The sequence below is a fragment of the Klebsiella sp. M041 genome, assembly GCF_059759695.1.
This window is the reverse complement of record NZ_JCAXWU010000006.1, coordinates 1-223,497: the sequence shown is the minus strand read 5'-3', so window position 1 is coordinate 223,497 and position 223,497 is coordinate 1. Positions and strand designations below refer to the sequence as shown.

Below are 223,497 nucleotides of genomic sequence, written 5' to 3'. Positions count from 1 at the left end.
TCCTTTTCCGCTGATCGTCCTGACCGCGGCGATCGTCGGGTTTATCGGCGGACGGATGGCGCCGGCGACATTCGGCAAAGCGGACACCCACCGTGCGCAGAGTCACCCCGGCGGGGCCGCCATCATTGATGATGCGACGCCGATCCCGGCCCATGCCATTTTCAGCTGGCGGCGTACCGCCCAGGTACTGATCGCCGGGATGCTGCTGTGGCTGGTGCCGATGGCCGCCCTGGCGCTAATGCTGGGCTGGGCGCATCCGCTGACCCAGATGAGCTGGTTCTTTACCAAAGCCGCGCTGATGACCTTTGGCGGGGCGTATGCCGTCTTACCTTACGTTTACCAGGGGGCGGTAACCCACTATGGCTGGCTGACCGCAGGGCAGATGATGGACGGCCTCGCCCTTGGGGAATCCACCCCCGGGCCGTTGATCATGGTGGTGACCTTTGTCGGGTTTGTCGGCGGCTACACCAAAGCGGTATTGGGCGTCGATGATGCGCTGCTGGGGGGCATCGCGGCGGCGTGCCTGGTGACATGGTTTACCTTTTTGCCCTCGTTTATCTTTATTCTCGCCGGCGGGCCGTTTATTGAAACCACGCATAATAAAGTGGGATTTACCGCGCCGTTGACTGCTATCACCGCCGCGGTGGTGGGCGTTATCCTGAATCTGGCGCTGTTTTTTATCTGGCATAGCGTCTGGGGACCATCCGGTTTCGACCCATGGTCTGCGGCCATTGCTCTCGCCGCCGCCGGGCTGCTGTTTCGCTATAAGTGGAAGCTGACCTGGGTGCTGGCCGCCGCCGCCGCGGTGGGCCTTATCGTCCATATGGCGGGACTGTCCGGCGCAGGATAAGGTCGGCGTCGGGCTGAGAGAAATGTCGCCAGGTGCGGTAGCGGGGAAGAGGCCAGTGCCTGTGCAGGCCCTGGCCGGATGGGGAGCACTTATTTAACTACGGGAGGCTCCACCGCGAGATGCAATTGACAATATTGTTCAACTCCTTCTTTAAGCATCTTAATAATCATTAGCAGCATGGGTAAGTACGGAACGAACTTAACAAGCAGTGAGCCTGTAGATCCGTCAAGCAGCGTCAGGGCGGCATCCACTTTCTTTTTCCATGTTTTGTTATATTCCACGCAAAAATTCTTTACATCGGCTGGCTGCGTTGAACGGGCAATCTGTTCGAGTTCTTCGATGGCGTTGAGTGCCGCTTTTATTTTCTCAATATCAGTTTGTTGTGTCATGTTAGCCTCGTAGTAACAGGAGAAAGAGGATTAACTCATTTTTACTTCCAGGTTTGTGGCTTAAAGAAAAGCCACGGTAAGGTGTAATCGTACAGCGCTTTCACCGGCACTACGGATAAGTGGAAATGCTTATCGTGCGGGCTGGCGCCATGGTAATCGCGCCATACCCATGGCTGGACAGAAGCGCTAATAATATGTTTGTTCCAGATAATGTATTTAATTCGTTTGTCTTTGCTGTCGACCAGTGCATTGACAATCGCCTGAGCATCACACCCCTGAGCGGGATCGTGCGTAATATCGATAGCCGTAACCACACCAATATTTCCATCCAACACCTGCGGGTTATGATCCGAGTTTGTGTGGGCATGATGTTCATCACCAATGGTGCCATCGCTGGCCTTATTGCGGTGCGGAGCATATTGATTAATCTGATCTCTGAGTATCAGCAGACTCTTTGCGACACGCCATACCATGTTATTTACCCTCCGGATTGAAACAGGGGTTTGAGCTGACCGGTTCTGCGCCAGGAACCATGTCCTGATAAACCGGAGATGGGGGGAGAGGATCGACTACTGTATCCGCTTTCACGCTGTTGACTTGTTGCTTCTTCAGGTTCTTCACTTGCAAAAGATAATTAAGGATAGCGTTCCAGAACGCAGACCCGCCGCTCGCCATCAAGCCAATACATAATGTCATCAGATCCGGGTGTTTAAAGGCCGAAAAACTGCCGGCGACGAAGGGTTGCGTCAAAAACGCCGTCACAATTCCGGCCACCACCGCTAATAGCTGCAGGGCAGATTTGCGTTTTCCTTCTATGACTGGATCCTGCTTTTCCAGATTAAGCCAGGGAAAATACCCTTTAATAATCTCTACCACTCTTTCCGAGGCGATACTAATGGCGATCAGCATCGTAATGATGTTTTCAAGTTGCGAAGAAATGGCATCGCTCATATCACCCTCACTATTTCTGTGTTGAATAAAAATAAATGACAACGTTTTTAACAAGTGTTTACTGCACAGGAATAATTCCTGGCGGGTAAGTTTCACGGTCATTTTTTATTGTTCAGGTAGGCAAGGGGCAAGTGATAATTTAATGATCGCGAATAATAAACTATTTGCCAGTACCTGCCAGAAATGACAATTTAACTCGAGAGCAATATTGAACCGTGAATTTAACCCGCGATAATAAATTTATCGTCGCTTTTTTGATGAGTATAACGGAGGAAACAGAGACGCCACTCATTCATATGAATGAGTGGCGTAAAAAAACTCGCCGTGCGGGCAGGGGGAAGAGAGACGGGCCCGCTCCGCGTTTGCCCGCACGCGGAACGGAGCGGGGCGATCAGGTCGCGGGAGTTTCGCGGGTGGCCCGCGCCTGCGGGTTGCTGTCCAGTTCCAGCTGGTCGCGCAGCGCCCAGCCGCGCAGCTTGCCGGGGTTAAGCAATCCCGCGGGGTCGAGAGATTGTTTCACCGCCACCACGTCAGGGCGAATCACCCCTTGTTTGCCGTCCTCAACCTGCAGCACGTGGGGGTTATTAATTTTGACGTCGTTATCGCGAAATATCTGCATGATCGCGTTGAGACGTTCGGGCGTGGTATAGCGCACCAGCTGCAGACCGCTGGCGGTGAGGTTGCCTTCGATATCGCGCAGAAATTCAATATGGGACATCACCTCCCCGGCGAAATGCTGTTCCATCTGTAAAATTTGCTGCGGATAGCGCTGCGCATCAAACGCGGTCTGCAGATAGGTCAGCGTATTGTCCACCTTGAGCGCATGCAGGGTGGTGTGGTTCCAGCAGTATTCCATTAACGAGCCATTGCGCGCCCGGGCCTCATCGCTGGCCTGGCGGATGGCGTTGGCCCCGCGATGGCGCTGTAACAGGCTGGCGCACACGCCTTCGCTCTCTTCGGCGATCAGGCTGATAACCGCATGCTGCCCGGCGCGGTAACGATCGTTGAGGTGGCTAAAATAGTCAGCGATCGGGGTGGCCAGCAGCGCGACCTGGCGCTTCACCAGCCCCGGCGAGCGGACGCAGGCGTTGGCATAGTTCAGGGCATCGGCGAAATCGTCAAACACGTCCAGGCGTTCTATCCACTGGTGCACGGGAGCCAGCGCCAGCTCAACCTCAAGAATGATGCCGTTGGTGCCGTAGGCATGATGCAGCAGCAGCGCTTCGGGTGCCGGGACGGTCAGCACGCGAGGGACCGGCTCGACGGTCATCACTTTGACGCTGAGCACATTGCCGGGCGCCGCCAGCGGCCCATAGTTGATGGAGCCGATGCCGCCGAACCCGCCGCCGTAGAGGCCGCCCAGGCTCGCCAGGCGGTAGGTCGACGGCATACATCGCAGCTCCCAGCCCGTCGGGCGGGCGGCGGTTTCGATGTCCGCCAGGCGAATGCCGGCCTGGGCCCTCACCGTGCCGTTGCCGAGGGCGACGATCTGGTTGAGCCCGGTCATATCCACCAGCATCCCTCCTTCGAGAGGGACCAGCTGTCCATAGTTGCCGGTGGCGCTGCCGCGCAAGGTCAGCGGCAGCTGATGCTGCGCGCAGGCGGCGACCAGCTGGCGCAGCTCCTCTTCATCGCGCGGGCGAACCACCGCGTCCGCCTGTTTTCCCGCCAGCTGCTCGGCGAGTACCGGACTGAACCAGTGAAAATCGCGGGAAAGCCGTTTGAGTTTCGCCGGCTGCAGGGTCCACTCCAGCGCCGGGAGTGCCTGCTGGATCGCCGCGACCGCGTTTTGACGCTGTTCATCAGTCATCATTCTTTTTCCTGTTCGTCAGCAAAACATTAATGAGATTGCACGGCTTCGCTTTCATGCCAGGCGCTGAGCGCCCGGCGCGAGACCCAGGACATCACGCCGAACAGCGCGATCCCGGCGAGAGAGATCAGCAGCAGCGCGGCAAACATCAGCGGGATATCCAGCTGGTAGCCGGCCTGCAGGATCTGATAGGCCAGCCCGGTATTGGTCCCGCCAGTGCCGGCGACAAACTCCGCCACCACCGCGCCAATCAGCGACAGCCCGCTGGAAATACGCAGCGCGCCGAAGAAATAGGGCAGCGCCGAGGGGATACGCAGCCGCACCAGGGTCTGCCAGCGGCTGGCGTGATTGAGGCGGAAATAGCTCAGCAGGCCGGGGGAGACGCTGCGCAGTCCCTGGGTGGTATTGGAGATGATGGGGAAGACCGCCATCAGGGTGGCGCACACCACCAGCGAGAGGGTGGCGTCCTTTACCCAGATGATGATCAGCGGGGCGATGGCGACGATCGGCGTCACCTGCAAAAACACGATGTAGGGAAACAGGGCGGTCTCCACAAAGCGGTTCTGCACCAGGATAAACGCCACGGCGGCGCCGATGACAATCGACAGCAGAAACGAGATCAGAGTGATCTTGAGAGTGAACAGCAGCGCCAGCAGCAGCGGCGTGAGATGCGTCCACAGGCTGTCCAGCATCACCAGCGGCGACGGCACCAGAAAGGCCGGGATGCGGAAATAGCTTACCGCGCCCTGCCAGAGGAGCACCACCGCCACCGCGACGAGGGTCGGATAGAGAATTTTGAGAAAACGCGGATGCTGGATCCACGGCGTTGAGGTTGTGGTCTTCATATTATGGCTCCATACCGGACTGGCTGGCCTGCAACAGACTGTCCTGCAGCTGACGGGCATACAGGGAAAATGCCGGACTGACGCGGAACGCCTCGCTGCGCGGGAACGGCTCCCGGATGGCGATATCTTCCACCACCCGTCCGGGACGGGCCGCCATCATGATCACCCGCTGCGAGAGAAACACCGCTTCGTGGATCGAGTGGGTGACGAAGACCACCGTCAGATTCTGCTCCTGCCACAGGCGCAGCAGATCGCTGTCGAGCTTGTTCCGCGTAATTTCATCCAGCGCGCCGAAGGGCTCATCCATCAGCAGCAGCTTTGGCCGGGTGACCAGGCCGCGGGCGATGGAGACGCGCATTTGCATGCCGCCGGAGAGTTCGCGCGGCAGGACGTCGGCGAACTTGCCGAGCCCCACCAGCTCAAGGACTTCACTCACCCGGGTATTCCCCTCCGCCCGCGGCACGCCGGCCAGATCCAGCGGCAGCCTGACGTTATTGCGCACGCTGCTCCAGGGCATCAGGGTGGCCTCCTGAAAGACGAACGAGAGCGGATGCTGCGCTTTTTCCCGGCTGTCGCGCCGCCACAGCATCAGCTTGCCGTCGCTGGGCTCCACCAGGCCGGCGACCATCTTCAGCAGCGTACTCTTACCGCAGCCGGACGGGCCGAGCAGGGTAATGAACTCCCCCTGGTTGATGGTCAGGTTAACGGGCAGCAGCGCCCGGGTGCCGTTGCTGTAGATCTTCTCCGCCGACAGCACCTCAATGGCCGGCGTGGCGGAGGCGGGCATAAAGCGGGTGTCGCTCATCACGGTCAGTTTCGGGGCAGTATTCATGGCATCACTCCGGCGTCTTTGACCATCTCCAGGGTGTAAGTCTGCTCAAACGGCACCTTGCTGGCGTCGATCAGTTTGTTTTTCACCAGCATGTCCCAGGTTTTCTTCAGCCGCGGCTCGGTGATGATGCCGATGCCGCCGGTCATGGCGTCGCCGCCGGTCACCAGCTGGTACTGCTTCATCTGGGCAATGCCAAAGGCGATCTGCTCGGCGCTCATTTGCGGGTTCGCTTTGCCGATCAGGTTGTTGCCGGGGCCAGGATCCTGCAGGTAGCTTTTCCACCCTTCCATGGAGGCTTTGACGAAGGCCGCCACCGCCGCCGGACGTTTGCGGATGGTGTCCGCCATACAGATAATCGAGTTGCCGTAGGGCGGGTAGCCCCAGTCGCTGAGCGGATAGACATAGAACGGCTGCCCGCCTTTGGCGACGGAGAACGGCTCGGAGGTCACGTAGCCCTGCTGCACCAGATTTTTATCGGCGAGGAACGGCTGAACGTTAAAGGTATAGGGGCGCACTTTGCTGCCAGCCAGACCCAGCTCGCTCTTCGCCCACGGCCAGAAGGAGGTATAGGCCTCGGTGGCGAGCAGGAACGTTTTGTCTTTAAGCTCCGCCGGGTTGCTCACTTTGTCATGAGTGATAAACACCGTCGGCGAGTGCTGGAACACGGTGGCGACGGTTACCGCATGCACCCCGGCCTGCCAGGTCTCCAGCGCCTGGCCGTTGTCGCCAAGGGTGCAGTCCGCCTGGCCGGCCGCCATCAGCTGCATGACGTTGATCTGCGGGCCGCCCATTTTAATCTCGACATCAAGACCGGCGTGCTTATACAGCCCGGTGGCCTGGGCCTGGTAAAAACCGCCATGCTCCGCCTGGGCATACCAGTTGGTGAGAAACGTGAACTTCTCCGCCGCGACGCAGGAGGCTGAGGCCGCGAGGGCGGCCACGGTCAGCAGGGTAAAAACTGGCGTTGGTCTGGTATTCATCAGGGCTCCTTGGATTCAGCAGCGAAAGAGGGTGGTAGGGACTGCACAAAGCCGTGCCAGTGCTGTTTGCCCCAGGTCGGTTCGCGACGTTCGACCCAGGCCATGCGGTGGATCTCGATGATTGCCTGCGCCCAGCTGGCGGCGAGGGAGTCGAGAAGCCCTTCGCCTTGCTCCCGCGTCGCCGGGGTTGGGTCGCCAATCACCCCGCTGGGGCCAAAGTCATAGGACGCCCACGCCGCCGCCGGGCGGCCCTTCGACAGGGTCGGGCAGGGGAATTCCGGCGGGAAGTTGGCGACCGCCCGCTCCATATGAACGCACTCCGGCGCCAGCGCCAGCATCAGCGCCGTTTCGCTATGCCCGGCGTGCATTGCCATCCGCTGTTCATGCGGGCTGAGGAACTGTTTTTCGCAGTTGGGCACGTTGAACACGTCGTGCGGGATGGCGATGAAATCCCCGTGGCGCAGGCGCATTTCCCGGCAGGCGATCTGCAGGATCTGCGGCTGGCCGCCGTGGCCGTTGATCATCAGCAGCTTGCGAAAACCGGCCCGATAGAGGGATTCGGCGATCTCCAGCAGGGTATGCAGCAGGGTATCGCCGCTGAGGGTCAGGGTGCCGGGAAAATGCAGATGCTCCTCTGACTTACCGTAGACGATCGGCGGGATGGCGTAGGCCGGGATCGTCGCCGGCAGCCGGGCGAGGGCATGGCCCGCCACGCCGGAGGAGATCACGCTGTCCACCGAGCAGGGCAGATGGGGGCCGTGCTGTTCAATCGCCCCGGTGGGGAGGACGATAACCGTATTGCTTTTATCCGGCAGGGCGGCCACGTCCGTCCAGCTCAGAAAAGGGAGAAAGCGCGCTGCAGGAATGTAACCGTTAATCATCGCGGTGCCTCGGAGTGAATTGGCTGGGGTAACCAGACGGTTGCTTCGACTTCAATCAATACCGTGGCGTCGGGCAGCATTTCGCTGACCTGCACCACGGTGGATACGGGCGGCTGGTCGGGATAAAACAGCTTCCTGACCCGGCTGTAATAGGGAAAATGGTCAAGGTTGCGAAAGTACTGCACCAGCTTGATAACGTCGCTCATCTGCCCCCCCGCGGACGCCACGGTGCGGCGGATGCTTTCCAGTACGTACCAGCTCTGGGCGAGGATCGGCCCCTGCTTCGCATCGGTTGAAAATTCCCCGGTCGCCCCCAGCAGCTCCCGCACCGGCTCAGGCACATCCTGAAAGCCGTTGACGATGGTGCCGGTCAGGGGATTGACCGGAATAATGCCGGAGAGAAAAATAAAATCGCCGGCTCTGCGCCAGGCGGCATACCGCGCCAGCGGCGCCCCCGCGCCTGCTTCAAGACTCATGTGCCATCTCCTCCTGCCACACTCGCCGGTGGGTTAACCTGCCGTGGTTAACCACCAGACGGGCGGCGCTGTTTAAAGGCCAGGTAAAACGGTCGCTACCCGGGAAAATCACCACGCTGGCCGCCGCCCCGACGGCAAAAGGGGCCGCGTCTGCCGGCGAACCGGTCAGCGCCGCGCGATCGCAGATCAGCCGAGACTGCCGGTCGAACGGGTCGCTGAGCTGGGCGCTGAACAGGCCGCAGGCCAGGGTGTCCAGCGGGTCGTAGCTTCCCGCCGGACAAAAGGCGTCCTGTACGTTGTCGCACCCAAGCAGGGTGGCCACGCCGACGGCCTGCGCCTCGTGCAGCAGGGTGATCCCCCGCTGGCGCGGCGTGCGGCCGAACGTCGCATCCTGCAGCAGCAGGTTGGTCATCGGCAGGGCGATAAGGGTGACGCCGTGCGCCGCCAGCTGGCGCAGGATCAGCGCCGCCTGCGCGTCGCTGCCGGCGGCCAGCGCGCAGCCGTGGCTGCAGCAGATATGCCCGGGGAATGGGTGGCGGGAGAGATGATCCGCCAGCCAGGTCAGCCCCTGAGACACCTTGCTGAGCTCCTCATCGATATGCAAATCCAGATCCAGTTCCCAGCGGGCCGCGCTGCGCAGCAGGTTTGCCATGGCGGCGGCGTCCCAGTTGGAGGAGTGAATGAAGCCCCCCAGCAGGCAGCGCTCCCCGCTGTTGGCGACCGTCCGGGCAATGGCCTCGGCGTCCGCCGGATCGCGAAACAGGGGCAGCGGGACCAGCGCCACCCGTTCCAGGGTGATGCCGCCGGTATCGAGACGGGCGATCTCCTGCCAGGCGTCCGGCGCGTCGGCGGTAAACCAGTCGATATGGCTGCGTAAATGGGTCACGCCATTTGCGGCCGCCCGGGCCAGCGCGGCGGACGCCCGACGTTGAATATCCGCCCTGGTCCAGTGTCGGCGATCCTCGTGCATGGCGTGGATCGCCGCCAGCAGCCCGGCCTGCGCCGGACGGCAGCGTTCAATGGTAAAGGTTTTGTCCAGATGGGCATGGGGTTCCACCAGGCCGGGGAGCGTCAGGGTCCCCGCCAGGTCCCACAGGCCGGGAGCCGGCTCGACGGAGGGCGTCACGGCGGCGATCCGTCCATCGCGAAAGGCCAGGTCCGCCAGCCGCGGTTCATCGTTGGCCTGCGTCGGCCAGCCGTCGGGCAGCGCCCAGGCCGGAAGTCGGGCGCGGCTGATGCCGGCGAGCGGCGCGCAAGAGGAGGGGAACGTCATCGTCAGTCTCCTCACAGATCCAAAACCAGACCCGGCGATTTCGCCCGCGAACAGCAGAGCGTGATCTGGTCGTTGCCGGCTTTCTCTTCCGCCGTCAGCACGCTGTCCCGGTGCTCGGGGAGCCCGTCGAGAACCCCGGTAATACACGATCCGCACATTCCCTGTTCGCAGGAGAGCATCACCTCCACCCCGGCATGCTGTAATACCTGAGCAATGGTTTGATCCGCGGCGACCTGCAGACGCTGCCCGCTGGAGGCCAGCTCAATATAAAATGCGGTGTTCGCCGCGATATTATTTTCCGCCGCGGGAGTAAAGCGCTCGAATACGAATTGCGACGGCGACCAGCGATATTCCTCCATGACTGACCGCAGTCGCTGAATAAAGCCCTCCGGGCCGCAGGCCACCACTGCGGTATCAGGGTGGGGCGTGGTTAAGCATTCGGGGATCCGCTGGCGAAACGACGCGCCTTCCTCGCTGCAGTGGATCGCCACCGTGCCGCTCGCGGCCAACTGGGCCAGGCGTGATGTGAAGGCCGTCTGGCGCGAGCTGGCGACATAATAATGCAGCTCCAGCGCCCCTTTTCTGGCGGCAATCGCTTCGGCCATCGCCAGCAAAGGCGTGATGCCGATGCCGCCGGCAAACAGCAGGTAGCGCCCGGCCTCCGGCAGGGGAAAATGGTTGCGCGGCGACGAAATGGAGAGCCGATCGCCGTGTTTGAGCTGCTGGTGCAAATAGCGTGAGCCGCCGGTGGACGCGTCCGTCAGCCGGACGCAAACTTCATAATGATTACCGCGGTCAGGCATGCCGCACAGGGAATATTGCCGCGGGCCAACGCCGGGAATAATAATATCGATATGCGCCCCGGCGGAGTAGGCCGGTAATATTTCCCCGGCCGCCGCCTGCAATATTAAAGATAGATTTCCCTCGCCGTTGGGGCGTATTTCCCCCACCGAGACCGAAATAAGATCGTGGCTGTGCATTACCGTTTTCTCTCCCTCAATCCGCTGTCTGCAGGGCGGCCAGGGGCAGCGAAGGGATACCCGCTCCTTCACGGTGACTGTCCGGCGTGCAAAAATGGATGAAACGATCGTTTCTCCGCTATGAATGCTACGGTATTGTGATAAAACTGTTGCGTCCAGAGCTTTGATTCGCACAACCCGTTGCAAAAAAGAGAGCACCCAAACGATGTTTGCCTTCTCCCGATTTCTGCTCTATTTCACCGAAGTGGCCCGTCAGGGGTCGTTTCGTAAAGCGTCAGAGGCGCTGCATGTGTCTGCGTCTTCTATCGACCGTCAGATTTTGCGCGTGGAACAGGAGCTGGGGATGCCGCTCTTCGAGCGCCATCCCACCGGGCTGCGGCTGACCGCCGCCGGAGAGCTGCTGCTGCACGCGGCCAACAACTGGAAAAAAGACTTTACCCGGGTCTGCGAGCAGCTGGATGACCTGCGCGGACTGCGGCGGGGGCATGTGCGCATCGCCACTATCGATGCCATTAACCGGCATTTCTTTTCGACGATGCTTAAAGAGGTGCACAAACATTATCCCAACATCTCTTTTACATTGACCACCATCAACAATATCCACATCCAGCAGGCGCTGATCTCCGGCGAGGCGGATTTCGGCATCATGCTCAATCCGCAGACCTCCCGCGAACTGCAGGTGCGGGCGTTTGCCGAAATGAATATGGGGATCGTAGTGCCGACCGGCCATCCGCTGGCCAGCCGCAGCGCTGTGCGCTTTAGCCAGTGCATCGACTACCCGTTTATCCTGCCATCCGCCCCGTTGATGATCAGCGAACCGGTGGAGGCGCTGGTGAACATCAGCGGCAACGAGGTGAAGGAGGTGGCGGTATCGAATAACATCCACATGATCCGCACCCTGATCAAAGAGCAGATGGGCATCGGCATCCTGTGCCGGCTGGATATTCTCGATGAGATCGAGTCCGGCCAGCTGGCGTTTGTGCCGCTAACCGATCCGCAGCTTAAGCCTTTCACCCTGGCGCTATGCGTCTCGCCCGCCCGCCAGCTTTCCCTTGCCGCCTCGATGATGCTGAACCAGCTGGAGATGCTCTTCAGCCAGCTGTGAGAGACCGGACAGGCACTAAAATCATTCATCAACGCACCAAAGTGGTGCATTTATTGTGTGCATGAATCAAAGGTTGCATGCCCAAGGGCGGCGGCGCAGGCGATTTTTCGCGGCCGCTCGCGGGCCATCAAATCTGGCATTGTTTTTGTATAGCTGAGTGTGAGTAGAAGCGGTCAGTACGGGTTATCCATACGGGACATTGCTCAGTCACCATGTCGCGGTTCAATGTTGACCGGGATGGGAGGCTGAGCCACATTCGCTCGCTCCCCCTCCCGGCGTAAAGAGGAGAGGGATAATGAAAACAGGCGCACGCCTTCCCCGGGGTTTACGCTGGCTGGGCCTGATAGCCCTCGGCGGTGTCTCGCTGGCCGTTCAGGCCGAGGAAAAAATCGTTCTGCTGACCTCCTGGTACGCTCAGGCGGAGCAGGGGGGTTATTATCAGGCTCAGGCTACTGGGCTGTACAAAAAATATGGTCTCGACGTCGAGATCCGCTCCGGCGGACCGCAGGTCAACGGCATGCAGTTGCTGTTGTCCAAGCGGGCCGATGTGATCATCGGTTACGATCTGCAGCTGCTGGAAGGCATTCAGCGCGGCTTCCAGGCGAAAGCCATTGCCGCGCCCTTTCAGTACGATCCCCAGGGGCTGCTGACCCACGCCGATGTCAGCTCCCTGCAGGGGCTGAAAGACAAAACCATTCTGGTCTCCAGCTCCGGTCAGGCGACATGGTGGCCGTGGCTGAAGGCGCAATACCAGCTGAGCGACGCTCAGGTTCGCCCCTATACCTTCAATATTCAACCCTTTGTCGTCGACGACGCTGTCGCCCAGCAGGCCTATGTCAGCTCCGAGGTGTTCCAGGTGCAGAAGGCCGGGGTGAAGGCGAACTTCTTCCTCTTTTCTGAGCATGGTTACCCTCCCTATGGCGGCATTCTCATCGCCCGCCCGGACACCATCGCTGAGCGTAAAGCGGCGATGGCGAAGTTTGTCCGCGCCTCAATGGAGGGTTGGGTGAGCTATCTCAAGGATCCGGCGCCGGGAAATGCGTTGATTAAGCAGGACAACCCGAAAATGACCGACGATCTGCTCGCCTGGGGCGTGACCCAGATCCGTGAGCATCATCTGATCGACGGCGGGGATGCCGCCAGCCAGGGCTGGGGGACGATGACCGACGCCCGCTGGCAAAAGACGCGCGATTTTATGGTCAGCGCCGGTCTGCTGGCGGCGGCCACCGACTGGAAACAGGCCTATACCACCGACTTTGTCCAGACCATGCAGGTTAAACCCTGAGGAGCGACGCCATGTCATTCATCATTAAAAATGCCCATGCCATCCTCAGCGGTCTGTCCGGAGAGGCGGCGCGGCTGGCCGGGCCGGATATTCGCATCCGCGACGGCAAGATTGCGGCCATCGGCAGCCTGACGCCGCTGCCGGAAGAGCGACTGATCGACGCCCGCGACTGCGTGATCTATCCGGCATGGGTGAATACGCACCATCATCTTTTTCAGTCGCTGCTGAAGGGCGAGCCGCAGGGGCTGAACCAGAGCCTGACGGCCTGGCTGAGCGCCACGCCGTACCGCTTTCGCGCGGCTTTCGATGAATATACCTTTCGTCTGGCGGTGCGCATTGGTCTGGTGGAGCTCCTGCGCTCGGGCTGCGCCAGCGTGGCGGATCACAACTACCTGTACTGGCCGGATATGCCTTTCGATACGTCGGAGATTCTCTTCAGCGAAGGGGAAGCGCTGGGGATGCGCATCGTTCTGTGCCGGGGTGGGGCGACCCAGGGCCGGGCGGTGGAGCAGGATCTGCCGGTGGCGCTGCGTCCGGAAACCTTCGACGGCTATTTGGCGGATATTGAACGGCTGGTCAGCCGCTATCACGACCCGCGGCCCGACTCGCTGCGCCGGGTGGTGATGGCGCCCACTACCGTCCTGCACTCCGCGCCGGGCGCCCAGCTGCGGGAGATGGCGAAGCTGGCCCGCCAGCTGGGGATCCGGCTGCACAGCCATTTATCGGAAACCGTCGATTATCTTGACGCCGCGCGGCAGAAATTCGCCATGACGCCGGTGCAGTTCTGCGCGGAGCACGACTGGCTGGGAAATGACGTGTGGTTTGCCCATCTGGTGAAGCTTCTGCCGGAGGAGATTGCTCTGCTGGGCCGCACCGGTACCGGCATTGCTCATTGTCCGCAAAGCAATGGCCGGCTGGGCAGCGGCATCGCCGATCTGCTGGCGCTGGAGCAGGCCGGGGTCCCGGTCTCGCTGGGGGTGGACGGCGCTGCCTCCAATGAAGCGGCGGATATGCAAAGCGAAGCCCATGCCGCATGGCTGCTGCAGCGCGCGCGCAAAGGGATGCTGGCGCAGCCGCGCTACGCCGGAGGCACCTTCGAGGGCGGAGCCGATGCGGCCACGGTGGAGGATGTGGTGCGCTGGGGCAGCGCCGGCGGCGCGCAGATCCTTGGCTTAGCGCAGAGCGGCACCCTGCAGGTCGGGATGCAGGCGGACCTCGCCATTTACCGGCTGGACGATCCGCGCTACTTCGGCCTGCATGATATGGCGATTGGCCCGGTGGCCTGCGGCGGCCGCGCCGCGCTGAAGGCGCTGCTGCTGAATGGCCGGCCCATCGTGGAAGATGACGCCATTCCCGGTCTCGACCTTGACGCGATGCGCCACGACGCGCTGGCGGCAGTCCGTACCCTCCAACAGCGCGCCGCTGTTTAACTGATAACAGGATAATGACGATGAACGCAACCACCCAAAATCAACGCTATGCCTTACAGGAACTGGAAAAAGAGGCGCTGATGGGCGCCCAGGGCGAAGAGACCTTTGCCCGCGAAGTGCGCTGTATCGACCTGTCGAACTTTGCCGAAAGAAAAAATGATATTGCCGAACAACTGTGGGAAGCGGCAGTGGAGATCGGCTTCTTCCAGGTCAGCCACCATGGTATTCCGCTGGCGGAGATCCGCCAGGCGTTCAGCACGACCGAGGCGTTTTTCGACCTGCCCGACGAGGTGAAGCGCCAGTATCCGCTGGCCGGCAACGCCGGCTGGGAGAGCAAGGCGCAGGTCCGGCCATCGACCCGCACGCCGGATCAAAAAGAGTCATATCAGATAACCCGTCCGCTGATGGACGGGCGCTGGCCAAGCGATCGGGAGCTGCCAGGCTTCCGACAGACGATGCTCGGATTTGAATCGCAGTGCTGGCAGCTGGGGATGAAGATCCTCTCCTGCTTTGCTTTAAAGCTTGGTTTTCCGGAATCGTTTTTTACCACCGCGCACGATCCGCAGCGTGACACCTATCAGAGCACCTTGCGCATGCTGCACTACTATGCAACCGAGCAGTCGCAGCAGGGGATGTGGCGGGCCGGCGCGCATACCGATTTTGACTGCCTGACGCTGCTGTTCCAGCGCCCCGGTCAGGGCGGCCTGCAGGTCTGCCCTGGCAAGGACCGCGAAAGCCAGCAGTGGACCAGCATTGAGCCAAGGGAAGAGGTCATCACCTGCAATATCGGCGATATGCTGATGCGCTGGAGCGACGACCAGCTGCCGTCTAACTTCCACCGGGTGAGAAACCCGCAGCCCCACGAATATCAGGGGCCGCGCTACAGCCTGGCGTTTTTCTGCCAGGCCAATAAAGATGTCGAGATCCTGGGGCCGCAGAGGAAGTACCCGCCCATCAGCGCCGAGGATTATCTGCAGCAGCGGATCCAGGCCAATTTCGCCAAAGGGTAGGATGTACTCTTGAGTGGTTTTCCTGTCGCCGGCTTTCGCTGGCCGCGCGGCAGGATATCCGGCGCTGGGCTTTTCAGGAGGTCGGGGTTGTCGATGCGGGCGACAAGGGTATCTCTGCCGCAGCCATAAAATCGATAAAACAGCGTATTCGCGGCGACAGGTAGCGGCTGGCAGGCCACAGGACGGAGAAATGCCCATCCTTGACGCAACAGCCGGGCAACACCTCCTGCAGGTGTCCCTCATTGATGGCCTCACGCACAACAAAATCAGGGACATAGGCGATACCCATCCCCGCCGCGCTTAAGCGAATGGCAGCCTCAATGTTATTGACCCTCATCACGGAAGCGGCCCTGAAATCCCCCGTCAGCCGCATATCACGCAGTTCCCAGGGCTGGATCAGCCCCGTCGAAGGGAAGCGAAAAAAAATGCACTTGTGCGCCGCCAATTCCGCTGGCGAGCCGGGAACGCCGTATTCCGCCAGATATGCCGGGCTGGCGCAGAGCACAAAACGAAAACCCCCCAGCTTTCTGGCGATCAATCGGGAGTCCGCTAGTTCACCGCTGCGGATAGCGATATCAAATCCTTCATCGATCAGATTGACCAGCCGGTCACTAAAATCGAGATCCAGTTCAACCTGCGGATAACGACGGCTAAAGGCGGTGAGGGCAGGGAGCAGCAGGCGGTAGCCGATGACAGGCAGTGAAATTCTTAGTTTGCCGGAGGGCTGTGAGAGACTGCTCGTCAGCTCAGACTCGGCCTCCTGGATCTGCTCCAGGATACTCTGGCAGCGGGTCAGAAACGCGGCCCCCTCCGCCGTCAGGCTGACGTTTCTGGTGCTGCGGTTAAACAGCCGGACCCCCAGTTTATGCTCAAGCCGGGCGACATTCTTACCCACCGCCGAGGCTGAAATGCCCAGCAGCCTGGCGGCCTGAACAAAGCTTAGCGTTTCGGCGGTGCGGACAAAGGACGTTAGCGAGGTGAGGCTGTCCATCGATTATAAACCTTATGTCTCTTAAGAAGATATTTTCAGTCTATTTATCGGCATTAACATCCGCAATAGGATGGCGGCAGTTTATTCATTCCTTCCTTGCCGACTGATGAGGGCCGCCTGATGTTACTCACCGCCAGAACACATTCCCGATCCGCCAGCGCCCTGGCCGCGCTTTCTGTCTTTATGGCGGCCATGCTGCTGCCGTTAAGTTTTACCGGCGGCGTCATGACCACCCCGGCGATACAGCAGTCGCTGGGCGGCTCTCCCGCTGCGCTGTCGTGGCTGACCAATGGCTTTATGCTGACCTTCGGCAGCTTTTTGCTGGCCGCAGGCGTGACCGCGGATGCCATTGACAGAAAACGCATCTTTCTCGCTGGCGCCGCGCTGTTTTGCCTGAGCAGTCTGCTGTTTTGCCTGACGCACGAACTCTTCCTGTCAGGCGTGCTGAGGGCTCTGCAAGGTCTGGCCGCGGCGATGATTTTAGCCAGCGGCAGTGCGGCGCTGGCCCAGTTGTATGACGGCGCTCAGCGGACGCGGGCATTCAGCATCCTGGGCACGGTGTTCGGCGCCGGCCTGGCGTTCGGTCCGCTGCTGATCGGCTTCATGACCGACGCGGTGGGCTGGCGCGGCGTATACGCCCTGTTTGCGCTGCTCTCGGCGATGGTTCTGTTTCTCGGTCTGGCCTGTCTGCCCGCGGCAGAAAAAAGCGAGCCGCGGACACCCGACAATCTCGGCTTAACCCTGTTTACGTTGGCCCTGATGCTGTTCACTGCCTCGCTGATGGTCATTCCGGCCCGCGGTTTTTTATCGCTGACCACGCTGGCCTTGTTCATCGTATCGGGGGGGCTGTTCGTCGCGTTTGCCGTGCGCTGCCGAAGAGTGAACAACCCGGTGCTGGAACTCGCCCTGCTGCGCCATCCGCGTTTTGTCGGCGTACTGTTGCTGCCTGTCGCCACCTGCTGTTGCTACGTTGTCCTGCTGATTATCGTTCCACTGCATTTTATGGGCGGAGAGGGGATGAGTGAGTCGCAGAGCGCGCTGTATCTGATGGCGCTGACCGCGCCGATGCTGATTTTCCCATCCCTTGCGGCCCTGCTCACCCGCTGGTTTTCACCGGGGCAGGTGGCCACGGGGGGGCTGATGATTGCCTCCGTTGGGTTGCTGTTGCTGGGTGATGCTTTTCACAGCCACCGCCTCCCGCAGCTGGTGCTGGCGCTGATCCTGTGCGGGGCGGGGGCGGCGCTTCCCTGGGGATTGATGGATGGCCTGGCGATATCCGCAGTGCCGGTCGCCAAAGCCGGTATGGCGGCAGGCCTGTTCAACACCGTTCGCGTTGCCGGCGAGGGGATCGCCCTGGCGGTCGTCACCGCGGTATTAACGGCAAGCAATAACCTGACTCTGCAGAGTCGCGTTCATGGGTATGCGCCCGAGGTGATTCACCGCGCCGCAGGCTGGCTGGGGGCTGGTAATGTGCCGCAGGCGGCTGCGCTTTTGCCTGACTTTTCCCTTCGGGCGCTGCGCGAGAGCTATGACACTGCTTATACGGTACTGTTTAGCGGGCTGGCGGTCGTCACCCTGCTGTGCGCCCTGATGGTCTGGCGGACGCTATGCCGCAAGGGGGGCGCTATCCAGACCCGCCACAGCGGATCCTGAACCCCCATGACGGTGCACTGGCGTCACGCTCCCGGCAATCGCCTTTCCCGGTCTGCTCAGCGAACCGGGACTGTCATTGTTTCGCTGGCGGAACTATGCTGATTAGGGCGGCCACATGCGCCGCTCCGGCAGCGGAAACAGTGACTCACAGGTGGCGGTATGGCGAGCGATCCGGAACTGATTTACATCGAGATCCTTGAAACGGTGCTGATGGCCACCCTGGATCCTGATTTGTGGAAATCGGCGCTGCAGAAACTGGCGTTCCTCACCGGCCATCAGTACGCGGCATTTCTGTTCTACGATAAAGGCAACGCGCACCTGTTGACCGATTCACTCCTGCTGGAGGAGAAGGTTTTCACCGCCTATCGCGACGTGTTTCTGGCCATCGATCCCGCCGAAAAAATACTGACCGCGTTACCGGTCGGGCAGATGTACCGGGACCGCGAGTATTTAGGCGATAAGTTTATTGCCGGCAGCGTCTATTACAATGAGTTTCATCACCCCAACGATCTGAATAATCTTACCAGCGTCAAGCTGTGCACCCTCAATGGCTATGCCACCTATCTGTCACTGATGACGGCCAATACGGCAGCTTATCCGCAGCCGGCGCAGTTTGAACTGTTCAGGCGCCTGATCCCGGCGCTGAAAACCGCCTGCCAGCTACACGCCCGGTTTGAACAGCTGCGGGACACCATAAAATACCAGAGCGCGGTGATGGACAATGGGATCTACCCGGTATGGCTGGTGGATCATGGCGGTAACATTCTCTACGCCAGCGCGCATGCCGAACGCTACCTGCGCGCCAACGCCCGCCTCTCCTGGTACAGCGGGGGCGATACGCTGTGCCTTGATACCGACAGCAAAAAACTGAAACGGGCTATCGAGCAGGCCACCCAAACGGCAGAGCCGCCAAGGGCAGGGCTGTGCTATACCGCCGGGCGCCAGCCGAAACCGATCCTGGTGATCCCGGCGGCCCGCCTTGCCGGGGTGGCCTGCGTGATTATTCCCGAGCCGTTTCTCACCGGCAGCGCCGTGATGGAGCTGTTTAACGTCAAGCCTGCCGAGAACGCAGTGGCGGAGCTGCTGGTGCGGGGCATGACGCCGGATGAGTGCGCCTTACATCTGGGCGTATCTATCGCCACCATCAGAACCCACCTCAGCGCCCTGTACCGGAAAACCCACACCCGTAATCAGGCAGAACTGTTGCTGATCATCCGCGCGATCCACGGCTGACAGCTTGCTCAGGAATGATGGTCGCGCAGGAAAACGGTCAGCACCTCTTTCGGCGGCACGCCGCCGCATTCGCCGATCATCCAGCCCACCGCGCCGCGGTGATAGGCGCCGTGAAAGAGCATGTGGTTGAGCATCTCCATCGCGGTCATATTGCCGTCGCCGCCGTCGACAAATGTGAAGGCGATACGTTCGTGGAAATCGGCGGGCGTCATGGCGCTGACGTACTGAATGTATTCGTCCGTACAGGCGGTCATGGCCGTTTCCAGCTCATCAACGGTTGGCGTCTCGGGGGTATTCAGCGCGGTGTAACCGTGCGTCTTGCCGCGCAGATTCGCCCGGAAAATCATGTCAACGACATGGATATGGTTCATCAGTCTGAGGGTCAGGTGACGCTTTTCGCCATGTACTGTACCGTCTATCGCGCGGATTGCCTGCAAGGTGGCAAGGTCAATCCAGCGCTTGTATTTCAACAGCGTCACTACGGTGTCTTTGTCCATTGTCGGTCCCGGGTTGGTTGAGCCACTATCTTAGCGATGATGCCAGCGAGTTGTCACTCTCCCGCGCCAGGCACAAAAAAGCCTCGCCGGGGCGAGGCTTTTTAATCAGCAGGTGATTTAGTCAAACACACCGTTAATCACGGCGGTAACGATGGCGGTGCTCAGGGCGACCAGCACCAGGTCATCGCCGACCGCGCGCCATTCATAGCCCGGATAATAGGGCAGGTCGTTAATCATAGAAGCGGGCAGGGTCTTTTTCGCGATACCCGGAGGTAACGGTTTGCCGCGGGCGACATTTTTGGCGATACCCGGAGGCAGCGCCTGATAGCCGACCAGACCGTAGTTCACGGCAAGGGAACGCGCCCGTGAGAAGCTAATATCGCTGTCGACGTGGTCGGGCTTGCCGTAGTTTTTGCGGTTGCCATGATCGTCATTGGACTGACCTTTATTTTGTCCTTTATTGCCATGGTCGCCGCTGTTACCGCTGTTACCATGATTGCCGCTATTGCCATGGTTACCACTGTTCCCGTGATTACCACCGCCGCCGCCATTGCCATTGCCGTTACCCGGGTTGGCATAGGCCGGAGCCGCCATAACGGCGAGAGAAATAACCGCCGCCAGTGCTGTTTTAATAGTGCGACGCTTAAGCATGATCTTGATTCCTTAATGTGGAGTACACGCATAAAAAATAAGATAAAGCTATGCCCCGGGCAATCTCATATAGTCTTATTTTTTGCCGGGCTTTCACGGGAAGGTCACATAGGGATAGCGGGGCGCGGACGAGCAGTTCCATTGCTGCGTTTTGACAGACGGGCGACCGCGCCCCGCTAAATGTGTCGCCGGCAGGATCGCTCCCGGGCGTGTCGCAAAAAAATGCCCGAAGCCATCGGGCAAAAATGAATAAAAATATTACGCTTCATTCATAACGCGTCTCACAAGACGGAACGGATAGTAAATCCTGGCGCCGCTGCGCACAATCGGCCGCTTGTTTAGAAATAAATAACCACGCCGACCGCGCTCAGGACGCGATCCAATGGCAGGCGACCCGATGGCCAGGGGCCACCTCGCGCAGCGCCGGCGCTTCTCTGTGGCACCGCTCGCCGACCTGCGGGCAACGGGATGAAAAACGGCAGCCGGCGGGAGGATTGACCGGATCCGGGATCTCGCCTTGCACCAGCGTCTGCGGTTCGCTGTGCGGGTCGAGGGTCGGCACCGCGGCCAGAAGCGCTCGGGTGTAGGGGTGGAGGGGGCGGCTGAACAGCGCATCGCGGCTGGCGCTTTCCACCAGTTGCCCGAGATACATCACCGCCACATCGTCACATAGATGCTCCACCACCCCGAGGTCGTGGGAGATAAACAGAAACGTGACGCCGCGGTCGTCGCGCAGGTCGGAAAACAAATTGATGATCTGCGCCTGAATGGACACATCGAGGGCCGAGATGGGCTCATCGGCGACGATAAAATCCGGGTTGAGGATCAGCGCCCGGGCAATACCGATCCGCTGGCGCTGGCCGCCGGAAAACTGATGCGGGAAGCGGGCGTAGTGTTCCGGCGCCAGGCCGCAGATCTTCATCACGTCGATCACCCGGTCATACAGCTCATCGCGGGCGCAGAGCTTGTGCTGCAGCATAGCTTCGCCTATCGCCTCGCCAATACGCAGCCGCGGGTTCAGCGAGCTGTAGGGATCCTGAAATACCAGCTGCATCCTCGGCCGAACGGCGCGCAGGGCTGGCGCGGTCAGGTCGGCCAGCTCCTGACCGTGAAATTTCACGCTGCCGGCGCTCTTCTCGTACAGGCCAAGCAGGGTTCGGCCGACGGTGGTTTTCCCGCTGCCGGACTCGCCCACCAGGCCAAAAATGGTGCCCGGACGGATGTTAAAGCTGACGCCGTCCACCGCGCGAAGCTCGCCGGTCTGTTGGCCAAACAGGCCGTCGCGCAGCGGAAAATATTTTTTCAATCCATCCACTTCAATAACATAGCGTTCGCTCATGCTGTCGCCTCCGCAAATTCGCTGTAAAAGCAGGCGGCCCGCTGGCGCTCGCCGAGCAGCGGCGGAATCGCCTCCCGGCAGCGCGCCGTCGCCCGCTCGCAGCGCCCGGCAAAGGCGCAGCCCGTCGGCAGGGCGGCCAGGTCCGGCACCTGGCCGGGAATCGAGTACAGCCGCCGACGCCGCTCGCCCGGCACCGGGCGGGAGGCGATGAGCCCACGCGTATAAGGGTGCTGCGGATGGCGTAATACCTCCGCGGTGGCGCCCTGTTCCACAATCCGTCCGGCATACATCACCACTACCTGCTCGGCCATCTGCGCGATCACCCCCAGGTCGTGGGTAATCAGCATCATCGCCATCTGGCTGGCCCGCGCCCGGTCCCGCAGCAGGCGCAGGATCTGCGCCTGCACGGTGACGTCGAGCGCGGTGGTGGGTTCGTCGGCAATCAGCAGTTTGGGCTGACAGCTCAGCGCCATGGCGATCATCACCCGCTGCAGCATGCCGCCGGAAAGCTGGTGGGGATAGCTGACCATCAGGCTGTCGCCGCGCGCCAGGCCGACCTCGCTGAGCAGCCGGGTAGCCTGCTGCCAGGCGGCTTTCGGCGTGGCGCCGAGGTGGCGGATCGGTGGTTCGCACAGCTGCTCTCCGATGGTCAACACCGGGTTCAGGGCCGACATCGGTTCCTGAAAGATCATTGCCAGCTGGTGGCCGCGCAGGTCGGCCATCTGTCTGGCTTTTACCCGCAGCAGATCGCGGTCCGCGAAACGGATCTCGCCGCCGTCGATGCGCGCGGCCTGCGGCGGCAGGAGGCCCATCAGCGCCATCGCGGTGACGCTTTTGCCGCAGCCGGACTCGCCCACCACGCCAACGGTTTGCCCGGCCTGAATCGTGAAAGAGACGTCCTGCACCGCGCGCACGCGATGGCGTTCGCCAGCGAAAGAGACGGATAGATGATTAAAGGAGACTAACGGTATGCTCATTTCAGCCTCGGTTTCATATTGGGATCCATGGCGTCGCGCAGGCCATCGCCCAGCACGTTAATGGCGATCACGGTGATAAAGATGGCGATCCCTGGCGGCATCCACAGCCAGGGACGGCGCTGGAAATCGATCAGGCTATTGGCGGCGTCCATCATATTGCCCCACGACGGCGTCGGCGGCACCACGCCGAGGCCGAGATAGCTCAGCGCGGATTCGCTGAGAATGGCGTTGGCGACAGCCATGGTCGCCATCACCACCAGAATCGGAATGGTATTCGGCAGCAGGTGGCCAAACAGCCGGCGACGCGCCGACAGGCCCAGCACCTGGGTGGCCAGCATAAAATCGCGTTCGCGCAGGGAGAGACATTGTCCGCGCACCAGCCGCGCCAGTCGGGGCCACTCCAGCAGGCTGAGCATCACCACCACCATATAGATGCGCGAGTCCGGAGAAAAATCGAGCTCGGAAAGCATCGCCCCGGCGACGATCAACAGCGGCAATCCGGGGATGGTCATCACCAGGTCGGCCACGCGCATGATCACTCTGTCGGTTAACCCGCCGACATACCCCGAGAGAGCGCCGAGCAGATAGCCCAGGAACACCGACATCACCATGGTCAGCAGACCGATAATCAGCGAGATGCGCCCGGCCAGCAGCAGGCGGGTGTAAACATCACGGCCGAGGAAATCGGTCCCCAGCCAGTGTTCGGCACCGGGCGGGTGGTTGATGCTCAGGGCGTCGGTGGCATCCTCTTTCCACGGCGACCAGACGGGCCCCAGCGCGCACCACACCGCCATGACCGCCAGCAGGAACAGGCAGAACATGGCCAGCCGGTTACGGCGCAGCTGTCGCCACCCCTGGCGCCAGGGAGAGGGGGTAATGTGCGCCAGCGCCGGGATAGCCGCCTGCCGCTGGCGACGACGGGTAGCAAAGTAAGACAGAATCATCATGACCTCACCCGAATACGCGGATCGGCCCAGGCGTACAGCACGTCGGCGAGCAAATTACCGACGATCGTCAGCACCGCCAGAAACAGGGTGAACCCCATCAGCACCGGATAGTCGCGGGCGGCCAGCGAGTCGATATGGATGTGGCCCGCCCCCGGCCAGTTGAATACCTTTTCGGTAATGATCGCCCCGGAGAACAGCCCCGGCAGCTCGAAGCCCAGCAGGGTGATGATCGGCAGCAGGGCGTTGCGTAGCGCATGTTTGAGGATCACCGTGCGCTCCTGCAACCCCTTGGCGCGGGCGGTACGGATAAAATCCATTTTCACCACGTCGAGCATACTGGCGCGCACATAGCGCGTCAGGCTGCCCGCCTGCAGCATCACCAGCGCCAGCACCGGCAGCGCCAGGTGGGCCGCCACCTGCAGCACATACTGCCAGCCGCTCTCGTCGCTGCCGGTATTGGTCATCCCGCCTACCGGCAGCCAGTGGAGATCGACGGCAAACCATTTAATCAGCAGCAGGCAGAGGAAAAAGGTGGGGAACGACATGGCGGCAAACACCGCGACGCTCACCAGATGATCAAACCAGGAGCCGGGTCGCAGGGCTGACACCACGCCGACCGCCAGGCCAATGCCCCAGTAAAAGACCAGCGCGACGCTGGCCAGCAGAAAAGAGTTCCAGATGTACTGGTTGAGCAGCTGGCTGACCGGGATCTGATACTGCAGCGAAAAGCCTAAATCGCCGCGCAGCAGCTGTCCCAGCCAGTGGAGATAGCGGGTGAACAGCGGCTGGTCAAGGCCATAGATCGCCTTCAGCTCCGCGGCGCGGGCGGCGGTCAGGGTGATATTGCCATCGATAAAGTCGCCGGGGGTTTTGGCAAACAGCATAAAAATAATGAACGAGGCCAGCAGCAGCATCGGCAGCGTTTGTAGCAGGCGCCTCAGGATGAAATTTTTCATGACGATCTCGCATCAGCCGCCGGTTAACCCGGCGGCCAGGGGATTTACTTGACGATTTTCACATCCGGCAGGCTGCCGGTCAGGCCGTTGTAGATATCCGGTTTAAAGCCGGTGACGCGGGCGCTGCTGGCGGAAAGAATGTTGCGATAGCCGAGCAGGATCACCGGTGGATCGTCGGCCAGCACTTTGTACAGCTGGTGATAGATCGGCTTGCGCTGTTCGATGTCGAGCACCGCGTTGCCGGCGTTAATCAGCTTATCGACCTCCGCGTTGTGGTAGCCGGACGCTTTCGCTTCGCTGCTGTAAAAATCCCATACCCCATCATGCGGGTCGTTGAGGGTGCTGGTGCTGAACGAGGCCAGATCGTAATTTCCGGCTTTGCGCTGCGCCATCAGGGCGTTGAAATCCACCACCTGCGGCTTAAGCAGCACGCCGATCTGCCGCCAGTTCTCTTTGGCGATGGGGATCAACGCATCGTTGAGCACCTTCTTGCTCACCAGCAGGGTCAGCTCCAGACGCTGGCCCTCTTTGACGCGGATACCGTCGGCGCCAGCTTTCCAGCCGGCCTCATCCAGCAGCTTTTTCGCCTGCGCCGGATCGTAAGGGTAAGGATTGACGCCTTCTGCGTTAAAGGCCCAGGAGATAGGGGCGATCGGCTCGATGGCGACTTTGCCGTATCCCTGATAGACCACGTCGATCAGCTTTTGCCGGTCCAGGCCGTAAATCAGCGCCTGGCGCACCCGCTTATCCTGCAGCGCCGGGCGATGAACGTTGAATTCCACCTGGCTGTAGTCGCTGGAGCCGTAAAGGTTAATGTTGGCGAAGCCGAGCATCTTCAGCTGTTCGATATCGTCAGGACGAGAGGTAAAGGCGTCGTAGTCGGTCTCCCCGGTCTGGAACAGCTGGAAGTTGGTCGACGGATTGGTTACGCGATAGATAAAGCGCGGCGTTGGCGGCGTCCCACGGTAAAAGTGGCTATTGGCATGGAAGCGAATTTCCTGACCGGGAATATAGGTATCGTACACGTAAGGGCCGTTGCCCAGCGGCTTGCCGTGCAGTGAGCGCAGATAGTCGAGATTTCCCCGCTGATATCCTTTGCCGTACCAGGCTTTCGACAACACCGGCCCGCCAATTTTGGCCAGCGTGGTGGCGCCTGGCTGGGTGGTGGTTACCTGCAGGGTGAGCGGGTCGATGACCTTCAGGCCGCTGACGCGGTCAGCCTTGCCGGCTTTGTATTCTGCGCCGCCGGCGATATTGGCCAGAGTGATGTCGGTATCGCCATCATATTTGGGGTCGAGCAGGACAGTCAGGGTAAAGGCGACATCTTCCGCCGTCAGCGGTGAACCGTCGCTGAAGGTCAGGCCAGGGCGCAATTTGATGGTATAGACTTTATTGTCCGGGCTGACCGTCCAGCTCTCCGCCAGCCCCGGGACCAGCTTGCCCTGGCTGTCCCAGTCGATTAGGCGTGAAAAAATGACGTTAGTGACGTTCTCATCCCAGCCGTTGACGAAAAAGTAGGGGTTGAAGATCCCCTGCGGCTCGGAGATCCCGGCCACTACCGTGTCCTTGCGCAGCTTAGCGCTGGCCGGGATTTGACTGGCGTCGGCGGCCGGGGTGATACCTTCTTTCAGAAGACCCTCAGCAAAGACGGCAGAAGAAAATGCTACCACGCCGCCGAGCAGGGCCACTTTTAGCGCCAGGGCAAAGCGGGTTTTTCTGGTTTTTAATCCTTGTTGTAATCTGGACAAAAGTGCTACCTCATCAAGTGATTGCGTGGTGATTTACAATTCATGACGAAAGATAAGAGGCGCACTTCGACCTGTCTAACACTGAAACGCTATGATTTATAACCAATTATCCTTAGCAAAGGATCGGCAATATAATCCCATTCTTTGGCTATGAAGCAGTGGTTTCCGCTGTGCGATGAGGGAGGCAACATGCTGTCCGCGACCCAGCCTTTCCATCGCGAGGTTCTGAACAGGCGTCACACCTGCGCGGTATTCGCCGGCTGGGCGAGAACGATGAAAGTGAACCCGTACCGACCGCCGTGTACGGCGTAAGGCACCGTGACGGTCGGTTCCGGGCAGACGTTAACGCTCCTTCGCCGCAGGGGGAAGCAGTGAGGGGGCGGTTGCGGCTAGCGGCTGCCAGAGCCGCTCGGGGTCGCGAAACCCCTCTTCGATGAGGGCATAAAAGCGGCTGGCGTGGAGACCGTCGACGAAGGCATGGTTAAATCGCCCGGCCACCGGGATCACGCCGTTCTGCAGTTTCCCCCAGGTGAGCGCCGGAACCGCGGCGCCCACCGCGTATTCCGCATGGGTCATCGAGGTGAAGTGGAGCCACGGCAGACAGCTGGCGCAGATAAAATGTTCGCCATCGACGATGAGCGGCGCAGGCGATGTCTCTCTTGCCGCGACGATCTTTGGCGTTGCCGCGGCGCTGAAGGTGGTGAACTCGGGGGCGTTGTCGCACCATACCTGGCGGAAGCCCTCCTCGACGGTCATCACCGGCGTCATGACCGCCAGACTGTCATATTCAATCACCTCGCCATTGCGCATGCGCTGTCGGAGCTGCGGGACCCCGTTGGCCGCGCGCAGCAGGGCATAGAGCGCGAGCTGAAAAAACGAGACCCGACGGTCCTTCGCACATTCGTATAGGCGCTGCGCCTCTATCGGAACGCAGAGATTAAAGCTGGGGTTGGCAAATTGTCGGTAAAAGGTGAAATGGTCCCGGCGGGGCCAGGCCGCGGTGTCGATGATCCGGTAATGTGCCATGGATGCCTCCTTATGGCTGGCGGTCTGCTGACTATGCGACGATTTCAATCAGGTTGCCATCGGGATCGGCGATCACCGCCTCATAATAGCCGTCGCCGGTGGTGCGCGGCGGTGAAACCAGTATTCCCGCCGCGCCGGCGCGCTGGGCAAGGGCATCGACCTGTTCTGCGCCGCCCACCGAGAGGGCCAGGTGCGCCCAGCCGGTATGGTTATTATCGGCGCTGGCCTGCTGCAGGCCAGGCTTGGTCATCAGCTCGATCACCACCTCGTCGTCGATGGTGACAAAATAGGAGGCAAAGCCGGGATTGGTCTGGCTGAGGTATTTTTCATTGATGCTGGCGGCAAAGAACTCGACCCAGAAGCGGGCCTGAGCCTCAAGCCGTTGGGTCCACAGGGCGAAATGGGCAATTTTCATGGTAAACCTCCGGGCAGGAACATTGACAATCACGGCAGGGCAGACGATCATGCTTGCTGTTGCTCGTTTATGATGATTTAAGGGGTTTCTTTGCTCGATTATGCTGCTTTTCCTCAACAGCGACAAGCGCTGATTTGCCAGATCCTGCAGGAAAACGGCAGGGTGGTGTGTGCGGAGCTGGCGGCGCGTCTTCAGGTGTCTGAGCACACCATCCGCCGCGATCTGCATGAGCTTAGCCGCGAAGGCGTCTGTAAAAAAGTCTACGGCGGGGCGGTGTTGAGCCTGCCGGAAGCGGGAGATTACAGTGAACGGAAAGATAAAAACCGAGCAACAAAACTCAGGATCGCGCAGCAGTGCGCCCGGCTGGTGAAACCTGGCGGCATCCTTTTCATTGATACCGGCACCACCAATCTGGCGATGGCCGAGGCGCTGCCCGCCGAGCTGGCGCTGACGGTGGTAACGAACTCTCCGGAGATCGCCGCGGTACTGGTGAAAAAGCCGCTCTACGAGGTGGTGATGCTCGGCGGCCAGGTGCAGCGGGCGAGCGGGGGCTGCGTTGGGGCCGCGGCGGTGGCTCAGGTGCAGGGAATGTTATTCGACCAGGGGTTTATCGGCGGCTGCGCCATGGCGCCAGAGTCGGGCCTGACCGGCTTTGACTATGCCGACTGCGAGTTTAAGAAAGCGGTGATTAAGCAGTGCAGCGAAATTATCATCGGCCTGACCTCGGATAAAATTCCGGCGGTGGCGCGATTCGTGGTGGCCGCGAGCAGCGATATCGATGTGCTGGTGGTGGAGGAGAACATCAGTCGCGAATATCGCGTTGCCTTTCAGCAACACGATATTCGCATCCATACCGTGTAGCCGCTAGCGGGTGAGGGAGGTGGCGATAAGCCGCAGTCCCAGCGCCCCCAGCACCGTCGCGGTGGCGATATCGATTCGCCGCTTCAGGCGCAGGTAGACCCGACGCGGACGATCAGCGGAGAGCACCAGCGCCACCAGCGAATACCAGCTGACGTCAATCAGGAAACTCATCAGCGGCACGATGTAATAGAAGGCGGTGGGGATCTGCGCCGGCAGCACGGCGGTAAAAATCGAGGCAAACACCAGCGCGGTTTTGGGATTGCTCAACTGAGTATACAGCCCGTCGCGGAAAGTCTTCAGCAACGAACGGTTGCCGTCCATGCCGCTGGCGGAAAAATCCATCGTCTGCGCCGAACCGCGGAAAATCTTATAGCCCAACCATAGCAGGTAGAGCCCGCCCGCTACTTTCAAGCCAATAAACAGCTCCGGCACCGCGGTGAGCACCTTCTGCAGGCCCAGCATCGCCATAATAGAAAAAATGGCGGCGCCGGCGCCGGTGCCAAGGGCGGTCACCAGACCGTGCAGGCGCGAGCGGGCGACCGCATTGCGCGCGACAAAAATAAAGCTCGGGCCGGGACTGATCACTCCCATGATCAGCACCGCGGCAAGGGCCATCAGGCTGGATAAGAACATAGCAACTCCTGGTATGTCCGCCGCCGGCAGGCGATCGGCAACGTGGGGACGGTACGAGCAGACAGAGTAGCAAACTGGCTCAGGAAAGCACGTGAAAACCCTGTGGAAAAGGCGAGACTGAACGGGCAGCCGCGGCGCGCGTTTTCTGCGCAACTGTTTGAATAACGATTCCCATTCCTGTCAGCGATGGTAAACTGAATAACTGTGATCTTTGTCATACCGTAATAACTACAGAGAAGAGACACTGCTATGCAACATATCATTGAGGGCTTCCTCAACTTCCAGAAAGAGATCTTCCCCCAGCGTAAAGAGCTCTTCCGCAGCCTGGCCTCCAGCCAGAATCCCAAAGCGCTTTTCATCTCCTGTTCTGACAGCCGTCTGGTGCCGGAACTGGTTACCCAGCAGGAGCCGGGACAGCTCTTTGTTATTCGTAATGCCGGGAATATCGTGCCGTCTTTCGGGCCGGAGCCGGGCGGTGTATCTGCGACCATTGAGTATGCTGTGGTTGCGCTGGGCGTGACTGATATCGTGATCTGCGGCCACTCTAACTGCGGGGCGATGAAAGCGATCGCCACCTGCCAGTGCCTGGAGCCGATGCCGGCGGTGTCTCACTGGCTGCGCTACGCTGATGCTGCGAAAGCGGTGGTGGAAAAGAAAACCTGGGCCAGCGAAACCGATAAGGTTAACGGCATGGTGCAGGAAAACGTCATCGCTCAGTTGAACAACATCAAAACCCACCCGTCGGTGGCGGTCGGTCTGCGCGACCAGACCCTGCGCCTGCACGGCTGGTTCTATGACATTGAAAGCGGCGAGATTCAGGCGCTGGATAAAAACACCAAATCCTTTGTTTCGCTGTCGGAAAATCCGGACGTCTTTTTCGAATAAAGCCGTTCCCAGGGCATGGAGGCCCTGTTCATCTCATCTCCTCACCACTACCACTCCACGCAAATTTTGCCGAAATGGGCGCCGCTTTGCAGATAGCGGAAGGCGTCTGGTAATGCCGCAAAATCAAACACTTTATCGATGACCGGCCGCGACGCCTGCAGGTTCAGCGCGTTGACGTAGTCCTGTTGTTGCCGGCGATGACCCACCACCAGCCCCTGCAGTCGGGCCTGTTTACTCATCAGCAGATGGGTGGGCACATGACCTTCGAAGCCAGTCAGGACGCCGATCAGCGCGATGTGTCCGCCAACACTGACGGCCTCGAACGACTGGCCCAGGGTGCCCGGTCCGCCGACCTCCAGGATAATATCGGCCCCGCGATGACCGGTGATGTCCTGCACCGTAGCGCCCCATGCCGGGGTGGTGCGGTAATTGATGAGATGGTCAGCCCCCAGGTCGCGCGCGCGGGCGAGCTTTTCATCGGATGAGGAGGTGACGATGACCTGCGCGCCCATGCTTTTCGCCAGCTGCAGGGCGGTTATCGACACGCCGCCGGTGCCGAGCGTCAGCACCGTATCGCCCGCTTTTAGCCGCCCCTCCACCACCAGCGCGCGCCAGGCGGTGAGGCCGGAGGTGGTGATCGTCGCCGCCTCCCTGAAGCTCCATCCGTCAGGCGCATGGGTAAAATGACTGGCCGGTCTGACCACATACTGGCAGGCGAACCCCTCGGCGCCGTCACCCGGCGTCTGGCTGAAGTCCTTCACCTGCGGGCCCGGACGGCCATCCAGCCACTGCGGGAAAAAGCCAGCGACCACCCGGTCGCCTGGCTGAAACTCGCTGACCCCGGCGCCAACCGCTTCGACCACCCCCGCGCCGTCCGCCATCAGGATCCGCCGATCGGCAGTGGGAATCACCCCCGTCGCTACCAGCAAATCGTGATAGTTCAGGGAGGTGGCGTGGAGCACTACGCGGATCTCGCCTGCCGCCGGCGCACCGGGGTCGGCAAGATCGACAAGCTGCAGATTATCCAGCGAACCGGGTTTGTTGACGATCCAGGCTTTCATCATGGGGCTCTCTTTTCCAGGGGATGCGCTAAGTATTGGCCCGTCATCGGCTGAACGCCATAGCGCGCCGGTCAGGAAATCACTGCCCGGAGAAAGAGGCGAAAAAAAGCGCCGTTTTTGACGGCGCTTTGTTAATCGCGAAAGAGGGAAGAGATTATTTGCTCAGCTCAGCCGTCATATGAACGCGATTATTAAACTGGGCGCTGGTGATTTTATAGGACGCACCCTGCTCAGCGGCCTGGGCGGCGATTTTGGCCTCTGCACGGTCCAGGGTGGAAGCGGTGGCGCTGACGCTCTGGGCGAAGCTGACGGAAGAGAACAGCGACAGTGCAGCAACAGCAACGAAAGTTTTGATGGATTTCATGGTCGTATTCCTTAATCTGGTGTCTGATATAGGGCTTTTCGCCCTGATGTGATAAAGAATACGCGCAACGCCTGGCGGTTAAAATCAAAACAATTTGCGAAACTCATTCAAAAAATATGAATGATTTTCGGCCGGTCGCGATGCAGTTCGCCGTTGCCGGGCTGGGCGTAGCCCTGGTCTATAGCAACTCAGATCGGCGCAGAGGCGGCTAAACGTGGCCTCCGCGGTCATAAAATGATGAAAATGGGTATGGCTGACGAGGCGAAAATTAATTTTGATCCGCTCCAGTCCGTTGTAAACCCGCTTGCGATTGACGCCCAGCGTGTCTGCCATCTGATTAATCGACTGGCCGCCGACCACGCCACGGATCATCTGCATCTCCAGGTCATTGAGTGGGGCTCGCAGACGGGAGGAGCGACTCTGACGCTGATGGCGCGGCGCGAAAGGGCGGCTGCGATCTGCCAGACGGAGCAGAAGGCGGCGGATCTCCTGAACGCTTTCCCGCTGGCTGACCCACAGGAGGGTATCCGCGTAAAAGGCGCGTCCGCGTTTGACGTTGTTGGCGGAGGTAAATCCGACCACCAGGCCGGGATAGCGCTGGGCTAATTCAGCAGCGGCCTGATAATCGTGATAGTTTTCCAGCGCTAAAATAATCACATCCAGCCCGGCCGGATCGGGCAGATGGCTGAGCGGCAGTGAATGAATAATGTTCAGACCGGGCAAGGTTTCCTGAATATCTCTGAAACACTGGGCGAGGCCGATATTAAAATAAATATTATTGCTGTGAATTAAAATATTCAAAGAATAAACCCTGTTACAAGCGATCTAAACGGCGCGGGAAGGAGATTAGCTGCGAACCAGAAGTTTATTCATATCAGCAGGCGAGGTGTTTATATAATTCATCATGCCCGGCGGTTTGAAGGAATAAATTTCGGCTACGCAAGCAGGATTAATATAATACCCTGCGCACTTAACGCGGATAATTAATACGCTTTCGACCCCCGCCTGGTTTAAGCGAGATTTTAAGGTCTGAATGACCTGCCATAATCGCTGCGCGGACGGACGGAGATTATTTTTCTCCCAGACGTTAATCATTAACTCTTCATCACTGACCAGACGTTCTCTGCCATGCGCCAGCAAATATTCCAGTAAACACGCCATGGTGCTGCGCAGCTGAACTTGCGTTCGCGTCCCACGTAACGCGATAATTTCCCGATGATGCAGGCAGTAGAAAATATTATCCGCTAACTTATAGCCAAGTAGTTTATAGCCTGTAGTCATCCACCACTCCCTGACAAATCCCCGTATTGCCGGTGCAGAGTACCCGCCTGCGGCGGTCTGACCAAGTGAATTTTATGAGCTAGAATAATCAAAACAATTAACCACATTCGCATACATAACTAGAATAAAAATCTGATAAAATCGCTCACTTCTGTTGGATTATGTGGTATAGGAAAAGTCTTAATCAAGAGGTGTGCGAAGTTAAACGGTTGAAAATATAGGTGGTGGAAACAAAAAATTGCATTTACTTTGATCTAGATCAATTTTATGCCTTTCAGGTGGCAATCACCATTTACATAGCAAAACAAAGATTGAAATAACAACGTTTAAGTGATGATAAGTTGATTCTGAACTTATGGAATTACCCAAGGAACTGTTCATTACTTTTCAGGAGCGTTTTTATGGTCATTGCAACTCGTAAGCCTCTGTGCAACAAACGCTGGGCCGCCAGCCCGGCCTCTCAGGATCTTCAGTTGACCCAGCTGCGTCACCCCTGGGTCGCCACCACCGCCAGCTGCAAAAGTAAAAAAGGCTGGAAGCGCCGCGGTTAACGGCTAATCCACTTCCCCGGACACCACGCCCCGGTCGCGTTAATGCCACGACCGGGGTTTTGCTGCGATCGGTGTTCTGCGTGAAGGTCACACCGGGCGCAGGCAGTAGCCTGAGGCGGTATTCTCCACGCTGGCGAATCCCGGCAGGCCAAGATGCATACCGGCGACGAGCCACCGCTCGCTGGCGGCCTGGCGCAGGAGACTTTCCCGTGTACGCCGGGCCTGGTCAGGATCGACGTCAAAGGCCACCGATGCCTCTGGCCGGGCGCTCTGGATCGAGGGAAAGTGGACGATATCCCCCCAGATCAGCAGCGACGTTCCGCCCGCCTCGAGGCGATATCCGGTATGCCCCGGCGTATGGCCGGGCAGGGGACATGGTCGGATCCCGGCGATCCGCTCATTTTCATCGATAGCACGAATTTGCGTCGCGCAGATCGCCATTACGCGCCGGACGAGCAGCACGTTGCGTTGTCCACGCTCGCTGGCGTTGTCCAGTGTCGACGGCGCCAGCCAGTAAGCGCTTTCCCGCGAGGGCAGGAACACCGTGGCGTTGGGATAAGCCGGTGTACCGGCGGCGGTCAGCAGGCCGCCGATATGGTCCGGGTGCGCGTGGGTGAGGAGGATGGTGTCAATGTCCTCAGGGCGGACGCCGAGCAGCGCCAGATTGGCGATAAGCGCGCCGCCGACGCCGTTGGCCCCGCCGGTGCCGGTATCCACCAGCACCGTGTGCCCGCGTCCGCGGATAAGGTAAGCGCCGATCTCGATGGTTTCCGGCGAGATTAACCCGGCCTGGCGCTGCAGACGCGCCGCCTCTTCAGGGGCGATCCCCGCCAGCAACGTCAGCGGCGCCGTCATCTGGCCATCACTGATGGCGCTTATCGTCAGGTCGCCTGCTGTCAGGGAATAAAAGGGAGCTGGTGTCATGTTGACCTCACGCTTGCTCCGCCGGGTGACGCAACCGGGCGGTAATGGGCTGATAGACAAAGACGGCGGCCGTGGCGGCGTGGTGATGCAGGTCGTCACGCGGGACGATGGCGGCATAGCGGGTATGCCGGGTGGCCAGACCGCCGGGCTGCAGGACGACCGGCGCAGCGACGGGCAGGGCTTCCGCGGTATCGCTCAGCAGCAGCACCTCGTCCGGAGCAACCTCCCGCAGCGCGTTAGTTGTGAGATAGAGATGGCGATGCCAGTCGGCGATCGCCGATTGCCAGCGGGCAAAATGACCGCCGCCGTTGCGGCGATAGGCGTCGCTGTCGATGACGGCGGCATCGCGGATATCGTGTAGCGCCAGGTAGCGAGGGCAGCCCTCGCTGAGCGCGCAGAAGCGCTGCGAGGCATGAAAACCGGGCACTGAGACCAGCGCCGGTAATTTTTCCAGATTGTAAAAGGTATTCCACGCCGCTTCGCTTTGCGGGTCGGTGTAGGCGCATTCGACGACATAGAGCATAGTGACCTCGAGAGACAGATGATTCAGCGCATAAGGCGCTTCAGTGAATTTACTTCATCCTATCTGGCGAAAATGGCGCTGAAAAACGATGTTTATTCAAGACTCAGTGATATTCTGTCACTGACTTTCAGTCAGCCCGCACAAGGAGCATTGGCTATGCGTCGTAAAATTCCCAGCAGCGCTGCGCTACTGGCCTTTGAGGCCGCCGCCCGCCACGGCAACTTTGCCCGCGCGGCGGCGGAGCTCGCGTTAACGGAAGGGGCCATCAGCCGGCAGATCGCCCGTCTGGAAGCGCTCCTCGACAGCAAACTATTCGACAGAATCGGGAGCCGGGTACGGCTCAATCCGGCCGGCGCCCGCTATGCCAGACAGGTCCGCGAGATCCTCAGCAGGCTGGAGCGGGAAACCCTCGACGTCAGCGGGATGCCGGCCGATGGCCGCAGTCTGGAGATCGCCGTGCTCCCCACCTTCGCCAGCCGCTGGCTCATCCCCCGCCTCGGGCAGTTCATGGCGCAGCATCCGCATATCGTGGTCAATATCGCCGCTCGCAGCGACCCCTTCATTCTGCCGGGCAGCGGATTTGATGCGGCTATCCATTTTGATCACCCGGCGTGGACCGGAATGGATGTGACGTTTTTGTTTGCGGAGTATCTGCTGCCGGTCTGTCATGCTGCGCTGCTGACGGATAACGATCTCCCGGGGCTGCTGAACCGGCTGCCGCGCATTCATCGGCGGCAAAATCCGGATGCCTGGCTGCACTATGCCCGGGAGTGTGGTCTGGCGCTGGATAACCCGGCGCAGGGGCCGCGCTATGATCTGCATGAGATGGCGATCGCTGCGGTACTCAGCCAGCAGGGCGTGGCCCTGGTGCCGAAGATGTATGTGGAGAGCGAGCTGCGTAGCGGGACGCTGGTCGCCCCGTGGCCGGGCTCCCCGACGCTGGCCAAGCGCTTCTGCCTGATCAAACCCGGCGGCGGCGAGGGGGAGCCTGCGCTGCAGGCGTTTGAGCGCTGGCTGCAGACGACGATTGCGGCAGGTTAGCTTAAGGCGGGCCCGGGCGTACGCTGCGCCGCCCGCTGGCGGGCATATTTGCCTGGCGATGTCCCGGCATAGCGGGTAAAAGCCACGTTGAACGCGCTGGCCGAGCCATAGCCGAGGCGCTCGGCGATATCCGCCATGCTGATGCCCGGCTCTCCCAGCCACCGCATCGCCAGGGTCATGCGCCAGCTCAACAGATAGCCCATCGGGGTCATTCCGGTCAGGCCGGTAAAGCGTTCAAATAACGTCGAGCGAGACAGCGCGCAGTCGGCGGCCAGGGCGTTGACGGTCCAGCGTCTGGCGGGGGCCTCATGCAGCAGACGGATTGCCTGGGCGATCCGCGGGTCGCTCAGGCCGCGCAACAGGCCTGGGGTGGCGAGTGTTTCGCAGGAGCGGATGGCCTCGATAAACAGCAGCTCAACCATCCGCGCCAGAACGAAAGATTTACCTGCGCGATCCGCCTGGGCTTCCTCTTTTAGCAGTCCGACAAAGGTGGCCAGCCGCGGCTGGTCGCGAACCACCACCAGGGCGGGCAGCAGCGAGGTCAGCAGGCTGGCGTTATCCGAATCGGCAGCGCAGTGGCCAATCAGCGCCAGCATCTCCGCCGGCTGGTCGAGGGTTCCCAGGCGAAAGTGTTCCTCCGCCAGTTTCACCGGGGTGGTCTCCAGCGCCGGTGAAGGCGGCGGGGTCAGGCTGGTTAGCGCGAAGCGGTACGCCGCCGGGATCAGCATAAAATCCCCGGCGCGCAGGGTCTGCGGCGGATGCTGGTCTATTTCCAGCCGACAGCCTCCTTCCAGTACCACGCCATAGAACGCCATGCCCTGGTCCGAGCGAATGACGCGCCATTCTCCCGCCCCCTCAATGGTTTTGGTCAGCACCGCTCTGAGATTTAGCATCGCAATGATTTCCGCCAGCGGGTCGCTCATTGCCGGACTCCTGCTAAAAAATGATGGATTATTGACCCTATATCGTCCGGAGCGGGCTGTCTATGATGAAAAGGAAGAAGCCAATCGGAGACAGAGAGATGCAAACAATTATGATCACCGGCTGTTCATCGGGTTTTGGCCTGGAGACGGCGCGTTATTTTCTTGAACAGGGCTGGAAGGTTATCGCCACGATGCGGGTTCTGCGAGAGGATCTGTTGCCAGTCAGCGACCGTCTGCGGCTGGTGCGCCTTGACGTCACCTCAGCGCAGAGTATCGCCGAGGCGATTGCCGAGGCCGGAGAGATTGACGTTCTGGTCAATAACGCCGGAGTGGGGATGCTCAACGCCCTGGAGGGGGCGTCGCACGAGGCGATAGCGAACCTGTTTGCCACCAATACTCTTGGGACTATCGCCATGACCCAGGCGGTACTTCCCCGGTTCAGAGCGCGCCGTAGCGGGACGATCGTGAATATCACCTCGGCGGTCACCCTACAGCCGATGCCCCTGCTGGCGGTCTATACCGCGAGTAAGGCGGCGGTGAACGCCTTCACGGCATCCCTGGCGCTGGAGCTGCGGCCCTTCAATATTCGCGTCGGGGTGATCCTGCCGGGACGCGATCCCCAGACCCGCTTCGGGGAAAACGCGCGTCGAACGATGGGCCAGCTCCCGGAGAGCTATGCGGCGCTCGGCCAGCAGATCCTCGACAGCATCCAGGAAAACGCCAGCGTGACGCGGGCTGTCGATGTGGCTCAGGCCGTCTGGCGAATGGTGAACGATCCTGATGCCCCTTCGCGGCTGCCGGCAGGGGAAGATGCCCTGGCGATGGCGCAGGCCAGTCTTCGCCGTGTCTGAAGGCAATATGCGGGTTTTGTCTGTCAGACGGTAGGTGCGCAAGCTGCCGCTGCGCTTTATGGCCGGGGAATATTATCCCTGTCAGGATCGCATGGATAATATTAGCGGGTTATACGAAATAACGGTCAGGCGGCGCTTACTGATGTAAATCAGGATAGCAATGTATTTCATGGTGCGTTTTCGCCGCTTATTCTGGATATGTGCGAACCGGCCGCCATATTATGACATGAACAATGGCTCAGGTCTTTTATATGTAATTTCTCAATGTAATTCGGGCGTTAATCTTAAAAAGTTAGTCTGGCCCGGTCGGGGCTGGACTTTCTTTATTCTGCTGTGGCATGGTTTCATCCCTGTTGTACCGCGCGCTCGCTTTTTTACGCCAGGGAATAGTTTTCAGTATGGAATATTGTTGTTGCGAAGCCACCGCTTCCGCCTTGCGTCCAGACGGCTTCATTCTCTCGTCTGACAAAATATTGGCAGTTTATTTGTTTTATTCTGCTTATCGTCTTTTTCAGCATTACGCAGTCACTCCCGATCTGAACCGAGATGCCGCTGAATTCAAACTGAACGTACTCCGGCAGTACGCGAATACGAACGGGATTTTCTTGCACATTTATTGCTGAGTGACTGCTTTTCCGGGCGTTAAATAAAAGACCACCGTTCTGCATTACTCAGTGCGCTTTGGGTTCTTTTAGGAGGACAGCGAGGGCGGTAGCGTGCGTAAAACCGGCGGGGGGACAGGGCTGCTACGGTGCGGGACGGCGGAGGGTAACGAATGAAGGACCTTGGGATGGATGTTAATGCCAGAAAAGATGGAGTGAAGCGATGAGGAATAGGCTGATAAACGATGCAACCAGTTTGGTAAAGCAACTGCCAGGGCATTCACGCTACTGGATGGACGTTCATGCCTGTACTGAGTTTCTTGATGTGCTGAACTTCCGTTCGGTGGAATCCCTCAGTCAGCCCTGGCGGTATGACGTGGCGGTTACCTGCTCCTCTAAAGATATTGTCTGTGAGTCGTTATTGCTGAAACCGGCGTCATTTACTTTCCAGACCCCGATGTTTGACGGGACACCAGCTCTGCCGGTACGGACGGTTTTTGGCGTAGTGGAGTCCTTTCGCCGCGTTTCCACCTCGAATGATGAGACCCGTTATGCACTGACGATCGTTCCCCGTATTGCCCTTCTGGACTATACGAAAGGAAGCGCGATCTACCTCAACCAGTCGGTCACTGAAGTGGTTGAACAGGTGCTGCGTAAACACGGGCTGGAAGGGCCTGATTTTGAGTTCCGGCTCACCCGGGAATACCCATCCCGGGAGCTCATCACCCAGTGGCGGGAAACCGATCTTGAGTTTATCCAGCGCCTGCTGGCGGAAGTGGGCATTTACTGGCGCTATGAAATGGATGGCCGTCTTGAACAGGACGTGGTGATTTTCCAGGACAGCCAGGAGCAGTATGAGTTTGGCGTCACGCTGCCGTTACGCAACCAGGCCGGGATGAGTGACAGCGGGCAGGAGAGCATCTGGGATATTCAGGCTGCATACAATGTTGTGAGCGGAAGGGTGGCCACCCGGGACTACAACTACCGGGAAGCGCTGACGCCGCAGGACAGTACGGAAAGTATCAGCAGTCAGGAAGGGATCACCGCCGGGGAAACGTACCATTACGCGGAACCCTTCCTGACGGCGGGTGATACGGAAAGTACAGAGTCCGGGGCATACTTCGCCCGCCTGCGTCACGAACGCATTCTGAACGCGCAGTATCGCGTCAGCGGGCATTCCTCCAGCCCTCTTCTGGCTCCGGGTCAGGTACTGGAAACGGACGGCACGCTTCCCGATGCCGTCAGGGAAGGCATCGTCATCACCACGGTGCGCACCAGCGGTTCGCGCAAAAGTAGCTTTACGCTGACGTTTGAGGGTATCCCCTACAGTGAAACCGTCTGTTATCGTCCGGCACTGCTCAGTCGCCCGGTGATATCCGGCTCGCTGCCTGCCCGGGTGGAAAGCACACAGAAAGGCGACACCTGTTCCTGGCTCGACCCGGAAGGACGCTACCGTGTGAAGCTGGACTTTGACCGCAACAGTTCTGAACAGGGTTATGCCTGTGTGTGGCTGCGGCTGGCGAAACCGTATGCCGGTGATACGTACGGATTCCACTCCCCGCTTATCGACGGAACGGAAGTGGCCGTCGTATTTGACGGCGGAGATCCGGATCGTCCCTACATCGCTTATGCCCTGCATGATTCAGAACATCCGGACCCTGTCACCAGTGACAATCATACGCGGAACGTGTGGCGTACCCCGGCGAACAATAAGCTGCGGATGGAGGATAAGCGCCAGGAAGAGCATATCAAGCTCGCGACGGAATACGGCAAAACGCAGCTGAACCTGGGACACCTGGTCAACAGCCAGCGTGAAAAGCGCGGGGCCGGTTTTGAACTGCGAACGGATGAGCATGGCGCAGTACGTGCGGCAAAAGGGCTGTTCCTGACGGCCGATGCCCAGGCCAAAGCCCGGGGCCCGGTGCTGGAAATGACCCCTGCCATCAACCAGATTAACCAGGCCAACAGCCAGATGCAGGCGCTGAACAGCGCAGCTGTTGCCGCCGGAGCCCTGGTCTGCGACATCAATACCCAGATTAGTTTTGTGACCGACAAAATCAAAGACCTCCAGTCTTCGGTCCTGCTGGGTAGTGCTCCGCAGGGGGTGGCACTGACCTCAGGTGAACATCTTCAGCTCAGCAGCACCCGCAATACCATGATCAATGCCGGTCAACATCTTGATATCGGTGCGATGAAGCAGCTGTCTGTGACGGTGGAAAAAGCGTTAGGACTGTTTGTCCATAAAGATGGGGCAAAGCTTGTTGCCAACCAGGGAGATATCGAGATTCAGGCTCAGCACAACACGATGGGACTTCAGGCAAAGCAGCAGGTGACGATAACCAGCTGCGAGGATGGGATTTCCATCAGCACGCCGGAGACACTGACGCTGAATGGCGGCGGATCGTATCTGAAGCTGAGTAAAAACGGCATTGAGCATGGTTCTGAGGGGATGATGGTGATGAAAGTGGCGAATTATCTGGTTCCCCGTACCCGGGCATCATTGAAAGGTGTCACGGAGACCTTCAGGAAAACCACACTGGAACGGGTTCCTCCCCAGCGGCGCGGAAGGATTTCAAGGTAAGAAACTCATATGAAAATCAGTTATCCCCTCAGGGACACCAGCGGTAAAGAATTTCGCTCACTGGAAGATGTTATGCGGCTTATCGACGGAGAAGCGCACGGGACCTGGCTGCTGGGGGCGAACGGATTGTGGCATGGCGGGATCCATATCAGCGACATCTCTAATCCCTTTTCCGCCCTAGATCCGGATGCAGTCAATGCCGGCGACCCCGTTCCCCTCCAGTTTATGGCAGACGGTACTATTGTGGCGTACCGGTTAAACAACGAGTACCTGACAGCCCCGTATTGTGGACAGCCGCTGCGTTACAGCAGCAGCTTTGTGCTGGTGAAGTCGCAGTGCCAGCCCGATCCGCAAAAGGAAAAAAGCTGGCTGGCGTTTTACAGCCTGTATATGCATCTGGCCCCGGTGTCTGATTATCCTTCATCTCCCTGCTATAAAGTCAGGGACGGGCACAGCGGCATACTGTTACGTCAATATAAAGCCGGGCAAAACGGGTTGCCGGAGGGGGAGCCGGATAACGGTGAAGCCGGAACATATCCTGCCCCGGCGAAAACGAAAAAAAGCCTGAAGGCAGGCGATCGTTTTGTCTCCTCCCGGACGGGGCGTTTTTATGTCACGAAGAACGGAAACGCAACCCTGACAACCTTTGGCCTGGTTCGTTTACTGAAAGAAAATGTTCCGGGAAAAGAACAGTACTGGGTGACGCTGGATCCGGAGCTGATGGAGCCGGACGGCGAAATGCAGGGATTATTGCCGGAATGGATGCAGAAGGCAAAACAAAAAGGGGGGTTCGACTCTGTGGAGCTAACGGGCGAAACAGAAGAATGGAAGGTCAGCGCCGGAACGCCCGTCGGATTTATGGGATGTATGGAATCGCCGGGTGAGGGAAATAATCTCCTGGATAAAGAGTGGTTTGTGCATCTGGAAGTGCTGAGTACAGATCCAAACATGCCAGGATTTTTAGCCAACCCTGAAAAAGTGAAAGGTGATAAACGGTCCGTTTTGGCAGCAAAGGGAAGCGCCCTGTTTACCCGGCAGGATGTTACGGGACAGCCCGTCTTTACAGCGACATCAGCGTGACTGAGCGCACAGTGCCGGCTCCTCCGTGAGTCAGCAATGCCTGTCGCGGATGAAGCACAAAAATGGTGGTATAAGGTCAGCGGAAGCGGCTGGCTGCCGCAAAGTGATGTTGAAGAAGTAAGTCAGTATGATCTGTTAAAACTCGGGTTTCAGGCGCTGGAGGAAGACGGTAATAGTGACGTGATGAACAGCCCGTATGAGAGCTGGGTACCGGAGGCGTTTGGGGCGATAAGCCGTTCAGCAGAGCAGGAGGTCTCCTGGCAGTACGGACAGGTGCCACAATTTTATCGTGATCTGATGGCGGAGATGGACAGCAACCGCGACGGGAAAGTGACGACAGAGGAGATCAGACAGGCGCTGGCAGTTCGTGATCCGCTGGTGAAAGATGTGGTCAACCGTCTGGTGGTAAAACATCACAGCGAGTGGTGCGGTGGCCGTTCGACGGGGCGCTGGGAAGGGTTTTATAAGGATCTGGACTCGCTGGAAGTGAAATACTGTGAGAAATGGCAGGCGGACCTGGAGTGGATGAGCAAGGTGCCGCCGTTTGATAAGGATGAAGCGGTGTGGCATTTTCATCCGGTGGTGTTTTTAGATTCTCTGGCAGAGAAATTAGATCTAATTAATGTTGATGCTTTTATTTCTCAATATGAAAACGAACATGTTTCCTTTGCTCCGGGTACGCCGATTCTATCCCAAGGTTCAAAAAACAACTTGCGTAAAATTTTGGAAAGCATAAATGAATTTTATCCTAACCATATGGAGTATAAGCCAAATTTATATGGTATTTCTTATATGCTAGCTACAGCGAGACATGAGACATATTACTTCCCAACAGGTGAGTATTTTAGTGAACAGCCAGAGGTAGGTGGGGTGAGTTATTTTGATAAATACGATCCAATTCTTGCAGTGACACAAGTATTAAAGAATAGAGCAATAGCTAACGGCAATATGCAGCAGGGCGATGGGTATAAATATCGAGGTAGAGGTTGTGTACATCTTACATGGAAAAACAATTATCAGAAAGCGAAAGATAAATTTGGTGTGGATTTTGTGAATCAACCAGAACTTGCGGCTGATTTTAAGCATGCTGTGCCAATTATGATTTGGGGTATGGAGGAAGGTATATTTACTGGGGAAAAACTTTCCACATATATGAATAATAATGGAATGGATTATGAGAGTGCGCGGCAAGTTATTAATGGCAGTGATCAAAAGGTTCTAATAGCTTCCTATGCTAAAAAATTGCAATCTATTTTAGAAAGCACGTCCTCTATTCCCAATGGATATTGAATATGAATAAATGTATTTTTTTTATTGGTATTTTTTTTAGTGGATGTTCCATGCTTAGTTTTGCGGATGGCTCGGTAACTTATGGGTATGATCAATCAAATAATTTAATTTATGCAAAAAAAGACGGTAGGGAAAATGTATTAAAATTTAATGAGGATTATACAGGTAATCCATCCTACTTATTTGATTTTTTTTCAGGTTCCCCTGCCATTGTAGTTGATAGTAGATCTCTTCATGATTCTACCGTTTATGCCACATTGAAATATGATGGTAATAAATTTTTGATTGATTGTTTATATTTGAATGTAAAAAATAAAAAGAATGGAATCTTGGTTAAAGAGGGGGAGTGTAACTTAGATATGTCGCCAGTGGAAGGTTATGCTGATTTTATAGAGAAAAAAGTAAGCAAAACAAAATATGACATGGATTCAATAGATACAAACTTAATCTTAAATGGCAAAAAAAGTTATCTACCTATTGTTATTTATAATAGCAAAGATGAATTGGTATATCAATTTTATGGTGATAAGCAAGCATTACTGGATGACAATTATTCTGTTATTTATTTAAGTGAAAATGGTAGGTGCAAGGTTTTTGTGAATTCTCCATGGATTATATATAACAAGAATGACTCAGGGCGGGTAGAAATTATGAGTGAAGAAATTTCAGATGGCAAGATTGAACTAATCAAATCAGTCCCAAATATAGAAGATTCCAATAAATGCTCTGTATATCCTGCGATAAGTGTCATAAAACCTAAATCCTATTTTTATGATTCTTCGTTCGAAATAAAAAAATCTTACCTTGTTAAAGGAGATAAAGTTAATTTGCTATCTATAAGTGCAGATGGCAAATGGTGTAATGCAAGATATATTAATATTAAAAATATAGCTAGTGATAACATCATGTTGTGTGCGGATCTCAGTATTTAGTTTGTTCTCGCTGACTTTTTTACGTTAGCATCATGTGGACGGATGTTGCGCTACAGCAGCAGCTTTGTGCAGGTGAAGTCGCAGTGCCAGCCCGATCCGCAAAGGGAAAAAGTTGGCTGGCGTTTTACAGCCTGTATATGCATCTGGCCCCGGTATCTGATTATCCTTCATCTCCTTGTTATAAAGTCAGGGATGGACACGGTGGCATACTGTTACGCCAGTATAAAAACGGACAATACGGCTTACCGGAGGGGGAGCCGGATAACGGTGAAGCCGGGACATATTCTGCTCCGGAAAAACGAGAAAGAGCCTGAACGCAGGCGACCGTTTTGTTTTTTCCCGGACGGGGCGGTTTTACGTCACGAAGAATGGCAAAGCCACTCTGACAACATTTGGCCTGGTCCGTTTACTGAAAGATGACGTCCCGGGCAAAGAACAGTAGTGGGTAACGCTGGATCCGGAACTGATGGAGCCGGATGGTGAAATGTAGGCGCTGATGCTGGGGTGGATACAGAGGGCAAAACAAAAAGGCGCTTTTGACTCTGTGGCGCTAACTCCGACATAGTACGAGGGGGATTCAAGTTAGATGCTAATATGGAAGGTCAGCGCCGGAACGCCCGTCGGATTTATGGGCTGTACGGAGTCGCCGGGTGAAGGGAATCAGCTTGTGGACAGGGAGTGGTTTGTCCATCTGGAAGTGCTGAGTACAGATCCAAACATGCCAGGATTTTTAGCCAACCCTGAAAAAGTGAAAGGTGATAAACGGCCCGTTCTTTTTACTAATAAACATAATGAAATGAATCCGGATGATAAGAGAGACTTTGTCGAACAACCTGATCTAGTGATAAGTAATACTGAATATGGTGTAGAGTCAGCTTTTTCCTTTTGGGTAAGTAAAGGACTAAACAAAACTGCCAGAGCATTGAGTGTGCAAGAAGTCACGCAAATAGTTAATGGTGGGCAGAATGGTTACCCTGATCGCCTACAAAGGTTTAATGCAGTGGCCCCATTATTAAGAGTCGATAAGGAGTGATTTATGCGTGGCTTTATTTTTGGCTTATCTTTGTTGATTTCTTCTTTTTATGCACTAGCTAAAACCGACATAGTACAAGGGCCATTTAAGTTAGATGCTAATGATAGTGTTTATATTAAGAGGGAGGATGATGCTAATTATCCATTAGCGCTTTATTTCAAAGCTAATGGTAATAGTATCAAAGTGGAGTCTTATGAGGTCGATGGTGGTGAACCTCATGTGGAAACAATTTTTTTACTAAAATAAACAATAAAAAAATATAATTGTATTAATCTCATGGGAACAACGACACTCTGCGGGAAAAATAAATGGAACTGCGTATCAGGTTTATGGTTATAACTATAACCTTAATAGCCTTTCTATAAATCCTTCTATAAAAAAAGACCAGAATCTCAACGGCCTCAATGGAGAATTTAATGGTGAGGAGTTACATTTCAAATATAAAAATGCAACAGAAATCAAGACATATCTACAATCCCATTATAAATAATTCCGGAAAGCTTTGGTACGACTCGTTAAACTAAAGACACATCCAACTGACAACTAACCCTGTTAAGGAGAAATCTGTATCTCTGTCCGTAAAGAGGGAAATAAATTCTGAACGAATAAGAAACGGGATGCGGCTGAATTATTTTATGGGTTTAGAGCAATGCTCTCTTGAAAACTATAAAAATTAAGATGTGTATTTGAATTATTTATATAACGCCATAGTTACAACATATCCTGAACTAAAAGAAAACATAAAAAACACGCAAAGATCCTGGATTAAAGCCAGGGATAGTATATGTGCATATATGTCAGCTGATGGTGAGGAATTACAGATTTATAAAAACTCATGCTTGTACGAACAGACATATGAACGCAATCGAGAATTGAAAGCTATCTTATCAAAACAGAAAGTTGCAATGCCACATGAAAATAGAACCTCAAACTCCTTTTGGGATGAGTATGTGAAACAGCATTGTATATTTATGAAGGACAAATTTTCTGATAATGATTGTATAAAAAGAAATGAATTCCTTCATATTCATGAATGAGATTAGTTGTCACAATTGATATAAGCCATGGAGGTGCTGAGCACCGACCCGAACATGCCGGGATTTTTAGCCAACCCAGAGAATGTGGAGGGCGGTAAACGGTCCGTTCTGGTACCAAAGGGAAAATCCCTGTTTACCCGACAGGATAGCCGGTATTTACCCCGACATCGGCGAGGCTGGGCGCGCAATGCCAGCTCTCCCGGGGAGCAGCAACGCCCGTCGCGGATGAGTCACAAAAATGGTGGTATAAAGTCAGCGGCAGTGGCTGGTTACCACAAAATGATGTTGAGGAAGTTAACCAGTACGATTTAGAGAAACTTGGATTTCAGGCGCTGGAGGAAAGCAGCGGGGGCGATGTGATGAACAGCCCGTATGAGAGATGGATTTCCAGGCGTTTGGGGCGATAAGCCGAACAGCTGAACAGGGCGCGGGGTTTCAATACGGTCTGTTAGCACAGTTATATCGTGACCTGATGGCGGAGATGGACAGCAACCGCGACGGGAAAGTGACAGCAGAGGAAATCAGACAGGCGCTGGCAGTGCGGGATCCGCTGGTGAAAAAACGTAGTCAACCGGCTGGTAGTCAAACATCATAGCGAATGGTATGGGGCCGCTCGACAGGGCGCTGGGATGGGTTTTATAAGGATCTGGACTCTCTGGAAGTGAAATACTGTGAGAAATGGCAGGCTGATCTGGAGTTTATAAACAAAGCGCGTTATTTGACAAGAACGAGGCTGTGTAATCAGGAAGGAAAAACAGCTTGGTGCGTCTGAATGGACTCGAACCATCGACCCCCACCATGTCAAGGTGGTGCTCTAACCAACTGAGCTACAGACGCATTATGGTGCGTTTAATTGGACTCGAACCAACGACCCCCACCATGTCAAGGTGGTGCTCTAACCAACTGAGCTATAAACGCATAATGGTGCGTTCGATTGGACTCGAACCAACGACCCCCACCATGTCAAGGTGGTGCTCTAACCAACTGAGCTACGAACGCAATGTTGTGGTGACAACGGGGACGCATATTAGCGGCAGGCAGGGGATGTGGCAAGAGGTAAACGTCACTTTTCTTGTACATTGCTTGCGATTGCGGATCTTTTACCCATTCCGGCGATATTTTACTGAACCACAAGGATATTTCTTCGCCAGCAGGCGCCTCGCCTCTCTTTTCTCCGCGGGTCTCAACCTGCGCACAAAGGTTGGCGTTGTGTTAAATTATCGCCCACCAGAAGAGAGGAGTAATAACGAAGATGAAATCGATAGGTATTTTCTGCGGTTCTTCAGCTGGCGAACATCCGCTGTATCTCGACACTGCCCGACGGGTTGGCCACACGCTGGCGCAGCAGGGACTGGCTGTTGTCTATGGCGGCGGCAAAGTTGGCTTGATGGGGGCGGTTGCCGATGCGGCGCTTGAGGCCGGGGGCGTGGTGATTGGCGTGATGCCGCGCGGCCTGGTGGAACGGGAAATTGCCCATCGCGGGTTGACGGAGCTGCATGTGGTTGAGGATATGCACGAACGGAAAACCAAAATGGCGGCGCTGGCCGACGGCTTTATTGCTCTGCCGGGCGGAGCGGGGACGCTGGAAGAGATTTTCGAACAGTGGACCTGGGCGCAGCTGCGCATCCATGAAAAGCCGTGCGCATTTCTGAATATTAAAGGGTATTACGATCCGCTGCAGGCGATGGTCAATAACATGGTGCGGGAAGGGTTTATGCACCCGCGCTACGCGGAGATGCTGCCGTTTGCTGCCTCGGCAGAGGAGATTATCGCCGGTTTTCGCGACTATACGCCGCCGGCGCGTAAATGGGTTCAGCAGCCCGCTATTTAAACATCAAGCGAAGGGTAAACAGCGCGCAGACGATGAGCAGAACCAACAGCAATTCGAAGCGATAGCGTTGCAGCATGATGTCCTCCTGAAAAAAAACCGGCGCTATTCAGCGCCGGTTATCACCTTAACGCTCTGACCGTTATGCCGCCGGTTGTACTGCCGGTTTGGCTGCGTGGTGCGCCGCTTTGTGGTGCTTCTTCGCCGCCTGGGCTTTCTGCGCTACTGCCGGTTTCGCTGCGGCTTTATGGTGCTTCTTCGCCGCCTGGGCTTTCTGCGCTACTGCCGGTTTCGCTGTGGCTTTATGGTGTTTCTTCGCTGCCTGGGCTTTCTGTTCGGCTGCCGGTTTCGCCGCCGCTTTATGGTGTTTCTTCGCTGCCTGGGCTTTCTGTTCGGCTGCCGGTTTCACCGCCGCTTTATGGTGTTTCTTGTGATGAACGGTGGTGTGGCTGGCTGCGGCAGCCGGGGTGGTGGTCGCGGCATCGGCGGCGAAAGCAACAGATGACAGACCCATAGCAGCGGCAACAACCAGAGCTAATACTTTTTTCATGCTGAAATCCTCGAATTGGTTTCCTGAGTAACCCCACTGCGGGGCTGTTGGCCACACTATATGCATCTCCGGGGCGCTCATCAGTGAGTCTTTGGTGTCGGGGAGTAACGGAATGTACAACGCCGGAACAAAACTGAAGAAAGAAAAAGCCCGCCGGGGTGGCGGGCTTTGGCAGGATTAGCGCGCGGCGCGCTGTAAGATAGTGCTGGAGGGCTGGCGCTGCAGAAAACGCATCCGCAGCATCATCATAATGGCGGCGGAGGTCAGGCCGATGATAAATCCGCACCAGAAGCCGGCGGGCCCCATGCGGGGGACAATCACGTCGGTCAGCGCCAGCAGGTAGCCGCTGGGCAAACCCAGCACCCAGTACGCGGTAAAGGTGATAAAAAAGATAGACCGCGTATCTTTATAGCCACGCAGGATACCGCTGCCGATCACCTGAATGGAGTCGGAGATCTGGTAGACCGCCGCCAGCAGCATCAGATGCGAGGCCAGCATCACCACCTCAGGGTTATCGTTATACAGCAGGGCAATCTGCTTACGCATCAGCACGGTAAAGATAGCGGTAAACACCGCCAGACAGACGCCCACGCCCACACCCGTGCGGGCGGAAACCTGGGCATCGATCGTTGAGCCCTGGCCGAGGCGGAAGCCGACGCGAATGGTGACCGCGGCCGCCAGCGACAGCGGCAGAACGAACATCAGCGAGCTGAAGTTCAGCGCAATCTGGTGGCCGGCGACGTCAATGATCCCGAGCGGAGAGACCAGCAGCGCGACGACGGCAAACAGGGTCACTTCGAAGAACAGCGCCAGGGCGATGGGCAGCCCCAGCTGCACCAACCGCAGCAGAACGGCGAAATCGGGGCCGCTGAAGCCCTCGGCGCAGCGGATATCGCGCATTGAACGCGCCCGGCGCACCCACCACAGCATGCTGGCGAACATCACCCAGTAAACGGAGGCCGTCGCCACGCCGCAGCCGACGCCGCCCAGCTCCGGCATGCCAAAATGGCCATAGATAAAGATGTAGTTCACCGGAATGTTGACCAGTAAACCGATAAAGCCCATGACCATCCCGGGCTTGGTTTTCGCCAGCCCTTCACACTGATTACGGGCAACCTGGAAGAACAGATAGCCCGGCGCCCCCCACAGCAGCGCGCGCAGATAGCCAACCGCCTTCTCCGCCAGCAGCGGATCGATGTTGTGCATGGAGCTGATGATATACCCGGCATTCCACAGCACGATCATGATCAGCACCGAGACCAGCCCCGCCAGCCAGAAGCCCTGACGCACCTGCGGCGCGATACGCTCCCGCCGCCCGGAGCCATTGAGCTGCGCCACCACCGGGGTCAGCGCCAGCAGCAGCCCGTGGCCGAAGAGAATGGCCGGTAGCCAGATGGAGGTCCCGATGGCCACCGCGGCCATATCGGTGGCGCTGTAGCCGCCCGCCATCACGGTATCGACAAAACCCATCGCCGTCTGCGCCACTTGCGCAAGAATGACGGGTATAGCCAGAGCTAATAACTGACGCGCTTCAATGAAATACTTCTGCACGTGAACACCTTTGTATTGTTGTTTTTTTGAGACTAAAAAAGCCGCCGTAACTGGCAGCAAGGGGATAAAAATGAGGAAATTCCAGTCTATTGTAGCGAGGATTAGCCATTAAGCCAGTGAAAAAAGAGTCGAGGCACGAAGCGCGCTGGCAACCGCTCAGCCCTCCTGTTATTGTTCCCGATAGCGAAAACGGTAATGATACCGTCATGATTTTCAACAGGAGCCAAACATGTTTACTGGTATTGTTCAGGGAACCGCGAAAGTGGTCTCCATTGATGATAAACCCAATTTTCGCACCCACGTGGTGGAGCTGCCGGCGCATATGCTGGAGGGGCTCGAAACCGGGGCATCGGTAGCCAACAACGGCTGCTGCCTGACGGTGACCGACATCAACGGCGCGCGCATCAGCTTCGATCTGATGAAAGAGACGCTGCGGATTACCAACCTCGGCGATATTCAGGTCGGGGATGAAGTCAATGTCGAGCGGGCGGCGAAATTCAGTGATGAAATCGGCGGGCATTTGATGTCCGGCCATATTATGACCACGGCGGAAATCGTGAAGATCCTCACTTCCGAAAATAACCGTCAGATCTGGTTTAAAGTACAGGATCCGACGCTGATGAAATATATCCTTTATAAAGGATTCATTGGTATCGATGGCATCAGCCTGACGGTAGGCGAGGTGACGGCAACCCGATTCTGCGTGCATCTTATTCCGGAGACGCTGCAGCGGACCACGCTGGGGGCGAAGAAGCTGGGCGACCGCGTCAATATCGAGATCGACCCGCAAACCCAGGCGGTTGTCGATACGGTTGAACGCGTGCTGGCGGCGAAAGAGGTCGCGGCTAAGGTCAGTGAAGCCTGACAAAAAATCCCCCGCCGGTGAGCGGGGGCGTGTTTTTTAACGGGCGACGCGCAGTCCGTGTTCAATCCCGCGCGAGAACACCACCTGCCAGAGCTGAATGTCGCGGGCGCGGAAGGCGCCGGCGCAGGCGTTCAGGTAATAACTGAACATGCGTTTGAAACGCTCAGAATAGTTATCGGCAATTTCCGGCCAGCTGGCGAGGAAACGCTCATACCAGGCCATCAGGGTGGTGTCATAATCGGCGCCGAAGTTGTGCCAGTCTTCCATCACAAAGTGCTTCTCGCTGGCATCGGCGATCTGCCGTACCGACGGCAGGCAGCCGTTAGGGAAGATATATTTATTGATCCACGGGTCAACGTTATGGTCGGTGACTTTGGAACCGATGGTGTGCAGTAAGAAGCGGCCGTTGGGTTTCAAATTACGATCGGCGACCTCAAAGTAGGTGGCGTAATTTTTGGGACCCACGTGTTCGAACATGCCGACGGAGACGATGCGGTCGAAGCTGTCGTGCAGATCGCGATAATCCTGAAGACGAATATCCACGTCAAGGCCATCGCAGCGCGCCTGGGCCATCTTTTGCTGTTCGGCGGAGATGGTCACGCCGACAACGCTCACCTGGTAATTCCGCGCCATATATTCGGCAAGACCGCCCCAGCCGCAGCCGATATCCAGCACTCGCATGCCTGGCTCGAGCTCCAGCTTACGGCAGATGAGATCCAGCTTATCCTGCTGCGCGGCTTCGAGGGTCTGCGCCTCTTTCCAGTACCCGCAGGAATATTGCATGTAGGGATCAAGCATCCGGCTGAAAAGATCGTTGCCGAGGTCATAGTGCTCTTTGCCGACGATCCAGGCGCGTTTTTTACTTTGCAGGTTAAACAGGCGAGCGCCTGCGATGCGGAGTGTGTCTTTGAAATGGTGAGGGAGTTGTTTTTCCAGCCCGGCGCGGAGCACTTTATGGAAGAATATATCCAGACGCTCGCAGTCCCACCAGCCGTCCATATAGCTTTCGCCTAAACCCAGCGACCCCTCCTGCAATACGCGTTTAAAAAAAAGAGGGTTTTTAATCCGCAGGTCTGACGGCGCGGAGCCATTGATTTCAATTCCCGCACGGCCCAACAATTCAGCTGCAATCCGGTACCAGTCATCATTTGGTACACTTACTTCTTCTATACACGATGAACTCATAGCTTCTCCATCACGCCCAAGTGATCAGAACCTTAAAACAGCGTAGACGCTTTTTTGGCTTTGTGAGAAATCTCACGGATAATCCGTGAAGTCGCTATCCGACGTAGAACAGAGGAAGGGAGATAACCCTTGCCGAAAGGCCTTCCATGGTGAAACGGAGGCATCCTGCATCCGTTAATCTGTTAAATATTTTTTATTTATGTGAACCCGGATCCAGTATAGGACGCTAAGTACTGGCTTTCAATAAAAATATCTTAGCGTGCTAACCACTGGTCCGGGCTCTGGCGACGGGCGTCAGGCGTGGGAAGAGTGGGCCGCCAGCGCTGGCGTCTGCTGCAGGCGATAACCCACTCCGGCTAACAAAATAGAGACCAGCATCACGCTGGTGGTGGTCAGCAGCGGTGTGGCGATCAGCGTGGAGACTAGCAGGCTGGTCAGGAAGCACAGGCCAAGCTGGAGGGTGTTCTGCAGCGCCGCCGCGCGGCCGGTTGCCTGCGGGAAAGGCTTCAGCGCCTGAGCGACCACGATGGGGTAGATCCCGCCGTTGACCACCGCCATCAGGCAGAACGGGATCATCAACGCCACCAGCGAGGCATGCGTTTGCAGACCCACCAGCCAGGTGGCGGCGACGCTGACGGCGAAGACCACCAGCAGCCACGGGAGCATTTGTTGCCCGGACCATTTTTGCAGCAGCGCGCGACAGCCATAGCCGCCCACCAGAAAAGCGATGGTCTGCGGGATATAGCTCAGGCCGATGGCGGTCGGGCCGTAGCCCATCTCATGAAGGATAAACGGCGAACCGGTAAGCCAGGCGAAGAAGCTGGCGGAACAGGCGGCGTAGATCAGGACGTTGCCGCTGTATTCCCGGGAGCGCAGCAGCGCCAGAAAAGTGATTTTCTTTTCAGCCACTGTGGCCGACTTAGCGGCGGCCTTCAGGCGCAGGGCAGGCAGCATCAGCAGCAGAGTGATGGCAAACAAGGTGGCGAAGATGGCTTGCCACTCGAAGTGCACCAGCAGCCAGCTGCCCAGCAGCGGGGCCAGCGCAGGGGACAGTCCTACCAGCGGCATAATAGTGGCGAAGATGCGGTTGGTGCGCTGGGCGGGATAGTAATCGGTCACCATCGCCTGCCAGGTGACCGCCGCGGCGCAGACGCCAATCGCCTGCAGAAAACGCAGCGCCAGCATCAGCGTGGCGTTCTGCACCCACAGCATTCCCAGGCAGCCGACCGCGAAAATCGCCAGGCCGCTCAGCAGCACCGGTTTGCGCCCGTAGCGGTCTGACAGCGGCCCCCAGAAGAGCTGGCCCAGCGCGAAGCCGGCGAGGAACAGGCTCAGGCTGGCGCTAATGGATGCGGCGGAGGTGTCGAGATCCTGCTGCATGGCGGCAAATGCCGGCAGGTACATATCGGTGGCCAGAAAGCCCAGCACGCTCAGGCCGGCCAGCCAGACTAAAAATCCTTTCCCAGGTTGTGACATAACGTTCTCATTTTTGGAGTACAGGTACGATGCCGCAGAGTGTAGGGAGTGCATTGTGGCTTGTGAAACGCTAATATTTGTCACATGCATTCAAAAATTTTGCAGGCAGAAAATGTGGTCTGAATACTCTCTGGAAGTGGTTGATGCCGTCGCCCGGAACGGCAGCTTTAGCGCGGCGGCGCAGGAGCTCCATCGGGTGCCTTCCGCCGTCAGCTATACCGTGCGTCAGCTCGAAGAGTGGCTGGCCGTCCCGTTGTTTGAGCGCCGTCATCGTGATGTGGAGCTGACCCCCGCCGGGGTCTGGTTTTTACAGGAAGGGCGCTCTGTTATCAAAAAAATGCAGATCACCCGCCAGCAGTGCCAGCAAATTGCCAACGGCTGGCGCGGGCAGTTGTCGATCGCGGTGGACGATATCGTGAAACCCGCGCGGATGCGCCAGATGATCGTGGATTTCTATCGCCATTTTCCCGACGTCGAGCTGATCGTTTTTCAGGAAGTGTTCAATGGCGTATGGGATGCGCTGGCCGACGGCCGCGTGGAGCTGGCGATTGGCGCAACGCGCTCTATTCCGGTCGGGGGCCGCTATGCGTTCCGCGATATGGGGATGCTGAGCTGGGACTGCGTGGTGGCGAGCGATCACCCGCTGGCGAAGATGGCGGGGCCGCTGAGCGACGATGTCCTGCGCAACTGGCCGTCGCTGGTGCGGGAAGATACCTCGCGTTCGTTGCCCAAACGGACAACGTGGCTGCTGGATAACCAGAAGAGGGTGGTGGTCCCCGACTGGGAATCGTCGGCAACCTGTCTGTCGGCAGGACTCTGCGTCGGCATGGTGCCAAGCCATTTCGCCCGGCCATGGGTGGATCGCGGCGAGTGGACCGCGCTGGCGCTGGAAAATCCGTTTCCGGATGCGGCCTGCTGTCTGACCTGGCAGCAGAATGATGCTTCGCCGGCGTTAAACTGGATGCTGGACTACCTGGGGGACAGCGACACGCTGAATCGGGAGTGGCTGCGGGCGCCGGAGTGATCCGCGCCCGCCAGTGCTTTAGCGACGATAGTCGACAAACGGGCCATCCGCCACCGAGCGGCGTTCGACCAGCCGAGGGTGCACTTCAATAGACTGCGACTCTTCGCGCTTGTTGACGATACGATCCAACAGCATATTGAACGCGGCTTCGCCCAGCGAATCTTTCGGCTGATGAATGGTGGTTAACGCCGGGCTGAAATAGCGGGCGTTGCGCACATTATCATAACCGATCAGCGAAATGTCCTGCGGCACGCGCAGCCCCATTTCATCCGCGGCGCAGATAGCGCCCATCGCCATAATGTCGCCGCCGCAGAAGACCGCCGTTGGACGGTGTTGTTGGCTCAGGATCTGCTGCATGGCGCGGTAGCCGGACTCCGGCTCGAAGTCGCCCTGTACAATCCAGTTTTCCGGCACGCTGATATGCGCCTCTTTCATCGCCTGCATGAAGCCGGCCAGTCGCCCCGCGCCGGTGTTGCGCTCCAGCGGGCCCGGGATCACGCCGATTTCGCGGTGACCGCGTTCAATCAGGTAACGTCCGGCGATATACCCGCCCTGGAAGGCGTTATCGATTACCGCATCGGTAAAGTCAGCTTTTGCTTCGCCCCAGTCCATCACCACCATCGGAATATGGCGATACTCTTCCAGCATGCTCAGGACGGAGTCCGGGTATTCGGAACACATCACCAGCAGACCGTCGACGCGTTTTTGCGCCATCATCGACAGATAGGCCCGCTGTTTTTCCGGGTCGTTCCAGGCGTTGCCGAGAATCAGGGTATAGCCCTTCTGGAAGCAGCTCTTTTCAACGGACTCAATGATTTCAGCGAAATAGGCGGCTTCGCTACTGGTCGCCAGCAGGCCAATCGATTTTGTATGATTGACTTTCAGGCTGCGGGCCACGGCGCTCGGCGAGTAGTGCAGCTCTTTAATCGCCGCCCATACCGCATTGCGCGTCTCTTCGGCAACGAAACGGGTTTTGTTAATTACATGTGATACAGTTGTAGTGGAAACGTTTGCGCGCTTCGCTACATCTTTAATAGTTGCCATTACATCTCACTCCATGCCTTGACCTGATCGCCTGATCATCGATACGTAAACGTTTGCCTACACACACCCTGAATACAATTTTCAACATTGCATCACGTCGGGAAAACGACACAGAACGACAGGAAGGGGTCAATGGCCGATACGCTTTTAAATTAGCGTGGGATTTTGTCCGATCTTGGGGCAAAGTGGAAGAGCAAAAATGTGCATCGCCCTAAATCCCGGAAGATTTTTGCGATTTTTTGTGCAAAAATGAGCAAGCTCACTTTTGGTGTGGGGATAACAAGAGGGAAAAATGATGGATACCAATTTAAAGTTTTCGCTGATCACCACGATTATTGCCCTCGGCGTGATCGTCGCATTCAGCCTGACCGCCATACTGCACTAATGTTCCGATGAGGGAGGAGCGCGGCCTCCTCCCCGTATCCCGCCATTATTATCAATTCTGCAAAAATCTTTTGTCATTTCGTTCACTTTTGTTTTTTTGTGATTGATGTCATGCTTTTGGCTTCTGATGTTACGCCGTCCTCCCTGACGGTCTGATGGAGTCATTGAATGAAAATCAACTTTCCTTTACTCGCGCTGGCGATCGGCGCCTTTGGCATCGGGACCACCGAGTTCTCCCCGATGGGATTGCTGCCGGTGATTGCCAAGGGCGTGGACGTCTCGATACCGGTAGCGGGAATGCTGATCAGTGCGTATGCCATCGGCGTCATGGTCGGCGCGCCGCTGATGACCCTGCTGCTGTCCCATCGCGCCCGACGCAATGCGCTGATTTTTCTGATGGGGATCTTCACCGTCGGCAACCTGCTGTCATCCATGGCGCCGGATTACACCACGCTGCTGCTGTCGCGCATTATTACCAGCCTCAACCACGGCGCCTTTTTTGGCCTGGGGTCGGTGGTGGCGGCCAGCGTGGTACCCAAGCACAAGCAGGCCAGCGCGGTGGCCACCATGTTTATGGGCCTCACCATCGCTAATATCGGCGGCGTGCCTGCCGCGACCTGGCTTGGAGAAACCATCGGCTGGCGGATGTCCTTCCTCGCCACCGCGGGGTTAGGCCTGCTGGCGATGGTGAGCCTGTGGTTCTCCCTGCCGAAGGGCAGCGCGGGCGAACGGCCGGATGTCAAACAAGAGCTTTCGGTCCTGTTACGGCCGCAGGTTCTTTCTGCCTTACTGACCACCGTGCTGGGCGCCGGGGCGATGTTTACGCTGTATACCTACATTTCGCCGGTACTGAATTCGCTGACCCATGCTTCATCGCTGTTTATCACCGCGATGCTGGTGCTGATTGGAGTTGGTTTTTCGCTGGGCAACTATCTGGGCGGCAAATTCGCCGACCGGTCGGTCTCCCGCACGCTGAAAGGCTTTCTGCTGCTGCTGATGGCGATCATGCTGGCGATACCGCTGCTGGCGCAATCCCAGGCGGGTGCGGCCATCAGTATGATCGTCTGGGGCGCAGCCACCTTTGCGGTAGTGCCGCCGCTGCAGATGCGAGTGATGCGCGTGGCGCATGAGGCGCCGGGTCTCTCTTCTTCGGTGAATATCGGGGCGTTCAACCTGGGCAACGCGCTGGGCGCCGCCGCCGGCGGGGCGGTGATCTCCGGCGGACTGGGATATGCGTTTGTGCCGGTAATGGGCGCGATTATTGCCGGTCTGGCGTTGCTGCTGGTCTGGTTTAGCGGACGAGCGCAGCCGGAGGAGGCCTTTGCCAGCCAGTCATAAACGGTTGGGAAGGGTGTAAAAAAAACCGCAGCAGGGGTCACTCTGCTGCGGTTTGTCGTTTATGCGGCCAGGTTAGCGGCAACAAACTTCCAGTTAACCAGCGCCCAGAAGTGGTCCAGATAGCTTGGACGGGCGTTGCGGTAGTCGATGTAGTAAGCATGTTCCCAGACGTCAACGGTCAGCAGCGGCTTCGCGTCGGTGGTCAGCGGGGTACCCGCGTTGCTGGTGGAGACGATAGCCAGGCTGCCGTCGGCATTTTTAACCAGCCAGGTCCAGCCAGCGCCAAAGTTTTTCGCCGCGGCGTCGGTAAATTTGGCCTTAAACTCTGCGAAGCTGCCGAAGGATTTGGCAATCGCGGCCGCCAGCTCGCCTTCCGGTTCGCCGCCGGCGTTCGGCGCCAGGCAGTTCCAGTAGAAGGTGTGGTTCCAGACCTGCGCCGCGTTGTTGAAAACGCCGCCTTCAGAGGTGCGCACGATCTCTTCGAGCGATTGACCTTCGAACGCGGTGCCTTTGATCAGGTTGTTGAGGTTAGTGACATATGCCTGGTGGTGTTTACCGTAGTGGTATTCCAGGGTTTCTGCGGAAATGTGCGGCGCCAGGGCGTCTTTTGCATATGGTAATGCAGGTAATTCAAACGACATTGCTACTCTCCTTATAACTTTTTTGTTTTATCTCACATTGACAAGATGAGGTTTTCACCTGAATCGCGTTCTGACCGCCCGACGCTGTCGCGTCCCGGGCCTGTTATTGTATTGAGAATGTTAACATTTGCCGCAGGCAGTGAAAAGCCTTACAACGATAAAGGCTATTATCGCCGGCGCAACTGCCGAAGGCTTAACCGTTTTCTGCGTAGCGGCGCGTTAAGACGCCCGCAGATGTTGCAAAAATGTATAAGTAAAAGGAGGCTGGGTCTCCAGCCTCTCACCGCGATGGTTAATTTCTCAGCAGGCCATCTTAAGACCCCGTAGCGCAAACGGCTGAATGAAAATAAGCATTTTAAATCAAATAATTAATGACGCTATGCTTTCAGGCAATCGCCGCTATGCCAATAATTCATTGTCTATTTTGATATTTGTATGACAAATATAGCCGCCGGCAGTAATTTCCACAGGATGGCTACGATGGCAAAAACAGATGAAGTGGTAAGCCCGAAAATGATCCCGGTCGTGCAGGGGATCGTTGACTGGATCGAAGCACATATTTTTGACACCCTGCCGGTAAGCGCGATAGCGAAAAAGTCCGGCTACTCGCACTGGTATTTCCAGCGGCAATTCGCCATGGTGACCGGCTGCACGCTGGCGAGCTACGTCAGCCGCCGGAAGATGACCATCGCGACAATCTACTTAACGCAGACCGAGGCCTCCATGCAGAGTATTTCCCAACGTCTGGGGTACGACGGGCAGGCGGCGTTCTGCCGCACCTTTCACCGTCACTTTGGCATGTCGCCCACCCGCTATCGTCGGGAAGCGCCAGTCACAGAGGCGAATATGCAGTTTCCCCTGACGGTGGGGGCGGAGAACGCGCAGGTGAAGAGGGCTGCCGCCGTAGCGGCAGACCGGGATCAACGAATGGTTTTCGGGGTCATGACGCGACGGGCGCCGACGTAATGGCGTACCCAGTAATCTTCGCTCAGGGAGGTGATTTGAATATCGCGCCCCGTGCGCGGGGACTGAATGAATTTCCCGTTGCCGACGTAAACGCCAACGTGGTCGGCAGTGCCGCGTCCGCGGGTGCGGAAGAAGACCAGGTCGCCGCTCTGCAGTTCGTCACGATCGACCGGACGCGCATCGCGCAGGTGGTACATTTCATTGGCGGTACGCGGGATATGAATCTTGACCAGGTCTTTGTAGGCGTAATAGACCAGCCCGCTGCAGTCGAACCCGGTGCGCGGCGAGGTGCCGCCCCAGCGATACGGTTTACCCAGCTGGCCCATCAGTTTGTTCATGGCGGTACTCTGCGCTTTTTGCACCCGGACTTTATGCGCGTCGGCGATCGTCAGATTCGCTTCGCTGGCCTCGGGTTTACAGCGTTTTTTATAGCCCTTACGCACCACGCATTTGCTTTTGACGCTGTTCAGCGCCAGGGCCGGCTCGGCGCTGGCGGCCACCGTTTTTGCGCACTGCTTTTTATACCCTTTACGCAGCACGCATTTTTTCGTGGCGCCGGCGGACTGACGATGAAGCGCGGTTTGGCTTGCTGCGGTAGAGCGGGTAGGGAGCCGGGTGCTCGAGGATTTTTTACTGGTGGTTTTAGCGGTGGTTTTACTTTTTTGACTGGTTGCTTTTTTCTTGCGCTCTGAGCCGCTTTTCGCGGGCAACGCCTTTGGCGAGGCGGAGGCGTGCGTATGCCCTGAAGCCTGAGCCAGTGGCGTGAATGAGATAGATGTGAACAGTAATGCACAGAGCGATATCGCGATTTTGTTTAGCCGCGCCACTGAGCAATCCCCTGATTAATTACAGACATGTACAAATGCCTGACGATGAATGACAAACCGGAACGATTCTAAAGCATAAAAACCCGGAAAGTTAATATTCTTTTGTATCAAAAATGTCGATTGGTTAACGATTGCAAGAAAACGCGTCAGACATTGACCGCCTCGCACAGAAAATGCGCAACGCGCGCCTGCCCGCGACGGCAAAATGATATTTTTAAGGCAACTTCGCGCAACAGAAGATAAAATATGAATAGTGAAAAAAATGTTATTATCGGTCCTGCCCTCGGGACGCTACAATGACAAGTTACTGCCGTAGAAAGAAGTTTAAGGAAGCACGACAATGAGCTCGACTTTAGAAAAGATCCAACGCCAAATCGCTGAAAACCCGATCCTGCTGTACATGAAAGGTTCGCCGAAGCTGCCAAGCTGCGGTTTCTCCGCTCAGGCCGTTCAGGCGCTGTCCGCCTGTGGTGAACGTTTTGCTTACGTTGATATCCTGCAGAACCCGGATATCCGCGCCGAGCTGCCAAAATATGCCAACTGGCCGACCTTCCCGCAGCTGTGGGTGGACGGTGAACTGGTGGGCGGCTGCGATATCGTCATCGAGATGTACCAGCGCGGTGAACTGCAGCAGCTGATCAAAGAGACAGCGGCGAAATACCACACTGACGAGCCGAAAGCGGAATAATTCCCGCGGTCAGTAAAAAAGCGACTTCCTGGAAGTCGCTTTTTTTATCACTCCGGCGTCGCCACCGGCAGCGGCCAGCCGCCCAGACGCTTCCAGCGGTTCACTATCTCGCAAAACAGCTGTGCCGTCTGCTCGGTATCGTAGAGGGCGGAGTGGGCCTGCGCGCCGTCGAACGGCATACCCGCGGCAATACAGGCTTTCGACAACACCGTCTGGCCCAAAGCCAGCCCGCTCAGCGCGGCGGTGTCAAAGGTGACAAACGGATGGAACGGGTTGCGTTTAAGCCCCGCCCGTTCGGCGGCGGTCATGGTGAAGCTGTGGTCAAATGTGGCGTTGTGCGCCACCATGATAGCCCGACTGCAGTCGCTCTCTTTCATCCCTTTGCGTACCATTTTGAAGATGGCATGCAGTGCGTCGTATTCGCTCACGGCGCCGCGCTCTGGATCGTGCGGGTTAATCCCGTTAAAGGCCAGCGCTTCGGGCTGAAGATTGGCGCCCTCGAAAGGTTCAACATGGAAATGCAGCGTTTCATCGGGCATCAGCCAGCCTTGCTCATCCATCTTCAACGTAATGGCGGCGATCTCCAGCAGGGCGTCGGTTTTGGCATTAAATCCTGCGGTTTCAACATCAATCACCACTGGATAAAAACCGCGGAAACGGTCGCACAGACCATTCAGTTGAGCGTTCTCGGACATCAGATTCTCTTAGCTGGAAAAAAGTAGCGCGCATTATGGCAAATTTTGCCACGGCTTGCAGCAGGCAGGGGTGAAAACAACGGGCGCCGCAGCGCCCGGGCGAACGAGGATAATGAAGTCGCTATGGTCGGGGGGGTTAGTTGCCCAGCCCTTTGCCGGCGTCTTTCTCTTCAATCAGCTCGATTTTGTAACCGTCAGGATCTTCCACGAAGGCGATAACGGTGCTGCCACCTTTTACCGGCCCGGCTTCGCGGGTAACGTTGCCCCCGTTCTGGCGGATCCGTTCGCAGGCTTCGGCGGCGTTGTCGACGCTCAGCGCGATGTGACCGTAGGCAGTGCCCAGCTCATAGCTGTCCACGCCCCAGTTGTAGGTCAGTTCGATCACCGCGGTATCGCTCTCTTCGCCGTAGCCGACGAAGGCGAGGGAGTATTTGTACTCCGGGTTTTCGCTGGTGCGCAGCAGCTTCATGCCCAACACATTGGTATAGAAGTCGATAGAACGTTGCAGGTCGCCAACGCGCAGCATGGTGTGGAGTAAGCGCATAATGTCCCCTATGCAGTTTATTTGATAGATCAGAGCCTTGAGTATAGCGGCGATACGTCGCCGCTATCAATGGAGGGATTACAGCGTAGGATAATCGGTGTAGCCTTCCGCGCCGCCGCCGTAGAAGGACTCCGGGCGCTGCGGGTTGAGCGCCGCTTTTTTCTGCAGGCGGGCAACCAGATCCGGGTTGGCGATGTAATCGCGGCCAAAGGCCACGGCATCAATCAGCCCTTTGCTGATCAGGTCGTTGGCTTTTTCAACGGTGTAGGCGCCAGCGCCAATGATCACGCCCGGGAAGCGGTCGCGAACTTTCTGACGGAAGGCTTCGCTGTACGGCTTGCCGCCCGCCCAGTCCGGCTCGGACATGTGCAGATAGGCGATACCGCGTTTCGCCAGCTCGCTAATCAGATACAGCGCGTCTTCTTCTTCGTTCGGGCCATTATCCACATTCTGGAAGCTGCCAATCGGCGACACGCGGATGCCAATCCGGTCGGCGCTCCACTCTTTGCTCACGGCGTCAACCACCTCCAGTACCAGACGGGCGCGGTTTTCCACGCTGCCGCCATACTGGTCGGTACGCTGGTTCGCCGACGGCGAGAGGAACTGGTGCAGCAGATAGCCGTGGGCCGAGTGCAGTTCAACCAGATCGAAACCGGCGTCACGGGCATTGCCCACCGCCTGACGGAAATCATCGACGATCCCCGGGATCTCTTCGGTTTCCAGAGCGCGAGGCATCGAGGTATCGGCGCGGATGGCGTGGCCGTTTTCGTCGCGCAGCGAGGTGCGGGTGCCGGCGCTCAGCGCAGACGGCGCTACCGGGGCGGCGCCGCCGGGCTGCAGGCTGCTATGGGAAATTCGCCCGGTATGCCACAGCTGCACGGCGATATGGCCGTTTTCCGCGTGAACGCCGGCGGTGATTTTCTGCCAGGCGGCAATCTGCTCCGGGCTGTGCAGGCCTGGCGCGCCGGCATAGCCTTTGGCCTGGGCGGAAATCTGCGTCGCTTCGCTGATGATTAGCCCGGAGCTGGCGCGCTGACGGTAATATTCGCCCATCAGCGGGGTAGGGATATCGCCCGGCTCGATGCTGCGCAGACGCGTCAGAGGAGCCATAAATACGCGATTAGGGACGGTGACGGCACCGACTTTCAACGGGGTGAATAATTTTGATTCCGACATAATGACTCCTGAGTAGACCGGTCGTCTAGGAACTGATGAAATAAAAACGCCTGTTAAACAGCAGGCGCCGCAATAATCTGTTTCGCGTGGGCAAGGGCGCTCTCCAGCGGCGTTGCGCTACGCGTTATTTTGGCCTGCAGGTTGGCGCCGAGCCACAGGGAATAAAGCACCTGCGACAGGGTCATGGCCTCGCCGTCAAATGTCAGACTGCCTTCCTGACGTCCTTTCTCCAGCGCGTCGCCCAGCAGGGCGATGATCTGGCTGGCGCCGTGGTTCATGGCGGTGCGCATGTCTTCCGACAGATCGCAGACCTCTGCCGACAGCTTGACGGTAAGACACCCGCTAATAATTCCCTGCTGGTAAAACTGATTCAGCGTGTGCTGATAGTAGGCCAGCAGCCGATCGCGATAGTTGCCGTCGCCATGGGCGAAATGCTCGACCAGGCGCTGCAGATATCCGGCGAAATGGTTTTCCAGCAAGGCGACGCCGAAGGCTTCTTTAGAGCGGAAGTAATGATAGAAAGAGCCCTTGGGCACTTCCGCCGTCTTCAGGAGTTCGCTCAAGCCCATGCCGGTAAAGCCGCGATGCATGCAAAGCCGCTCGCCGGTGGCCAGAATATGTTCTCGGGTATCACAATCGCTGTGTCTGTTCATGGAGCACACTGTAGTAGACCGATTGGTCTAATGCAAGACCCGGCGCAAAAATGTTAGCTGGCGCAGCACGTAGTGAACAAAATTTGCGTCAGCGCGGGGAAACGTCTTCAATGAAAGGAGATGAGGGGACAGGAGGCGTGTGGTGGCAGAGCAGTTAGAGTTTTTCCCGGTGCAGAGCCCGTGCCGGGGAATTTGTCAGACCGATGAGCGCGGCTACTGTCGCGGCTGTTTCCGTAGCCGTGAGGAACGTTTTAACTGGCAAACGATGAGCGATGCGCAGAAACAGGAGGTATTGCGTCTGTGCCGTCAACGCCTGCTGCGCAAAATCCGCGCAAACAGGCCAGAGGCGGCGGAAGAACCGCAGCAACCCTCACTGTTTTAAGCCAAAAATTACGTATACTCAGAGCACTTTTTTATTGAGGAAGCGGTTATGGTTCAGCGTATTGCTATGGCTCCCCAGGGGCCGGAATTTTCGCGTTTTGTGATGGGCTACTGGCGTCTGATGGACTGGAAAATGTCGCCAGGCGAGCTGGTCAGCTTTATCGAACAGCATCTTGATTTAGGTATTACCACCGTCGATCACGCCGATATCTATGGCGATTACCAGTGTGAATCCGCCTTTGGTGAAGCCCTGAAGCTGGCGCCGCATCTGCGTAGCCGAATGGAAATTGTCAGCAAATGCGGCATTGCCACCCGGGCGCGCGCTGAAAACACCATCGGTCACTACATTACCGACCGGGACCACATCGTGCTCAGCGCTGAGCAATCGCTGAGTAATCTGGCGACGGACCATCTCGATCTGCTGCTGATCCACCGGCCGGATCCGCTGATGGACGCCGATGAGGTGGCTGAAGCCTTCCTCGCGCTGCATCACAGCGGCAAAGTACGTCATTTCGGCGTCTCGAACTTTACCCCTGCCCAGTTCACCCTTCTGCAGTCGCGCCTGCCGTTTACGCTTGCTACCAACCAGGTGGAGATCTCGCCGGTGCATCAGCCGTTGCTGCTCGACGGCACCCTCGATCAGCTGCAGCAGCTGCGTATTCGCCCGATGGCCTGGTCCTGCCTCGGCGGCGGCCGCCTGTTTAATGAAGAGGGCTTTCAGCCGCTGCGCGACGAGCTGGCCCAGGTGGCCCACGAGCTTAACGCCGACAGCATCGAGCAGGTGGTTTATGCCTGGGTGCTGCGCCTGCCATCGCAACCGCTGCCGATTATCGGCTCGGGCAAAATTGAGCGCGTGCGCTCGGCGATTGTGGCTGAAAAACTGAGTATGACCCGTCAGCAGTGGTTCCGTATCCGCAAAGCCGCGCTCGGTTACGACGTGCCATAACAGGCATTTCGCCTCCGGAAACCTGTTCCTGGTTTACACTTAACAGGGAGACAGCCATCCGGAGGTGTTATGCAACGATGTATTCTCGCTATCCTTTCCCTCGCATTTTGCGCTGGCGCGCAGGCCGTCAGTGAAGATGTGCAACTTAATCTCGTGACCAGCCAGGGCGTTGGTCAATCCATCGGCAGTGTAAAAATCACCGAAACCGACCGCGGACTCGAATTTGCTCCCGATCTGCGAGCGTTGCCGCAGGGCAAGCACGGCTTTCATATCCATGCAGAAGGCAGCTGCCAGCCGGCGATGAAAGAGGGCAAAGCCGTGGCCGCCGGAGCGGCGGGCGGACATTACGATCCGCAACATACCGGTAAACATGAAGGGCCGCTGGGCACCGGACATCTTGGCGATTTGCCCCTGCTGGTGGTCAACGACGCGGGCGTGGCTGACCAGCCGATTATCGCTCCGCGCCTGAAAACGCTGGCGGAAGTGAAAGGCAAAGCGCTGATGGTTCATGTCGGCGGCGATAATATGGCCGACAGTCCGCAGCCGCTGGGCGGCGGCGGCGAACGGTTTGCCTGCGGGGTGATTAAGTAATCTTTTCGCCAATCGTTCCGGCGACCGGAGCCTGTTCCAGCTGCGATAGCGCGCAATACAGTCGCCAGATCGCGGCGGCCAGCTCCCGGGCCGCCGGCTGATGATGGTGGTTCAGAACCTCGCAGATCCGCAGCAGCTCCTGCAGCGTGGTGGCCAGCGGCCGCTGCTGCACGCCGCGCTCGCTCATCACATCGCGCAGCAGGTTGATACACAGATCGCGCACCTGGGCGAGCGGATCGGAGCGGGTTTCCCACTCACGAAGCTGCCAGACCACGTGGGAGCAGTTCAGTAAGACCACTCCCCAGCGCAGTAGCCAGCGGCGGGCCAGCGCATCCTGGCTCTGACTAAGCTGGCTGACGTGGTGATATACCAGCGATTCAAATTCGTGCTCGCTGTGCTGGGGGCGGCGGCTGAGCTGATCGACAAAGTGACGCCGTAACGCTCTGATGTGCCGTCGCCCTTTGCGGGCGTCCGAGCCGGGACTGAGCACCGCAAAAGCCAGCCACGCAAAGCCCACGCCGACAATCTTGCTTAAATTGTCATTGAAAAAGGCCGCATAGTCGTACACCGGTGGGTTGGTGACGGAGATAAACGAGCCCATAAAGACGATAAGCTGCCCCCACAGGCCGGCAAATTTTGGCCACTGCAGCTTGAGTAACTGCATGGTGGTCAGCAACGGGAACAGAAACAGCAGGAACTGCCACAGGTCGGTGATCTGCACCATCAGGCCAAATTTCACCACAAAACTGAACACCGACAGCAGGACCAGGGTCTGCATCAGCAGGGTCAGCGAGCGAAACGGCGAGGCCGACACCGAGTAGAGTACGCAGCAGATGGAGGCCAGGGTCAGGGCCGCCGCGCAGCTGGTCCACTGGGTACTGATCCCCCACGCGCCTATCGCCACCAGGGCGCAAAAGGTACGAATGCCGTTGAGCAGGGCTTCCGCCTGGTCCGTGTGGCGGGTCAGCGCGGGTGCGGAAGGAACATTGAACTCGGCGATCGCCGAGGCATTTTCAACCCGGCGGATCCAGCGGCTGCTTTCCAAATAAATGCGACAGAAATAGCGTAACCGCGCCCAGAAGGCGAGGTGGCGGTAATCCGCGCCCGGCGGCGGCGCCAGCGGCGCCAGAATGCGGGCGACGTGATAGCTGTCAGCATTGGCGGTGGCGAGCTCCGCAAGCAACGACTCCAGCACCTGGCGGGTATTGGCCGGGGCGTCAGGCCAGTTCAGCAGCATACGCCGCAGGCTGGAAATGACGCTGGTCATTCGGAGCTGTTGGTGCAGCAGGTAGTTCAGCAGGGGATTCTGCCGACGGAAGCGGTAGTGGCTCCAGAAGGCCTGGATGCGCAGCAGGTTCATGGTCAGGATCTGGCCAATTACGCTTTCATGGGCGGTGCGGATAGCATCCGTCGTTTCCGGTACCCACAGCAGACTGGCGTGCTCCAGCAGGCGGGCGTGCATGGTTTTCAGCGCCGTCAGCAGGTTGCTGCCATCGGAGGTGCTGGGCAGGATCATCATCATCAACCCGCCGCACAGGATCCCGACGATGACTTCGCAGACGCGCGACTGGGCAATCACCCATAGCTCGTAGCTGTCGCTGATATTAATCACCGGAAAGGCGATGATGGCGCAGGTATAGCCCGCCAGCTGAAAGGCGTAGGCCACGTTGTTGGTGAACAGGGCGCAGGCCCAGGTGCAGAGCGCCAGCCAGCCGGAGATACTGAACAGGAACAGCCAGGGATCGTTGAGCGTATGGCCCGCCAGCAGCAGGGCGGCGCAGGCGCCGAGCAGGCTGCCGGCAATGCGGCCAAAACTTTTACTGATCACCCCGCCGACGGTGGGAAAGCTGACCACCGCCGCGGAGGTCATCGCCCAGTAGGGCTCATCCAGATCCAGCGCGTAGGCGATGCTCAGCGCAAGACACATGGCGATGCCGTTACGCAGCGCGTATCGCCACTGCGGTCGGGTGGCTTTAACCCAGGGCAGCGTGCGCCATGACAGGGTCTGCAGATTCATCACTGTCCGCCGATCGAGACGGTGCAGGTGGTGCCGGAGACCAGAGTGACATCGGCCGGCAAGCTATCAAAGGCAATCCGCACCGGGACGCGCTGGGCGAGGCGGACCCAGGGGATATTCGGTTTGATATTGGCCACCAGCCCGGTTCCCTGTTCCACGCTCTGGTCGACAATCGCGCGACCGATGCTGGCGACATGCCCCTGCAGCGTCTGCTGATTGCTGTAGAGAATGATTTGCGCCGGATCGCCGATGCGAATATGGCGCAGTTTGGTCTCTTCAAAATAGCCCAGCACATAGAACGAATGGCTGTCCACCAGGGCAAAGACCGGATGGCCGGTGGTGGCGTAATCGCCGACCCGGGTGGAGAGGTTAGTCACCCAGCCGTCCACCGGCGCTTTGACTACCGTCTGGTTGAGCTGCCACTGCGCATGCTTCAGCGCCGCCTCGGTGACACCGACTCCCGCTCTGGCGGCCGCCAGGGTGGTGGTGGCGGTATTCAGGGCGGTATTGGCGTTTTCAAGGTCTTCAGCCGAGATGGCATTCTGCGACAGGTTTCTGCGACGGCGGGCCTCGCTGGCGGCTTTGCTTTGCTCTGCCTGCGCTTTCGCCACCTCAGCTTGCGCTTTCGCCAGCTGCGCCTGGGCGTTCAGCACCGCAATGCGGTAGGGGGTGTCGTCGATGGTAAACAAGACTTCACCGGCCTTGACCCGCTGGTTATCGGCCACGTTAAGCTGCAGAATACTGCCGGAGACCTGAGGGGTGATCCCGACCTGCTCGGCGCGCACTTTCCCGTCGCGGGTCCAGGGGGACTGAGTGTAGAAATTCCATAACAACCACGCGGCAACCAGTGCGATGGCCGCCACCAACAGCGTTGACAAATATTTTAATTTTTTCATAGCAGGTAGATCACCAGGCAATCAATAACAGCAGGGCCAGACAGACCGAGAGCGCGAACAGGGAGAGATCCATCAGCAGGGGATGCCAGATGTCGCCCGCATACATCCAGTCACGCAGCTGGCGATGTAAAAACAGCCAGATAAAGAAGCCCAGCAAGACGGCTTTGAACAACGGAGGGAAATAGACGGATGCGCCGAACATCAGGTCCTGCAGCGGCAATCCGGATGAATTAAGACTCAGTTTCACAAGCAAAAATCCTTTGCCATAACAGGGATAACCTCAGGAAGTGCTACTCTTTAACAGTGTAAATCATTGTTTTGGTTTTTGTTGAATCAAGTAATTCATTTGTTTTGATTATTCAAATGCTGCACACTATTCTAAAATCAGTATAATAACTTAGCAAGCTAATTATAAGGAGATGAAATTGGAATCGCCACTTGGTTCTGATCTGGCACGTTTAGTTCGCGTCTGGCGCGCGCTAATCGACCATCGCCTGAAACCTCTGGAGTTAACGCAGACCCACTGGGTCACGCTGCATAACATCCACCAGCTGCCGCCTGAGCAGTCGCAGATCCAGCTGGCGAAAGCCATCGGTATTGAACAACCGTCGCTGGTGCGTACGCTCGATCAGCTGGAGGAGAAAGGGCTTATTTCTCGCCAGACCTGCGCAAGCGATCGGCGGGCCAAACGCATCAAGCTGACTGAAAAAGCCGAACCGCTGATCAATGAGATGGAAGAGGTGATAGGCAAGACCCGCGATGAAATCCTCACGGGGGTCTCGAAGCAGGAAGTGGAGACGTTGCTCCACTTAATTCGTAAACTTGAACAAAATATCCTCGATCTCCAGGCAAAAGATTAATCCTTTTGCGGCCCGGGCTATCCCGGGCCTTTTTTTACCCGCCCTGGCGTCGCCAGATCACCACCCGGTTACGTCCGCTGTTTTTTGCTTCATACATGGCTTCGTCCGCACGCTGAACGCACTCCTCCGCCGTCACACTTCTGTCATGGGTGGTATACACCCCCATGCTGATGGTCATCCGCTCTGGCAGAGCGGTCTGCTCGGCGCTGACCGCCAGACGGATGCGCTCGGCGATCGCCTGCGCCTCGTTCTCTGAGGTGTTGACCAGCAGCAGGGCAAACTCCTCACCGCCGATGCGGGCGGCGACATCATCCTTGCGCGAATGGCTGTCCAGCACCGAGGCGGCAAATTGGATCACCTTGTCGCCGGCGATGTGGCCGTAGTTATCGTTGATGCGTTTGAAATGGTCGAGGTCGCTGATAATCACCGACAGCGGATGCTGGGCCTTCACCTTCGCCAGCTGCTGGTTTAGGCTGTCATAGAAGAAGCTGCGGTTATAGAGGCGGGTCAGTGGGTCGCGGATCGAATTCTGGTAGGAGTTGACATACTTGTGGTTAGACTCCCGATAGAGGATAAAGACGTCGACCAGCAGCACCAGGATCAGGAACAGGGTGCACAGCGTTTCAAAAAAACGCGCCTGATACCAGGCCTGATCGAGTTCCCCAACGGTAGAGAGCAGCCGGAAGAGGGTGAACAAATATGCGCTGCAAAAAAAAGCGCCGCTATACCAGAAAATATTGCGCAGTTTACTCAAGCAAATTATTAATATTAGCGTGATAAACCAGACGGCCATCAGCAGCCAGCTGATAATACTTTTCCACAGCGGGGTGAAAGTATGATTCAGGTCGTCGATAAAATTGATGCTCAGTTTCGGCGAGTGGCTGGAGTACAGCCATGATAAAAAAATAATGGTTAATACAAGAACAATACATGCCGCGAAAGTCATTACATGGGCTTTCCAGGAATGCATGATGCGCCGGCGGAAATAATACAAAATAATTGATGACATGAATAAGACGGCCATCATTATATTGCGAAAGAAATAATATATGACGGCGTCATTTTGTTTCACCACCGGCGAGGGATTACAGCTGAGCCAGTCCGGATAGCTGCTGAGCGTGCCCAGCATCAGCAACGCCGAACAGGCAAAGCCGAAAGCGACAGGGGTCAGATACAGGCGACGCTTGCTGCTCCAGTATTTCATGCCCATAAAACAGGCAATAGTGATATGAAACACCATCAGAAAACTGGTCAGCAGAGGAAATAGTGTAGATGAAGTGCTGTTGAATCTGGTGTGAAAAAAGTCCGTCAACCCGGTCATGCCGACCCCGGCCAGTAAACAAATACAAATATAAACGATAAGACGTTTAACGATATGATTCATGTGTTTGGGCATAGACAATATTCCACAGGGAAAAGCAAGGGTAACGATATTGCGTCGACATTAAAAGAGTAATGTGCAGAAGAGTAGTCGGGGATGACTGATAAAATATTGCGCAGGCGCAATGATTAATGCAATTCAAAAATTAAGATGTCTGAATGCTAATGCGTAGCTATTAGGGTGTAATAAATGCAGAGGAAAAATACGATGCGGCATAACCGGCCGCATCGTCAGAAGGATTATCGAGGAGAGACGGTAACCTGGCTGCCGCTGCCGGCAATCGCCACGCGCTGACCCACGGAGAATGGGGTGCTGCCCTGTTTCTGCACCACCATAATGGTATTGCCGTCATCCTTACGGATTTCCAGTTCCACGCCCTGGGTTTTATTCATCGCACCCTGCACGCCCTGACCGGCTACGCCGCCCGCGACCGCACCTGCCGCTGTGGCCAGAGAGCGTCCGGTACCGCCGCCGATGGTGTTCCCGAGGAACCCACCCAGCACCGCACCGCCAATCGCCCCGATGGCATTGCTGTCGTCGCCGCTCTGGATCTGTACGGCGCGGGTATGCACGATGGTACCGTATGTCACGCTCTGCACCTGTTTGGCTTCAGATGCGGAATACACATCGCCGGACAGGCCGCTGCTGCTCACGCAGCCTGCGAGCGTGAAACCAATCATCGATACAGCCAAAACACGTAAAATCATTTATGAATCTCCTGTTCACCGAAGGTGTTCAATTGAACGTCCATGCGGTTAATTATATGGCATTTAGTCGTCGGCGGGCATAGCTTCTCTCCGGACTATACAAAAAATAATAATTAATGGTGCTTCAACCTTAACTAAACGCCGGTTCTTTACGATGTTCTCTGAATTGTCGCTCTATTGTTAAAAAGTATTATTACAACATAGCATTAGCGTACACTTTATGGTGGAGTGAAGGATATACAAGGGTCATGGAATGAAGGAACAACGTATGAGATCGGGTCGCTTTATTGGCGTTATGTCTGGTACCAGCCTTGATGGTATCGATGTCGTTTTGGCTGCCATCAATGAAAACATGGTGGCGCAGCAGGCCAGTCTCACCTGGCCCATCCCACACGCGATAAAAGAAGAGATTCTGGCGATTTGCCAGGGCCAGTCATTGACCCTTTCGCAGCTAGGTCGTCTGGACACCCGACTGGGGCGGCTGTTTGCCGATGCCGTGCTGGCGCTGATGCGTCAGGAAAAGCTCAAACCCACCGACGTTATTGCCATCGGCTGCCATGGACAGACCGTATGGCATGAACCCCAGGGCGACGCGCCGCATACGATGCAAATTGGCGATAACAACCAGATCGCCGCCCATACCGGCGTCACCGTGGTGGGGGATTTTCGTCGCCGGGATATGGCGCTTGGCGGGCAAGGGGCGCCGCTGGTGCCGGCATTCCATCATGCGCTGCTGGCGCACCCCGTTGAGCGGCGGATGGTGCTCAATATCGGCGGGATCGCTAATGTATCGCTGCTGGTGCCGGGCCAGCCGGTGCGGGGCTATGATACCGGACCGGGAAATATGTTGCTGGATGCCTGGATCTGGCGCCAGCAGGGCAAACCGTACGATAAGGACGCCCAATGGGCCAGCGAAGGTAAAGTGCTCCTGCCGCTGCTGCAGGATATGCTGAGCGATCCATGGTTTGCCCTGCCGGCGCCGAAAAGCACCGGTCGGGAATATTTCAATTACGGCTGGCTGGAGCAGCATCTGGCTCGTTATCCGGGGCTGCGCGGGCAGGATGTGCAGGCAACGCTCGCAGAATTAACCGCCGTGACCATCAGTGAGCAGGTATTGTTAAGCGGCGGCTGCGAGCGTTTGTTAGTGTGCGGCGGCGGCGCGCGTAACCCATTGTTAATGGCGCGCCTCGCGGCCCTGCTGCCGGGAACCGAAGTCTCCACCACCGATGAGGCGGGGATCAGCGGCGATGATATGGAAGCGCTGGCCTTTGCCTGGCTGGCCTGGCGCACGATCGCCGGCCTGCCGGGTAATCTGCCCTCCGTGACCGGCGCCAGCGAAGCCACGGTGCTGGGCGCCATTTTTCCTGCTAATCCGCCGCAGAATCGGAGTTAACTGAAATCTTAAAGACGACGCGACCGGTAAACTGGACAAGTTAAGCGGAGGGCGGAGTGCCCTCCGTGACCGGGAAAGTCGAAGGCAAACGAATGAAAAAAATTCTTATCGCAGTTGTACCTTTTATGCTGGCGGGCTGTAGCTACTACAACCAGTTTGTCGAGCGGATGCAGACGGACACGCTGGAGTATCAATGCGACCAGAAACCGTTGACGGTCCATCGCAATAACCAACGCCAGCAGGTTAGTTTTATCTATGACAATCAGCAGTTGAATCTGTCTGAGGGGCTGTCGGCTTCCGGCGCGCGCTACACCGACGGCGTCTATGTCTTCTGGTCGAAAGGCGATACCGCCACCGTCTATAAGCGCGACCGCATCGTCCTCGATAACTGCCAGCTGCAGACCGCCAAACGTTGAGATTTCTGTCCGGGGGGCGCACAATAACGCCACCTTTTGACTATATCCTCAATGGCCATGTCTGATAACGACGAACTCCAGCAAATCGCGCACTTGCGCCGTGAATACACCCGTGGCGGTTTGCGTCGCCACGATCTTCCTGCTGAACCTCTGCCGCTGTTTGAGCGCTGGCTGCGTCAGGCCTGCGACGCGAAACTCGCCGACCCAACGGCCATGGTGGTTGCCACCGTCGATGAGCGCGGCCAACCCTATCAGCGCATTGTGCTGCTTAAGCATTACGACGAAAAAGGGCTGGTGTTTTATACCAACCTCGGCAGCCGCAAAGCCCATCAGATAGAAAATAACCCGCAGGTCAGCCTGCTGTTTCCGTGGCATATGCTGGAGCGCCAGGTGATGGTGATCGGCAAAGCGGAACGCCTGTCGACGCTGGAGGTGGTCAAATATTTCCACAGCCGCCCGCGTGACAGCCAGATCGGCGCCTGGGTCTCGCAACAGTCGAGCCGGATCTCTGCCCGCGGTATCCTGGAGAGCAAATTCCTCGAGCTGAAGCAGAAATTCCAGCAGGGTGAAGTGCCGCTGCCGAGTTTCTGGGGCGGATTCCGCGTCAGCATCGAGCAGATGGAGTTCTGGCAGGGGGGCGAACATCGCCTGCACGATCGCTTTTTATACCAGCGCGATAACGGCGCCTGGAAAATCGACCGCCTGGCACCGTAATTGCCGAAATTAGTTATCGAAGCGCTGGCGCTGAAAGGGCCGGCGCTTTATTCTATGTACTTTTCGCATCTGGCGAAAAGTCGTGTACCGGCAGAGGTGCAGTCGTTTATACATGGAGAATTTGATGGCAAGCAGTAACTTGATTAAACAATTGCAAGAGCGGGGGCTGGTAGCCCAGGTGACGGACGAGGAAGCGTTAGCAGAGCGACTGGCGCAAGGCCCGATCGCGCTCTATTGCGGCTTCGATCCTACCGCTGACAGCTTGCATTTGGGGCATCTTGTTCCATTGTTATGCCTGAAACGCTTCCAGCAGGCAGGTCATAAACCTGTGGCGCTGGTGGGCGGCGCTACCGGTCTGATTGGCGACCCAAGCTTTAAAGCCGCTGAGCGTAAGCTTAATACCGAGGATACCGTGCAGGAGTGGGTGGATAAAATCCGCAAACAGGTAGCCCCGTTCCTTGATTTTGACTGCGGCGACAACTCGGCGATCGCGGCGAACAACTATGACTGGTTTGGCAGCATGAACGTGCTGACCTTCCTGCGCGATATTGGTAAACACTTCTCTGTTAACCAGATGATCAACAAAGAAGCGGTGAAGCAGCGCCTGAATCGTGACGATCAGGGCATCTCCTTTACCGAGTTTTCTTACAATCTGCTTCAGGGTTACGACTTCGCCTGCCTGAACAAGCTGCACGGCGTGGCGCTGCAGATTGGCGGCTCCGACCAGTGGGGCAACATTACCTCCGGTATCGATCTGACGCGTCGTCTGCACCAGAACCAGGTGTTTGGCCTCACCGTGCCGCTGATTACCAAAGCGGACGGCACCAAGTTCGGCAAAACCGAGGGCGGCGCCGTGTGGCTGGATCCGAAAAAGACCAGTCCGTATAAATTCTACCAGTTCTGGATCAACACCGCGGATGCTGACGTCTATCGCTTCCTCAAGTTCTTCACCTTTATGGACATCGCAGAGATCAATGCCCTGGAAGAAGAAGATAAAAACAGCGGTAAAGCGCCGCGCGCCCAGTACGTGCTGGCAGAGCAGGTGACGCGTCTGGTGCACGGCGAAGAGGGCCTGGAAGCGGCGAAACGCATTACCGAGAGCCTGTTCAACGGCAACCTGAGCGACCTGAGCGAAGCTGACTTCGAACAGCTGGCTCAGGACGGCGTGCCGATGATCGAGATGGAAAAGGGCGCCGATCTGCTGCAGGCGCTGGTGGATTCCGAGCTGCAGCCGTCCCGCGGCCAGGCGCGTAAAACCGTCGCCTCTAACGCAGTGACCATCAACGGTGAAAAACAGGCCGATCCGGAATATGTTTTTGCCGACAGCGATCGCCTGTTCGGCCGCTACACCTTGCTGCGCCGCGGTAAGAAGAATTACTGCCTGGTCTGCTGGAAATAAAAAAATACTACCAGGGCGTGGGAAACCACGCCCTTTTTCTTTTTAGGGTTGTGGTAAGAAAATGAAGAACATCCTCGCCATTCAGTCTCACGTTGTGTTTGGCCACGCCGGCAACAGTGCCGCCGAGTTCCCGATGCGCCGCCTGGGCGCCAATGTCTGGCCCCTCAATACCGTACAATTCTCCAACCACACGCAGTACGGCAAATGGACCGGCTGTGTGATGCCGCCTTCGCACCTGACGGAGATCGTCCAGGGCATCGCCGCTATCGATAAGCTGCAGACCTGTGATGCGGTACTGAGCGGCTATCTCGGCTCTGCTGAACAGGGCGAGCATATCCTGGGCATCGTGCGTCAGGTAAAAGCGGCCAATCCGGCGGCGAAGTATTTTTGTGACCCGGTGATGGGCCATCCGGAGAAGGGCTGCATCGTCGCCCCTGGCGTGGCGGAGTTCCACGTGCGCTATGCGCTGCCGGCCAGCGATATCATTGCGCCTAATCTGGTGGAGCTGGAGATCCTCTGCGGTCATCCGGTTGCCAGCGTGAGCGAGGCGGTGGCCGCCGCGCGGGAGCTGATTGCCCAGGGGCCGGAGGTGGTGCTGGTTAAGCATCTTTCCCGCGCCGGCATGAGCATGGACCGTTTTGAGATGCTGCTGGTAACCGCAGATGAAGCCTGGCATATCAGCCGGCCGCTGGTGGATTTTGGCCTGCGTCAGCCGGTGGGCGTTGGCGATGTGACCAGCGGTCTGCTGCTGGTGAAACTGCTGCAGGGCGCCAGCCTGCGCGACGCGCTTGAGCACGTCACCGCCGCAGTGTACGAGATCATGTTGACTACCAAAAACATGCAGGAGTATGAACTGCAGGTGGTGGCGGCGCAGGATCGTATTGCTGTGCCGGAGCACTGCTTCAGCGCCACCCGACTGTAACTTTCCGACTCTGCCCGGCAGAGCGCCGGGCAGTCTCTGGTCTCACTTTAAGCCTTCCGCTGCCAGGGCGTCAGCCACTGCCGGACGCGCCGCCACCTGCGCCATCCAGCTGCCGATATGACCACAGGCGGCCATATCCAGTTTAATCGCATAGCCCCAGCGCAGCACCGTGAACAGATAACCATCGGCGATAGTGAAGCGATGGCCGGTGAGCCACTGTTTATCCGCCAGCGAGGCATCCACGTACTGCAGTTTTTTCTCGAGCAACGCGCGCGCAACGGGCTTATAGTCCTCCGGGGTGTCCGGGCGGAACAGCGGCGTAAAGCCTTTATGCAGTTCGGTAGCGACGTAGTTCAGCCATTCCAGGGTCTGGTAACGGGCAACGGAGCCCACGGGCGCCAGAAGATGGCGGTCCGGCACCTGATCGGCGATGTACTGCATAATAGCCACGCCCTCAGTAAGCAGGATGTCATCATCCAGCAGCAGCGCCGGCACCTGACCTTTCGGGTTGATCAGCAGATAATCTTCCCCGTTTTCCAGCTGTTTCCTTGCCAGATCCACGCTCTGCAAAGTGAAATCCAGGCCGCTTTCGCGCAGGGCGATATGTGAGGCGAGGGAACAGGCGCCGGGTTTGTAGAACAGTTTCATGCGTTACTCCTCGTGGCTGCAGTTTTCTGTATGTTAGTCCCGCCAGGGGTAAAAAAAAAGCCGCTAACCTAACGTTAGCGGCTTAAAAATAATTGGTTTTCCCTGCGGCGTCAGGCTGCCGCGGTTTCGCGTGCTTTTACGTCCGCGCTGTCGTCCTGAGTCATTCGGTTCAGCTTCGGCGCGGTCAGCAGCATCAGGGCGGCGATGACCGCGGTGACGATACCGATCTGCAGGAACACGTGGCCATACACTTCCAGCGACACCAGCGGATCGGTGACGTTTTCCGGTACCGCCATCAGGTTGGCGATTTTCCCGGCGATGATTGCCGCACCGGCGGTGGTGAGGAACCAGCTGCCCATAATGAAGCCCATCAGACGCTGGGGAACCAGCTGAGCGACCATTGCCAGGCCGAGGCCGGAGATCATCAGCTCACCGATAGACTGCAGTGCGTAGCTCAGAATCAGCCAGTTAACCGAGACGATACCGGCGTCGCTGGCGAACTTCGCCCCTAAAGGCAGGACGAGGAACGCGCCGGAGCACAGCACCATACCGATAGCGAACTTGTGCGGCATCGGCAGGCGGTCGCCCATCTTGTTATAGATGGCGGCCAGAATAGGGCTACCAATCATGATCCAGAACGGGTTCAGCGCCTGATACTGTTCCGGCTCGAAGGCGAGGCCGAGGATCGAGTGCTCCACGTTGCGGATAGCAAAGAAGTTCAGAGAGGTCGGCATCTGGCTGTACAGTACGAAGAAGACGATCGCTTCTACCATCAGCAGGAAGGCGACGATCATTTTGCGACGCGCGGCGCCTTTCAGGCCCATCGCCTCTTTGGCGAAAATCACCACGATACCCAGCGCGATGACGCCCAGCGCCATGCGTGCGATACCCTGGTTGTGCAGCAGCCAGGTAGCGATAGCGACCAGCACCACCACGCCAGCGATGGTCGCCAGCAGTTTACCCATATGCACCGGGGCAAAGTCCGGTTTTGAACCGTACTGTTTCACCCATTTCTGGCAGAAGGCGAAGTTAATGATGGTGATCACCATCCCCACCACGCTCAGGGCGAAGGCGACGCTCCAGCCGAAACGCGCGGCCAGCTACGGAGTTGCCAGCATCGAGAAGAACGAACCGATGTTGATGGACATGTAGTACATGGTAAATGCACCGTCCAGACGCGGATCGTTTTTGTCATAGCAGGTAGAAAGCAGGGAAGACGGGTTGGCTTTAAACAGGCCGTTACCGACGGCGATAGTCGCCATACCCATATAGACGATAGCGGCGTCATGACCGGACCAGGCGACCAGCGCATAGCCGATGGCCAGCACGATAGCGCCCAGCATAATGACGCGTTTGGTACCCAGCACTTTATCGCCCAGCCAGCCGCCAATGGCGACCAGGCCATAAACCAGCGCGCTAAAGGAGGAGAACAGAGTAATGGAATCCGCTTCCGACATACCCAGCTGTTTTACCAGGTAAACGGCCATGATCCCTTGCAGGCCGTAGTAACCAAAACGCTCCCACAACTCGATCGAGAAAATGAGATAGAACGCGCGTGGTTGTTTGAAAGCGTTCAGACTCACGCTTTCTGCTGGTTTATTGTTTGCAGTAGACACATATACCTCTTTTTTTACATCCCATATTTACTGGGGGGTGTTCGGGGCGCAATCTCGTTGGACCGCCGCCTTTATAGTTATTCTTGGAGGGAAAACGGCAGGTAATGTTCACTATCCTGGCGCATCAGGCAAGGCCTTTGTAATAATCTGTTACACATAATCAGGGCGGTATAATGCGCCGGACATATGAATGTTATCCAGAGTTAAATTTCACCGTTACGTTATCGCTGCTATTTTTATCTTTTTGATTCGCCCATTTTCCCCGGAAAGGCGATATATTCTACTGATTGCGCAATAAAGCAGTGATATGGTCCATTATCCTAAAAATTCATGGCTTATTATCCTGGTAATCTTTGATCAGCCGTTGTATTGCCTGAATTTAATTTCCATTTTAATAACATTCTTTCAACATTAAGTTGCGAGCATGATCGGGATCACAAATGTATAGAAATTTTGTGCCGCTAAAAAATGAATGAGCTGGTTGTTTGTTATATAACCGGATAATTGCCCATGAAAATGCGGTTTATGCGGTGTTAACGGCGGGTTAAATAGCTAAATGCGGACCATAACCCAAAGTTAGGCTATGGTCGTGAGTGAAACGCTCAGGCGTAGACTTTGTCTTTGAATTCGCAAAGGTCTTCAATCAGGCAGGAGCCACAGCGCGGCTTGCGAGCGATACAGGTGTAACGGCCGTGCAGAATAAGCCAGTGATGGCAGTCGACCTTAAACTCGGCGGGAACCACCTTCAGCAGCTTCTCTTCCACCTGTTCGACGTTTTTCCCGGGGGCGAATTGCGTCCGGTTGCAAACGCGGAAGATATGGGTGTCCACGGCGATCGTCGGCCAGCCAAAGGCGGTATTTAGCACCACGTTGGCGGTTTTGCGGCCCACGCCGGGCAACGCCTCCAGCGCCGCTCTGTCCTCCGGTACCTCGCCGTTGTGCTGCTCCAGCAGGATCCGGCAGGTTTTGATGACGTTTTCCGCTTTGCTGTTAAACAGGCCGATGGTTTTGATATAGGATTTCACGCCCTCCACCCCCAGCGCCAGCATCGCCGCAGGCGTATTGGCCACCGGGTAGAGTTTGGCTGTCGCTTTATTGACGCTCACGTCGGTCGCCTGCGCCGAGAGCAGGACGGCAATCAGCAGCTCAAACGGCGAGCTGAAGTGCAGCTCGGTGGTGGGGTGGGGATCGTTGTCCCGCAGCCTGGTAAGGATCGCCAGGCGTTTGGCTTTGTTCATATTACGCTTTCCCTGTCGCGTCAGACGGTGCGACAGAGTCGGCCCGGGCCGCCTGCGCCTTCCGCTGCTTGCTACGTTCATCGATAAGGTATTTTACCGCCAGCATCATGCCGAGGCCAATAAAGGCGCCTGGCGGCAGCATAGCCAGCAGGAAAGGAGTGTCTGTATGGAAAACCTCGATGCGCAGGACCTTTGCCCAACTGCCAAGCAGGCTGTCGGCGCCGTCAAACAGCGTGCCATTGCCGAGGATTTCGCGCAGGGAGCCCAGCACGAACATCGCGCAGGTGGCCCCCATACCGATAGAGAAGCCGTCCAGCGCCGACAGCGCCGGTCCTTTTTTGGCGGCAAAGGCTTCGGCGCGGCCCACCACGATGCAGTTGGTGACGATAAGCGGGATAAAAATCCCCAGCGACTGATACAGACCGAACGCATAGGCGTTGATCAGCATCTGCACCACGCTCACCACCGAGGCGATAATCATCACGTAGATCGGGATCCGAATCTCCGCCGGGGTCCAGCGGCGCAGGCTGGAGATGGTCAGGTTGGTCAGGGTCAACACCAGGGTCGTCGCCAGACCCAGCCCAAGGGCGTTGGTGGCGGTCGAGGTGACCGCCAGCAGGGGACACATCCCTAACAGCTGAACCAGAGCGGAGTTGTTTTTCCACAGACCCTGGACGATGACGTCTTTAACTTCGCTCATGGTTACTCTCCACAGGCGCTGAATTCTGGAAGTTGCGCAGGCAGCGTTTGTGCATACAGGCCTGCGCGCTTAACGGCATTGACCACCGCCCGGGGGGTGATGGTGGCGCCGGTGAACTGATCAAAATCGCCGCCGTCTTTTTTGACCGCCCAGTGGCTGTCGCCCTGGCCGTGGATGACTTTCCCGGTAAAATGGGTGATCCAGTCCGACAGGCGCAGCTCGATTTTATCCCCCAGACCCGGGGTTTCATGATGCTCGGTCACGCGGGTGCCGAGGACCGTGCCGCTAAAATCGGCGGCCACCAGCAGCTGGATCGCTCCGGAATAGCCATCCGGCGCGGTGGCTTCCATGACCGCGCCGATCGGCTGGTCGTTATTTTTGGCAATCCACACTTTATGCTGGCCTTTGCCCAGCGCCGGGGCGCTGACCAGATAGCAGCTCTTGAGCAGATCGTTATTATAGCGGTCAGCAGGTAAAACCTGGTCGAATAACGCTTTCTGCTGCTGGGCCGCCTGCTGGTCGATAGTGCTTTTGGTCAACTCATTGATCGCCGCCGTTAGCCCGGTGGAGCCGGCGGCAAACAGCGCCAGCGTGACGCCGTGTTTTCGCATGGTTTTTAACATCTTCGCTCTCTCAACGGTGGCCATACACGCGCGGGCGCGTGTAGTAATCGATCAGCGGCACGGTAATATTCGCCAGCAGAACGGCAAACGCCACGCCGTCCGGGTAACCGCCGAAGCTACGAATAAGCCACACCAACAGGCCGGCGAGGGCGCCAAAGATCAGACGGCCGCGGTTGGTTGTCGAAGCCGTCACCGGGTCGGTCAGAATAAAGAAGGCGCCAAGCATGGTGGCTCCGGAGAGCAAATGCATCTGCGGTGAGGCCAGACTCTGCGGCGAGAAGATCCAGCCGAGGGTTGCGCACAGGCCAAGGCTGACGAGGAAGCTGACCGGGATATGCCAGCGGATCGCTTTCTGCCACAGCAGAAACAGTCCGCCCGCCAGCCAGGCGATATTCACCCACTGCCAGCCCAGGCCCGCCAGAACGCCGCCGTAAACTGGCAACTGCAGTACCTGCTGGACGCTATGTCCGGCATGCAGGGAGGTTTTGAAGGTATCCAGCGGGGTTGCCTGGCTGATGCCGTCGATACCCAGCCGCAGGCTGGCCATGTCGCCTCCGGCGGCGGTATGACCGGTAAAGATCATCTGCAGCGTATCGCTGAACGCCGGGATATGGGCGGCAATCTCGTATGAAGGCAGCCAGGAGGTCATCTGCACCGGGAACGAAATCAGCAGCACGACGTAGCCGATCATCGCCGGGTTGAAGGGGTTATGGCCGAGTCCACCGTACAACTGCTTGGCGATCACTATGGCAAAGGCGGTGCCGAGCACCACCATCCACCAGGGGGCCAGCGGCGGAATACTCACCGCCAGCAGCAGGCCAGTGAGCAGGGCGGAGTTATCCCTCAGGGTGGACGCAACAGGCTGTTTGCGCAGTTTGAGAATAGCGGCTTCCATTGCCCAGGCCGTCAGAGCGGCGAGGACAATCTGCAGGACGGTGCCCCAGCCGAAAAACCATGTCTGGACCACAATGCCAGGCACGGCGGCGAGCAGCACCAGCAGCATAATGCGCGAAGTCTGCCGCTGGTTATGGGTATAGGGGGAGCTTGCGATTCTGAAAACCATTTATTCCTCGTTAACTGCCTGCTGTGTTGCTTTGCGCGCCTGAACGCGGGCGATCGCCGCGGCGACGGCCGCTTTGCGTGGGTCGTCATTGGCTGCGGTTGACGCGATTTCCGCCTGGGCGGCTTGCTGTTCGGCTTTGCGCGCTTTAGCGCGGGCGATGGCGGCTTCCACCGCGGCTTTACGCGGGTCGACCGGCTCGGCCGCCGGGGCTTCCGCCGGGGCGGCCTGCTGTTCGGCTTTGCGCGCTTTGGCGCGGGCGATAGCGGCTTCCACCGCGGCTTTACGCGGGTCGACCGGCTCGGCCGCCGGGGCTTCCGCCGGCGCGGCCTGCTGTTCGGCTTTGCGCGCTTTGGCGCGGGCGATAGCGGCTTCCACCGCGGCTTTACGCGGGTCGGCCGGCTCGGCCGCCGGGGCTTCCGCCGGCGCGGCCTGCTGTTCGGCTTTGCGTGCTTTGGCGCGGGCGATAGCGGCTTCCACCGCGGCTTTACGCGGGTCGACCGGATCGGCCGCCGGGGCTTCCGCCGCCGCGGCCTGCTGTTCGGCTTTGCGCGCTTTGGCGCGGGCGATAGCGGCTTCCACCGCGGCTTTACGCGGGTCGACCGGCTCGGCCGCCGGGGCTTCCGCCGGCGCGGCCTGCTGCTGCGCTTTACGCGCCCGGGCTTCGGCCTTCCGCGCTTCGCGGGCGGCGATCGCCTCGCTGTTGTCTGGTCTGGCGCCGGCATGAATCACGATAGGCTGCGCGGCGTCGCGCTGTTTATCACGTACCCGGGCCAGGGCGGCGTTAATCGCATCCTGATCTTTGGCGGCAGGCTGGACGGCGGCTTTTTTATGCCGCTCGGCGCGGGCCGCTTTCTCACGCTCCAGGCGCGCCTGTCGGGCCTCGAATCGCGCTTTGGCTTCCGCAGCGCGCTGCTCTTCCTGGCGAATCGCCGCGATCTCGGCTTTCTCCTGACGGAAGTACTGCACCAGTGGAATATTGCTTGGGCATACCCACGCGCACGCGCCGCATTCGATGCAGTCCGCCAGATTGTGGGCGGTGGCTTTATCGTGCTGCTGGCCTTTGCTGAACCAGTAAAGCTGCTGCGGCAGCAGATCGGCCGGGCAGGCATCGGCGCAGGCGCTGCAGCGAATGCAGCCTTTCTCTTCCTGCGGCTCGCCCATCTCGCTGGCGGAGGGCGCCAACAGACAGTTGGTGATCTTCACCACCGGGACGTCGAGCCCCGGCAGGGTAAAGCCCATCAGCGGCCCGCCCATGATCACCATTGGCTCGGCGCTGGCGCAGAAACCGGCGTCGTTAAGCAAATGGCGCACCGGCGTGCCAAGGCGCGCCCAGACGTTGCCCGGCCGGGCTACCGCCTCGCCGGTGAGGGTGACCACGCGCTCGGTTAACGGCTCTCCGTCAATCACTGCGCGTTTCACCGCATAGGCTGTACCGACGTTCTGCATCAGCACGCCAATGTCCGAAGAGCGACCACCGTGGGGTACCTGTTTGCCGGTGAGAATTTGGGTGAGCTGCTTGGCGCCGCCGGAGGGGTATTTGGTGGGGATCACGCGCAGCGAAATGCCATGGGCGTCGCAAAGCACCGCCCGCAGCATCGAGATGGCCTGCGGCTTATTGTCTTCAATGCCGATCAGCACCTCGTCAGGCTGCAGAATATGGGCAAGGATGCGGATCCCTTCGACAATCTGCGCCGCGCAGTCCTGCATCAGACGGTCGTCCGCCGTGATATAGGGTTCGCACTCGGCGGCGTTAATGATCAGCGTTTTAATTTTATCGCCGCCGCCGCGCAGTTTACTGCCGGTGGGGAAGCCCGCGCCGCCGAGGCCGGCAACGCCAAACTGGTGGATGCGCTCAATCAGCGCTTCACGGGTGCGGGTCTGATAGTCGCTCCAGCCGTCGCGTTCGATCCAGCGGTCTTCGCCGTCGGCGTCAATGATCACGCTCATCTCCGCCAGCGCGGACGGATGGGCAGTGGTGTGCGGGGCGATAGCGGCAACGGTGCCGGAGGTGGGAGCGTGAACCGGCAGCATTCTTCCCCAACCGCGGGTCAGCGGCTGGCCGCGCAGCACCCGGTCGCCGACCTTGACGCACAGTTCGCCTTCGGCGCCGATATGCTGCTTCAGCGGGATCACAAAGCTCTGCGGCAGGGAAACCTGGCGCAGCGGGGTGCCGTTTGACTGGGTTTTCATCTCCGGCGGGTGAATACCGCCGTTAAAATCCCAGACTTTGTCTTTTCGGAAAGCGGAAAATAGCTTAAACATGTTGTTCCACAGGAATATTTCGCACCGGGATCGTATGCAGATCCCATTTCCAGGTTTCCGGGGTCGTCGCCACCGGAACGAGTGAAATGCACTGGGTCGGGCAGGGGGCAACACACAGGTTGCAGCCGGTGCACAGGTCGCTCATCACGGTATGCATGGCGCGGGTCGCCCCGACAATGGCATCCACCGGACACGCCTGAATACATTTGGTGCAGCCGATGCAGTTCGGCTCGTCAATCACGGCGAGCATGCGGGCCGGCTCGGCTGCCTGCTCGTCGCCGTCGACGGGCTGTGGGTCGACGTTGAGCAGGGCGGCGATTTTTAACATCACCGCTTCGCCACCCGGCGCGCAGCGGTTAATTTTCTCACCCTGCACGCCCACCGCTTCCGCATAGGGGCGGCAGCCAGGGTAGCCGCACTGCCCACACTGGCTCTGCGGCAACAGTTCATCAATTTTTTCCACCACCGGGTCGTCCTGCACCGCGAAACGGCGCGACGCGTACCCCAGTATTAAGCCGAAAATCAGCCCTAACAGGCTGATGGCGATCACGGCTATCCAGACTGCGCTCATTACAACTTCACCAAACCACTAAAGCCCATAAAGGCCAGAGACATTAAACCGGCGGTAATCAGCGCGATGGCATTACCGCGGAACGGCGCGGGGACATCGGCCACCACCAGACGCTCGCGGATCGCCGCGAACAGCACCATCACCAGCGAGAAGCCGACGGCGGCGGCAAAACCGTACAGCGCCGACTGCAGGAAATTGTGGCCCAGATTGATGTTCAGCAGCGCCACCCCAAGCACCGCGCAGTTGGTGGTGATCAGTGGCAAAAAGATCCCCAGCAGGCGATAAAGCGCCGGGCTGGTTTTACGCACCACCATCTCAGTGAACTGAACCACCACGGCGATAACCAGAATAAAGGCCAGGGTACGTAAATAAACCAGATTTAGCGGGATAAGGATCCAGGTATCAATCAGCCAGGCGCAAATAGAGGCCAGGGTCATCACGAAGGTGGTCGCGAGCCCCATCCCCATTGCGGTTTCCAGCTTTTTGGAAACACCCATAAACGGGCACAGGCCAAGGAACTTCACTAAAACGAAGTTATTGACAAGGACAGTACCGATAAAGAGCAGTAAATAATCAGCCATCATGCGACCTGAAACGAAAAAAAGCCGCTTATTATCGAATAAAACGATACCGGCGACAACAGGTTAAGTGTGGGGTTTTTACGGATTAACAAAGGTCCGTTTGACCCGCTGTGAACGGCGAAAATAGGGCGCCAGCAGCGCGGCGGCCAGCAGCGGAAACAGTAGCTGACGCAGAGCAAGGGCATCCGAAACGGGGGAGAAGGCAAACGCCTTTATCGCCAGCAGCAGCGTAATGAGCAGCCAGATAATATAGTGTTTCGGCACCAGCGAGCGCCGTTTGAAAAAGGCGATGGTCAGCCAGAGCGTATAAAACCACATGCCGATGGCAAACAGCAGCGAGGCGACCCACAGCGCCATGTGTCCGGTGCTCATGGCGCGCAGCAAGGCCCAGGTCTGTGGCGACATGAGGGCATTGGCAAAAAATAGCAGCGATAACGAGGCGCTCAACAGCGCCAACAGCAACCAGGCCAGCGGTGCCAACAGCCAGCCGCCGATGCGCTCCGCAGATTGTGACGTCATGTTTCTCCCCTATTCAACGCCAGTGTATAAAAGCAGGCCGGGAAGTATAAGCAACTGGCGTGAAGGATGACAGTCTTACTGCACGAATCGCCAAACGGATTTAGGCACCTGGCCCACATCGAACAATTTACCACCGGAAACCAGCTCTGCCCGGCGATGGTCGGCGGCGCGATACATATTAACGATCTCTTCGGTGTCAGTCAGGGAGTAGTTAAGGTGATCAAATAGTTTTTCAAGACTTTCCAGCGAACTGATTTTGCGGAATTTTAATAAATAGTCCAGAACGGTCATTTTCGTATCCATTTTATAATCGGAATAATTATGTTGAATATTATCAGCATTCACTAAACCTACTCTCAACCAACGGCGCCTTCTGCCGGGGCCGCGTGGCATGATTCAGGTTATAAAAACCCATGACAAGGAGCAAAGCCAACCTTGAAGAGCAGGGAGATGTTTAAGAATATTCTAAATCAGACCGGGCGCCGAATGGCGCCCGCAGGAGAAGATTAACGCTGTTCGCCGCGGCTGGCAATAACAGATTTGTACCAATAAAAACTCTTCTTTCGTTTGCGTGCCAGATTTTGCTGGTGGTCCACATAGACAAAGCCATATTGCTTTTGATAACCGTTGAGCCAGCTCAGCAAATCGATAAACGACCAGGGATAATAGCCGCGGACGTCCGCTCCCTGCGCCAGCGCCTTTTCCAGGGCGCCAATATGGCTGCACAGATAGTCGATTCGCGGATCGTCGACCACCTCACCGGCAATAATCGGGTCTTTCGCCCCAAGGCCATTCTCGGTGATATAGATCGGGATATCGCCATAGCGCGCCTTGATCATCATAATGCCGTCGGTCAGCCCCTGCGGCCAGATCTCCCAGCCCCATTCGGTATAGGTGCTTTGCGGATTACGCACGAAATAGAATAACCCCTCCACGCCAGGCTCGCCGCCGGTGGGGATTTCGGGCGGCTGGGCGGATACCGTTTCCCGACGATAGTAATTCAGACCGATAAAGTCACAGCGGTTGTCTCGCAGCAGCGCGTCGTCCCCTGGAGCAAAGCGCGGTACGCCCCACAGCGCTTGAGTCTGCGCCAGCAGGGCAGCAGGATAGGCGCCTTTTAGCACAGGATCGTACAGCCAGTGGGTATGGATGGCGTCAGCCAGGTCGGTAGCCTGCCGGTCTGCCTCGCTGTCGGTGAGTGGGGTATGCGGCTGCAGCACATTGACGAAACCAATCTCGCCCGCCACGGCCATCTCGCGAAAAGCCTTCACCGCCAGCGCATGGGCGATAAATACGTGATGACAGGCCTGGATGGCGCGCGCCGGATCGCGAACGGCCGGGGGATGCAGGCCGTTAATGTAGCCGTGGCCGATGAAGACAATGGTCTCGTTAAAGGTCGCCCACAGCTTCACCCGCGAACCAAAGCGCGCGTAGCACAGGCGGGCGTACTCGGCGAAGGCCTCGGCGGTGCTGCGTGCTTCCCAGCCGCCCTCATCCTGCAGGGCCTGCGGCAGGTCCCAGTGATAGAGGGTGATCATCGGCTCAATATTATGCGCCAGAAGTTCATCGATCAGATCGCTATAAAACTGTACGCCTGCTTCATTAACCTCGCCGCGCCCGGAGGGCAGCAGGCGGGGCCAGGAGATGGAAAAGCGATAGCTCTGCAGGCCCATCTCGGCCATCAACGCCACGTCTTCGCGAAAACGGTGATAGTGATCGACGGCGATATCGCCGGTGGTCCCTTCAAAGGTGGTTCCCGGCAGGTGAGAGTAAATATCCCAGATTGACGGTCCTTTACCGTCAGCGTCGTGCCCACCTTCGACCTGATACGCTGCGGTAGCGGCACCCCATAAAAAATGTTGCGGAAAAGCGGCCATGAAAAAGCTCCCAGTCTGATGATAGAGGGAGTGTAATCAAAGCAAGGAGAGTTGTGCAACCGGTTTCTGAAACCGGTTGCACAGTTGCGAAGCAGGTCACTGTTTCACGGCGGCGCTACTTTGTCTGCACCACATCCGCTGGCGGTGGCGACTGATAATTATCAATATGGTGCGCGATAACCAAAAGCAGTGCGGAAATCCCAAAAACAATCCAGCCAATAAGTTCTACAATACGGGTAAAAACAGTCGTCATAACACTTCAATATCCTTTGAACACAGTGGGAAATGTTACTCCATGGTCAGCAGATCACAAGGGGTATCTGTCTGATTTTGCACGCATGCGGTAAAACCTTGAGTGAAAAAATGATAAGTTTGATTCACGGTTTGTAAGAATATTCTCATTAACCAGATATTGACATCAGCTGAATAAGCGAGGCGGTAACATGAGTGATGCGATCCGGGTGGGGCTGGTGGGCTATGGCTACGCCAGCAAAACGTTTCATGCGCCGTTAATCAGCGGCACGTCGGGCCTGGCGCTGACGATGGTCTCCAGCAGCGACGCGGCCAAAGTTCATGCCGACTGGCCTGGCGTGAAGGTGGTCAGTGCGGCGAGTGAATTGCTGGACGACCCGGAGATCGATCTGGTGGTCATCGCCACGCCGAACGACACTCACTTCCCACTGGCGAAAGCGGCGCTGGAGGCCGGGAAGCACGTGGTGGTGGATAAACCCTTTACCGTGACACTGTCACAGGCTCGCGAGCTGGAGAGCCTGGCGAAGCACTGTGGTCGGGTGCTGTCGGTATTTCACAACCGGCGCTGGGACAGTGATTTCTTAACGGTCAGAACGTTGATCAACGAAGGCCAGCTGGGAGAGGTGTGTTACTTCGAATCACATTTCGACCGTTTCCGGCCGCAGGTGCGCCAGCGCTGGCGGGAGCAGGCGGGCCCCGGGAGCGGTATTTGGTATGATCTTGGACCGCATCTGCTCGACCAGGCGGTGGCGCTGTTTGGTCTGCCGGTGAGCATCACGGTCGATCTCGCTCAGCTTCGGCCCGGCGCGCAATCCACCGACTATTTTCACGCGGTGCTGGCCTATCCCCAGCGGCGGGTGGTGCTGCACGGCACATTGCTCGCCGCCGCGGAGAGCGCGCGCTTTATCGTCCACGGCTCGCGGGCCAGCTATATCAAGTACGGTCTCGACCCGCAGGAAGAGCGGTTGAAAAATGGCGAACGTTTGCCGCAGGAGGACTGGGGGTATGATATGCGTGACGGTACTCTCACTCGCGTCGAAGGCGACGAACGCAGCGAGGAGACGTGGCTGACGCTGCCGGGCAATTATCCCGCTTACTATGCCGCTATCCGCGATGCGCTCAACGGAGTGGGAGAAAATCCGGTCCCGGCCAGCGAGGCGATTCAGATCATGACCCTGATTGAGCTCGGTATTGAGTCGGCCCGGCACCGCGCCACGCTCAGCCTGGTGTGAAAAATAGCCCGGCAGCGCGGCTGCCGGGCCGGTAATCAGCCTTTGGCCACCCGCTGAATGAGCGAGGCTTTTTCCTGTTCGCTGAGAAACGCCTGAGTCAGTCCGTTGATCTGCGCCTGGCGGATCTGCTCCCGGCTCAGCCCCGCCGCCGGCGCCGCCACGGTGTATTCGTGGATAATGTCGACCCCCTGGACCGCCGGATCGTCAGTGTTGAGGCTCGCCAGCACGCCGTGCTCAAGGAACTGCTTCAGCGGATGCTGGGCCAGAGAGGGCACGGTGCTGGTTTGCACGTTCGAGGTGAGGCAGGACTCAATCCCGATGCGGTGCTCGGCCAGATAGTCCATCAGGGCGGGATCCTGTACCGCTTTTACCCCATGGCCGATGCGCTCGGCGCCCAGTTCACGGATGGCCTGCCAGATACTTTCCGGGCCGGCCGCTTCGCCAGCGTGGACAGTGATATGCCACCCGGCATCGCGGGCCTGGTTAAAATGACTGAGGAACAGCGCCCCCGGGAATCCCAGCTCATCGCCAGCGAGGTCGAGGGCGGTGATGCCATCGCGGTGGGCGAGCAGGGCCGCCAGCTCTTCCTGACAGGCCGCTTCGCCAAAGGTGCGGCTTAAAATGCCGATCAGGCGGGCATCGACCTGGAAATCGCGGCACCCCTCACGTACCCCGGCGATCACTGCCTCTACCACGCCGTCGACCGGCAGCTGGTGGGTCATCGCCATATAGCGTGGGGAGAAGCGCAGCTCCACGTAGTGCAGGCCATTGCGCGCCGCGTCTTCGACGTTCTCATACGCCACGCGACGGCAGGCTTCCAGCGAGGCCAGGACTTTCACCCCCCAGTCGAGCTTGGCGAGAAAACTGACCAGATCGGGCTCCAGGCTGGTGACCTGGACGTGGGGACGCAGCGTGTCAAGGGTGGTAGCGGGAAGGGTGATGTTAAACTCGCGGCCAAGATCGAGGATGGTTTGGGCCCGGATGTTACCGTCAAGGTGGCGGTGAATGTCGGTTAATGGCAATGAGGAATCAATCATGGTCGCACTCTTTTTTTAGTTAAAGTGCACGTCATTATACAACAGATACCTAACGCTTTAAAACGATTGAAAAAAAGGCAAAAGAAACAAACGCCTGCGCCAGGCCCGGCCGGCGCAGCAGAATGCGGCGCATAATCATTTACATTTATATTTTATTTGAATGTATTCATGTTACATATTAAATTCTGCTTACTTTATCGACGATGAGGCAGGGATGCGGATGTGGAAAGCGTAATCCATAATAATATTGAGGGTTTTCTGCTGTTGTTATTAAGCATGTGGCCCATTCTGTTGGTGGTATTCGTTGGCGTCGCCATCTCCTTCTATACCATGCTGTTACGCAAAACGGCGCTGGCCTGCCTGCTGTTCGCCGTCGCCATCGGCGCCGCAGGCTGGAGCTTTGCCTGACGCCAGGCCTCAGGGTTTATCCAGCAGGCTCATACTGGAGGTGGCGGCGCCATCATTCAGATTGGACGGCGAATGCCAGTCGCGCCCCGCCAGGGCGCTGTCTCCCTGACCGCTGCTGGCGACGCTGTCCTGCTGCGTCGACAGCGTTGACCCTTCAAGCGCTTCCTCTGCCCCCGACTGGTCGGGCAGAGAACTGCTATACCCGCCATTGTTCGAATACGTATCCATACCGTTGACTTCATTCGGCACCGTGTCGGCGGTGGTCCCGTCATCGTTAATGCAAAATGAGCCGCCGATGCCGTTAGGCTGACAGTCCGCGGCGAAAGTCGGGCTGGCCAACGCGGTCAGCAGCAATAGCGGTAAGCTAATTTTCTTCATTTTTATCTCCATACGCAGCGTGGCCGACAGATGTTCTCAACTATAGAGGGGAGAGCGCGGCGGCAGGTAACAAAACTGTTTAATTTTGTAATAGCTCATGGTATCCGGCGCCCGTTCGCGTGGCCCGGGTGCAGCGGCTCGACACAATGCGGTAATCATTTGTTAATTCAACGTAAAGGTTAATGAAAATTTAAGGGAAGGCCGCTATGTTGGCAGCATCACACTTTCCATTAAGGATATTCCATGCGCGATAAATATTCCGGCCTGCAGATTGGCATCCACTGGCTGGTCTTCTTGCTGGTGGTGGTGGCCTATGCGGCGATGGAGCTGCGCGGTTTTTTTCCCCGCAGCGATCGGCCGCTGATTAATATGATTCATGTTTCCTGCGGGATCGCCATTTGCGTGTTGATGACGGCGCGTTTGCTGGTGCGGCTGAAAACGCCTACGCCGCCGATCGTGCCGAAGCCGTCGCCAATGATGACCGGTTTCGCCCATCTCGGCCATCTGGTTATTTATCTGCTGTTTATTGCCCTGCCGCTGATCGGCATGGTGATGATGTACTGGCGCGGGAATCCCTGGTACGCCTTTGGCCTGACGATGCCGTATGCCCCGCAGAGCGATTTTGAGCGGGTGGACACCCTGAAAGCGATCCATGAATGGTTAGCGAATGCCGGTTACTTTGTGATTGGCCTGCATGCCTTTGCCGCGCTGCTCCATCATTACTGGTGGAAAGATAATACCCTGCTGCGAATGATGCCCCGTAAGCGCTGAATCACTCGCTTCAACATTCAGACCCCGTCCCGCGACGGGGTTTTTTTTGCCTTTGCGGCTAATAAAATATAGTATACCCCCCTATATGATACGGAGGCGTTATCGTGCCACATTCACCTGAAGATAAAAAACGGGCCCTCAGCCGCGTACGCCGCATCCGCGGCCAGGTCGAAGCCCTTGAACGCGCGCTGGAGTCCGGCGAACCCTGTATGACTATCCTGCAGCAGATCGCCTCGATTCGCGGGGCGGCAAACGGTCTGATGGGCGAAATGGTGGAGATCCACCTGCAGGACGAGCTGGTCAGCGGCGACACCACCCCGGACCAGCGGGCCGCGAGAATGGCAGAGGTCGGTCATCTGCTACGATCTTATTTAAAATAACATCACGACGAGGAAGAGACAGTTATGAAATCACGCGCAGCAGTGGCCTTTGGCCCCGGTCAGCCGTTAAAAATCGTAGAGATTGACGTCGCGCCGCCGAAAAAAGGCGAAGTTCTGGTGAGAATCACCCATACCGGCGTGTGCCATACCGATGCCTTCACCCTTTCCGGTGACGATCCGGAAGGCGTCTTCCCGGCGGTGCTGGGCCATGAAGGCGGCGGCGTGGTCGTGGAAGTGGGCGAGGGCGTCACCAGCCTTAAGCCGGGCGATCATGTCATTCCGCTGTATACCGCCGAATGCGGCGAGTGCAAGTTCTGTAAGTCGGGTAAAACCAATCTCTGTCAGGCGGTGCGCGCCACCCAGGGAAAAGGGCTGATGCCGGACGGCACCACCCGTTTCTCGTATAACGGCGAACCGATTTATCACTACATGGGCACCAGCACCTTCAGCGAATACACGGTCTGCGCTGAGATCTCGCTGGCGAAAGTCAATCCGCAGGCGCCGCTGGATAAAGTGTGTCTGCTGGGCTGCGGCGTGACCACCGGCATCGGCGCGGTGCACAACACGGCGAAGGTTAAGCCTGGGGATACCGTCGCGGTCTTTGGCCTGGGCGGCATCGGCCTGGCGGTGATCCAGGGCGCCGTGCAGGCGCAAGCCGGACGCATTCTGGCGGTCGATACTAACCCGGATAAGTTCACTCTCGCGAAAGAGATGGGGGCTACCGACTTTATCAACCCCAACGACTACGATAGGCCCATTCAGGATGTGATCGTTGAGCTGACCGACGGCGGGGTGGATTTCAGCTTCGAGTGCATCGGTAATGTCAATGTGATGCGCGCGGCGCTGGAATGCTGCCATAAAGGCTGGGGCGAGAGCGTCATTATCGGCGTGGCCGGCGCCGGGCAGGAGATCAAGACCCGTCCGTTCCAGCTGGTGACTGGCCGGGTGTGGCGCGGCTCCGCCTTTGGCGGCGTGAAAGGCCGTAGCCAGCTGCCGGGAATGGTGGAAGACGCGATGGCGGGTAAAATTCGCCTCGACCCGTTTATTACTCATCGCCTGCCGCTGGCGCAAATTAACGAGGCCTTTGACCTGATGCATGAAGGCAAATCGATTCGCACCGTGATCCACTTTGGCGACCAGTAATCGCTAACGCGCAAGGCGTTTCGTCAGCAGCAAAAAAGGGCCCGAATGGGCCCTTTTGCTTAGGTCAATCAGTGATGGTCAGGAAGCGCGTAGGCGATAATGTAATCGCCGCGATCCGGAGACTGACGGGCGCCGCCCGCATTGATAATGATGTACTGCTTACCGGTTTTCGGCGACACGTAGGTCATCGGGCCGGACTGACTGCCAACCGGCAGACGGGATTTCCAGATCTCCTTGCCGTTAGCGGTATCAAAGGCGCGCAGGTAGAAATCCTGGGTGCCGGCGAAGAACAGCAGCCCGGACTGCGTCGCCAGCGACGCGCCAAGGGTCGGCATACCGATCGGAATCGGCATATGCATGCGGATCCCCAGCGGCCCGGTATCCTCTACGGTGCCTACCGGCACCTGCCACACCAGTTTCCCGGTTTTCAGATCCACAGCGGACATGGTGCCGAAAGGCGGTTTCTGGCACGGAATGCCCAGCGGCGACAGGAAACGTTCGCGCATGGCGCCAAACGGCGTGCCTTCCATCGGCACGATGCCCATCTCAATGCCGCTGGCGTCTTTCGCTACCTTTTCGCGCGGCACCATATAGTTGGCGAGACCGAGACGCATATCGTTAACGAACATCAGGCTGTTGTTGGGATCCACCGAGACGCTGCCCCAGTTCATGCCGCCGAGCGAGCCCGGGAACTGCAGGGAGCGGTCTTCCCCCGGCGGGGTAAAGACCCCCTGGTGGCGCATCTCTTTGAACTGGATACGGCACAGCAGCAGGTCGATCGGCGTCGCGCCCCACATATCGGACTCGGTCAGCGTCTGGTTGCCGATCATCGGCATTCCCACCGAGTAAGGCTGCGTCGGCGAGTAGCGCTCGCCTTTGACGTTGCCCACCGGCACCGGCCGCTCTTCCACTTTCGCCACCGGCTCGCCGGTTTCGCGGTTGAGCATAAAGATCATGCCCTGCTTGCTGGTCTGCACCAGCACCGGGGTGGTGCCGCCCTTGCCGTCAGGCAGATCGTACAGCAGCGGCTGAGACGGCAGATCAAAGTCCCACAGGTCGTGGTGGGTGGTCTGGAAGTGCCAGCGTACCTGGCCGGTCGCGGCATCCACAGCGACGATAGAGGAGCTGTATTTGTCGTCCAGCGCGGTTCGTTCGCCGCCGAAGAAGTCTGGCGTAGCGTTGCCGGTCGGCAGATAGATCAGGTTCAGCTTCGCGTCGTAAGACATCGCCGACCAGACGTTCGGCGTGCCGCGCGTATAGGTCTGGCCCTCCGGCGGTACGCCGGTCAGCGCCGGATTACCCGGATCCCACGCCCAGGCCAGTTTACCGGTATGGACGTCAAACGCGCGGACCACCCCCGGCGGTTCGCCGGTAGAGTAGTTATCCGCGACGCGGCCGCCCACCACCACCACATTGCCCGCGACCAGCGGGGTGGAGGTCTGTTGATAGTAGCCCGCTTTGACTTCGCCCATTCCGACGCTGAGGTCGACAATACCGCGATCGCCGAAGCTCTCGCACAGTTTGCCGGTGTCGGCATCAATGGCGATCAGGCGGGCATCGATCGTCGGCAGGAACAGACGACGGGAGCAGGCGGCAGGCTGGGCGCCTGACGCTGGCGTCGTCTGCGCCTGGCTATCTTCGTAATAGCCTAAGCCGCGGCAGCGCTGCCAGTTAGGCGAAGAGGATTTGGAGTCATAGCGCCATTTCTCTTTGCCGCTGTCGACATCCAGCGCCAGCACTTTGCTGTATGGGGTACAGACGTAAAGGGTATCGCCAATCTGCAGCGGGGTATTCTGATCTTCCGCGCCGGAGCCATTGCTCTGCGGAATATCCCCAGTATGCGCCACCCAGGCTACCTGCAGCTGGTTGACGTTGTGCTTGTTGATTTGATCGAGAGCGGCGAAGCGGTCGCCGTGGGTGGTGTTGCCCCAGTGCGCCCAGTTTTTCTGCTCTTCGCCCGGTGCGACGGGTTTCACCGGTACCGCTTCCGTGGCGCTGACCAGCGGTTCGGATTTAAACATCCAGCCAAAGCTTCCCGCCAGCGCCACGGCGAGCACGGCGGCGATGGCAAAAGCCGGGCCTTTTTTCGCCGGCGGGCTGGCGAGGAAAGGCCAGACCAGGGCGGCGAGAAAGGCCAGCACGCCAAGGGCGAACAGGCGCGAGAAGAGCGGCCAGAAGTTCCAGCCAGCGTCGCCGATCGCCCAGATCACTGAGGCGATAAACGCCACGGCGTACAGCAAAATCCCGCCGCGGCGGTGACGGAAAATTAGCACTGCCGCGATAACCATCACCACGCCCATCAGCGCAAAGTACAGCGTGCCGCCGACGAGAGCCAGTTTTGCCCCCAGAATACCGATAGCCAGACCGATGATCAGCATCAGTCCGGCGAGAAGCCACTGCAGGATCCGGGGGAATCCGCGCGGCGCGTTGCCAGTTGTCATGAAATCTCCTTAACCACACCAGCCACCTCATTACGAACCAAATGAAACAAAGTTATTTTGTTTTAATTTTGAATGAAGTGGTTTTTATCTTCATAAAGCCAAATTTATTGCCTGCTTTGATTTCAAATGAACCATTTGGTGAAATCGCGATATGATAGATCTGTTAAAGAAATTTGCGCAAATGTTAATAAATAATTTCGCACTAAATGATTATTTTGCTGAATGTGTCTCAGTCGGCGTCGGCTCCCCGGCCGCGACGGGCCGGGGGAGCGGCGGATCAGGCAGGCATTGATTTACGAATAGCGCTGAGCAGGGTGTGCGTCCCGGGGGTCAGCGTCGCATCGACGCGGGTTAAAATACCGATGGGCTCCCCGGCGCCCTGGGTGGCAATCGGCAGGGCGGTCAGTACGCCACGGCGAAGATCGTCTTTCACCGCCCCGGAAGGGACGAACCAGACATAGTCAAAATCAACCGTTAGCTGGCGCGACAGGGAGGCGGACAGGGTCTCGATGCAGCCGGCGGGCATTTTGCACCCCTGACTCTGGAGCAGCGCTTCGGCGTTTTGCCGCGGCACGGTGCCCTTTGGCGAGACCACCACCGGCCACTCCATCACCCGACTGAGGGTCACCGTCTCCTGCAGCAGGGGATGTCCCGGACGAACCACCAGCTTAAGGGATTCCAGGAACAGCAGTTCGTAATGCAGGCCGCTCATCAGCTCCGGATCGGACATCCGTCCGATGCCGATGTCGATCTCCCCGGACTTTAACCCGGCGAGCAGCATGGTGTTGTTCATGGTGGCGACCTGCAGCGTGATATCTTTTTGCTGCTTATGGAACTGGCCGATCACCGTCGGCAGGATCCCCAGCGCGGCGGTAGGCAGCGCGCCGATGCGTACAATATCGTTATTCAGGCCCTCTTTACGGTTCAGCGCCTGGCCCGCCGAGTTAAGGGCATCAAGCACCTTCACGGCATGAGTCAGAAACTGTTCCCCGACCAGGGTCAGCTGCGCCCCCAGACGTCCCCGCTCAAACAGACGGGTACCGGTCAGCTGTTCAAGCTCGTTAAGCGTTTTTGAAAGTGCTGGCTGGCTCAGATTTAAAGTTTCAGCCGCGCGCCCCAGCGTTCCCTGTTGAGCGACGGCCACGAAGGTGTGTAGATGGCGCAAGCGAATGCGCTGACTGAAGAGACCATTTTTTTCCATAGTAAGATGATGTTAAAAACACAGCGGTGAAAGAGACAAGCGGCCTTGTTTAAATTTGATAACCAGATAGCAAAATATTTTTAACATTTGAGCTGATTACATTACAAGATCTTTCCCTATGGTTTAACACGCCGCCGCCCCGGCTGTGCGGGGCGACGGCGGTGGTCTGCATGGCCGCTAGATATCGAAAAAGACGGTTTCGTTCTCGCCCTGCAGATAAATGTCGAAACGATAGACCACTTCCGCACCGCGAACTTCGCGCTCAGCGATTAAGGTTTTGCGTCTCACCTCCCACTCGATGAGATTCAGCACCGGGTCGCTGGCGTTGGCCTCGTGCTCATCGGCGAAATACATCCGCGTATTGAGGCCAATATTGATCCCCCGGGCCACCACCCACAGATTGACGTGCGGCGCCATCAGACGGCCATCGCGGCCAACCACCGCGCCGGGCTTGATGGTTTCAAAGCGCCAGACGCCGGAGGTGAAGTCAGAGCAGGTGCGCCCCCAGCCGCGAAAGCCCGGGTCGACCGCTTTCTGCTGCTGACGATCGTCAGGATGGTTATAGCGTCCCGCAGCGTTGGCCTGCCAGATCTCCAGCAGCACATCGCGGACCGGGGTTCCGGAGCCGTCGATAACCCGGCCTTCAATGGTGATCCGTTCTCCGACGGTATCGGCGGTGGTGAGAACCGGACCAAAATTTTTCTCAAAAATATGGAAACCCGCGGCGTCTGGCGCCAGACCGATATGAACATAGGGTCCCGCGGTCTGCGAGGCGGTTTCAGGCAGATACTCTTTCATCGGGCGGCCCCCTGAGTGCGATTTTCAAACAGCGTGGCGCGATGGCCGCGCAGAACAAGGTCGAAGCGGTAGGCCAGACAATCCAGCGGCACGGCGGCGTGCATGTCCAGCTCGGCGATCAGGGTGCGCACGGCGTCGTCATTATTAATGGTTCTGACGATCGGGCACTGCTTGATCAGCGGGTCGCCTTCGAAATACATCTGGGTGATCAGGCGCTGGGCCCAGGCGTCGCCCGAGAGCGAGAAATGAATATGCGCCGGACGCCAGTCGCTGGCCTGGTTGCGCCAGGGGTAGGGGCCGGGCTTGATGGTGCGAAAACAGTAATAGCCGTTCTCGTCGGTCAGCACCCGGCCGCAGCCGCCGAAGTTCGGGTCAATCGGCGCCAGATACTGATCTTTTTTATGTCGATAGCGGCCGCCGGCATTGGCCTGCCAGACTTCCACCAGGGTGTTTTTCATCGGTCGGCCGAAGCCATCCCGCACGTAGCCGTGCACAATGATCCGCTCGCCAATCGGCAGGCCTTCTTTGGCATAGTTAAGGATAAGGTCATTATCCAGCGGACCCAGGTCGTCGCGGCTAAACACCGGGCCGGTGATCTCCGACAGCGAGTTCTGCAGGGAGATCAGGGCGTTTTTCGGGGAGCGCAGGACGCTGGTTTTATAGCCCGGGGCGTAAGCGGGCGGGTGACTACTGTAATCGCGATGGATAACCTCGCGCGGGGACCATTTATCGTTCATCGGGTACTCCGTATAGAGGGTAGAGGGGCATGTTGTTGTAATGTCGCCAGAAACAGTGTGTGTAAATGTATTGTTAATTTAAAGTGAAATTACCGGGTGTTTTTCATAACCATCGGTTATGTTCTGCGCTATGCCCGTGACCGGAAGCAGGTTATCGCCATCACAGTTTGTAAATTCTTCCCCCCGCCGGGAGGCAGCTTTCCTACACTCCAGGAAGTATTCACTGGAGGTAACACATCATGGCGAACACCATCACGGCTGATGAGATTCGGGAGCACTTTTCGCAGGCCATGTCGGCCATGTATCAGCAGGAAGTTCCGCAGTACGGGACGCTGCTGGAGCTGGTGGCTGACGTCAACCTGGCGGTACTGGAAAATAATCCGAAGCTGCATGAACAACTGGCCAACGCCGACGAGCTGGCGCGCCTGAACGTTGAGCGCCACGGGGCGATCCGCGTGGGCACAGCGGAGGAACTGGCGACGCTGCGTCGCATGTTTGCCATTATGGGGATGTATCCCGTCAGCTATTACGATCTCTCGCAGGCCGGCGTGCCGGTTCACTCTACGGCGTTTCGTCCTGTCGACGATGCCGCGCTGGCGCGCAATCCGTTTCGGGTATTTACCTCGCTGCTGCGTCTGGAGCTGATCGAAAACCGCGCTCTGCGCGAGCGGGCCGAGGCGATCCTCGCCCGGCGCAACATATTCACTCCCCGCTGCCTGGCGCTGATCGCCCGGCACGAGGCCGAAGGGGCGTTCACCCCAGCGGAAGCCCGCGAGTTTGTGCAGGAGGCGCTGGAGACCTTCCGCTGGCACCGGCATGCCACCGTCGATGAGGAGACCTACCACGCGCTGCATCGCGAACATCGCCTGATTGCCGATGTGGTCTGCTTCCCGGGATGCCATATCAACCACCTCACGCCGCGGACGCTGGATATTGACCGCGCGCAGGCCCTGATGCCGGAGTGCGGTATTGAGCCAAAGGCCCTGATCGAAGGTCCACCGCGCCGGGAGGTACCGATCCTCCTGCGGCAGACCAGCTTCAAGGCGCTTGAGGAGCCGGTGATGTTCGCCGGCGAACACCGCGGCACCCACAGCGCCCGCTTTGGCGAAATTGAGCAGCGCGGCGTGGCGCTGACGCCGAAAGGGCGCGCGCTGTACGACCGGCTGCTGCAGGCGGCAGGGACCGGCAAAGACAATCTCAGCCACCAGCTGCATCTGCAGGAGGTGTTCCGCGAATTTCCCGACAGCGAATTTCTGCTGCGTCAGCAGGGGCTGGCCTGGTTTCGCTACCGCCTGACGCCGGCTGGCGAGGCCCATCGCCAGGCGTTTCGCCCGGGCGACGATCCCCAGCCGCTGATCGAGCGCGGATGGGTGGTGGCCCAGCCCATCGTCTATGAGGATTTTTTACCGGTCAGCGCGGCGGGCATTTTTCAGTCCAATCTGGGTAACGAAACCCAGGCGCGCAGCCACGGGAATGCCAGCCGCGAAGCCTTTGAGGCGGCGCTGGGCTGCCCGGTGCAGGATGAGTTTGAACTGTACCGGCAGGCGGAGGAGCGCAGCAAACGACGTTGCGGTCTTCTGTAAAATCAGTACCCTGCTGGCATCAGCCTTACAGGGAGCAGGTTATGCAACATCCGTCGAAACCGTTGGCGAAAACCCGGCAGGGCACGCTGGCCGGGAGCGCAGAGCAGGGGATCCATATCTGGCGCGGCATTCCGTACGCCGCGCCGCCCGTGGGGCCGCTGCGCTGGCGCGCGCCGCAGCCTCCCGCCCGCTGGCATGGCGTGCGTCAGGCCGACGCCTTTTCCGCCGCCAGCTGGCAGGACATTGACTACTGCCGCGAACTTGGCGGCGGGGATCCCGGCCGCTTCAGCGAAGACTGTCTCTATCTCAACGTCTGGGCCCCCGCCAGCGCAGCGCAGCCGCTGCCGGTGATGGTCTGGTTGCACGGCGGCGGGTTTACCATCGGCGCCGGCAGCCTGCCGCCTTACGATGGCCTGGCGCTGGCCAGCCGCGACGTGGTGGTGGTGACGGTCAACTACCGACTGGGCCATCTTGGCTTTTTCGCCCATCCGGCACTGGAGGAAGAGGCGGGCGAGCGTCTGTATAACTTCGCGCTGCTCGACCAGATCGCCGCCCTGCAGTGGGTCCAGGAGAATATTCACGCCTTCGGCGGCGACGCCGCCAACGTTACGCTGTTTGGCGAATCCGCCGGGGCGCGCAGCGTGCTGTCGCTGATGGCCTCGCCGAAAGCGAAAGGATTGTTCCATAAAGCGATTATTCAGAGCGGGTATACCTTACCCGACCTGCCGCGAGAAAAGGCGCTGGAGAAAGGCCGCCTGCTGGCGGAACGCTTCGCCTTGCCGCAGGCCAGCGCTGAACAACTGCGGGCGATCCCGGCGGAGGCCTTCTGGTCGCTAACCGCCCCGCTGAATATCGGGCCAGCGCCCATCGCCGGCGATGTGGTGCTTCCGCAGCCGATGCTGGAGACCTTTTTTGCCGGGCGCCAGCATCCGATGCCGGTGATGATCGGATCCAACAGCGATGAAGCCAGCGTGATGGCGGTGTTTGGCGTCGATATCGCCGGGCAGATCCAGAAGCTTCGCCGCGAGCGCCGTCTGGGACTGGGACTGATCAAACTCCTCTATCCCGGCGTGAAGGGGGATGAAGCGCTGGGGCGGGAAGTCTGTCGGGATATGGCGTTTACCACCCTCGGCTATGTGGTGATGCAGGCCCAGCAGCGCGTGGGCCAGCCATGCTGGCGGTACTGGTTCGATTATGTGGCGGAAGCGGAGCATGATGTCTATCCGCACGGCGCCTGGCACGGCAACGAGGTGCCCTACGTGTTTGATAACCTGCGGCTCACCGACCCGGTGCGGCAGTATGCCAGTGAAGCGGATCTGGCCTTCGCCGCTCAGGTCGCTGACTACTGGGCCCAGTTTGCCCGCGTCGCCAGCGGCGAGCAGGTGCTTGCCGGCGCGGTGCGCTGGCCGGCGTGCGTGCGCGGACGGGATCGTCTGCTGCGCATTGGCCTGCATAAGCGTGCCGGCTTTAAAGTGGAGAATCGCTTTATGCGCGCCCGGCTGGCGCTGTTTCGCCGGGTGATGAAGCATCACGTGACCCTCGAATAAAGGGGATGGGTCGCGGCTCAGCGGGGCGCGGGCCTGCTGCAGGCCGTGGGCGGCTAAGAAACGCCCCGGCGATGAGACGGGATGAGTGCTGTCCGCTTTGTTTGCAGGCGGGCCCTGGGCTGGATATTGCGCTCTCCCTCCGCCGGTGATTAAAAACGGCCTGTTCCGGTAGACAGGGCTTTTTTACCGTTTTTCTGCTGGCAACAATTGGATTATTAATCGTTTTTGTCTAGAGTGGGCGGAAATTATCACGCAGCGTGATGACGCGTTGCGAATCAATTCACCCGTGCAGAAGGACGCTTTCTCAGGCATGAACCGCAGACGTTTTCTTAAATCTTCCATGGCTGTTGCCGCCGTATGCGGAACGTCAGGAGTCGCTTCCTTATTCAGTCAGGCCGCGTTTGCTGAAGACGCGGGCATTGCCGACGGGCAGACACGCCGTTTTGATTATGCCGTGCTGCAGGCGATGGCTCACGATCTGGCGCGCCAGCCGTGGGGCGGCGCCCCGCGCGATCTGCCGCCGACGCTGGCCAATCTCACCCCGCAGGCTTATAACAGCATCCAGTATGACGCCAACCACTCGCTGTGGAACAATATTGAAGAACGCAAACTGGATATCCAGTTTTTCCACGTCGGGATGGGGTTCCGTCGCCGCGTGCGCATGTTCTCTTTAGACGCCGCCACCCAGCAGGCGCGCGAGATCCACTTCCGTCCGGAGCTGTTCAAGTACAATGACGCCGGGGTGGATACCCGCCAGCTGGAAGGGCAGTCCGACCTCGGCTTCGCCGGGTTCCGGGTATTTAAAGCGCCTGAGCTGGCGCGCCGGGATATCGTGGCGTTTCTCGGCGCCAGCTATTTCCGCGCGGTAGACAGCACCTACCAGTATGGCCTCTCGGCCCGTGGGCTGGCGGTGGATACCTTTACCGATACCCCGGAAGAGTTCCCCGATTTCACCTCTTTCTGGTTCGAAACGGTCAAAGGAGACGCCACGGTATTCACCGTTTACGCTCTGCTGGACAGCCCGAGCATCACTGGCGCCTACAAGTTCACCATCCACTGCCAGGATACCCAGGTCATTATGGACGTGGAGAACCATCTCTACGCCCGCAAGGATATCAAACAGCTGGGTATCGCGCCGATGACCAGCATGTTCAGCTGCGGCAACAACGAGCGTCGGATGTGCGATACCATCCACCCGCAGATCCACGACTCCGATCGGCTGTCGATGTGGCTGGGCAACGGCGAATGGGTCTGCCGGCCGTTGAACAACCCGCAGAAGCTGCAGTTCAACGCCTTCCAGGACAAGAACCCGCGCGGCTTTGGTCTGCTGCAGCTGGACCGCGATTTCTCCCACTACCAGGACGTGATGGGCTGGTATAACAAGCGTCCCAGCCTGTGGGTGGAGCCGCGTAACCAGTGGGGCAAAGGGGCGGTCAGCCTGATGGAGATCCCGACCACAGGTGAAACGCTGGATAACATCGTCTGCTTCTGGCAGCCGGAAAAGGCGGTGAAGGCGGGCGACGAACTGGACTTCCGCTACCGTCTCTACTGGAGCGCGCAGCCGCCGGTGAGCACCCCGCTGGCGCGTGTGCTCGCCACCCGCACCGGGATGGGGGGCTTCCCGGAGGGATGGGCGCCGGGGGAACACTACCCGGACAAGTGGGCGCGTCGTTTTGCCATCGACTTTGTCGGCGGCGATCTGAAAGCGGCCGCGCCGCGCGGTATTGAACCGGTGATCACCCTCTCCAGCGGCGAAGCGAAGCAGATTGAGATCCTCTACGTCGAGCCGTTCGATGGCTACCGGATCCTGTTCGACTGGTATCCGACCTCCGACTCGACCGACCCGGTGGAGATGCGTCTGTTCCTGCGCTGTCAGGGAGAAGCCATCAGCGAAACCTGGCTCTATCAGTACTTCCCGCCGGCGCCGGATAAACGTAACTACGTCGACGACCGGATCATGAAATAACCCCGTGACAGCCGTGGCCCCCAGGTACCCCCTGCGGGCCCGTAGAGAGCCCCATGACCACAGACATTCCAGCAGTACCAGAGTCGATCCCGGTGACCGAGGGACTGACGCTTACCGCCATTGATGAGCGTTACGTCAGCGACCTGCACCAGCTGGTGGTGAAAAACCAGCGCTGGCTACAGCAGTCGCTCAGCTGGGCCGGAGAGGTGCGCAGCGAAGAGGAGACCCGCCGCCACGTGCAGGGTAACGTGATGCTGCACCAGCGGGATTACGCCAAAATGTTTTTGCTGTTTCTCGATAAGCGGCCGATTGGCGTTCTGTCGTTCAACCAGATCGAGCCGCAGAATAAGACGGCCTATATTGGCTATTGGATCGATGAAGATTGCCAGGGGCAGGGGTATCTGTCCCGTTCCCTGCAGGCCTTTATCCACTATTATGCACGCAGCGGGCTGGTGCGCCGGTTTGTAATCAAATGTCGGGTGGCGAATACCCGCAGCAACCAGGTGGCGTTGCGTAACGGGTTTGTTCTGGAAGGCTGTCTCCGGCAGGCCGAATATCTGAACGGCAGCTATGACGATCAGAATATCTACGCCCGCATTATTGACCGCGACGAGGCGCTACAGGGCGCCTAACAGCGGCGTTCGGGTGATCTGCTGCTGGCCGTCGAGGGTCTTCGGGCCGCGCAGGTGAATGGCTTCTCCTTCCCGCGCGGCGATCTGCACCTCGTCCCCAAGCGTGACCTGGTGCTCAACGATCACATCGCCGACGATGACAGCCCGACCCTGGATCAGCACGTCGTCGTCAAGCAGAATCGGTCCACCGCGCAGCTGCGCCTCGCCGCCCACCATCGCCCGGTGCTTTAGCAGACAGTTACCTTCAATCACCGCATTCTCCGCAACCTGGGAACTGTAGCGCACAGTGGGAATGGCATCCTCGCCGCGACCCGCGATCAGACGGGCATGCCCGTAAATCCGCGCGTTATCGCACACCCAAACGTCATTCTCCTCGTTTCCCTCAAGCCTGGCGTGGTCAAAGACTTCCGCCCGATGTTCGACAAAAGCGTGCTCGACGTAGGCCTCGCCATAGATCTGCGCCTGATGGAGAATGCGCGACGCGCTGACGGTGGCTCGCTGATAAATCTGCAGCACTTTGTCGCGGTCGGCGGTCAGCCCGCGGGCGGCAATCACCTGACAGTGGGGCAGAAGACGCGCCTCGTCGGCGAGGCGACAGTCACCGCGCACCGTACTCAGGCTAATCGTGACGTTGTCACAAATCTGCGCGTGATGGCTGATCTGCGAGGCGTGAATGGATGCCCGTCCGCTGATGATAGCCCCATGGCTGACCTCGCAGGGGCCATGGAGTCGGGCATCGTCGAGGATGCGCGCCCCGGCGAAGACCACGCTGTTGGCATCGTAGATCCAGCACTCTCCCTGCTGGCTGAGAGCGCTTTCCTCCTCCACCCAGCCGCCTTCGCTGCCCGCTTTGACGTCAGCGAAATCGATAAGCGCCACGATCTGGCGCAGGATGACGCACTGTTTGCCATCCTCTGCCTGGTAACAATACTGCCGGGTCTGTTCGCTGAGACGGTATTTACGCATTCCCGATCCTCATTACTTATGGTTAACATAAACATAGCAAAGATCGCCGTAGCGCGTGGGATAAGGTTCCTTTAGAATGCAACTTCAAATTAAATTGATATCATCAATAAAATGAACAAAACGCATACATCGCGGCAGGTGCTGAATCTGCCGGCGGGTTACTTTGGCATGGTGCTCGGCACCATCGGGATGGGCTTTGCCTGGCGTTACGCCAGCACCCTCTGGCCGGTCAGCCGCAGCATTGGTGATGGGCTGGTGACGCTGGCGATGGCGATGTGGGTCCTGCTCAGCATGGCGTTTATCAGCCGGGCGATCCGCTTTCCGGCGAGTGTGCTGCAGGAGATGCGACATCCCGTCAGCAGCAGCTTCGTCAGCCTGTTTCCCGCCACTACCTTGCTGGTATCGATTGGTCTGGTACCCTGGTGCCGGCCGCTGGCCATCGGGCTGTTTGTGCCGGGCGTGGCGCTGCAGCTCGCCTATGCCGCCTGGCAAAGCGGCGGCCTGTGGCGGGGAAACCATCCTCGCGAGGCCACCACGCCGGGGCTGTATCTGCCTACGGTGGCGAATAATTTTATCAGCGCGATGGCCTGCGGCGCGCTGGGGTTTACCGACGCCGGACTGGTGTTCCTTGGCGCCGGAGTCTTCTCCTGGCTGAGCCTTGAGCCGGCTATCCTCCATCGTCTGCGCAGCGCAGGCGAACTGCCGACCGCGCTGCGCACGTCGTTGGGGATCCAGCTGGCGCCTGCGCTGGTGGCCTGCAGCGCCTGGCTCAGCGTCAACGGCGGGGAGGCTGATACCTTTGCTAAGCTGCTGTTTGGCTACGGTCTGCTGCAGCTGCTGTTTATGCTGCGTCTGATGCCCTGGTATCTTCGCCAGCCGTTCAATGCTTCTTTCTGGAGCTTCTCGTTCGGTATTTCCGCACTGGCCACTACCGGCCTGCATCTGGGCCAGGCGAAGGCGGACGGCTTTTTTCATCATCTGGCGCTGCCGCTCTTTATTTTTAGCAATCTGGTCATTGGCCTGCTGCTGCTGCGCACAGGGCTGCTGTTGGTCAGCGGGAAACTGTTGCTACAGGTCGACCGGGAAACACTCCTGAATAAGAAGGAAGGATCATGACAACGCGTGACGCGGACTATTTTAGTCAAAAATATGGCCTGACCCGCACCCACTCCGAGGTGCTGCATGCCGCGACGATGGTGCCGCCGGGGCGGGCGCTGGATCTGGGCTGCGGCAACGGACGTAACAGCCTTTATCTGGCGGCAAACGGCTTCACGGTGACGGCGTGGGATAAAAATGCGATGAGCATCAATAATCTGGAGACTATTCGCGCCGCCGAAGGGCTGGATAATCTGCAGACCGCGGTAAAAGACCTCAACAGCCTGACCTTTGACGGCGAGTATGATCTGATCCTCTCCACCGTGGTGATGATGTTTCTTGAGGCCGGCGCTATCCCGGGACTCATCGGCAATATGCAGCGTTGCACCGCCGCCGGGGGCTATAACCTGATTGTCGCGGCGATGGACACCGAGGACTATCCCTGCACCGTCGGCTTCCCGTTTGCTTTTAAACCCGATGAACTTCGGGAGTACTACCGGGGCTGGGAATTACTGAAATACAACGAGGACGTCGGTGAGCTGCATCGGACCGACGCCAGCGGCAACCGGATCAAACTGCGCTTCGCCACGCTGCTGGCGCGCAAGCCCGCATAATCCTCAGCGGCGCGTGAAATGGCTGAGATTGACCGCGCCGCCTTGCGCTAATACCCATCGGATAAAGCAGCGCGAAAAGCCTCGCTGAAAAGAGGGTTAAAGGCGACCTGTTCACCTATTAAGTAATTATTTAATAACGTAATGTTGATCCCATCAATATTTGTATATCTTCCTTGACGAAGCCCTCATTTTGTCACAAAACTACTGGGTCTTATCTGCTATAACGTCTGCCGAAAAAACTGCATTTACAGGGATCTCTTTATGCGTACTCGCGTGTTATTTAAAGTCGCCGCTCTGGCGGGGATGTTAGCGTTGACGGGCTGTGCGTCCAAACTGGCGCAGCCGAATCAGTATTCGGGCTTTTTAAAAGATTATTCCAACCTGAAAGAAGCCACCACGGCCTCCGGCAAGTCGGAGCTGCGCTGGATCGACCCAAACTACAATCCGGCTAACTACGATAATGTCGTCTACCATCCGGTAACGTACTATCCGGTACCGAAGCCGACGACCCAGGTCGGTGAAAAGGCGTTGCAGGATATTCTTAATTACACCAACAAACAGCTCAAACAGGCCATTTCCGAGCGTAAACCGCTGGCTACCACCGCCGGCAAGCGTAGCCTTATTTTCCGCGGGGCGATCACCGGGGTGGACTCCAGCAAAGAAGGGCTGCAGTTCTATGAAGTGGTTCCGGTCGCGATGATTGTTGCCGGTACTCAGGCCGCCACCGGCCATCGTACGATGGACACCGACCTCTATTTTGAAGCTGAACTGATTGACGCCAGCACCAACAAGCCGGTGATCAAAGTGGTTCGTAAAGGGGAAGGAAAAACCCTGGCCAATGAAAACACGCCGCTGACCATCGAAACCATGAAGCAGGTGATCGATGCTATGGCGGTCGACGCCGTCAAATTCGACCCTTCCCAGCGGTAATCTCGCCAGCGCCGTCTGCCGACGGCGCTGTTTTATCTTCCGCCGTTTCAGGCCAGCTTTCGGCGCAGCAGCAGCTGTTCCGGTTTGGCAAACATCACCAGATTACCCAACAGGATCAGCGCCAGTCCGATCACGGCGTTGCTGTGCCATACATAGCCTTCATAGACGGTGGAGATGGACAGGGCGACCAGCGGAAACAGCAGCGTACTGTAGGCGGCTTTGCTGGCGCCGATGCGTCCCACAAGGGTGAAATAGGCGCCGAAGGCGACAACTGAGCCGAACAGCGCCAGGTAAAGCAGGGCGCCAAGATAGCTGACGGTCCACTCCGGCATAAAATTATCCCCGCGGAGGAGTGCGATGGCGCCCATCACCAGCGTGCCGTACAGCATCGCCCAGCTGTTGGTGGTCAGCGTCTCCAGCCCCCGCCGCTGGTGACGAATACTGAACATATTGCCCAGCGAAAAGCCGTAAGTGCCCAGCGCGCTCAGACCGATCCCCCACAGTAGCGAAGCGTTCAGCCCGTTGGCCAGCAGGTCATCCCAGAACAGGGTGACGATACCGGCCAGACCGAGCGCGGCGGCAGCCCAGAAGCGTCCCGGCGGCTGCTGACGGAAGAAAAGAAAGCTGTTGATGGCGTTAAACAGCACCGCCATGGAAAAGATCACCGATTCCAGACCTGTGTTGATCCAGGCGGCGGCGGTATAAAAGCACCAGAAATTGAAGCAGAAGACGCAGCAGCCCTGCAGCAGGCAGCAGAGATGGTCCTTCGCGCCCAGCGGCCGCAGACGTCGCGTGACGAGCAGAATCGCCAGCACCGTGACGCTGGCCACGGCGAAACGCCAGAAAATCGATACCGGCGCCGCCACCGGCCCCTGCTGTAAAAAAATCGCAATCCACGTTGTTCCCCAGATAACGACAACGAGTGCATAAAGTAATGCGTTCACCTTGGTTCTCCTCTGCCTGTTGAAGGGAGGAGTATGCCGCCTGCCGCAACCTGCGGCTTTCACCCGCTTGTTGTCGGCTTGCAAATTCTTGCGCTTATTTGTCTTTCGCCGGCGGTGAGGACTGGAAACCGCGCCGCAGTCTCCCTAGACTAGAGTTTTTCCAGACAGGACAGATGCGTGAAGGCGATGGGTTACGGGACGTTTGAAACATTACGGCGACAGAACGCGGTGCTGAAGGGCTCCGTGGAGCTGAATTCCGGTATTCAACTGGCCGCCTGGTATAACAACTGCGATACCGTAACGGTACGCAGCGATCATCATACCTTAAGCCTGTACGTCGCCGATGGTTATGAAAGCTATCAAAAGACGCCGCACGGCTGGAAGAATGGCGGCGGCCCGGATCGCTTTTGCCTGATGCCGAAAGGCGATGAAAGCGTCTGGGATATCCGCGGCGATCTGTCGTTTGTCCATCTCTATTGTACCGATGCGCATCTGCGCCGCGTCGGGGAGGAGGTGTGGGATCGCAGCCCGGCGAACTTCACCCTGCAGGAGAAAACCTTCGCCAGCGATGACAAAATCACCACCGTGTATCGTCAGTTTTTGCTGGCTAATGACTGGCGACAGCCGGCGAACCAGCTGACCCTTAGCGCCGCCAGCAGTTTATTGCTTACCCATCTGATCCAGCACTATTCCACCGTGCAGTGGCGTTTGCCCTCGGTCACCGGGGGACTGGCGCCGGGGGTGAAGCGTCACGTGCTGGCCTGGATCGACGCTCACCTCGATCAGCCACTGACCCTGGCCGACCTGGCGCAGCAGGCGGGACTGAGTGAATTTCATTTTGCCCGTATGTTCCGCCAGTCGCTGAATATGGCTCCGCATCAATATGTGATGCAGCAGCGAATGGCGAAGGCGCAAAACCTGATCTGCCACAGCGCGCTGCCGCTCACCGAGATCGCTCTGGCCTGCGGTTTCAGCTCCGCCAGCCATTTCAGCCATCGGGTGAAAGCCGCCACCGGCCTGACGCCGACCCAGCTACGGGCGGCGCAGCGCGGATAGCACGCCGTAGCTCACTCCGCCGAGCACCACGCCCCAGAATGCGGAGCCAATTCCCGCCAGCGTCACGCCGCTGGCGGTGATCAGAAAGGTCAGCACCGCCGCGTCGCGCTCACTGGCCTGATGTACCGCCTGAAACAGACTACCGCCGATGGTGCCGAGCAACGCCAGGCCGGCCAGCATCTGGATCCACGCTGTCGGCAGGGCCGACATCAGCGCGGTGATCGATCCCCCGAACAGACCGGCCAGCAGATAAAAACCGCCTGCGGCCATGGCCGCCAGCCAACGCTTCTGCGGATCCGGGTGCGCTTCCGGGCTCTGGCAGATGGCGGCGGTGATCGCCGCAATACAGATCGAGTAAACCCCAAACGGCGCCAGCAGCAGCGCCAGCCCCCCGCAGACAACGATCAGCGCGGAGACCGGTACGGCATAGCCTGATGCCTGCAGAGTAGCGAACCCGGGCGCGTTCTGTGAGGCCATGGTCACGAGGAAGAACGGCAGGCCGACGCTGAGCAGCAGCGCCGGGGTAAACTGCGGGGCGATCCATTCCGGCGCCACAAACGCCAGCGGCACAGCGGCGCTGGCCACCTCCCCGGAGGCCGCGGCAATCAGCGCCCCGGCAACCAGCGCGGCGACCACGGCGAAGCGGGGCCACAGCGCCTTACACAGAAGCCAGGCGGCGAGCATGCCGCCGCACAGCAGCAGATGATCCTGGAAGCCGGCGAAGGCCTGCAAACCGAAACGCAGCAGAATGCCGGCCAGCATCGCGGCGGCCAGCGAATGGGGAATGATTTTCATCAGCCGGGCAAACAGGCCGGTAACGCCGCAGAGGACGATCAGCGCATTGGCGAAGATAAATACCCCCACCGCCTCAGGGAGGGTCACCCCCTGCAGGCCGCTGACCAGCAGGGCGGCGCCCGGCGTTGACCAGGCGGTGAGCACCGGCACTTTTCGCCAGCCGCTCAGCGCGAGGGTGCTGACGCCCATGGCGAGGCCCAGGGCCGTCATCCAGCCGGCGATCTGCGCGGGCGTGGCGCCGGCGGCAGCGGCAGCCTGCCAGATGATGGCGGCAGAGCTGGCGTAGCCCACCAGCACGGCGACGAAGCCGGCGAACAGGCTGGGAAGCGGAACGGTAAACGAGCGCATAGTTTTCTCTTGTGCGTTATAACGTCCTATCACTCTATCATTGTGCGTTTTAGCGCACAAGGTTCCTGCGTGGTGAGGGCTGCGCACCGAGGCTCTTGTCGCAAACGGCCCGCGATGCCGCTAATCGCCCTGTTGAATCAGGCAAATGGAGGTATACTCTGGGCTGAAAAATCAGGAGGTAGGATGAATATTGCGCAACATCTGGCGGCCACCCTCAAAAATCTGCGTCAGCAGCGCGGCTGGAGCCTGTCGCGTCTGGCGGAAGAGACCGGGGTGTCGAAAGCCATGCTCGGGCAGATTGAGCGGAATGAATCGAGTCCGACGGTCGCGACCCTGTGGAAGATTGCCACCGGGCTGAACGTGCCGTTTTCGGCGTTTATCGTTCCGGATGACGGCGCGGCGCCCTCCGCGTTTGACCCGCAGCAGCAGGCGATGGTGGTGACCCCGGTCTTCCCGTGGGACCCGGAGTTGCGCTTTGATCATTTCTCGATAACCCTTGCTCCCGGGGCGCTGAGCGAATCGACGCCGCATGAGCAAGGGGTGATTGAGCATGTTGTCGTGATTAGCGGTACCTTGGATCTCTGCTTACAGGGGGAGTGGCACTCGCTGCAGGCGGGTGAGGGTCGGCGCTTCGCCGGCGATGCGGCGCATGCCTACCGGAACAGCGGCGCCCAGGCGGCTCATTTCCATTCGCTTATCCACTATCCAAAAGAAAAAACCGCGGGCGAACCCGCGGCCAGACAAGATGACTGATGATAACCACTCACAACGTGACGAGGAAAATCCGGAATACGTGATGACAGTACTCTGTACGGTGATTTGAGGGAAATATCTTTTCCTTCAATACTTTGCTGAAAACTGAAAATTCGTCGTCCCGCGACGGCGGAAAAGGTTTTCGTCTGCGCCCGGTTCTGACTACAATAGCCGCCATTTCGACCCCCTTATACTGGATAACAACACGCGTATGCGCCTGCACAATCATCGTCTTGAACTTCTTAGTCCTGCCCGCGACGCCGGTATCGCTCGCGAAGCGATCCTTCACGGCGCCGATGCCGTTTATATCGGTGGACCTGGCTTTGGCGCCCGCCACAACGCCAGCAACAGCCTGAGCGACATCGCCGGTCTGGTGCCTTTCGCCCATCGCTTTGGCGCCAAGGTCTTTGTGACGCTGAACACCATTCTGCATGACGATGAGCTGGAGCCGGCGCAGCGGCTGATTACCGATCTCTACGACGCGGGCGTCGATGCGCTGATTGTCCAGGATATGGGGATCATGGAGCTGGATCTGCCGCCGATCGAGCTGCACGCCAGCACCCAGTGCGACATCCGCAGCGTGGAGAAAGCAAAGTTTCTCTCAGACGCCGGTTTCAGCCAGATCGTGCTGGCGCGCGAGCTGAACCTCAGTCAAATCAAAGCCATCTACGAAAATACTGACGCCACCATCGAATTCTTTATCCATGGCGCGCTGTGCGTGGCCTATTCCGGCCAGTGCTACATTTCCCACGCCCAGACCGGACGCAGCGCCAACCGCGGCGACTGCTCGCAGGCCTGCCGCCTGCCGTATACCCTGAAGGACGATCAGGGGCGAGTGGTGGCCTATGAAAAACATCTCCTGTCGATGAAAGACAACGACCAGACCGCCAACCTGGCGGCGCTGATCGATGCCGGGGTGCGCTCCTTCAAAATCGAAGGCCGTTACAAAGACATGAGCTACGTGAAAAACATCACCGCTCACTACCGCCAGATGCTGGACGCCATCATTGAAGACCGCGGCGATCTCGCGCGCGCCTCGGCAGGGCGCACCGAGCATTTCTTTATCCCGTCCACCGATAAAACCTTCCACCGCGGCAGCACCGATTACTTCGTTAATGCCCGTAAAGGCGATATCGGCGCCTTTGATTCGCCAAAATTTATCGGACTGCCGGTGGGCGAAGTGCTGAAGGTGGGTAAAGACCATCTCGACGTTGAGGTCAGCGAACCGTTAACCAACGGCGATGGCCTTAACGTGATGATTAAGCGTGAAGTGGTGGGCTTCCGCGCCAATACCGTGGAAAAAACCGGCGAAAATCGCTATCGGGTGTGGCCGAACGAGATGCCTGCGGACCTGCACAAAGTGCGCCCGCATCAGGCGCTCAACCGCAACCTTGATCACAACTGGCAGCAGGCGCTGCTGAAGACCTCCAGCGAACGCCGCATCGCCGTAGACGTCACCCTAAGCGGCTGGCAGGAGCAGCTGGTTCTCACCATGACCTGTGAAGATGGCGTCAGCGTGACCCACACCCTTGACGGGGAGTTCGCCGAAGCTAACCAGGCGGAGAAAGCGCTGGCCAACCTGCGTGACGGTGTCACAAAACTGGGGCAAACCATTTACTATGCGCGCGAGGTGCAGGTCAATCTGCCGCCGCTGTTTGTGCCCAACAGCCTGCTCAACCAGCTGCGGCGTGAAACGGCCGAAATGCTGGATGACGCGCGGCTCAACGCCTGGCAGCGCGGCACCCGTAAGCCGGTCTCTGTGCCGCCGCCGGTCTACCCGGAGACCCATCTCTCCTTCCTCGCCAACGTCTATAACCATAAGGCGCGGGCGTTCTACCAGCGCTATGGCGTGCAGCTGATTGACGCCGCCTATGAAGCGCACGAAGAGAAGGGCGATGTGCCGGTGATGATCACCAAACATTGCCTGCGCTTTGCCTTCAACCTCTGTCCGAAACAGGCGAAAGGCTCCATCAAGAGCTGGAAAGCCACGCCGATGCAGCTGATCCATGGCGATGAAGTGCTAACCCTGAAGTTTGACTGCCGTCCGTGCGAAATGCACGTGGTCGGCAAGATCAAAAACCATATCCTCAAAATGCCGCACCCGGGTAGCATCGTGGCCTCCGTCAGCCCGGACGAGCTGATGAAGACCCTGCCGAAGCGCAAAGGGGCCTGATCCGCGGCGACGCTACTGGCTGTGTGATGCCCGCGGTTTGCGGGCGTCCTGCCAGCGGTGATGCTCGCGCAGGTCGGCGGCGTTCTCTTCGCACCGGCTGCGAAGCTCATCGCTATCCGCCTCGTGCAGCAGCTGCTGCTCGAGGCTCTGTACCGGAAAGTAATCGTGCCCCTGACGGTGGGCCAGCAGATGCCCGGAAAAAAGCGCGCACAGCAACAGCAGGGCGCTCATGCTTTTCCTCAACATACCTTTTCTCTGTGAATCAATGGCGTGGGCTTACTATGCCAGGCGCTGTGCAGGTTTTTTTCCCGGTTTATCAAAGAAGGGCAAGGGTTTGTCAATGTCTGCTGAAAGAGGGTGAAAAAAGCCTGGCGCAGAAGGCCAGGCGTGACGGATTACGCTTTTGGCGGCCGTGGTTTCCCGCTGTGCTCACCGCCTTTTGGCGGCTGCTTACCATCAGGCTGCGGTTGTTTGCCGTCTCGTTGCGGCTGCTTGCCATCATGCCGCGGCTGCTTGCCGTTATGGTGCGCTTGCTTACCGTCGTGCTGGCCGTTTTTCGCCGCCGATTTACCCTGATGCTGCGCGCTTTTTTCTGGCGGCGGCGGGTTGTCGGCAGCGAAAGCCCATGACGATATTCCCAGGGTCATCGCGGCAGACAGTAAAGCTAACTTCTTCATAGCAATATCCTTTCTTCTGATGTGTCCGCGTATTTCAGCAAGTAAAAGTGAAGACAAGATGGAGAGCTCCGGATCCGGATGACTCTGCATCCTGGTTCAAACTTTAAGACCTGCGGCGGTCATCAGCAGGCGAAACAGCAGGCTGATGGCGGCCAGCGTCAGCACGCTGCCTCCCCACAGCGCGATCAGCCACAGCAGACGTTTGGACCAGACGGTTTTCATCAATGATAACCCTCCCCTGGCTGGACTTTGCCGCGGAACACGTAATAACTCCAGCAGGTATAGCCAAGAATAACCGGAATAATCAGCAGCGCGCCCACCAGCATAAAGCCCTGGCTTTGCGGCGGGGCGGCGGCCTGCCACAAGGTAATCGATGGCGGAATAATATGCGGCCAGATGCTGATCCCCAGGCCGCTAAAGCCGAGAAACACCAGGCCCAGCGTTAGGGTGAAAGGCGAGACATGACGGTCGTGCAGAGGCAGTGTGCGCCACAGCCAGGCGCTAATCAGGAGCACCAGCAGCGGCACCGGCAGCAGGAAATAGAGATTCGGCAGGCTGAACCAGCGGGCGGCGATCGCCGGGTGCGCCAGCGGCGTCCACAGGCTGATGACGGCAAACACCGCCAGCAGGGCAACCAGCAACTGTCGAGACGCGCTGCGCATCCGCTGCTGCAGCGCGCCTTCGCTCTTCATCACCAGCCAGGTGGCGCCGAGCAGCGCATAGGCCACGCACAGCCCGAGTCCGCAAAACAGGCTGAACGGGGTCAGCCAGTCAAACATGCCGCCGCTGAAGGCGCGACCGCTGACGGTAAAACCGTCGATCACCGCTCCGACCACCACGCCCTGGCTGAAGGTCGCCAGCAGGGAACCGCCAAAGAAGGCGCGGTCCCAGAATGGCCGGTGCGACGGCGTGGCCTGGAAACGAAATTCAAAGGCCACGCCGCGAAAGATGAGGCCGATCAGCATCAGGGTCAGGGGGATCGACAGGGCGTCGATTATCACCGCGTAGGCGAGGGGAAAGGCGCCAAACAGACCGGCGCCGCCCAGCACCAGCCAGGTCTCATTGCCATCCCATACCGGGGCGACGCTGTTCACCATCACGTCGCGCTCTGTGCTGCCCCGGACCGTGCCGAACAGCATGCCAATGCCCAGATCAAAGCCGTCCATGACGATGTACATCAGCGTGGCAAAGACGATAATCACGAACCAGATCACCGATAATTCGATACCCATTAGCGGGACTCCTTCTGCAGATAACCTTCAGTAGCGGCGGACAGCGGGCGGGCTGGCGTACCGGTTGTCGCGGGTTGCACCTCCTGCGGCCCCTTGCGGATCAGGCGCAGCATGTAGCTGTAGCCGACCCCGAAGACGGCGCTGTAAACCACAATAAAGGTCAACAAACTGACCGACATATGCAGATCGCCGTGGGCGGAAACCGCCTCGGCGGTGCGCTGAACGCCATACACCACCCATGGCTGGCGGCCCACTTCGGTGGTCACCCAGCCGGCGAGAATCGCAATCAGTCCTGAGGGGCCCATCCACAGGGCAAAGCGCAGAAACGGCCGCGAGTGGTACAGCCGGTCGCCGCGGCGCAGCCACAGGGCCAGCGCTCCGAGCAGCAGCATCAGCATGCCGAGACCAGCCATCAGGCGAAATGACCAGAACACCACGGTGGAGTTTGGCCGATCCTCAGGGGCGAACTCCTTCAGCGCCGGCACCTGTTTATCCAGACTGTGGGTGAGGATCAGACTGCCCAGCGCCGGGATCTCAAGCCCGTAGCGGGTGCGCTCCTGCTCCATATCTGGCCAGCCAAACAATAATAACGGCGTCGGCTCGCCGGGCGGGTTTTCCCAGTGGCCCTCAATGGCGGCGATTTTTGCCGGCTGGTGTTTCAGGGTGTTCAGGCCATGCATATCGCCGATCAGCGCCTGGACCGGCGCGACCAGCAGCGTCATCCATAGCGCCATGGAGAACATCTTGCGGATCGCTGGCGACTGATTGCCGCGCAGCAGATGCCAGGCCGCCGAGGCGCCGACAAACAGCGCGCTGCTGAGAAATGCCGCCACCGTCATGTGCAGCAAGCGGTAGGGGAAAGACGGGTTAAAGATCACCGCCAGCCAGTCGACGGGCACCACCTGGCCATCGACGATCTCAAACCCCTGCGGGGTCTGCATCCAGCTGTTGGAAGCGAGGATCCAGAAGGTCGAGATGATAGTCCCCAGCGCCACCATGCAGGTGGCGAAAAAGTGCAGCCCTGGCCCCACGCGGTTCCAGCCGAAGAGCATGACCCCGAGAAAACCGGCTTCCAGAAAGAACGCCGTCAGGACTTCATAGGTCAGCAGGGGGCCGGTGATGCTGCCCGCGAACTGCGAAAAACCGCTCCAGTTAGTGCCGAACTGATAGGCCATCACCAGCCCGGACACCACTCCCATACCGAAGTTGACGGCGAAGATCTTCGACCAGAAATGGTACAGCGAGCGCCAGGTGGGATTTTTGCTTTTCAGCCACAGGCCTTCGAGAACCGCCAGGTAGCTTGCCAGGCCAATGGTGATGGCGGGAAAGATAATATGAAACGAGACCGTAAAGGCGAATTGAATTCGCGCCAGATGGAATGCATCAAGACCGAACATGCAGGACTCCACAACAAAATTGATTCAGCGCAATTTTAGGCAGGGTGGCGGCAAGGGGGCAGAGGCAGTCGGTTCATTTTTTATCATAACAGTTGGCGGCTGTTATGATCTTTTTGCCGGTCTCCGGGGACCGCCAACATGGAGATCCCCCGGGTAAAAGCGTCATTTTAAACGCTGAAAGCAAAGCCAGATTGTTGGCCAGGAAAATATTAATAATCTATTTCACTGTATTTTCGTAGTCTTACGGATCAGCTTAGACCTGTAGCTGTCCGGGAAAGCGCGGTCGTTTAATTTTTGTGAGCAATATCCTCTGATTACGACAGATATAGCATTTTATTATCTGTTCTTTATTAATGAATTTAACGTCTGCACACGTTTGCTAGTATGAGAATCAGTAAAAAGGATGAGGCAGTTAATTATGAATTAAATAATTTTAAATTGTCGTGTTTAGCCGTGCTTTGTATTTTATTCTCAGGATATCAATAAAAGGGAATGGTCATGTCAGAAAAAGGATTACATAGCTTATGTATTACCATCGGTATCATGTTCATTTTTTGGTTATGCATCATATCGTTTTTTTGGACAATTTTCTCGTAAACCTTTCCTGAGGGCGTTCTGTGTGACCTGGTTGCGCTGTTTTACATAACAGTTACTTAAAAGTGTTAATTTATAACAACTGATATATGATAAAGGGAGGTTGCAGCAAGGAAAGGGTGACAATGAAAAAGTATCAACAGCTGGCGCAGCAGCTAACCGACCAGATCGCGCTTGGCGTCTGGTTGCCGGGCGATCGGCTCCCCTCGCTGCGCGAGCAGGTGGTCAGCAGCGGCATGAGCTTTATGACCGTCAGCCATGCCTATCAGCTACTGGAAAGCCAGGGGCGCATCGTCGCCCGACCGCAGTCGGGATATTACGTCGCCCCCCAGCCGGTGAAGCTTCGTCAGCCGGCGCCGCCTGCTCAGGTGACCCGCGATGAAGCGGTCGATATCAATACTTACATCTTTGAGGTGCTCCAGGCCAGCCGCCAGGCGTCAATGCTGCCCTTTGCCTCGGCCTTCCCAGACCCGCGTCTCTTTCCACTCCAGCAGCTTAACCGTTCGCTGGCGCAGGTGAGTAAAACCGCCACCGCCATGAGCGTGATTGAGAACCTGCCGCCGGGCAACGCGGAGCTACGGCACGCCATTGCCCGGCGCTATGCCCTGCAGGGGATGAACGTCTCGCCCGACGAGATCGTCATTACCGCCGGAGCGCTGGAGGCGCTAAACCTCAGCCTGCAGGCGGTGACCGAGCCCGGCGACTGGGTGGTGGTGGAGAATCCCTGTTTCTACGGAGCCCTGCAGGCGCTGGAGAGGCTGCGTCTGAAGGCGCTGTCGGTGGCCACCGACGTCAAAGAGGGCATTGACCTGACGGCGCTGGAGGCGGCCCTGCAAAACTATCCGGTCAAGGCCTGCTGGCTGATGACCAACGGCCAGAACCCGCTCGGCTTCACCCTCAGCGCCGAAAAAAAAGCAGCGCTGGTGGCGCTGCTGGCGCGCTATAACGTAATGCTGATTGAAGATGATGTTTACAGCGAGCTCTACTTTGGCCGCGAGAAGCCGTTGCCGGCGAAGTTCTGGGATCAACAGGATATGACGCTGCACTGCAGTTCGTTTTCAAAATGTCTGGTGCCCGGCTTTCGCATCGGCTGGGTGGCGGCCGGGAAACAGGCGCGGCGGATCCAGCAGCTGCAGCTGATGAGTACACTCTCCACCAGCTCGCCGATGCAGTTAGCCCTGGTGGATTACCTGTCGACCAAACGCTATGACGCCCATCTGCGCCGTCTCCGCCGCCAGCTGGCGGAACGTAAACAGCAGGCCTGGCAGGCGCTGCTGCGCCATCTGCCGCCGGAGGTCACCATCCATCACAGCGACAGCGGCTATTTTCTGTGGATCGAACTACCGGAAGGGGCCGACGCCAGCGTGCTGAGCGCCAGGGCGCTGGCGTCGCACATCAGCATCGCCCCGGGAAAAATGTTCTCCACCTCCGCCAGCTGGACCTCGTTTTTCCGCTTTAATACCGCCTGGGGCTGGGGAGAACGCGAAGAGCAGGGGGTGAAGCGCCTGGGCGAGCTAATTCGTGAGCAGCTTTCCTGAACGCTTTGGCTATTATTCGCCGCGATAAACAATCGCTAAAAATAAACGAAGATGGATTTTTATCGAGGCCGGTCATTATTTTACCGGCGCTCACCATAGGAAATACGCATACCCCTCCTTTTTCTCTAACTCGTTGTCTATAATCCATAAAGTCAGTCTTGTGTTGGCGATTTTTGCGTAATGCGTCCCGGGTCACAACCTGAATAAATTCCCCCGAGGGCGTTAATCCGCTGACTACCCTTATTTCAGGAGATATTTTTACGGCACGGCTGCCGCTAATTCCCTTGTGACAGGAGTAACACCTGATGAGCAAAAAATTGGCCCGTTGCAGCCTTTATGTGCTGGGGATGGCCTGCCTGACCGTCCAGGCGGCTGAACCACTCACCTCGCTGGATAAACCGGAAGGGCGGCTGGATATTATTGCCTGGCCGGGGTATATCGAACGCGGTCAGACCGACAAGCAGTACGACTGGGTCAGCCAGTTTGAAAAAGAGACCGGCTGTCAGGTTAATGTGAAAACTGCCGCCACCTCTGACGAAATGGTTAGCCTGATGGCCAAGGGCGGCTACGATCTGGTGACTGCCTCGGGCGATGCTTCGCTGCGTCTGATCATGGGCAAACGCGTTCAACCGATTAACACAGCGCTGATTGCCGGGTGGCACACTCTCGACCCGCGCATTGCGCAAGGGGCATGGTTTAACGTCGGGGGCAAAGTTTACGGCACGCCGTATCAGTGGGGACCGAATCTGCTGATGTACAACACCCGCGTATTCCCGACGCCGCCGGACAGCTGGAGCGTGGTCTTCGTGAAGCAGGATCTTCCGGATGGCAAAACCAATCAGGGGCGGGTGCAGGCCTATGATGGCCCGATCTATATCGCCGACGCTGCGCTGTTTGTCAAAGCCACCCAACCGCAGCTGGGGATCGAAGATCCCTATCAACTGACCGAAACCCAGTACAACGCGGTGCTGAAGGTGCTGCGTGACCAGCAACCGCTGATCCACCGCTACTGGCATGACGCCACCGTGCAGATGAACGACTTCAAAAACGAAGGGGTGGCCGCCTCCAGCTCGTGGCCCTATCAGGCCAACGGCCTGAAGGCGGAAGGCCAGCCTGTCGCTACCGTATTTCCGAAGGAGGGGGTGACCGGCTGGGCGGATACCACCATGCTGCACAGCGAGGCGAAGCACCCGGTCTGCGCTTATAAATGGATGAACTGGTCGCTCACGCCGAAGGTGCAGGGCGATGTAGCGGCCTGGTTCGGCTCGCTACCGGTGGTGCCTGAGGGCTGTAAAGCCAGCGCGCTGCTCGGAGAGAAGGGCTGTGAGACCAACGGCTACGACCAGTTTGCCCGCATCCACTTCTGGAAAACGCCGGTTGCCGAGGGGGGGAAATACGTTCCCTACAGCCGCTGGACGCAGGACTACATTGCGATAATGGGCGGCCGCTAAGGATCGGAGGCAAACAATGACGTACGCGGTCGAGTTTCAGAATGTATCGCGCCTGTATGGCGATGTGCGGGCGGTGGACGGGGTCAGCATTGGTATCCGCGACGGCGAGTTTTTCTCCATGCTGGGACCTTCGGGCTCGGGGAAAACCACCTGCCTGCGGCTGATTGCCGGTTTTGAGCAGCTCTCCGGCGGCACCATCCGGATCTTCGGTCAGCCGGCCAGCGAGCTGCCGCCCTGGCAGCGGGACGTCAATACCGTGTTCCAGGACTATGCGCTGTTTCCCCATATGTCGATCCTCGACAATGTCGCTTACGGCCTGATGGTCAAAGGCGTGGCGAAGAAAGCGCGCCATGCCCGCGCCCAGGAGGCGCTGGAGAAGGTGGCCCTCGGTTTTGCGCACCATCGCAAGCCCTCCCAGCTCTCTGGCGGTCAGCGGCAGCGGGTCGCCATCGCCCGGGCGCTGGTGAACCAGCCGCGGGTGCTGCTGCTCGACGAGCCGCTGGGCGCCCTGGATTTAAAGCTGCGCGAGCAGATGCAGGTGGAGCTGAAAAAGCTGCAGCAGTCGCTGGGGATCACCTTCATCTTCGTCACCCACGACCAGAGCGAAGCGCTGTCGATGTCCGATCGCGTGGCGGTGTTTAACAACGGGCGCATTGAGCAGGTGGATGCCCCGCAGGATCTTTATCTGCATCCGAAGACTGCCTTTGTCGCCGGTTTTGTCGGCACCGCCAACGTCTTTGAGGCCGAGGCGGCCCGACGGCTCTGCGGCCTGGCGGGCTGCTGGTCGCTGCGCCCGGAACATGTTCGCCTGCAGGGCGGCGGCGAAGTGCAGGTGCAGGGCGTGGTGCAGGCGGTACAGTATCAGGGGGCGGCAACGCGGATCGAGCTCCGGCTGGCGGATGGCGACAAGCTGCTGGTCAGTCAGGCCAATATCGACGGCGCGGCGGCGGCGAGCGTTCCGCGAACCGGGCAAACGGTGCAGGCGTCATGGTCGCGCGCGGCGATGACCCCGCTGGAAAGCGGAGGCTGAGATGACCATGGCGATTGTTCTTGCGCAGGCCGGACGCGTATCGGGGATCTTCTGGCGCCGGCCGGCGCTGGGCCTGTTTTTGCTGCTGCTTGGGCCGTTGATGTGGTTTGGCATCGTCTACCTGGGATCGCTGCTGACCCTGCTGTGGCAGAGTATCTATACTTTTGACGACTTCACCATGTCGGTGACCAGCGACTTCACGCTGGCCAATCTGCAGGCGCTGTTCAACCCTGCCAACTACGATATTATCGTTCGCACCCTGGTCATGGCGCTGTGCGTGACGCTGGCCAGTGCCCTGCTGGCGCTGCCGATGGCCTGGTATATGGCGCGCTACACCAGCGGCAAAATGAAGGCCTTCTTTTATATCGCGGTCATGCTGCCGATGTGGGCCAGCTATATCGTCAAAGCCTACGCGTGGGTGCTGCTGTTGGCCAAAGATGGCGTGGCGCAGTGGTTCCTCGGCCATCTCGGGCTGGAAGGGGCGCTGAACGCTCTGCTGACCATCCCGGCGGTGGGCGGCAACACCTTATCCACCTCCGGACTCGGACGCTTCCTGGTCTTCGTCTACATCTGGCTGCCTTTTATGATCCTGCCGGTGCAGGCGGCGCTGGAGCGTATCCCGGGCTCTTTGCTGCAGGCCTCGGCCGATCTTGGCGCCGCCCCGCGGCAGACCTTCCGCTACGTGGTCCTGCCGCTGGCTATTCCCGGGATTGCCGCCGGGTCGATCTTCACCTTTTCGCTGACGCTGGGCGATTTTATCGTGCCGCAGCTGGTCGGCCCGCCGGGGTACTTTATCGGCAATATGGTTTACTCGCAGCAGGGGGCGATCGGCAATATGCCGATGGCGGCGGCGTTTACCCTCGTGCCGATCGTGCTGATTGCCCTTTATCTGGCGTTCGTGAAACGTCTGGGAGCCTTCGATGCACTCTGAACGCGCACCCTGGTATCTGAAACTGGCGACATGGGGCGGGGTGGTCTTTCTCCACTTTCCGCTGCTGATCATCGCCATCTATGCTTTTAATACGGAAGATGCCGCCTTCAGTTTTCCGCCGCAGGGGCTGACGCTGCGCTGGTTCAGCGAGGCGGCAGGGCGCAGCGATATTCTGGAGGCAGTGACGTTGTCACTTAAAATTGCCGCCCTGTCGACGTCCATTGCCTTAGTGCTTGGCACGCTTGCTGCAGGAGCCCTGTGGCGGAGCACCTTTTTTGGTAAGAACGCGGTGTCGCTACTGCTGCTGCTGCCCATCGCCCTGCCGGGGATTATTACCGGCCTGGCGCTCCTGACCGCCTTTAAAGCGGTCGGCCTTGAGCCTGGGCTGCTGACCATCGTGGTGGGGCACGCGACCTTCTGCGTGGTGGTGGTGTTTAACAACGTCATCGCCCGCTTCCGCCGGACCTCCTGGAGCCTGGTGGAGGCCTCGATGGATTTGGGGGCGACCGGCTGGCAGACCTTTCGCTACGTGGTGCTGCCCAATCTGGGATCGGCGCTGCTGGCGGGCGGGATGCTGGCATTCGCCCTGTCATTTGATGAAATCATCGTCACGACTTTTACCGCGGGGCATGAGCGAACTTTGCCGCTGTGGTTACTGAATCAGCTGGGGCGGCCGCGAGATGTGCCCGTCACCAACGTTGTCGCGCTGTTGGTGATGCTGGTAACAACGATACCAATCTTAGGGGCCTGGTGGCTCACCCGCGACGGCGATAACGTCGCCGGAAACGGGAAATAAAACCATGAAACAGGATAATGCTATGCAACACAACCTCTTGATAAACGGTAAGTTAGTGGCAGGTGAAGGCGAGAAGGTGCCGGTATACAACCCTGCGACCGGCGATGTGATCCTGGAGATTGCCGAAGCGACAGCGGCCCAGGTGGATGCCGCCGTTGAGGCGGCGGATCGGGCGTTCGACGCCTGGAGCCAGACGACGCCGAAAACGCGCGCGGAATGTCTGCTGAAGCTGGCGGATGCCATCGCGGCGCAGGCGGAGAACCTGGCGCAGCTGGAGTCGCTGAACTGCGGCAAGCCGCTGCACTGCGTGCTTAACGATGAGATGCCGGCCATTGCGGACGTTTTCCGCTTCTTCGCCGGCGCCGCCCGCTGCCTGCCGGGAATGGCGGCCGGAGAGTATCTGGAAGGGCATACCTCGATGATCCGTCGCGACCCGGTGGGCGTGGTGGCCTCCATCGCGCCGTGGAACTATCCCCTGATGATGGCGGCCTGGAAGCTGGGCCCGGCGCTGGCGGCAGGCAACTGCGTGGTGATAAAACCCTCCGAGATCACCCCGCTGACGGCGCTGAAGCTGGCAGAGCTGGCAAAAGATATCTTCCCGGAAGGGGTGGTCAACGTACTGTTCGGCCGCGGCAAAACGGTGGGCGATCCGCTGACCGCCCACGCGAAGGTGCGAATGGTTTCCCTGACCGGGTCGATTGCCACCGGCGCGCATATCATCGGCCATACCGCCTCGTCGATTAAACGTACCCATATGGAGCTGGGCGGTAAGGCGCCGGTCATCGTCTTTGACGACGCGGATATCGATGCGGTGGTGGATGGCGTTCGGACCTTCGGGTTTTATAACGCCGGCCAGGACTGTACGGCCGCCTGCCGGATCTACGCCCAACAGGGTATTTATGAGCAGCTGGTGGAGAAGCTCGGGGCGGCGGTGGCCAGCCTGAAAATGGGGGCGCCGGAGGATGCCGCCACCGAGCTGGGACCGCTGAGCTCGCTGGCCCATCTTGAGCGCGTTAGCGCCGCGGTGGAAGCCGCCAAGGCGCTACCGCATATTAAAGTGGTGACCGGCGGCAATCGGGCGGACGGCGCGGGCTATTATTTCCAGCCGACGCTGCTCGCCGGCGCCCGGCAGGAAGACGCCATCGTGCAGCGCGAAGTGTTTGGCCCGGTGGTCAGCGTGACGCCTTTCAGCGATGAAGCGCAGGCCCTGAGCTGGGCAAATGACTCCCAGTATGGTCTGGCCTCTTCGGTGTGGACGAAAGATGTTGGCCGCGCCCACCGGCTCAGCGCCAGGCTGCAGTACGGCTGCACCTGGGTCAATACCCACTTTATGCTGGTGAGTGAAATGCCGCATGGCGGCCAGAAGCTGTCGGGCTATGGGAAAGACATGTCGATGTACGGCCTTGAGGATTACACCGTGGTCCGCCATGTGATGGTTAAACATGGCTAACGGATTGACCCATAAGCGGCAACGAATGATTACGCAATGGGTGTGTTAGTTCGCTAATAGTCACGATGGCAAAAATGGTTAAAACTCGCGGCGGGGAATGTGAGATTATTCTGATACCCCTTCAAGAGCTAAGCCATCGTGAGTGCCGGAGATAAGCGCCGGATGGGGTTCGCCAGTCACCCTGGGCGCGTCGCGCCCGGCGGGTGAGGCGGCAACGTCGCGGTTTGCGACCCAATACCGGCCCCTGCCTGATGGCAGGGGCTTTTTTTATGTCCGCACTAAGCCAGGAAGAGGAGTATGCCAGCGATGCTGGCGCAGGAAGGAAATCGCGTTAACCGTGTTCAGCGCTTGGTTTTTTTGCTCGGCAAGCTGGCGCTGCGACGGTCCCGTATATAGGAAATAAGATTATACACCGCCGCGACCAGCAGGATCAGCGCGATGACCAGGGTGATGATTCCGGACATATCCACCTCGAAATAGAAAAGCGCACAGCGCTAAAAACATTACCAATAGTTATGAATGTAAGTATTCTCTCAAGAGAAGGCAAATGATATTTGTTGTCATTTAGCGCTATTAGGGGCCCTCGCCAGCGAGGCCTGACATGAAAAGGTTAAGTTACAACGGCTTGTAGCCGCCTTTTATCTTATTAAGATCCAGCGCCTGCGCGGTATATCGCATTTTCGGCCAACGCGCGATAATCTTTTGGTTTGCGATTGGCGAAATATTATCTTTATCAGACGAATCAGATTGCGCTGAACAGAAACTATTTCACGACGATAAATAAGGCTTTTATATTTACGGTTAACGGGTAATATTTATTCGCAATATTTAATAACCGGCGCGTCAATCCGCCATACGCGCCAGCGCGGTGGCGCACGCTCCCGGGTTTGACTTTCCGCCGCCGCTCATGCGATCATTTCACGCATATTCGGTTTTAACGTTGATGTCGCTGTGAAAATTTTTGCTTTTATTCTGCTGGCTGTCGGCACCGTGGCGCTGAGCTATGGTAACGCGCCAGCAAAACGTATTCAGGGCTGTGAGAGCGCGGGAGTGGGGCAGGCCGTTTGCGCCGCCGCCGAATGGGATAGTGAGAAAGTGAATGTTTTGCCTCATTATAACCCTGCACTAAACAAGGTTATTTTCGCAGGCCACTCAGCCCGTATTGTTTATGACCCTAATATAGGCGCGAGCCTCCGCACGTAAAAAAGCAGCCCAGAGGGCTGCTTTTTTAGGTTTCGTTGCTGAGTAAAATGATTAAAACCAGCCAAATCTCACTGACAGCAGGCTGATAAGCGCGAACGCGGCGCAGACATTAATCATAACGACGGTCTTGCTGGAGACATCCATAACGCCACCTTAATGAGTAAGTCCCTAAAGGTATAGTACGGCGGGCGCGGTTGCGCTATCGGATTAAGACGAATCGGGCTTTGTTCTGAATATTCAGCCCGATTCTGAATTTGTTATACAGGTATCTCTGAATCACGACGTCATGGCAGATAATTATCCCACCATGGAACGCTCCTCAGGGAAGGAAAACGAAGAATGACGTTATATCAAAAAATGTTGGTGTTTTACGCCATTATGGGCGTGATCTGCGCCGTAATTAGCTGGTTTTTAACCAAAGAGAGTTGGGTGATCCGCCTGCTGGCGGCCCTGTTGATCGGCGCCACCTGGCCGTTCAGCTTCCCGATGGCGCTACTCGTCTCGCTGTTTTAACGCTCCGGCGGCGGACGACAGAAAAGGGTGGCGGCAAGGATAAGGTTACTGTATAAAAACACAGTAACCTTATCATGGAGGCAAACAGGTGAACGGTTTCTTTTCGTCCGTCGCAGGCGCCACATTGCGCTGGCTCGATCTTCCGGGAGAGGGGCTTCCGCTGGTGTTTATCCACGGCCTCGGCTGCGCGTCATCTTACGACTATCCCCGCGTCGCCAGCGCCCCCGCGCTCAACGGGCGGCGCAAAATACTTATCGATCTACCGGGCTTCGGCTATAGCGATAAACCGCACGACTTTAGTTACAACATACATAGCCAGGCGCAAACGGTGGAGCAAGTCCTCGACCACCTGCGCCTGCAGCGCTTCGCGCTGTACGGGCATAGCATGGGGGGAAGCATCGCCATCGAAGCGGCAGGGTTGCTGGCGGAGCGGGTGACCACGCTGCTGGTTTCTGAACCCAACCTGTTCGCCGGAGGCGGCGAGTACAGTAGGCGCATAGCGGCGCAGTCAGAGGCGGCCTTTATGGCCGAAGGTTACGCCAGGATGCTGGCGGAAGAGCGCTCGCCCTGGGCCGGCTGTTTGCAAAACAGCGCCCCCTGGGCCGTCTGGCGAGCCGCCAGCAGCCTGATACACGGCAGCGACACCCCCTGGTTTATCCAGCTCTGCCAGCTGCGCTGTCAGAAGGTGCTGATCGTCGGCGAGCAGTCGCTCCCTTATGCGGATATCGAACGGGTAGAGGCGCAAGGGATCCCGGTCGGGATTGTGCCCCACGCGGGGCACTCGATGGCGTGGGAAAACCCGGAAGGGCTGGCGCAGCTCATCGCCAGCCACGGCTAAGGGGGAGTCAGCGTCAGAATGGCAGTTCGCGAGGCTGGGTCTGGAGCGTTATCCAGCGCAGCTCGGTAAATTCCGCAATCCCGGCCCGACCGCCGAACCGGCCATAGCCGGAGGCTTTGCAACCGCCAAACGGCATTTGCGCTTCATCATGAACGGTTGGACCATTGATATGGCAGATGCCGGTTTGCAGACGTTGCGCCAGGTTCCACGCTCTGGCGCTGTCGCGGCTGTAGACCGCAGCGGAAAGGCCATAGTCGCTGTCGTTGGCTACCGCCAGCGCCTCTTCGTCGTTATTAACGCGAATAATCGCTTTTACCGGGCCGAAGGACTCTTCGTTCCACAGCCGCATCTCGCGGGTGACGCCGTCCAGCAAGGTAGGCGCCATGTGGGTATCGCTGGCTTTGCCGCCGGTCAGCAGGCGGGCGCCTTTGGCTAAGGCATCGTCGATTAACGCGTTGCAGCGGGTGACGGTGTTCATGTCGACCACCGGGCCGGTCAGGCTGGCGGGGAGAGAAGCGGCGCGCCTGGTCAGCAGAGGGATAAAGCGCTCCGCCACGGCGTTGTCGACAATAATGCGCTCGGTGGACATGCAGATCTGTCCGGCGTTGGCGAAGGCGCCAAAAATGGCGCCCGCCGCCGCCTGCTCAATGTCGGCATCGTCGAGGACCAGCAGCGGCGCTTTGCCACCGAGCTCCAGCACCGCCGGTTTCAGATACTGCCCGCAGGTGCGGGCGATAATCCGCCCCACCGGTGTGGAGCCGGTAAAGTTGACGCGCCGCACCGCCGGATGGGCGATCAGCGACTCCACCAGCGCCGGCGCGTCTTGAGGCGCGCAGGTGAGATAGTTCACCACGCCCGGCGGGAAGCCCGCCGCGTCGAGGGCGTCGATAATCAATCCTTGTGTAGCCGGGGAGAGCTCAGCGCCCTTGAGGATCACCGTGTTGCCGCAGGCCAGCGGCGTCGCCAGCGCCCGGGTGGCAAGGATCAGCGGCGCGTTCCACGGCGCCATGCCCAGCACCACGCCGGCACCCTGGCGGACCCCCATCGCCAGATTGCCCGGCACGTTGGATGGAATGATCTGCCCTTCGATCTGGGTGGTCAGCGCCGCCGCTTCGCGCAGGATATCGGCCGCCAGATGGACGTTAAATCCCGCCCAGTGGGCGGTGGCGCCGGTCTCCGCCGCCATGGCGGCGATAAATTTAGCTTCCCGCAGCAGCATATGCTCCGCCGCGTCGAGCAGTAAGCGTCGCCGTTCCGCCGGGGATGTATCGCGCCACTGCGGGAAGGCGCTGGCCGCGGCCTCGACGCAGCGTTTACCGTCGACGAGGCTGGCGGCAGCGGCAACCGAGGCGACGTCATCGTGGGCAGGGTGGCGCCGGGTAAAGGTCCGACGGTCTTCGGCATCGTGCCACTGGCCGGCAATGTACAGATTGCAGGTGATTGTCATGGAGGTAACCTCTTATTCTGCGGTTCCTCCAGTGTACCGGTCGCGGCTGGCGGCGAGCGTGAGCGGGGCGGTTATCGCACATTTTTTTGCCGGAATTGTGCATAGCTCACAACATCCCAACCGTACCTGGTGCAAAAAGCAGCGCGACGCCGATTAAACCAGCAAATTCAGCGCGATTGGCATAAGGTGATAGCCATTGATTATTTGCCGGGGGCCAGGGGCTGTGCTGTTATTACGGTTCTTATAATCAATAATCAGGACTTATAACCATGTCTACAGGGAAAACCACGCTGGCGCTGCTGCTGAGCGCGCTGCTGCCGGCCAGCGCCGCATGGGCCGCGGGCAATGACACGCTGGTCTATTGCTCAGAGGCCTCCCCGGAGTCCTTCAACCCGCAGATCGCCAGCTCCGGCCCGTCGTTCGTCGCCAGCTCGCAGGTGCTGTATAACCGTCTGGTCACCTTTGACCCGGTGAAGAACACGCCGATCCCGTCGCTGGCCACCGAGTGGCATGTCTCTGAAGATGGCAAAACCTGGACCTTCACGCTGCGTCAGGGGGTGAAGTTCAACAGCAATAAATTCTTCAAACCGACCCGCGATTTTAACGCCGACGACGTCCTGTTTTCGGTACTGCGCCAGATGGATCCTCAGCATCCTTATCACAAGGTGTCGCAGGGGAACTATGAGTACTTCCACGACGTGGGCCTCGATAAGCTGATTAAGTCGGTTAAAAAGGTCGATGACTATCACGTCCAGTTTGTGCTCAATCAGCCGAACGCGGCGTTTCTTGCCGACTGGGGAATGGACTTCGCCTCTATTCTGTCGGCGGAATATGGCGAGGCGATGCTGAAGAAAGGAACGCCAGAAAACGTCGATAACTGGCCTGTCGGCACCGGACCCTATGCTCTGCAGCAGTACAAAGTGGATTCGCAAATCCGCTATATCGCCAATCCCCACTACTGGGAAGGCGAGGTGCCGACGAAGCACCTGATCTTCTCCATCACGCCGAACGTCGAGACCCGATTGGCTAAACTGCAGACTAACGAGTGCCAGATTATTCCGGCGCCTTCCCCGGTACAGTTCCCGGTGATCAAGGGCAATAACGATCTGACGCTGCACGCCGTCGAGGCGCTGAACGTCGGCTATCTGGCGTTCAACACCGAGAAAAAACCGTTTGATAATGTGCTGGTGCGCCAGGCGTTAAACTACGCTACCGACAAACAGGCCATCGTCAGGGCGGTGTTCCTCGATTCCGGTACGGTGGCGAAGTCGCCAATCCCATCCACCATGCTCGGGTATAAAAAAGACCTCCCGGACTACGACTACGATCCGCAGAAAGCGAAGGCGCTGCTCAAACAGGCGGGTCTGGAGCAAGGGGCGGAAGTGACCCTGTGGTCGATGCCGGTTCAGCGGCCCTACAATCCGAACTCAAAACGCATTGCTGAAATGATCCAAAACGACTGGGCGAAAGTCGGGGTGAAAGCGAAGATCGTCAGCTATGAGTGGGGCGAATACCTGGCCGGCATGCGTAAAGGCGAACACGACAGCGCGCTGTACGGCTGGATGTCAGACAATGGCGACCCGGACAACTTTGCCGGCACGCTGCTCAGCTGTGATAATATCCAGACCGGCTCTAACGCCGCCCGCTGGTGCGATAAGTCGTATGACGCGCTGGTGAAGAAAGCCCTGCTGGTGAGCGATCCGCAGGCGCGCGCCAAACTCTACGAACAGGCGCAAGAGATCTTTTACCAGCAGGCGCCGTGGATCACCCTGGCGACCGGCAAGACCTTCTATGCCACCCGCAGCAACGTCAGCGGCTACACTGTGAGCATGATGGGGAGCGATTTTTCCAAAGCGAAGCTGAATTAAGTGAAAGGAGAACAGAATGGCACATCTGGATGAGGTCATCGTTAAAGTCGATGACATCCTTGCCGAGGGCGTTATCGCGCATATGAATGAGCTGCTGATCGCCCTGAGCGATGACGCGCAGCTCAGTCGTGAGGAACGCTATACTCAGCAGCAGCGCCTGCGCACCGCCATCGCTCACCATGGGCGACAGCATCAGGAAGAGCAGGACGCGCGCCGCGAGCAGTTGACCAAAGGCGGCGCGATCCTCTGAACAGGCGCTCAGAACTGGCGTCTGGCCACCAGCCAGGCGCCCACCACCAGCATCACCGCGCCGCATAATGGCCCGATCAGCGCCCGCAGCGGTACGCCGTGGGCGCGAATTAAATCCATGATCAACCCGCCGACCAGCTGGCTGGCCACCAGTACCGCGATGGTGGTGGCTGCGCCCACGGTCTGATAGCCGCTGATGCTGGCGAAGACGAAAAAGGATCCCAGCATGCCGGGGATCAGCGTCCACCACTTCACGTTCAGGGCCAGCTCATGAAATCCGGCGACGCCCTGGCGCAGCAGCAACAAGGTCACGAAAATAACGATACCGACCAGCGAATTGAGCAGCATGGCGATGAGGATCGTCGACACCGACTGGGTGATGCGCACCATCAGGGTGTTCTGCACCACCAGGCCTACGCCGGCGGCCACCAGAAAGGCGAGGGTAAGCGACCCATTCATGCCTGGCCGTCCGGGTCCTGGCGCGCATCAAGCTGCAGTTGCATAAAGGTCAGATCCAGCCAGCGACCAAATTTGGTTCCCACCTGCGGCATCTGCCCGGTGGTGATAAAGCCCAGCGTTTCATGCAGGTGCAGCGAGGCGTGGTTCTGCGACTCGATCCCGGCGACCATCACATGTTTATTCAGCCGACGCGCTTCGGCGATCAAGGCGACCAGAAGTTTGCGGCCCAGACCTTTCCCCTGGTGCTCGGGGTGAACGTACACCGAATGCTCCACGGTGTGGCGAAAGCCGTCAAACGCGCGCCAGTCGCCAAAGGAGGAATAACCGGTGATGACGCCGTTTTCCTCACTCACCAGCACCGGAAAGCCTGCCAGCTGGCGGGCTTCAAACCATGCGATGCGGTTGTCGGTATCCACGGTTTTGTCATTCCAGATAGCGGCGGTATGCACGACGGCGTGGTTATAGATCTCGGCGATCGCCGCGCAATCGTCTTTAATGGCAGGGCGGATGGACATAGCAAACCTCAGTTTTTCGTACACTATAGTAGTACGATATTATTACAATAATGAACGCCACGCTGTCATCCGTTTTCAGCAAATTTTTTCCTGATGGGCCAGGGGTTATGCGGCCCGACGGGCGGTTGTGTAATGCCTGCGCGCACACTATAGTGTTACGTTATGAATACTATAGAAGACAACCTCAATCAGCGTATCAGCGCGCGCATCCGCATCGAGCGCGAATCCCGTGGCTGGTCGTTGAACGACCTGGCCGAACGGGCCGGCGCCTCGCGGGCGATGATCCATAAAATCGAGCGCGGCGAAAGCAGCCCGACGGCGTCGATGCTGGGCCGCCTTTCCGGCGCCTTCGGCATCAGTATGTCGACCCTGATCGCCAGGGCGGAAATGCAGGAAGGCAAGCTGCTGCGTTTTGCCAGCCAGCCGGTATGGCACGACCCGCAAAGCCACTATCTCCGCCGCCACGTTTCGCCGCGCAGCGATCTGCCCATTGACCTGGTGCAGATCGAGCTGCCGCCCGGCAGCGATGTGCCGATGCCGGCTTCGTCCTATGCGCTGGCCCGCCAGCTGATCTGGCTGCAGCGGGGCGAGCTGGTGTTCCTGGAAGGGAATACCCGCCACGAGATGCAGACCGGGGACTGTCTGGAGCTCGGCCCACCGAACGACTGCCGCTTTATCAATGAATCCGCAGAGACCTGCGTCTATCTGGTGGTGCGCCTTAATCAATCGCCATCCGGCTCTTAATGATAAAGCGCATTGCGCATAAAGCAGCTAGCCTCAGTACTGTCTGCTAACAAGAGGAGTTTGCTATGTCAGAACAACCGCAACGCCATCGCCGCTGGGTACTGGCTTCCCGTCCCCATGGTGAACCGACGGCAGAGCATTTCCGCCTGGAAGAGCGCGAGGTGCCCACCCCGGGGCCGGGTCAGGTTCTGCTGCGTACCGTTTATTTATCGCTGGATCCCTATATGCGCGGGCGGATGAGCGACGCGCCGTCCTATTCACCGCCGGTGGCCATCGGCGCGGTGATGGTGGGCGGGACCGTGAGTCGCGTCGTGACCTCGCAGCATGATGATTTTCAACCCGGCGACTGGGTGCTGGGCTACAGCGGCTGGCAGGATTATGAGCTTTCCGACGGCAGCGGGCTGGTGAAGCTGGGGGACAACCCGCAGCACCCGTCCTGGTCGCTGGGGGTGCTGGGGATGCCGGGCTTCACCGCCTACATGGGATTACTGGACATTGGCCAGCCGAAGCCGGGTGACACGCTGGTGGTCGCTGCGGCCACCGGGCCGGTGGGCGCTACGGTCGGACAGATCGGCAAAATTAAGGGCTGCCGTACCGTCGGCGTCGCCGGCGGCGCGGAGAAATGTCGCTATGCGGTTGACACCTTAGGCTTTGATGTCTGCCTTGACCATCGCGCGGCGGACTTTGCCGAACAGCTGGCCCAGGCCTGCCCGCAGGGCATTGACGTCTACTACGAAAACGTCGGCGGCAAGGTTTTTGACGCGGTGCTGCCGCTGCTCAACACCGCGGCGCGGGTTCCGGTCTGCGGACTGGTGAGCGGCTATAACGCCACCGGTCTGCCGGACGGGCCGGACCGTCTGCCGCTGCTGATGGCGACCATCCTCAAGAAACGCATTCGGATGCAGGGCTTTATTATCGGCCAGGATTATGGGCATCGGATCGCGGAATTCCAGCAGCAGATGGGGCGCTGGGTGCAGGAGGGTAAAATTAAATATCGCGAACAGCTGATCGACGGTCTGGAGCAGGCGCCGCAGGCGCTGATCGGCCTGTTGAAAGGTGAAAACTTTGGTAAGGTGGTGATCCGCGTGTCGGCGGATGACTAATACGCCGGGTATAGCCTGAACGCGCCTCTCTCCCGGCCGGGAAGAGAGGCGCTGCATGAATATCAGGCGTAAAAGGCTAACCGCTGGGCGAGCAGATCGACAAAGGCTTCGCGGTCCACATCCAGCATCAGGGTGGTATTGGGCGGATTGCCGGTCAGATGGTAGTAATCGACCACCGTCATCCCCTGGGTATATTTGCCTTCCGTTTCCACGCCGACCCAGCGCTCGATAGTGGTAAAGAGCTCCGGCTTGAGGAGCCAGGCGATGGTGCAGGGGTCGTGCAGCGGCGCGCCGTCGAAGCCCCACTTTTCGTCCTTATGGTAGGCCATAAAGAAGTCGAGCAGTTCGGCGACGATGGTCGATACCGGATTGCCAATCTGGCGGAATCGCTCAATATCCGCAGGAAGGATCTGCGCCCGGTGGGTGACATCCAGGCCTGCCATCACCACCGGGATCCCCGACTGAAAGACCATCTCCGCCGCCTGCGGATCGACGTAGATATTAAACTCCGCCGCCGGCTGCCAGTTGCCCAGCCCCATAGCGCCCCCCATGATCACGATGCGGGCGATCTTCGCGTGCAGCTCCGGATGGCTGGCGAGCAGCAACGCCACGTTCGTCTGCGGCCCGGTGGCCACCAGCGTCACCGGCTCCTGACTTTCGCGCAGCACCCTGGCCATCAGCTCGACGGCGGTGCAGTTTTGCGGCGCAAAGGCCGGCTCCGGCAGGTTCGGGCCATCCAGTCCGCTTTCCCCGTGCACGTTATCGGCAATGATCAGATCGCGCATTAACGGCTTCCACGCGCCGCCGGCGACCGGAATATCCGCGCGGTTCAGCAGGGTCAGCATACGCAGCACGTTGCGCAGAGTCTTCTCCGGGGTCTGGTTGCCTGCGGAGGCTGTGACGGCTTTCACCTCCAGCTCCGGCGAGGCGAGGGCGAGGACCAGGGCGATCGCGTCATCATGTCCCGGATCGCAATCAATCATTATCGGCAGTGCCATAGCAGCTCCTTGTTGGCGTTGTTCTGTGACCAGACTAACGCTGCGGCGCGAGGCAGACAAGAAAGTGTGCAGAATAGTGTGATGGCTAGCACGGTTGCAGGGGCAATCGCGCGGTGAGTCGCGGCGGTCCTGCATCATCATGCCTCGCCTTGCGATGGCGCAAGCTAGCGTCCGGCGCGGCGCGATAGAATAAAAATCGCTAATCCTTACGGATATTAATGGTTTGCTTTTCGGCGAGCGGATTCTTATCCTTAAGAAAACTCAAGAGGTTATGACGATGAAAGATGTAGTAGATAAATGCAGCACCAAAGGCTGCGCCATTGATGTCGGGACAATTATTGATAACGAGGACTGCGTCTACCGGGCTGAGAAGTTATTCCCGAGCCGCGAGGAAGCGGAGTCAACCGTAGCCGCCGTTCGCGAGCGTGCCGCCGCGGCGGCGCCGGCCAGTGAACCACCGCAGGTTGACTACACGCTCGCCGCCGCCGGCGACGAGGTGAAACTCGATCTGTCCATCGCCTTCTCCTGCCAGGCGGAAAAGATCATTTTCGAATTGTCCCTGAGAAACCTGCTTTAATCAGCGCCCCGGGCGCCAGCGCCTGAGGGTAACGCCTTCGCCCGCCGGTCCGCGGGCGAAGCCGGGCGTTACTCGAAGCGCCAGGCGAGGTTCAGCCCGATACCGTAGTTGCGTCCCGGCGCGGGCTCGTAGTAGCGTCCGTTGGACTCGTTAACGATGACGGACCCGACGTATTCGCGGTCGAACAGGTTGTCGACCCGGCCGAACAGATCCATATCCATCCTGCCATAGCTCCACTTATAGCCGGTCGTCAGGCCGACCACCGTCCAGGAAGGGGCTTTGGCGGTGTTTTCGTCATTCGCCATGATGTCGCTCATGTAGCGAATATCGCTCCCGGCGTACCAGCCCTGCTCCGGCTGATAGCCGAAGGAGGCATAACCCATATTGCGCGCGATCCCCGGAATACGGTTGCCGTTGCAGCTGGCGTCGCCGCAGACGTTAGTGCGATAGGTCGCATCAAGCCAGGTCCAGGCCGCCTTCAGGCGCCAGCTCTCGCCAAACTGCTGATCCAGTCCCAGCTCCATCCCCTGACGACGGGTCTTGCCGGCGTTTTTATAGCTGGTGCGCCCGCCGCTGCTGATGTCGACCACGATCTCATTATCGGTATCGGTCTGGAACAGGGCGGCGGTGAGCAACCCATTGCCGATCCGCGTCTTGCTGCCGATCTCCACCGTGTCGTTGGTGGAGGGCTTCAGGCCGAAGTTGAGACCGCTCTGGTTATCGGCGCGGTATGACAGCTCGTTAATGGTCGGCGTCTCAAAGCCGCGGCCAGCGGAGAGGTAGACGTTCCAGGCGTCGGTCAGGGCATACTTCAGCGAGCCTGCGGGCAGCCATTTGTGATAGCTGGCATCGCCGCTGTCGTCGCCATTGCCTGGGGTGATGTAGTAATCATTCGAGTCGAACCATACCGAGCTGTAGCGCACCCCGGCATCGAGCGAAAGTTTGTCGGTGAGCTGCCACTGGGTTTGCAGGTAAGGGTCGACGTTCCACATCAGGTTACGTTCGTTACGGCGTAGCGCGCCCTGTTCGCCATACTGCGGCGCGCCGTTGACCATCACAAAGTTTTCATAGCCCTTGCGGCGCTCGCTCATGTTCTCGTAGTCAAGACCGGCGGTCAGGGTGACCGGCACCAGCAGCTCGCCGCGATGGGTCAGCCGGGTATCGATCCCCTGGTAGTGGCGGGTGAGGTCGATCACCCCGCCGGCATGGCTCGGCTTCAGCTGCGGCGCGCGCGGGATCGACTGGTACTGGGTGGTTTCGCGTTCCCCGGCGTACATCATGACGCTGAGATCGTCCTGGGCGCTCAGCTGGCGCTCGTAGCGCAGGCCAGCCTGGGTCTGCCGGGTATCCTTGCGGGTATTATACTGGTCGCCGCGAGGCGACTGGCGCGGGTTATCGCGCCATTCATCGGCGGTTAAGCCGCCGGCGTCATTGGCTTTGATATCAACGCTGTTCAGCAGCAGCGTCAGCTTACTGACGTCGTTGATGCGCACCCCCAGCCGGGCGTTGGCCAGATTTTTGCGCGCGCCGCTGTGATCGCGATAGCCATGGGTGGTGAAGCGGTTAGTCGACACCGTGTAATCCACATCCCCTGCGTGGCTGCCGTCGCCAACGGCGCCGGTGGCTTTCATCCCGTAGTGCCAGGTGCCGAAGCTGCCATAGTAACTGCTGGCTTCCACGGTGGGCGGCTGGGTGCCGGTCTGGCTGGTGACATTGATCACCCCGCCGGACGAGTTACCGTAGAGGGCAGAGAAGGGGCCGCGCAGCACCTCGAGGGTGTCGACGCTACCGATATCGATATTGGAGGTCTGCCCCTGGCCGTCGGGCATGGTCGCCGGGATGCCGTCCACATAGATGCGCAGCCCGCGCACGCCGTAGGTAGAGCGGGAGCCAAAGCCGCGAATCGACAACTGCAGATCCTGGGCATAGTTTTGTCGGTTCTGCACCTGCAGGCCCGGCACGGCGCCCAGCGATTCAGAGAGGTTGACGCGCGGCGCGGCCTGGCGCATCTCATCGCCATTGACCACGCTGACGGCGGCGGGGGTATCCAGTTCAGAAACAGTGGTTGGCGCAGCGGTCACCACCATGGTTTGTTCATCGGCGGCCTGGGCGGCGGCGATGAGCGGCAGCAGCAGGGCCGGCAGGGCCGCGTGTCGCACGGATAGGATTTTCATCGATAGTACTCGGGAGACGAACCAAATGGAACATATGTATATATGTTACCCCGTTTGTAAAATATTTGAAAATTATTAACTGCCGTTGGTTAACGGATAGTGCTTCAGGCTGACGAATTTACCGGGCAACAACAATTAGCGCTCCACTTTGAGATGATTAATGATTACTATTCGCATTCAAAATAAGGCAGAGCCATGACTTTGCCGCCGGAAGCGATGTCGGGTCAGCACATACAGGTTCATCAAAGGGAGTCGTCATGTCATTACGTCAGTTTGCCGCGCCGCGTCTGCGCCATTCACTGTTATTCACTTCTCTGCTGCTGGCAGGCAGCTTTAGCGCCCACGCCGCGGAAGAGATGCTGCGCAAGGCCGTCGGGAAAGGGGCCTACGAAATGGCCTACAGCCAGCAGGAGAACGCGCTGTGGGTCGCCACTTCGCAAAGTCGTTCGCTGGACAAAGGGGGGATTGTTTATCGTCTTGACCCCACCACCCTCGACGTGACGCAGATTATTCACAACGATCTGAAGCCGTTTGGCGCCGCTATCAACCATGCCACCGGTACGCTGTGGTTTGGTAATACCGTCGACAGCACCGTCACCGCCATTGACGCCAAAACCGGCGCTGTGAAGGGGCGACTGGTGCTGGACGAGCGTCAGCGCAGTGAAACCGTGCGCCCGCTGCAGCCGCGCGAGCTGGCGGTCAATGAGCAGACCAACACTATCTACATTACCGGTCTGGGCAAAGAGAGCGTGATTTGGGTGGTGGATGGCGCTACCCTGAAGCTGAAAACGACGATTACCGGCACCGGGGCGATGGCCACCGGCCTGGCGATCGATCCGCAGGCGAAACGCCTTTATACCACCAATGCCGACGGCGAACTGCTGACCATCGACAGCGAGAGCAACACCATTGTGTCGCGCAAAAAATTGCTGGATGACGGCAAGGCGCATTTCTACCTTAACCTGAGCCTCGATACCGCCGGCCACCGCGCCTTTATTACCGACAGCAAGCAGCCGGAAGTGCTGGTGGTCGATACCCGCGACGGCAAAGTGCTGGAGAAAATCACCGCGCCGGAATCGCTGGCGGTGCTGTTTAACCCCACCCGCAACGAAGCCTATGTGACGCATCGTAAGGCGGGGGAAGTGAGCGTTATCGACGGCAAGAGCTATAAGGTGGTGAAGACCTTTAAAACGCCGACCCATCCCAACAGCCTGGCGCTCTCTGAGGACGGCAAAACGCTGTACGTCAGCGTGAAACAAGCATCCAGCCGTGAGAAAGAGGCCACGGCGCCGGACGATGTGATCCGCATCGCCCTGTAAGGTCCCGGGCGCGACGACCATCGTCACCGGTGGTTGCGCCCGGCATCTCACCCTCTGTTACAAACGCGTATTGGCCTGATAAACCTGAAGGTTATACACTTATCGCTTTCCCGCCTCGCGCGGGCAGTGGTAATCAGTGGAGATAAAATGAAAAAACCATTCATGGTGATTTGCGCCGGCGCGATGCTGGCGCTGCTGGCCGGCTGTTCGTCCAACTACGTTATGACCACCAAAAGCGGTCAGACGATCGTCACCCACGGCAAGCCGCAGCTGGATAAAGAAACGGGGATGACCAGCTATATCGATGAGTCTGGTAATAAGCGGGAAATTAACAGCAGCGACGTGTCGCAGCTGGTTGAGGATAACTAAGTCCTGACCTCCCGGTTTGCCCGCGATGGACAAACCGGGAGTCCTGCCATTTACTGCTTGAGCGTCGGCGCTGTGCTGTGAATCGCATGCACGCGCTTACGCACGCCAAACCAGCCCGCCACCAGCAGCACCGCCAGCAACGGGATGGAGCCAATGGTATAGGTGCCGTTCGGATAATCGAAGGCCATCAGCACCAGCACACTGAACAGGAACAGCAGCGTCAGCCAGGAGGTGAACGGCGCTCCAGGCATTCTGAAGCTCACCTGAGCCGCTTTTCCTTCCTTAATCGCTTTGCGCAGACGCATCTGACACACCACGATGAAGCCCCAGGACGCAATGATCCCCAGCGAAGCGATGTTGAGGACGATCTCAAACACCTGCGACGGCACCAGATAGTTGAGGAACACCCCGACCACGTACACCGCCAGCGTTGCCAGGATCCCGGCGTAAGGGACGTGGTGACGGCTCATCTTCGACATGAACTTCGGCGCGGAGCCCCCCATCGACATGGAGCGCAGAATACGCCCGGTGCTGTAGAGGCCGGAGTTGAGGCTGGAGAGGGCGGCGGTTAACACTACGATGTTCATCACGCTGCCGATATACGGTACGCCCAGTTTGGAGAAGAAGGTGACGAACGGGCTCTGTCCCGCCTGGTAGGCGTTCCACGGCAGCAGCAGCACCAGCAGCACCACCGATCCGACGTAGAACAGGCCGATACGCCAGATCACGCTGTTGATGGCCTTCGGCACCATCGTCTCCGGATCCTTACACTCACCGGCCGCGGTGCCCACCAGCTCAATGGAGGCGAAGGCGAAGACCACGCCCTGCACCAGCACCAGCGCCGGCAGAAGGCCGTGCGGGAAGAAGCCGCCGTTATCGGTGATCAGGTGGAAGCCGGTGGCATTACCGTCCAGCGGCTTACCGGAGCCGAGGAAAATGGTGCCGACCACGAGAAACGCGACGATCGCCAGCACTTTGACCAGCGCGAACCAGAACTCCATCTCGGCGAACCACTTCACGCCGATCATGTTCATGGTGCCGACGATGGCCAGCGCGCCGAGGGCGAAGACCCACTGCGGCACATCGCCAAACGCGCCCCAGTAGTGCATATACAGCGCCACGGCGGTGATATCGACGATCCCGGTCATTGCCCAGTTAACGAAGTACATCCAGCCGGCCACGTAGGCGGCCTTTTCGCCGAGGAATTCCCTGGCATAGGAGACGAAGCTGCCGCTCGAGGGGCGGTGGAGAACCAGTTCGCCGAGGGCGCGAAGAATAAAGAAAGAGAAGATGCCGCAGACCAGATAGACCAGTGCGAGCGCTGGCCCTGCCATTTGTAAACGTGCCCCGGCGCCGAGGAACAAACCGGTACCGATGGCGCCGCCGATGGCGATCATCTGTACCTGACGGTTGCCCATCGCTTTGTGGTAACCCGCTTCATGTGAGTTGAGCCAGTGGCGTTTTGCAGCATGGTGCTCCGCTGCAGTGTCGTGTTTCGTATTCATTGATGTATCAGTTTCCTGTCAATGCCCATGTTTGCAGCCGGCGTGGAGGACGGCTGGCACATTATGCTGGCTTTCTCATCATTCTGACGTAGGAGATAAGCTCAGACATGGCGCTGAATCCTACACGTAACCTAATAGTTACGCACCTAAAACATTTACCGATAGCATTTGACAGATTTATCAATGAGATCAGCGTCGCAGAGTTTCCCGCAACAGAATGAAAGCGCTGGTATGCTGGCGTCGACTGGGGTAAGCGCGAGGTTGTCAGGGGACGGCGGAGGCGCAGTTCGCTGCTTTTGCATCCGTTGGCCACGGGCGATGGCCACCTGCTCGCCGGGTCGCAGCCGGGTGTTTAACCGGTCATCCACGACCATTTTTTAGCCATTATCATCAGTGATTTTGATGTTAATATCCGGTTATTCCAGCATAAATGGCTTCAGCGTCGGTCACGGCGCCGCGCAGGCGGAGGAAGCGTGATGCCTGCAGGGGAGCAGAATGAACAGAGCGGTTAACCCTTATTGTTTAATTCATTCTGCCGGGGCAGGTATTGTAAGATGCAAAACCATACCCGTAGCGCCAGGCGACCCCACACTATGACACCCTTACACTTTCATAAATATCACGGACTGGGTAATGATTACCTGGTATGCCATCGCGCCGTTGCCGACCAGCTGAGCAACGAGCATATTCGAATTCTGTGCCATCGCCACTATGGCGTCGGTTCTGATGGTCTCCTGATCGACAGCGGCGATCGAACCCACCCCACGCTGCGTATTATCAATCCGGACGGCTCCGAGGCGGAGAAAAGCGGTAATGGGCTACGGATCTATGCGCGCTATCTGTTTGATATCGGTCGTGTCGGGCATGAGCCCTTTTTAGTGCACACGGCGGGCGGAGATGTCTATTGCACCGTGGAGAGCGATTTTCATCAGATTAGCGTCGACATGGGGCGGGCGAATTTCAATCCGGCGGCGTTACCCGCCCTGGTGAATTTGCCCGAGGCGGTGAATTATCCCTTGCCGCTGGCGGATGAAACCCTGTCCGTCGTGCTGGTCTCTATGGGCAATCCCCACTGCGTTGTCCTCGTGGATAAGCTCGATCTGGAACAGGTTCATCGCTTAGGGCCGCAAATTGAACATCATCCTTTGTTCCCCAAACGCTGCAATGTGCAGTTCGTGGAAGTTGTCGATCGCCATACGCTGAAGATTGGTATCTGGGAGCGGGGCGCCGGGTTTACGATGGCCTCCGGGAGCAGCAGCTGCGCGGCGGCCAGCGCCATGCGCCGGTTAGGGAAGGTGGACGATCGGGTGGAGGTCAACATGCCAGGCGGCCAGCTGCGCATCACCTTCGGCGCGGATTTTCAGGTCTGTATGCGAGGCCCGGTGCATAAGATCGCCAGCCTGACGTTGGATGAAGACTGCTTTGTCGGCGGCGGCGCTATCTCCACTGGCGCGGGATGACAGGTGGGGCGATCAGCCGGAAATTTTTTGCCTTTCGCTTGCTGTCGTAAGCGGCTGTACATACTGCCTTTTCCCATCCGGGCAAAGGCGGCAAACAACGGAAATGGCTACCAGGGAGAAACAGAGATGAACATCAACGTGGTCGGCACCAGCGGCTCAGGCAAATCCACTCTGGCCCGGCGCCTGGCGCACCGGCTGGGACTACCCTGGATCGAGCTCGATCGCCTGTACTGGCGGCCGAACTGGCAGGGCACGCCGGATGAGGCGTTTTTCGCCGCTATTGCCGCCGCGACGGCCTCGCCGGGCTGGGTGCTGGATGGCAATTACAATCGCAGCCGCAGCGTCAAATGGCGCGAGGTGGATCTGGTGATCTGGCTGGATTATGGCCTCTGGCGCACGCTGCGCCAGGCGGTGTGGCGGGCCGCGAGCCGGGCGTGGCGCCGTCAGGAGCTGTGGCCGGGCACCGGCAACCGCGAGAGTTTCCGCCGTTCGTTCTGCAGCCGGGAATCCATCATCCTCTGGACGCTGAAAACCTGGCGGCAGAATCGCCGACGCTATCTGGCCGATATGCAGGATCCTCAATATCGTCATATTCGCTTCGTCCGGCTGCGCAGTCCGCGGCAGGCCGAGGCGCTGCTCCGCGAGCTGGAAGCGCAGCGGTCAGGCGGGCATATCTAATTTTCAGCAGTACACATGTGAATTAATTGTTTCTCAATAGTTAGCAGAGATTTTAATAATGCAGGCACGTACTTTCATATGAGCCTGCGAAATGTCTTATCGAATCAGTATCCTGGATAAAAGTCCGCTTGCCGCCGGGGAAACCGCCGCGCAGGCGCTGGCGCGTACATTAACGCTGGCGCAACACGCCGAAGCCTGGGGCTATCACCGCTTCTGGGTCGCCGAACACCACAATACCGATCAGCTGGCAAGCCCCTCGCCGGAGCTGGTTATCGCCTGGCTGCTGGGCCACACCCGGCGCATTCGTCTTGGGTCCGGCGGCGTCATGCTCCAGCACTATAGCCCCTATAAGGTCGCGGAAAACTTCAACCTGCTGGCTGCCCTCGCGCCGGGCCGCATCGATCTCGGGGTCGGCAAGGCGCCTGGCGGCCTGCCGCTCTCCACCCGCGCGCTGCAGCAGGGCCTGCATCAGGAAGAGAAAGGCGCCTTTGCCGACCAGCTGGCGCAGCTGGATAACTGGCTGTCGCTGACTGAGCCCGGAGGGGAAGAGAGCCTGCGCGCCACGCCGATCCCGCCGCGCCGGGCAGACGGTTTTCTGCTCGGCGCCAGCCTGGAGAGTGCTGAACTGGCGGCCCGCCTTGACTGGAACTTTGTCTTTGCCGCCCATCTCAATGGCGACAGCGCGCTGCGCCGCACGGTGCTCAACCGCTGGCGCGAGCTGAGCCCGCGCGAGGCGATTGTCGCCGTGCAGGTGGTGGTCGCCGACGATCCCGCTACCGCCGCCGCGCTGGCGCAGCAGGTGGAGGCGTGGGGCGTTGAGCTGGAGAACGGCCAGCGGGTGACCGTCGGCAGTGAGGCGCAGGCCGTTGCCTTTGCCCGCCAGGCCGGTAGCCGTCCCACCCGTATCGCCCGCCGCGAATCTTCGCTGATATCGGGTACCCCCGAAGAGGTGAAAGCCCGGCTGGACGCGCTGCAGGCGGAAGATCAGCTGGATGAACTCATCATTGATACCCCCATTAGCGACGGGCCTGCGCGCCTGCGCTCCCTGCGCCTGCTGGCGCAGGCTCACTACGGCAAGGCGGTGCTGAATGTCCTTTGAACAACAACTGATTAGCTGGCGGCGCGAGCTGCACCAGAACCCGGAGCTCTCCCTGCAGGAGGTGGCCACCACTGCGCGGATCCGCGACTGGCTGCAAAGCGGTGGGGTGACCCTGCTGCCCTACGATCTGAAAACCGGGCTGGTGGCCGAAGTCGGCAGCGGCGACAAGGTGATAGCCCTGCGGGCGGATATCGACGCGTTGCCCATCGAGGAGGCGACCGGTTTGCCTTACCGCTCGCAGAATCAAGGGGTGATGCATGCCTGCGGGCACGATATTCACACCAGCGTAATGCTGGGAGCGGCGCTGCTGCTGAAGGATCGGGAAGCGGAACTCCCGGGGCGGGTGCGGATCCTGTTCCAGCCGGCGGAAGAAAATTTTGGCGGGGCGAAAACCCTGATCCGCGCCGGGGCGCTGGAGGAGGTGTCGGCGATCTTTGGCATGCACAATGAGCCCGGCCTGGCGGTGGGCGAATTTGCCACCCGCGGCGGCGCGTTCTACGCCAACGTCGACCGCTTCGTCTTCAAAGTGACCGGGAAGGGCGCGCATGCCGCCCGCCCCCACGAAGGCAAGGATGCGATCCTGCTGGCCAGCCAGCTGGTGACGGTGCTGCAGAGCGTGGCCAGCCGGGAAGTGAACACCCTCGACTCGGTGGTGCTCAGCGTGACGCGGATCCAGGGAGGCAATACCTGGAACGTGCTGCCGGAGAGCGTCGAGCTGGAAGGGACGCTGCGCACCCACAGCAGTGAAGTGCAGCAGCGGGTCAAGGCCCGGGTCAGCGAGATCGCGGCCGGTTTCGCCAGCGCCTTTGGCGCACAGATTGACGTCTTCTGGTATGCCGGCCCGACGGCGCTGGTCAATGACGCCCGCTGGGCCGACTTCGCCAGCGAGGTAGCGGCCCAGGCCGGGTACCGCACCCACCACGCCGATCTGCATCTCGGTGGTGAAGATTTTGCGGTCTATCTTCAGCATATTCCCGGGGCGTTCGTCAGCATCGGCAGCGCCAGCGAATATGGTCTGCACCATCCGGCATTTAATCCGGACGAACGGTTGATGGCGCCCGCAGCGCACTATTTCGCCCGTCTGGCGGAGCAGGCATTACAACACATTTAATGGATGACAGGGGAAGGGGTAGCTATGTCTGAAAATCGACAATTGCGTCTGGGGACGATATTACATGGCGCATCGGGAAATATGTCCGCCTGGCGTCATCCGGCGGCGCAAGCGGACGCCAGTATTAATTTTGATTTTGTTACAGAGACGGCGTTAAAAGCGGAAGCGGGAAAACTGGATTTTATTTTTGTCGCCGACGGTTTATATATTAATGAAAAATCGATTCCCCATTTTTTAAATCGCTTCGAACCTTTAACGGTACTTTCCGCGCTGGCCGCGGTCACCCGGCGGCTGGGGCTGGTGGGGACCTTATCCACTTCGTACAGCGAGCCGTTTACCACCGCCCGCCAGTTCGCCAGCCTCGACCATTTAAGCCAGGGGCGGGCGGGCTGGAACGTGGTCACTTCGCCGCTGGAAGGGTCGGCGAAAAACTTCTCCCGGGCCCAGCATCCGGATCATGCGCTGCGCTATCGCATTGCCGATGAATATCTGCAGGTGGTGAAAGGCTTGTGGGATTCGTGGGAAGAAGATGCCTTTGTGCGCAATAAAGCGACCGGTCAGTTCTTTGACAAAAATAAGCTGCATACGCTCGATCATCACGGCGATTTCTTTAAAGTGGCCGGACCGCTGAATATTTCCCGCACGCCGCAGGGACGACCGATTATTTTCCAGGCTGGCGCGTCGGACGACGGCAAAAAATTAGCCGCACGCCACGCCGATGCCATTTTTACCCATCAGGAATCGCTGGCCGAGGCGCAGGCATTTTATCAGGACGTGAAAAGCCAGCTGGCGGCCTGGCAGCGCACCCCGGATCAGCTGCATATTTTCCAGGGCGTCAGCGTCATTGTCGGCGATGACGCCGAAGACGCGGAGCGCCAGTACCAGACCACCGCGGCGCTGGTCTCCATCGAGGATGCGCTGAACTATCTGGGGCGGTATTTCGAACACCATGATTTTTCGCAGTATCCGCTCGATGAACCGTTCCCGGATATTGGCGACCTCGGGCAAAACAGCTTCCGCAGTACCACCGACGAGATTAAACGTCACGCCCGCGAGCGCGGATTAACCCTGCGCCAGGTGGCCCTGGAGGCAGCGAGCCCGCGTCCGCGCTTTACCGGCACCGCCAGCGATGTCGCCGACGGGCTGCAACTGTGGTTCGAACAGCGCGCGGCGGACGGCTTCATTATTCAGGGCGGTACGCCGGAAACCTTTCCGCGCTTTGTGGATGAGGTGGTGCCTCTGTTACAGGCGCGCGGCCTGTTCCGTCGCGACTATCCGGGCACCACCCTGCGGGAAAGTCTGGGCCTGGCGCTACCTGCTAATCAATTCCAAAAATAAGAAAAGAGAATCACGCTATGCAGAAAACAACACTCTTGCTGGCCGTCGCGTTGGCATTTAGCGCCTCATCGTGGGCACAGGACGTCAAGATCAATGGCACCGGGGTAAGCCTTGAGGCCAACAAAACGCCGATTCACACAGCGAAAAACCCGCAGGCCATTGCCCTGTTGCCGAAAGATCTGCATCTGGCGGTGCCGGGGAAATTTACCGTCGCGGTGGCGGCCCTGAACTCACCGCCGCTGACGGTCTTCGCCGATGACAACAAAACCCTGCTCGGCAGCGAGGCGGATATCGCCCGGCTGGTGGCGGAGAGTCTCGGGCTGGAGGTGAACGTGGTTCCCACCTCCTGGGAAGACTGGCCGCTAGGGGTCACCTCCGGCAAATATGATGCCGCGATCAGCAATATTACGGTCACCAAAGCGCGGAAAGAGAAGTTCGATTTCGCCACCTACCGCAAAGACTCGCTGGGCTTCTACGTCAAAAGCAGCAGTCCGCTGAGCAAGATTGACAAGGCGGAAGACATCGCCGGGCTGAAGATTATCGTCGGCTCCGGTACCAACCAGGAGGCGATCCTGCTGGCGTGGAACGCGGAGAACGTCAAGAAGGGGCTGAAGCCGTTTACCCCGGTCTACACCAAGGATGACGCCGCCCAGACGCTGGCCCTGCAGACCGGGCGCGCCGATGCCTACTTCGGCCCCAACGTGATAGGCGCGTGGAAGGCGGCGCTGACCGGCAAAACCAAACTGGTGGGCAGCGTCGACGGCGGCTGGCCGAAAGCGGCGCATATCGCGGTGACGCTGAAAAAAGACAGCGGGCTGGTGAATGCCGTCCAGGCGGCGCTGAACGGCGCTATCGCCAGCGGCGATTACGCCAAAGTGCTTAACCGCTGGGGCGAAGGGGTGGAAAGCATTCCGCAATCAGAAATCAACCCACCCGGACTGGGCGACTGACAGGAGGCGCGATGAGCGAAGCATTCCGCGACATTTCTCCGGACGCACCGGAGCTGCAGCCGATTATTAGCGGGCTGTTTGCCGAATATGCCGCCCGCTACGGTGACTATTTTTCACGCGATGCGGAAGTGGAGTTGAGCGAGTGGTATTTGCCGCCGCAGGGGCTGTTTATCGTCCTTGAGCGTGAGGGAGAAATTATCGCCACCGGCGCTTATAAGCCGAAGGATCGCCACACCGCAGAGATCAAACGTATCTGGACGCACCGCCGTCTGCGCCAGCAGGGGCTGGCGGCGAAGGTGGTTCAGGAGCTGGAGCGGCGGGCGGTGCTGGCCGGGTACAGCCATATCTACCTGACCACCGGCTTTCGTCAGCCGGAGGCGGTCAAGCTCTATCTCAGCCAGGGGTATGAGGCGCAGTTCGACCTCGCGCGAGACCCCGAAGAGTACAGTCAGCCGCCCTACGATGGCCGGCTGCGGTTCACTAAAGCGCTGGCGGTGAGCGCCTTCAGCCACAGCGCCTGAGGAGGCATGATGCATACATCTGAAACGATCAAAGTGGTGCCGGCGCGCTATCCGCTGCGGGTGGTGGGAGCCCTGGTGGCCCTGCTGGTGCTGGCGGTAGTGATCCAGTCGGTGGCCTTTAACCCGCGCTGGGAGTGGGGCGTCTTCGCCCGCTGGTTCTTCGACCCGGTGATCCTCGAAGGGCTGGGGCAAACCCTGCTTCTGACCCTGCTCGGCACGGTGCTGAGCGTGATCTTCGGCGGCCTGCTGGCGCTGGCCCGCTTGTCCTCATCGTGGCTGCTCAGCAGCCTCGCCTGGGGCTATATCTGGCTGTTTCGCTCGCTGCCGCTGATTGTCGTGCTGATCATTCTCTACAACTTCTCCTATCTCTACGACACCCTGTCGCTGGGGATCCCGTTTACCGGCGTCACCTGGGCCAGCTACCAGACGATAAACGTGCTGGGGCAATTCTCCACGGCGGTGGTAGGCCTGACCCTGGTGCAGAGCGCCTATACCGCGGAGATTATTCGCGGCGGCTTCCTCGGCGTTGACCACGGGCAGTATGAAGCCGCCGCCGCGCTGGGGCTACCCGCCTGGCGACGCACGTTGCGCATTATTCTGCCGCAGGCGCTGCGCACCATCCTGCCATCCGGCTTCAATGAGATCATCAGTCTGGCGAAAGGAACGGCGATGGTGTATGTCCTGGCGATGCCGGAGCTGTTCTACACCATCCAGATGATCTACAACCGTACCCAGGAGGTGATCCCGCTGTTGATGGTCGGCGCCGCCTGGTATCTGGCGATCACCAGCGTCCTCTCCGCCATTCAGTATCTGGTGGAACGTGGCCTGGCGCGCAGTGAGCGCCGCTCGGCGGTGAACAGCGCCCGCGGCAGCCGTCTGAATCAACCCGCACGTCAACCACAGCCCCAGGAGGCCGTCCATGCCCAGCTCTCGTAATGGCCATATCTCTATCACCGGGGTCAGCAAATACTATGGCCGCCACAAGGCGCTGGACGATGTGTCGCTGGAGATACCTCCGGGCACGGTGACGGTGATCCTCGGCCCTTCCGGTTCGGGCAAGTCGACGCTGCTGCGCACCATTAATCACCTCGAGCGCGTCGATGAGGGGTTTATTCAGATTGATGGCGACTATATCGGCTATCGCCGCAAAGGCGACAAGCTGTATGAGATGAAAGAGAAGGAGATCCTCCGCCAGCGGATCAACGTCGGCTATGTGTTCCAGAATTTTAACCTGTTTCCGCACCTGACGGTGCTGGAGAACCTGATAGAAGCGCCGATCGCCCACAGGCAGGTCACGCGCAAAGAGGCCATTGCCCGTGCCTGGGAGCTACTGGACGTCGTCGGCCTGCGCAATAAAGCCGACGCCTGGTCGCGGCATCTCTCCGGCGGCCAGCAGCAGCGTATCGCCATAGCCCGGGCGCTGGCGCTGGACCCGCGGGTGATCCTGTTTGATGAACCCACCTCGGCGCTGGATCCGGAGCTGGTGGGCGAGGTACTGGATGTCATCAAGAAGCTGGCGCGCTCCGGTACCACGCTGGTGGTGGTCACCCACGAGGTAGGCTTTGCCCGCGAGGTGGCCGACCAGGTGGTGTTTATGGTCGACGGCAGGATCGTCGAGCAGGGCAGCAGCGACGAGGTGCTCAACCATCCGCAGCATCCGCGTACCCGGCAGTTTTTATCCAGGGTGCTGCCGTCATGAACAGAGCGATAGCGACCCTTGTATTCAGCGCCCTGGCGCTGGACGCTCACGCGGCGCTGGATCTGCGCGCCAATGAGCTGCCATTGCCGGTCACCCGCGACCCGCAGGCGATAGCGAAAATTCCGCCGGGCTACCGTTTCGTTGAGCCGGGGACGTTGACGGTGGCGATCTCAGCGCTCAATTCGCCACCGCTGGCGCTGCTGGCCAGCGACAACCGCACGCGGATCGGCAGCGACCCGGATATAGCCCGCCTGCTGGCCGGGAGCCTTGGCCTGAAGCTCAGGCTGGTGCCCACCGCGTGGGAGGACTGGCCGCTGGGTATCGCCGCCGGCCGCTATGACGTGGCGCTGATTAATATTGCGGTAACCGAGAAGCGCAAAGAGAAGTTCGATTTCGCCACCTATCGGGTGGACTCTCTGGCCTTTTCGGTGAAATCCACCAGCGACATCGCCGCGGTACATGGACCCGCAGACCTCGCCGGGCGCAAAGTGATCGTTGGGTCCGGCACCAATCAGGAGCGGATCCTGCTGGGCTGGAATGAGGACAACCGGGCCGCCGGGCGGGCGCCGGCCCAGCCGGTCTACCTGACCGATGATGCCTCCGGCAACCTCTATATCCAGTCCGGGCGGGCGGATATTTTTTTCGGCCCGCAGTCGGTGGCCGCCTATAAAGCGGCCCTTAACGGCCAGACCCGGGTGGTAGGCCTCGGGCCGAAAAAAGCCTGGGTGGCGACGACCACTAAAAAAGGCAACGGTCTGGTCTTTGCCCTGCAGGCCGCCCTCGACGGGGCGATCGCCCGCGGTGAATATCAACAGGTGCTGGCGCGTTGGGGAGAGCAGGGCGAAGCGGTGGCGCAGTCGGTGGTCAACCCGCCGGGGATCACCTACTAACCGCCAGGGCCAGGGTATGCCGGGTGGGTGAGCGGCAATTTTCTGCCTACACTTAGGCTTTACCCTGGAGGCAGACCATGATTACCGTATATGGCGTGCCGGGATGGGGCTCGACGATTAGCGAGCTGATGCTCTCCCTGGCCGATATTCCCTACGAGGTGGTTGACGTCGAGGGCTTTGACCAGCCCGGCCCGGCGCGCGAGCGCCTGCGGCAGATTAACCCGCTGTGCCAGGTGCCCACCCTGACGCTGGCCGACGGCAGCATCATGACCGAAACCGCCGCCATCGCGCTGATGATCCTCGACCAGCGCCCCGATCTGGCCCCCGCGCCGGGGACGCCGCAGCGTCAGCAGTTTCAGCGTCTGCTGATCTGGCTGGTGGCGAATGTCTATCCCACCTTTACCTATGCCGACTACCCGGAACGCTGGGCGCCCGCCGCGGCGGAGCAGCTGGTGGAAAATTGTCGCCAGTACCGGAACAACCTTTATCTCTGGTTCGAACAGCAGCTGGTCGCCGGGCCATGGGCGCTGGGCGCGTCGGTTACCCTCCTGGACTGCTATATCGCGGCGATGTATAGCTGGGGGCCCAGGCAGGCGTGGTTTAACGCCCATACGCCCAAATTTGCCGCCGTCGCCCTGGCGATCTATCAGCGACCGGAGCTGGCCGCGGCGCTACGACGTAACAAGCTGATTTAACGCACGCGATGCCAACCGCAACCGCCATTCTGTGGTAGCGTTATGGCCTTCACCACAAGGAGTCTTTGCTATGCCGCATGTTGATATTAAATGCTTTCCCCGTGAACTGACTGACGAACAAAAAACCGCGCTGGCCGCCGACATTACCGAGGTGCTGATCCGCCATCTGAACAGTAAAGAGGGCGCGGTCAGCGTCGCGCTCACTCAGGTTGAGCCGGACGCATGGCAGGCGGTGTGGGACAGTGAGATCGCCCCGCAGATGGCGCAATTGATTAAGAAGCCGGGTTATAGCATGTAACCCGGCGCCCCGGAGGCGATGCTGCGCATCTGTCCAACGGACAAGGTGCTTTGCGCCGCCTCCGGCAGGGGCTTCTCCGGCTACGCACTGAGAGAAACATAATGTTCATCTATCCTAAGCGCCAGAGAGCCAACTGAGGTGTATATGAAAGATGAATTGTTTGCCGATCTGCTGGCGAGTGCAGAAGAAATGGTCAGGATCGAGAAAGGTCAACAAATGCCGAAGGAGCAGCACGTTCATACCTTCAGCGAAATTGACGTGAAAGCGATACGTGAAGCCACAGGTTTAAAACAGCAGGACTTTGCAGCGGCCGTTGGCGTTAAGTAACAGCGTGTATTTAAATCAACCCGTCCAGGCGTTTGCCCCGGACGGGCTGCTTTATTAAAACCAAATCTCCGTCTGCACGCCAAAGTTCCAGTTTCCTCCGGCGGTAAAGCCTTTACTGCCGAAATCATCGTTGATCGCATAGCGATCCAGGTCTTTATCCCAATTCATCCACGTGACAAAGAAACGTATCTCCGGCCTCGCTTTGATATCAAACACATCGCCCACTTTGAACGTCGGGGCGAAGGTCAGCTTGTAAAAATCGCCGCTCACCGCCTGGTATTGATGCACGCCGCTGTCGTAGCGGTAGGTTCGTCCGTTAGGATTCAGGTCCATATATTGCCAGGACGCCTCATACAGCAGGGCGAGGTTGCGGGTGATCCCCTGGGAAACCCACAGGTTAAAGGTTGCCCAATCGTAGCGGTCGCCATCGCGGTAGCGATCTTCGCTATGCTGGGCGATAACCGATGGTGCAAGCTGCCAGTTTTTCCCCAACGGCAAAATGCCGTAGGACGCAAAACGCAGGGACTTTGCGTTCTCGGTAAGATCGCCATCGCTGCCGGGCTGGCGCGCCTCGGCGCCCAGCCCGCCGCCGTACTGCAGGGCGCTCTCCGATACGCCCGGCGCGAGGCCATAGAATTGCTGTTTGTCGTGATACGCCAGCATCGCGTAGTAGCCGTTTTTCGCCGTATTATCGCTGCGCAGAGCGTAACTGCCGGTGGTCGAGGTATTATCTTTCAGGTCATCATTGCCCTGGGCGGTCATCGCCGTGGTCATCAGCTGCCAGTTGTTCCAGAAGTGGTTGGCGGTGAACATCAGGTTCTGTATATCGTTATCCTGGTAGTTATCGCTACCCAGATCGCCGAAGTTACGCGCATAGACCGAGTAATCGCCGCGCAGCGTATCACCCCATTTCACATCATTGATCCCACCGCCGGTACCGCCGAGGAACATAATATCGCTATCGGTAAAGTGGATATCGAAATTATCGCGGTCGAAGCGCTTGCCCGCCCAGATGGACGCGCTCCTGAACGGCCCGGAAAAATCGGCGAAATTGCCCATCTCGACGTACAGCTGACGCACGTTCAGGTGGTGGCTGTCGTTATCCTGTACCCATGGATCCGGGTTGGTTGCCCCGTCGGCAAGCATGGTTTTAAAGTGCGCCCATGACCCGTCGCTGAAGGTCATTTTTTTGCCGAAGCTGAGCTCCACGTAGTTATCTTTCTCGTTGCCGAGACGGCCAACGTGGGCATCGCCGTTGAGCGAACTGGCCGGGGAGATTCCCGGCCCGCCGCGCGCGCCTTTACCATGACTGTCAACCAGCATCCCGGAGCGCGCGTAGGCGTTGAACTCGAAGCCATCGCTGAGGCTGCTTTTCGCCAGCTGTTTGTCGGCAGCCTGCTGCTTTTGCTCGGTCGCTGCGGTGCGCTGACTGAGGGTCTGCACCTGCTTTTCCGCTGCCGCCGCGCGCTGTTCCGCGGCGCTGGTGCGCAGCTCCGCCTGCTGCGCCCGACGTTTGGCCTCTCCGGCCTCCTGCTCCGCATGATTAAGCCGGGCCTCCAGCTGCGCCAGCCGTTGTTCGACGGTGAGCGGGGCCGCACTCGCGTCGTAAGCCGAAAAAAGGGCGCAGCAAACCGCTGCGCTAATCAAAGAGATACGCATATCAATCCTTATTTTTTTCAGAGGTATGAAGGGGGGGCTGCGCCTTACAGGGCGTGGTTTTCTCCAGCAACGGACGATGGGTTCGACGGCGCCCGGCGTCCAGCGTCAAGGTCGGCGCGGATCTGCTCGTACTGGTCGTCGAGTCGGTAGAAGCGACCCATCCACAGCATTGAAGCCACAATCAGCAGCGCCGGGATATAGAGGTAGCAGGCTTTTATCGCCAGCATCGCGCCGTCGCTTTGCGTCTGGTTAGCGATATAACCGCCGGATGAGAGCAGGACCCCGGTAATGGCTCCCGCGCCCGCCATAGCCACCTTGCCAAGAAAGCCGTTGATGGAGGTTAAAATGCCGGCGGTATTGATGCCGGTTTTCCATACCCCGTAATCCACCGGATCGGCCTGCATGGAGAAGTAAATTGCCGTGCGCTGTCCGGCGCCAAGCGATAACACAACCGCTCCGGCAACCAGACCCCAGCTGTTAACGCCTGCCGCCATCATCATGCCCATGCCGACCAGGTTGATCGCGCTGGCGACCAGATAGACGTGACGCTTTTTCATCCGGCTGGCGAGCAGCGGAACGGTGAGGGTACCCAGCAGAGGAACGAAGGTGGAGATCCCGGCGACGATCGCCGTGAGATCGTTATTACCGACGTAATAATGGAAGAAGTAGACCAGCGCCCCGGTCTGGAAGAAAAACGCGCCCCACATCAGGAAAATATTGATGGCGAAGACGAACCATGGTTGGTTGGCGCGCAGGCTGACCCAGGCGCGTTTTAAGGTCATGCGCTCCTGAGTAATGCTGATATTTTCCTTAACGTTCCGGAAGCTCACCAGCAGAAAAAAGGTGGCAATAACGCCGAAAACCACCGCCGTATAGAAGAAGCCGTGCTCCTGATTGCCTTTCCCCAGCGCGCCAACCAGCGGCAGCGTGGCGACCGCGACAATAGTCGCGCCGAGCGAGCCGAGCAGAATACGTACCGCCGACAGCGTCGTGCGCTCCCGCGAGTCGTTCGTCAGAAACGGCAGCATGGCGCAGAATGGAATATTAACGAGGGTATAGAGAAACGACAGGCACAGATAGGTGACAAAAGCGTAGATCAGCTTACCGGTGGTGCCGAAATCAGGCACGTAGAAGGCCAAAATACACAGCAGTCCGAAGGGGATCGCGCCAGTCAGCAGATACGGACGGCAGCGCCCCCAGCGGGTGGCGGTATTGTCGATAACCAGCCCCATAAGCACGTCGGCAACGCCGTCCACCAGGCGCGTCACGAGGAACATCAGGCCAACGTAATAAGCGGGCAGGCCCATCACGTCGGTGTAAAAGAACATCAGATAAAGAGAGATCATCTGCCACACAAGGTTGCAGGAGAGGTCGGCGATGCCATAGCCAAGGCGCTGCCGCCAAAGGGTAAAGGTTGTTTCTGCCATAAAAGTAAACTCGCTTATCGTTGTTGTTAAAGTCCGTACTGGCGAATAAACCAGGCCGGGGTGCAGCTCCACGCATGGCAATAACTGTTTATCAGTTTGCTGCCATAAGGGGAAAAATCAGGATGCGCCGGGTCGAAGATTTCCCAGAAGGTATCGGCACCGTAGTCGACCATTGCTCCCCAGTAGGCTTTGATCTGCGCAATAGCGTCGTCGCGCAGCCCGCACTGCAGAAGGGCGGCAATATAGTGGTGACGCAGGTATGGCGTGTTCATGGCGATCGCGGGGGGATTTTGCTCCAGATTATGCATGATCTCCCGGCGCTGCTGAGGAGTACCGACTTCCGCCAGTACCAGCCAGATTTGCGATGCCCATGAGACCTGCCGCTGCTCGCCGCTGATGTAGAAGCCTTGCTGCTCGTCCCATAAGACATCGAGCGCCGCAGCTTTAAGCTGCTGTAAACGCTGGCGATAGCTGACGGCCAGCTCAGGTTCGAAACGCTCCGCCAGCCAGACGGCGCGCTGCAGGCAGTAAATCAGCACGCCCTGCGCTGCAGCCTGTTTATTCAGCGATGCCTGCCAGTCGATAAACACCCACCAGTCGTCGCTATCGCGTACAACCCCGGAGGCGTCGCAGCGTTTCAGCGCCAGTTCAATCTGACGACGGGCCGTGGGCCACAGCTCGCGGGCCGTAGCAATATCCTCCGCGCTTTGCAGATAGTTGTAGAGAACGTCAACAAAAAACAGAGAATAATCAAAGAGAAAGGTATCGTCAGCAATGACATCCGGCTGCACGAACACGTTGGCCGATACCATACCGTCCTCACGAGTATGCCCGGCGAAAAGGTACAGGCAGCGGCGTACTAAATCGTGACGGGCGAAGGTCACATCGTTCACCAGCGCCTGCAAACGTAAATCGCCGAGCCACAGGCGGCGGTCGCGTTTGGGGCCATCCTCAAACACCTCCTGCATGCAGTTTTGCAGGGTCAGAACGGCAACGCTGTCGATGGCCTTGAGCTGCGGGTCGGCGGTTGTCGCTGCCGGGCATGCGCCGCTGGCGGAGGTAACGGCATTCACCTGAATCTGGTTGAACTGCAGACGAAACTTGCGCGACACGGCTTTGACCTCCACCTTCAGATAGCGGAAGCAGTAGCGGCGCGGCAGATCAACGTCGGCGGGCAGAACATCAAGCCACAGATCCTGCTGCTGCAGCCAGCTGCTGCTTAGCCAGCCCTGGTAATCGCTGAACGGCTCACACACTTCGCTCAGCGTTTCGCCGAAGGTGAACTGCAGATGGGCCGGAGCGTCCGGCGGGCTCCCGACGCTCTGACAGAGAAAATGCAGGTAGCCAACAAAGTGGCTGCCAAAATCAATAATGACGCTATCGCCGCTGCTCAGCTCGCGCTGATAAAACGCGGCCAGGGAACTTACCGGCTCAGCGCGCCAGCCAAACAGCGCCGTGGCGTCGGCGTGGGCTTCCACCACGGCGATCGGCGGGTACGCCTGGCGACATAGCGCGGGCCGGAGCGTCTCGGCGGTGCGTAGAAAATCCGGGTGGCGGGTCATCGAGACCTGAGAATTATGCTGAATTGCCTGTGACATACTGCGTCCTCTGTATTTATTTGTCCGCAGCATAAGATGCCGGCCCCGGGGGCAACCACTCTGGCAATGCCAATGCATTTGCCAGATTGGCACTGATAATGAGATGGGCGGGTTGCCGATCACACTTCCAAACATCTTGCTCGTGGCGGTCGGGAAAATGCATTATCTTGCCTCTGCGCCGTAAGCCGTTTTGGACTTTATAGATGATGATGTTGACCGTTGAGTATTATTTCACCCATCCGCAGGATAAGCTGGGCATGTACGCCAGCGATCCGGAAGATAATAGCCATGAACATAGTCATGAATTTGCTGAGCTGGTGATCGTTGAGGAAGGGCACGGTTTACACGTTATTAATGGCAGACCGCTATATATTCAACAGGGCGACGTTTTTTACGTTCAGCCTGGCGACGTTCATTATTATGATGAGCTAGGGACGCTTAAGTTAATTAATGTGCTGATTAATCCGTTGGTAGAGTTTCATTATTTACAGCCTCTCGATACCTTATTACAGACTTTCTCTGCGCAGAATGCGTCCTGCTACGGTTGGCTGGCGCCGGACACCCGCCATATCTGCAAGGAACTGGTGGATAAGATATTTTCTGCCGAGCTGCGGCAGGGGCAAAATATTGCTCTGCGCGAAGCCGCGTTTTTCCAGCTGGTGACGACGATTCTGCATGCCGAAACCGAAGCGGAATATAGCACCACCAAATATAAGCTGCATAAATTGCTGACCTGGTTACAGGAGCACTGCTTTGAAGAGCATAACTGGCAGCAGCTGGCGGAAAAATTCCATCTGACCACGCGTACCGCTTTTCGCCATATTAAAGAGGCGACGGGATTGACGCCGGATAATTATTTAAAGCGTCTGCGATTAGTTTCGGCGCGCGTAAAATTACGCGAGACCGATATGACGATTACCGAAGTGGCCTATCTATGCGGCTTTGCCAACAGTAATCACTTTACCACTTTATATAAAAAGGTTTTTGGCCTGACGCCCAGCGAAGACCGGCGGCGTTTGCAGCGCTAGTTCTCTCCCCGGAGGCGATGCTGCGCATCTGTCCGGGCTACGCGTCCTCAGCGGTCTGCGATCCGGTAGCCCGGGCAAGGCGCTGTGCGCCGCCCCCGGGAGAAAGTGCGCAGCAGTTGAATCTTTATTCTTCCGGAGTATTGGCCCGCACGTGGCGGCCGCTGGCGACAAAATTGCCGGTCCCCAGATGATGCAGGGTATTGATCTTATCGTCATCGAACTGCCAGCGTCCGGTGACAAACGCGCGCTCATCGGCGGCGGCGGAAACCACTTCGCCAAACAGCGTATCGTACTGCTCCTGGGCCGCCGTCGCCGGCAGCAGACGGCACTCCATCCATGCCAGACACTTCTCCTCGATCAGCGGCAGTCCCAGTTCCGGACCGCTCACCACCGGAATTCCGTAAGCATTGAATTTATCTTCATCGCGGCCGCTGACGCTGCCGACCGCGTAGGTCCAGCTGGCGGCGGCCACGCCGGGAACCACGATGCCGAAGGTGCCGTTGCGCTCGATGATTTCCCGTGTCCAGGTGCTTTTATCCACCACGATAGCCACCCGCGGCGGGGCGAATTCCACCGGCATCGACCAGGCGGCGGCCATGACGTTGCGCCGGTCGGACGCAGCGTCGTAGCTGGTGATCAAAATGGTCGGGCCGTGGTTGAGCAGGCGGCTGGCATACTGCAGTTCCACGTGGCGAAAGCGGCTCATAGGCGTTCCTTGAGTAATGGGTCGGTTGGCAGGTAACACGTTAAGCCGCAATGAAAATGTAATCAATACGTCATCTCGTCTGACTATAGTCGCCAGCACAAAGTCCCAAAGAGGATCACAATATGTTGGCTCCCCTGATGTTATCCCAGGTGAGCGCGCCCCGTCGGATGTCGACCGCCGGGCATGGGTTGCTTTCCCGCAAGGGAGGGCGACAATGCGCGCGCTGACCCCTATCACTCTGCAGGCGGTCTCATTCGCCTTCGCAGAGATCCCCATTCTCGATGGCTTCTCGCTGCATATCGAACCCGGCAGCATTGTGGCGCTGCTGGGCCCGTCCGGCTGCGGCAAAAGCACCTTGCTGCGCCTGCTGGCCGGGCTGAGCGTGCCGGCCAGCGGTGAAATCCGCTTTGGCGATCGGCTGGTCGCCCGCGCAGGATGGGGATTGCCCCCGGAACAGCGCGATATCGGCATGGTTTTCCAGGATTACGCCCTCTGGCCGCATATGAGCGTGGCGCAGAACGTCGCCTTTCCGCTGCGCATGCGCGGCGTTGCCCGCGCCGAACGCGACCTCCGGGTGAGCGAGGCGCTGGCGCGGGTGGGCCTTGACGGCTTTGCGGAACGTAAACCTTCAGGCCTTTCCGGCGGCCAGCAGCAGCGGGTGGCGCTGGCGCGGGCGATCGTCGCCGCGCCGCGGGTGCTGCTGTTTGATGAGCCGCTCTCCAACCTGGACAGCGAACTGCGCGAATCGCTGTGTGGCGAAATGAGCCGCCTGCTGCGACAGCTCGGCACCACCGCCGTGTATGTCACCCACGACCGCCGTGAAGCCGACCTGTTAGCCGACCGGATCGTCCATTTATCCGCGGGCCGCGTGGCCGCTGTCCGCGCCGTTACGCCAACCTCAGGGGAAGTTGCATGAACACCGTTATGACCGTTAAGAAAGGAGTGGTACTCGCGATGGCTCTCTCCGCCATGATGCTCTCCAGCGCCCATGCGCTGACCGTTTACACTGCCGGCCCCGGCTCGCTGGCGAAAAACCTGGCCAGTGGTTTTGAACAACAGACCGGGGTGAAGGTGACCGTTTTCCAGGCCACCACCGGCAAAGTGATGGCCCGTCTGGAGGCCGAGCAGGCCAACCCGCAGGCGGATGTGCTGATCTCCGCTTCATGGGATACCGCGGAGGATCTGCACAACCGGGGCTGGTTGCTGCCTTTTCACAGCGCCAACGCCGACAAGGTACCGGCTAATCTGAAATCGGCGGACTATATCGCCCAGGGAGTCTCGGCGCTTGGCATCGTCTGGAACAGCAAAAGCGGCACTCCGGAGCCGAAAGAGTGGCGCGACCTCACCCAGCCGGCGTTTAAAGACAAGGTGACCACGCCCGACCCGTCGCTCTCCGGCGCGTCGCTGGATCTGTTGATTGGCCTGCAAAACAGCATGGGCGACCAGGCCTGGCAGCTGTTTGACGATCTGAAAAAGAACGGCATGGTGGTCAGCGGCCCCAACGCCCAGGCGGTGACGCCGGTGATGCAGGGGGCGAAAGCGGCGGTGTTCGGCGCGGTGGATTATGTCTCCTACGGCAATATTCAGCAGGGCGAGTCGCTGAAGGTGATTTTCCCGGCCAGCGGGACGGTGATCGCCCCGCGCCCGATGATGATCCTCAAAACCAGCCAGCATGCCGACGAGGCCAAAGCCTTTATCGATTACGTGCTGTCGCCGGAAGGTCAGGCGCGGGTCGCCGACGCCTGGCTGATGCCCGCTCGCCGCGATGTGGCCGCCAAACGCCCGCTGCTGGACGCGCTGAAGGTCTTGCCCACCAGCGGCGAGGGGAGTAGCGAGCGTAGCGCCGTCCTCAGCCGCTTCAGTCAGCTGTATGCCCACTAATTGACACGGTTCTCCGGCGCTGGCCGCCGGAGAACGCTTCGTTTCAGGAACCGCTGTGAAACAAAAATTCCTTTCCGGCGTGACGCTTGCCGCCCTGACGCTGCTGGTCGCGTTACCGCTGTTGTTTATTCTGCTGCAGGCGATTTTTCCCCATTTTAGCGCCGGTTCGCTCCATGACGCCTTTGGCGGTGTCTCGCCGCTGCTGGCCGACCCCCAGCTGCCGTCGATGCTCGGCGGTACGCTGTGGATTGCCGGCGGCGTGGCGGTGGCCAGCGTGATGATCGGCCTGCCGCTCGGTATTCTGCGCGGTATGTTTTCGTTGCCGCTGCCCCGGCTGTGGGACCTGCTGTTTTTGATCCCCTTTCTGACGCCGCCCTATATCTCGGCGCTCTCGTGGATGCTGGCTCTGCAAAGCCAGGGCTATCTGCAGCAGCTGATCGGCTGGCAGCTAAACGATCTGCTGTTCAGCCGCAGCGGGATCGTGCTGGTGATGACCTTTAACATTTTTCCGGTGGTTTACTTTGCCGTCTCCCGCAGCCTGCTGGCGAGCGGGCAACGGCTGGCGATGGTCGCCCGGGTCCATGGCGCCAGCGCCTGGCGCGCCTTCTGGCACGTGACGCTGCCGATGATCTCCCCGGCGCTGGCGTCGGGGATGCTGCTGGCGTTTACTCTCGCCATCGAGGAGTTTGGCGTCCCGGCGGCGCTGGGCAGTCGGGCGGGAGTAGTCATGCTGACGGTAGGCATTGAGAAAAAGCTGGCCGACTGGCCGGTGGATCTCACCGGCGCTGCGCTGCTGTCGCTGCTGCTGATGGTGGTGGCGTTGTTCGCCTGGTGGCTGCAAACGCGGCTGGTGGGGGAGAAGGAGGTCACCAGCGTCACCGGTAAACCGGGAGAAAACCGCGGAACGTCGCTGGGCTGGATGACGCTGCCCGCGCTGCTGGTGATGGCGGCCGTCGGCGGCCTGGCGGTCGGGGTCCCCGCCGTCTCGATGATGCTCACCAGCCTGATGGGCACCCTGTCGGGCGGGGTGAGCCTGGAGAATGTCACGCTGCGTCACTTCGCGGCGCTGTTCGACCAGCAGGGCGACGCCCTGTCGGCCCTCGGCGTCAGCCTGTCGCTGGCGTTAGGTTCGGCGCTGATCGTCGGCGCGCTGGGGCTGCTGGCCGCCTGGCTGGTAATGGTGCAGAAGATCAAAGGGCGCGGGGTGGTGGATGCGCTGTCGCTGATGCCGGCGGCGCTGCCCGGCGTGGTGGTGGGGGTGGGATTGATCCTGCTGTGGAATCAGCCCTTCTGGCCGTGCTCGCCCTACAACACGCTGTGGATGCTGCTGCTCTCCTATTGCTGCCTGCTGCTGCCCTGGCCGGTGCGCTATGTCGGCAGCGCGCTGCGCCAGCTGGGCCCGAACCTTGAGCCCGCCGCCCGGGTGCACGGCGCGTCGCCGCTGCGGGCGCTGCGGTTGATTGTCCTGCCGCTGGTCTTTCCGGCGCTGCTGGCGGCGATGCTGATGGTGTTTGCGGTGGCGTCCCGGGAGCTGGTGACCTCGCTGCTGCTGTCGCCCGCCGGCACGCAGACCGTGGCGGTGTTTATCTGGCGCCAGTTTGAACAGGGATCCGTTGGTCAGGGCATGGCGATGGCCAGCCTGACGCTGTTTACCGGTCTGGTCCTGATGCTGACGGCGCTGGCGCTGATGCAGCGCAGCACGCGCGGTTAACGGCAAGCGCACAAAAAAGAGGGTCGGCGCGGAAAAATAGGCTATAAATGTCGGACACCTACAGCTGGAGACCCTGATGAGTCCCTTTTTACGCGCCTATTTTTCCCGTCTGGGCTGGACGGGCGAGCCTGATGTTTCCATTGATACCTTGCGCCAACTGCATCTGCAGCATAACAGCGCCATCCCCTTTGAAAACCTCGACGTCCTGCTGCCGCGCGAGATCCATCTTGACGACCTGGCGCTGGAGGAGAAGCTGATCGCCGGCCGCCGCGGAGGGTATTGTTTTGAACAAAATGGCCTGCTGGAGCGCGCGCTGCGCGAAATAGGCTTTAACGTTCGCAGCCTGCTTGGCCGGGTGGTGCTGGCCAATCCGCCGCAGATGCCGCCGCGCACTCACCGTTTATTGCTGGTGGAAGTGGCGGGCGAGCGCTGGGTAGCCGACGTTGGCTTCGGCGGCCAGACGCTGAACGCGCCGATCAAGCTGCTGGCCGATATCCCGCAGCAGACGCCGCACGGCAGCTATCGTCTGGTGCATGAAGGGGATGAGTGGACGCTGCAGTTCAACCATCACGAGCACTGGCAGTCGATGTACCATTTCGATTTAGGCCGCCAGTATGCGTCTGATTATGTGATGGGTAACTTCTGGTCGGCGCACTGGCCGCAGTCCCACTTCCGTCACCACCTGCTGATGTGCCGTCATCTGCCTGACGGCGGCAAAATGACCCTCACCAATTTCCACTTTACCCACTGGGAGAATAACCACGTGGTGGAGAAGGTCGATTTTGCCGATGTCTCCGCGCTGTACGAAGGGCTGCAGACCCGCTTCGGCCTCGGCGTGGACGATCCTAAACATGGCTTCAGCGAAGCGGCGCTGGCGGCGGTGATGGCGGCGTTCGATACCCATCCGGAAGCCGGGAAGTAAATTTTCTCATGCCCGGCGGCGCTGCGCCTGCGCGGGCCTAGGGGGATGAGCCTGTGAGAGGGCCCTGTAGGCCGGGTAAGGCGACAGCCGCCACCCGGCGAAATTACAGGTACCGTGCCTGATATCTTGCCCGGCGGCGCTGCGCTTCGCGGGCCTACGGGTTATGAGCTCTGTGAGAGGGCCCTGTAGGCCGGGTAAGGCGACAGCCGCCACCCGGCGAAATTACAGGTACCGCGCCTGATATCTTGCCCGGCGGCGCTGCGCCTGCGCGGGCCTACGGGGGATGAGCCTGTGAGAGGGCCCTGTAGGCCGGGTAAGGCGACAGCCGCCACCCGGCATAACGGCTGGAGCCGGGTCGATAACTACCCGGACTCGCGCGAAGGCCGCGTCCGGGCTACCGGTTAGGATGAATGATAACAGCCGCCAGCGCTCAGCGTCGGGAGCGCACCACCTGGTAGCGGCGGGTGAAATACTCCACCGGCGCGCTCCAGACGTGAACCAGACGGGTGAACGGGAAGATCAGGAAGATGGTCATCCCCAGCACCAGGTGGACGCGGTAAATCCAGGCCACGCCGTCCAGATGCGCCGAGGCGCCGCCGTGGAAGGTGACCACCGCCTGCGCCCAGTCCACCAGCTTGAGCATTTCGCTGCCGTCCGGATGCTGGGCGGAGAAGTGGATCGTCGTCAGCCCCAGCGCGCACTGAATCAGCAAAATGCACAGGATCAGAATATCTGCCGTGGTGGAGGTGGCGCGAATGCGCGGGTTGGTCAGGCGGCGAGCCAGCAAGCCGATGCCGCCCACCAGGGTGAGCACCCCACACACGCCGCCGAGGATCATTGCCATCAGCTGCTTCTGCGACATTGGCAGGAACCACGAGTAGACCCAGTGCGGGGTCAGCATGCCAAAGAGATGGCCGAAAAAAATGCCGAGAATGCCGATATGAAACAAGTTCGACCATAGCACCATCCCGCGTTTATCCAGCATCTGGCTGGATGACGCGCGCCAGGTATACTGCCCATAGTCGTAGCGTAGCCAGCTGCCGAGCAGAAACACGGCGCCGCAAAGGTAAGGGTAGATATCGTAAAAGAAGACGTTCAGATACTGGATCATTTCGGGCCTCCGGCGCGGATGTCGACGTACAGCGGCGCCACATCCTGGCTAAAGCGTCGTTGATAAGCTTGCATAGGCGAGCTGTCGCAAGCGGTCGCATTATCTTCAATAAACTTCACCTGCTCTTCTTCCCACACTTCGTCCAGCGCCTGACAGGTATCGTCGCGCTTTTCTCCCGCCACCTGTTTGGTGACACTGTCACTGGTGAGCGGGCTTTTTGCCAGCGCCAGCAGGGCGTCAAACAGTTGATAATACGAGCATTCTCGTTGCTTCAGGCGGCCGCCGATCAGCGCCAGAATCGGCGCGATATTCTGCAGCCCTTCACGGGCGTCGGCGAGGGGTAAAATACTGAGATACTCCAGATACAGCGGCAGATAGTCGGGCAGTTCACGGCAATCGATCAGCAGACCTGCCTGCTGATACTGATTCATCAGGTCCACCATCGCCTGGCCACGGTCGCGGGACTCAGCATGCACATGTTCAAACAGCAGCAGCGAGGTGGCGCGCCCTCGCTCGAACACCTCGCACCAGTCGGCCTGGCGATCCAACAGCGGCGCCGCCAGCAGCTCCCCGACAAAGGGCGTCAGGGATGGGATATCGGCGCTGACCAGCGCCAGGGCTTCGTCGCGGTTCTCCCACAGCACCTCGTCGGGATACTCCAGCAGCAGACCGAGCACTTTCAGGATCCGCATCACTCTCCCTCCCCATGCTTACGCACGCCGCTGACGTCGATGGCGTCAATCCGCCGGCTGTTAAACAGGTTGAATTTCGTATCTGACCCGTGGCAGCCGTCGCCGAAGGTAAAGCCGCAGCCGTTACGTTCCGGGAAGGCATCCTCCGCCAGTTCGCGATGGCTGGTGGGGATCACGAAGCGGTCTTCGTAGTTGGCGATCGCCAGATAGCGATACATCTCTTCGACCTGCTCAACGCTGAGTCCCACCTCTTCAATTGCCCGGGTATCGGTCACGCCCTCGACGGTTTGCGAGCGCTTGTAGTGGCGCATCGCCATCATCCGTTTCAGCGCGCGCAATACCGGCCCGGTATCCCCGGCGCTCAGCAGGTTCGCCAGGTACTGGACCGGAATGCGCAGGCTCTCAACCGCCGGCAGGATGGCGCCGTTGTTCGGCAGGCCGCCGGCGTCAGCAACCGACTGGATCGGCGACAGGGGCGGCACATACCAGACCATCGGCAGAGTGCGATACTCCGGATGCAGCGGCAGGGCCAGCTTCCAGTCCATCGCCAGCTTATAGACCGGCGATTTCTGCGCCGCCTCAATGACATTGTGGGGGATGCCTTGTTTTAACGCTTCCTCGATGACCGCCGGATCGTTTGGATTAAGGAATACCTCGCACTGGCGCTCATAGAGGTCGGTTTCATGCTCGGTGCTGGCAGCTTCTTCGATACGGTCGGCGTCATACAGCAAGACGCCGAGATAGCGGATGCGCCCGACGCAGGTTTCGGAGCACACCGTTGGCTGCCCGGACTCAATGCGCGGATAGCAGAAGATGCATTTTTCCGACTTACCGCTCTTCCAGTTAAAGTAGATTTTTTTATATGGACAGCCGCTGATGCACATCCGCCAGCCGCGGCATTTGTCCTGGTCTATCAGCACGATGCCATCTTCCTCACGCTTGTAGATGGCGCCGCTCGGGCAGGTGGCCACGCAGCTCGGGTTGAGGCAGTGCTCGCACAGGCGCGGGAGGTACATCATAAAGGTGTTTTCGAACTGGCCGTACATCTCTTTCTGCATGGCTTCGAAGTTACGGTCGCGGGCGCGTTTCTCGAACTCACCGCCGAGCAGTTCCTCCCAGTTCGGGCCCCAGTCAATTTTATCCATCCGCTCGCCGCTGATCAGCGAGCGTGGGCGGGCGGTAGGCAGATATTTTCCCTCCGGCGCGTTGTGCAGATGCTGGTAATCGTAGGTGAAGGGTTCGTAGTAATCGTCAATCGCCGGCAGCACCGGGTTGGCGAATATCTTCGACAGCACGCTAACCCGATTGCCGAGGCGGGGCGTCAGTTTACCGCTGATGCCGCGGATCCAGCCGCCTTGCCACTGCTCCTGGTCTTCCCAGTTTTTTGGGTAGCCAATGCCCGGTTTGGTTTCCACATTATTGAACCACGCGTACTCCATGCCCTCCCGGCTGCTCCAGACGTTTTTACAGGTGACCGAGCAGGTGTGACAGCCGATGCATTTGTCCAGATTCAGCACCATTCCAACCTGAGAACGGATTTTCATTTTTTCGCCTCCTGTACCTGATCGCGACCTTCGTCATCCAGCCAGGCAATATTTTTCATTTTGCGGATCATGATGAACTCGTCGCGGTTGGAGCCGACGGTGCCGTAGTAGTTAAAGCCATAGGCCAGCTGGGCGTAGCCGCCGATCATGTGCGTCGGCTTCGGGCAGACGCGGGTGACGGAGTTATGAATGCCGCCGCGGCGGCCGGTCACTTCCGAACCCGGGATATTCATAATCCGCTCCTGAGCGTGATACATCATGGTCATCCCCGGCGGCACGCGCTGGCTCACCACCGCCCGGGCGGTGAGGGCGCCGTTGGCGTTGAACGCTTCAATCCAGTCGTTATCTTCAATGCCCAGCTCTCTGGCGTCAGTTTCACTGAGCCAGACGATCGGCCCGCCGCGCGACAGCGTCAGCATCAGCAGGTTTTCGCTGTATGTGGAGTGGATCCCCCATTTCTGGTGCGGGGTCAGGAAGTTCAGCGCTTTCTCCGGAAAACCGTTCGGCGGCACGGCCTTCATCTGGCTGACGCTGCGGGTATCAATGGGCGGGCGATAAGCCACCAGACTTTCGCCGAAGGCCCGCATCCACGGATGGTCCTGATACAGCTGTTGCCGCCCGGAGAGGGTGCGCCACGGGATCAGTTCGTGCACGTTGGTATAACCGGCGTTGTAGGAGACGTGCTCGCTTTCCAGTCCCGACCACGTTGGGCTGGAGATGATCTTGCGCGGCTGCGCCTGAATATCGCGGAAGCGGATCTTCTCATCCTCTTTATTCAGCGCCAGATGAGTGTGGTCGCGACCGGTAAATTCTCCCAGCGCCTGCCAGGCTTTCACCGCCACCTGGCCGTTGGTTTCCGGCGCGAGGCTGAGAATAACTTCGGAGGCGTCAATGGCGCTGTCGATCCGCGGCCGGCCTTTGGCCGGACCGTCCTGCTTGAGGTAGTTAAGCTTGCCGAGGAAATCGACTTCGCTTTGCGTATTCCACGAGATGCCTTTCCCGCCGTTGCCAAGCTTATCGAGCAGCGGCCCGAGAGAGGTGAAGCGTTCCCAGGTGGCGGGATAGTCGCGCTCCACCAGGGCAATCGACGGAGCGGTTTTCCCGGGGATCAGATCGCATTCGCCCTTGCGCCAGTCAAGCACCTCGAACGGCTGCGCCAGCTCAGCCGGAGAGTCATGCTGCAGCGGGACCAGCACCACGTCGGTCTCTTTCCCGAGATGGCCGACGCAGACCTGCGAGAAGGATTTGGCGATATCTTTGTAAATCTCCCAGTCGCTCTTTGCCTCCCACGCCGGGTCGACGGCGGCGGAAAGCGGGTGGATAAACGGATGCATATCCGAGGTGTTCATATCGTCTTTTTCGTACCAGGTGGCGGTCGGTAGAACAATATCGGAAAAGAGACAGGTACTGGACATGCGGAAATCCAGCGTCACCAGCAGGTCGAGTTTGCCCTCGATAGCCGCCGTCTGCCACTCGACTTCCTCAGGTTTCACCTCATCGCTGGCGCCCAGTTCATCCCCCTGAATACCGCTGTCGGTCCCGAGCAGGTATTTCAACATGTACTCATGCCCCTTACCGGACGATCCCAGCAGGTTAGAGCGCCAGATAAACAGGTTCCGCGGATGGTTTTTGCCGCTGTCCGGCTGCTCGGCGGCAAAGCGGATCTCGCCGGATTTTAGCGACCGCACCGTGAACTCCGAGGGCGATAGCCCGGCGGCCTCGGCCTGCTGCTTGATGGTCAGCGGGTTGACGTTGAGCTGTGGTGCAGAAGGCAACCAGCCCATCCGTTCCGCGCGGACGTTGAAGTCGATAAGGCTGCCGCTAAATTTGCTGGCGTCGGCCAGCGGCGACAACAGCTCCTGCGCGGTCAGTTTTTCATAGCGCCACTGGCTGGCGTGATTGTAGAAATAGGAGGTGCTGTTCATTTGCCGCGGCGGGCGGTTCCAGTCCAGCGCGAACGCCAGCGGCAGCCAGCCGGTCTGCGGGCGCAGCTTCTCCTGGCCGACATAGTGCGACCAACCGCCGCCGCTCTGGCCGACGCAGCCGCAGAACACCAGCAGGTTAATCATCCCCCGGTAGTTCATATCCATGTGGTACCAGTGGTTTACCCCGGCGCCGAGGATAATCATCGAACGGCCATGGGTTTTATGTGCCGTATCGGCGAACTCGCGGGCGATTTGTTCGATATGCTGGCGCGGCACGCCGGTGATCTGCTCCGCCCACGCCGGGGTATAGGCTTTAACCTCGGCGAAATCTTTCGCCGCATTGACATCATCAAGCCCTCGGTCCAGGCCGTAGTTAGCCAGAATCAGGTCATATACGCTGACCACCAGGCCGCTTTCGCCACTGGCCAGCGTCAGCTGTTTCACCGGGAGCGGATGAAGGGTTACCGGTGCCTGCGGCACGCTGCGGAAATGTGGGTTTTCATTGCCGCCGAAGTAGGGGAAGGCGACTGACGCCACGCTGTCGCGAATATCCAGCAGAGACAGCGTGAGCTCCACCGTTTTGCCGTCAGCCAGCGGTTCGAGATTCCATTTCCCTTTTTCGCCCCAGCGAAAGCCGATGGAACCGTTTGGCGCCACCAGTTCGCCGTCGGCGGTGCAGGCGACGGTTTTCCATTCCGGGTTATTCGTTTCGCCCAGTCCATCCAGCAGGTCGGAGGCGCGCAGCATGCGGCCTGGCACATAGCTGCCATCGTCGCGCGGCTCAAGCATCACCAGCATCGGCATGTCGGTATAGGTGCGGCAGTAGTTAAGAAAGTAATCGCTCGGGTTATCAAGGTGGAAGGCTTTGAGGATGACGTGGCCCATGGCCATCGCCAGCGCGCTGTCGGTACCTTGCTTCGGCGCCAGCCAGTGGTCGCACAGTTTGGCCACTTCCGAATAGTCCGGGGTGATGGCGATGGTTTTGGTGCCTTTGTAGCGTACTTCGGTGAAGAAGTGGGCATCCGGGGTCCGGGTCTGCGGCACGTTGGAGCCCCAGGCGATAATGTAGCTGGCGTTGTACCAGTCGGCGGATTCCGGCACGTCGGTCTGCTCGCCCCAGGTCATTGGCGAGGCCGGGGGCAGATCGCAGTACCAGTCGTAGAAGCTGAGGCAGGTGCCGCCGATAAGGGATAAATAGCGGGTACCCGCCGCGTAGGAGACCATCGACATCGCCGGGATCGGCGAGAACCCGGCGACACGGTCCGGGCCGTAGTGTTTGATGGTCCAGACGTTGGCGGCGGCGATGAGCTGATTCAGCTCTTTCCAGCTGGAGCGGACAAAGCCGCCTTTGCCGCGCGCCGCTTTATAGCTGGTGGTTTTGGCCGGATCCTGCATGATGCTATCCCAGGCCTGCACCGGGTCGGGAAACTGCGCCAGTGCTTCGCGCCACAACGCAATCAGCCGTTTACGCGCCAGCGGGTACTTCAGACGGTTGGCGCTATAGAGATACCAGGAGTAGCTGGCGCCTCGCGGGCAGCCGCGTGGTTCATGGTTCGGCAGATCCGGGCGGGTACGCGGATAATCGGTCTGCTGGGTTTCCCAGGTCACCAGACCGTTTTTGACATAAATTTTCCAGCTGCAGGAGCCGGTGCAATTCACGCCGTGGGTGGAGCGGACAATTTTGTCGAACTGCCAGCGTTGACGGTAGCTGTCTTCCCAGTCACGGTTGTTGTTGTAAACCTGACCGTGGCCGTTGGCAAAGGTTTCGCCTTTCTGCTTAAAGTAGCGAAAGCGATCCAGTAGTTTACTCATGACATTTCTCCTGCTCCGATAAAGTCCGGCATCGTGCCACCCGGCCGGATGAGCGAACGAACGCGTACGCCGGATAAGGCGGAAGCCGCCATCCGGCAGATAAATCGTTATGGTTAAGCGGGTTTACGTCGGCCGTAGACCAGCCAGGTCACCAATACGCAAACCACATAAAAAACGAAAAAGACCTTCATCGCCCCGACCGGCGAACCGGTCATCGCCAGCGAGGTGCCGAAGGCTTTCGGGATAAAGAAGCCGCCGATGGCGCCAATTGCCGAGATAAAGCCCAGCGCGGCAGCGGTATCGGTTACGGCTTCATGCTGCGCTTCTTCTTCGCTGCCGCCGCGCTGCCTCACGCTCTCGATGGTGAGCTGACGGAAGATGACGGCGATCATCTGGAAGGTGGAGCCGCTGCCGAGCCCGGCGGTTAAGAACAGCCCCATAAACACCACGTAGAAGGCGAGGAAGCTGCCGGATCCGCTGCCCGGCAGGGTGAGGAACAGCAGACCGGTAAAGAGCGCCATCAGCACGAAATTGACCAGCGTCACCCGCACACCGCCCAGACGGTCGGAGATGATCCCGCCGAACGAGCGCGCCAGCGCGCCAATAAACGGTCCAAAGAAAGCCAGCTTGAGAATGTCGACCGCAGGAAACTGGGTTTTCGCCAGCATGGCGAAGCCGGCGGAGAAGCCGATAAATGAGCCGAAAGTCGCCAGATAGAGCAGGCTCAACAGCCACATATGCGGGCGCTTGAGTACGGGAAGCTGATCGCGAATCGAGGCCTTCGAACTGGCGATATCATTCATACCGAACCAGGCGGCAGCGGTGGCAAGCAGAAGGAGGGGTACCCAGACGAGCGCCGCATTACTCAGGGCCATGGTCGAGCCATCGGGCTGGGTGACGCCATGGACGCCGAGGAAGGTGAAGAGCGGCAGGAAGATCACCGCCGGGGCGACCATCTGCATCACGCTGACCCCGAGATTGCCCAGGCCGCCGTTGACCCCCAGCGCGCTGCCCTGTTTGGCTTTGGGAAAAAAGAAACTGATATTTCCCATACTGGAAGCAAAATTAGCCCCGGCAAAACCGCACAGCAGCGCAATAACAATAAATACCCAGAATGGAGTAGCACTATTCTGGATCGCCACGCCTAACCAAATACAAGGCACAATTAGGATCACTGTACTTAATACGGTCCAGTAGCGCCCGCCGAAGAGAGGTACCATAAAGGAGTAGGGGACCCGTAATATCGCGCCGGAAAGTGAAGGAAGTGCGGTTAATAAAAAAAGCTGGTCGGTAGTGAAATGAAATCCGACCTTATTAAGGTTGACCGCCACGGCGCTGAATAACATCCATACGCAGAAGGCAAGTAGTAAGCAGGTGACTGATATCCAGAGGTTTCTTCTCGCAATGGCCTGACCTTTGTTTTCCCAGAAGGCCTTATTTTCTGGCCGCCAGTTTTTCAAAAGGTAATGATTATCTTTCTCATTTTGTACCGACATATTGCCCTCTAATTGCCCGGAATGCAGTAAATAAATAAGGTCAACAGCTGAATACAAGGTGACGGTGAATAACCCTTAATTGGCGTTATCTAAAAAGCGTAGATAAAAAAACCGTGCTGTCGGAGAGCACGTGGAGAGCGTAGCGGGATTAATTGTTACTAAATGTAAAATTTAACTAAAATAACTCCAGCGTAATCATCTTATTGACGTAACGGCTAAACGCCGTCTCGTCCAGGGTTTGGGCGCCGAGGGCGTAAATCCCGTCGAGGCCGCACACCAGGGCGATAAAACGCCAGGCGATATCCACCGGCGGCTCGGTCGAGTGAAACTCACCGCAGGCGAGGCCCTGTTCCACGATCGCCACGGTCTCGGCATGCCACATGGTCATGGTCAGCAGGTAGGCCGCTTTGATGTCCGGGTCGCTGTCGGCCAGAACCTGGCCTTCCCGCCACAGGCGGATATAGGGTTCCAGCCGGCCATCCTCGCTGCCGATCATCGAGAATAACCGCTCGCGCCAGCTGGCATCCTCCGCCACCAGCGGCATGTCGAGCATCTCGCGGATAAGACGGATGAACACCTGGGACTTCAGCTCGCCGATGGAGGCGAAGTGGTGGTGCAGTTGCCCGGCGGCCACCTGCGCCTCGCGGGCGATCTGTCGGACGGTCATGGCGCTGAAGCCGCCGCGCAGCGCCAGGCGCATGGCGGCCTGCATAATCCCTTCCCGTCGCTCATCCCGCTGTAAATAGTGCATAGAACCCCGCTGATATCTGGCTTTAACCGAGTGTAACAAAAAGTTGGACATGTGTTCAACAATCCGGCAGGATCGCCATCCTGGACATGTGTCCAAGTTCTAACATTGAGGTACACGCTATGTCACGGCAATGGATGACGCTGATGGCGATTTTGCTGGTTTATATTCCGGTGGCGATTGACGCCACGGTGTTGCATGTGGCCGCGCCGACCCTCAGCGTCGCGCTGGGCAGCAGCGGCAATGAGCTGTTGTGGATCATTGATATCTATTCATTGGTGATGGCCGGGATGGTGCTGCCGATGGGCGCCCTTGGCGATAAAATCGGCTTTAAACGTCTGCTGCTGCTCGGCAGCGCTATTTTTGGCGTCGCCTCGCTGTGCGCCGCGCTGTCGCCGACCGCCCTGACGCTGATTGCCTCCCGCGCCCTGCTGGCGGTGGGGGCGGCGATGATCGTTCCAGCGACGCTTGCCGGGATCCGCAGCACCTTCGCCGAGGCCAGCCAGCGCAATATGGCGCTGGGGCTGTGGGCGGCGGTGGGCTCCGGCGGCGCGGCCTTTGGCCCGCTGGTGGGCGGCATGCTGCTGGAGCATTTCTACTGGGGATCGGTGTTCCTGATCAACGTGCCGATTGTGCTGGTGGTTATCGCCATTAACGCGAAAGTGGTGCCGCGCCAGCCCGCGCGCCGCGACCAGCCGCTGAACCTACTGCAGGCGCTCATTTTGATTGCGGCGATCCTGATGCTGGTGTATAGCGCCAAATCGGCCCTGAAGGGCCAGCTGGCGCTGTGGCTCACCGCGCTGGTGGCGATCGGCGGGGCGGCGATGCTGACCTGGTTTATCCGCAAACAGCTGTCGGCGGCCCGGCCGATGGTGGATATGCGTCTGTTCACCCATCGTATTATTTTAAGTGGGGTGATGATGGCGATGACGGCCCTGATTACCCTGGTGGGTTTTGAGCTGCTGATGGCGCAGGAGCTGCAGTTTGTGTATCAGAAAACGCCGTTCGAGGCGGGGATGTTTATGCTGCCGGTGATGGTGGCCAGCGGCTTTAGCGGGCCGATTGCCGGGATGCTGGTGTCGAAGCTCGGACTGCGCGAGGTGGCTACCGGCGGGATGTTGCTGAGCGCCTTCAGCTTTCTGGGCCTGGCGCTGACCGATTTCAGCACTCAACACTGGCTGGCCTGGGGGCTGATGACGCTGCTGGGCTTTAGCGTCGCCAGCGCGTTGCTGGCCTCCAGCTCCGCCATTATGGCGGCGGCGCCGAAGGAGAAAGCGGCGGCGGCCGGGGCGATCGAAACCATGGCCTATGAGCTGGGCGCCGGCCTCGGCATTGCGCTGTTCGGCCTGATCCTCACCCGCAGCTACAGCGCCACCATTGTGCTACCGTCCGGGCTGAATGAGACGATGGCGCAGCAGGCGTCGTCATCGATCGGCGAGGCGGTCAGCCTGAGCCAGCTGCTGCCTGCGGGGGTGGCGGAGGCGCTAATGGCGGCGGCGAAGGCGGCCTTTACCCAGGCGCACAGCCTGGTGCTGGCGACAGCGGGGGTCATGCTTCTGCTGCTGGCCGCCGGGATCTGGCGCAGCCTCGCCACGGTGACGAAGCCGCAGTCGGCGCTATAGCTGTAGCGACAGGTCCATAGCCGCGCGGCGTAGCGGGGCGAGGGCCTTCTCTTTTAACGCCGCGGCGCTGACCGTCGCGGCCGGCACTCCGACATTCAGCGCGGCCACCACCTGGCCATGACGCGACAGCACCGGCACCGCCAGCGAGCACAGGCCCACCTCTATCTGGCGGTCGGCGAGGGCATAGCCCTGCATGCGCACCCGATCAATCTCCGCGCGTAGCCCGGCCATATCGCACAGGGTGTGTGGGGTGTAGCGAATGAGCACAGCGCGTGACAGTGTCACCTCCAGCTGCTCCTCCGGCAGCGCGCTGAGCAATACGCGACCCATCGACGTCGCCCACGCCGGCAGACGGCTGCCGCGTCCGAGATCGACGCTCAGTAAATTATTCACCGCGGCGCGGGCGATATAGAGCACGTTATCCCCATCGAGCGTTGCCGCCGAACAGGATTCGCCGAGGGCTTTGCCGAGGCTATCCAGCGCCGTCTGCGCCACTTTCGCCAGCGGGGTGCCGGCGAGATAGGCATGGCCCACCGCCAGCACCCGGGGCAACAGCTCATAATGGCGGCCATCCGGGCTATGGACCATGCCCAGCGCGGCGAGGGTATACAGGCAGCGGCGTACCGCCGCGCGGGAAATTTGCGTTTTCTGGCTTAACTGGGAAATGGTCAGCCGCTGACGCTGCGGGGTAAAGGCGTTAAGCACCTCCAGCCCGCGAGCCAGAGACAGCATAAAGTTGGGATCGTGCTCGGCCTGCCTGGCGCTTAGGGTGGTGGGGGTATGGTCACGCATGGATTCCCTCTCCGTTGCATTGCAAAGCTCACGGGGCATCACTATACCGTGCGCAAACCGCACCGTCCTGAATTGTGCCGGTTTTACCACCGCGATCACATTATTAACCGTCTTTTAACAAACGTGCCGATAATCGCACAACATTTCGATTATCGCCGTTGACCACCCGCCAGGCCGAACCCTATTGTCAATGGCACAGCCCTCCCCGTTATGGATGTGGGTACAAAAAGTTATACATCTCATCAGGAAGCGAAAATGACTGCCACCGTAGAAGGTATTGAGAGCTGGATTGTGGATGTCCCAACCATCCGGCCACATAAATTGTCGATGACCACCATGGGATGTCAGACGCTGGTGATCGTGCGCCTTACTCGCTCCGACGGCATCTGCGGCATTGGCGAGGCCACCACCATCGGCGGCTTGAGCTATGGCGTCGAGAGCCCGGAGGCTATCTCGTCGGCAATAACGCATTACCTGACGCCGCTGCTGCTGGGGCAACCGGCCGATAACCTGAATGCGCTGACCGCCCGCATGAACATCGCCGTTAAAGGCAACACCTTTGCGAAGTCCGCCATTGAAACCGCGCTGTTGGATGCCCAGGGCAAAGCGCTGGGCCTGCCGGTGTCGGCGCTGCTCGGCGGCGCGCTGCAAACGTCCTTGCCGGTGCTCTGGACGTTAGCCAGCGGCGATACCGCAAAAGATATTGCCGAAGGGGAAAAATTGTTAGCAGAGGGCCGCCATCGGGCGTTCAAGCTGAAAATTGGCGCCCGCGAATTAGCTACCGACCTGCGCCATACCCGCGCCATTGTGGAAGCGTTAGGGGATCGCGCCAGCATCCGCGTCGACGTCAACCAGGCCTGGGACGCGGCGACCGGCGCGAAAGGCTGCCGCGAGCTGGCGGCGATGGGCGTCGACCTCATCGAACAGCCGGTCAGCGCCCACGACAACGCGGCGCTGGTGCGGTTGAGCCAGCATATTGAAACCGCGATCCTCGCCGACGAAGCGGTAGCCACCGCTTACGATGGCTATCAACTGGCGCAGCAGGGCTTTACCGGCGCCTACGCGCTGAAAATAGCCAAGGCCGGCGGACCGAACAGCGTACTGGCGCTGGCTCGCGTCGCCCAGGCGGCGGGGATTGGCCTGTATGGCGGCACCATGCTGGAGGGGACCGTGGGGACTGTCGCCTCGCTGCACGCCTGGTCGACGCTGCCGCTGCAGTGGGGCACCGAGATGTTCGGCCCTCTGTTGCTGAAAGACGATATCGTCCGCATACCGCTCTCCTTTGCCGACGGTGAGGTGGTGCTCCCGCAAACCCCGGGTCTTGGCGTCGAGCTGGATGAAGACAAACTGCGTTTTTACACCCGCCAGGCGTAGCGGGTAACAGGAGAAACATATGCTATTTAAAGTGGAGATGACCGTGAATATTCCGCTTGGTTTTCCCGTCGCCGAAGCGGAGGAAATAAAGCAACGCGAAAAAGCCTATTCACAACAATTACAGCGGGAAGGCAAATGGCGACATATCTGGCGCGTCGCCGGTCTTTACGCCAATGTCAGTATTTTCGATGTCAACGATGCCGAAGAGTTACATCAAATATTAATGGGATTGCCGCTGTATCCTTTTATGGATATTCGCGTCGAGGCGCTGTGCCGTCATCCCTCGTCTGTTCGTGACGACGATAGCTAATAATAACACCTGACCTCATGCCGGGGTGACCCGGAAATACCCTACAACGATAAGAGAGAATAATGATGAGTAATGCTTTCGTACAACAAGAAGCCGTGCAGAAATTATTACGTGAAGGCGCGGGTTTACATGTCCCTGGCGGTAACGAACGTTTTAAAGCCATTATTCACCGTCTGCTGGAGAATATCTGTACGCTGATCGACGACTATAACGTCACCGAAGAAGAGTTCTGGCATGCGGTGAACTATCTGCATGCGCTGGGCGGCCGTCAGGAGGCGGCGCTGCTGGCGGCGGGACTGGGTCTGGAGCATTTCCTCGACCTGCGTCAGGACGCCATTGACGCGGCGGCGCGCCGGGAAACCGGCACCCCGCGCACCATCGAAGGGCCGCTGTATGTGGCCAATGCGCCGCTGGCCGACGGCCACGCCCGGATGGATGATGGCGCCGACGCCGGGGAAGTGATGTGGCTGCATGGCCAGGTCAACGATACCGAGGGCCGGCCGGTGGCCAACGCCATTGTCGATATCTGGCACGCCAATACCCTCGGCAATTACTCCTTCTTCGATCCGAGCCAGAGCGAATACAACCTGCGCCGGCGGATCCGCACCGGCGCCGATGGCCGCTACAGCGTGCGCAGCATCCTGCCTTCCGGCTACGGCTGTCCGCCGGATGGCCCGACGCAGAAGCTGCTGGATCGGTTAGGTCGCCATGGCAACCGTCCGGCGCACATTCACTTCTTCGTCTCCGCGCCGGGGCATAAACATCTCACCAGCCAGATCAACCTCAGCGGCGATAAATATCTGTGGGATGATTTTGCCTTTGCCACCCGCGACGGCCTGATTGCCGACCCGATCAAAGTGACGGACCGCGAGATTATCGCGATGCGCGACCTTGAGGGAGAGCACACTGAGGTCTGTTTTGATTTCACCCTGTGTAAAGCGCTCAGCGCCGACGAAGAGCAGCGCGGCGCCCGCCTGCGCGCCAAAGCGTAATCTGCTGTAACGGCCCCGGGCACGCGGTTGCCCGGGCCAGACATTGCACCTGAAAGCAAACAATTCACCCGGTTTCTTTCATCCTGAATACTGCAGGAGGGACTGACTCATGCAAAAAACGCTATCAGCGCTTAAAGACAAAATTAACAACGCCTTAATTGTCGATCGTGAAAACCATATTTACCGCTGCCACCGTTCGATATTTACCGACCCGCAGCTGTTTGAATTTGAAATGAAGCATATCTTTGAAGGTAATTGGGCGTTTCTCGCCCATGAAAGCCAAATAGCCGAACCGGGGGATTATTATACCCTGACGCTGGGACGTCAGCCGGTCATTATTACCCGCGATAAAAAGAATGAGCTGCATGCGTTAATTAACAGCTGTGCTCATCGCGGCGCCATGTTATGTCGACGGAAAACCGGGAATAAAAACTCATTTACCTGTCCGTTTCACGGCTGGACCTTCAGCAATAATGGCAAACTATTAAAAGCTAAAGATGAAAGCACCGGCGGCTATCCTGACACTTTCAAACAGGCAGGATCGCACGACCTGCAAAAGCTGCCGCGTTTTCAGTCCTATCGCGGTTTCTTATTCGGTAGCCTCAATGCCGACGTGCAGCCGCTGGAAGCCTATCTCGGGGAAACCTGCAAAATCATCGATCTGATCGTCGACCAGGCGCCGGAGGGGCTGGAGGTGCTCAAGGGATCGTCGAGCTATGTGTACGAGGGCAACTGGAAGCTGGGCGCAGAGAACGGCGCTGATGGCTACCACGTGAGCGTGGTGCACTGGAACTATGCCTCCACCATGTCGCGGCGCAATTATGAAGCGGAAGGCACCCATGCGGTGGACGCCAACGGCTGGTCAAAAAGCCTCGGCGGCGGCTACGGATTTGATAACGGCCATATGCTGCTGTGGACCCGGGCGCTGAACCCGGAGGTGCGCCCGGTGTATGCCCACCGCGAGCGCCTGCAGGCGGAATTCGGCGAACTCCGCGCCGACCAGATGGTCAATGAAACCCGCAACCTGTGCCTGTACCCCAACGTCTATCTGATGGATCAATTCTCCACCCAGATCCGCGTCATTCGTCCGCTGGCGGTGGACAAAACCGAAGTCACTATCTGGTGCTTTGCGCCGAAGGGGGAATCCGACCAGGCGCGGGCCCTGCGCATCCGCCAGTACGAGGATTTCTTTAACGTCAGCGGGATGGGGACCCCTGACGACCTCGAAGAGTTCAGCGCCTGTCAGCGCGGCTATCTCGGCGAAAACCTGGCGTGGAGCGATCTCAGCCGCGGCGCGCTGCGCTGGGTCGACGGTCCGGATGAGCATGCGCAGCACGCCGGATTTCATCCGCGCTTAAGCGGCGTGAAATCGGAGGACGAGGCGCTGTATATCGCCCATCACCATCACTGGCAGACGCTGATGCTGGCGGCGATTGAACAAGAGCAGCAGCGCTATGACCAGTCGATCACCCAGCGCGTGGAGGTGGTCTGATGCTGAACCTCGAACAGGTACGCCAGTTTCTCTATTACGAAGCCCGTCTGCTGGATGATCGTCAGTGGGATGAATGGCTCAGCTGCTACAGCCCGCAGGTCGTCTACTGGATGCCGGCGTGGGGCGACGATGACCAGCTGACGCGCGACCCGCAAAAAGAGATTTCGCTGATCTACTATCCCAACCGCGAAGGGCTGGAGGATCGCGTCTACCGCATTAAAACCGAGCGGTCCGGGGCCAGCACGCCGGAGCCGCGGACCACCCATATCATCAGTAACGTCGAGCTGCTGGGGGAGAACGATGAAGGGTTGAAGGTGCGTTACAGCTGGGTGACCTGGAGCCACCGCTATCAGCACACCGACGCCTTTTTCGGCGCCACCTGCTGCACGCTGACCGAGCAGGATGGCAGGCCGCAGATCGTGCGCAAAACCGTGCGCCTGAATAACGATTATATCCGTCAGGTGATCGACGTTTACCACATTTAAGAGGCGCTTATGACCTTCACTATTGCTCTTAATTTTGAGGACGGTATTACCCGCTTTATTCAATGCCATGCCGGAGAGAAAGTCCTGGATGCCGCCTATCGGCAGAAGGTGAATTTGCCGATGGACTGCTCGGACGGCGTGTGCGGCACCTGCAAGTGCCACTGCGCCAGCGGGGAATACGCTCTCGGCGACGAGTATCTCGACGAAGCGCTAAGCGACGAGGAAGCGCAGGCCCGCCAGGTGCTGACCTGTCAGATGGTGCCCACCAGCGACTGCGTAATCGATGTGCCAGTGGCTGCCGCCCAGTGTAAAACCGCCCTGACGAACACCGGGGCGCAGGTGCGGCAGGTGAATTGTCTGTCCGATACCGCCGTCGAGCTGGTGGTCGCCCTCGATGAGCCGCTGGACTTCCTGGCGGGGCAGTACGTCAACATCCAAGTGCCAGGCACGCCGCACGTTCGCGCCTATTCCTTCAGCTCCCGCCCAGGCTCGGCAGAAGGGCGTTTCCTGATCCGTAACGTGCCCGGCGGCATGATGAGCCAGTGGTTAACCCGGCAGGCGCGGCCCGGCGATCGCCTGATCCTCAGCGGCCCGATGGGCAGCTTCTATCTGCGCCATGGCGAACGTCCGCTGCTGATGCTGGCCGGCGGTACCGGGCTGGCGCCGCTGCTCTCCATGCTCGAGACCCTGCAGGCGCAGAACAGCTCGCGCCCGGTGACCCTGCTGTATGGCGTCACGCGCGACGGCGACCTGGTGAAGACCGAGGCGCTGGAGGCATTCCGTCAGCAGTTAACCCACTTTCGCTGGCTGCCGGTGGTGGCGGAGGAAAACAGCGCCTGCCCGCAGCGCGGCTTTGTCACCGATCATCTTGACGACGCCATGCTGAATAATGGCGAGGTCGATATCTACCTTTGCGGCCCGCCGCCGATGGTCAACGCGGTCGCCACGGCGCTGCGCGAGCGAGGGATCGCCCCGGCGGGCTTCTGGTACGAGAAATTTATCGCCAGCCAGAGCGCGGCGGCATAGGAGGTAGTATGCGTTTTCGCGATAAAGTGGTCGCCATCACCGGCGCGGCCCAGGGCATTGGCCGCCAGACCGCGGAGCAGGCGGCTGCGGAAGGCGCGGCTCTGCTGCTCATCGATCGCGCGCCCTGGGTGCGCGAGCTGGCGGCGACCCTGGCGCAGTCCGGCAGTCAGGTGCTGGCGCTGGAGGCGGACCTGGAACAGTGGTCGAGCGCCGAGCAGGCATTTGCCGACGGGGTCGCGCATTTTGGCCGCATCGATGTGCTAATCAATAACGTCGGGGGGACCATCTGGGCGCGGCCGTTTGCCGAATACCAGCCGGACCAGATTGAGAAAGAGATCCGCCGCTCGCTGTTTCCCACCCTGTGGGGCTGCCGCGCGGCGCTGCCCTGGATGCTCAAGCAGGGCAAAGGCAGCATCGTCAACGTCTCATCGGTGGCGACGGCGGGGGTCAACCGGGTGCCTTACTCGGCGGCGAAAGGCGGCGTCAATGCGCTGACCCGGTCGATCGCCATGGAGTACAGCGGCAGCGGCATCCGCATCAATGCCGTCGCGCCGGGCGGGACGGAGGCGCCGCCGCGCCTGACGCCGCGTAACGACGAGCAGCCCGGTGAGCAGGAGAAGGCGTGGTATCAGCAGGTGGTCGATCAGACGGTGGCCAGCAGCCTGATGCACCGCTACGGCACGCTGGCGGAACAGGCGAATGCGATCCTGTTCCTCGCCAGCGATGAGGCCAGCTATATCACCGGCGTGACCCTCCCGGTGGCGGGCGGCGATCTCGGCTAACGGCGGGTCGCGTACCAGCAGAGCAGGGAGCCGAGACACACCATCCCGGCCCCCTGCCAGAAGGGCCACGATAGCGCGGCGCTAAGCAGGATCGCCGCCAGCGCGGAGGAGAGCACCGGCGTGAAGTAGGAGGCCGCCGCCAGCAGGCTGACGTTGCCGTGGAGGATCCCCACGTTCCACGCGGCGTAGGCCAGACCGAGCGCCACCGCTACCGTCAGCAGCTTGATGCTGACCGGCCAGCTGAAGACCATCGGCGGCTGCGGCGTGGCGAGAAACTTCAGCCACAGCGTCAGCGCGGTTAACAGGACGAACAGGGTAATGGCATTTTTGCCGCGGGCATATTTGGCCGTCACCGTGCAGTAGGCCGCCCAGATAAAGGCGCCGATAAAGGCCAGCAGATAGCTGAGCGGACTGGAGATGACGTTGCTGATAATCTCGTCCAGCTGCAGGCCGTGCTCACCCCCCAACACCCAGCCGACGCCAAGCAGGGCGAGAAGCAAACCGGGGATCACCAGCCAGCTGCTTTTCTGACCATTAAACAGGATGGCGAACAGAATGGTCAGGCTGGGCCACAGGTAATTGACCATCCCCACTTCAATGGCCTGCTGACGGCTGGCGGCATAGCCCAGGGATAGCGCGAGGCAGATTTCATAGCTGACGAACAGCGCGCTGCCGGCCAGCAGATAGCGGCGCGGGATCTGGCGCAGGTTAGGGAAACCGACGGTAAAAATCAGCAGCAGGCCGCTGAGGCTGTAAATCATCGCTGCGCCGCCGACCGGTCCCAGTCCTTCGCTGACGCCGCGAATCAATCCGACCATGGTGCTCCATAAAATAATGGCGGCGAAGCCGATGGTCGTGGCTCTCTTTTTCTCCATGCTTATCCTGAGGGTTACGCAAATGCAGCCGGCATATATATCATCTTTTTACCGCCGCGGGGCGAAATTTTCCGCCATGGGTAACCCCTAGGGATTAGTGAAAACGGCCGCGGCTGGCGATTAAGGGGGCGTTGGTTTTGCTCCTTGATTTGACGCAAATTTTCCCGGGATTTTGCTGTTAGTTTCCTCCGCGCGATGAATCAACATCCTGCATGGAGGAATGCAATGGACGTCAGCCGCAGAAAGTTCTTTAAGATCTGCGCAGGCGGTATGGCCGGAACCACAGCTGCCGCCCTGGGCTTTGCCCCCAAAATGGCGCTGGCTCAGGCACGCAACTACAAATTGCTGCGTGCGAAAGAGATCCGCAACACCTGCACTTACTGCTCCGTTGGCTGCGGGCTATTAATGTATAGCCTCGGCGACGGCGCGAAAAACGCCAAAGAAGCGATTTACCATATTGAAGGCGATCCGGACCATCCGGTGAGCCGCGGCGCGTTATGCCCGAAAGGCGCCGGCCTGCTGGACTATGTCCACAGCGACAACCGCCTGCGCTACCCGGAATACCGCGCGCCGGGATCTGATAAATGGCAGCGACTCTCCTGGGATGAAGCCTTCAGCCGCATCGCCCGGCTGATGAAAGCCGACCGCGACGCCAACTTTATGGAAAAGAACGAACAGGGCGTGACGGTTAACCGCTGGCTTTCCACCGGCATGCTGTGCGCTTCGGCAGCAAGTAATGAAACCGGCATGCTGACGCAAAAATTTGTGCGTTCGCTCGGCATGCTGGCGGTAGACAACCAGGCACGCGTCTGACACGGACCAACGGTAGCAAGTCTTGCTCCAACATTTGGTCGCGGTGCGATGACCAACCACTGGGTGGATATCAAAAACGCGAACGTCGTGGTGGTGATGGGCGGCAACGCCGCGGAAGCCCACCCGGTGGGATTCCGCTGGGCGATGGAAGCGAAAAACAACAACGACGCCACGCTTATCGTTGTCGACCCGCGCTTTACGCGTACGGCGTCGGTGGCGGATATCTATGCGCCGATTCGCTCCGGTACCGACATTACCTTCCTGTCGGGGGTCCTGCTGTACCTGATCGAACATAACAAAATCAATGCCGAGTACGTGAAGCACTACACCAACGCCAGCCTGCTGGTGCGGGATGATTTTGCCTTCGAAGAGGGGCTGTTCAGCGGCTATGATGCGGACAAACGCCAGTACGATAAATCGTCCTGGAACTACCAGTTCGATGAAAACGGCTACGCCAAACGCGATGAGACGCTCAGCCATCCGCGCTGCGTGTGGAACCTGCTGAAGCAGCACGTTTCCCGTTACACGCCGGAGATGGTCGAAAACATCTGCGGTACGCCGAAAGCGGACTTCCTCAGGGTGTGCGACGTGCTGGCCTCAACCAGCGCCGCCGATCGCACCACCACTTTCCTGTATGCCCTGGGCTGGACGCAGCACACCGTCGGCGCGCAAAACATTCGCACCATGGCGATGATCCAGCTGCTGCTCGGCAATATGGGCATGGCCGGCGGCGGCGTGAATGCCCTGCGCGGTCACTCTAACATTCAGGGACTGACCGACCTTGGCCTGCTGTCCACCAGCCTGCCGGGCTACCTGACGCTGCCTTCTGATAAGCAGCCGGATCTGCAGACGTATCTGGCGGCCAACACGCCAAAAGCGACCCTGCCGGACCAGGTGAACTACTGGAGCAACTACCCGAAATTCTTTGTCAGCCTGATGAAGTCCTTCTACGGCGAGGCGGCGCAAAAAGAGAACGACTGGGGCTTTGAGTGGTTACCGAAGTGGGACCAGGCTTACGACGTGATCAAGTACTTCAACATGATGGATAACGGCAACGTCACCGGCTATATCTGCCAGGGCTTTAACCCGGTGGCGTCGTTCCCGGATAAAAACAAGGTGGTTCGCAGCCTGAGCAAGCTGAAGTACATGGTGGTTATCGACCCGCTGGTGACCGAAACCTCGACCTTCTGGCAGAACCACGGCGAGTCGAACGATGTCGACCCGTCGACGATTCAGACGGAAGTCTTCCGCCTGCCGTCCACCTGCTTTGCCGAAGAGGACGGTTCGATCGCTAACTCTGGCCGCTGGCTGCAGTGGCACTGGAAAGGTCAGGATGCCCCAGGTGAAGCACGTAACGACGGCGAGATCCTGGCCGGGATTTACCATCGTCTGCGCGAACTGTACCGCACCGAAGGCGGTAAAGGCGCTGAGCCGCTGCTGAAGATGGGCTGGAACTACAAACAACCGGACCATCCGGAATCGGAAGAAGTTGCCAAAGAAAACAACGGCTACGCGCTGGCGGATCTTTACGATCAACATGGCGCTTTGCTGGCGAAAAAAGGGCAACTGCTCAATAGCTTCGCGCTGCTGCGCGATGACGGCACCACCGCGTCGTCTTGCTGGATCTACAGCGGCAGCTGGACCGAACAGGGCAACCAGATGGCGAACCGCGATAACGCCGACCCGTCGGGTCTGGGCAATACGCTGGGCTGGGCCTGGGCGTGGCCGCTCAATCGCCGGGTGCTCTATAACCGCGCGTCAGCCGACATCAACGGCAAGCCGTGGGATGCGAAGCGGATGCTGATCCAGTGGAACGGCAGCAAGTGGGTCGGGAATGATATTCCGGACTTCAATACCGCGCCGCCGGGGAGCAACACCGGGCCGTTTATCATGCAGCAGGAGGGGCTGGGTCGTCTGTTCGCACTGGATAAGCTGGCGGAAGGGCCGTTCCCGGAACACTACGAGCCGATGGAAACCCCGCTTGGCACTAACCCGCTGCACCCGAAGGTGGTCTCCAGCCCGGTGGTGCGTGTGTATGAAGAGGACGCCATTCGCTTAGGTAAGAAGGATAAGTTCCCGTACGTCGGGACCACCTATCGTCTGACCGAACACTTCCATACCTGGACCAAGCATGCGCTGCTCAATTCCATCGCGCAGCCGGAACAGTTTGTCGAAATCAGCGAAGGGCTGGCAAAAGCGAAAGGCATCGCCAACGGCGACCGGGTAAAAGTCAGCAGCCAGCGCGGCTTTATTCGCGCGGTGGCGGTGGTGACGCGCCGTCTGCAAACCCTCAACGTCAACGGCCAGCAGGTGGAGACCGTCGGGATCCCGCTGCACTGGGGTTTTGAAGGCGTGGCTCGCAAAGGCTATATCGCTAACACCCTGACGCCGAACGTCGGCGATTCCAATTCGCAAACGCCGGAGTACAAGGCGTTTCTGGTCAACATCGAGAAAGCGTAAGGAGCGATTCAATGGCGATGGAAACACAAGACATTATTAAACGCTCCGCGACCAACCCGATCACGCCCGCGCCGCGCGCGCGGGACCATAAGGCGGAAGTCGCCAAGCTTATCGATGTCTCCTCCTGCGTGGGCTGTAAAGCCTGCCAGGTGGCCTGCTCCGAGTGGAACGACATCCGCGATGAGGTGGGGCACTGCGTCGGGGTGTACGACAACCCGGCGGATCTCAGCGCTAAATCCTGGACGGTGATGCGCTTTAGCGAGACCGAACAGAACGGCAAACTGGAGTGGCTTATCCGTAAGGATGGTTGTATGCACTGCGAAGAGCCGGGCTGCCTGAAGGCCTGCCCGTCCGCCGGGGCGATTATTCAGTACGCCAACGGCATCGTCGATTTCCAGCAGGAAAACTGCATCGGCTGCGGCTACTGCATTGCCGGCTGTCCGTTTAACGTCCCGCGTCTCAATAAAGAGGATAACCGGGTCTATAAATGCACCCTGTGCGTGGACCGGGTCAGCGTCGGTCAGGAACCGGCGTGCGTGAAAACCTGTCCGACCGGCGCGATCCACTTCGGTACGAAGAAAGAGATGCTGGAGGTGGCCGAGGAGCGGGTGGCTAAGCTGAAAAAACGCGGCTATGCCAGGGCCGGGATTTACAACCCGCAGGGCGTCGGCGGCACCCATGTGATGTACGTCCTGCATCATGCCGACCAGCCCGAGCTTTATCACAAGCTGCCTGCTGCGCCGAAGATTGATACCTCGGTGGAGCTGTGGAAAGGGATCCTGAAGCCGCTGTCGGCGGCGGGCTTTATCGCTACCTTTGCCGGGCTTATCTATCACTACATCGGTATCGGGCCAAATAAGGAAGTTGACGACGACGAGGAGGAGCATGATGAGTAAATCGAAGATGATAGTGCGCACGACCTTTATCGATCGTGCCTGTCACTGGACGGTGGTGATCGCTTTCTTCCTCGTGGCGCTATCGGGTATTTCGTTTTTCTTCCCGACCCTGCAGTGGCTGACGGAAACCTTCGGTACCCCGCAGATGGGGCGTATTCTGCACCCCTTCTTCGGAGTGCTGATTTTTATCGCCCTGATGTTTATGTTCTTGCGTTTTGTCCATCACAACATCCCTGATAAACAGGATATCCCCTGGCTGAAAGGCATTGTGGAGGTGCTGAAAGGCAACGAGCATAAAGTGGCGCGGGTCGGTAAATATAACGCCGGGCAAAAGATGATGTTCTGGACCATCATGAGCATGATTTTTGTGCTGCTGGTGACCGGCGTGATTATCTGGCGTCCCTGGTTTGCCCACTATTTCCCGATTCAGGTGATTCGCTACAGCCTGTTAATTCACGCGACGTCGGCCATTATTCTGATCCACGCGATCCTTATCCATATGTATATGGCGTTCTGGGTGAAGGGGTCGATTAAGGGGATGATTGAAGGCAAGGTCAGCCGCCGTTGGGCGAAGAAACATCACCCGCGCTGGTATCGCGATGTGGAACGTCTGGAGGCGATCAAAGAGAGTCGCGAAGGGATGAAGTAAGCCGTCTGGCCAGGAGGCCCGCTCCAGTTTTGCTGGAGCGGGTTTATGTGTTAGTGATTAATGCGTCCATCGCTGATATCACGGTCGTTCTTTCTTTAGCCAAATTGCAGATAAAATATTTTTTATCCAGCCTTTGCTTTGCCACGCTGGTGATTGCCGGCGTGTTGATGAACAGTTTCTCAAACTCCATATTAATAACCGGGGCGGCAGCATGATAATGGCCGGTCAAATGAGAATGATAGCTCAGCGGCACAATTAAACGTGTACCAAGGTCATTAAAATAATCATGTTGGATTACCATTAAATAAGGTTGAAACGCATTGGTTCTCGATGATGGATTACGAAAGATATCAAATTGTGCCGCCATTAAATCCCTCCGAAAAAAGGATCCTCTGACAACAACCCTGCACGGGCAGTGAACTCATTCAGTGCCTTAATGAATTCCTGGTCTTTTCGGCGTTTGTCCGCATCGACGATGGTAAGTGCCTGGTTTTGCGGGTTAACCGTTGTTGTACGATCGCGAGTCTGTGACTTGTTAACGGCATTCTGTTTCATTATCTGCTCCTTGTTGTTGGCGAGCTGATTATCACGCGGTGCGCGATGAAAAGAAATACCTGGTTCGGATTTGTTTTTTATTTTGCGAAGCAACTTCCAGAGGAAAGCAACCGCATGAAATATTCATGGTTATGGTAATAAACCCGGCGCTGGCGTTAGCCAGCGCGGCGGGAAATAATCAGAACTTCTCCGGAATAAAGCGGAAGGGGAAATTGGTCTGTTTCATTTTGCCCATTTTGCGCTTCGGCAGCGTGACATGCTCCACTGGCAAGGCTTCGTAGGGGATCTGTGACAGCAGGTGGGTGATGATATTCAGACGCACCCGCTTTTTATCTTCGGAGCGGGCGACGAACCACGGCGCCCAGGCGGTGTCGGTGGCGGCGAACATGGCGTCGCGGGCAGCGGTATATTCATCCCAGCGGTTGAAAGACTTGATGTCCATCGGCGAGAGCTTCCAGATCTTGCGCCCGTCGTCGATGCGATCCCGCAGGCGCCGCTCCTGCTCCTGCGGCGAGACCTCCAGCCAGTACTTGAGCAGGATAATGCCCGACTCGACCATGCCGCGCTCCACCATCGGCGCGCCGTCGAGGAACTTCTGCACTTCCTCCGGGGTACAAAAGCCCATCACCCGTTCGACGCCGGCGCGGTTATACCAGCTGCGATCGAAAATCACGATTTCGCCAGCCGCCGGGAGGTGCTTGATATAGCGCTGAAAATAGAGCTGACTTTTCTCGCGTTCGGTGGGCGAGGGTAAGGCGACGACCCGGAAGATCCGCGGACTGACGCGCTCGGTGATCGCCTTAATCGTGCCGCCTTTGCCGGCGCCGTCCCGGCCTTCAAAGACGATGCACACCTTCAGCCCTTTATGCACCACCCAGCGCTGCAGTTTTACCAGCTCAACGTGGAGCTTGCGCAGCGCCTTCTCGTACGCTTTATTGTCGAGCGGGGCGATCTTCACCGCCGCTTCGACAGGATGACCGCTTTTCTTATTACCCATCGCCATGCTCCGTGTTGCCGAGGTATCCCTTTGAAGTGTAATCCTTCACTGGCGTGGCGGTGGAAAATATTCGCGCCCGGGACGGGCTAGCTGACGTTCCCCGCGGCAATGACTTCCAGCCCCACCCGCTGCCCCCATGACAGCTCCAGGGTGTTACCGTCCGGGTCGGCAAAGAAAGCGAAATAGCCCACAGGATCGCCCAGCTGCTCCGGTTCCCGGCGCAGAACGCCTTCCCGCCGCGCCTGGGCGACCTTCTCATCGATCTCCGCCTGGGTGGCGCAGGCGACGCCGAGATGGCCGAACGGACCCAGCGGCGTGTCGGCAGGGTCATCACTTTGCACCAGCACCAGGGCGAAAGGTCGGGTGCGATCGCTGAGCCACGCCACTTTACGCGCCGAGGGGAGGTTGGGTTCGCGCTGGTGAATAACGGTCATCGCCGTGTAGCGGGTATAAAAATCGATGCTGCTGGCCAGACAGCGGACGGTAAAGGCGACATGGGTAAAGCCAACATCAACATTTTGCATGGATGATTCTCCCGAGGTGAACGATGTCTCGACTTTACAACCTCAAGTTAACTTGAGATCAATCCACAATGTGTCCCTGCGTGCCCACCAATTTTTACAGGGAATTATCCACCGCCCGGCGCCTCTGCCGCCAGCAGGACCGCCATGGTGGCGCTGGCGAGCGCATGAACGAATCAGGCCGTTGTATGGAGGATACTGCCGTCGGGCGTTTTTAGCTGGTGTGGCGAGGCGGGATGGTCAATAATGCCGGCCGTCTCTCAATACCCCTATAAGATGTATGAAAAAAACGATTTTTTCACTGGCGCTGGGCACTTTCGGACTCGGCATGGCGGAATTTGGCATTATGGGCGTGCTGCCGGACATGGCGCGCGATGTCGGGATTTCAATCCCCGCCGCCGGCAATATGATTGCCTGGTATGCCTTCGGCGTGGTGATCGGCGCGCCGATCATGGCGTTGCTCTCCAGTCGGTTTTCGTTGAAATCGGTGATGCTGTTTCTCGCCGCCCTGTGCATTCTCGGCAATACCCTGTTTACCTTCTCCAGCAGCTACGCCATGCTGGCGCTTGGCCGGCTGGTTTCCGGGTTTCCCCACGGGGCTTTCTTCGGCGTGGGGGCGATCATCCTGTCGAAAATCGCGCCGCCGGGGAGGGTGACCGCCGCGGTGGCGGGGATGATCGGCGGTATGACGGTGGCTAACCTGGTGGGCGTTCCCGGGGGCACATGGCTTGGGCATCATTTTAGCTGGCGCTATACCTTCGCGCTTATCGCGGTGTTTAACATCGCGGTGTTTATGGCCATCTTCTGCTGGGTCCCTACGCTGTATGATCGGGCCACCACCCGGCTGCGCGAGCAGTTCCGTTTCCTCGCTTCCCCGGCGCCGTGGCTGATTTTTGCCGCCACCATGTTCGGCAACGCCGGGGTGTTCGCGTGGTTCAGCTATATCAAGCCCTTTATGCTCAACGTTTCCGGCTTTGCCGAAAGCCGGATGATGCTGATTATGATGCTGGCGGGGCTGGGCATGGTGGTCGGCAACCTGTTCAGCGGCAAAATTTCCGGGCGCTACAGTCCGCTGCGCATCGCGGCCATCACCGACGGGGCGATCGCTGTGACGCTGCTGCTGATCTTTGCCTTCGGGGAGCATAAAATCGCTTCGCTGACGCTGGCGTTTTTCTGCTGTGCCGGACTGTTCGCCCTGTCGGCGCCGCTGCAGATCCTGTTGCTACAGAACGCCAAAGGCGGCGAGATGCTGGGGGCGGCAGGGGGGCAGATCGCCTTTAACCTCGGGAGCGCCATCGGCGCCTTCTGCGGCGGAATGATGATTGCCCAGGGCTTCGGCTGGAACAGCGTGGCGCTCCCCGCCGCCACGCTGTCGTTTCTGGCGATGAGCGCCTTGCTCATCTACGGCCGCCATCAACGCCGACAGGCTTGCTAACGATGCTTACTCACGCCAGGGCTCGCCGAGCGTCAGCATCAGCCGGTTGGCCCAGGCGAAAAAGGCTGCTGACTGCAGCAGATCCAGCTGGGCCAGAGTATCTAAGCCCTGTTCATCAAGCGCTGCCAGATGGCTGGCATTCAGCGCGGGCGGCGTCACCGATAGCGCGGCGGCGGCGTCGATTTCCGCCTGCCAGCGCGGCGACTGCCCGCCGCGCAGATCCTCTCCCGGCGTCACTGCCAGCAGCGTGTCGACGGCAGTCTCGTCCTTCGCCAGCTGCGCCGCTTTGCGGGCATGCACCGAGGCGCAGTAAATACAGCCGTTGATTTTACTGGCCACCGTGGCGGCCAGTTCACGTTCGGCGCGCGGCAATCCCCCCGGGGTATAGAAAATGCCTTTATCGGTCAGCGTCCGCTGCTCCAGCACCGGCTGGTTGCGCGCCAGCAGGCGGAAGTAGGGCGAATCGCTATGGCCATATTTGGCCAGAATCGCCTGTTCTTCAGCGCTAAATTCCGCCAACGGTTTATCCGCCAGCCAGGGTTCCCAGTGCAGCTCCTCGCGGGTGAAGCGCACCGGGGCCTCTTTGCCGCTCTGCGCGTGCGGGGTGGTGTGCCAGTACCCGGCCACCACCGGCGTGTCGGCGCTGACGATGGGCTGGTGGTTGAGCGCCCGCAGACCCAGCAGCAGGCGGCTCTGGAAGCTGACAAAGGCCACCAGCTGCGCCAGGGTGACGATGCCCCGCAGGCTCCAGCCCGCGTTTGTCAGAACCTGCAGCGCGCCGGGTGTCGCTTCGACGGGGGTGAAGGTCAGCAGGCGGGCAAAGGCCAGCGCCGGAACCAGACGATCCGTGGTCGGATCGGCCAGGCCGAAGCCGGCATAGTGCGCCGCCAGCGCGTCCGCCTGATGGAGCTTCGCCACCTTTGCCGCCACCGCGAAGCGTTCATCGAGGGGAAAATCGGCGTCCTGCTGGCTGAACAGCACTTCATAACTTCCCTGCGCATGTCGGGTAGCGGCATCGCGGACTGCGCGCGCCTGGTCGAGCGGGGAACCGGCGGCGATCTCCGCCAGTTCGGCCAGAATATCCTGACTCAGCGTCATGGTGACTCCTTATCTGATGTGGGGGGCAATATGCTGAGCGATCAGCTCAATGGAACGCAGCGTATCCCGGTGCGAAGGCTCCACCGAGTGCACCTGGAACGAAACATCGGTGGCGCGGGCCAGCACGCTGTCCTGCGCCAGGGAGGCAATAACATGCTCAGGATCGCCCACGTGGGCATCCAGCTGTTGCAGATAGTCAGTGACACTGTCACCTTCTATCAGATGACCCGCAGCCCGGTACTGTGCAGCCTGCTTGCGCAGGCCGGGTTCGGCGATCTGCAGGGCGTTGGCGTGACTGTCGGCGACGAAGGCGGTGCGCGAAGCGAGGATCCGCGGCGCAACGCCGTCCGGCAGCGCCGCCAGGTAGGCGTCGACGATCGGGTTCTGAATGGCGTCCAGCGGCAGGCGCGGCTCACCGGGCGGCCGGGGCTGCGTGCGCGACAGCATCAGCCCGTGCCCCGCCTGACCGGCGCGGATGGCGCCTTCCACCGAGAAGGTGGCGATCCAGATGCGCGCCGCCAGCTGCGGCGCGGGCGGATAGAGACGGTTGTCCGGGTGGCTGAGGGTGTCGCCGCGCCAGGCGCTGTGGATCAGGTGCAGATGGTCGGCAAACACCGCCCCGCGCTGCTCGCTGGTCAGGCCGAAGGGCAGAAACGACGTTGGCGTGCCGCCGGAACCAAATCCCACCTCCAGACGCCCGTCGGTGAGTAAATCCAGCACCGCCGCGTCTTCGGCGACGCGCAGCGGATTTTCCATGGGCAACGTGATAATCGCTGTGCCGAGGCGAATGCGGTCCGTCTGCGCCGCCACGTGGGCGAGAAACACCAGCGGGGAAGGCAGGCCGCCTTCCTGTTCATGAAAATGGTGCTGGGCAATCCATGCGCTGTCGAAGCCGACGCGCTCCGCGTGGCGGATCTGTTCGGCCGCCAGCCGGTAGCGCGTTTGTGCGGAGCCCTGATCGAGCAGACGGGTAAAAAAGCCGAGGCGTTTAGGCATTATGCGTTCTCCATGTGGGCCTGTGCCAGGCGTGGGGAAACCTGGGGAATGGCGGCGATCAGTTCGCGGGTGTAGGCCTGCTGCGGGGCGGCGAACAGGCGCCCAACGTCGCCATGCTCCACCACCTGGCCGGCGCGCAGCACTGTGACGCTGTCGGCAATCCGCCTCACCGTCGCCAGATCGTGGGTAATGAACAGGTAGCTCAGACCAAGCTGCTGCTGTAGCTGCTGCAGCAGGGCGAGGATCTGCGCCTGAACGGTGACGTCGAGCGCCGAGGTCGCTTCGTCAAGAACCAGTATCGCCGGCTCGAGGATCAGTGCCCGGGCAATCGCCACCCGCTGCCGCTGGCCGCCGGAAAGCTCCCGCGGCGTCCGCGACAGTAGCTCCGGGGCCAGCGCCACCCGGGCGGCGACGCTCTCCACACGCTGGCGACGCGTCGCCGCGCTGAGGCGCTCAAAGTTTTTTAACGGCTCTTCGATAATAGCAAACAGCGTCTGGCGCGGGTCGAGCGAAGCAAAGGGGTTCTGGTAGACGAACTGGATTTTGCGCCGCAGCTGACGCTGCGCCTCCCGGCTGAGATGCCCGGCGTCAATACCGTCGATGGTCACCTGTCCGGCGTCGGCGCGCTCGAAGCCCAGCAGGATCCGCGCCAGGGTGGTTTTCCCGGAGCCGGATTCGCCCACCAGCGCATGGGTGCAGCCGCGTTTGACCTCAAAGCTGACGCTGTCGAGCGCCTGCAGGGCCTGTTTGCCCAGCGAGAAGCGTTTGCTGATCCCTTCGACGCGAATGGCCGGCGTGGCCAGCGGACGGTGACGATCCGCCGTCAGCCTCAGCGGCGCGTCCTGCAGATCGTGGAGCAACTGGCGAGTGTAAGGGTGCTGCGGACGCCGGACAATCGCCTCGGTGGCACCCTGTTCCTGAATCTCGCCCTGGCGAAACACCATGATCCGGTCGGCGCGTTCGGCGGCCAGCGCCAGATCGTGAGTGACAAACAGCACGGCGGTTCCCGACTCGCGCCGCAGGATGTCGAGCAGATCGAGAATGCGCTTTTGCACCGTAACGTCGAGGGCGCTGGTGGGCTCGTCGGCAATAATCAGATCCGGCTGCAGGGCGATGGCGATGGCGATCAGCACCCGCTGTTTCATCCCGCCCGACAGCTGATGCGGGTACTGGTCAAAACGCTGTTCCGGGTGGCTGAGCCCGACTTTAGCGAGCAGGTTGAGAACCTGCTGCCGGCGTTCGGCGGCGGAAAGGGACTGATGCAGCCGCAGGATCTCTTCCACTTGCTGACCAATGGTTTTTACCGGATTAAGCGAATTGCCGGGGTCCTGCGGCACCAGGCTGATGCTCACCCCGCGCAGGCGGTTCAGGCGTTTTGCCGACCAGTCGCTAATCACTTCGCCATTGAGGATAATCCGCCCGGCGTCGCGGCGGGCGTTATCCGCCAGCAGGCCGATAATGGCCTGCGCGGTAGTGGTTTTCCCCGAGCCGGATTCACCGACGAAGGCCAACATTTCGCCGCGCTGAATGGAAAAGCTGACGTTATGCACCACTTCGCGCCATTCGCCCCGCGACCGGTAGCTGATGCGCAGATCTTCAACAGAGAGAACGTTCATGGGCGTACTCCACTCCACTGGCGGCTAAGACGATTGGCGGCCAGGACCACCGCGACCACGGCGAGGCCGGGGAAGGTGGTCAGCCACCAGGCGGTCGACAGGTAATTACGACCTTCGGCGATCAGTAATCCCCACTCCGGGACCGGCGGCGGGGTGCCGTAGCCAAGGAAGCTGAGGGTGGCCAGCGCCAGCATCGCCTGACCAAACTGCAGCGTGGCGAAGGCGAGTACCGCGGTGAGCGAGTTGGGCAGGATATGACGCCAGAAGATGGCGAGAAAGGTGCCGCCGCTGCCCCGGGCCGCCTCGACGTAATCACTGTGGCGCACGCGCACCACCTCCGCCCGCGCCAGGCGCGCGAAGCTGGCGATGGCCGCCACGCCGACCGCCACCGCCGCATTCACCGTGCCAAAACCCAGCAGAATGATCACCGTCAGCTGCAGCAGCAGGGAAGGGATAGCCAGCAGGACATCCACCAGGCGCATGATGGTTGATTCCACGCGGCCGGCCAGCGCCCCGGCGAGGGTGCCAAGGGCGGTGCCCACCACCAGACCGATGGCGACGGCGATCAGCGCCGCCGACAGAGAATGTACCGCGCCGTAAACCACCCGCGTCCACAGGTCGCGGCCCAGCTGGTCGGTACCCAGCCAGTGGTGCGCCTGCGGCGCCAGGCGCTGAGCGCCGGGGATCCCTTCCAGCGGGTTAGCGGAGGTAAACCACTGTGGGGCAAGGGCCATTAACAGGGCGGTGATCATCACCGCCCACGCCAGCCACAGGCCTGGCTGCAGACGCACTTTGCGCCACTCCGGGCGGCGGCGAACCGCGATGGCATAGTCGACCAGGCTCATTTCGCACCTCCGGTCTGTAATTGGAGTCGGGGATCCAGCCGCGGCATGACCAGGTCGACCAGCAGGTTGATCAGGACGAAACCGAGAGCCGAAATCATCACCACCGCCTGCAGCACGGCGATATCCTGGTTATTCACCGCCTGCTGGGTCAGCTGGCCGAGGCCGCTGCGGCCGAAGACGGTCTCGGTGATCAGCGCCCCGGCAATCAGCTCGCCCAGCAGCAGCCCGGCTATATTCAGCGCCGGCAGCAGGGCGTTACCCATCACATGGCGCCAGAGGACGCCGGTCTCGCTCATTCCCTTGGCGCGGGCGACCGCGACGAAGGGCTGAACCGCCACCTGATCCATGCTGCGCATCAGGATCTGCGCCAGCGGGGCGGAGATGGGCAGCGCGACGGCGATAACCGGTAAAATCAGCCCCTCCAGCGGACCGGGGTTGATCACCGGGATCCAGCGCAGCTGAAACGAAAAGAGCTGGATCAGGGCGATACCCAGCCAGAAGGTGGGCAACGAGATAAACAGCACCGGCAGCGACTGCAGGAGGTTGCTGAGCCAGCGCAGCCCCGGCAGACGTGAGGCGAAAGCGAGGGCAAACGCCAGGATCACGGCCAGCAGGAAGGCCGGCAGGGCGAGGCTTAAGGTATCCGGCAGGTTGCTGGCAATCAGGCTACTGACCGCCAGACCCGCCTGCAGGGAATAGCCAAAGTCGCCGTGCAGCATCGCCAGCAGCGTGTGCAGGTACTGGCGCCACAGCGGGCTGTCGGCGCCGTAGGCCAGCCGCATGTCGGCGATTTGCGCCGGGCTCAGACCGAGGTCCGGGTTCTGAAACTTGATCAGCACCGCATCCCCCGGCAGCACCTGCAGCAGGAAAAAGGTGAGGGTAAACGCCGCCCACAGGACCAGCAGCCCCTGGCCGAACCGTCGCAGAAGATAAGCGCTCATATCCGGCCTCTTAGTGTTTATCCAGCCAGGCGCCGTAGAACGACGGACGCCCGACGGCTTCGAAGCTGACGCCTTTCACCCACGGCGCGCCGGCGAACACCTGCGGCTCTTCGAAAATGGGGATCACATAGGCGTTATCGATCAGATAGCGCTGGGCATCGCCGGTTAACTGCAGGCGCTGCTGCGGCTCCACCGCCGCGGAGATGCCGGTCAGCAGGTCGTTCAGCTTATCATCGCGGAAGTGCTGCACTTTATCGCTGGAGCCGCCTTTCTGCAGCAGCGCGTCACGGTTGTTAGGAAAGAACATGCTTTTTACTACATCCGGGTCGGCGCGGCCCACTTCCGAGACGGTGAGCGGGGTTTTCTGCGGGTCGAGGTTGTCGAGCGTACGGCTGCCAGCGTCCCCGGCTTTGACCGTTAACGCTACCCCCACCTGGCGCCATTGCTGGGCGATCAGCTGCAGCACTTCTTTATTCTGCGGCTGGGGGAGCGACTCATAGACCGTCAGCGCCAGCCGCTGCCCGTCTTTGCTGCGAATGCCGTCGGCGGCGGGTTTCCAGCCGGCCTCATCCAGCAACTGCCGGGCTTTGGCCTGGTCGAAGGTAAGCTTATCGCTCAGATTGACATAGCCGGCGGCGGAGCTGGCCAGCACGGAGGTGGCTTGCGGGTAGTTAGCGGAGAACAGCGTCTCCACCACCTGCCGGGCGTTGGTGGCATGGAGCAGGGCCTGGCGCACCCGCAGGTCGGCGACCAGTGGGTTATCCGGGCGGAAGCTGAGGCTGTCGTTGACCCCGCGGGTAGGCGCGGCGTAGACCGTAAATCCCTGATCGGTCGCCTGCTTTTCATCGTAGGCCTGCACCTGGCGAATAAAGCCCGCCTGGCCCGCCAGCAGCGCGCCGATGCGCACGCTGTCTTCCGGGGTGACAATATAGGTGATGCCGTCGAGGTTAGCGGGGCCCTGCTGGGCGATGTTTTTCGGCCCCCACTGATAATCCTTGCGCGCCACCAGCGTCAGCTCGCGGCCCGGTTTTTCATCCTGCACCACGAAGGGACCGGAGCCGATGATGTGCCGGGCATCGCCCAGCTCCTCGAAATTGCGCTGCAGGGTGCTGAGGGAGACCAGGCCGGAGCCGATGGTGGCGGTCCCCTGCAGGAAGCCCGGCGACGGCTTGTTGAAGTAGAATTTCACCGTCAGCGGGTCGATCACTTCGCTGCGCTGGTAGTTATTGATCACCTCCGAGACGGGCAGGCGATGGGCTTTATCCCCCAGCCCATAGGTGTCGAAGTTTTTGGCGACCGCGGCGGCGTCCAGCGGCGTGCCATCCGAGAAGGTGACCCCTTTTCGCAGGTGGAAAGTGTACTCGGTTTTATCGGCATTGCTGGTCCAGCTTTCGGCGATCCACGGCTCAATCTCCAGCGTTTTCGGGTTCTGCCAGGTCAGCTTGTCGGTGATCTGATTGAGTATGCCGCCATTGGGATAAAAGCCGCCGGCGGGTGGATAGAGATTGGTGTGCGGTTGCTGCTCCAGATAAATCAAGGTACCGCCTTTAACCGGCGTGTCGGCGGCCCAGACGGAAAAGGCGCCGGAGAGAAACAGCGCGGCCAGCGCGGGCAGGCGAAAATGACGATGCATGGTGAATTCCTTTGTTATCTATTGTGTTGCCATCATCGGGCGCGGCTAAAAACAAAGGAACCAAGGAATTGCGCTAAGCATTTGCGGAAATTGCATTTACTTTACGCGGCGGGAAGCGAGGGGAAGCGCGAAAGGAGAAGCGCCTCGCCCGGGCGGGAGAGGCGCTGGCGATTAGCTACGCAGATCGATAACCATACGGCCGCGGATCTGACCTTGCTCCATCTCTTTGAAGATGGCATTGATATCTTCCAGCGGACGCAGGGTGACTTTCGGCACCACTTTGCCTTCGGCGGCGAACTGGAACGCTTCCACCAGATCCTGACGGGTGCCGACCAGCGAGCCGACCACCTCGATACCGTCGAGTACCAGACGTGGAATATCGAGGCTCATCGCCTCTGGCGGCAGGCCTACCGCCACCACGCGGCCGCCGGCGCGAACGGCATCCACCGCCGAGTTAAAGGCCGCTTTGGCCACCGCGGTCACCACCGCAGCGTGGGCGCCGCCGGTTTTTTCCTGAATCACTTTCGCCGCATCTTCATTGCGCGAGTTGATGGTCAGGTCAGCGCCCATCGACGCCGCCAGCTCCAGCTGGCCGTCGTTGACGTCGATAGCGATCACTTTGGCGTTAAAGACATTCTTGGCATACTGCAGCGCCAGGTTGCCCAGCCCGCCGAGGCCGTAGATAGCGATCCACTGGCCCGGCTTGATGTGGGAGACCTTAACGGCTTTGTAGGTGGTGACCCCAGCGCAGGTAATGCTGCTGGCGGCGGCGGAGTCGAGGCCGTCCGGGACTTTAACCGCGTAGTTGGCGGTGACGATGCACTCTTCCGCCATGCCGCCGTCGACGGTATAGCCAGCGTTTTTCACCGAGCGGCACAGCGTCTCGTTGCCGCTGTTACAGTAATCGCAGTGGCCACAGCCTTCGAAGAACCACGCCACGCTGGCGCGATCGCCCGGCTTCAGGGAGGTGACGCCAGGGCCGACTTGTTGTACTACCCCGATCCCTTCATGACCGAGGATAACGCCGGTTTTATCGCCAAAATCGCCGTTTTTCACGTGCAGGTCAGTATGACACACGCCGCAGCATTCCATTTTCAACAGCGCTTCGCCGTATTCCAGCGGGCGCAGCGTTTTTTCCGTAACGTTAACCTGATGGTCGTGAGTAACAACAGCTGCCTTCATGCCTGTCTCCTTGAGAGGGGATTGATTAATTTTATTAATGCAATATTACCCAATAAGGATTAGACGCTATGGAGAAAAAAACAAGGCGCTTTAGTACAGGATGTGGTTTTTTGCTACAGTCGTAGCACAAAATTCAGACAATACCTCTAATTTTGGTAGGTAATAATAGTGTCACGGAATGGTCATGTTTTCTTCATCACCCAACTCTATTGTTTTGCGCATCAATTTCTTATAACAACAGAGTGATACAACAATGCATCTGGTCAAAACGCTCCTCACCGCCGGTCTGCTTTTTTCCGCCGCCGCGCAGGCTCACAATGTGCTGGAATTCCCGCAGCCGGAAAACAATCCGGAAGAGTTTTACGCGGTCACCGAGATCCCGGCAGGCGGGATCATTAAGTATGAAACCGACGCTAAAACGGGGTTTATCGTCGCCGACCGCTTTCAGTCGATGCCGGTGGCTTACCCGGCGAACTACGGTTCGTTAACCCAGTCGCTGGCCGGGGATGGCGACCCGCTGGACGTGGTGTTTTACACCCGCGCGCCGATGGCCCCGGGCACGCTGATTAAGCTGCGGCCGATCGGCGTTCTTAAGATGATAGACGGCGGTGAGAAAGACGACAAAATCATCGCCGTCCCGGCCAGTAAAATTGATCCGACCTATGACGACATTCTGACCATCACCGATCTGCCGAAAATCGAGCAGCAGCGGCTGGAGGCCTTCTTCCGGGTCTACAAAGAACTACCAGAGGGGCGGAAAAAGGTCGAGCTGGCCGGTTTTAATGATGCGGCCGCCGCGAAGCAGGAGATCAAATCGGCCTGGGAGGCCTGGAAGGCGAAGAACCCGCAATAATACTTATCGCGGGCGCCATCATCCGATACGCTACCTTGCCATGCTGGATAGTTTATCCTCTTGACGCGGCCTGAAGTAAATGGTTGTATTATACAACTACCTGCTTCACTGGACGCCTCACTATGTCTGACACGCCTTTAATCCAACAAATTCGAACGGCCTCGCGATTAATGGTGCGCGAGCTGGGTTTTATGAACACCACGCTGGCCGCCACCCACTATTCACCCTCGGCGGTGCATACCCTGCTGGAGGTGTCGGTCAGGGGGACGATAACCGCCGCGCAGCTGGTCACATTGCTCGGGCTGGAAAAATCGAGCGTCAGCCGGATGGTCGCCCGTCTGCTGGCCGCCGGAGAGCTGGAGGAGCGCCCCTGCGCGGAGGACGCGCGGTCTAAATCGCTGGCGCTGACCGCGAAAGGGCACGACACGGTGGCAACGATTAACGCCTACGGTACCCGCCGGGTGGTGGAGGCGTTAGCGCATCTCGATGAGACGCAGCAGCGGACCGTCGCCAGCGGACTGGCGGCCTATGCTCAGGCGCTGGCGCAGTGTCGGGATGCTGCGCTTGCGGAAACGACGCCGCAAATTTCGCTGGTGACCGGCTATCAGCCGGGGGCGATCGGCCGGATAGCCCAGATGCACGGGGAGTATTACGCCAGGCACCATGATTTCGGCGCTTTTTTTGAAGGTAAGGTTGCCAGCGGCGTCGCGGAATTCGCCACCCGGCTTTCCTCGCCGGTCAACCAGATCTGGCTGGCGATGCGCGAGGGGAAGATTGTCGGTTCGGTGGCGATCGATGGCGAGGATCTCGGCCAGCAGCAGGCGCATCTGCGCTGGTTCATTCTCGATGACAGCTGCCGGGGAGCCGGCATTGGCAGGCGGCTGCTCAGTGAGGCGATGGCTTTCTGCGACAGTCGTCAGTTCAGCTCCGTTCAGCTGTGGACGTTCAAAGGTCTGGATGCGGCCCGCAAACTGTACGAGTCCTTTGGCTTCACGTTAACCCGCGAATGGCAGGGGGACCAGTGGGGAAAGATGATGACCGAGCAGCAGTTTACCCGGCCAGGAAACGCCGGCTAAGGGCGTGGTGCCTTAGCCGGCGGGGAGTGCGAAGATTACGCCAGCTGGTTAAGCAGCCGGGCGATCTCCTCTCGCCACTGGGTCTGCAGCGAGGGCTTTTGATGTTTCGGCTTACGGGCCATATCGTCCGCCAGCCATTGCTCCAGGGCTATCAGGCGCGTCAGCAGCGCCTCTTCATCATCAGCCGCGAGTGACGGCTCCTGGGATGAGGAGGCCGCCGTCAGGGTGGGGGTCTGCGCCTGCAGACGGGCATAGACCTCCTCCAGACTGTGCCACTCCGTTAACCCGGCGCTGTCGATCAGCCAGAAGCGGTTACAGCTTTCGCTAATAAGCTGGCGGTCATGACTGACCAGCAGCACGCCGCCGGGATAGTCGCGGAGCGTCTGCGCCAGCGCCGCTTTGCCCTCCATATCCAGATGGTTGGTGGGTTCATCCAGCAGCAGCAGGCTGTAGCGCGCCAGCGACAGGCCGACGAACAGCAGCCGCGACCGCTCGCCGCCGCTGAGGGTGCAGACCTTCTGTCCATGCCTCGCCCAGCCAAACCCGGCGGCGATCAACGCCCGTTTACGGGTGTCCGCCGACGGGGCGAACGGCGTCAGGGCGTCGAGCAGGCTGGCCTCGTCCGGCAACTGCGCCAGGGTCTGGTCGTAGTACCCGGGGTGAAGCCGGGGGTGCAGACGCAGCCCCGGAAGCGGCGATGCGTCGTTCATCTGCTGCCACAGCAGGCGCAGCAAGGACGATTTACCGCCGCCGTTGCGGCCCATGATGGCCACGCGATCGCCGCTGCGCAGTCGCGCCACGCCGGTGGTGAACAGGGCCGGCAGTCCCGGCGCGGGAGCCACCGGCAGCCTGTCCATCTCCAGCAGGCGGTCCGCCGGCAGGGCGTCCCCCTGCAACACCAGGCGCCACGGCGGGCCGATGCTGAGCTCGGTCTGCTCGTCTTTCAGGCGGGCGACCTGCTTCTCCATCTGTTTGGCTTTGCGGGCGAGATCTTCGTTGTCATACACCCGCCCCCAGGTGGCCAGCCGCCGGGCGCTGGCGCTGACCCGGTCGATCTCTTTTTGCTCCGCCTTATGACGTAACGCGGCGCTCTCATCCTGCTCCTGCAGTGCCTGACGGGCAGCGCTGCAGGGCAAGGCGAAGCTGTGCAGCGTCTGGTCGCGGAGGATCCAACTGGCATTAGTTACAGCATCCAGTAAAGCGTTGTCGTGTGACACCAGCACGAAGCTCCCCTGCCAGGTCTGCAAGAAGCTTTCCAGCCACAGCAGGGTGGGCAGATCGAGATGGTTGCCGGGCTCATCCAGCAGCAGCAGGTCAGGCTGGCGGATCAGCGCCCGGGCCAGCAGCAGGCGCGTATGCTGCCCGCCGCTCAGGGTGCTGGTTTGCTGCTCCATGACCGCCGGCGTGAAGCCCATCTGCGCCAGCAGGCGTTCGGCCAGCCAGCGCTGTGCTTCCCGCGCGTCGACGGGTAACGGGGCCAGCACCGCCTGCAGCAGCGACTGCGAACGCAGCGCCTCCGGCAGATGCTGTTCAACGCGGGCCATCAGACACTGACCGGCGAGTGAGACGCTGCCCGAGGTGGGCGCGAGGGTGCCGTCCAGCACCTGCAGCAGGGTGCTTTTGCCGCAACCGTTATGGCCGATGAGACCGATACGGTCGCCTTTCTTCAGGGTGAAGGAGAGGGTATTAAACAGCGGCCCGAAGGCAGTCTCCACGTGGAGCGCATGGGCAGTTAGTAATGTACTCATAGTCAACTTACTCAAGAGTTACAGGCATGCGAATGCCTCGTCAAAACTCGCTGACGATAACCCGGTAAGCCGGAGAGAAGGGATTCTGTGAAGGGTCTTCGCTCAAGCCAAAGTTATCGCAGCACGATACCGATAACGCTTGAGCTGGCGCCATTGCCTAAGGCATGTGAAACAATAAACATTTCACAATACAGCATGGGGGGCCTCCTTTTATATTCAGTAAGTGAATGGGTGATGGCAGTGTAGTGGGGAAAGGAAAAGCGCGCCAGTGACAAAACTGGCAGGGTGTGGAGAAGCGTCGGATATCGATTGTCCCGTCCCGCGCGGCTGCAGTTTCTGCCTGCGGATCGTCTGCTAGGGGGCAGAGGCCATGATTTTGCGTGGCACAAGGCGCGCGGCAAATGCTATCTGGTTTCTATTTTTACGATAAATGAATATGGGCGAAAAAGGCGTTTCTGTGGCGGGGAATATTATCCGGACGCTATTAATAACCGGGCCGATCGTGCGGCCCGGTGAGCGCGATTAAATTGAGGTGCGGCGGTAATTACGATATTCCGGCAGCCAGAAATTATCGCTGATGGACTGCAGCAGCGCTTCCGCGGACGTTTTCACCGCCACGCCCTGCTCCTGAGCCACCTTACCGACCGCGAAGGCGATCGCCCGCGAGACGGTCTGGATATCCTTCAACTCCGGCAGTACCGGGCCTTCGCCGTTGTTCACCAGCGGCGAGTGTTTCGCCAGGGTTTCGCTGGCGGCCATCAGCATCTCGTCGGTGACCCGCGACGCGCCGGAGGCGATCACCCCCAGACCAATGCCCGGGAAGATATAGGAGTTGTTGCACTGGGCGATGGGATACTGTTTGCCTTTCACGGTGACCGGGGCAAACGGACTGCCGGTGGCGACCAGCGCCTCGCCGTCGGTCCAGCTCAGGATATTCTGCGGCGTGGCTTCCACCCGTGACGTTGGGTTGGAGAGCGGCATCACGATCGGCCGCGGGCAATGCTTGTGCATCTCGCGGATAATCTCTTCCGTGAACAGCCCCGGCTGACCCGAAACGCCGATCAGGATGTTCGGTTTCACGTTGCGCACCACGTCCAGCAGGGACAGGACATCGTTAGTGGTATCCCAGCCCTGCAGATGTTCACGCTTCTGCACCAGCTTGTTCTGGAACGGCAGCAGATTAGGCATGCCGTCGGTTAACAGGCCGAAGCGGTCAACCATAAATACGCGCTGGCGGGCCTCTTCTTCACTGAGTCCTTCGCGGACGATCTGGGCGATAATTTGCTCGGCGATGCCGCAGCCGGCGGAGCCCGCCCCGAGGAAGACGATTTTCTGTTCGCTCAGCTGGCTGCCGGCGCCGCGGCTGGCGGCGATCAGCGTCCCGACGGTGACCGCCGCGGTGCCCTGAATATCGTCGTTAAAGGAGCAGATCTCATTGCGGTAGCGGTTGAGCAGCGGCATGGCGTTCTTCTGCGCAAAGTCTTCAAACTGCAGCAGTACGTCCGGCCAGCGGGCTTTAATCGCCTGGATCACATCGTCAACGAACTGATAGTACTCGTCGTCGGTAATACGCGGATGACGCCAGCCCATATACAGCGGATCGTCCAGCAGCTGCTGGTTGTTTGTCCCGACGTCCAGCACGATGGGCAGGGTGTAAGCCGGGCTGATGCCGCCGCAGGTGGTGTACAGCGACAGTTTACCGATCGGGATCCCCATCCCGCCGATCCCCTGGTCGCCGAGGCCGAGGATACGCTCGCCATCGGTCACCACAATCACTTTGACATTATGGTTCGGGACGTTTTGCAGAATGTCGTCAAGGTTATGGCGATTCTGGTAGGAGATAAAGACGCCGCGGGCGCGACGGTAAATCTCGGAGAAACGTTCGCAGGCGGCGCCCACCGTCGGGGTATAGATAACCGGCATCATCTCTTCGAGATGGTTGCCAATCAGGCGATAGAAAAGGGTCTCGTTGGTGTCCTGGATATTACGCAGGTAAATGTGTTTGTCGATTTCTGTTTTGAATCCCTGATACTGGATCCAGGCGCGTTCCGCTTGCTCTTCGATGGTTTCAACCACTTCCGGCAGCAGGCCAAGCAGGTTGAAACTGCTGCGCTCTTCCATACTGAAGGCGCTGCCCTTGTTGAGCAGAGGGAATTCAAGCAGAACGGGGCCCGCGTAGGGGATGTACAGGGAACGGTTTTTCTTATGGGTAAATTGCATCGCACTAACTCCTTGATCGTGTCCACAGTCCCGGCGCGGCGATAAGCGAAGGGCGGGTGGAAAAGCAGCGGGCAGAGTATAGAGCAGAAGGTCTTCAAGCGGGTAAACAAGCCGTCAATTGCCATAAAAAAACACCATCCTGGCAACAGGACGGTGTTGTTTATCATCACTCAGGCTGAAAATTAACCACCGCGGCGTTTGCGGCCGGTAGCATGGATATGGTTGAGGGTGGTTTCTTCATCGCCTTCCAGCACCACTTTTTTCTGCTGGGAAAGCTTGTAGTTCAGACCGAGAAGATGACGTGCCTGATGGTTCGATTTCATTCTGACTCCTTTATCCTGTTCTGGTTTCAAGGGCAAACCCGGTGGTGACCGGATGAAATGTAACCCAAAGTTGGCCGCACGTTTTTTATGCGGCCTCAGGTAGGGTGGTCCATTTTCAGGGCAATAGCAACCTTAGCGCGCCAGATTAAGAACAGTCTCCCTCGCGCAGCGCCGGCATTACCACTTCATCTCGCCGGTGTTAACTTTGGCGCTAAGCTCCAGCGAGCTGGTTTCCGCCAGCCCCGGCCACTGCGTCTCCATGGCCTTGATCACCCCGGCGGAATCCTTATGTGTCTTCAGCGCCTGCTCAAACTGCTGGAGGTAGGTTTTTGTAAAGCGCACCGCGCTGTCACCCTCCGGCGGTGTGCCGAGGTAATGCCCCGGGATCACCTGCTGCGGGTGCAGGGCAATCATCTGCTCCAGCGTAGTGCGCCACTGCTGGCGACTGGCGGGCGTCTGGGTGTCGGCGGTCCAGAGATGCATGCCCCACGCCACGCCGGTGCCGCCGAGGATCGTTTTGTTCGCCCGGATCCAAACGAACGCCGCGTAGTCATGCGGCTGCATAATCGTCACTGTTTCGCCATCGATGGTAAAGCTGTTGGCTTTCAGCGCCTGCGGGACGTATACCTGCGTCGGCGCGCCGTCTTTCATCTGCGGGCCCCAGTACGCCAGCTTTGCCGCTTTGGTGGCTTCAATATGTTTAACCACTTCCGGCGTGGCGACCACTTCCGCCTGCGGGAAGGCTTTCACCAGCGGCTCAAGGCCAAAGTAGAAGTCAGGATCGCCGGAGGTGATCACAATCCGCGACAGCGGTTTGCCGTTTTTCTTGATCATGTCCACCAGCTTTTCGCCGTCTTTGACGCTGAACTGGGCGTCAAACAGCACCGCTTCATGCGGGCCGGAAACGAGGGTGGAGTTGACGGCAAAAATACCTTTCTCCTGAGGGTTGTAAGTCTGCAGCGTCAGCGGCGCCGCGAAGACCGCGCCGCTGAACAGGGCGGTGGCAATAGCAAGGGCAGATAATTTCATCATTTATTCTCAGTCACAGGGGAATGCGTAGCATTGTACGGATTTCACTATTTGATAGAATTCCTGAAATAAGAGATGCTGAGTTTCATAAATCGTGCAGATGAAGGAGGCGTGATGGACAGGGTGATTGCGGCGCAGGTATATCTGCGGATTTGCGAACTGGGAAGCCTCAGCGCCGCGGCGCGCGCGCTGGGGATGTCGCGCCCGATGGTCAGCCGCTATCTGGAACAGATGGAGAGCTGGGCCGGCGCCCGGCTGATCCATCGCTCAACCCGGCGGCTGACGCTGACCCCGGCGGGGGAGAAGGTGTTGCTCAAGACCCGCGGGTTGACGCGGATCGCCGATGAAATCGCCGGCGAGCGCCAGCGGGCCGACCCCAGCGGCACGCTGCGGGTGGCGTGCGCGCATTTTACCGCGATGCAGCTGATCTCCCCGCTGCTGCCGGACTTTCTCGCTCGCTATCCGCTGTTGCGCCTGGAGCTGGATATCAATAACCATCCGGTCAGCCTGATCGGCGAGCGCATCGACGTGGCCATTCGCATTACCGATAATCCGGAGGCCGGGGCTATCGCTCGCCGTCTCGGCGTGTGCCGGTCGCTACTCTGCGCTGCGCCGCGCTGGCTCCGCCAGCATGGTCCGCTGACGACGCTTGACGATCTGCAACAGCATAACTGCCTGTTATACAGCCATTTTGCCGGCCAGCGCTGGCAGTTCAGCGATGCGCAGGGCCAGGAGGCGTCGGTGGCGGTGAACGGTAATCTGAGCGCGGGGATCTCTTCCTTGCTGCTGGAGTCGGCGGTCGCCGGGTGCGGCATCGCGATGCTCCCCGAACTGGAGGCGCGGGGTGCGATTGCCAGCGGCGCGCTGGAGGTGGTGCTGCCTGACTGGACGCCGAAGGCGCTGAGCGTTTACGGCATCTATCTTTCACGCGACTATCAGCCCGATGGGCTGCCGCTGTTTCTGGATGCGCTGCAGCGACGTCTGGGGGAGACGCTCGCCGATGCCTGAGCAGCGGCGTCGCCTTCAGCGGCAACACCGGCGGGCGGCGGCCCTGCCGGTGAGCTGACGATGAGACTTACTCGTTGCCCCACTGATTGAGGAAGTTAGCGATATCGTCAATACGGCGCTCGTCAATGGCCGCCTCGCGGGCCATCTCCTGCTGCGCTTCTTCGTCGATCTCTTCGTTATGGGTTAACCGCGCAATCAGCAGCTGAAAATAGCGCGCCAGCGCATCGCGTTCCTCATCCTTAACCGGGGCAGCCGCTTCGGTCTCGTATTCGTCCACGATGTCATAAAATTTCAGGGGGATGTCATTACTCATCTGTCGTCCTCAGGATTGGCGTCAGGGCCGGGGTTAGCGCACAGCGGCGGGCGAGTATCATAGCATGCAGCCGGTAGGCTGCAGGAGAGGAAAAATCGCCGCGCCGGCGAGGCGAGAGAGCAGATACCGATCCCCGGGGGCGAAGGGTAAAACCGGCGCGCGATGTCGCACGCCGGTCTGCCGGGAGGCTTAGACTACCCCGTCCCCACCGTCAGAGCACCAAACCTGGCCGGAGGTATAAGAGCAGGCATCGGATGCCAGGGTGACGTACAGCGGGGCGATCTCGACCGGCTGTCCCGGACGCCCCATCGGCGTGTCTTTCCCGAACTGTTTCACTTTCTCGTCCGGCTGACCGCCGCTGGACTGCAGTACCGTCCAGTAAGGGCCTGGCGCCACGGCGTTAACGCGAATGCCGCGTTTTGCCACCTGTTTGGCCAGCGATTTGGTGAAGATCGCCAGGCAGGCTTTGGTCTGGGCGTAATCGAGCAGGATCGGACTGGGTTTATAGGCCTGCACCGAGGTGGTGTTGATGATCGCGCTCCCGGCCTGGAGATGGGGCAGCGCGGCGCGGGTGATCCAGAACGGCGCGTAGACATTGGTTTTAAAGGTGGCGTCAAAGTCTTCGGTGGTGAGCTCCTCGAGAGTCTCACAATATTGCTGACGCCCGGCGTTATTGACCAGGATGCTCAGGCCACCCAGCTGTTCCACCGCGTCGGCCACCAGCGACTGACAAAAGGACTCGGAGCGAATATCCCCCGGCAGGGCTACCGCGGTGCGGCCTTCGGCTTTAATCAGGGCGATGACTTCATCGGCATCCTCTTGCTCTTCCGGCAGATAGCTTATGGCGACATCGGCCCCTTCGCGGGCAAAGGCGATCGCCACCGCGCGGCCAATGCCGGAGTCACCGCCGGTAATGAGCGCTTTCTTACCGGCCAGCCGCCCGGTGCCGGTGTAGCTGGTTTCCCCATGGTCCGGTGACGGCTCCATTTCAGCATCCAGACCCGGCGGGTTTTGTTCTTGCTCCGGGAACTCCGGACGTGGAGCCGTCTCTTCTGGCAACATGGAGGTGGGTAATTTCTTCATTGGCGGTTTTTCATCTTGCATAGTCATCTCCTTCAGACAGAACGGGCCAGCTGTAAGGATAGGTCAGGTTCCCCCATCGCCAGACCCCGGGTGACTCGCCCATGGCCAGTGAATGCCCGGGAAAAGAGGCACTGTTATTCCTTAACCGACTGATCCCCGGCGTATTTAAGTGAATAGCGCTGCGTTAATATCGCTGGGGTTAAATTAGGATTATTCCATCAATATTTAACGTGGCTGGGCTATTTTTCTCCCCGGGAAAAATTTTTTAAAGACGGAGAGGAAGACGCGTCGTGAAAAAGGGAATATTAAGTTAACCGCTACGCATGGCTAATAACGCCATGCCTCTTAGGTGGTATTTTTTGAAAGGGTGGCTGTCCGGGAGTGGAAGAAATATTTATTCATCACTTTATTTTCATTTGTTTACAAACGAGGATCGCTGTCCGCAGAACAGACCATAATGGGCATATAATCCAAAGCGAAGAAGGAGTTGCAGAAAGATTAATTTTTAGTGCCGCTTCGCTGTGGTTAATTTATTTATTGGTAACGCTGATTAATGGCCGGAATTAATTTGACTCCTGCGGGTATTCCTCTAGTGTTAGATATCGAGGGCGATGATTTGTAACAGGGTCATTTTCCATTTACCAACCGATATTGATCAAACCAAAGGTGAACATTATGGCAGAGCATAGAGGCGGTTCAGGTAATTTTGCAGAAGATCGTGAAAAAGCATCCGAAGCCGGGCGTAAAGGTGGACAGCACAGCGGCGGGAACTTTAAAAATGATCCTGAGCGTGCATCCGAAGCCGGTAAAAAGGGTGGTAAGAACAGTCATGGCGGCGGCCGTAAAGCCGGCGACAGCTAGCGACTGATGACCCGTGACGCCGTTTCGACGGCGTCAGGACAGAAACCTGTGGGCCAGGCGGTCCGCAGGTTTCTGTTTATTTGCGTACGCTTTCACTTACCCATCGTCTATTGTCCGCAACGGAAGAAAAGGAGCAGGATAATTAAATTATAGCAACCTTAATAATTAAGCGCTGTTTACCGCAACGGCAATGTGCCGGCGAAGCGGTAAGGGCGAGTAAATGACGGCACTGTTTTTATGGCTGTGGAAAGGGAAGATATTGTCAGCCGGGTATTAACCGCCGGATGCCAGGGGGGGGGGGGGGCAGCAACACATCCGCTTGCTAAATATTGTTCAGATCTAAGGTAATAAAATGAAACTGACGCCGGTATTTATTAAGCGTTGTCATCTTGTGGCCGCCGTTATGTGGGTGGGTCTGGCGATACCCTCGTTAATCTGGTGGAAAGACAGCGTCCTGTGGGTCATTCTCATCAGTATTTACGCTAATATTGTTGGGCATTTATCCGGATATAGCGCAGCGCGAGCTGACCAGGCGGCGGAAGAGAATGAAGATTCCCCGTCAAAATAAAAAATTAATGATCAGAGGTGTATATGACGGATAGTGAAAATTACCATAACTGGCTTCGCGATGCCCATGCCATGGAAAAACAGGCCGAGTCACTGCTTATGGCCACCATCAGACGCCTCGATAATGAACCGCAATTACGGACCCGCCTTGAACAACATCTCTATGAAACCCGTCGGCAACTGTCGGCCCTGCAGGACCTTATCGCCCGCAACCACATTTCCCGCTCGGCGCTGAAGGATGCGATGAGCCGGGTCGCAGCCCTGGGCCAGACTATTGGCATCATGCTGCCCGGCGATGAGCTCATTAAACTGATTATCACCGCCTACGTTTTTGCCCATTTTGAGGTCGCCTGCTATACCGCTTTATTAACGGCGGCGAAGCGAGTGGGGGACCATAGCGCGATGCCTACTCTGGAAGGGATCCTTGCCGAAGAGAGAGGGATGGCTGACTGGCTGCTGCATCATCTGCCGGCGCTGACCGGGCAATATCTGATGCATAACAATCTGCCCGGCGTTGAGGCCGGACAATAAGCCGCCGGAGTCAATTATGGTTAAGCGCCACACCATCGCGCTGCTCGCCACTGAGAAAGCGGTTCCGCTGAAATTAACCGCCAGGCAGCAGGCGCTGGTGGACGCGGTGGCGAACAGGGCCCCTCCTGCAGAGCCCGATCCCGTATCGCCTGTCGGCAAAGCAGACGTCAGGAACAGGAGGGCGCGCTGAGGAAGCTGACAGTGGCGGGCAGAACGCAAGGTGATAGTGATGCAACAGGAAGAGTGGTTTCACAGAGCGGTCATCTATCAGGTGGACAGTTCTCTGTTTTACGATGCCAATGGCGATGGGTTTGGCGATCTTGCCGGTATCCGCCAAAAGCTGCACTACATTCGTAGTCTGGGGGCGACGGTGCTCTGGCTGACCCCTTTCTATCTCACCCCACTGCAGGATGATGGCTATGATATCAGCGACCATCTGCAGCCCGATCCCCGCTTCGGGACCATCGCCGACGTGATTGAGCTGATTGCCCGCGCCCGGGAGCTGGGACTGCGGGTGATCGTTGAGCTGGTTATCCAGCACACCTCCGCCCGGCACCCGTGGTTTCAGGCGGCGCGACGCGATCCCCGCTCGCCGTGGCGGCCATACTATCTTTGGGCCGATCGGCCGCCGGAGAACGACGATCCGCCCATGTTTCCCGGCGTCGAGGAGAGCGTCTGGAGCTGGGACGACCAGGCCGGACAATACTATCGTCACATGTTTTATCGGCATGAGCCCGACCTGAATCTCGCTCATCCGCCGGTGATCGCCGAAATAGAAAACATCATCACCTTCTGGCTGCAGGCCGGGGTGTCAGGATTTCGCCTCGATGCGGCGTCACATCTGGTGAACCAGGCCGGGAAGGGCGAAGAGGCGCGGGGCTACCCGCTGCTGACGCATCTTCGCCAGGTCGTGCAGCGCCTCAATCCCGACGCGATACTGTTGGGTGAAGTAGACGTGGAGGTGGAAGCGTATCGCCATTATTTCGGCCGCGGCGATCGGCTGCAGATGGTGCTCAATTTCTGGCTTAATAAATACCTCTATGTCAGCCTGGCGCAGCAGCGCGCCACACCGGTGGTGAAGGCGCTGCAGGCGATGGTGGCCCCGCCGGACGGATGCTGCTTCGTCAACTGGCTGCGTAACCATGATGAACTGGACCTGGAGGGGATTGGCGAACGCAACAAGCGCCAGGTTATCCGTACCTTTGCCCCGGATAAATCGATGTCGGTTTACCAGCGCGGCGTGCGCCGGCGGCTGGCGCCGATGCTGGGTGGCGATACCCGACGCATCGCGCTGGCCCATGCTATCCTGCTGGCGCTGCCTGGCGTGCCGGTGATGCGCTATGGCGACGAGATTGGTATGGGCGACGATCTGCGCTTACCGGAGCGCTACGCGGTCCGAACGCCGATGCAGTGGTCGGCGGCGCCCAACGGCGGCTTCTCCCGGGCGGCGCGGGAGGATTTGCCGGTAAAACCGGTGGCCAGCGGACGGTTTCGCTACCAGCGGATCAATGTCGAAGCGGCGCTGCGCCACCCCCGCTCGCTACTGCATCGGGTGCGCAATATGGTGCTGGCGCGCACGGAATATACTGAACCGGGATCCATCCCTTTTACCCTCCTTACGGTGAAGCCTGCCGCTGTGCTGGGCTTGTGCTATCGCAGTGAATCGCGGGAGGTGTTGATGCTGGCGAACTGCAGCCAGCAGGCGGTAGAGGTCCAGCTCCCGCCGCTGGCCGAGGGCTACTGGAGCCCGATTCTGGAAGATAAGTTCTACCAGGACGGGCTGCATGGCGGGAAAGAGGCGCGGCTGGCGCTCTCAGGGTATGGCTACCGCTGGTTCAGCCGCAGCCTGCCTTAGCGCCGTCTCCCCGGTCGACGGAACAACGCCCGCAGGGCCATCGTCGCCACCGCCACGCCGACGCCGGCAGCCACTTTTCCCGGGAGATCGGCGCTGATGGTCACTGCTTTACGCCGCGCGCCATCGTTAAAAGGGCCGTGCCCGGGATGATTGCCGCGCACCGGCGTGAACAGGTCGTCCTGGTGCTCTGCCGGCTTCGGCTGGCCGGTAAACTGTCCCTCCCACGCTTTCTTCACCATCAGCCGATCGAGCAGACGAGGGAAGAAGACCTGGCCGAGGATCGACTGGATGGTGCTTTTCCCCACCCACAGCTCGTTGACCGGCCGCTGGATCACGCTGTAGATAGCCTCGGCGGCGACCTCCGGCTGATAGACCGGCGGTACCGGCTGCATGGCCTGATCCATTTTGTTGCGTGCCCAGCCAAACTGAGCGGTGTTCATCCCCGGCAGCTGGACCATGGTCAACTGGATGTGGCTTTTCTCATGCATCAGCTCGGTGCGCACGGCATCGGTGAAGCCGCGAATGGCCGCTTTGGCTCCGCAATAGGCCGACTGCAGGGGGATCGAGCGCCAGGCCAGCGCCGATCCAGCCTGAATAATCACCCCCCGATCCCGGGGCGTCATCACCTCCAGCGCCGCGCGGGTGCCGTTGACATAGCCAAGATAGGTCACCTCCGTCACCCGGCGAAATTCGTCGTCGCTCATCTGACGAAAGGGCGCCAGCACGGTGGTCATGGCGTTGTTGATCCAGACGTCTATGGCACCGAGGGTGGCTTCCACCTCGGCGGCGGCGCGCTGCACAGCCCCGGCATCGGCAACATCGGCGCTAATCGCCAGCGTTTTGACGCCAAACCGTTCGCAGGCCTGCTGCGTCTCCTGCAGACCCGTTTCATCGCGGGCGATCAGCGCCACGTGATACCCTGCGCGGGCGAAACGCAGCGCGGTGGCTTTTCCTGCCCCGGCGGTTCCGCCGGTAATAACCATCACGGACATAGTGACCTCATTCATTTTTTCGCTATCGTAAATTTAAGCTGCACGGATCGAATAATTATTAAGCACAAATAGCAACGGTGAGGTGGGAAATATCCTGGAATAAGCGCAGTGTGAATCAGGCGACATATCCTGATGACTCTGGCCTGTTTCTGCATAAGCAGGCGTTGAGGTTCTATAATCTGTAATGTCCCTGACAACCCGCGAGGAGGAAAAATGTTGACATTAAACACGCGTAGCGTTGAAAAAGAAGAGGATGACGCCACCCGCGCCCCGGAATCGGGGGATAAACAACCGGAGCGCGATAAATAGCTATTCCGGTGTTATTCCTGTTGCGGAATAATGGATATCTGGCCGTTACGTTCGAGAATAGCGAATTTGATCGCTTTCAGTTCATAAATCCCATGGTGCTGCCTGGCCGCCAGCAGGATATCATCGACAGAAATATTGACGAGCTTGATTTTCTCATCGATGACAGCACCATTTTCCACCACGATAACCGGCGTGCCATCAAGGAAATTTTCCGCCTGGGCAAATTTTTTCTTAATATAACCAAATAAAATATCAATACTCACCAGGGTGACGATAGTCAGCATCGAACCGGTGACGGAATAGTCTGTGCTGAGCATCGCCTGCTGGGTAGCTTCGCTGATAATCAGCAGCAATATCAGGTCAAAATTCGTTAACTGCATCAGGGTTCGTCTGCCGGCAATCTTGAAAATAATCAGCAATATCAGATAGATTGCTGCGGCTCTAAGGACCATTTCCATCGCGACTCCTACGGATAGACAAACTGCTGCCAGCTGACGGCAGGGCGATCGTTGACGGCCGCCTGCAGGGAGAGAGTGCCTATGGTTTTGGGGGTAATCGCTAACCACACCGAGAGCGGTGAGCGGCTGGTCGTCCGCTGATACACCAGATATAATTTCCCGTCGGCACTGTACATTTTATCCGGCTGCGGGCGGATATCGCCAAGCTGGTAGCGAGTTAATAACGTGGCGGCGAAGCTGATCGTGGTGTCATTTTCCTGGGTGGGTTTGATCTGAATATTCAGTTCGGTTTCACTCATCAGTCTGGCATAACGCTGGTAATCGACGATTAATTCACCTCCGGCGCTTTCCCGGTGCGCCTCACTGAAATAACCAGAGGACCACAGGCCGCTTAACGCGGTAAGGATAATGAGGCTGAGTACAATTATCCCATAGCGCCTGAAGCGATATTCAAAGCGGAGGGCTCGTTCATTTTCGTCGACGATGGGACAAGGCTGTTGATTCTCAATCATTATTATTTTCCCCGCGTTTCGTTTCGGCATCAGCGCAACGATAAGGACATTCTTATATTAGACGATATCAGAACAATTGACTTTGTAAAAATGGCCAGCCTCAGCCAGGCTTTATTCTGTTCATCAGCAAAAACAAGGAGGCATGATGAAAAAATTAGCCTTGGCCATGGCCTGTTTGTTTGCCGCCGCTGTCGCGCAAGCGGACGATAAGGGCGGTTTTAGCCAGGATGCCGCGCCGCCGCCGCCGCACAAACTGGATGACGGCTATCGCGGCGTTGAGGAGGGGCGGATCATGACCGTTGAGCAGGCGAAAACCATGCACGACGGCGCCACGATTTCGCTGCGCGGCAATCTGCTGACCCGGCAGGGAGATGACCGTTATCAGTTTCGCGATAAAAGCGGCACCATCACCGCCATTATTCCGGTTGCCGCGTTTAATGAACAGCATGTAGAGCCTGACGATCTGGTCAGTATTAACGGTAGCCTTGATCGCAAAATGACGCCGCCGGTAGTGCGTATCGATCGCCTGCTCAAACAGTCGCCTAAATAAGGGGAGCTTGCCGGTATGAGCACAACATCTCACACGCATGGCGAGGAGCGCGGGAAGCACCCTGCGCGCGAGGCGCCAGGCGAACAGGGCGAAGTGCCGCGTAAACGGGACGACAGCGAGGATGACAAAACCGATCCTTACCATCCTCACGATGGCCGTTAGCGTCACCCGCAACGGGAACTTTTCGGGAACGCCGGGGTGGCGGGCCGCAGAATAGACGCAGGTTCGGCATCAGGCACTATACTTTTTGTTCGACATCATCACAGGAGGAGTCATATGGCGATTCATAAGAAAGGGCTGGCGCACTGGGAAGGCGATCTCAAGCATGGCAAAGGCACCGTGTCGACGGAGAGCGGGGCGCTGAGCCAGCAGCCCTACGGCTTTAACACCCGTTTTGAAGGGGTGAAAGGCACCAACCCTGAGGAGCTGATCGGCGCCGCGCATGCCGCCTGCTTCTCGATGGCTCTGTCGCTGATGCTCAGCGAAGAGGGCTATACCGCGACGTCCATCGACACCACCGCGGTGGTCACCCTCAATAAAACCGACGGCGGGTTTGCGATAACCGACATCGCGCTGCAAAGCCAGATTGTCCTGCCGGGCGTCGCGCCGGCGGCGTTCGATGAGATCATCCAGAAAGCGAAGGCCGGCTGCCCGGTATCGCAGGTGCTGAAAGCCAATATCACCCTCGACTACCAGCTGAATCCGTAAGCTGTCGTGCCCGCACTCTGCGGGCACCGTTCCCGCGATCTCTCTCCCCGCCACTGCCTCCGCTGCGCAATAGTGGTATCTTTGGTCCTTTCGCAAACGTAAAGGACTCCATCATGATCGGCATTCGCGGGATGATCGAGGCGCAGGTGCTCGGCCTGACCGGCATGGCGCTAAAAGAGATTGACTTTGAACAGCCCAAAGGGGAGCCGGGGCTGTTTGGTCCGCAATCAGCCATCTGGCAGGTGCATGGCGATTTTACCTCTATGTTGTGCGGCGGCATTAGCGCGCTGCTGCTGCAGATGCTGCATCCCCTGGCGCTGGCCGGCGTCTGGGACCACTCCCGTTTTCGCGAGGATATCTTTGGCCGCCTGCGCCGCACCAGTCAGTTTATCTCCGCCACCACCTTCGCCGCCACCCCCGACGCGGAGCGGCTGATCGCCAAAGTGCAGGGGATCCATCAGCGGATCGCCGGGGTGGACAAGGACGGCACGCCGTATCAGGCAAGCGACCCGGCGCTGTTGACCTGGGTGCATGTCGCCGAGTGCAGCCGCTTTATGGCCTCCCACCTGCGCTATAAGCGCACGGTGGTCAGCGACCAGCGCCAGGAGGACTATTTTCGCGAGTCGGCGGAGATCGCTCGCCGGCTGGGGGCCGAGGATATTCCCCGGACGCCGAATGAGGTCGCGGACTATCTTGAGGCGATGCGCCCGCAGCTGCGCTGTGACGAACGTACCCGGGAGGTGGCCGAGGTGCTGCTCACCACCCGTCTGCCGGGTCGCCTGAGTCAGCCGGTTGGCCAGGTGATGATGCGGGCCGGGATCGATCTTCTGCCGCCATGGGCGCAGGAGATGCTGGGACTGTCGCTGACGCCGCTGCAGCGGCGCACGACGCGTCTGATGGTGCAGGCTATCGCCCGCGTGCTGCGCGCCTCGGTACGCAACGGCGCCTGGCATTGCGCCATGCGCCGGATGGCAGAGGCGTGATTCAGCCCGCCTCGCCCAGGTGCCGGGCAATCAGCGCCTCCAGGCTACCGTCCGCTCGCCATTCGTTCAACGCGTCGTTCACCGCGCTAAAGCGGGCCACGTCTTCCCGGGCGACGCAGATGGCCTGGTGGATCTCGGTAAAATTATCCGCCAGGACCCGCACCTCCGGATGGCGGCGCGCTGTCGCCTCCAGCGGCTGACGGATGCCGGCGACCATATCCCCTTCACCGGCGAGGAAGGCGTCGATGGCCTCCTGCGAGGAGGGGAGACGATTCAGGCTGGCGTGCTGCAGATGGCGGGTTAGCCACAGATCGTAGGCGGCGTTTTGCCCGACGTTAATCGTGGTTGCCGGGCGATCCATATCGGCCACGCTCTGGCAGGGCGAACCGGCTCTCACCAGCGCGGTTCCCTGGATGGTGATATAGGGAGAGGTAAAGCGCAGGGTCGCCTCCCGTGCCGGATCGATGGCCAGAAAGGCAATATCCCAGCGTTCGCCGCCGGCGTCGGCCACCACTTTACCGGCGGCAGGATAGGTGACGAACTCGGCGGCGACGCCCCAGCGCTTCGCCAGTCGATGGCTGAGCTCGGGGGTAATGCCTGTCGGCACGCCCCTTTCGCCAGGATGGGCCAGTACCGCATTGCCCAGATTAATGGCAAAACGCAGCCGGGAGGGTGTGATATCTGACATCGCTGACTCCTGTGGTGGCTAAGAGAAGGCGGCCCGACCTGTCGGCGCCAGTGATAAGATAGTCCATCCGCGCGCGGTTGTACCTCTCCGGCCACACTTTCAGAATCTATTCATTAACGACCGCAGCGAATTCGTTAAACCGCAAGGCAATGACTTTTATATTGTTAAGCATAAACTCAGCTTGTCAGTTTATTCTTCCCGCTCACTGAGGGAGAGAAATAATGACACAACATAATTTTGACAATGATAATAAATATCATCAGCGTTCGGAGCAGGCGCGAAAGAGTACCCTGGTTAGCGTGGTGGTCAATATTTTTCTCTCCGCGTTGCAGATTGCGGTGGGAATATTCTCGGGTTCCCAGGGGTTAATTGCCGATGGAATGCACTCTTTTTCCGATCTGCTCGCCGATGGCGTTGTGTTGGTGGCGAATAAAAAGAGTCGCCGGCCCTCTGACCACGATCACCATTATGGCCACTGGCGCTATGAGAACGGCGCCTCTCTGATCCTCGGCGCGATCCTGGCGCTGGTCGGGGTCGGTATGCTGTGGTCTGCAGCGGGTCATCTCGCGCAACCGCAGACGATTGCGCCGGTGCACAGCGTGGCGCTGTGGATGGCGCTGACGGCGCTGGTGGTCAAAGAGGGACTGTTTCGCTATATGCTGGCGGCCGCCAGGCGGCTGAACTCCTCGCTGCTCATCGCCAACGCCTGGCATGCCCGCTCGGACGCCGCGTCATCCCTGGTGGTGGCGCTGGGGATCATCGGTAATCTGGCCGGGTTTGCCTGGTTCGATCCGCTCGCCGCGCTGGCGGTGGGGCTGGTGATTACGCGGATGGGCTATCGTTTCGCCGCCACCGCGCTGCACGATTTAATGGACCGCGCCGTCGATGAAGAGACGCAGCAGGCGATCGCCGGCACGCTGCGGGCCACGCCGGGCGTGGCGGGTCTGCACGATTTGAAAACCCGTAAGGCGGGGGATCTGGTGCTGGTGGATGTCCATCTCGAGGTGGCCGGAGAGCTGTCGGTAGCCGAAGGGCATCAGATTGCCCGGCAGGCGCGGGCGCGGGTCATAGCGCACCATCCGGTGCTCAATGTGATGGTGCATCTCGATCCCAGCGCGGCGGTTGCCGGTTCGCCGGGGGAGGCAAACTGCCTGACGTCATAAGCAGAAAACAGACTGGCTCAGCGGTTATTTAACCTCTGAGCCATTATTCCTCGCGCCACCCGCTCGCACATTGATTGCCCGAACGATAAATAAGACTCATACTGAGCCGGCCATGACCATCGCTAAATAATGGCGCAGATCTGCCCGTTGCAGTTAACGATAAAATAAACCAATCGGTTCATCGATACTCTCTATTTTTTATTAAGAGATAATAACCAGAGCGGTAATTCAGGAAGTCAGACAATGATCATTCGGCCAGAACAACACTGGTTTCTTCGCCTATTTGACTGGCACGGCTCCGTGCTGTCAAAAATCATCTTTCGTCTGCTGCTTAATGTGCTGATGTCCATCATCGCCATTATCAGCTATCAATGGTACGCGCAGCGGGGGATCCACTTAACGGTGGCGCCGTTCAGCCTGCTGGGGATCGCGATAGCGATTTTCCTCGGCTTTCGCAACAGCGCCAGCTACAGCCGCTTCGTCGAGGCGCGCAATCTGTGGGGGACGGTGCTTATCGCCGAACGTACGCTGGTGCGCCAGTTGCGCAATATCCTGCCGGCCGAACACGATGCCCATCGCCGCATTGTCAGCTACCTGGTGGCTTTTAGCTGGAGCCTGAAGCACCAGCTACGCAAAACCGATCCGACGGCTGAGCTGCGGCGGTTGCTGCCGGCGGACCAGGTGGCGGAGATCCTCGCCAGCTCAATGCCTACCAACCGGATCCTGCTGCTGGTCGGCAACGAAATCGGCCAGCTGCGCGAGGCGGGCAAGCTTAGCGACATCACCTATGGGCTGATGGACAACAAACTCGATGAGCTGGCGCACGTGCTGGGCGGCTGCGAAAGGCTGGCCACCACCCCGGTGCCGTTCGCCTATACCCTGATCCTACAGCGCACCGTGTATCTGTTCTGCACGCTGCTGCCGTTCGCCCTGGTCGGGGATCTGCACTACATGACGCCGTTTGTCTCGGTCTTTATCTCCTACACCTTTTTGTCGTGGGATTCACTGGCGGAAGAGCTGGAGGATCCCTTCGGCACCGCCGCCAACGACCTGCCGCTGAACGCGATGTGCAATACCATTGAGCGCAATCTGCTCGACATGACCGGTCAACATCCGCTGCCGGAGACGCTGCGTCCGGACCGGTACTTCAACCTGACCTGAGCCCCTGCGCACCGGGCAGTTTCCGCTGCCCGGTCATCACTTTCCCGCGCCCATGCGACCCGCCGCGCGGAGGGAGCGATAAAAGCAAAATTTGCAAATAAGTTAAATTTAACACCCGATAGATAACATCAATTATACAGATTTGTGGTGTATGTTATTATTCGGTTAACAAACGCAGTACCTACGCTTTCCCATCGTACTATCCTTGAGAAACAGCATTCTTATCAGGTGACGCCGCGCACACCACGCCTCGTCGCCGGGGTCGTCGCACGCTTTTTTTCCGCTGGCGGCGGCCAGAACAGAGCAGCAGGAGTAAAAAGATGACCAATAAAAGACGCGCGGTTCCCGGTGTTCACCCTTATGACGGTCCGGCAGGCGGGTGGGGCGCGTTGAAGGCGACGGCCATCGCCGTGCGTACCCAGATGGATGCCTTTGAAGCGCCCGCCACGCTGCTGCGAACCAACCAGCCTGACGGCTTCGATTGCCCGGGCTGCGCCTGGCCGGATAAAGAGCATAAATCCACTTTTCAGTTTTGCGAAAACGGCGCCAAAGCTGTGACCTGGGAGGCGACCACCAAACGGGTGACGCCAGCGTTCCTCGCGGCTAACACCGTGACCTCCCTGCTGGCGAAAAGCGATTTTGAACTGGAGGGCTATGGCCGCTTAACCCATCCTTTGGTTTACGACCGCGCCAGCGACACGCTGCGCCCGGTGGCGTGGGAAGAGGCTTTCGCCCGTATCGGCGAGATCCTTCGCGGCCTGCAGCCGGATGAAGTTGAATTCTACACCTCCGGACGGGCCTCCAATGAAGCGGCATGGCTGTTTCAGCTGTTTGCCCGCGAGTATGGCACCAATAACTTTCCCGACTGCTCTAACATGTGCCATGAATCCACCAGCGTGGGCCTGCCGCAGTCGATCGGCATTGGCAAAGGCACCGTTTCCCTCGACGATTTTGACCAGACCGAGCTGGTGATCTCTATCGGCCATAATCCGGGCACCAACCACCCGCGGATGATGGGCACCCTGCATGAGCTTTCCCGCCGCGGCGTGCCGATTATCGTTTTTAATCCGCTGCGTGAGCGGGCGCTGGAGCGTTTTGCCGACCCGCAGAACGTGATGGAGATGGCGACGTATCGCTCGACGCCGATCGCCTCGACCTACTACCAGGTGCGGGCCGGCGGCGACGCGGCGGCGCTGAAAGGGATCGCCAAAGCGCTGCTGCAGCTGGAGGAGGAGCAGGGCCAGGTGCTCGACCACGCGTTTATTGCGCAACATACCCAGGGGTTCGCCGCCTTCGCCGAGGATCTGCACGCCACCCGCTGGCAGGACATTGAGCAGGAATCCGGCCTGACGCGCGAGTCGCTGACCCAGGTCGCCGTGGCCTACGCCAAATCCAGGGCCACCATCGTCACCTACGGCATGGGGATCACTCAGCATAATAAAGGCACTTCCAACGTCCGGCTGATTGCCGACCTGCTGCTGATGCGCGGCAATATCGGCAAGCCGGGAGCCGGCATCTGTCCGCTGCGCGGCCACTCTAACGTGCAGGGAAACCGCACCGTTGGGATCAGCGAAAAACCCTCCGCGGCCTTCCTCGACAGCCTGCAGCGGGTGATGGGGATCACGCCGCCGCGGCATCATGGTCACGATGCGGTGAAGGCGCTGGAGGCCATGATCGCCGGCGACGCCAAAGCCCTGATCTGCCTCGGGGGCAACTTCGCCGTGGCGATGCCGGATCACGAACGCGCCTTCCCGGCGATGCGCGGCCTTGAGCTCAGCGTGCACGTCGGCACCAAGCTCAACCGCTCGCACCTGCTGACGGCGAAAGAGACCTTTATTCTGCCGTGCCTTGGCCGCACCGAGCTTGACCTGCAGGCCAGCGGCCGACAGTCGATCACCGTCGAGGATTCGATGTCGATGGTGCATGCCTCGTCAGGCAAGCTAAAGCCCGCCTCGCCGACGCTGCGTTCGGAGCCGGCGATTGTCGCCGGTCTGGCGAAGGCCACTCTGCCGGCCAGCAAAGTGGACTGGCTGTATCTGGTGGAAGATTACGACCGTATTCGCGATCTGATCGAACAGACCATTCCGGGGTTCGAGAATTATAACCAGCGCATTCGCCATCCCGGGGGCTTTCGCATGCCGCTGCCGCCGACCGAGCGCATCTGGCCTACCGCCACCGGCAAAGCCATGTTCTCGGTTTTCAAAGGCGTGCATGAGAACGTGGTGGTGGAGGGCGAGGAGGTGATGCGCTTAGTGACCCTGCGCAGCCACGACCAGTACAACACCACCATCTACGCTATGGATGACCGCTACCGCGGCGTCTTCGGCCGCCGCGACGTGCTGTTTATGAACGAGCAGGATATGGCCGCCCAGGGTCTGGAGCATGGCGATCGGGTCGATATCCACACTGCGCTGCCGGGCAGCTCGCTGACGCTCAGAGATATCACGGTGGTGGCCTATGGCATCGCGCCCGGCACCGTCGGCGCCTATTATCCGGAAGCCAACGTGCTGGTGCCGCTGAACTATCTGGATGAAGAGAGCGGGACGCCCTCCTATAAGTCGGTCCCCGTCCGCCTGACGCTGCGCTCGAAAGAGATCCGCCCGCTGTCCGGCGTGCGTTAAAGAAGGAGGGCGTTGGGCGGCGTCGCGCCGTCCTGCGCCCGTCGCCCCCTCGTCTCCTCGCTTGAATTTATCGGTTATGAAACTAACATTCTGGTAACCTGTGCGCGGCCCCGGGGGTGAACGGCGGGGTTCAAACGGGAAAAAGAATGGACATTAAGCAACTCAAGTATTTGATCGCGCTCGATCAGACGCGCCATTTTGGCCAGGCGGCGGCAGCCTGCCATATTACCCAGCCGACCCTCTCCATGCGCATTCGTAATCTGGAAGAGGAGCTGAACCTGACCCTTATCCAGCGCGGCCAGCGCTTCGAGGGTTTTACCCCGGAGGGGGAGCGGATCCTGGCCTGGGCGCGGGCGGTGCTGGCCGCCCATGACGGTCTGGCGGCGGAGGCGGCCATTTGTCGCGGACAGATGGTCGGTCAGCTGCGGGTTGGCATGGTGCCGCTGGCGAGCCTCAATCCGATGCAGCTGATTAAACCTCTCGCGGAGAAATACCCGGCGCTGCAGTTCAGCCTGCTGTCAATGACCTCGGAGCAGATTATCGATGGCGTCAGCCGCAACCAGCTGGACCTGGGGATCTGTTACCTGCAGCATCTGGATGAACGTCTGTTTAAGATCGCCCGGCTGCCGCAAACCCGGATGGGACTGTTGCACGATAAACGCCATTTCGACTTCAGCGACGGGACGCCGGGGTGGGATACGCTGGCGACGCTGCCCCTTGGCTTTCTGACCAAGGGAATGTACTACCGGGAATCCATTGAAATCAGCTTTAAGGCCAAAGGGCTAACGCCGAAGTCTGTCTTTGAAAGCGATTCGACGTTTCAGATTATCCAGGCGGTGCAGGCGGGGATCTGCTGCGCCATCATGCCGCTCAACAACGGCCTGGAAGCCCTCAGCGACAATCTTGATATCCTGCCCATCGTCGAAAGCCAGGTCGATTCGCAGCTGGCGCTGATTATGCGCCAGCAGGAGCCGGTCTCGACCCTGGCGGAAAAATGCTTCGCCGAGGCGCAGGGTATTTTTGGCTGAGGTGGCGCGACTGGCCGGGCGGCTAGTCAGCAACCATGTCTACATAGTCCCCCGAGGGGGCCAGCAGAGCTCCGGCAGAGCAAGGGCATGGGCATGGGTAGAAGTGATAGTGCGGCGCTTCACACCAGTGTTCAAATGGGCTTTGTTGAATAAATCAGATTTCGGGTAAGTCTCCCCCGTAGCGGGTTGTGTTTTCAGGCAATACGCACGCTTTCAGGCATACCTGCTTTCGTCATTTTGTTCAGCGC

The 223,497-nt window shown here is 59.0% G+C and carries 226 protein-coding genes, 3 tRNA genes and 3 pseudogenes (1 of these 232 only partly in view); 114 read left to right on the top strand and 118 right to left on the bottom strand.

Going from position 1 to position 223,497, the window contains the following annotated elements:
* On the top strand, positions 1-850 hold the 3' portion of the coding sequence (gene chrA, locus AC6CWS_RS10125; RefSeq protein WP_065881444.1) for a chromate efflux transporter. It extends 518 nt beyond the left edge of the window; only the last 850 of its 1,368 coding nucleotides appear in the window; the start codon falls outside the window, past its left edge; the stop codon is at positions 848-850.
* Positions 851-939: 89 nt separating this feature from the next.
* Here the strand turns inward: chrA and AC6CWS_RS10120 are convergent, their stop codons facing one another.
* From AC6CWS_RS10120 to AC6CWS_RS10070, 11 genes are all read right to left on the bottom strand, one after another.
* Complete coding sequence (locus AC6CWS_RS10120) at positions 940-1,239, bottom strand: hypothetical protein (RefSeq protein ID WP_065881451.1); 300 nt, start codon at positions 1,237-1,239, stop codon at positions 940-942.
* Positions 1,240-1,280: 41 nt separating this feature from the next.
* Positions 1,281-1,712 (bottom strand): hypothetical protein, encoded by a 432-nt coding sequence (locus AC6CWS_RS10115; protein WP_032453166.1) that lies wholly within the window; start codon positions 1,710-1,712, stop codon positions 1,281-1,283.
* A gap of 1 nt (position 1,713) precedes the next feature.
* Positions 1,714-2,190, bottom strand: a complete 477-nt coding sequence (locus AC6CWS_RS10110) for a hypothetical protein (RefSeq protein ID WP_032453165.1) — start codon at positions 2,188-2,190, stop codon at positions 1,714-1,716.
* 391 nt (positions 2,191-2,581) lie between these two features.
* The gene (locus AC6CWS_RS10105; RefSeq protein WP_065881454.1) at positions 2,582-4,003 is read right to left on the bottom strand and encodes an FAD-binding oxidoreductase; all 1,422 of its coding nucleotides are present in this window, start codon (positions 4,001-4,003) and stop codon (positions 2,582-2,584) included.
* Between the two features lie 26 nt (positions 4,004-4,029).
* The gene (locus tag AC6CWS_RS10100) at positions 4,030-4,845 is read right to left on the bottom strand and encodes an ABC transporter permease (RefSeq protein ID WP_023289996.1); all 816 of its coding nucleotides are present in this window, start codon (positions 4,843-4,845) and stop codon (positions 4,030-4,032) included.
* A gap of 1 nt (position 4,846) precedes the next feature.
* The gene (locus AC6CWS_RS10095; RefSeq protein WP_065881457.1) at positions 4,847-5,677 is read right to left on the bottom strand and encodes an ABC transporter ATP-binding protein; all 831 of its coding nucleotides are present in this window, start codon (positions 5,675-5,677) and stop codon (positions 4,847-4,849) included.
* Positions 5,674-6,657 (bottom strand): ABC transporter substrate-binding protein, encoded by a 984-nt coding sequence (locus AC6CWS_RS10090; RefSeq protein ID WP_065881458.1) that lies wholly within the window; start codon positions 6,655-6,657, stop codon positions 5,674-5,676. Before AC6CWS_RS10090 ends, AC6CWS_RS10095 begins: the two co-directional genes overlap by 4 nt.
* A complete protein-coding gene (locus AC6CWS_RS10085) occupies positions 6,657-7,538 on the bottom strand; it encodes a creatininase family protein (RefSeq protein WP_080901489.1) in 882 nt (293 codons plus the stop codon). Before AC6CWS_RS10085 ends, AC6CWS_RS10090 begins: the two co-directional genes overlap by 1 nt.
* Positions 7,535-8,014, bottom strand: coding sequence for a RidA family protein (locus tag AC6CWS_RS10080; RefSeq protein ID WP_016161230.1), 480 nt, complete (start codon positions 8,012-8,014; stop codon positions 7,535-7,537). The genes AC6CWS_RS10085 and AC6CWS_RS10080 overlap by 4 nt, the downstream gene beginning before the upstream one ends.
* Positions 8,004-9,287, bottom strand: coding sequence for an amidohydrolase family protein (locus AC6CWS_RS10075; RefSeq protein WP_065881460.1), 1,284 nt, complete (start codon positions 9,285-9,287; stop codon positions 8,004-8,006). Before AC6CWS_RS10075 ends, AC6CWS_RS10080 begins: the two co-directional genes overlap by 11 nt.
* An 11-nt stretch (positions 9,288-9,298) precedes the next feature.
* The gene (locus AC6CWS_RS10070) at positions 9,299-10,267 is read right to left on the bottom strand and encodes a PDR/VanB family oxidoreductase (protein ID WP_065881465.1); all 969 of its coding nucleotides are present in this window, start codon (positions 10,265-10,267) and stop codon (positions 9,299-9,301) included.
* A gap of 205 nt (positions 10,268-10,472) precedes the next feature.
* Between AC6CWS_RS10070 and AC6CWS_RS10065 the strand changes: the two genes are divergently transcribed.
* From AC6CWS_RS10065 to AC6CWS_RS10050, 4 genes are all read left to right on the top strand, one after another.
* Positions 10,473-11,372 carry a LysR family transcriptional regulator gene (locus tag AC6CWS_RS10065; protein WP_065881469.1) on the top strand — a complete coding sequence of 300 codons (900 nt, stop codon included), beginning with the start codon at positions 10,473-10,475 and terminating at the stop codon, positions 11,370-11,372.
* 295 nt (positions 11,373-11,667) lie between these two features.
* Entirely contained in the window at positions 11,668-12,657 is a 990-nt protein-coding gene (locus AC6CWS_RS10060) for an ABC transporter substrate-binding protein (protein WP_065881470.1), read from the top strand.
* An 11-nt stretch (positions 12,658-12,668) separates the two neighbouring features.
* Positions 12,669-14,087 (top strand): amidohydrolase family protein, encoded by a 1,419-nt coding sequence (locus AC6CWS_RS10055; RefSeq protein ID WP_065881471.1) that lies wholly within the window; start codon positions 12,669-12,671, stop codon positions 14,085-14,087.
* 20 nt (positions 14,088-14,107) lie between these two features.
* Positions 14,108-15,097: an isopenicillin N synthase family dioxygenase gene (locus AC6CWS_RS10050; protein WP_074442556.1), complete on the top strand. Its 990-nt coding sequence runs from the start codon at positions 14,108-14,110 to the stop codon at positions 15,095-15,097.
* A gap of 73 nt (positions 15,098-15,170) precedes the next feature.
* Here the strand turns inward: AC6CWS_RS10050 and AC6CWS_RS10045 are convergent, their stop codons facing one another.
* Positions 15,171-16,088, bottom strand: coding sequence for a LysR family transcriptional regulator (locus AC6CWS_RS10045; protein WP_065881475.1), 918 nt, complete (start codon positions 16,086-16,088; stop codon positions 15,171-15,173).
* 120 nt (positions 16,089-16,208) lie between these two features.
* On the opposite strand from AC6CWS_RS10045, the gene AC6CWS_RS10040 reads away from it, so the two are divergent.
* The 3 genes and pseudogenes from AC6CWS_RS10040 to AC6CWS_RS10030 all read left to right on the top strand — a co-directional run bounded on the left by AC6CWS_RS10040 (position 16,209) and on the right by AC6CWS_RS10030 (position 18,974).
* Positions 16,209-17,741, top strand: a complete 1,533-nt coding sequence (locus AC6CWS_RS10040; protein ID WP_065881476.1) for an MFS transporter — start codon at positions 16,209-16,211, stop codon at positions 17,739-17,741.
* 159 nt (positions 17,742-17,900) lie between these two features.
* Positions 17,901-18,014: pseudogene (locus AC6CWS_RS10035) on the top strand (helix-turn-helix transcriptional regulator); the annotation flags it as partial.
* 156 nt (positions 18,015-18,170) lie between these two features.
* Positions 18,171-18,974, top strand: a complete 804-nt coding sequence (locus AC6CWS_RS10030) for a helix-turn-helix transcriptional regulator (RefSeq protein ID WP_307720938.1) — start codon at positions 18,171-18,173, stop codon at positions 18,972-18,974.
* Positions 18,975-18,982: 8 nt separating this feature from the next.
* On the opposite strand, the gene AC6CWS_RS10025 is transcribed toward AC6CWS_RS10030, so the two are convergent.
* The 9 genes from AC6CWS_RS10025 to AC6CWS_RS09985 all read right to left on the bottom strand — a co-directional run bounded on the left by AC6CWS_RS10025 (position 18,983) and on the right by AC6CWS_RS09985 (position 27,530).
* Complete coding sequence (locus AC6CWS_RS10025; RefSeq protein ID WP_065881478.1) at positions 18,983-19,471, bottom strand: DinB family protein; 489 nt, start codon at positions 19,469-19,471, stop codon at positions 18,983-18,985.
* A gap of 117 nt (positions 19,472-19,588) precedes the next feature.
* On the bottom strand, positions 19,589-20,122 hold the full coding sequence (locus tag AC6CWS_RS10020) for an anti-virulence regulator CigR family protein (protein WP_023289974.1): 534 nt from the start codon (positions 20,120-20,122) through the stop codon (positions 19,589-19,591).
* Between the two features lie 367 nt (positions 20,123-20,489).
* The gene (locus AC6CWS_RS10015; protein ID WP_065881480.1) at positions 20,490-21,461 is read right to left on the bottom strand and encodes an ABC transporter ATP-binding protein; all 972 of its coding nucleotides are present in this window, start codon (positions 21,459-21,461) and stop codon (positions 20,490-20,492) included.
* Complete coding sequence (locus AC6CWS_RS10010) at positions 21,458-22,438, bottom strand: ABC transporter ATP-binding protein (protein ID WP_065881482.1); 981 nt, start codon at positions 22,436-22,438, stop codon at positions 21,458-21,460. Before AC6CWS_RS10010 ends, AC6CWS_RS10015 begins: the two co-directional genes overlap by 4 nt.
* Positions 22,435-23,385 (bottom strand): oligopeptide ABC transporter permease, encoded by a 951-nt coding sequence (gene opp4C, locus AC6CWS_RS10005; RefSeq protein WP_074442557.1) that lies wholly within the window; start codon positions 23,383-23,385, stop codon positions 22,435-22,437. The genes AC6CWS_RS10010 and opp4C overlap by 4 nt, the downstream gene beginning before the upstream one ends.
* Positions 23,382-24,341: an ABC transporter permease gene (locus AC6CWS_RS10000; RefSeq protein ID WP_008804589.1), complete on the bottom strand. Its 960-nt coding sequence runs from the start codon at positions 24,339-24,341 to the stop codon at positions 23,382-23,384. The genes opp4C and AC6CWS_RS10000 overlap by 4 nt, the downstream gene beginning before the upstream one ends.
* A 44-nt stretch (positions 24,342-24,385) precedes the next feature.
* Positions 24,386-26,089, bottom strand: coding sequence for an ABC transporter substrate-binding protein (locus AC6CWS_RS09995; RefSeq protein ID WP_065881484.1), 1,704 nt, complete (start codon positions 26,087-26,089; stop codon positions 24,386-24,388).
* Positions 26,090-26,431: 342 nt separating this feature from the next.
* Positions 26,432-27,115, bottom strand: coding sequence for a CatA-like O-acetyltransferase, family 1 (locus AC6CWS_RS09990; protein ID WP_065881485.1), 684 nt, complete (start codon positions 27,113-27,115; stop codon positions 26,432-26,434).
* 31 nt (positions 27,116-27,146) lie between these two features.
* Complete coding sequence (locus AC6CWS_RS09985) at positions 27,147-27,530, bottom strand: VOC family protein (RefSeq protein WP_032453134.1); 384 nt, start codon at positions 27,528-27,530, stop codon at positions 27,147-27,149.
* 90 nt (positions 27,531-27,620) lie between these two features.
* Here AC6CWS_RS09985 and AC6CWS_RS09980 point away from each other — a divergent pair, with 90 nt between their 5' ends.
* On the top strand, positions 27,621-28,391 hold the full coding sequence (locus tag AC6CWS_RS09980) for a DeoR/GlpR family DNA-binding transcription regulator (protein ID WP_032453133.1): 771 nt from the start codon (positions 27,621-27,623) through the stop codon (positions 28,389-28,391).
* A 3-nt stretch (positions 28,392-28,394) separates the two neighbouring features.
* Here the strand turns inward: AC6CWS_RS09980 and AC6CWS_RS09975 are convergent, their stop codons facing one another.
* Positions 28,395-29,024 (bottom strand): LysE family translocator, encoded by a 630-nt coding sequence (locus tag AC6CWS_RS09975; RefSeq protein ID WP_023289966.1) that lies wholly within the window; start codon positions 29,022-29,024, stop codon positions 28,395-28,397.
* A gap of 249 nt (positions 29,025-29,273) precedes the next feature.
* On the opposite strand from AC6CWS_RS09975, the gene AC6CWS_RS09970 reads away from it, so the two are divergent.
* On the top strand, positions 29,274-29,909 hold the full coding sequence (locus AC6CWS_RS09970; RefSeq protein WP_023289965.1) for a carbonic anhydrase: 636 nt from the start codon (positions 29,274-29,276) through the stop codon (positions 29,907-29,909).
* Between the two features lie 47 nt (positions 29,910-29,956).
* On the opposite strand, the gene AC6CWS_RS09965 is transcribed toward AC6CWS_RS09970, so the two are convergent.
* The 4 genes from AC6CWS_RS09965 to AC6CWS_RS09950 all read right to left on the bottom strand — a co-directional run bounded on the left by AC6CWS_RS09965 (position 29,957) and on the right by AC6CWS_RS09950 (position 32,615).
* Positions 29,957-30,973 (bottom strand): zinc-dependent alcohol dehydrogenase family protein, encoded by a 1,017-nt coding sequence (locus tag AC6CWS_RS09965; protein WP_202821035.1) that lies wholly within the window; start codon positions 30,971-30,973, stop codon positions 29,957-29,959.
* Positions 30,974-31,124: 151 nt separating this feature from the next.
* Positions 31,125-31,334, bottom strand: coding sequence for a YdgH/BhsA/McbA-like domain containing protein (locus AC6CWS_RS09960; protein WP_004202908.1), 210 nt, complete (start codon positions 31,332-31,334; stop codon positions 31,125-31,127).
* An 84-nt stretch (positions 31,335-31,418) separates the two neighbouring features.
* Positions 31,419-32,135, bottom strand: a complete 717-nt coding sequence (locus AC6CWS_RS09955) for a hypothetical protein (RefSeq protein WP_065881487.1) — start codon at positions 32,133-32,135, stop codon at positions 31,419-31,421.
* 45 nt (positions 32,136-32,180) lie between these two features.
* Positions 32,181-32,615, bottom strand: coding sequence for a winged helix-turn-helix domain-containing protein (locus AC6CWS_RS09950; protein WP_023289962.1), 435 nt, complete (start codon positions 32,613-32,615; stop codon positions 32,181-32,183).
* A 401-nt stretch (positions 32,616-33,016) separates the two neighbouring features.
* Between AC6CWS_RS09950 and AC6CWS_RS09945 the strand changes: the two genes are divergently transcribed.
* The gene (locus AC6CWS_RS09945; protein ID WP_023289961.1) at positions 33,017-33,166 is read left to right on the top strand and encodes a hypothetical protein; all 150 of its coding nucleotides are present in this window, start codon (positions 33,017-33,019) and stop codon (positions 33,164-33,166) included.
* 87 nt (positions 33,167-33,253) lie between these two features.
* Here the strand turns inward: AC6CWS_RS09945 and AC6CWS_RS09940 are convergent, their stop codons facing one another.
* A complete protein-coding gene (locus AC6CWS_RS09940) occupies positions 33,254-34,090 on the bottom strand; it encodes an MBL fold metallo-hydrolase (RefSeq protein WP_065881490.1) in 837 nt (278 codons plus the stop codon).
* A 7-nt stretch (positions 34,091-34,097) separates the two neighbouring features.
* Positions 34,098-34,613, bottom strand: coding sequence for a hypothetical protein (locus tag AC6CWS_RS09935; RefSeq protein ID WP_023289959.1), 516 nt, complete (start codon positions 34,611-34,613; stop codon positions 34,098-34,100).
* A gap of 156 nt (positions 34,614-34,769) precedes the next feature.
* Between AC6CWS_RS09935 and AC6CWS_RS09930 the strand changes: the two genes are divergently transcribed.
* Positions 34,770-35,654 carry a LysR substrate-binding domain-containing protein gene (locus AC6CWS_RS09930; RefSeq protein WP_065881494.1) on the top strand — a complete coding sequence of 295 codons (885 nt, stop codon included), beginning with the start codon at positions 34,770-34,772 and terminating at the stop codon, positions 35,652-35,654.
* Here the strand turns inward: AC6CWS_RS09930 and AC6CWS_RS09925 are convergent.
* Positions 35,651-36,577, bottom strand: coding sequence for an AraC family transcriptional regulator (locus tag AC6CWS_RS09925; protein ID WP_065881495.1), 927 nt, complete (start codon positions 36,575-36,577; stop codon positions 35,651-35,653). The two genes, AC6CWS_RS09930 and AC6CWS_RS09925, sit on opposite strands and share 4 nt — an antisense overlap.
* 98 nt (positions 36,578-36,675) lie before the next feature.
* Between AC6CWS_RS09925 and AC6CWS_RS09920 the strand changes: the two genes are divergently transcribed.
* From AC6CWS_RS09920 to AC6CWS_RS09885, 8 genes are all read left to right on the top strand, one after another.
* Complete coding sequence (locus tag AC6CWS_RS09920) at positions 36,676-37,428, top strand: SDR family oxidoreductase (protein ID WP_065881499.1); 753 nt, start codon at positions 36,676-36,678, stop codon at positions 37,426-37,428.
* Between the two features lie 825 nt (positions 37,429-38,253).
* Entirely contained in the window at positions 38,254-40,611 is a 2,358-nt protein-coding gene (locus AC6CWS_RS09915; protein WP_065881501.1) for a type VI secretion system Vgr family protein, read from the top strand.
* A 9-nt stretch (positions 40,612-40,620) separates the two neighbouring features.
* Positions 40,621-41,691, top strand: a complete 1,071-nt coding sequence (locus AC6CWS_RS09910; protein WP_223822576.1) for a hypothetical protein — start codon at positions 40,621-40,623, stop codon at positions 41,689-41,691.
* A gap of 36 nt (positions 41,692-41,727) precedes the next feature.
* A complete protein-coding gene (locus AC6CWS_RS09905; RefSeq protein ID WP_223822577.1) occupies positions 41,728-42,981 on the top strand; it encodes a hypothetical protein in 1,254 nt (417 codons plus the stop codon).
* A gap of 2 nt (positions 42,982-42,983) precedes the next feature.
* The gene (locus AC6CWS_RS09900) at positions 42,984-43,913 is read left to right on the top strand and encodes a hypothetical protein (protein WP_065881503.1); all 930 of its coding nucleotides are present in this window, start codon (positions 42,984-42,986) and stop codon (positions 43,911-43,913) included.
* Positions 43,914-44,499: 586 nt separating this feature from the next.
* On the top strand, positions 44,500-44,946 hold the full coding sequence (locus tag AC6CWS_RS09895) for a hypothetical protein (RefSeq protein WP_065881506.1): 447 nt from the start codon (positions 44,500-44,502) through the stop codon (positions 44,944-44,946).
* A gap of 3 nt (positions 44,947-44,949) precedes the next feature.
* Positions 44,950-45,192, top strand: a complete 243-nt coding sequence (locus AC6CWS_RS09890) for a hypothetical protein (RefSeq protein ID WP_077269642.1) — start codon at positions 44,950-44,952, stop codon at positions 45,190-45,192.
* A 434-nt stretch (positions 45,193-45,626) separates the two neighbouring features.
* Positions 45,627-45,983, top strand: a complete 357-nt coding sequence (locus AC6CWS_RS09885; protein WP_077269643.1) for a lysozyme inhibitor LprI family protein — start codon at positions 45,627-45,629, stop codon at positions 45,981-45,983.
* A 760-nt stretch (positions 45,984-46,743) separates the two neighbouring features.
* Here the strand turns inward: AC6CWS_RS09885 and AC6CWS_RS09880 are convergent.
* The 3 genes from AC6CWS_RS09880 to AC6CWS_RS09870 form a co-directional block, all read right to left on the bottom strand.
* Positions 46,744-46,820: transfer RNA gene (locus tag AC6CWS_RS09880), tRNA-Val, on the bottom strand.
* A 4-nt stretch (positions 46,821-46,824) separates the two neighbouring features.
* Positions 46,825-46,901, bottom strand: a tRNA-Val gene (locus AC6CWS_RS09875).
* Between the two features lie 4 nt (positions 46,902-46,905).
* Positions 46,906-46,982, bottom strand: a tRNA-Val gene (locus tag AC6CWS_RS09870).
* A 253-nt stretch (positions 46,983-47,235) separates the two neighbouring features.
* On the opposite strand from AC6CWS_RS09870, the gene AC6CWS_RS09865 reads away from it, so the two are divergent.
* Positions 47,236-47,814, top strand: a complete 579-nt coding sequence (locus tag AC6CWS_RS09865) for an LOG family protein (RefSeq protein WP_065881510.1) — start codon at positions 47,236-47,238, stop codon at positions 47,812-47,814.
* Here AC6CWS_RS09865 and ydgU read toward each other — a convergent pair.
* The 3 genes from ydgU to mdtK form a co-directional block, all read right to left on the bottom strand.
* Entirely contained in the window at positions 47,807-47,890 is an 84-nt protein-coding gene (gene ydgU, locus AC6CWS_RS09860; protein WP_099441282.1) for a small membrane protein YdgU, read from the bottom strand. The two genes, AC6CWS_RS09865 and ydgU, sit on opposite strands and share 8 nt — an antisense overlap.
* Positions 47,891-47,953: 63 nt before the next feature.
* Positions 47,954-48,361 (bottom strand): acid resistance repetitive basic protein Asr, encoded by a 408-nt coding sequence (asr, locus tag AC6CWS_RS09855; RefSeq protein WP_065881512.1) that lies wholly within the window; start codon positions 48,359-48,361, stop codon positions 47,954-47,956.
* Between the two features lie 177 nt (positions 48,362-48,538).
* The gene (gene mdtK / locus AC6CWS_RS09850; RefSeq protein WP_023289948.1) at positions 48,539-49,912 is read right to left on the bottom strand and encodes an MdtK family multidrug efflux MATE transporter; all 1,374 of its coding nucleotides are present in this window, start codon (positions 49,910-49,912) and stop codon (positions 48,539-48,541) included.
* 229 nt (positions 49,913-50,141) lie between these two features.
* Between mdtK and AC6CWS_RS09845 the strand changes: the two genes are divergently transcribed.
* A complete protein-coding gene (locus AC6CWS_RS09845; protein ID WP_023289947.1) occupies positions 50,142-50,777 on the top strand; it encodes a riboflavin synthase in 636 nt (211 codons plus the stop codon).
* A gap of 36 nt (positions 50,778-50,813) precedes the next feature.
* Here AC6CWS_RS09845 and cfa read toward each other — a convergent pair whose 3' ends face one another.
* Positions 50,814-51,962 (bottom strand): cyclopropane fatty acyl phospholipid synthase, encoded by a 1,149-nt coding sequence (gene cfa / locus AC6CWS_RS09840; RefSeq protein ID WP_023289946.1) that lies wholly within the window; start codon positions 51,960-51,962, stop codon positions 50,814-50,816.
* A gap of 294 nt (positions 51,963-52,256) precedes the next feature.
* On the bottom strand, positions 52,257-53,438 hold the full coding sequence (gene punC / locus AC6CWS_RS09835) for a purine nucleoside transporter PunC (RefSeq protein ID WP_065881515.1): 1,182 nt from the start codon (positions 53,436-53,438) through the stop codon (positions 52,257-52,259).
* A 112-nt stretch (positions 53,439-53,550) separates the two neighbouring features.
* Here punC and punR point away from each other — a divergent pair, with 112 nt between their 5' ends.
* Positions 53,551-54,462 carry a DNA-binding transcriptional activator PunR gene (gene punR / locus AC6CWS_RS09830; RefSeq protein ID WP_004202889.1) on the top strand — a complete coding sequence of 304 codons (912 nt, stop codon included), beginning with the start codon at positions 53,551-53,553 and terminating at the stop codon, positions 54,460-54,462.
* An 18-nt stretch (positions 54,463-54,480) separates the two neighbouring features.
* On the opposite strand, the gene purR is transcribed toward punR, so the two are convergent.
* The gene (gene purR / locus AC6CWS_RS09825; protein WP_004202888.1) at positions 54,481-55,506 is read right to left on the bottom strand and encodes an HTH-type transcriptional repressor PurR; all 1,026 of its coding nucleotides are present in this window, start codon (positions 55,504-55,506) and stop codon (positions 54,481-54,483) included.
* Between the two features lie 292 nt (positions 55,507-55,798).
* Between purR and cydH the strand changes: the two genes are divergently transcribed.
* The gene (cydH, locus tag AC6CWS_RS09820; RefSeq protein WP_002907776.1) at positions 55,799-55,891 is read left to right on the top strand and encodes a cytochrome bd-I oxidase subunit CydH; all 93 of its coding nucleotides are present in this window, start codon (positions 55,799-55,801) and stop codon (positions 55,889-55,891) included.
* A gap of 167 nt (positions 55,892-56,058) precedes the next feature.
* Positions 56,059-57,228, top strand: a complete 1,170-nt coding sequence (locus tag AC6CWS_RS09815; protein ID WP_065881516.1) for an MFS transporter — start codon at positions 56,059-56,061, stop codon at positions 57,226-57,228.
* A 59-nt stretch (positions 57,229-57,287) separates the two neighbouring features.
* On the opposite strand, the gene sodB is transcribed toward AC6CWS_RS09815, so the two are convergent.
* A complete protein-coding gene (gene sodB, locus AC6CWS_RS09810; protein ID WP_023289943.1) occupies positions 57,288-57,869 on the bottom strand; it encodes a superoxide dismutase [Fe] in 582 nt (193 codons plus the stop codon).
* A 480-nt stretch (positions 57,870-58,349) separates the two neighbouring features.
* Here sodB and AC6CWS_RS09805 point away from each other — a divergent pair, with 480 nt between their 5' ends.
* Positions 58,350-58,835, top strand: a complete 486-nt coding sequence (locus AC6CWS_RS09805) for a helix-turn-helix domain-containing protein (protein WP_023289942.1) — start codon at positions 58,350-58,352, stop codon at positions 58,833-58,835.
* Here the strand turns inward: AC6CWS_RS09805 and AC6CWS_RS09800 are convergent.
* Entirely contained in the window at positions 58,790-59,662 is an 873-nt protein-coding gene (locus AC6CWS_RS09800; protein WP_065881518.1) for a C40 family peptidase, read from the bottom strand. The genes AC6CWS_RS09805 and AC6CWS_RS09800 overlap by 46 nt on opposite strands.
* A 340-nt stretch (positions 59,663-60,002) precedes the next feature.
* Between AC6CWS_RS09800 and AC6CWS_RS09795 the strand changes: the two genes are divergently transcribed.
* Positions 60,003-60,350 (top strand): Grx4 family monothiol glutaredoxin, encoded by a 348-nt coding sequence (locus AC6CWS_RS09795; RefSeq protein ID WP_002907768.1) that lies wholly within the window; start codon positions 60,003-60,005, stop codon positions 60,348-60,350.
* Between the two features lie 47 nt (positions 60,351-60,397).
* On the opposite strand, the gene rnt is transcribed toward AC6CWS_RS09795, so the two are convergent.
* The 4 genes from rnt to AC6CWS_RS09775 form a co-directional block, all read right to left on the bottom strand.
* Entirely contained in the window at positions 60,398-61,045 is a 648-nt protein-coding gene (gene rnt / locus AC6CWS_RS09790; protein ID WP_004202881.1) for a ribonuclease T, read from the bottom strand.
* A 136-nt stretch (positions 61,046-61,181) separates the two neighbouring features.
* Entirely contained in the window at positions 61,182-61,589 is a 408-nt protein-coding gene (gene gloA / locus AC6CWS_RS09785; protein ID WP_032453119.1) for a lactoylglutathione lyase, read from the bottom strand.
* A 78-nt stretch (positions 61,590-61,667) separates the two neighbouring features.
* Positions 61,668-62,765 (bottom strand): alkene reductase, encoded by a 1,098-nt coding sequence (locus AC6CWS_RS09780; RefSeq protein ID WP_044523573.1) that lies wholly within the window; start codon positions 62,763-62,765, stop codon positions 61,668-61,670.
* A gap of 53 nt (positions 62,766-62,818) precedes the next feature.
* The gene (locus AC6CWS_RS09775) at positions 62,819-63,418 is read right to left on the bottom strand and encodes a TetR/AcrR family transcriptional regulator (protein WP_032428869.1); all 600 of its coding nucleotides are present in this window, start codon (positions 63,416-63,418) and stop codon (positions 62,819-62,821) included.
* 139 nt (positions 63,419-63,557) lie between these two features.
* Between AC6CWS_RS09775 and AC6CWS_RS09770 the strand changes: the two genes are divergently transcribed.
* The 3 genes from AC6CWS_RS09770 (at position 63,558) to sodC (ending at position 65,336) form a co-directional block, all read left to right on the top strand.
* Positions 63,558-63,800, top strand: coding sequence for a DUF1289 domain-containing protein (locus tag AC6CWS_RS09770; protein ID WP_017901094.1), 243 nt, complete (start codon positions 63,558-63,560; stop codon positions 63,798-63,800).
* A 48-nt stretch (positions 63,801-63,848) separates the two neighbouring features.
* Positions 63,849-64,745 carry an aldo/keto reductase gene (locus AC6CWS_RS09765; RefSeq protein WP_065881519.1) on the top strand — a complete coding sequence of 299 codons (897 nt, stop codon included), beginning with the start codon at positions 63,849-63,851 and terminating at the stop codon, positions 64,743-64,745.
* Between the two features lie 69 nt (positions 64,746-64,814).
* Positions 64,815-65,336, top strand: a complete 522-nt coding sequence (gene sodC, locus AC6CWS_RS09760) for a superoxide dismutase [Cu-Zn] SodC (protein WP_498256399.1) — start codon at positions 64,815-64,817, stop codon at positions 65,334-65,336.
* Here sodC and AC6CWS_RS09755 read toward each other — a convergent pair.
* Genes AC6CWS_RS09755 through AC6CWS_RS09745 form a run of 3 tightly spaced genes read right to left on the bottom strand, consistent with a single transcriptional unit; the run spans position 65,329 to position 68,496 of the window.
* Positions 65,329-67,353: an FUSC family protein gene (locus AC6CWS_RS09755; RefSeq protein WP_065881521.1), complete on the bottom strand. Its 2,025-nt coding sequence runs from the start codon at positions 67,351-67,353 to the stop codon at positions 65,329-65,331. The two genes, sodC and AC6CWS_RS09755, sit on opposite strands and share 8 nt — an antisense overlap.
* Positions 67,353-68,249, bottom strand: a complete 897-nt coding sequence (locus AC6CWS_RS09750; protein ID WP_065881522.1) for an efflux RND transporter periplasmic adaptor subunit — start codon at positions 68,247-68,249, stop codon at positions 67,353-67,355. Before AC6CWS_RS09750 ends, AC6CWS_RS09755 begins: the two co-directional genes overlap by 1 nt.
* A 10-nt stretch (positions 68,250-68,259) precedes the next feature.
* The gene (locus tag AC6CWS_RS09745) at positions 68,260-68,496 is read right to left on the bottom strand and encodes a DUF1656 domain-containing protein (RefSeq protein ID WP_023289934.1); all 237 of its coding nucleotides are present in this window, start codon (positions 68,494-68,496) and stop codon (positions 68,260-68,262) included.
* Positions 68,497-68,668: 172 nt separating this feature from the next.
* Here AC6CWS_RS09745 and slyA point away from each other — a divergent pair, with 172 nt between their 5' ends.
* A complete protein-coding gene (slyA, locus tag AC6CWS_RS09740; RefSeq protein WP_025710835.1) occupies positions 68,669-69,109 on the top strand; it encodes a transcriptional regulator SlyA in 441 nt (146 codons plus the stop codon).
* Between the two features lie 34 nt (positions 69,110-69,143).
* Here the strand turns inward: slyA and AC6CWS_RS09735 are convergent, their stop codons facing one another.
* A complete protein-coding gene (locus tag AC6CWS_RS09735; protein WP_065881523.1) occupies positions 69,144-70,505 on the bottom strand; it encodes a sensor domain-containing diguanylate cyclase in 1,362 nt (453 codons plus the stop codon).
* Between the two features lie 224 nt (positions 70,506-70,729).
* A complete protein-coding gene (gene slyB, locus AC6CWS_RS09730) occupies positions 70,730-71,197 on the bottom strand; it encodes an outer membrane lipoprotein SlyB (protein WP_002907749.1) in 468 nt (155 codons plus the stop codon).
* Positions 71,198-71,465: 268 nt separating this feature from the next.
* Between slyB and anmK the strand changes: the two genes are divergently transcribed.
* The 5 genes from anmK (at position 71,466) to pdxY (ending at position 76,041) form a co-directional block, all read left to right on the top strand.
* Complete coding sequence (gene anmK, locus AC6CWS_RS09725; protein WP_023289931.1) at positions 71,466-72,590, top strand: anhydro-N-acetylmuramic acid kinase; 1,125 nt, start codon at positions 71,466-71,468, stop codon at positions 72,588-72,590.
* Between the two features lie 92 nt (positions 72,591-72,682).
* Positions 72,683-73,006, top strand: a complete 324-nt coding sequence (gene mliC / locus AC6CWS_RS09720; protein WP_032428867.1) for a C-type lysozyme inhibitor — start codon at positions 72,683-72,685, stop codon at positions 73,004-73,006.
* A 57-nt stretch (positions 73,007-73,063) separates the two neighbouring features.
* Entirely contained in the window at positions 73,064-73,720 is a 657-nt protein-coding gene (pdxH, locus tag AC6CWS_RS09715) for a pyridoxamine 5'-phosphate oxidase (RefSeq protein ID WP_032428866.1), read from the top strand.
* A gap of 124 nt (positions 73,721-73,844) precedes the next feature.
* Entirely contained in the window at positions 73,845-75,119 is a 1,275-nt protein-coding gene (gene tyrS, locus AC6CWS_RS09710; RefSeq protein WP_004175868.1) for a tyrosine--tRNA ligase, read from the top strand.
* A 61-nt stretch (positions 75,120-75,180) separates the two neighbouring features.
* Complete coding sequence (gene pdxY, locus AC6CWS_RS09705; RefSeq protein ID WP_023289928.1) at positions 75,181-76,041, top strand: pyridoxal kinase PdxY; 861 nt, start codon at positions 75,181-75,183, stop codon at positions 76,039-76,041.
* Positions 76,042-76,083: 42 nt separating this feature from the next.
* Here the strand turns inward: pdxY and gstA are convergent, their stop codons facing one another.
* The 13 genes and pseudogenes from gstA to blr all read right to left on the bottom strand — a co-directional run bounded on the left by gstA (position 76,084) and on the right by blr (position 87,992).
* Positions 76,084-76,689, bottom strand: a complete 606-nt coding sequence (gene gstA, locus AC6CWS_RS09700) for a glutathione transferase GstA (RefSeq protein WP_004202856.1) — start codon at positions 76,687-76,689, stop codon at positions 76,084-76,086.
* 110 nt (positions 76,690-76,799) lie between these two features.
* Positions 76,800-78,305 (bottom strand): annotated as a pseudogene (gene dtpA / locus AC6CWS_RS09695) (dipeptide/tripeptide permease DtpA).
* A 602-nt stretch (positions 78,306-78,907) separates the two neighbouring features.
* Positions 78,908-79,543 carry an endonuclease III gene (nth, locus tag AC6CWS_RS09690; RefSeq protein ID WP_023289926.1) on the bottom strand — a complete coding sequence of 212 codons (636 nt, stop codon included), beginning with the start codon at positions 79,541-79,543 and terminating at the stop codon, positions 78,908-78,910.
* 1 nt (position 79,544) lies between these two features.
* Positions 79,545-80,243, bottom strand: coding sequence for an electron transport complex subunit E (locus tag AC6CWS_RS09685; RefSeq protein ID WP_023289925.1), 699 nt, complete (start codon positions 80,241-80,243; stop codon positions 79,545-79,547).
* 2 nt (positions 80,244-80,245) lie between these two features.
* Positions 80,246-80,866, bottom strand: a complete 621-nt coding sequence (gene rsxG / locus AC6CWS_RS09680) for an electron transport complex subunit RsxG (protein ID WP_032453110.1) — start codon at positions 80,864-80,866, stop codon at positions 80,246-80,248.
* A 10-nt stretch (positions 80,867-80,876) separates the two neighbouring features.
* Positions 80,877-81,929 (bottom strand): electron transport complex subunit RsxD, encoded by a 1,053-nt coding sequence (rsxD, locus tag AC6CWS_RS09675; protein ID WP_048335890.1) that lies wholly within the window; start codon positions 81,927-81,929, stop codon positions 80,877-80,879.
* Positions 81,930-84,191: an electron transport complex subunit RsxC gene (gene rsxC / locus AC6CWS_RS09670; protein ID WP_065881525.1), complete on the bottom strand. Its 2,262-nt coding sequence runs from the start codon at positions 84,189-84,191 to the stop codon at positions 81,930-81,932.
* A complete protein-coding gene (gene rsxB / locus AC6CWS_RS09665; RefSeq protein WP_004202846.1) occupies positions 84,184-84,762 on the bottom strand; it encodes an electron transport complex subunit RsxB in 579 nt (192 codons plus the stop codon). Before rsxB ends, rsxC begins: the two co-directional genes overlap by 8 nt.
* The gene (gene rsxA / locus AC6CWS_RS09660; protein WP_002907658.1) at positions 84,762-85,343 is read right to left on the bottom strand and encodes an electron transport complex subunit RsxA; all 582 of its coding nucleotides are present in this window, start codon (positions 85,341-85,343) and stop codon (positions 84,762-84,764) included. Before rsxA ends, rsxB begins: the two co-directional genes overlap by 1 nt.
* Positions 85,344-85,421: 78 nt before the next feature.
* Entirely contained in the window at positions 85,422-85,862 is a 441-nt protein-coding gene (locus AC6CWS_RS09655; protein WP_065881527.1) for a DUF2569 domain-containing protein, read from the bottom strand.
* 75 nt (positions 85,863-85,937) lie between these two features.
* Positions 85,938-86,153, bottom strand: a complete 216-nt coding sequence (gene ydgT, locus AC6CWS_RS09650; protein ID WP_004202843.1) for a transcription modulator YdgT — start codon at positions 86,151-86,153, stop codon at positions 85,938-85,940.
* A gap of 215 nt (positions 86,154-86,368) precedes the next feature.
* Complete coding sequence (locus tag AC6CWS_RS09645) at positions 86,369-87,739, bottom strand: GH1 family beta-glucosidase (RefSeq protein ID WP_065881529.1); 1,371 nt, start codon at positions 87,737-87,739, stop codon at positions 86,369-86,371.
* A gap of 115 nt (positions 87,740-87,854) precedes the next feature.
* Complete coding sequence (gene blr, locus AC6CWS_RS09640) at positions 87,855-87,992, bottom strand: division septum protein Blr (RefSeq protein ID WP_012541534.1); 138 nt, start codon at positions 87,990-87,992, stop codon at positions 87,855-87,857.
* A 190-nt stretch (positions 87,993-88,182) separates the two neighbouring features.
* On the opposite strand from blr, the gene AC6CWS_RS09635 reads away from it, so the two are divergent.
* On the top strand, positions 88,183-89,223 hold the full coding sequence (locus AC6CWS_RS09635) for an oxidoreductase (protein ID WP_065881530.1): 1,041 nt from the start codon (positions 88,183-88,185) through the stop codon (positions 89,221-89,223).
* A 35-nt stretch (positions 89,224-89,258) separates the two neighbouring features.
* Here AC6CWS_RS09635 and add read toward each other — a convergent pair whose 3' ends face one another.
* Positions 89,259-90,260 (bottom strand): adenosine deaminase, encoded by a 1,002-nt coding sequence (add, locus tag AC6CWS_RS09630; protein WP_065881535.1) that lies wholly within the window; start codon positions 90,258-90,260, stop codon positions 89,259-89,261.
* A 222-nt stretch (positions 90,261-90,482) separates the two neighbouring features.
* Here add and AC6CWS_RS09625 point away from each other — a divergent pair, with 222 nt between their 5' ends.
* Positions 90,483-90,668, top strand: a complete 186-nt coding sequence (locus tag AC6CWS_RS09625; RefSeq protein WP_004202827.1) for a hypothetical protein — start codon at positions 90,483-90,485, stop codon at positions 90,666-90,668.
* A 9-nt stretch (positions 90,669-90,677) separates the two neighbouring features.
* On the opposite strand, the gene AC6CWS_RS09620 is transcribed toward AC6CWS_RS09625, so the two are convergent.
* Positions 90,678-91,046, bottom strand: a complete 369-nt coding sequence (locus tag AC6CWS_RS09620) for an RND transporter (RefSeq protein WP_065881543.1) — start codon at positions 91,044-91,046, stop codon at positions 90,678-90,680.
* A 243-nt stretch (positions 91,047-91,289) separates the two neighbouring features.
* On the opposite strand from AC6CWS_RS09620, the gene cybB reads away from it, so the two are divergent.
* The 3 genes from cybB (at position 91,290) to AC6CWS_RS09605 (ending at position 93,340) form a co-directional block, all read left to right on the top strand.
* Positions 91,290-91,817 carry a cytochrome b561 gene (cybB, locus tag AC6CWS_RS09615; RefSeq protein ID WP_080901579.1) on the top strand — a complete coding sequence of 176 codons (528 nt, stop codon included), beginning with the start codon at positions 91,290-91,292 and terminating at the stop codon, positions 91,815-91,817.
* 104 nt (positions 91,818-91,921) lie between these two features.
* On the top strand, positions 91,922-92,197 hold the full coding sequence (locus AC6CWS_RS09610; protein ID WP_004202822.1) for a metal/formaldehyde-sensitive transcriptional repressor: 276 nt from the start codon (positions 91,922-91,924) through the stop codon (positions 92,195-92,197).
* Between the two features lie 24 nt (positions 92,198-92,221).
* Positions 92,222-93,340 carry an S-(hydroxymethyl)glutathione dehydrogenase/class III alcohol dehydrogenase gene (locus tag AC6CWS_RS09605; RefSeq protein WP_065881546.1) on the top strand — a complete coding sequence of 373 codons (1,119 nt, stop codon included), beginning with the start codon at positions 92,222-92,224 and terminating at the stop codon, positions 93,338-93,340.
* A 68-nt stretch (positions 93,341-93,408) separates the two neighbouring features.
* Here the strand turns inward: AC6CWS_RS09605 and AC6CWS_RS09600 are convergent, their stop codons facing one another.
* The 4 genes from AC6CWS_RS09600 to pcaH all read right to left on the bottom strand — a co-directional run bounded on the left by AC6CWS_RS09600 (position 93,409) and on the right by pcaH (position 98,517).
* Positions 93,409-95,781 carry a membrane-bound PQQ-dependent dehydrogenase, glucose/quinate/shikimate family gene (locus AC6CWS_RS09600; RefSeq protein WP_065881547.1) on the bottom strand — a complete coding sequence of 791 codons (2,373 nt, stop codon included), beginning with the start codon at positions 95,779-95,781 and terminating at the stop codon, positions 93,409-93,411.
* 277 nt (positions 95,782-96,058) lie between these two features.
* On the bottom strand, positions 96,059-96,982 hold the full coding sequence (locus AC6CWS_RS09595) for a LysR substrate-binding domain-containing protein (RefSeq protein WP_023289914.1): 924 nt from the start codon (positions 96,980-96,982) through the stop codon (positions 96,059-96,061).
* A gap of 177 nt (positions 96,983-97,159) precedes the next feature.
* Positions 97,160-97,780 (bottom strand): protocatechuate 3,4-dioxygenase subunit alpha, encoded by a 621-nt coding sequence (pcaG, locus tag AC6CWS_RS09590; protein ID WP_023289913.1) that lies wholly within the window; start codon positions 97,778-97,780, stop codon positions 97,160-97,162.
* Entirely contained in the window at positions 97,777-98,517 is a 741-nt protein-coding gene (gene pcaH, locus AC6CWS_RS09585) for a protocatechuate 3,4-dioxygenase subunit beta (protein WP_004202816.1), read from the bottom strand. The genes pcaG and pcaH overlap by 4 nt, the downstream gene beginning before the upstream one ends.
* Before the next feature lie 239 nt (positions 98,518-98,756).
* On the opposite strand from pcaH, the gene hglS reads away from it, so the two are divergent.
* The 4 genes from hglS to rimL all read left to right on the top strand — a co-directional run bounded on the left by hglS (position 98,757) and on the right by rimL (position 104,245).
* Positions 98,757-100,100, top strand: a complete 1,344-nt coding sequence (gene hglS, locus AC6CWS_RS09580) for a 2-oxoadipate dioxygenase/decarboxylase HglS (RefSeq protein WP_023289911.1) — start codon at positions 98,757-98,759, stop codon at positions 100,098-100,100.
* Between the two features lie 41 nt (positions 100,101-100,141).
* Positions 100,142-101,647: a carboxylesterase/lipase family protein gene (locus AC6CWS_RS09575; protein ID WP_023289910.1), complete on the top strand. Its 1,506-nt coding sequence runs from the start codon at positions 100,142-100,144 to the stop codon at positions 101,645-101,647.
* 310 nt (positions 101,648-101,957) lie between these two features.
* A complete protein-coding gene (locus AC6CWS_RS09570) occupies positions 101,958-103,613 on the top strand; it encodes a glucan biosynthesis protein D (RefSeq protein ID WP_032453098.1) in 1,656 nt (551 codons plus the stop codon).
* A 53-nt stretch (positions 103,614-103,666) separates the two neighbouring features.
* The gene (rimL, locus tag AC6CWS_RS09565; protein WP_032453097.1) at positions 103,667-104,245 is read left to right on the top strand and encodes a 50S ribosomal protein L7/L12-serine acetyltransferase; all 579 of its coding nucleotides are present in this window, start codon (positions 103,667-103,669) and stop codon (positions 104,243-104,245) included.
* Here the strand turns inward: rimL and ydcK are convergent.
* Positions 104,231-105,211 (bottom strand): YdcK family protein, encoded by a 981-nt coding sequence (gene ydcK, locus AC6CWS_RS09560; protein ID WP_065881548.1) that lies wholly within the window; start codon positions 105,209-105,211, stop codon positions 104,231-104,233. The two genes, rimL and ydcK, sit on opposite strands and share 15 nt — an antisense overlap.
* A 111-nt stretch (positions 105,212-105,322) precedes the next feature.
* Here ydcK and tehA point away from each other — a divergent pair, with 111 nt between their 5' ends.
* The 3 genes from tehA (at position 105,323) to AC6CWS_RS09545 (ending at position 107,850) form a co-directional block, all read left to right on the top strand.
* The gene (gene tehA / locus AC6CWS_RS09555) at positions 105,323-106,327 is read left to right on the top strand and encodes a dicarboxylate transporter/tellurite-resistance protein TehA (RefSeq protein ID WP_048297635.1); all 1,005 of its coding nucleotides are present in this window, start codon (positions 105,323-105,325) and stop codon (positions 106,325-106,327) included.
* A complete protein-coding gene (gene tehB / locus AC6CWS_RS09550; RefSeq protein WP_065881550.1) occupies positions 106,324-106,920 on the top strand; it encodes a tellurite resistance methyltransferase TehB in 597 nt (198 codons plus the stop codon). Before tehA ends, tehB begins: the two co-directional genes overlap by 4 nt.
* A 261-nt stretch (positions 106,921-107,181) precedes the next feature.
* A complete protein-coding gene (locus tag AC6CWS_RS09545; protein WP_065881551.1) occupies positions 107,182-107,850 on the top strand; it encodes a DUF3313 domain-containing protein in 669 nt (222 codons plus the stop codon).
* Between the two features lie 47 nt (positions 107,851-107,897).
* Here the strand turns inward: AC6CWS_RS09545 and AC6CWS_RS09540 are convergent, their stop codons facing one another.
* Positions 107,898-108,794: a DMT family transporter gene (locus AC6CWS_RS09540; protein ID WP_065881555.1), complete on the bottom strand. Its 897-nt coding sequence runs from the start codon at positions 108,792-108,794 to the stop codon at positions 107,898-107,900.
* Between the two features lie 186 nt (positions 108,795-108,980).
* On the opposite strand from AC6CWS_RS09540, the gene AC6CWS_RS09535 reads away from it, so the two are divergent.
* Positions 108,981-109,850: an AraC family transcriptional regulator gene (locus tag AC6CWS_RS09535; RefSeq protein ID WP_065881711.1), complete on the top strand. Its 870-nt coding sequence runs from the start codon at positions 108,981-108,983 to the stop codon at positions 109,848-109,850.
* Here AC6CWS_RS09535 and AC6CWS_RS09530 read toward each other — a convergent pair.
* Positions 109,827-110,993, bottom strand: coding sequence for a benzoate/H(+) symporter BenE family transporter (locus AC6CWS_RS09530; RefSeq protein WP_065881556.1), 1,167 nt, complete (start codon positions 110,991-110,993; stop codon positions 109,827-109,829). The two genes, AC6CWS_RS09535 and AC6CWS_RS09530, sit on opposite strands and share 24 nt — an antisense overlap.
* A 183-nt stretch (positions 110,994-111,176) precedes the next feature.
* Between AC6CWS_RS09530 and AC6CWS_RS09525 the strand changes: the two genes are divergently transcribed.
* Positions 111,177-111,746: a helix-turn-helix domain-containing protein gene (locus AC6CWS_RS09525; protein WP_023289901.1), complete on the top strand. Its 570-nt coding sequence runs from the start codon at positions 111,177-111,179 to the stop codon at positions 111,744-111,746.
* Between the two features lie 10 nt (positions 111,747-111,756).
* Here AC6CWS_RS09525 and AC6CWS_RS09520 read toward each other — a convergent pair whose 3' ends face one another.
* The gene (locus AC6CWS_RS09520; protein WP_032429169.1) at positions 111,757-111,924 is read right to left on the bottom strand and encodes a hypothetical protein; all 168 of its coding nucleotides are present in this window, start codon (positions 111,922-111,924) and stop codon (positions 111,757-111,759) included.
* Between the two features lie 33 nt (positions 111,925-111,957).
* Here AC6CWS_RS09520 and AC6CWS_RS09515 point away from each other — a divergent pair, with 33 nt between their 5' ends.
* A complete protein-coding gene (locus AC6CWS_RS09515) occupies positions 111,958-113,919 on the top strand; it encodes a peptidase U32 family protein (RefSeq protein ID WP_065881561.1) in 1,962 nt (653 codons plus the stop codon).
* Between the two features lie 12 nt (positions 113,920-113,931).
* Here the strand turns inward: AC6CWS_RS09515 and AC6CWS_RS09510 are convergent, their stop codons facing one another.
* The 5 genes from AC6CWS_RS09510 to AC6CWS_RS09490 all read right to left on the bottom strand — a co-directional run bounded on the left by AC6CWS_RS09510 (position 113,932) and on the right by AC6CWS_RS09490 (position 117,225).
* A complete protein-coding gene (locus AC6CWS_RS09510) occupies positions 113,932-114,165 on the bottom strand; it encodes a DUF2554 family protein (protein WP_065881564.1) in 234 nt (77 codons plus the stop codon).
* A gap of 149 nt (positions 114,166-114,314) precedes the next feature.
* Positions 114,315-114,596, bottom strand: a complete 282-nt coding sequence (locus tag AC6CWS_RS09505) for a hypothetical protein (protein ID WP_065881566.1) — start codon at positions 114,594-114,596, stop codon at positions 114,315-114,317.
* A 96-nt stretch (positions 114,597-114,692) separates the two neighbouring features.
* Positions 114,693-114,818, bottom strand: a complete 126-nt coding sequence (locus tag AC6CWS_RS09500) for a DUF2474 domain-containing protein (protein ID WP_004202785.1) — start codon at positions 114,816-114,818, stop codon at positions 114,693-114,695.
* Entirely contained in the window at positions 114,818-115,828 is a 1,011-nt protein-coding gene (cydB, locus tag AC6CWS_RS09495) for a cytochrome d ubiquinol oxidase subunit II (protein WP_023289897.1), read from the bottom strand. Before cydB ends, AC6CWS_RS09500 begins: the two co-directional genes overlap by 1 nt.
* The gene (locus AC6CWS_RS09490; protein WP_004202782.1) at positions 115,828-117,225 is read right to left on the bottom strand and encodes a cytochrome ubiquinol oxidase subunit I; all 1,398 of its coding nucleotides are present in this window, start codon (positions 117,223-117,225) and stop codon (positions 115,828-115,830) included. Before AC6CWS_RS09490 ends, cydB begins: the two co-directional genes overlap by 1 nt.
* A gap of 719 nt (positions 117,226-117,944) precedes the next feature.
* On the opposite strand from AC6CWS_RS09490, the gene AC6CWS_RS09485 reads away from it, so the two are divergent.
* From AC6CWS_RS09485 to patD, 6 genes are all read left to right on the top strand, one after another.
* Positions 117,945-119,357, top strand: coding sequence for an aminotransferase-like domain-containing protein (locus AC6CWS_RS09485; RefSeq protein WP_023289896.1), 1,413 nt, complete (start codon positions 117,945-117,947; stop codon positions 119,355-119,357).
* Between the two features lie 305 nt (positions 119,358-119,662).
* Positions 119,663-120,808: a putative ABC transporter substrate-binding protein YdcS gene (ydcS, locus tag AC6CWS_RS09480; RefSeq protein ID WP_023289895.1), complete on the top strand. Its 1,146-nt coding sequence runs from the start codon at positions 119,663-119,665 to the stop codon at positions 120,806-120,808.
* A 16-nt stretch (positions 120,809-120,824) separates the two neighbouring features.
* The gene (locus tag AC6CWS_RS09475) at positions 120,825-121,838 is read left to right on the top strand and encodes an ABC transporter ATP-binding protein (protein WP_004202778.1); all 1,014 of its coding nucleotides are present in this window, start codon (positions 120,825-120,827) and stop codon (positions 121,836-121,838) included.
* Between the two features lies 1 nt (position 121,839).
* Positions 121,840-122,769 carry an ABC transporter permease gene (locus tag AC6CWS_RS09470; protein ID WP_065881571.1) on the top strand — a complete coding sequence of 310 codons (930 nt, stop codon included), beginning with the start codon at positions 121,840-121,842 and terminating at the stop codon, positions 122,767-122,769.
* A complete protein-coding gene (locus AC6CWS_RS09465) occupies positions 122,759-123,565 on the top strand; it encodes an ABC transporter permease (RefSeq protein WP_065881573.1) in 807 nt (268 codons plus the stop codon). Before AC6CWS_RS09470 ends, AC6CWS_RS09465 begins: the two co-directional genes overlap by 11 nt.
* A gap of 22 nt (positions 123,566-123,587) precedes the next feature.
* The gene (gene patD / locus AC6CWS_RS09460; protein ID WP_065881574.1) at positions 123,588-125,015 is read left to right on the top strand and encodes an aminobutyraldehyde dehydrogenase; all 1,428 of its coding nucleotides are present in this window, start codon (positions 123,588-123,590) and stop codon (positions 125,013-125,015) included.
* A gap of 341 nt (positions 125,016-125,356) precedes the next feature.
* Here patD and AC6CWS_RS09455 read toward each other — a convergent pair whose 3' ends face one another.
* Complete coding sequence (locus AC6CWS_RS09455) at positions 125,357-125,479, bottom strand: small membrane protein (RefSeq protein ID WP_004175940.1); 123 nt, start codon at positions 125,477-125,479, stop codon at positions 125,357-125,359.
* 487 nt (positions 125,480-125,966) lie between these two features.
* On the opposite strand from AC6CWS_RS09455, the gene AC6CWS_RS09450 reads away from it, so the two are divergent.
* Positions 125,967-126,218 (top strand): hypothetical protein, encoded by a 252-nt coding sequence (locus AC6CWS_RS09450; protein WP_032453085.1) that lies wholly within the window; start codon positions 125,967-125,969, stop codon positions 126,216-126,218.
* A gap of 51 nt (positions 126,219-126,269) precedes the next feature.
* Here the strand turns inward: AC6CWS_RS09450 and yncL are convergent, their stop codons facing one another.
* On the bottom strand, positions 126,270-126,362 hold the full coding sequence (yncL, locus tag AC6CWS_RS09445; protein ID WP_002906891.1) for a stress response membrane protein YncL: 93 nt from the start codon (positions 126,360-126,362) through the stop codon (positions 126,270-126,272).
* A 195-nt stretch (positions 126,363-126,557) separates the two neighbouring features.
* Between yncL and AC6CWS_RS09440 the strand changes: the two genes are divergently transcribed.
* Together AC6CWS_RS09440 and AC6CWS_RS09435 are read left to right on the top strand one after the other, a co-directional pair.
* Positions 126,558-126,731, top strand: coding sequence for a GhoT/OrtT family toxin (locus AC6CWS_RS09440; RefSeq protein WP_004202771.1), 174 nt, complete (start codon positions 126,558-126,560; stop codon positions 126,729-126,731).
* Between the two features lie 88 nt (positions 126,732-126,819).
* Complete coding sequence (locus AC6CWS_RS09435; protein WP_065881576.1) at positions 126,820-127,569, top strand: alpha/beta fold hydrolase; 750 nt, start codon at positions 126,820-126,822, stop codon at positions 127,567-127,569.
* A gap of 13 nt (positions 127,570-127,582) precedes the next feature.
* Here AC6CWS_RS09435 and AC6CWS_RS09430 read toward each other — a convergent pair whose 3' ends face one another.
* Entirely contained in the window at positions 127,583-129,016 is a 1,434-nt protein-coding gene (locus AC6CWS_RS09430) for an aldehyde dehydrogenase (RefSeq protein ID WP_065881578.1), read from the bottom strand.
* A gap of 269 nt (positions 129,017-129,285) precedes the next feature.
* Between AC6CWS_RS09430 and AC6CWS_RS09425 the strand changes: the two genes are divergently transcribed.
* Together AC6CWS_RS09425 and AC6CWS_RS09420 are read left to right on the top strand one after the other, a co-directional pair.
* Positions 129,286-130,884, top strand: a complete 1,599-nt coding sequence (locus tag AC6CWS_RS09425; RefSeq protein ID WP_023289890.1) for an ABC transporter substrate-binding protein — start codon at positions 129,286-129,288, stop codon at positions 130,882-130,884.
* Between the two features lie 16 nt (positions 130,885-130,900).
* Positions 130,901-131,134 (top strand): YdcY family protein, encoded by a 234-nt coding sequence (locus AC6CWS_RS09420; protein ID WP_023289889.1) that lies wholly within the window; start codon positions 130,901-130,903, stop codon positions 131,132-131,134.
* An 8-nt stretch (positions 131,135-131,142) separates the two neighbouring features.
* Here the strand turns inward: AC6CWS_RS09420 and AC6CWS_RS09415 are convergent, their stop codons facing one another.
* Both AC6CWS_RS09415 and AC6CWS_RS09410 read right to left on the bottom strand, forming a co-directional pair.
* Entirely contained in the window at positions 131,143-131,592 is a 450-nt protein-coding gene (locus AC6CWS_RS09415) for a DMT family transporter (RefSeq protein ID WP_023289888.1), read from the bottom strand.
* Positions 131,589-132,107 carry a GNAT family N-acetyltransferase gene (locus tag AC6CWS_RS09410; RefSeq protein ID WP_023289887.1) on the bottom strand — a complete coding sequence of 173 codons (519 nt, stop codon included), beginning with the start codon at positions 132,105-132,107 and terminating at the stop codon, positions 131,589-131,591. The genes AC6CWS_RS09415 and AC6CWS_RS09410 overlap by 4 nt, the downstream gene beginning before the upstream one ends.
* Positions 132,108-132,269: 162 nt before the next feature.
* Here AC6CWS_RS09410 and AC6CWS_RS09405 point away from each other — a divergent pair, with 162 nt between their 5' ends.
* Positions 132,270-132,851 carry a helix-turn-helix domain-containing protein gene (locus tag AC6CWS_RS09405; protein ID WP_023289886.1) on the top strand — a complete coding sequence of 194 codons (582 nt, stop codon included), beginning with the start codon at positions 132,270-132,272 and terminating at the stop codon, positions 132,849-132,851.
* A 65-nt stretch (positions 132,852-132,916) separates the two neighbouring features.
* Positions 132,917-133,954 (top strand): NADPH-dependent curcumin/dihydrocurcumin reductase, encoded by a 1,038-nt coding sequence (gene curA / locus AC6CWS_RS09400; RefSeq protein WP_044523497.1) that lies wholly within the window; start codon positions 132,917-132,919, stop codon positions 133,952-133,954.
* A gap of 62 nt (positions 133,955-134,016) precedes the next feature.
* Here the strand turns inward: curA and rihA are convergent, their stop codons facing one another.
* Positions 134,017-134,952, bottom strand: a complete 936-nt coding sequence (gene rihA, locus AC6CWS_RS09395; protein WP_023289884.1) for a pyrimidine-specific ribonucleoside hydrolase RihA — start codon at positions 134,950-134,952, stop codon at positions 134,017-134,019.
* Positions 134,953-135,229: 277 nt separating this feature from the next.
* Here rihA and AC6CWS_RS09390 point away from each other — a divergent pair, with 277 nt between their 5' ends.
* Positions 135,230-135,529: a DUF406 domain-containing protein gene (locus tag AC6CWS_RS09390; RefSeq protein WP_020481014.1), complete on the top strand. Its 300-nt coding sequence runs from the start codon at positions 135,230-135,232 to the stop codon at positions 135,527-135,529.
* A 68-nt stretch (positions 135,530-135,597) separates the two neighbouring features.
* Here AC6CWS_RS09390 and pqqU read toward each other — a convergent pair whose 3' ends face one another.
* Positions 135,598-137,703 carry a TonB-dependent receptor PqqU gene (pqqU, locus tag AC6CWS_RS09385; RefSeq protein ID WP_167878904.1) on the bottom strand — a complete coding sequence of 702 codons (2,106 nt, stop codon included), beginning with the start codon at positions 137,701-137,703 and terminating at the stop codon, positions 135,598-135,600.
* 257 nt (positions 137,704-137,960) lie between these two features.
* On the opposite strand from pqqU, the gene yncE reads away from it, so the two are divergent.
* Together yncE and AC6CWS_RS09375 are read left to right on the top strand one after the other, a co-directional pair.
* Positions 137,961-139,022: a 7-bladed beta-propeller protein YncE gene (gene yncE / locus AC6CWS_RS09380; RefSeq protein ID WP_065881585.1), complete on the top strand. Its 1,062-nt coding sequence runs from the start codon at positions 137,961-137,963 to the stop codon at positions 139,020-139,022.
* A 147-nt stretch (positions 139,023-139,169) separates the two neighbouring features.
* Positions 139,170-139,391, top strand: a complete 222-nt coding sequence (locus AC6CWS_RS09375) for a YgdI/YgdR family lipoprotein (protein ID WP_002906779.1) — start codon at positions 139,170-139,172, stop codon at positions 139,389-139,391.
* A 50-nt stretch (positions 139,392-139,441) separates the two neighbouring features.
* Here the strand turns inward: AC6CWS_RS09375 and ansP are convergent, their stop codons facing one another.
* Positions 139,442-140,896 (bottom strand): L-asparagine permease, encoded by a 1,455-nt coding sequence (ansP, locus tag AC6CWS_RS09370; RefSeq protein WP_023289881.1) that lies wholly within the window; start codon positions 140,894-140,896, stop codon positions 139,442-139,444.
* Positions 140,897-141,489: 593 nt separating this feature from the next.
* On the opposite strand from ansP, the gene dapF reads away from it, so the two are divergent.
* The 13 genes and pseudogenes from dapF to AC6CWS_RS09305 form a co-directional block, all read left to right on the top strand.
* Complete coding sequence (dapF, locus tag AC6CWS_RS09365) at positions 141,490-142,356, top strand: diaminopimelate epimerase (RefSeq protein ID WP_065881587.1); 867 nt, start codon at positions 141,490-141,492, stop codon at positions 142,354-142,356.
* A 126-nt stretch (positions 142,357-142,482) separates the two neighbouring features.
* A complete protein-coding gene (locus AC6CWS_RS09360) occupies positions 142,483-143,034 on the top strand; it encodes a P-loop NTPase family protein (RefSeq protein WP_065881590.1) in 552 nt (183 codons plus the stop codon).
* 91 nt (positions 143,035-143,125) lie between these two features.
* Positions 143,126-144,133 (top strand): MsnO8 family LLM class oxidoreductase, encoded by a 1,008-nt coding sequence (locus tag AC6CWS_RS09355; RefSeq protein WP_023289878.1) that lies wholly within the window; start codon positions 143,126-143,128, stop codon positions 144,131-144,133.
* A complete protein-coding gene (locus AC6CWS_RS09350) occupies positions 144,123-145,244 on the top strand; it encodes a M20 peptidase aminoacylase family protein (protein WP_065881594.1) in 1,122 nt (373 codons plus the stop codon). The genes AC6CWS_RS09355 and AC6CWS_RS09350 overlap by 11 nt, the downstream gene beginning before the upstream one ends.
* Positions 145,245-145,268: 24 nt before the next feature.
* A complete protein-coding gene (locus tag AC6CWS_RS09345; protein ID WP_065881595.1) occupies positions 145,269-146,582 on the top strand; it encodes an LLM class flavin-dependent oxidoreductase in 1,314 nt (437 codons plus the stop codon).
* A 17-nt stretch (positions 146,583-146,599) separates the two neighbouring features.
* On the top strand, positions 146,600-147,532 hold the full coding sequence (locus AC6CWS_RS09340) for an ABC transporter substrate-binding protein (RefSeq protein ID WP_065881598.1): 933 nt from the start codon (positions 146,600-146,602) through the stop codon (positions 147,530-147,532).
* Positions 147,533-147,543: 11 nt separating this feature from the next.
* Positions 147,544-148,053, top strand: a complete 510-nt coding sequence (locus AC6CWS_RS09335) for a GNAT family N-acetyltransferase (RefSeq protein WP_004202731.1) — start codon at positions 147,544-147,546, stop codon at positions 148,051-148,053.
* A 9-nt stretch (positions 148,054-148,062) separates the two neighbouring features.
* Complete coding sequence (locus AC6CWS_RS09330) at positions 148,063-148,989, top strand: amino acid ABC transporter permease (RefSeq protein WP_065881603.1); 927 nt, start codon at positions 148,063-148,065, stop codon at positions 148,987-148,989.
* Positions 148,973-149,752 (top strand): amino acid ABC transporter ATP-binding protein, encoded by a 780-nt coding sequence (locus tag AC6CWS_RS09325; RefSeq protein ID WP_032453069.1) that lies wholly within the window; start codon positions 148,973-148,975, stop codon positions 149,750-149,752. The genes AC6CWS_RS09330 and AC6CWS_RS09325 overlap by 17 nt, the downstream gene beginning before the upstream one ends.
* Before the next feature lie 38 nt (positions 149,753-149,790).
* Entirely contained in the window at positions 149,791-150,642 is an 852-nt protein-coding gene (locus AC6CWS_RS09320; RefSeq protein WP_074442571.1) for a transporter substrate-binding domain-containing protein, read from the top strand.
* 77 nt (positions 150,643-150,719) lie between these two features.
* The gene (locus tag AC6CWS_RS09315; protein WP_065881607.1) at positions 150,720-151,337 is read left to right on the top strand and encodes a glutathione S-transferase family protein; all 618 of its coding nucleotides are present in this window, start codon (positions 150,720-150,722) and stop codon (positions 151,335-151,337) included.
* Between the two features lie 70 nt (positions 151,338-151,407).
* Positions 151,408-151,635 carry a tautomerase PptA gene (gene pptA / locus AC6CWS_RS09310; RefSeq protein WP_004891592.1) on the top strand — a complete coding sequence of 76 codons (228 nt, stop codon included), beginning with the start codon at positions 151,408-151,410 and terminating at the stop codon, positions 151,633-151,635.
* 144 nt (positions 151,636-151,779) lie between these two features.
* A pseudogene (locus AC6CWS_RS09305) lies at positions 151,780-151,956 on the top strand (NadS family protein); the annotation flags it as partial.
* A 60-nt stretch (positions 151,957-152,016) separates the two neighbouring features.
* Here the strand turns inward: AC6CWS_RS09305 and AC6CWS_RS09300 are convergent.
* Genes AC6CWS_RS09300 through AC6CWS_RS09290 form a run of 3 tightly spaced genes read right to left on the bottom strand, consistent with a single transcriptional unit; the run spans position 152,017 to position 156,646 of the window.
* The gene (locus AC6CWS_RS09300; protein WP_140599565.1) at positions 152,017-153,621 is read right to left on the bottom strand and encodes a carbohydrate porin; all 1,605 of its coding nucleotides are present in this window, start codon (positions 153,619-153,621) and stop codon (positions 152,017-152,019) included.
* A 44-nt stretch (positions 153,622-153,665) separates the two neighbouring features.
* Entirely contained in the window at positions 153,666-155,048 is a 1,383-nt protein-coding gene (locus tag AC6CWS_RS09295; RefSeq protein ID WP_065881610.1) for a glycoside-pentoside-hexuronide (GPH):cation symporter, read from the bottom strand.
* Positions 155,049-155,074: 26 nt separating this feature from the next.
* Entirely contained in the window at positions 155,075-156,646 is a 1,572-nt protein-coding gene (locus AC6CWS_RS09290) for an alpha-L-rhamnosidase-related protein (protein WP_065881611.1), read from the bottom strand.
* 203 nt (positions 156,647-156,849) lie between these two features.
* On the opposite strand from AC6CWS_RS09290, the gene AC6CWS_RS09285 reads away from it, so the two are divergent.
* On the top strand, positions 156,850-157,674 hold the full coding sequence (locus AC6CWS_RS09285; RefSeq protein WP_065881613.1) for a helix-turn-helix domain-containing protein: 825 nt from the start codon (positions 156,850-156,852) through the stop codon (positions 157,672-157,674).
* Positions 157,675-157,798: 124 nt separating this feature from the next.
* Here the strand turns inward: AC6CWS_RS09285 and AC6CWS_RS09280 are convergent, their stop codons facing one another.
* Positions 157,799-158,380 carry a flavin reductase family protein gene (locus AC6CWS_RS09280; protein ID WP_048297612.1) on the bottom strand — a complete coding sequence of 194 codons (582 nt, stop codon included), beginning with the start codon at positions 158,378-158,380 and terminating at the stop codon, positions 157,799-157,801.
* A 214-nt stretch (positions 158,381-158,594) separates the two neighbouring features.
* Between AC6CWS_RS09280 and AC6CWS_RS09275 the strand changes: the two genes are divergently transcribed.
* From AC6CWS_RS09275 to nhoA, 4 genes are all read left to right on the top strand, one after another.
* A complete protein-coding gene (locus AC6CWS_RS09275; protein WP_065881615.1) occupies positions 158,595-159,296 on the top strand; it encodes an ABC transporter ATP-binding protein in 702 nt (233 codons plus the stop codon).
* Positions 159,293-160,261, top strand: coding sequence for an ABC transporter substrate-binding protein (locus AC6CWS_RS09270; protein WP_048297610.1), 969 nt, complete (start codon positions 159,293-159,295; stop codon positions 160,259-160,261). The genes AC6CWS_RS09275 and AC6CWS_RS09270 overlap by 4 nt, the downstream gene beginning before the upstream one ends.
* Before the next feature lie 55 nt (positions 160,262-160,316).
* Positions 160,317-161,972 (top strand): ABC transporter permease, encoded by a 1,656-nt coding sequence (locus AC6CWS_RS09265; protein WP_065881618.1) that lies wholly within the window; start codon positions 160,317-160,319, stop codon positions 161,970-161,972.
* A 76-nt stretch (positions 161,973-162,048) separates the two neighbouring features.
* Positions 162,049-162,894 (top strand): N-hydroxyarylamine O-acetyltransferase, encoded by an 846-nt coding sequence (nhoA, locus tag AC6CWS_RS09260; RefSeq protein ID WP_065881621.1) that lies wholly within the window; start codon positions 162,049-162,051, stop codon positions 162,892-162,894.
* 430 nt (positions 162,895-163,324) lie between these two features.
* On the opposite strand, the gene narI is transcribed toward nhoA, so the two are convergent.
* From narI to AC6CWS_RS09230, 6 genes are all read right to left on the bottom strand, one after another.
* Complete coding sequence (gene narI / locus AC6CWS_RS09255; protein WP_065881623.1) at positions 163,325-164,005, bottom strand: respiratory nitrate reductase subunit gamma; 681 nt, start codon at positions 164,003-164,005, stop codon at positions 163,325-163,327.
* Positions 164,002-164,697, bottom strand: coding sequence for a nitrate reductase molybdenum cofactor assembly chaperone (gene narW, locus AC6CWS_RS09250; RefSeq protein ID WP_065881624.1), 696 nt, complete (start codon positions 164,695-164,697; stop codon positions 164,002-164,004). The genes narI and narW overlap by 4 nt, the downstream gene beginning before the upstream one ends.
* On the bottom strand, positions 164,697-166,241 hold the full coding sequence (gene narH, locus AC6CWS_RS09245) for a nitrate reductase subunit beta (RefSeq protein ID WP_004202708.1): 1,545 nt from the start codon (positions 166,239-166,241) through the stop codon (positions 164,697-164,699). Before narH ends, narW begins: the two co-directional genes overlap by 1 nt.
* Positions 166,238-169,978: a nitrate reductase subunit alpha gene (locus tag AC6CWS_RS09240; protein ID WP_044523471.1), complete on the bottom strand. Its 3,741-nt coding sequence runs from the start codon at positions 169,976-169,978 to the stop codon at positions 166,238-166,240. The genes narH and AC6CWS_RS09240 overlap by 4 nt, the downstream gene beginning before the upstream one ends.
* A gap of 113 nt (positions 169,979-170,091) precedes the next feature.
* Entirely contained in the window at positions 170,092-171,474 is a 1,383-nt protein-coding gene (locus AC6CWS_RS09235) for a NarK family nitrate/nitrite MFS transporter (protein ID WP_065881626.1), read from the bottom strand.
* Between the two features lie 175 nt (positions 171,475-171,649).
* On the bottom strand, positions 171,650-172,225 hold the full coding sequence (locus AC6CWS_RS09230; RefSeq protein ID WP_065881715.1) for a TetR family transcriptional regulator: 576 nt from the start codon (positions 172,223-172,225) through the stop codon (positions 171,650-171,652).
* 119 nt (positions 172,226-172,344) lie between these two features.
* On the opposite strand from AC6CWS_RS09230, the gene kmrA reads away from it, so the two are divergent.
* Positions 172,345-173,844 (top strand): efflux MFS transporter KmrA, encoded by a 1,500-nt coding sequence (gene kmrA / locus AC6CWS_RS09225; protein WP_065881628.1) that lies wholly within the window; start codon positions 172,345-172,347, stop codon positions 173,842-173,844.
* Here kmrA and AC6CWS_RS09220 read toward each other — a convergent pair.
* The gene (locus tag AC6CWS_RS09220; protein ID WP_072198970.1) at positions 173,839-174,675 is read right to left on the bottom strand and encodes an IclR family transcriptional regulator domain-containing protein; all 837 of its coding nucleotides are present in this window, start codon (positions 174,673-174,675) and stop codon (positions 173,839-173,841) included. The genes kmrA and AC6CWS_RS09220 overlap by 6 nt on opposite strands.
* 171 nt (positions 174,676-174,846) lie before the next feature.
* Between AC6CWS_RS09220 and AC6CWS_RS09215 the strand changes: the two genes are divergently transcribed.
* The 7 genes from AC6CWS_RS09215 (at position 174,847) to benD (ending at position 181,097) form a co-directional block, all read left to right on the top strand.
* A complete protein-coding gene (locus tag AC6CWS_RS09215; protein ID WP_074442559.1) occupies positions 174,847-176,010 on the top strand; it encodes a muconate cycloisomerase family protein in 1,164 nt (387 codons plus the stop codon).
* A 19-nt stretch (positions 176,011-176,029) separates the two neighbouring features.
* Positions 176,030-176,320 (top strand): muconolactone Delta-isomerase, encoded by a 291-nt coding sequence (catC, locus tag AC6CWS_RS09210; protein WP_023289855.1) that lies wholly within the window; start codon positions 176,030-176,032, stop codon positions 176,318-176,320.
* Positions 176,321-176,385: 65 nt separating this feature from the next.
* The gene (gene catA, locus AC6CWS_RS09205) at positions 176,386-177,312 is read left to right on the top strand and encodes a catechol 1,2-dioxygenase (RefSeq protein ID WP_065881718.1); all 927 of its coding nucleotides are present in this window, start codon (positions 176,386-176,388) and stop codon (positions 177,310-177,312) included.
* 109 nt (positions 177,313-177,421) lie between these two features.
* Complete coding sequence (locus AC6CWS_RS09200) at positions 177,422-178,804, top strand: Rieske 2Fe-2S domain-containing protein (protein WP_065881632.1); 1,383 nt, start codon at positions 177,422-177,424, stop codon at positions 178,802-178,804.
* Positions 178,804-179,289 (top strand): benzoate 1,2-dioxygenase small subunit, encoded by a 486-nt coding sequence (gene benB, locus AC6CWS_RS09195; protein WP_065881634.1) that lies wholly within the window; start codon positions 178,804-178,806, stop codon positions 179,287-179,289. Before AC6CWS_RS09200 ends, benB begins: the two co-directional genes overlap by 1 nt.
* A 9-nt stretch (positions 179,290-179,298) precedes the next feature.
* Complete coding sequence (gene benC, locus AC6CWS_RS09190; RefSeq protein ID WP_032453013.1) at positions 179,299-180,315, top strand: benzoate 1,2-dioxygenase electron transfer component BenC; 1,017 nt, start codon at positions 179,299-179,301, stop codon at positions 180,313-180,315.
* An 8-nt stretch (positions 180,316-180,323) separates the two neighbouring features.
* Positions 180,324-181,097 carry a benzoate diol dehydrogenase BenD gene (gene benD / locus AC6CWS_RS09185; protein ID WP_065881635.1) on the top strand — a complete coding sequence of 258 codons (774 nt, stop codon included), beginning with the start codon at positions 180,324-180,326 and terminating at the stop codon, positions 181,095-181,097.
* Here benD and yddG read toward each other — a convergent pair.
* The gene (gene yddG / locus AC6CWS_RS09180) at positions 181,094-181,972 is read right to left on the bottom strand and encodes an aromatic amino acid DMT transporter YddG (RefSeq protein ID WP_032453011.1); all 879 of its coding nucleotides are present in this window, start codon (positions 181,970-181,972) and stop codon (positions 181,094-181,096) included. The two genes, benD and yddG, sit on opposite strands and share 4 nt — an antisense overlap.
* Before the next feature lie 225 nt (positions 181,973-182,197).
* Between yddG and fdnG the strand changes: the two genes are divergently transcribed.
* Genes fdnG through fdnI form a run of 3 tightly spaced genes read left to right on the top strand, consistent with a single transcriptional unit; the run spans position 182,198 to position 186,790 of the window.
* Positions 182,198-185,245: a formate dehydrogenase-N subunit alpha gene (gene fdnG, locus AC6CWS_RS09175; RefSeq protein WP_102007103.1), complete on the top strand. Its 3,048-nt coding sequence runs from the start codon at positions 182,198-182,200 to the stop codon at positions 185,243-185,245.
* Between the two features lie 11 nt (positions 185,246-185,256).
* Entirely contained in the window at positions 185,257-186,141 is an 885-nt protein-coding gene (fdxH, locus tag AC6CWS_RS09170; protein WP_032453008.1) for a formate dehydrogenase subunit beta, read from the top strand.
* Positions 186,134-186,790 carry a formate dehydrogenase-N subunit gamma gene (gene fdnI, locus AC6CWS_RS09165; RefSeq protein ID WP_065881640.1) on the top strand — a complete coding sequence of 219 codons (657 nt, stop codon included), beginning with the start codon at positions 186,134-186,136 and terminating at the stop codon, positions 186,788-186,790. The genes fdxH and fdnI overlap by 8 nt, the downstream gene beginning before the upstream one ends.
* A gap of 43 nt (positions 186,791-186,833) precedes the next feature.
* On the opposite strand, the gene AC6CWS_RS09160 is transcribed toward fdnI, so the two are convergent.
* The 4 genes from AC6CWS_RS09160 to AC6CWS_RS09145 form a co-directional block, all read right to left on the bottom strand.
* A complete protein-coding gene (locus tag AC6CWS_RS09160; protein ID WP_023289845.1) occupies positions 186,834-187,157 on the bottom strand; it encodes a CcdB family protein in 324 nt (107 codons plus the stop codon).
* Positions 187,157-187,345: a hypothetical protein gene (locus tag AC6CWS_RS09155; protein ID WP_044523461.1), complete on the bottom strand. Its 189-nt coding sequence runs from the start codon at positions 187,343-187,345 to the stop codon at positions 187,157-187,159. The genes AC6CWS_RS09160 and AC6CWS_RS09155 overlap by 1 nt, the downstream gene beginning before the upstream one ends.
* A 178-nt stretch (positions 187,346-187,523) precedes the next feature.
* A complete protein-coding gene (gene ppk2 / locus AC6CWS_RS09150) occupies positions 187,524-188,342 on the bottom strand; it encodes a polyphosphate kinase 2 (protein WP_065881642.1) in 819 nt (272 codons plus the stop codon).
* An 86-nt stretch (positions 188,343-188,428) separates the two neighbouring features.
* Complete coding sequence (locus tag AC6CWS_RS09145) at positions 188,429-188,866, bottom strand: VOC family protein (protein WP_023289842.1); 438 nt, start codon at positions 188,864-188,866, stop codon at positions 188,429-188,431.
* 277 nt (positions 188,867-189,143) lie between these two features.
* Here AC6CWS_RS09145 and araJ point away from each other — a divergent pair, with 277 nt between their 5' ends.
* Positions 189,144-190,298, top strand: coding sequence for an MFS transporter AraJ (gene araJ / locus AC6CWS_RS09140; RefSeq protein WP_065881644.1), 1,155 nt, complete (start codon positions 189,144-189,146; stop codon positions 190,296-190,298).
* A gap of 6 nt (positions 190,299-190,304) precedes the next feature.
* Here araJ and AC6CWS_RS09135 read toward each other — a convergent pair whose 3' ends face one another.
* From AC6CWS_RS09135 to adhP, 7 genes are all read right to left on the bottom strand, one after another.
* Positions 190,305-191,396 (bottom strand): alkylhydroperoxidase domain protein, encoded by a 1,092-nt coding sequence (locus AC6CWS_RS09135; protein ID WP_065881645.1) that lies wholly within the window; start codon positions 191,394-191,396, stop codon positions 190,305-190,307.
* Between the two features lie 9 nt (positions 191,397-191,405).
* Entirely contained in the window at positions 191,406-192,392 is a 987-nt protein-coding gene (locus tag AC6CWS_RS09130; protein WP_065881647.1) for a putative FMN-dependent luciferase-like monooxygenase, read from the bottom strand.
* Positions 192,392-194,008 carry a dipeptide ABC transporter ATP-binding protein gene (locus AC6CWS_RS09125; protein WP_080901586.1) on the bottom strand — a complete coding sequence of 539 codons (1,617 nt, stop codon included), beginning with the start codon at positions 194,006-194,008 and terminating at the stop codon, positions 192,392-192,394. Before AC6CWS_RS09125 ends, AC6CWS_RS09130 begins: the two co-directional genes overlap by 1 nt.
* On the bottom strand, positions 194,005-194,853 hold the full coding sequence (locus AC6CWS_RS09120) for an ABC transporter permease (RefSeq protein ID WP_050533438.1): 849 nt from the start codon (positions 194,851-194,853) through the stop codon (positions 194,005-194,007). Before AC6CWS_RS09120 ends, AC6CWS_RS09125 begins: the two co-directional genes overlap by 4 nt.
* Positions 194,850-195,794 (bottom strand): ABC transporter permease, encoded by a 945-nt coding sequence (locus AC6CWS_RS09115; RefSeq protein WP_023289836.1) that lies wholly within the window; start codon positions 195,792-195,794, stop codon positions 194,850-194,852. The genes AC6CWS_RS09120 and AC6CWS_RS09115 overlap by 4 nt, the downstream gene beginning before the upstream one ends.
* Positions 195,795-195,804: 10 nt before the next feature.
* Positions 195,805-197,427, bottom strand: coding sequence for a TIGR04028 family ABC transporter substrate-binding protein (locus AC6CWS_RS09110; RefSeq protein WP_032452998.1), 1,623 nt, complete (start codon positions 197,425-197,427; stop codon positions 195,805-195,807).
* 171 nt (positions 197,428-197,598) lie between these two features.
* Positions 197,599-198,609 (bottom strand): alcohol dehydrogenase AdhP, encoded by a 1,011-nt coding sequence (adhP, locus tag AC6CWS_RS09105; RefSeq protein WP_065881651.1) that lies wholly within the window; start codon positions 198,607-198,609, stop codon positions 197,599-197,601.
* A gap of 253 nt (positions 198,610-198,862) precedes the next feature.
* On the opposite strand from adhP, the gene AC6CWS_RS09100 reads away from it, so the two are divergent.
* Both AC6CWS_RS09100 and AC6CWS_RS09095 read left to right on the top strand, forming a co-directional pair.
* A complete protein-coding gene (locus AC6CWS_RS09100) occupies positions 198,863-199,462 on the top strand; it encodes an inorganic diphosphatase (protein ID WP_032452997.1) in 600 nt (199 codons plus the stop codon).
* Between the two features lie 122 nt (positions 199,463-199,584).
* Entirely contained in the window at positions 199,585-200,538 is a 954-nt protein-coding gene (locus AC6CWS_RS09095) for a bifunctional helix-turn-helix transcriptional regulator/GNAT family N-acetyltransferase (RefSeq protein WP_065881652.1), read from the top strand.
* Positions 200,539-200,573: 35 nt separating this feature from the next.
* Here the strand turns inward: AC6CWS_RS09095 and AC6CWS_RS09090 are convergent, their stop codons facing one another.
* On the bottom strand, positions 200,574-202,286 hold the full coding sequence (locus tag AC6CWS_RS09090; protein WP_065881654.1) for an ABC-F family ATP-binding cassette domain-containing protein: 1,713 nt from the start codon (positions 202,284-202,286) through the stop codon (positions 200,574-200,576).
* Between the two features lie 522 nt (positions 202,287-202,808).
* Positions 202,809-204,506: an NAD-dependent malic enzyme gene (locus tag AC6CWS_RS09085; RefSeq protein ID WP_004202648.1), complete on the bottom strand. Its 1,698-nt coding sequence runs from the start codon at positions 204,504-204,506 to the stop codon at positions 202,809-202,811.
* 78 nt (positions 204,507-204,584) lie between these two features.
* On the opposite strand from AC6CWS_RS09085, the gene AC6CWS_RS09080 reads away from it, so the two are divergent.
* Positions 204,585-204,692 (top strand): hypothetical protein, encoded by a 108-nt coding sequence (locus tag AC6CWS_RS09080; protein ID WP_032425875.1) that lies wholly within the window; start codon positions 204,585-204,587, stop codon positions 204,690-204,692.
* Here the strand turns inward: AC6CWS_RS09080 and sra are convergent.
* Together sra and AC6CWS_RS09070 are read right to left on the bottom strand one after the other, a co-directional pair.
* A complete protein-coding gene (gene sra / locus AC6CWS_RS09075; protein WP_012541615.1) occupies positions 204,689-204,829 on the bottom strand; it encodes a stationary-phase-induced ribosome-associated protein in 141 nt (46 codons plus the stop codon). The two genes, AC6CWS_RS09080 and sra, sit on opposite strands and share 4 nt — an antisense overlap.
* Positions 204,830-205,006: 177 nt before the next feature.
* Positions 205,007-205,858, bottom strand: a complete 852-nt coding sequence (locus AC6CWS_RS09070; protein WP_032429164.1) for a Vmh family MBL fold metallo-hydrolase — start codon at positions 205,856-205,858, stop codon at positions 205,007-205,009.
* A 114-nt stretch (positions 205,859-205,972) separates the two neighbouring features.
* Here AC6CWS_RS09070 and AC6CWS_RS09065 point away from each other — a divergent pair, with 114 nt between their 5' ends.
* Complete coding sequence (locus tag AC6CWS_RS09065) at positions 205,973-206,866, top strand: LysR family transcriptional regulator (RefSeq protein ID WP_065881656.1); 894 nt, start codon at positions 205,973-205,975, stop codon at positions 206,864-206,866.
* 67 nt (positions 206,867-206,933) lie between these two features.
* Here the strand turns inward: AC6CWS_RS09065 and AC6CWS_RS09060 are convergent, their stop codons facing one another.
* The gene (locus AC6CWS_RS09060; RefSeq protein WP_048335843.1) at positions 206,934-207,179 is read right to left on the bottom strand and encodes a YmjA family protein; all 246 of its coding nucleotides are present in this window, start codon (positions 207,177-207,179) and stop codon (positions 206,934-206,936) included.
* Positions 207,180-207,368: 189 nt separating this feature from the next.
* Positions 207,369-208,283 carry an SDR family oxidoreductase gene (locus tag AC6CWS_RS09055; RefSeq protein ID WP_023289828.1) on the bottom strand — a complete coding sequence of 305 codons (915 nt, stop codon included), beginning with the start codon at positions 208,281-208,283 and terminating at the stop codon, positions 207,369-207,371.
* Between the two features lie 654 nt (positions 208,284-208,937).
* On the opposite strand from AC6CWS_RS09055, the gene AC6CWS_RS09050 reads away from it, so the two are divergent.
* The 5 genes from AC6CWS_RS09050 to AC6CWS_RS09030 all read left to right on the top strand — a co-directional run bounded on the left by AC6CWS_RS09050 (position 208,938) and on the right by AC6CWS_RS09030 (position 212,076).
* Positions 208,938-209,123: a con-10 family general stress protein gene (locus AC6CWS_RS09050; protein ID WP_008804757.1), complete on the top strand. Its 186-nt coding sequence runs from the start codon at positions 208,938-208,940 to the stop codon at positions 209,121-209,123.
* Positions 209,124-209,475: 352 nt separating this feature from the next.
* Entirely contained in the window at positions 209,476-209,691 is a 216-nt protein-coding gene (locus AC6CWS_RS09045; protein ID WP_004202641.1) for a hypothetical protein, read from the top strand.
* 23 nt (positions 209,692-209,714) lie between these two features.
* Positions 209,715-210,221, top strand: coding sequence for a ferritin-like domain-containing protein (locus AC6CWS_RS09040; protein ID WP_023289827.1), 507 nt, complete (start codon positions 209,715-209,717; stop codon positions 210,219-210,221).
* Between the two features lie 16 nt (positions 210,222-210,237).
* Positions 210,238-210,411: a hypothetical protein gene (locus AC6CWS_RS09035; protein WP_048297585.1), complete on the top strand. Its 174-nt coding sequence runs from the start codon at positions 210,238-210,240 to the stop codon at positions 210,409-210,411.
* A 39-nt stretch (positions 210,412-210,450) separates the two neighbouring features.
* On the top strand, positions 210,451-212,076 hold the full coding sequence (locus AC6CWS_RS09030; RefSeq protein ID WP_065881659.1) for an alpha-amylase family protein: 1,626 nt from the start codon (positions 210,451-210,453) through the stop codon (positions 212,074-212,076).
* On the opposite strand, the gene AC6CWS_RS09025 is transcribed toward AC6CWS_RS09030, so the two are convergent.
* The 3 genes from AC6CWS_RS09025 to AC6CWS_RS09015 form a co-directional block, all read right to left on the bottom strand.
* Positions 212,073-213,068, bottom strand: a complete 996-nt coding sequence (locus tag AC6CWS_RS09025) for an SDR family oxidoreductase (RefSeq protein WP_023289824.1) — start codon at positions 213,066-213,068, stop codon at positions 212,073-212,075. The two genes, AC6CWS_RS09030 and AC6CWS_RS09025, sit on opposite strands and share 4 nt — an antisense overlap.
* A gap of 320 nt (positions 213,069-213,388) precedes the next feature.
* The gene (locus AC6CWS_RS09020) at positions 213,389-213,835 is read right to left on the bottom strand and encodes a DUF421 domain-containing protein (RefSeq protein WP_023289822.1); all 447 of its coding nucleotides are present in this window, start codon (positions 213,833-213,835) and stop codon (positions 213,389-213,391) included.
* 8 nt (positions 213,836-213,843) lie between these two features.
* Entirely contained in the window at positions 213,844-214,347 is a 504-nt protein-coding gene (locus AC6CWS_RS09015; protein ID WP_065881661.1) for a hypothetical protein, read from the bottom strand.
* Between the two features lie 145 nt (positions 214,348-214,492).
* Here AC6CWS_RS09015 and AC6CWS_RS09010 point away from each other — a divergent pair, with 145 nt between their 5' ends.
* The 4 genes from AC6CWS_RS09010 to AC6CWS_RS08995 all read left to right on the top strand — a co-directional run bounded on the left by AC6CWS_RS09010 (position 214,493) and on the right by AC6CWS_RS08995 (position 216,588).
* Positions 214,493-214,897 (top strand): YdeI family stress tolerance OB fold protein, encoded by a 405-nt coding sequence (locus AC6CWS_RS09010; protein WP_032452981.1) that lies wholly within the window; start codon positions 214,493-214,495, stop codon positions 214,895-214,897.
* Between the two features lie 15 nt (positions 214,898-214,912).
* Positions 214,913-215,059 carry a hypothetical protein gene (locus AC6CWS_RS09005; protein ID WP_065881663.1) on the top strand — a complete coding sequence of 49 codons (147 nt, stop codon included), beginning with the start codon at positions 214,913-214,915 and terminating at the stop codon, positions 215,057-215,059.
* Between the two features lie 114 nt (positions 215,060-215,173).
* Positions 215,174-215,605 carry an OsmC family protein gene (locus AC6CWS_RS09000; RefSeq protein WP_004202630.1) on the top strand — a complete coding sequence of 144 codons (432 nt, stop codon included), beginning with the start codon at positions 215,174-215,176 and terminating at the stop codon, positions 215,603-215,605.
* A gap of 113 nt (positions 215,606-215,718) precedes the next feature.
* Positions 215,719-216,588, top strand: coding sequence for an oxygenase MpaB family protein (locus AC6CWS_RS08995; RefSeq protein ID WP_050533451.1), 870 nt, complete (start codon positions 215,719-215,721; stop codon positions 216,586-216,588).
* 1 nt (position 216,589) lies between these two features.
* On the opposite strand, the gene AC6CWS_RS08990 is transcribed toward AC6CWS_RS08995, so the two are convergent.
* Positions 216,590-217,276, bottom strand: coding sequence for an ABC transporter substrate-binding protein (locus AC6CWS_RS08990; protein WP_023289818.1), 687 nt, complete (start codon positions 217,274-217,276; stop codon positions 216,590-216,592).
* 221 nt (positions 217,277-217,497) lie between these two features.
* Here AC6CWS_RS08990 and AC6CWS_RS08985 point away from each other — a divergent pair, with 221 nt between their 5' ends.
* The 4 genes from AC6CWS_RS08985 to AC6CWS_RS08970 all read left to right on the top strand — a co-directional run bounded on the left by AC6CWS_RS08985 (position 217,498) and on the right by AC6CWS_RS08970 (position 223,249).
* On the top strand, positions 217,498-218,439 hold the full coding sequence (locus AC6CWS_RS08985) for a cation diffusion facilitator family transporter (RefSeq protein WP_065881665.1): 942 nt from the start codon (positions 217,498-217,500) through the stop codon (positions 218,437-218,439).
* 243 nt (positions 218,440-218,682) lie between these two features.
* Positions 218,683-219,600: a bestrophin family protein gene (locus tag AC6CWS_RS08980; RefSeq protein WP_065881668.1), complete on the top strand. Its 918-nt coding sequence runs from the start codon at positions 218,683-218,685 to the stop codon at positions 219,598-219,600.
* Between the two features lie 320 nt (positions 219,601-219,920).
* A complete protein-coding gene (locus AC6CWS_RS08975) occupies positions 219,921-222,221 on the top strand; it encodes an FdhF/YdeP family oxidoreductase (protein ID WP_065881671.1) in 2,301 nt (766 codons plus the stop codon).
* A gap of 146 nt (positions 222,222-222,367) precedes the next feature.
* Complete coding sequence (locus tag AC6CWS_RS08970) at positions 222,368-223,249, top strand: LysR family transcriptional regulator (protein ID WP_044523426.1); 882 nt, start codon at positions 222,368-222,370, stop codon at positions 223,247-223,249.
* The last annotated feature ends 248 nt before the right edge of the window (positions 223,250-223,497 follow it).

Coding starts and splice junctions, on each gene's coding strand:
- yncL (WP_002906891.1), bottom strand. CDS start 126,362: ATGGATGTCTCCAGCAAGACCGTCGTTATGATTAATGTCTGCGCCGCG.
- AC6CWS_RS09930 (WP_065881494.1), top strand. CDS start 34,770: ATGCGTCGTAAAATTCCCAGCAGCGCTGCGCTACTGGCCTTTGAGGCC.
- AC6CWS_RS10055 (WP_065881471.1), top strand. CDS start 12,669: ATGTCATTCATCATTAAAAATGCCCATGCCATCCTCAGCGGTCTGTCC.
- mliC (WP_032428867.1), top strand. CDS start 72,683: ATGAAAAAAATTCTTATCGCAGTTGTACCTTTTATGCTGGCGGGCTGT.
- AC6CWS_RS09015 (WP_065881661.1), bottom strand. CDS start 214,347: ATGATTGAGAATCAACAGCCTTGTCCCATCGTCGACGAAAATGAACGA.
- yddG (WP_032453011.1), bottom strand. CDS start 181,972: ATGGAGAAAAAGAGAGCCACGACCATCGGCTTCGCCGCCATTATTTTA.
- AC6CWS_RS10070 (WP_065881465.1), bottom strand. CDS start 10,267: ATGCACAGCCACGATCTTATTTCGGTCTCGGTGGGGGAAATACGCCCC.
- AC6CWS_RS08995 (WP_050533451.1), top strand. CDS start 215,719: ATGATCGGCATTCGCGGGATGATCGAGGCGCAGGTGCTCGGCCTGACC.
- ydgU (WP_099441282.1), bottom strand. CDS start 47,890: ATGCTGCAACGCTATCGCTTCGAATTGCTGTTGGTTCTGCTCATCGTC.
- rnt (WP_004202881.1), bottom strand. CDS start 61,045: ATGTCCGAGAACGCTCAACTGAATGGTCTGTGCGACCGTTTCCGCGGT.
- AC6CWS_RS09040 (WP_023289827.1), top strand. CDS start 209,715: ATGACGGATAGTGAAAATTACCATAACTGGCTTCGCGATGCCCATGCC.
- AC6CWS_RS09155 (WP_044523461.1), bottom strand. CDS start 187,345: ATGAAACAGAATGCCGTTAACAAGTCACAGACTCGCGATCGTACAACA.
- AC6CWS_RS09090 (WP_065881654.1), bottom strand. CDS start 202,286: ATGAGTACATTACTAACTGCCCATGCGCTCCACGTGGAGACTGCCTTC.
- AC6CWS_RS08975 (WP_065881671.1), top strand. CDS start 219,921: ATGACCAATAAAAGACGCGCGGTTCCCGGTGTTCACCCTTATGACGGT.
- ppk2 (WP_065881642.1), bottom strand. CDS start 188,342: ATGGGTAATAAGAAAAGCGGTCATCCTGTCGAAGCGGCGGTGAAGATC.
- AC6CWS_RS09920 (WP_065881499.1), top strand. CDS start 36,676: ATGCAAACAATTATGATCACCGGCTGTTCATCGGGTTTTGGCCTGGAG.
- AC6CWS_RS09160 (WP_023289845.1), bottom strand. CDS start 187,157: ATGGCGGCACAATTTGATATCTTTCGTAATCCATCATCGAGAACCAAT.
- AC6CWS_RS10080 (WP_016161230.1), bottom strand. CDS start 8,014: ATGAGTCTTGAAGCAGGCGCGGGGGCGCCGCTGGCGCGGTATGCCGCC.
- AC6CWS_RS09350 (WP_065881594.1), top strand. CDS start 144,123: ATGTCCTTTGAACAACAACTGATTAGCTGGCGGCGCGAGCTGCACCAG.
- AC6CWS_RS10030 (WP_307720938.1), top strand. CDS start 18,171: ATGTACCGGGACCGCGAGTATTTAGGCGATAAGTTTATTGCCGGCAGC.
- AC6CWS_RS09685 (WP_023289925.1), bottom strand. CDS start 80,243: ATGAGCGAAGTTAAAGACGTCATCGTCCAGGGTCTGTGGAAAAACAAC.
- opp4C (WP_074442557.1), bottom strand. CDS start 23,385: ATGATGATTCTGTCTTACTTTGCTACCCGTCGTCGCCAGCGGCAGGCG.
- narW (WP_065881624.1), bottom strand. CDS start 164,697: ATGCGGATCCTGAAAGTGCTCGGTCTGCTGCTGGAGTATCCCGACGAG.
- AC6CWS_RS09755 (WP_065881521.1), bottom strand. CDS start 67,353: ATGAATCTGCAGACCCTGTCATGGCGCACGCTGCCCTGGGTTAAAGCC.
- AC6CWS_RS09230 (WP_065881715.1), bottom strand. CDS start 172,225: ATGCACTATTTACAGCGGGATGAGCGACGGGAAGGGATTATGCAGGCC.
- AC6CWS_RS10040 (WP_065881476.1), top strand. CDS start 16,209: ATGTTACTCACCGCCAGAACACATTCCCGATCCGCCAGCGCCCTGGCC.
- AC6CWS_RS10015 (WP_065881480.1), bottom strand. CDS start 21,461: ATGAGCGAACGCTATGTTATTGAAGTGGATGGATTGAAAAAATATTTT.
- AC6CWS_RS09960 (WP_004202908.1), bottom strand. CDS start 31,334: ATGAAATCCATCAAAACTTTCGTTGCTGTTGCTGCACTGTCGCTGTTC.
- AC6CWS_RS09595 (WP_023289914.1), bottom strand. CDS start 96,982: ATGGAAAAAAATGGTCTCTTCAGTCAGCGCATTCGCTTGCGCCATCTA.
- AC6CWS_RS09005 (WP_065881663.1), top strand. CDS start 214,913: ATGAGCACAACATCTCACACGCATGGCGAGGAGCGCGGGAAGCACCCT.
- AC6CWS_RS09620 (WP_065881543.1), bottom strand. CDS start 91,046: ATGAAGAAAATTAGCTTACCGCTATTGCTGCTGACCGCGTTGGCCAGC.
- AC6CWS_RS10120 (WP_065881451.1), bottom strand. CDS start 1,239: ATGACACAACAAACTGATATTGAGAAAATAAAAGCGGCACTCAACGCC.
- AC6CWS_RS09900 (WP_065881503.1), top strand. CDS start 42,984: ATGAATAAATGTATTTTTTTTATTGGTATTTTTTTTAGTGGATGTTCC.
- AC6CWS_RS09240 (WP_044523471.1), bottom strand. CDS start 169,978: ATGAGTAAACTACTGGATCGCTTTCGCTACTTTAAGCAGAAAGGCGAA.
- cydB (WP_023289897.1), bottom strand. CDS start 115,828: ATGGGTATCGAATTATCGGTGATCTGGTTCGTGATTATCGTCTTTGCC.
- AC6CWS_RS09295 (WP_065881610.1), bottom strand. CDS start 155,048: ATGGCAGAAACAACCTTTACCCTTTGGCGGCAGCGCCTTGGCTATGGC.
- AC6CWS_RS10060 (WP_065881470.1), top strand. CDS start 11,668: ATGAAAACAGGCGCACGCCTTCCCCGGGGTTTACGCTGGCTGGGCCTG.
- AC6CWS_RS09970 (WP_023289965.1), top strand. CDS start 29,274: ATGCAACATATCATTGAGGGCTTCCTCAACTTCCAGAAAGAGATCTTC.
- AC6CWS_RS10045 (WP_065881475.1), bottom strand. CDS start 16,088: ATGGACAGCCTCACCTCGCTAACGTCCTTTGTCCGCACCGCCGAAACG.
- AC6CWS_RS09515 (WP_065881561.1), top strand. CDS start 111,958: ATGCGCCTGCACAATCATCGTCTTGAACTTCTTAGTCCTGCCCGCGAC.
- AC6CWS_RS09145 (WP_023289842.1), bottom strand. CDS start 188,866: ATGCAAAATGTTGATGTTGGCTTTACCCATGTCGCCTTTACCGTCCGC.
- rihA (WP_023289884.1), bottom strand. CDS start 134,952: ATGGCACTGCCGATAATGATTGATTGCGATCCGGGACATGATGACGCG.
- AC6CWS_RS09985 (WP_032453134.1), bottom strand. CDS start 27,530: ATGAAAATTGCCCATTTCGCCCTGTGGACCCAACGGCTTGAGGCTCAG.
- pptA (WP_004891592.1), top strand. CDS start 151,408: ATGCCGCATGTTGATATTAAATGCTTTCCCCGTGAACTGACTGACGAA.
- cydH (WP_002907776.1), top strand. CDS start 55,799: ATGATGGATACCAATTTAAAGTTTTCGCTGATCACCACGATTATTGCC.
- narH (WP_004202708.1), bottom strand. CDS start 166,241: ATGAAAATCCGTTCTCAGGTTGGAATGGTGCTGAATCTGGACAAATGC.
- AC6CWS_RS09865 (WP_065881510.1), top strand. CDS start 47,236: ATGAAATCGATAGGTATTTTCTGCGGTTCTTCAGCTGGCGAACATCCG.
- AC6CWS_RS09280 (WP_048297612.1), bottom strand. CDS start 158,380: ATGAGCCGCTTTCGCCACGTGGAACTGCAGTATGCCAGCCGCCTGCTC.
- AC6CWS_RS09510 (WP_065881564.1), bottom strand. CDS start 114,165: ATGTTGAGGAAAAGCATGAGCGCCCTGCTGTTGCTGTGCGCGCTTTTT.
- AC6CWS_RS09455 (WP_004175940.1), bottom strand. CDS start 125,479: ATGTCCGGAATCATCACCCTGGTCATCGCGCTGATCCTGCTGGTCGCG.
- AC6CWS_RS09220 (WP_072198970.1), bottom strand. CDS start 174,675: ATGCCCCGTGAGCTTTGCAATGCAACGGAGAGGGAATCCATGCGTGAC.
- anmK (WP_023289931.1), top strand. CDS start 71,466: ATGAGATCGGGTCGCTTTATTGGCGTTATGTCTGGTACCAGCCTTGAT.
- AC6CWS_RS09325 (WP_032453069.1), top strand. CDS start 148,973: ATGCCCAGCTCTCGTAATGGCCATATCTCTATCACCGGGGTCAGCAAA.
- AC6CWS_RS09525 (WP_023289901.1), top strand. CDS start 111,177: ATGAATATTGCGCAACATCTGGCGGCCACCCTCAAAAATCTGCGTCAG.
- AC6CWS_RS09780 (WP_044523573.1), bottom strand. CDS start 62,765: ATGTCGGAATCAAAATTATTCACCCCGTTGAAAGTCGGTGCCGTCACC.
- rimL (WP_032453097.1), top strand. CDS start 103,667: ATGACCACAGACATTCCAGCAGTACCAGAGTCGATCCCGGTGACCGAG.
- AC6CWS_RS09050 (WP_008804757.1), top strand. CDS start 208,938: ATGGCAGAGCATAGAGGCGGTTCAGGTAATTTTGCAGAAGATCGTGAA.
- pdxH (WP_032428866.1), top strand. CDS start 73,064: ATGTCTGATAACGACGAACTCCAGCAAATCGCGCACTTGCGCCGTGAA.
- AC6CWS_RS09775 (WP_032428869.1), bottom strand. CDS start 63,418: ATGAACAGACACAGCGATTGTGATACCCGAGAACATATTCTGGCCACC.
- AC6CWS_RS09890 (WP_077269642.1), top strand. CDS start 44,950: ATGCGTGGCTTTATTTTTGGCTTATCTTTGTTGATTTCTTCTTTTTAT.
- catA (WP_065881718.1), top strand. CDS start 176,386: ATGAGTAATGCTTTCGTACAACAAGAAGCCGTGCAGAAATTATTACGT.
- AC6CWS_RS09905 (WP_223822577.1), top strand. CDS start 41,728: ATGCCTGTCGCGGATGAAGCACAAAAATGGTGGTATAAGGTCAGCGGA.
- rsxC (WP_065881525.1), bottom strand. CDS start 84,191: ATGTTTAAGCTATTTTCCGCTTTCCGAAAAGACAAAGTCTGGGATTTT.
- AC6CWS_RS09000 (WP_004202630.1), top strand. CDS start 215,174: ATGGCGATTCATAAGAAAGGGCTGGCGCACTGGGAAGGCGATCTCAAG.
- AC6CWS_RS09910 (WP_223822576.1), top strand. CDS start 40,621: ATGAAAATCAGTTATCCCCTCAGGGACACCAGCGGTAAAGAATTTCGC.
- punC (WP_065881515.1), bottom strand. CDS start 53,438: ATGTCACAACCTGGGAAAGGATTTTTAGTCTGGCTGGCCGGCCTGAGC.
- AC6CWS_RS10105 (WP_065881454.1), bottom strand. CDS start 4,003: ATGATGACTGATGAACAGCGTCAAAACGCGGTCGCGGCGATCCAGCAG.
- AC6CWS_RS09655 (WP_065881527.1), bottom strand. CDS start 85,862: ATGACGTCACAATCTGCGGAGCGCATCGGCGGCTGGCTGTTGGCACCG.
- AC6CWS_RS09765 (WP_065881519.1), top strand. CDS start 63,849: ATGGTTCAGCGTATTGCTATGGCTCCCCAGGGGCCGGAATTTTCGCGT.
- rsxB (WP_004202846.1), bottom strand. CDS start 84,762: ATGAGCGCAGTCTGGATAGCCGTGATCGCCATCAGCCTGTTAGGGCTG.
- AC6CWS_RS10025 (WP_065881478.1), bottom strand. CDS start 19,471: ATGGACAAAGACACCGTAGTGACGCTGTTGAAATACAAGCGCTGGATT.
- punR (WP_004202889.1), top strand. CDS start 53,551: ATGTGGTCTGAATACTCTCTGGAAGTGGTTGATGCCGTCGCCCGGAAC.
- rsxA (WP_002907658.1), bottom strand. CDS start 85,343: ATGGCTGATTATTTACTGCTCTTTATCGGTACTGTCCTTGTCAATAAC.
- ydgT (WP_004202843.1), bottom strand. CDS start 86,153: ATGACCGTTCTGGACTATTTATTAAAATTCCGCAAAATCAGTTCGCTG.
- AC6CWS_RS08970 (WP_044523426.1), top strand. CDS start 222,368: ATGGACATTAAGCAACTCAAGTATTTGATCGCGCTCGATCAGACGCGC.
- sra (WP_012541615.1), bottom strand. CDS start 204,829: ATGAAATCGAACCATCAGGCACGTCATCTTCTCGGTCTGAACTACAAG.
- AC6CWS_RS09570 (WP_032453098.1), top strand. CDS start 101,958: ATGAACCGCAGACGTTTTCTTAAATCTTCCATGGCTGTTGCCGCCGTA.
- AC6CWS_RS09035 (WP_048297585.1), top strand. CDS start 210,238: ATGGTTAAGCGCCACACCATCGCGCTGCTCGCCACTGAGAAAGCGGTT.
- AC6CWS_RS09315 (WP_065881607.1), top strand. CDS start 150,720: ATGATTACCGTATATGGCGTGCCGGGATGGGGCTCGACGATTAGCGAG.
- AC6CWS_RS09750 (WP_065881522.1), bottom strand. CDS start 68,249: ATGAAAAAATTAAAATATTTGTCAACGCTGTTGGTGGCGGCCATCGCA.
- AC6CWS_RS09055 (WP_023289828.1), bottom strand. CDS start 208,283: ATGCAAGATGAAAAACCGCCAATGAAGAAATTACCCACCTCCATGTTG.
- AC6CWS_RS09135 (WP_065881645.1), bottom strand. CDS start 191,396: ATGACGCTGAGTCAGGATATTCTGGCCGAACTGGCGGAGATCGCCGCC.
- AC6CWS_RS09100 (WP_032452997.1), top strand. CDS start 198,863: ATGCATCTGGTCAAAACGCTCCTCACCGCCGGTCTGCTTTTTTCCGCC.
- AC6CWS_RS09235 (WP_065881626.1), bottom strand. CDS start 171,474: ATGTCGGTACAAAATGAGAAAGATAATCATTACCTTTTGAAAAACTGG.
- AC6CWS_RS09345 (WP_065881595.1), top strand. CDS start 145,269: ATGTCTGAAAATCGACAATTGCGTCTGGGGACGATATTACATGGCGCA.
- AC6CWS_RS09950 (WP_023289962.1), bottom strand. CDS start 32,615: ATGACTACAGGCTATAAACTACTTGGCTATAAGTTAGCGGATAATATT.
- ansP (WP_023289881.1), bottom strand. CDS start 140,896: ATGAATACGAAACACGACACTGCAGCGGAGCACCATGCTGCAAAACGC.
- ydcS (WP_023289895.1), top strand. CDS start 119,663: ATGAGCAAAAAATTGGCCCGTTGCAGCCTTTATGTGCTGGGGATGGCC.
- AC6CWS_RS09635 (WP_065881530.1), top strand. CDS start 88,183: ATGAGTGATGCGATCCGGGTGGGGCTGGTGGGCTATGGCTACGCCAGC.
- AC6CWS_RS09300 (WP_140599565.1), bottom strand. CDS start 153,621: ATGCGTATCTCTTTGATTAGCGCAGCGGTTTGCTGCGCCCTTTTTTCG.
- pqqU (WP_167878904.1), bottom strand. CDS start 137,703: ATGAAAATCCTATCCGTGCGACACGCGGCCCTGCCGGCCCTGCTGCTG.
- AC6CWS_RS09125 (WP_080901586.1), bottom strand. CDS start 194,008: ATGAACGTTCTCTCTGTTGAAGATCTGCGCATCAGCTACCGGTCGCGG.
- AC6CWS_RS09545 (WP_065881551.1), top strand. CDS start 107,182: ATGCGTACTCGCGTGTTATTTAAAGTCGCCGCTCTGGCGGGGATGTTA.
- AC6CWS_RS09065 (WP_065881656.1), top strand. CDS start 205,973: ATGGACAGGGTGATTGCGGCGCAGGTATATCTGCGGATTTGCGAACTG.
- AC6CWS_RS09975 (WP_023289966.1), bottom strand. CDS start 29,024: ATGTTCTTATCCAGCCTGATGGCCCTTGCCGCGGTGCTGATCATGGGA.
- AC6CWS_RS09330 (WP_065881603.1), top strand. CDS start 148,063: ATGCATACATCTGAAACGATCAAAGTGGTGCCGGCGCGCTATCCGCTG.
- curA (WP_044523497.1), top strand. CDS start 132,917: ATGTCAGAACAACCGCAACGCCATCGCCGCTGGGTACTGGCTTCCCGT.
- AC6CWS_RS09030 (WP_065881659.1), top strand. CDS start 210,451: ATGCAACAGGAAGAGTGGTTTCACAGAGCGGTCATCTATCAGGTGGAC.
- slyA (WP_025710835.1), top strand. CDS start 68,669: ATGAAATTGGAATCGCCACTTGGTTCTGATCTGGCACGTTTAGTTCGC.
- AC6CWS_RS09270 (WP_048297610.1), top strand. CDS start 159,293: ATGAACACCGTTATGACCGTTAAGAAAGGAGTGGTACTCGCGATGGCT.
- AC6CWS_RS10020 (WP_023289974.1), bottom strand. CDS start 20,122: ATGCTTAAGCGTCGCACTATTAAAACAGCACTGGCGGCGGTTATTTCT.
- sodB (WP_023289943.1), bottom strand. CDS start 57,869: ATGTCGTTTGAATTACCTGCATTACCATATGCAAAAGACGCCCTGGCG.
- AC6CWS_RS10095 (WP_065881457.1), bottom strand. CDS start 5,677: ATGAATACTGCCCCGAAACTGACCGTGATGAGCGACACCCGCTTTATG.
- AC6CWS_RS09485 (WP_023289896.1), top strand. CDS start 117,945: ATGAAAAAGTATCAACAGCTGGCGCAGCAGCTAACCGACCAGATCGCG.
- add (WP_065881535.1), bottom strand. CDS start 90,260: ATGATTGATTCCTCATTGCCATTAACCGACATTCACCGCCACCTTGAC.
- AC6CWS_RS09795 (WP_002907768.1), top strand. CDS start 60,003: ATGAGCTCGACTTTAGAAAAGATCCAACGCCAAATCGCTGAAAACCCG.
- AC6CWS_RS09415 (WP_023289888.1), bottom strand. CDS start 131,592: ATGAATGGGTCGCTTACCCTCGCCTTTCTGGTGGCCGCCGGCGTAGGC.
- gloA (WP_032453119.1), bottom strand. CDS start 61,589: ATGCGCTTACTCCACACCATGCTGCGCGTTGGCGACCTGCAACGTTCT.
- ydcK (WP_065881548.1), bottom strand. CDS start 105,211: ATGCGTAAATACCGTCTCAGCGAACAGACCCGGCAGTATTGTTACCAG.
- purR (WP_004202888.1), bottom strand. CDS start 55,506: ATGGCAACTATTAAAGATGTAGCGAAGCGCGCAAACGTTTCCACTACA.
- AC6CWS_RS09465 (WP_065881573.1), top strand. CDS start 122,759: ATGCACTCTGAACGCGCACCCTGGTATCTGAAACTGGCGACATGGGGC.
- AC6CWS_RS09990 (WP_065881485.1), bottom strand. CDS start 27,115: ATGGCACATTACCGGATCATCGACACCGCGGCCTGGCCCCGCCGGGAC.
- AC6CWS_RS10065 (WP_065881469.1), top strand. CDS start 10,473: ATGTTTGCCTTCTCCCGATTTCTGCTCTATTTCACCGAAGTGGCCCGT.
- pcaH (WP_004202816.1), bottom strand. CDS start 98,517: ATGAACGATAAATGGTCCCCGCGCGAGGTTATCCATCGCGATTACAGT.
- AC6CWS_RS09410 (WP_023289887.1), bottom strand. CDS start 132,107: ATGTCCATCCGCCCTGCCATTAAAGACGATTGCGCGGCGATCGCCGAG.
- patD (WP_065881574.1), top strand. CDS start 123,588: ATGCAACACAACCTCTTGATAAACGGTAAGTTAGTGGCAGGTGAAGGC.
- blr (WP_012541534.1), bottom strand. CDS start 87,992: ATGACGACTGTTTTTACCCGTATTGTAGAACTTATTGGCTGGATTGTT.
- AC6CWS_RS09500 (WP_004202785.1), bottom strand. CDS start 114,818: ATGAAAACCGTCTGGTCCAAACGTCTGCTGTGGCTGATCGCGCTGTGG.
- AC6CWS_RS09735 (WP_065881523.1), bottom strand. CDS start 70,505: ATGCCCAAACACATGAATCATATCGTTAAACGTCTTATCGTTTATATT.
- AC6CWS_RS09020 (WP_023289822.1), bottom strand. CDS start 213,835: ATGGAAATGGTCCTTAGAGCCGCAGCAATCTATCTGATATTGCTGATT.
- AC6CWS_RS09430 (WP_065881578.1), bottom strand. CDS start 129,016: ATGACAATCACCTGCAATCTGTACATTGCCGGCCAGTGGCACGATGCC.
- AC6CWS_RS09060 (WP_048335843.1), bottom strand. CDS start 207,179: ATGAGTAATGACATCCCCCTGAAATTTTATGACATCGTGGACGAATAC.
- AC6CWS_RS10075 (WP_065881460.1), bottom strand. CDS start 9,287: ATGACGTTCCCCTCCTCTTGCGCGCCGCTCGCCGGCATCAGCCGCGCC.
- tyrS (WP_004175868.1), top strand. CDS start 73,845: ATGGCAAGCAGTAACTTGATTAAACAATTGCAAGAGCGGGGGCTGGTA.
- tehB (WP_065881550.1), top strand. CDS start 106,324: ATGACAACGCGTGACGCGGACTATTTTAGTCAAAAATATGGCCTGACC.
- AC6CWS_RS09390 (WP_020481014.1), top strand. CDS start 135,230: ATGAAAGATGTAGTAGATAAATGCAGCACCAAAGGCTGCGCCATTGAT.
- fdnI (WP_065881640.1), top strand. CDS start 186,134: ATGAGTAAATCGAAGATGATAGTGCGCACGACCTTTATCGATCGTGCC.
- AC6CWS_RS08990 (WP_023289818.1), bottom strand. CDS start 217,276: ATGTCAGATATCACACCCTCCCGGCTGCGTTTTGCCATTAATCTGGGC.
- slyB (WP_002907749.1), bottom strand. CDS start 71,197: ATGATTTTACGTGTTTTGGCTGTATCGATGATTGGTTTCACGCTCGCA.
- pdxY (WP_023289928.1), top strand. CDS start 75,181: ATGAAGAACATCCTCGCCATTCAGTCTCACGTTGTGTTTGGCCACGCC.
- sodC (WP_498256399.1), top strand. CDS start 64,815: ATGCAACGATGTATTCTCGCTATCCTTTCCCTCGCATTTTGCGCTGGC.
- narI (WP_065881623.1), bottom strand. CDS start 164,005: ATGATCCAGTATCTGAACGTCTTCTTTTACGATATCTACCCTTACCTT.
- AC6CWS_RS10090 (WP_065881458.1), bottom strand. CDS start 6,657: ATGAATACCAGACCAACGCCAGTTTTTACCCTGCTGACCGTGGCCGCC.
- AC6CWS_RS09275 (WP_065881615.1), top strand. CDS start 158,595: ATGCGCGCGCTGACCCCTATCACTCTGCAGGCGGTCTCATTCGCCTTC.
- benD (WP_065881635.1), top strand. CDS start 180,324: ATGCGTTTTCGCGATAAAGTGGTCGCCATCACCGGCGCGGCCCAGGGC.
- AC6CWS_RS09420 (WP_023289889.1), top strand. CDS start 130,901: ATGGCACATCTGGATGAGGTCATCGTTAAAGTCGATGACATCCTTGCC.
- AC6CWS_RS09535 (WP_065881711.1), top strand. CDS start 108,981: ATGGGTTACGGGACGTTTGAAACATTACGGCGACAGAACGCGGTGCTG.
- AC6CWS_RS09215 (WP_074442559.1), top strand. CDS start 174,847: ATGGATGTGGGTACAAAAAGTTATACATCTCATCAGGAAGCGAAAATG.
- benC (WP_032453013.1), top strand. CDS start 179,299: ATGACCTTCACTATTGCTCTTAATTTTGAGGACGGTATTACCCGCTTT.
- AC6CWS_RS09025 (WP_023289824.1), bottom strand. CDS start 213,068: ATGTCCGTGATGGTTATTACCGGCGGAACCGCCGGGGCAGGAAAAGCC.
- AC6CWS_RS09470 (WP_065881571.1), top strand. CDS start 121,840: ATGACCATGGCGATTGTTCTTGCGCAGGCCGGACGCGTATCGGGGATC.
- AC6CWS_RS09010 (WP_032452981.1), top strand. CDS start 214,493: ATGAAAAAATTAGCCTTGGCCATGGCCTGTTTGTTTGCCGCCGCTGTC.
- AC6CWS_RS09115 (WP_023289836.1), bottom strand. CDS start 195,794: ATGAGCGCTTATCTTCTGCGACGGTTCGGCCAGGGGCTGCTGGTCCTG.
- cybB (WP_080901579.1), top strand. CDS start 91,290: ATGCGCGATAAATATTCCGGCCTGCAGATTGGCATCCACTGGCTGGTC.
- AC6CWS_RS09355 (WP_023289878.1), top strand. CDS start 143,126: ATGTCTTATCGAATCAGTATCCTGGATAAAAGTCCGCTTGCCGCCGGG.
- AC6CWS_RS09940 (WP_065881490.1), bottom strand. CDS start 34,090: ATGACACCAGCTCCCTTTTATTCCCTGACAGCAGGCGACCTGACGATA.
- AC6CWS_RS09285 (WP_065881613.1), top strand. CDS start 156,850: ATGATGATGTTGACCGTTGAGTATTATTTCACCCATCCGCAGGATAAG.
- AC6CWS_RS09440 (WP_004202771.1), top strand. CDS start 126,558: ATGACGTTATATCAAAAAATGTTGGTGTTTTACGCCATTATGGGCGTG.
- AC6CWS_RS09935 (WP_023289959.1), bottom strand. CDS start 34,613: ATGCTCTATGTCGTCGAATGCGCCTACACCGACCCGCAAAGCGAAGCG.
- AC6CWS_RS09095 (WP_065881652.1), top strand. CDS start 199,585: ATGTCTGACACGCCTTTAATCCAACAAATTCGAACGGCCTCGCGATTA.
- AC6CWS_RS09070 (WP_032429164.1), bottom strand. CDS start 205,858: ATGAAATTATCTGCCCTTGCTATTGCCACCGCCCTGTTCAGCGGCGCG.
- gstA (WP_004202856.1), bottom strand. CDS start 76,689: ATGAAACTGTTCTACAAACCCGGCGCCTGTTCCCTCGCCTCACATATC.
- AC6CWS_RS09605 (WP_065881546.1), top strand. CDS start 92,222: ATGAAATCACGCGCAGCAGTGGCCTTTGGCCCCGGTCAGCCGTTAAAA.
- AC6CWS_RS09200 (WP_065881632.1), top strand. CDS start 177,422: ATGCAAAAAACGCTATCAGCGCTTAAAGACAAAATTAACAACGCCTTA.
- AC6CWS_RS09290 (WP_065881611.1), bottom strand. CDS start 156,646: ATGTCACAGGCAATTCAGCATAATTCTCAGGTCTCGATGACCCGCCAC.
- pcaG (WP_023289913.1), bottom strand. CDS start 97,780: ATGAAAGAGTATCTGCCTGAAACCGCCTCGCAGACCGCGGGACCCTAT.
- catC (WP_023289855.1), top strand. CDS start 176,030: ATGCTATTTAAAGTGGAGATGACCGTGAATATTCCGCTTGGTTTTCCC.
- AC6CWS_RS09575 (WP_023289910.1), top strand. CDS start 100,142: ATGCAACATCCGTCGAAACCGTTGGCGAAAACCCGGCAGGGCACGCTG.
- AC6CWS_RS09335 (WP_004202731.1), top strand. CDS start 147,544: ATGAGCGAAGCATTCCGCGACATTTCTCCGGACGCACCGGAGCTGCAG.
- AC6CWS_RS09475 (WP_004202778.1), top strand. CDS start 120,825: ATGACGTACGCGGTCGAGTTTCAGAATGTATCGCGCCTGTATGGCGAT.
- AC6CWS_RS09965 (WP_202821035.1), bottom strand. CDS start 30,973: ATGATGAAAGCCTGGATCGTCAACAAACCCGGTTCGCTGGATAATCTG.
- AC6CWS_RS10100 (WP_023289996.1), bottom strand. CDS start 4,845: ATGAAGACCACAACCTCAACGCCGTGGATCCAGCATCCGCGTTTTCTC.
- AC6CWS_RS09425 (WP_023289890.1), top strand. CDS start 129,286: ATGTCTACAGGGAAAACCACGCTGGCGCTGCTGCTGAGCGCGCTGCTG.
- tehA (WP_048297635.1), top strand. CDS start 105,323: ATGAACAAAACGCATACATCGCGGCAGGTGCTGAATCTGCCGGCGGGT.
- AC6CWS_RS09645 (WP_065881529.1), bottom strand. CDS start 87,739: ATGGCCGCTTTTCCGCAACATTTTTTATGGGGTGCCGCTACCGCAGCG.
- AC6CWS_RS09805 (WP_023289942.1), top strand. CDS start 58,350: ATGGCAAAAACAGATGAAGTGGTAAGCCCGAAAATGATCCCGGTCGTG.
- AC6CWS_RS10115 (WP_032453166.1), bottom strand. CDS start 1,712: ATGGTATGGCGTGTCGCAAAGAGTCTGCTGATACTCAGAGATCAGATT.
- asr (WP_065881512.1), bottom strand. CDS start 48,361: ATGAAAAAAGTATTAGCTCTGGTTGTTGCCGCTGCTATGGGTCTGTCA.
- AC6CWS_RS10000 (WP_008804589.1), bottom strand. CDS start 24,341: ATGAAAAATTTCATCCTGAGGCGCCTGCTACAAACGCTGCCGATGCTG.
- AC6CWS_RS09505 (WP_065881566.1), bottom strand. CDS start 114,596: ATGAAGAAGTTAGCTTTACTGTCTGCCGCGATGACCCTGGGAATATCG.
- AC6CWS_RS10050 (WP_074442556.1), top strand. CDS start 14,108: ATGAACGCAACCACCCAAAATCAACGCTATGCCTTACAGGAACTGGAA.
- AC6CWS_RS09895 (WP_065881506.1), top strand. CDS start 44,500: ATGCTAATATGGAAGGTCAGCGCCGGAACGCCCGTCGGATTTATGGGC.
- AC6CWS_RS09045 (WP_004202641.1), top strand. CDS start 209,476: ATGAAACTGACGCCGGTATTTATTAAGCGTTGTCATCTTGTGGCCGCC.
- AC6CWS_RS09815 (WP_065881516.1), top strand. CDS start 56,059: ATGAAAATCAACTTTCCTTTACTCGCGCTGGCGATCGGCGCCTTTGGC.
- AC6CWS_RS09520 (WP_032429169.1), bottom strand. CDS start 111,924: ATGGCGGCTATTGTAGTCAGAACCGGGCGCAGACGAAAACCTTTTCCG.
- AC6CWS_RS09405 (WP_023289886.1), top strand. CDS start 132,270: ATGAATACTATAGAAGACAACCTCAATCAGCGTATCAGCGCGCGCATC.
- AC6CWS_RS09360 (WP_065881590.1), top strand. CDS start 142,483: ATGAACATCAACGTGGTCGGCACCAGCGGCTCAGGCAAATCCACTCTG.
- kmrA (WP_065881628.1), top strand. CDS start 172,345: ATGTCACGGCAATGGATGACGCTGATGGCGATTTTGCTGGTTTATATT.
- AC6CWS_RS09110 (WP_032452998.1), bottom strand. CDS start 197,427: ATGCATCGTCATTTTCGCCTGCCCGCGCTGGCCGCGCTGTTTCTCTCC.
- dapF (WP_065881587.1), top strand. CDS start 141,490: ATGACACCCTTACACTTTCATAAATATCACGGACTGGGTAATGATTAC.
- cfa (WP_023289946.1), bottom strand. CDS start 51,962: ATGAGTTCATCGTGTATAGAAGAAGTAAGTGTACCAAATGATGACTGG.
- yncE (WP_065881585.1), top strand. CDS start 137,961: ATGTCATTACGTCAGTTTGCCGCGCCGCGTCTGCGCCATTCACTGTTA.
- AC6CWS_RS09085 (WP_004202648.1), bottom strand. CDS start 204,506: ATGCAATTTACCCATAAGAAAAACCGTTCCCTGTACATCCCCTACGCG.
- AC6CWS_RS09945 (WP_023289961.1), top strand. CDS start 33,017: ATGGTCATTGCAACTCGTAAGCCTCTGTGCAACAAACGCTGGGCCGCC.
- AC6CWS_RS10085 (WP_080901489.1), bottom strand. CDS start 7,538: ATGATTAACGGTTACATTCCTGCAGCGCGCTTTCTCCCTTTTCTGAGC.
- hglS (WP_023289911.1), top strand. CDS start 98,757: ATGGCGAACACCATCACGGCTGATGAGATTCGGGAGCACTTTTCGCAG.
- AC6CWS_RS09530 (WP_065881556.1), bottom strand. CDS start 110,993: ATGCGCTCGTTTACCGTTCCGCTTCCCAGCCTGTTCGCCGGCTTCGTC.
- AC6CWS_RS09340 (WP_065881598.1), top strand. CDS start 146,600: ATGCAGAAAACAACACTCTTGCTGGCCGTCGCGTTGGCATTTAGCGCC.
- fdxH (WP_032453008.1), top strand. CDS start 185,257: ATGGCGATGGAAACACAAGACATTATTAAACGCTCCGCGACCAACCCG.
- rsxD (WP_048335890.1), bottom strand. CDS start 81,929: ATGGTTTTCAGAATCGCAAGCTCCCCCTATACCCATAACCAGCGGCAG.
- rsxG (WP_032453110.1), bottom strand. CDS start 80,866: ATGTTAAAAACCATGCGAAAACACGGCGTCACGCTGGCGCTGTTTGCC.
- AC6CWS_RS09925 (WP_065881495.1), bottom strand. CDS start 36,577: ATGAGCGACCCGCTGGCGGAAATCATTGCGATGCTAAATCTCAGAGCG.
- benB (WP_065881634.1), top strand. CDS start 178,804: ATGCTGAACCTCGAACAGGTACGCCAGTTTCTCTATTACGAAGCCCGT.
- AC6CWS_RS08980 (WP_065881668.1), top strand. CDS start 218,683: ATGATCATTCGGCCAGAACAACACTGGTTTCTTCGCCTATTTGACTGG.
- AC6CWS_RS10010 (WP_065881482.1), bottom strand. CDS start 22,438: ATGAGCATACCGTTAGTCTCCTTTAATCATCTATCCGTCTCTTTCGCT.
- AC6CWS_RS08985 (WP_065881665.1), top strand. CDS start 217,498: ATGACACAACATAATTTTGACAATGATAATAAATATCATCAGCGTTCG.
- AC6CWS_RS09490 (WP_004202782.1), bottom strand. CDS start 117,225: ATGTTCGGTCTTGATGCATTCCATCTGGCGCGAATTCAATTCGCCTTT.
- AC6CWS_RS10110 (WP_032453165.1), bottom strand. CDS start 2,190: ATGAGCGATGCCATTTCTTCGCAACTTGAAAACATCATTACGATGCTG.
- AC6CWS_RS09120 (WP_050533438.1), bottom strand. CDS start 194,853: ATGAGCCTGGTCGACTATGCCATCGCGGTTCGCCGCCGCCCGGAGTGG.
- AC6CWS_RS09600 (WP_065881547.1), bottom strand. CDS start 95,781: ATGACAACTGGCAACGCGCCGCGCGGATTCCCCCGGATCCTGCAGTGG.
- AC6CWS_RS09130 (WP_065881647.1), bottom strand. CDS start 192,392: ATGCCTAAACGCCTCGGCTTTTTTACCCGTCTGCTCGATCAGGGCTCC.
- adhP (WP_065881651.1), bottom strand. CDS start 198,609: ATGAAGGCAGCTGTTGTTACTCACGACCATCAGGTTAACGTTACGGAA.
- AC6CWS_RS09375 (WP_002906779.1), top strand. CDS start 139,170: ATGAAAAAACCATTCATGGTGATTTGCGCCGGCGCGATGCTGGCGCTG.
- araJ (WP_065881644.1), top strand. CDS start 189,144: ATGAAAAAAACGATTTTTTCACTGGCGCTGGGCACTTTCGGACTCGGC.
- nth (WP_023289926.1), bottom strand. CDS start 79,543: ATGAACAAAGCCAAACGCCTGGCGATCCTTACCAGGCTGCGGGACAAC.
- AC6CWS_RS09915 (WP_065881501.1), top strand. CDS start 38,254: ATGAGGAATAGGCTGATAAACGATGCAACCAGTTTGGTAAAGCAACTG.
- nhoA (WP_065881621.1), top strand. CDS start 162,049: ATGAGTCCCTTTTTACGCGCCTATTTTTCCCGTCTGGGCTGGACGGGC.
- AC6CWS_RS09845 (WP_023289947.1), top strand. CDS start 50,142: ATGTTTACTGGTATTGTTCAGGGAACCGCGAAAGTGGTCTCCATTGAT.